The organism is Gimesia alba (assembly GCF_007744675.1).
Classification (GTDB): Bacteria; Planctomycetota; Planctomycetia; order Planctomycetales; family Planctomycetaceae; genus Gimesia; species Gimesia alba.
The window spans coordinates 57,672-288,357 of record NZ_CP036269.1 but is presented as its reverse complement, the minus strand read 5'-3'; the positions used below and the strand labels follow the sequence as shown (position 1 = coordinate 288,357).

Genomic DNA, 230,686 nt, shown 5'->3' with positions numbered 1-230,686 from the left:
ATTGTAAAGTGGTGCCTGGTCCAGAAATGGTAGCAGATAAAGCCAACCAGTGTGGTTGGTAATGACAGTACCCGTGCCCGGATTACAGGTGCCTGGATTAGCTGTCGCATAAGGGAACACACGATGTGTGTCATGATAGTTGTGTAACGCCAGACCCACCTGCTTCAGGTTGTTCTTACATGTGGACCTTCTGGCCGCTTCACGCGCCTGTTGGACTGCAGGAAGTAATAGCGCAATCAAAATTGCGATGATGGCTATTACAACCAAAAGTTCAATCAGTGTGAAACCACGCATTTTTGCATTAGGCTTCATCTTGTATCTCCTAAGAAAATAAAACACAGAAAAGGGAATTCTTGTGAGGCTGTTTTCGTTCCCTTCAATAAACAGAAATGATTTATAAGTACGTAATCAGAAATTCGCAGTCTTTTATCTCTTTACCTAAAACTCGCCGAGCGGATTTCCATCAGAAATATTAGCCAGGTTATTTCGGGTCGTTGTATCAATATTTTCGCTGATGAAACGCACAGCGCCATCGCCCATCAGAACATGCATTCCACCGGTATGTGTGCTGCCCGGGTCTCCCCATTCTCCGAGACGACCTGGTTGAAATTGCGCCATAGGAGGAGTCCTCCAGGTACAGCAGCGAAATTCATTGATTCCCCGGCTGGATTTTAAATTGGTCCCCATGCCGACGTGTGAAGAAGCAGCCCATGACTGACATTCACCATCGTCAACATCCAGAGTGGTTTCGGCAACAGCGACTGAATTACTCATCCCATCTTTGACATCACGAATTTGACAATTCGAGTTCGTACCAAACATCGCACGATTCGTTTTGCTTTCATTGGTCCAGTAAGTACAACCACCTCCCCAGAATTCGCCGATGCTCACGCTAAACCCATAGCTGGTTCTTGCGGAGTTGGCAGCCCCGGTTCCATAATTTGAACTGGCAGAGGCATACGTGGCACCACCATCATCCGAAGGGCAATACAGAATTGGAATCAGATTGGTACCTAAAACGGCATTTCCACTCGCCACTGCTCCTCCACCTGCAAGTGGATTGGGGCTTTTATTATGGTCTCCGGTCGCAGCACTGAAATTGAACTGGTTATACAAAGGAGCCTGATCCATAAAGGGCAACAGGTACAGCCAGCCGGTATGGTTTGTGATTGTGATCGTTGAAGAACTGGGAACGCAGTTGCCGGGATTGGCAGTTGCATAGGGGAATACGCGATGTGTGTCATGATAGTTATGCAAGGCCAATCCAATTTGTTTCAGGTTGTTCTTACACGTAGATCTTCTGGCGGCTTCACGCGCCTGTTGGACTGCAGGTAATAAGAGTGCGATCAGAATCGCGATGATGGCAATCACCACGAGCAACTCGATCAACGTAAAACCAAGCTTGTGCATGTGAAATTTTCGGTTCATGCTCACATCCTAATCGTCCATATTAAATATCTAGGAAGAACGTCTCTTATGATCTCAATAAATCAGTAATGCTAATACTAAAAATTATTAAATAACGACCTCGCTAATTATAAACCAACTTAACTTAAGTCTATTCGGCCCGTTATGCTAGTCAATATTGGTCACTGGCATTTTGAAAGGTTTCTTCATTTACCACAAAAGGCAGTGACAGAAATCTACTACTCATCCTACACCCGTCTGGCCCACTTATGTCATTTACTCCAGATACTTTAGGGCTTGAATGTAATCAATCGGTAGAGCCTAGGTTTAATCTACGTACCTGGGAAGTTATACTTTATCTCTACGCTGGATTTTCAAATCTGATGGAGCGTAGTCACTCTCTGTATCAACTCTGAGGTTATTATTAATGCTGGCAAAACGAATCATTCCCTGCCTTGATGTCCATGCAGGCCGGGTTGTTAAAGGGGTTAATTTTGTAAATCTGCAGGATGCAGGAGACCCGGTTGAAGTTGCTGCGCGGTATGAAGAACAGGGCGCTGACGAACTGGTTTTCCTGGATATCACCGCCAGCCACGAAGAACGCGAAATCATTCTGGATATTGTTCGGCGGACATCTGAAGTGATTTTCATGCCTCTTACCGTTGGCGGTGGCATTCGAACCCTGGAAGATATTCGCGCCTTGTTAAATGCCGGCTGTGATAAGGTCTCGATCAATTCTTCCGCAGTCAAAGATCCAGAATTGATCCGGGAAGCTGCTTTACGATTCGGTAGTCAATGTATCGTTGTGAATATCGATCCCAAGCGGGTTCAAAAAGACGGAACAGAATTCTGGGAAGTGCACGTTAATGGCGGGCGTGTTCCTACCGGCCTGCAGGCAATCGAATGGGCTCAAAAAGTAGAAGATCTGGGCGCAGGAGAAATCGTTTTGACATCCATGGATGCCGACGGCACCAAAGATGGCTACGACCTGCCGATGACGAAAGCCGTCGCTGAAGCCGTCACGATCCCTGTCGTCGCCAGTGGTGGTGCCGGCTGCCCCGAACACTTGTATCAAGTGCTGACAGAAGGCAAAGCCAGCGCTGCGTTAGCAGCCAGCATCTTTCATTATGGCACTCATCCCGTTGATGAAACAAAACACTATTTAGCAGAACGCGGCATTCCCATTCGTTTCAAAAGTACGGTTTCTCTGACTCCGGGACAATAGAATAACACAACCAGACCTGATACATCCCAAGAGTGACAAATTTACCCCTATCGTGTCAAAAGGGCCTTGCATGTTCTTCCAGAGTAATCAAAATAGTAGTATCGGTCGAATTGAGACCAATTGAGGCAGCGAGGCAATCCGCGTGGGTTCCTTCCCTGAATCCAGTCAGCATTTCATTTCTACTCAGCTACAGGATCGTGTAGCCGAACAGATTATTTGATAAGTGGAGTTTGTTAATGGCGACTACCGTTCCTGCGAAAGCAAAAGACATTTCACCGATCACAGGTCGTGCTGAAAATGAGGTCGACAAAGTCTTCCGTCAGTTAATCAAACATGGCGGCTCCGACTTGCATATGCAGGTCGGCAAGGCACCCATCCTGCGTGTGAAAGGAACTCTGCGCGAACTGCAGATGCCCCCCATTGACCGGGATCAGATGATGGCCTTGTTTGATCCGATGATGGATGAGCGAAACAAGAAAATTTTCGTTGATGAAGGGGGAGCCGACTTTTCTTATGTGGTTGAACATGAGGGTGAAGCCTGGCGTTTCCGTGTGAACTTATTCATCCAGCTGGGCTTTCCGGGTATGGTCTCCCGTAAAATCGAACGCTCGATTCCCAACTTTGAAGGGCTGTACCTGCCTCCCGTGATGGAATCGCTTTGTAAGTTCGACCAGGGGATGGTGCTCTTGGCCGGGGTGACCGGTAGTGGTAAAAGTACAACAATTGCTTCGATGTTGAACTGGGTCAACGACAACTATCGCAAACACATTCTGACCATTGAAGACCCGATCGAATTCGTATACACACAGAATAAATGTCTGATCAATCAACGCGAAGTCGGCATTGATGTGAAAGACTTTGAAATCGCGATGAAACATGCCGTACGTCAAGACCCCGACATCATGCTGGTGGGCGAAATGCGTGACATGGAAACATTCTCGACAGCGATCCACGCTGCGGAAACAGGGCACCTTGTGTTTGGAACAATTCACGCATCCAACGCTCCCAGTTGTATCGGCCGTATTCTCGACCTGTTCCCGCAGGATATGCATAAAGCACTGCGAGGCAGTTTGGCATTTAACATGCGTGCCATCGTTGCACAAAAACTGTTAAAGACCATTGTCGATGCACCGGGCCGTGTGCCGATTGTGGAAATTATGACCTTCAATCCCACCGTGCGAAAACTGGTCCTGGAAGAACAGGATGAAAAACTGGCCGCCGCCATCCGGATCGGTAAGGACGAAGGCATGCAGCAGTTTAACGACAGCTTAAAAGGGTTCATCGACCAGGAATTTATCAGTCGGGCCGATGCCTTCGAAATTTCACCGAACGTGGAAGAATTGAAGATGACCCTGAAGGGAATCGACGTCAAAGGCGCCGCCATTCTGTAAGCCGCGTCTTCCCCGATCAACAAATAAAACAGGCGATGTCTTCAAACGGACATCGCCTGTTTTCGTTTCATTGAAGCCAGCTCGATCAGCGAAACTGCCCGCCTTTCACATTCATCTGCAAACTGTAAACTTTATTTGCACAAGTAAAATACAAGGTCTTGCCATCCACTCCCCCAAACGTCACGTTCGAACAAAATTCCGGGATCGGGATTAAACCGAGCGACTTCCCTGCCGGGCTGGCAACCCAGACACCTCCCCGCCCTGACAGATACAGATTCCCTTTCTCGTCGATACTCATTCCATCCGGGGAATCCTTTCGCTCAGTATCGGGATTGAAAAAGATCTTGCCTGCTCCAACTGTGCCATCTTCCTTGGTCGGGTAACTCCGCCAGAGTTTTTCGTGACTATCACCCACGTAGAGTGTCTTTCCATCATTGGCGGCGATCACGCCGTTGGGCACCGGCATGTCAGTGATGATTTTCTTAACGTCCCCATCAGTCGTCTTGACGTACACGGCACTCGTTTTGCGATTTTTGAAATCGGGGTCCGTAAAATAAATGTTTCCGTTCGGCGTTTGACAAACATCATTCGGCTGATTCCACTTGGAGTTTTGAGCCACGATGATCGTGTCACTGGGACCAGACTCACCAAAGCCATAGCTCATCACATGCTGACCATAGGCCTGTGCACCAAGCATCCGTCCCTTGTTAGAGAGATACGTTCCATTGATGCCTTTTGTCTGATCCAGCCAGATGCTGGCTTTACCCCGCTCATCCAGACGCAAAATTTTAGTGTCTTTATCAACAAATGAGGTGAAGTACAGCTTCTTACCCACCGGGTCCCAGATCGGGCCTTCAAAAAATGCCTTCGCGGCATACTCTTCCTGCAGCTTCGCATTCTCGGCCACAGTCGGCGGGACGGGATGCGTTTCCGCCTTCGGCTCCTGACTAAAGGCTTCGAGCAAACAGACAGAGAAAGAAATCATGACGAGGAGAATCGTAGAGTGTTTAAACATCGGAAACGGTCCTGATTTTGAACGATTTGTGGAAAAGTGCGTTTTAGGATTGAGAAAAGCGCGTCACTTCATCGTAAAGAAAAGCAGCAGCCGAGATCTACTGTGGAGTTCTGATTTTCTATCTCAGCACTCAAGATACAGGCTTACACAATCAAAGAAACCAACAGGGAATCAGCCCTTGATGCTTGATTTTGCCACTCGCTCTCTACAGACTAAGAGTAAGATTCTGAGTTTACTTTATAAAATGAACCGGAATCGGCTCACCAGAAAAAAACGCGATATTCCCACCCGTTATCTGAAAAGATTCACTGAATCATAGACATAAAGGATCAAGAACAATGAACCAGCGATTGTTCTTACTGGCGACGATCACAATCACCTTATCCTCACTGATCATAGCCCAGTCGGCGCCGCCGGTGCCCCCTCCGAAAAACACGGGCGGAGAATTCTTCAACCCTGCCGACTCACTGAAACAATTCACGGTTCCCGAAGATCTCAAAATCGAACAGGTGCTTGCCGAACCTTTTGTGAAGCAACCCATCTTTCAGAATTTCGACGAACGCGGCCGGATGTGGGTTATCAACTACTTGCAGTATCCATACCCGGAAGGTTTACGCATTTTGAGCAAGGACAAACACCACCGCTCTGTCTACGATAAAGTGCCTCTGCCTCCGCCGCATCATGAAAAGGGTGCAGACAAAATTACTATTCACGAAGATACCAACGGCGATGGCAAATATGACAAACACAAAACATTCGTTGACGGCTTAAATATTGCCTCTTCGTTTGTCAAAGGACGTGGCGGCGTCTGGGTTTTAAACCCTCCCTATCTGCTGTTCTATCCCGATCAAGACAACGACGACGTTCCAGACGGCGATCCGGTCGTGCATCTCGAAGGCTTCGGCATGGAAGATACCCACTCGGTCGTCAACAGTCTCCGCTGGGGACCGGATGGATGGCTCTATTCTTCACAGGGAAGTACGGTCTCGGGCAAAGTCAAAAAGCCGGGGCAGAAAGACAGCGAAGCCATCCAATCGCTGGGCCAGTTGATCTGGCGGTATCATCCTGAAAAGAAAATTTACGAAATCTTCGCCGAGGGGGGCGGGAATGCGTTCGGCGTCGAGTTTGATAAAAAAGGCCGACTCTATTCCGGACACAACGGTGGAAACACACGCGGCTTTCACTACACGCAAGGCAGCTACTACCAGAAAGGTTTTGGCAAGCACGGCCCGCTTTCCAATCCTTATGCGTTCGGTTACTTCCAGGCGATGAAACACGCCAAGGTTCCCCGCTTCACACACAACTTCATCATCTACGAAGCAGACACACTCCCGAAAAAATACTGGGGGCATCTGTTTGGCGTAGAGCCACTGCAAGGTCGCGTGGTCGAAAGCAAAATCACTGCGGACGGTTCGTCTTATCAAACCGAAGATCTGCAACGCCCCGTAGCGACAACCGACAAACGGTTCCGTCCCGTCGACATCAAAGTCGGCCCCGATGGCGCGATTTATTTTTGTGACATGTACGAACATCAAATCGCCCACGGCCAGCACTATGCAGGTCAGGTCGAAAAAGGAGACGGCCGCATCTATCGACTCACAGCCAAAGATGCGAAACCCCTTGCTCCCTTTGATCTGGGCAAGAAATCTTCGTTGGAATTAGTTGACGTTCTCGACCACCCCAACAAGTGGTATCGCCAGCAGGCCCTGCGATTGTTCGGCGATCGCAAAGATGCATCCGTCATTCCCGCGTTGAAACAAAAACTGTTTTCCTCAGACGGACAATCGGCGCTGGAAGCACTCTGGGCACTGAATCTGAGTGGCGGCTTGAATGAAACTGTCGCAGCAAAAGCACTGCAACACCAGGATCCATTCGTGCGTGCCTGGACGATCAGATTGTTGTGTGATGAAAATCAGGTACCTGCGAAAATTGGTCAACAATTGATCGCGCTCGCATTAACCGAACCACACGTGCAGGTCCGTAGCCAACTCGCCAGTTCATCGAAGCGACTTCCTGCAGAAACCGGGCTGCCAATCGCCTTTAATCTGCTCAGTCGATCCGAAGATCTGGATGACGTCCATGTGCCGCTGATTCTCTGGTGGTCACTGGAAAAGCGAGCCGAGAAAGACCGCGACGCATTACTGGCTTATTTTTCGAAAGCCGAAGTCTGGCAGTATCCGATCGTCGAAAAATATATCCTGGAACGCATCATGCGGCGGTACGCCTCAACGGGTTCTCGCAACGACCTGATGGTCTGCGCCAAACTCCTGGAGTTAGCCCCCGAAAAATCGCATGCAGAAATCCTGATGTCCGGCTTTGAGACGGCAATGAAAGGCCGCTCCAAAACCAGTTTCCCCAAAGAACTGATCGCGGCAATGTCTAAATACGGCGGGCAATCCATGTCTCTGGGAATGCGTCAAGGCGATAAAGCCGCCATCACCAAGGCACTCAAGATCGTCGCCGATCCCAAAGCCGACAATCAAAAGCGGCTGGACCTGATTCAGATCCTGGGTGAAGTGAAAGTTCCCACCTGCGTACCCGTTCTGTTGAATATCATCAAAAACTCCAGCGACCTGCAGATGCAGATTGCCTCCATCAACGCCCTGCAGCAATACCCGGATGCGACCATCGGCAAAGTCGTCAGTGTCCAGTATCCGGATATGTCTGACGATTTACGAAGTGCAGCCCAGACCCTGGTTTCGATCCGGAAACCATGGGCGCTCGAATTTTTGACTGCCATCGATGCCGGTAAAATCAATAAAGAGACGGTCTCCATCGAAACGGCGCGAAAGATGACCGTTTACAGCGATGAGGCCATTGCAGATCTGATCTCGAAGCACTTCGGTTCGATCGCCGGCGCCACCACCGAACAAATGCAAAAGCAGATCGCCGACAGTCAAAAACTGTTGCAAAACAGCAAAGAAGAGCCAGACCGCTACGCGGGAGAAAAGCTCTTTCAGAAGAACTGTGGTAAATGCCACAAACTGTTCGGCGAAGGAGGCGAAATTGGTCCCGACTTGACCGCCTTCAAACGTGATGATGTTAATCGGATGCTCGTGAATATTGTCAATCCCTCCGCAGAGATCCGTGAAGGCTTTGAAACATTCCTGATCATCACTGAGGATGGGCGAACCGTGAACGGCTTCCTGGCGGATCAGGATAACAATGTCATAGTGATCCGCAGTGCCGATGGGCAGAGTATCACCATCGAACGCGATAACATTGACGAAATGCTGCCGCAGAAGAAATCGTTAATGCCGGAAGGACTGCTCGACAAGCTCTCCGAAAAAGAAGTTCGTGACCTGTTCAGCTATCTGCGGAGCTCACAGCCTCTGCCATAAGCATTTTTGGTCTGAAATCGAACGGCGATTGAGAATACAGGACAACTTGCTAGAATTAAGGCCGGCTTTCAAAACCATTTGAGAGCCGGCTCTTTTTATATTTACTCTAGTAGTCAATCAATCTTGAACTGACAGGAAGTCGCGACGAGCACGCCAACGAGCATGCGGTCCACTCAGACAACGTGTCATTCCAGGCCTGATCAGACACTTGGCAACTCTAGCAGAGACAGGAAGCAAACCAATGTCCGGGTTTCGAACCGAACGTGATTCAATGGGTGAAGTGCAGGTTCCAGCAGACGCCTATTACGGCGCACAAACACAACGGGCCGTCGAGAATTTTCAAATCTCCGGCAATACCCTGCCCCCCAGCCTGATTCATGCCATGGGACAGGTCAAACTGGCGGCCGCTCATGCCAATCGTGATATCGGAAAGCTGGCCGGAACCGGTAAAAACCCTCTCAACGACACACAAATCAAAGCCCTGATCGCAGCGGCGACCGAAGTGGCTGAAGGCAAATTTGACGACCAGTTCCCCATCGATGTCTACCAGACTGGCTCGGGAACGTCGAGCAATATGAATGTTAACGAAGTCATCAGCAATCGGGCGATTGAGATTCTCGGGGAAGACCGGTTTGCTCCGGAAAAGTCCGTGCACCCGAACGACCACGTCAATATGGGTCAAAGTACCAACGATACTTTTCCGACCGCCATCCATGTCGCCGTCGCTTCCAGCATTCACAATCATTTGATCCCGGGCCTCGAAAAATTCGCCGCCAGCCTGGCACAAAAAGCCAAAGACTGGGATCAGATTATCAAAATCGGCCGCACACACCTGGCCGATGCCACGCCGCTCCGACTGGGACAGGAATTTGGCGGCTTTGCCCGTCAACTGGAACTCTGTGTCGAACGTGCCAAGCGAGCAGCGGCAGCCGTCTATGAATTGCCCGTCGGCGGCACCGCGGTCGGCTCGGGAATTAACACCCACCCCGAATTTGGTCACCGCGTGAGTGCAGAACTCGCAAAACTGACGGGGATTGCCTTCGTCGAAGCAGCCAATCACTTTGAAGCGAATGCACAACGGGACGGCCTGGTGGAATGCCACGCCGAACTGAAAACCATCGCGACCACGCTGTTCAATGTTTCCAATAATATCCGCTGGCTCGGCTCCGGTCCTCGCTGCGGTTTCTATGAAGTCAAAATCCCCGACCTCCAACCCGGCAGCTCGATCATGCCCGGAAAAGTCAATCCAGTAATGTGCGAAAGCATGATGCAGGCCAGTACCCGCGTCATCGGCAACGACCAGACGATTACCATGTCGGGGGCCGCCGGTGGACAGTTCCAGCTGAATATCATGATGCCCGTGATGGGATTCACGGCTCTGGAAAGCATTCACCTGCTCGCCAATTCCAGCAACGAATTTGTGAGACTCTGCTCTGACAATATGGAAGCGAATAAAGAAGCCTGCAATGCAGCCGTCGAAAACAGCCTCTCGATGGTGACCAGCTTGAACCCGCATATTGGTTACGAGAAAGCCTCGGCGCTCGCCAAAGAAGCCTTCAAGTCAGGCAAGACCATTCGGGAATTATGTTCCGAGCAAAAAATTCTGCCTGAAGAAACGCTCAAAGAAGCCCTCGATCCCATGAGCATGACCGAACCACAGGCCTAGGTAGTGTTTATTTAATAGTTTTGAGCGTGATTTTGCGATCGATAGAGTGAGTTATGTAAGATCAAACCGTAGCCGATGCTGTGATATTGCCTTTGTTTCTTGGACTATGACCGCAAAAAAAGCCACTAGCCGCAGGGCGTTAGCCCCGGTTGGACGTCTTGGGTAGCCACCGTTCAAATTTAGAAACGCTACCTAGCAAAATCAGGACAGACGACCATTCAGGAGGACGCTGGAAGCCATTTCCAGCGATTCTCCGGTCAGTCCCATTTCTTCCATCTGACGAATCGCTGCTGGAATATCGTATTCTTTCCGCTTCAGGGTGACTTTTCCGTCTTCAATGATCGCGTAGGAGCAACGGGGGTCTCCATCCCGTGGCTGCCCGACACTTCCCGGATTGACCACCTGCTTCTCACCCAGATCAAGGTGAAAAGGAATATGGGTATGGCCGACACAAATAAAATCGGCATTGATGCCCTGTAACCGCGCATTCCAGGCGGCCTGATTATCGCCCAGATATTCATCCAGGGGATCACGGGGCGTTCCATGCACCAGATAAAATGTGGTGCCTTCGATGGTCACCTGCTGCGAAATCGGCAGTCGCGCCAGATATTTCATTCTGACACGATCCAATAGTTCCCAATGCAGAGGCCGCGTGAAACAGGCCAGTTTACGAAAGCCGGTGGTCCCTTTGGCTTCCACGCGCTGCGCCACTGCATGATCATGATTCCCGCGCACGCAGGCAGTCACGTTCTGCTTGACCCATTCAATGCAGGGTAATGGGTCCGTACCATAATCAACCAGATCACCGATGCAGAGGCAGTAATCGAACTCTTCCTGGATGGCAGAGAGCGCCGCCCAGTTTGAATGAATATCCGATATCACAAGCACACGCATCTGCTCTCGCCCTGATTTCTGTCGGCTCCCTGAAGGGAAGTTATCACCAAGCTTATCCTGTTATTCCATATACACTTAGATTGTATGAAACATCCACCCCGATTGGAAACCAGAATTGAAATTCTCTTACTCATGCCATTCTTTTTACGTCAATTCCGGCTTAGAAACGGGCCGGATAAATCACCTCTAGACTCAATTTTACAGAAGTGCTAGACTCCCGCCACATGTCTGAGGCAGCTCAACATCAACACTGCAAATACAGTCTATTTTCGAGGTCATTTCCCCAACAGGAAGTTGGGAGGAAACAGCGCCTCTTCACTTAAATTCAAACCATCCGGTTCGGACGCTTTCAGAAGGGATACTGATATGCGGACCCTGCAACTGTTCAAGAAAAGCCTGATCATCACATTCGCAATCGCCATCTGCGTGACGGGAATTGTACCCGAAGCAGATGCCAGAATTGAAGCCGTTCAAGGTAAGAAATACAAGCTCACCAAACGGCATGGACCTTGGATGATCATGGTCGCCAGTCTGCGAGACATTCCTGAAAGCCGACGCTCAAAAGGTTTGAGTGCTCAGGAAGCCGCCGATGAACTGGTTTACGAACTACGGAAACGCGGGATTCCGGCTTACACCTTCAGCCAGGAATCTGTCATTCAACGCTTCAATACACTGGACCGCCTCGGCCGAGAAGAACGCCGCAGCTATGCAGCACAGCGCGCCATGATTTCTGTAATCGCAGGCAATTATTCTGACAGTGAAGACAACGTTGCCCAGAAGACTTTGAAATACATCAAAAACTTTCACCCCGAAGTCCTGACCGAAAATGGCGTTTATAATAAAACGCCCGGACAACCAGGTCCGCTCAGTGGTGCGTTTCTCACGATCAACCCGCTGCTTTCACCACAGGAAGTCGCACAGCGAAAACAGGACCCACTGATCGCCAAACTGAACTCCGGAATTGAATATTCTCTTCTGAAAAACAAAGGAAAATATTCTCTGGTGGTCGCTTCATTTTATGGTAACTCCGTCACCAAAACAGCAACTTCCCGCTTCCAGAATGCCTCCAGCAGCGACTTAAAAGTCAGCAACAGTCTGGATCAGGCAGCAGAAAATGCCTGGACCCTGGCGAAAGCATTACGAAACGCCAAAAGCTATGGGTTCCCTGCCGGCTCTGCACGGAATATTGATGCTTATGTCCTGCATGAAAAATATCGATCCATCGTGACAGTAGGCTCCTTTGATTCAGCAGACGATCCTCGGATTGCCTCTTACGCCAAACTGTTCGGTTCCAAACTGAAACCGCATCCCGAAACAAACGTGGAAACGATGACCGCAGAGTACTTCGTGATTCCCGGCAAAACTCCACAGTCACCACCGGCCGCATCATGGGTGTTTGATCCCAAACCAACGTTGATTCAAAACCCCAAAGCCCGGTAATTCAAATCCGGCTGAATCAGATTATCGTGGTAGCCTTCCCTCTGTCAATACGGCCTGTTACAGTGCCTGAAGTCGGGAAGGCTTCTTTTTTGCGCGGTAACACCGCCTGCTCCGACCTGGTATGTCTGTTATCGATCCTCTAGAAATTCCACGCGATCATGTCACAACACCCCGTCATTGTTCTAGCCAGCCGTAATCAAAAAAAAGCAGCTGAGATTTCCGAGTTACTGCAACCGCATGGCATCCAGGTCCAAAGTGTCGCCGACTATCCGGAAGCTCAGGAAGTTGTGGAGGATGGCAGTACCTTCGCAGAGAATGCTGCCAAAAAAGCATCTGAGACCGCCCGCACAATTTCACAGTGGACGATTGGCGAAGACAGTGGTTTGATGATCGATGCTCTGAACGGCGCACCGGGAATTTATTCTGCCCGTTTCAGCGGTGAAGATGCCACTGATGAAAAGAATAACGCGAAAATGATCCAGGAACTGGCAGGCGTCCCTCAAGAAAAACGAACCGCCGCCTATGTCTGTAACGTCGCACTGTCGAATCCGAAAGGCGAGATCTGCCTGCAGGTGGAAGCCCGCTGTCGAGGTCGCATGACCGAAGCACCGCGCGGCCAGAACGGATTTGGTTACGACCCCTATTTCGAAATCATTGAGCTGCATAAGACATTCGGCGAATTAGCACCCATTGTCAAACAGCATCTCAGCCACCGCGCACGGGCCTTTGAACGATTCATCCCACAGTTGGTCGACCTCTTCCAGCGCGAGAGTGCCTGACCACCTAAAAGGAGCGGCTGGCTTTCTCTTCGGAAGCGGGTTTGGCAGGAGCTACCCCTGCAGACGCTCCGCTCCCCCGGCGTGAGGCATATCGAATCGGAAACGAAGGCCAAATATTGTTTGATTGCTGAGGGAAACTGTATTCAGGACCGTCAAACAGATGCCCCATCGCACCGTTGCGCATCGACTTTTCTGAAACATATTGAGTGAACCCCAGCCATTGACGATCAGGGGCGACCACTCCAAAAAAGTTATTTCGTTCGGGAGTAAAACCGGCAAACTCACGAGGCAGAGGAGTGGTGTGTAACGCGGTCAGCAAAAATGCCATCGCAATATAACCGGTCATCGCGGCAAATCCCCAACGTGCAATTTCATGGACCAGCGGATGAACCTGCATATAAGTGGGCGCAATCCGGACTGTGATCTCGCGAAAGAGAAAAATAAATCCCACAAACAGGCCAACCAGCGCAATACTGTCCCAGCGCAGACGCCAGGTCCCCGAACTGGCAACATTATTCGTCAAAAACGTTGCCAGAGGTTCGAAATAATTCATCGCAAGTAAACCGGCGAGAAGTACCGAGACAAAAATAAACGCGGCGCCCCAGGCCCCTTCACTGGCAACACACCAGGTCACAATTCCCAAGATTGCCAGTAACAATATGTCGATCATAGTCGAAGTCCAGAATGAATCAGATCAAAACCAAAATGATAGTGTAAATCAATTTAAAACCAGCTCAGGCAGCAAAAGACATCTCGCGAGGTCACTTCACTACCCGCAATAATTCGTCAATGGATGTGACTCCCTTCACGACAAGCCGCAGACCTTCCTCTTTCATATACAACATGCCGTTCTTTCGTGCCTGTGCCTTGAGTTGAGACATACCGGAAGTATCACGAATCATATCACGCATCCGCTCATTGAATTCCAGAAGCTCGACAACACTAATCCGACCTCTGTATCCCAGACCACCACATGTGGGGCAGACAATTTCCGGATTTTTCGGCTGCCGGTAAAAACATTTGACCTTATCAGGCGGCAGATTCGCTTTCTTCAAAAACTCCGGATTCGGTTGATACGCTTCTTTACAGTCAGGACACAGCCGCCGCGCCAAGCGCTGTGCCAGCAGAGCCGAGAGTGAACTGGCCAGCATGAACGGCTCGATTTCCAGGTCGAGCAATCGATACAAGGCAGTAAAGGTATCGTTGGCGTGCACCGTGGAAAACACCATATGACCGGTATTCGCCGCCTGACAGGCAATCCGCGCCGTCTCCGCATCTCGAATTTCGCCGATCATGACCACGTCCGGGTCTTGACGCAAAATACTTCTTAAAGACTCGGCAAACGTCTGGCCGGCCTTCTGGTTGATTTCAATCTGTGAAACATTATCGATCCGATATTCGACAGGATCTTCAATCGTAATAATATTGCGCTGATAAGGATCAATTTCATGCAAAGCCGCAAACAAGGTAGTTGATTTACCCGCACCCGTAGGACCACAGCATAAAAACAGACCATGTGGCTGTTTGACGATCGAACTCAGCTTATCAACCAGCTGTTTTCGAATCCCCAACTCTGTTAACGAGGCGATCGAATTCGTCTGGTCCAGGATACGCAAACTCATTTTTTCGCCGTGCCGGGTTCCCTGACTGGCGAGACGAAAGTCAATTTCACGATCGGGCATGATGGCGCGGAAACTGCCGTCCTGCGGACGACGCTTCTCGGTAATATCCATCGCTCCCAGCACCTTGAAAATATTCAGAACTGCTTCACCAATCGAACGGTCAAATCCTTCAGTAGGGTACATCACACCGTCAATACGCAGACGCACTCCTACCTCATCCTCTTTTGGCTCCAGATGCACGTCAGTCGCGCGACGCATGACCGCATCATATACCAGCTCTTTGGCAGCCAGGAAACCACGTGAATTTTCCACGCGGCGAGAACTGGCAGGATCATCACCCCGCCCGGTTGCCGACCTCCCGATAAACCGAATTTCGGGGCCGACCGCTGCCTGCTGTGTCTTCTTGCCGCCCACCCGAATCCCCATCCGGGCCAGATAACGCAGCGTTAAGTTCCGAATATGATCCGGAGTCATCACCCGGCTGGAAGCAGGAACTTTGGCATTTCGCTCACGAATATACATCCCCAGCGGCGCACCATAAGCTGCTGCCAGGATAAAAAAGCCAAGCAGAAAGCTGGGCATACAGAAAACGAACAGAAAACCGAGTCCACCGGCTACCAGGACGATCGAACTCCAAAACTCGGTATCAATCTTTAATCCACGACTGTCCTCATCAACCCAATACGAGGTTTTGGCCCACAGCAGGAACAGCAATACTACCAGCAGAAATTTCCAGAAATGGAAATAAAACCCCTGCATATAGTTCGCTTGACCATTGCCTCGAAAAAACGGGACCGGTAGCGGCGGATATTCTCCCGCATTCGAAACAGCGACCACGCGATTTGTCTCTTCAGTATCGCGGCCGCTATCTGGAACCGGTTGCGCTTGGATGTCTGTTAAGAATCCCGTAAGGCAGAGCATTACGAAAAGACACGCCCAGAAAAATTTCACGCTGTTGTTCCTCAAAATGGAGCTGATGTATCAAATGAAGTTGACCGGAGTGTCGGTCTTAGGCCTGTATAAAATGTGATACCATAAGGAGTTGAATTTAGTCTAAATTCTAACGGGAAGAAACGGCTTTCTCTATTTTTAAGTCAGAGAGAATCAAATTTTCCCCTGTTTACACAATTTTCATAACAGAACAATACAAGTATATACTACACTCTATGACGAAGGGAAGCCAGAAATGGATCACGGAAAAACGGCCCACAGACCAGGGATTTTGAAATTTTCCGTACACAAATTGCACTTGACCGCCCCGTGCTACCCGCGATAACCCTTGTTGCGCGTCGCGCGCGTGAGCACTGCTGGTTCAGGTGAAACTGTGAAACCGGTTTTAACCGCACCTGCAAAAAACCGCTGGTTTCAGAGCAATTTTTCAAATGGAATCCTCCAAAAGTTATGCGGGTCGACACACATCGGCGCATTTCCGACACCGTCAGGTAAACTCTCCGCCTCTTGCGACACACTGCCAACCACCGTTCGCACCACATCAAAATTTCCTTGCCTCTTGACCACCTCACGCCCTTGCAGATGATCTGCATCACCGATTTTGTATTTTCATTCCAACCACGAGTAAGCCCGGAGACAAATCCCAAGACAAATCCGGGCCGCACGCAGCGAGCAGCAAACCAACAGATGATCTGACAAAAGCAGAACATAAATTCATCCACCAAAAGTAGGGAGCGGCCCTATGTGGCCGCCCGCCTGGCGACATTCCATTTCAAATCACCGCGAAATTGGAACCAGAGCGGCCTGCAAAAAAGTGAGCAGGTCGGCATCAACCGCCGTTTACAACCAGAGTGCGAAAACAAACCAACGGCAAACCAACCCTACCAGATATCACCAGACCAGCTTAGATGAACTTTCAACACCTGTCGCTCGTCGGATAAGGGAAATCGTCGGATAACTAAAAAAGATAACTAAAAAGGGGTCAGGACTCTTTTCTGGTGCGTGGCCTGCCTCGGGGACGGGTGGTGCTCTCCAATGAAAGCCTTTTGGCAGTGTTGCTGGTCCATTTTTCGTTGCCGAAAGGAGTGCCGCGGACGATGCATTTTCGGAGGGCGGCCAGCTCGGCATCGGTCTGGGGTTTATTGACCAGTGCCCGCCAGTTTCGTGGCAGCCGTGGATTCTTCGGCGTCGCCAGCCATTCCGGTGCGGCCGTTTTTTGTTGCCGAGCCCAGGCGGAACCGTACTCCCACTCCTCTGCCTTCTGAACCAGATTCGCCCGCAAGGGGTTGCGTTCCACGTAACGCATGACGGTCAGTAAATGTTCGTCCGACTGAATCGGGAACGACTTAAAGCGCCCCTGGTAAAGGTGCCCGGTGGGATAACTAAAAAGGGGTCAGGACTCTTTTCTGGTGCGTGGCCTGCCTCGGGGACGGGTGGTGCTCTCCAATGAAAGCCTTTTGGCAGTGTTGCTGGTCCATTTTTCGTTGCCGAAAGGAGTGCCGCGGACGATGCATTTTCGGAGGGCGGCCAGCTCGGCATCGGTCTGGGGTTTATTGACCAGTGCCCGCCAGTTTCGTGGCAGCCGTGGATTCTTCGGCGTCGCCAGCCATTCCGGTGCGGCCGTTTTTTGTTGCCGAGCCCAGGCGGAACCGTACTCCCACTCCTCTGCCTTCTGAACCAGATTCGCCCGCAAGGGGTTGCGTTCCACGTAACGCATGACGGTCAGTAAATGTTCGTCCGACTGAATCGGGAACGACTTAAAGCGCCCCTGGTAAAGGTGCCCGGTGCCACCGGTCGCATAGTGAGCGTGCCAGCGCATTGTGTGGGTGACAGTGAGCAGTCGGAAGAAGTCCGTCAACTGGGTATCCGTCTTGGGCCGCACGACAAAGTGCCAGTAGTTGGGCATCACCGACATCGCAAAGATCGGCAGCGGATTCTTCTGCCACGTCTCTTCTACCACTCGCATGAACGCAGCATAATCGTCGGGCTTCTCAAACAGAGTCAGCCGCGCAACAGACCGGTTCAGCACATGAAACACCTCACCGGCAGGACATATTCGTTTGGCTCTAGGCATGCCCCAAGTCTAGCAGAAACCAGTGAGAATGAAAAGAGAAAAGAGTCCTGACCCCTTTTTATGTCTACCGGAATAACAATTGTAAACCTATGCTGATACCAATGTGAATAAACATGAAGATTCCACCGATTAGAAAAGACCGCTTGATTTCGATTCCAAATAGCGCCGAGATAACTACACCCAATAGTGCGACCACGATGACTGCGGCAACAGCGATTCCGGCCACTCCTATCAACATTCCCAGACCAAAAGCCAAGGCCATCGTTCCAATTGACGCGCCTAGCGCAACGAAAAATGCAGTAAATAAACTGACATCAGCGTCGTCCATAATTTTTAAAAGCAAGATGAGAGCAACAGCGTCTAATAGAACTACGATCATAGATGAATTAACTCCAAAGGTACTAGAGGTTGTCTCATAACGTCAAAAAAAGTGAACGGTTTGGCGCGTCTTTTGCATGAAGTGTTCTCCTGAAAGGAGAATTTCTTATGTATATGACGCTGGTCTGGTGGCCCAAACGAAAACGGGTTTCCACAAAAACAGCGTCCAGGACGGAACGCCCGGTCGTTTTGACCGATAAACAATGGTCTTTAGTCGCAAAACTGTTTCCCTGGACTCCCCCTTCCAAAAAGGGAGGACGTCCAAAAGCCCATCCACGAGATTGCCTGGAAGGCATTCTCTGGATTTTGGTGACAGGAGCACGATGGAAAGATTTACCAAGAGAGTATCCCTCAAAAGCGACGTGCCATCGACGTTTCCAGCAATGGACGATCGAAGGGCGGCTCTTATCTGCCTGGCAAATCATCTTGGAACGAATGGATGATGCTGGCCAGATTGATTTCTCGGAAACCTTTGCTGATGGCACTTTTGCCTCGGCAAAAAAAGGGGTAGAAGAGTTGGCCCGACTCGTCGTGGCAAAGGCACAAAGGTCATGATTTTTGTCGATCGTCACGGGACACCTGTGGCGATCGACACAGAATCGGCCCGTCGTAGCGAAGTCAAGCTGATCGAACCGCTGCTTGAAAAAATCACATTGCAAAATCGACAACCCGAGCGACTTGTTTATGACAAAGCCGCCGATTCGGACTCGTTGCGCAAACGGCTGATGGAAAAGAATATCGATCTGATCTGCCCGCATCGAAAATCGAGAGTCAAACCGCCGACGCAAGATGGTCGAAAGCTTCCACGCTTCAAACGACGTTGGATTGTGGAACGCAGTATTGCCTGGCTCCACAACTATCGTCGCATTGTCACGCGCTGGGAATATCACGATTACCTCTACGAAAGCTTTGTAATTCTTGGGTGTTTATTTACACTATTAAAAAGGTTTTGAGATGCCCTCTAGTGAGGATGTTTTTGGGGGGCATATTCAGAATTGGTGATCTGAACGAGTGACAGCATGTTGAGGTATCATACTCAGAAAATCAATGTACAAAAGAACTGTTTTTCAGATATTCGTGGCGATTATTTCAAAGGGCAAAAAGCCGTCTTCTCTGACGCCTTTATACTGCCTCATCGCTAGAGACTGCCTCGGGAATTGTGACATAATGACGGGAAATAAAGTCATTCTGGATCCAGAGCAGTTTATTAAATGCACGCAGCGCAGCGATTTTCTGATCAGGGGCAAGATCCAGCTCCAGCAAAGTCTCGGTTAATTTATCTGAGATAAGACCGAGCAGCACATTCATTTGAATCAGGGGAACATCGATCTGTTGATTCCCCGCCTTGGGAGTATGAATCTTCCCTACCATGTCCAGATAAAGGACGATTTTCGAATCATAGGCATGCCCCAGAAGCTGCATGAAATATCTCTGCAGGTGGTCTTTCCGAAATTTGATCTGGGCACTCTGATCCGAAAGAGAATCCAATGAATCGGGAACAGCGCCCTCATAGCCATGTTGACGTGGGACAAAGTGACGAGCCGTTGCGTCATAACTGAGCAATTTCTCGTAAGTCGCATCAACTAACTTGCCGATGTGTGGTGCCAGTTGAGCAATCGTACTCCGGATCGCAATCACATCGTTTTCACTAAAACCGATGAAGTCTTTGAAATACTCAAATCGATAAACAAGATCACTCTCAAGAAGTGACTCATCAATATGGTCCATTCTGTATTACCTTTTCTTAATTTGGACATCTAGATCTTGACATCCTATTATAGCCCCGTTTATGATCTCACGAAAGAGAAAACACATTCTAAAACTGACAATCAATGTTATGACAATCCCACGCCCGGCAGAGAGGAGTTACCATGTTCTGTAATCAATGCGAGCAAACATCCCAGGGAACCGGTTGCACAGATATCGGAGTCTGTGGCAAAGATCCCGACATGCAATCGTTACAGGAAACACTGTTGTATGGGGTCAAAGGGATGGCTGCATACGCAAACCATGCCCGCCGCCTGGGAAAGACTGATGATGAGGTCAGCGCTTTTATAGAAGAAGCGCTCTTCGCCACGATGACGAATGTCAATTTTGATCTTGAGTCTTTGCTGGAACTCGTGTTGGAATGTGGCCGCATGAATTTGCGGGTCATGCAGATGCTGGATGAAGGGCATGCGGAAAAGTTTGGAACTCCGGAACCGACGACCGTGCATGAAGGCACGAAAGCGGGACCGGGAATTCTGGTGACCGGCCATGATCTTCTCGACCTTTCCGATCTACTGGAACAGACAAAAGGCATGGGGATCAATGTCTATACTCATGGAGAAATGTTGCCCGCTCACAGTTATCCGGAACTCAAAAAACATGCGCATCTGGCGGGGCATTTCGGGACAGCCTGGCAGAATCAACAATTAGAGTTCACCCAGTTCTCCGGCCCCGTTGTGGCGACGACGAACTGTGTACTGATTCCGTGGGAATCGTACGCTGACCGTTTATTTACAACGCGAATTACAGCAGTTCCGGGAGGGACTCGCGTGCCGGACAATGATTTTGCTCCGGTCATCCAGAAAGCGCTTGAATGCGCACCCCTGGCGGAACAGCAGGTCGGAGAGTCGACGATTGGTTTTCATCATGGTGTGATTCTGGGAATTGCCGACAAGATCATCGATGCGGTCAAATCGGGAGAAATCAAACACTTCTATCTGATTGGTGGCTGCGACGGCGCGGAATCGGGGAGAAACTACTTCACACAAGTTGCACAGCAGGCACCGCAGGAATCGGTCATCCTGACTTTGGGTTGTGGGAAATTCCGCATTCGCGATTATGACTACGGAACTGTGGCGGGCTTGCCACGACTACTCGACATGGGTCAATGCAACGACGCTTACGGAGCGATAAAAGTAGCATCGGCGTTAGCAGAATCGTTTGAGTGCGGTGTGAACGATCTCCCGTTGACACTTGTCATTTCCTGGTTTGAACAAAAGGCAGTCGCCGTTCTACTTACACTGCTTCATCTCGGAATCAAAGGGATTCGTCTTGGTCCCGAGCCACCGGCATTTATCACGCCAAACGTGTTTCAGATCCTGCAGGAGAAATTTGATCTCAAGCTGATCGAAGCGGAACCTCCAAAAGAATTGTTTCAATTAAGCGCAAATTGAGTATAAAGGGAAGTACTTCAGAACTTCTTTTCACTCAGAATGCCAAATAGCAAACTCATTCTTTGTTGATTCTCAGGAACCGTTAGCAAGCAGGTAAATGATGGCAAATCAATCACAGACTGCCGTTAAGGACAGTCCCACATCTGGCAATGGCACCTTATCCAAAAATACGGATAAAGGTGAAGGCTCCCAGTTTCTGATCAAGGCTGACTCGGAACTTTCAAAGACGGATTTGGTTTCGATTCTTGCTGAAGCACTTGAGAGTGCCGATGTGATGCCAATTCCCGAGAACGTTCTGCTGCAGGACGAATTATCCGATCTACACTCTTCGCGCGAGTTTATCCAACTGTTGCGGTCGAAGAAGGTCAGCGTGGGGAAGATCAAACGATCAATCAAATACGAATTCGACTTGGAATATCTTCAAATCGAACTCGTAAAAATGCAGCGCTGGGTTCAGGAAACAGGTAAGCGGGTCGCGATTATTTTTGAAGGTCGCGATGCCGCAGGAAAAGGGGGAACAATCCGCCGCTTCATTGAGCATCTCAACCCGCGGGCGATGCGTGTAGTTGCGCTTCCCAAGCCAACTCAGGAAGAAACGGGGCAGTGGTATTTCCAGCGGTACATTCGACATCTTCCGAACCCCGGAGAAATCGTCTTATTCGACCGCAGCTGGTACAACCGGGCGGTTGTCGAGCCTGTGAATGGATTTTGTTCGCCCGAACAATACGAACAATTTATGCGCCAGGTTCCCGAATTCGAACATATGTTAATGGAAGATGGCGTACAACTGGTAAAATTCTGGTTTTCCATCTCGAAAGAAATCCAGCTCGCCCGGTTTGAATCGCGACGGACGAATCCGCTCAAACAGTGGAAGTTCAGCCCGCTTGATCAGCAAGCCCAGACGTTATGGGAAGAATACACCAAATACAAGGAGTCCATGTTTGGACGGACACATACCAGTTTCAGCCCCTGGATTATCGTGCAGGCAAACAAGAAAAAGTTCGCCAGACTGGAAAGCATCCGCTATGTCCTGTCTTTGCTGGATTACGCAGGGAAAGACGAGTCTCAGATCTCACTCATTCCCGATCCGAATATCGTGATGCGTTTCCATCGCTCTGCACTGGGAATCGATTAAGATTCTACTTAAGAGAGAAAAAGGTGTCAGCGACGAATGGCACCTTTTAATCGCGGCTGACACTCAACGCCATGCCAGAATTCCGCAGGGACGACGTCAAAACTCAGGTCGCTTGACCTGACTGTTCTGCCCAGTAACATGTATATACACTTATATGATTGGACGATCCGAAAAACTCTCAATGGGCATTTCCACAGCTTCACCGTGAAAAACGTGGGACGATAAGCTTAGGGCATGAAATGGAAAACAATGATCTGGCCTTCGACAGGCATCGTGGCGTTCATTGTTATTCCACCGTTTTTCTCTGTGGATTGCTGAGCCTGTTTTGTGCCGGCTGCGGTGAGGAGACAGGGCGGATGTCATTCTCCGGAAAGATTGAAGGCCTTCAGGATTTTCAGGGCACGATCTCTTTTCGTCCGGCATCATCAGAAACAAACTTGCCGGTCACATCAGGACGGGTCAAGCAGGGAACATATTCGTTCACAAAAGAAAATGGGCCGTTCCCCGGAGAATACTCGGTCCTCATTGAAAGGCATGTTCCACTGCGCAAGGGGGCCTCTGCACAAAAAGTATTGCCGCAGAGGTGGCGCTTCCAGAGAACGGTTCCCTCCCCGGATCAGGAGCAGGAAATCAACTCCGATTTCACACTGGATGCGACTTCGCAAATCCCCTCTGAAACTCTTGAACAAGCGGGAAAGTAACGAATGAACCATCGCAAATCCCGCGGATTTACACTCATTGAATTGCTGGTGGTCATTGCGGTCATCGCGATTTTGATCGCATTGCTTCTGCCTGCTGTGCAACAGGCGCGGGAAGCGGCGAGACGGTCACAGTGTAAGAATAATCTCAAGCAATACGGACTGGCGCTGCACAACTATCATAGCACTCACCAGGTTTTGCCACCGGGAAGTTTGCGGGGAACCGGTCTGGCCTGGGGCTTCGTGGCCCACCTGCTCCCCTTCATCGATCAGGCCAACGTCTATGACACCATTGATTTTGAACATACTGACTGTGCCCAGTACATCATCAATCAGCAGACCGCCGGATTACCAGATCCCAGTTCGATTCTGCTCCCGATTGTGACCTGCCCGAGCGATCCCAATTCGCAAATTCAACTCCTTTCAGGCCCAACAGGTCCCACTCCCAACTCCTACAATACAGGCCGTCTCTACCCCTCCGACTACCTGGGCGTCAGCGGGAGCAAGGAAAGCAGTTCTGGCACGTGTCCGTTTAATGGCATTCTCAACGGCGACGGAACCCTCTATACCAAAAGCCGAACCCGATTCGGAGATGTGACCGATGGTCTCTCCACAACGTTTCTGGTGGGCGAGCGAGGAATTCCTTCAGACTGGGGTTGGGGCTGGCCCATCTGCGGCGGAACGGAATGCGAACAATACATTGCCACCGAACGCGGACTGGCGCCGCCCGATCTGCCACCTGATACAAACCAGAGTGTTCTCTCCTTCTGGAGCTGGCACACGGGAGGCACGCATTTCCTGATGGGAGACGGTGCCGTCCGTTTTCTCTCGACCAGTCTTGACTACCCCACCTTCCTGAGCCTCTCAACCCGCTCTAATGGTGAAGTCGTCGGCGAGTTCTAGAGCAGGCGCAACACATTAAACCATAGCCTCTCTTGTTCTATCAGAGCCGACAAACAGGAGGCAGAAGACAAAAGGGGGCAAAAGCACCCCTGATCGATTTCTCAGTTCAGGGGTGTTTCTTGCTCAACGATTACTATCGCGGCCTTGCGGGCGGTTCAGTTTATTTACCGTAAATCGCGGCTTGATGCAGGTGCAGGGTACCCTTGCCTTCGAGGCCGACCTTGACGAACTTCGCGCGGGTTCCTTCGGGCAGTTCGACCATCCATTGCGGGGCGACTTTGTCGGCCGTCCAGACTTTTTCATAGTTGGTGCCATCAGAAGAAATCCAGACGGTCAGGCCTTTGGCGCGTTCCTGCAGGCCGCCCCGATTCCTTAGCCAGATGGAACGAACTTCGGAATCCTGTTCGAGGCGAATCGTCACGGAAGGCGAGTCGGTATCGTGGTCCGAATGGAACGCGAAATCGAACGACTCCGCCGGCACATCCGTCAGAAACAGGTACGCATCTTTGTTCCAGGTATTGTTCCCGAATTTGCCACCGAATTTGATCGCCGCATCGCGCGAGATTTCCTGAAATCCGTTGTGCTTCCGCAGCTTGATCGTTTTCTGCTTCGCACTGATCCAGCCGTCCTTATCTTTCACAGCGGCGATCTGACGTTGCTTCGACAGATATGCCACCAAGTCCAGAAACTCGATCGGCGCGATCGTTTTGATCAACCCTTCGGGCATCGAACTGGACTTCATCGGCTTACGGATATCGATTTCGTCTTTCGCGATATCGATCTTTTTCCCCTTCGCCAGTCCGAGTGTAATCGTCTCATCGGTTTCGGAAAGAATGAAGCCGGTATGCACTTCACCTTCTTCCGTCAGAATGGCGACGGTTTCATAACCTTTCGAAATCTTGTCGTTCGGCATCAGGATCGAGGTCATCATTTCGATTTTACTCACCCGCTGACCGATGTCGCTCAGATCGGGTCCAAACTTTTTGCCCAGATCACCAATCTTGTGACAGGCCGAGCAGACCTGCTTAAACACGCCTTGCCCCCGGTCGGCGTTGCCGCCCGACAATTTCGCCAGTTCGCGGATTGCTGCTTTCCGTTTCGCTGGTGAAGATTCGACGGATTCCGCCATCTCCAGCGGCTTCACCGCAGCACCACCCGGCCCCGTCATTTTCTTATAGCGGTCGAGGTACTTCTTCGCCGCGTCAGAAGAATTGGCCAGAAAGTCGGGTTTCTTTTCAGCCGCTTCCCAGGCGGGCTTCAAGGCATGCAGCGTATGTTCCAGTGTGTAATCGATCCAGTAATCGCGTTTCTGGTCGGCTGCCTTTAACGCGAGCTCGGTTGCTTCCACTGAAGGGAAGAAACTCAAGCCGCGAACCGCTTCCAGTCGCACACGCGGATGAGGATCATTAATCGCTTTCGCCAGATACTCCATCAGCTTCGGCTGGCGATCCATTTCATTCACGAGAACATGAATTGCAGCCGCCCGGGCACGGTATTCGTCTGAAGCCAGAATGCGATCGACGAGTTTCGGATCGACGGCACGGAAACTTTCCTGCACCCACATCGCTTCACATAACTGCATCGGATCGCTCACTCCATCCACCCATTTGCTGACAGCCGCCAGCACCTGATCCTGATCGCGGTCCCAGAGTTCGCGGCGGGCACGATAACGGGTCCGCAGTTCGTAAGCCTGCAACTGCTCCAGCAATTCCTCGATGGATTTGCCGGCTTGAGTCACAGGTTTGAGCAGTGGCTTCTTTGTATTGACCAGACGATAAACACGCCCGTGTTTGTGGTCGCGGTTTGGATCGCGTTGTGAGTACTGCATATGACCAATCAACGCATTGCACCAGTCGCCAAACCAGATCGCACCATCCGGACCGACTTTAGGATCAACGGGACGGAAAATCATATCGGTCGAGGAAAGCAAATCGTCAACACGCTCCCCCTCAAAACCGGCGCCGTCTTTCTGATCACGCAAATTGAATCGCGGCATGCCGTGCATGTTGATCACACAGGCATAGATAAACTGATCCTGCATCGCATCGGGCAGGTGCCGCGAGATCAGGAATTCATTTCCGACCGCGGGACGCATTCCCTGGTTATCAAAGTTGGGTTCAAGCGTCCGCCGCGTATTGACTTCCAGACCGGACAAGGGACTCGTCCAGTGCTGTTTGGCGTTGGTACCATCACCCACCATACCATTGCCCCACTTGTCGAAGACGAGACACCACGGGTTACCGTAACCAGGTGTGCGGAAGTGACGGAACTTCAGGCTGCGTGGATCGAGCGTATAACAGCCGGCGGTATCTTTATTACGAAAGGCACCGTAGGGTGTTTCCAGAGTCGTCGACAGGGCGACCCCTTCGAGCATGTGCAGCAAGCCGCCGTTGGAATATTCCCACGCCCCCACCGTATGGTGCGTGTCGTCGGTGGCGATACCATCCACAATCTGTTCGACCAGATCGGCTTTGTCATCGCCGTCCGTATCTTTGAGGAACAGAATGCGCGGTTCATCCACGACCAGCACGCCGCCGTTCCAGAATTCAAAACCGGTCGGGCAAATCAATTTGTCATAAAAAGGGGTGCACTTGTCGGCACGACCATCGCCGTCGGTATCTTCAAAGATCAACAGGCGGTCGCTGGGGCGTCCCGCGCCGGGCATCCACTGCGGATAATTGGCCATGCACGAAACCCACAGACGTCCTTTGTTATCAAAGGCAATCTGATTCGGATTCGCCAGTTCGGGGAACTCCCGCTCGGAAGCAAACAGTTCAACCTTAAAACCTTCGGGAACCGTCATCATCTTGATGGACTCTTCGGGCGTCGGATACTTCAGCTCTTTAGGCTCTCGCATTTCACGAAACGAATCGCTGCGGCTGCCGAACATGGTTTCCGGAATGAAGACTTCCCCCGTCTTCGAATCATCGGGCTGATCCGGCACGACTCCACCAGCGGCCAGCTCCCAGATATAGTGGTCACGGACCGCTACCATCTTGCGAATCTTCTGATACTCGCCGGGAAAGGTTTCCATGTCCCAGGTCCGACGACCGCCGTAAACGTACCAGCCGTTGAGCATCCGATAGTCTTGCGCGTGGAACCAGGATTTGTCATTCACCCATTTGCGAACCAACTCGAATTGAGACGTTCCCGTTCCCAGCGGATGACGCGAAACGAAAAGACTGGCATCCAGCAGTTCGCCAATCACCCGGTCGCCCTTTTCGTTAGCGTGAGCACCATTTGATGTATACTGGTTGCCGGGTTCCTTGTCGAACAGCGGTTTGGTATCGGTAAACAGGTCGACAAAACGATGCCCGTCTTCCTTTGCCAGTTTTTTGATCGCCGCGGTATATGCGGCCAGATTTTTGTTTTCTTTCACACCTGATGGCTGCAGTGGATTCCCCGTTGCTTCAAAGGCAATCGGGCTGATCAGCACGAAGCGCGGCTTACGGCCTTCTTTGGTGAAGCGTTTGGTCTGCTCGGCGATATAAGCGCGGTACTTCGCGACGAAGGCATCCAGACTTTCTTTCGAATCGCCGGCGAAGGATTCATTAAAACCGAAGAAACAGAAAAACGTTTCGGGGCCGTAAACTTCCAGCGGATCGTCAATCGCCGTGTAATTACTGGGGCGCTGTTGAATGCCAACTTCATCGGCGGGCCAGCCAAAGTTCCGAAAAATGATCTCCTTTTCCGGGAAACGCGTATGAAGCAGCGTCTCGAAATTTCCGTAGAGGTTCATGCGTTCGGCCAGCGAGTTTCCGACGGCGACGATGCGCTCATTTTTTTTCAGTTCAAAAGGCTCTGCAGCCCTGACGGTTGAATATAAATTGCTGAGCGTGAGAGCGGCTATAACAAGACAAAGTCGCATTCCAGTATCCTTTTCAGTACGTTGATTTCGTTGATTTTTCGCGGGGGGATGAGCATCGTGTTACTACGACGCAAGGTGGCAGGCTTCTTTTGGTTTGAAAACCAGGCAGTTAAGCGTCGGCGCGGGGTAACCGTGGTGGATACCCATTTCTTCACCATTCATACGCCAAACTCTACAATACCGATGGATACAGGGGAGCGTCAATTGAAGCTCCGTGACAGATCTAAAAACAATGGGGTAACGGAGTTATGTTAAGAAATTCAGCAGAGGGAAGCCCAGCCAGCCCGATTCCCCATAAGCTACTATAAGAATGAGACTTACGCCCGATATTGCATGGCAAATATTGCTGAACACTTTTTTTAACGGAGTCTGACTTCCTTTTCCGGAAAGTCATTTTTTATCGTCCCGGTGATACTGTTACCCATGTATCCGAACGGTAGTCTGCTGTGCAGATAGAAAAAGAAAGTTGCCAGGAAGCTTTCTTTTTCTATTTATGTCTCCTTATGTCTCCGACGTTCTCTCAACTCCCTCCCCCGATAGATCCACAATCCAGGCGTCGGGAACGCGTGCGTCGATGGCGACGCGCGCCAGATTGAACCAGCGCTCTGCCTGGTTGAGAATCTGGCTGTCGGCGGAGGCCACGATCTGATCCGAGCCGATCAACACGGGATCGGGGTCAGGCACCAGGTCGATCTCCCAGTTCCAGCCGCGTTCCTCACTGATTTCGCGCAGCATCGTCTTCAGACGCCCACTGTTGGAAACCGGCTGATCCAGCAGCCAGCGACAGACAGCGACATTCCATTCCGCCATCAGCGTTCCCAGAATTTGAATCGCGGGAATCGTCTCGGCCACCTTGCGATAGCTGCCGTGCATGCTGGCCATGTCACGAAAGCAGCCATCGTGCGCATGTAAGATCACCCCGCCCGACAACGCCGCCTCCAGCGACGTCAACACGTTGTAACCATCAATCCACAATTCCTGCTGCGCCAGGTCTTGAGTCTGAACCTGGTGTTGTTGTCGTCGGGTGGCATCCTCTTCACCGCAGGCACAACGGGCCACGGCCAGACGTTGCCGCGCATTCAACGCATACCGATCACCGACCAGTTTAAGTGCAGACGCTGACGCATAGCCGCGGGTCAACAGCCAGTTCAGATCCCCCGTCGCCCTGAGCAACGCGGGCGCGGCATCGAGATCAAACAGACCCCGATCCTGCGGATGCGAACCACGATGTTGCCGCCGATCGGGCATTTAGTTTTTCCTCTGTTCCATTGTGATAGTTATGTCCTACAGAAATAGCATCGCGGAGGACGAGATCGTTATTTAACACCGCGCGAGGACTTGGGGATAGCTGTCAGCATCGCATCGGGTAACTGCAGTGCTTCCAGGTCGACATGATCAGCCTGCAGCCATGGCTCCGGGTCGAAGTAAAACTTGCGAGTTTTAAAGTCGCTCTGCTTGAATCGACGCTTGATCGCCCTCAGCATCCTCATTACGTCCTGCCCTTCGTTATCAGGGCATTCAGAAATGGTTCTGTAATCAGAATAGTAGACCGGGTCATAGACCCAGAACATTCGCAAGGCGGACCCGGCATCGCAGGACGGATGCTTCATCATGCGAATGAGCGGTTTTATGCCCTCGTCGGCGTTATAAAGACAAGTGAAGCAATGTATTTCCCTGGGCTTCTCAACGGTATTCAGAAACTCCCGACGTAGCTTGGTCCACCGGCGAGATTCCTTTTCGAATGCGGCATCGTCATCAAGATTTTCAAAGCGACTGATCCAGCCCCCCCCAGTCAGATCATATATGAATTGAAGTCGCGATGGAGATAACTTCTCGCATTCCGCATAAGCACGCAACAGCACCTCTGATTGTGATGACACACGTTTGCGGAAAACGGGGTCTGCCATCTCCTGCTTCGTTTTCTTACGGACTTTCTTTGCCATATCAGTGCCCTGCTGTAGATCGTGTCTGGTGGAGAGATCACTCAACACCCTGGTTAAGTCTCTTCTAGACGTAGTTTATAACTGATGTATCGTGCCGTAAATTGAATCTGGGTATAAACTGCGCCAATCGTCCTAATCGGGGATAGAAATAAGGGAGAGGAACCTTTGATTGATGGTAGAACAGAATTCTGCCATTATTCATCAAACCATTGCGAAAGAGATTTTTAGAGCACACTTTTTTCTCCCTGAGAGAAATCATAAAAACAGAATGGATGAAATCCATGACCAGTGAGGACGACAAAGAACGCTGGACGAGAATTAAGTCTTTGCATCAGAGAGCGATGTCAGTGATCTTAGCTGAATGGAATGCAATAGAGAATCAGTTGGAAGTGATTCAATACGGATTACAGACAGAACACGGTATCACGTTTTCAATTCTTCTGTTGTCACAAGATGATGATTTAAAAAAGAATGTATTCGAAATACTTGTTAAGCTAGCATCTGTTGCACACAGATCCATTGGCTTAAATCGTGCTGTAATCAAAACAATGCCTCGAAAATGGGTGATTGAGCATATTGAACCGATCGTCAACCAGATTCTTTCGGATGAAACTGATCACTATGTAAAAACCGAACCTGAGGAATACTACCGAAGATTTGCTGAATTGTATTCTGAACTCGATGATGGCCTACTGAATCGATTATTAGATCGAGCAGCCCAGCACGATAATCCGGATGTGGTTGAAGTGGCAGAAGATTTTCGAGGGAAATAATCTTGGATGACAAGAAGCTGACAGAATATGCAGAATACTGGGATATCGAAGGTTCCGAGTTCCTGCTTGTGTCATCGGAGCATAACAGTTCTGATTGGACCAAATGCTTGATTTATCACAAAGAGAGCGGCTGTTATGAGATCATAGAGGACTCGGATATTTCCCAAGAGGTTATGCTCCGAATGCATAACGCAGGAGTCCCCATAGTTCATGTCGATGATTTGAAAAAACTTGGGAAAAAGTAAATTCGGATGAATAAAAAAAGAGACTGGACTTTTTAAGAAGAGAGAAAGCTTCCGCTTGAACTGCGGGTTAAATTTTTCGAATCTCATAAATAATTCTACGGTGCAGTTCGTCATTTGGATTTTGCCACTCACTCACCCGACACAGGTGCCCCGCCCTTTCCAGAGCCTCCAGATCAGAGAACTGCCACTCCGTTGGAAATGTCGTTGACAAGTCCTGGCCCGCTACTTCAATCCAGTGATATTGCCCAAACGGAAGATACCCCAGCCACTCTGTAACGTACGTGAATTCCCGCGACGGCTCACCTGCTAGCGCAGACAGCAATTGCTCTACAATTTTAAGTTGTGTATAGGTCAATTCCATAGACGTACCAGAAAAGAGAGATCCCTTCTTAACTATTCCCCGCTTTGATACACCACTTCATAAAGCTCCGGTACATGGTGAAGTGGGCAATGATTGATCGCGAAGAGTACCATTTCGCCAGTGACTTCACCTGTTTTTGTATCACATCTCTCATTAAATGAGAAAAGGACGCCACTTTTAAATTCGATCATTTCTCTATCTTCTCCCAATCGTCTCACAATTCGAAAAGGGATTTTTTCATCATGCAGAATATTTATGACATCCTGGAATGCAAAGTCCTGCCCCGCCTTTAAAAACCAGGTGTCGACTCGGAAATGACTGTTTTGATATAAAAACATATCGCCATGATTGAGGCAATCAGCCTGAAGATGATCGTTCTGAATTGAGTGTATTTCCCTGGTGTCATTATCATAAAAAAACTCATACCATCCATAAAGAAATCCACCGGTAATACTACGACCAAAATCAGACTCACAACCAGGTTTCCCCAGCAGCGCAATAGCTTCATCCTTGTGCATTCCGATTTTGACTGGCCCAAATTCACCAGTCAGTGCGAACTCCTTGAGTGATATTGTCAGCATATTTTTCCTTGGTGAGTAAGACACTGGGTGCCACTGTTGGCTTGCCCAACAGTGTTTACGATCCAGGGTTCAGCCCGGTCTCCCCCTGCTCTGATAAAGGCAAGAAGGCAGTTGATACAAAGCCAAACTCATTGTCGAACACTTAATCAAAATTGTCTATCACGACAGTCAAAATCGATTTGAATCAAAGTGAGTCTTCTCACTGTCGGGCAAGCCGACAGTGGCACACCGACACCCTAAATACACTATAAAACAAGTGTGAAACAACAACATCTTCAGAAACAAAAAGCCCCTGGCTCGATTTCTCAAACCAGGGGTCTCCCTGTTCAACAACATCCTTGATCAGACTGCGATCGATTCGATCTCCGCCACGAACCGGCTGGCATCGTTCCCAACAAACGAGGAAACCACGTTGAACACCGCGTCACTGAAGCCGCCGATGTTCAGGATGTCGCCCCGCTCGGGAGCCTGTGATGAACCGTATGGCTGGATGTCGATACAAACCAGTTTCGGATCGGTCACGCCGAGCCGTTTCTGGTTCTTCACGAACGTCTGCCATTCGGACATCACGCCGGTCGCACCACGGCGGCCCGCGCCGACCCAGCTCTCGTTATCGCTCACCAGCACACAGCCGGCAAACGCGCGGTTGCACAGTCGTGCGTTGGCTTCGCGAAGCGGAACCGAACAGTCGGTTCCACCGCCGCCGTACTTCGCCAACCGCTCTGACAGACTCAGAATTGAGTCGGACGCATCAAAGCGTGCATCGTAAGCACGGGTATCGAACGGAATCACCACGCTGTCCGGGTTACGCCGCAGAATCGCTGCCGCAAACAGCGCTGCCGCATCCACACAGCGCATCTTGCTCGACGCACCACGGGCCTGCCAACCGGTCACGGAACTACTCATCGAACCGGACGTATCCAGACCGATGACCACAGGCCCCGTCAACTCCGGCACGTTCCCGCAGGCGATCTCGGCTGCGGCATGCAGCGCCGCCTTGATCTTGTGCGAAATTACCGGAGCCACGTTCAGATACGCCGCCAGGTACTGGTAAGGAAACTGCCGCGAACGACGGATTTCGTCTTCATCCGCCAGTCGATCGGCCACGTAATCTACCAGCACACTGTCGTTGAATACCTCGTGACGCAGCAGCGTGTTGAGGTTCATTCGCAGTGCCTGCGGTCCCATCTGGCGGGCGATCGCCTTCCAGGTCAGCGGCCCTTTGGCTGCATCCGCCAGCAGATCCCAACGCACGGACAGATCTTTCACAATCTCCGCCTGTGCTGCATCGGTTTCTGCCTGACGAAACGCGATCAGCGCCTGTACCTGTCGCGGTAAGTCGGCTGCCGTCGCAGGAGCCCACTTTTCCAGCTCCTTACCCGTCAACCAACCGAAGAGCGCACGTCGTGCGTTGTCCTTTGGCGTAGGTCGCGCCATTCGCAGTACGTCGCGCAGACTCGGATCGTTGCCGATCGAAGCCGAGAGCAACTTGCCTACCGACGCTTCGTTCAACCAGCGCTGGTACGCACGCTGCAGACTGGACGACAGACTCGTACGACCAAACTGTCCCGAACGGATCATCTGGAACATGGTGCGCAGCACGCGACCATTGTCGACCACCCGATCGAACACACGGTGCATCAATTCGGTATCCCGCTTGGACAGAACCACCAGCAGCGCCGCCGGCATGTCTTTCATGAAAGCACGCTCTCGCGCATAAACCGCCAGCTGCGCCAGATAGCGATTGTCGTCGATCTGATCGATCAGCTTGCGCATCGTATCGAGTTGATCCTTCGCGCTCGCGTAGAACACACCGTTGAAGCAACCGGTTGCTGCCATCTGCGCCAGTGCCTGCTTCGGCGCCAACTGGTACGCACGGCCTCCTGCTTCGTTAAACGAATCGGTACGTGGTAATTTACTGTTACGACTGGAAAATAAAGTTTTGTTGGCCATCATGACCTCCTTCCAAAATAAAGGTGTGTATTAAAGGAGACTGGTCTCTTTTTAAAGGAGACCAGACCCCTTTAATGACCCAACAAATGCACTCGACGAAGTGGTGGGCAGAGTTTTCCCTGTGACGTCGCGCACGCGCGGATCGCAGGGGCCGGCCGCATACAGCATTACATCAGGCGGCCGGGCAGGGATCGAACCAGCTTAAACCATGTACTCCACGCCGGCAGTCGAGTGTGTTGCCTTATAAAAGATCGACGAAGTTGTTGAACCAGAGTTTTTTTGCCAATGCTCTGCCAGTTGAGCTACAACGCGACATGCTTAAACATGAAGCGCTGGTGGGAATTGAACCCACAACCTTTGGTTCCCTATGTACTCCCATTCGGCAGTCGATCTTGTTTTTTCTTGTGACGTGGTCATCCTCTCAGAAAGTCGATATTCAATTTTAAAACAGACCGACGAAGTGTTGTACCAGAGACTTACGGTGCTCTACCTTTGAGCTACGGCGCGACACGCTTTACAAAATAGCGCCGGTGGGACTCGAACCCACAACCACCGGGGTATGATCCATGTACTCCAGTAAGGCAGTCGGTCACGTTTTAAAGTGATCATGTTATCCCAACAGACTGTTGGGCTATTTTAAACAACCTTCCAACGAAAGATTTGCTCAGACACGGGTTCTTAGTGATAATAAGATGTAGTCCGAGCCTGCAGTTGGTCGGTTGAAGACGCCAGTGGGAGTCGAACCCAGTTCCAACTGCTTTGCAGGCAGCCGCCCGACCATCAGGTTCCGGCGTCAGTCAATGCCCCTGTCAGGAATTGAACCTGATCTACGAGCTTCGCGGGCTCGCGTGCGAATCCGGCACACTCCAGGGACAAATTATTTTCAGTACCTCGCCAGGGAGTCGAACCCCGTCTGATGGTTTCGAAGACCATCGTGCCTCCATCACACTCGCAAGGCATGCTTTTGAAAAGCCGACGAAACCACAATCGCCGGCTGCCGATGAAAGACAGTGGTCTGCTCACATTGGTTCGCAATATTTCTGAAACGATATCCGAGGGCTATTTCCTGATTCCGATCTTCGACCACCTTCAAACAGTTTTACAGCATTTCCAGCTTCACTGCGCCCAGTATTGACTCACCCCGGAATCCACAAAATCGGTTGCGATGATTGCTCAAAGAGTGCTAACCAGCGAAATTCAATTCGAATTCAAACTAAAAGTTCAAAAAATCATGTTTTATTTGAACTCCAAACGTAGAATCCTCGTTGTCCCATCGACGCCGCTTTACAGCCAAATTATCATCTCACTATTCATCGAGATTGGAGCAGTCGCATGAATCTGGTGACCTCACCAGGAACTGAACCTCATGACCAGGTTCCATTGGTGAAGCGGTATCGACAAAATAGCTTTTCCACCTGAAGGAACCCACATGAATTTTTTTTCACGTCATCGTACTCTTGATCACTCATGCATCGTTAAAATCCTGCATGAATTGCGAGACGTGCTTACCACTACGCTAGCTAATGAACTGACGTCCGTAATCGTTTTTGGCGATTTTGTCAAACAGCAGCAGTTTGACTCGAAACATAGTAAACTCAACCTGATGCTGGTCCTGAATCGGATTGACTGTGACTTGCTGGATAGCATCGCTGATGCAATTGCTAAATTCGAAAAGCAAGTTCCACTCGCGACCATGATTCTGACCCAGGATGATTTAATCTCTTCCTGTGACGTCTTCCCGGTCAAGTTTCACAATATCAAGCAGTATCACACCTTGTTACATGGACAAGACGTGATCTCTGATCTTGACATCTCAGATGAGCATTTACGATTACGGTGCGAACAGGAATTAAAAAATATCATGATCCGGCTTCGTACTATTTACTTGCATCGACGGCATAAACCAGAACAGTTGCTGCAGACGTTGTTGGAGACTGCAAATTCTTTTCTCAACAATGTGAATGCCTGCCTGCTGGTCAAGACGGGTATCGTTCCAGAAGAGGACAGTGACGTTCTGGATGAGTTTGGTGATGAATTTCAAATCGATGTCGCGGTAATCAGGAAGATCCTTGAATTCCGCAGATTGCAGCAGATGCCTTCGTCAGAAGAACTAAAGAAAATCTATAGCGGTTTTATGTCCCTGATCCATGAAACCACGCATTTGGTCGACCAAATGGAGGCAACACAATGAGCAAAACCACTTCGGCAAAGTTCAAAGTGACCTGCAAGTGTGGTAAAAAATATCTCGTTCGTGCTGACCTCGAAGGTAAGCAAGTCAAGTGTCGCAACTGCAAAGAAGATTTACTGCTCGAACGCCGGGCCTCAAATAATCCTAAGTGGTGCTCTGTCTGTTTTTCGAAATTAGACCGGAAAAATCCCGTTTGTGTCGTCTGTAACGCTAAAAATAAAGACGAGCACCCCGAACCACAACCTCCGGCAAAGGAGCCAGGCAGACTCAGTCTCATCGGGGCTTCGTTCATCAATCTTTTGCCCCAAGACCCAATCATGCGAACCTGGATCGTACTTTGTTCTGTTCTCGTGATCGGCATCAGTATCTTACAAATAGGGTGGAACGGGGAGACTTTTCTACTATATTTCTTTTTTCTGGGAGTGGGAATTGCCGTTTTGTGTATCTATGTGAGACTGAAATCACAGCTCACTCCGGGCCTGCTGCTTGTTTTCATCCTGGCTTACGAGAGTACCGCTTTAATTCGACTTGGGTATGGGAGCTACCACGGTATGCACAAATTTGGTGGACTTTTTGGGATGATGTTGTTTGGACCATTCGTCTTCCTGATCTTCTCTTATGCCGGCTCTGGGAAATCGAATCATTGGTCGAATAGTGGATGCAGCAGTTGCGGCAGCAGCTGTGGCAGCAGTTGCGGTAGCAGCTGTGGGGGAGGCTGTGGCGGTGGTGGATGCGGAGGCTGTGGAGGTGACTGACAACAACGAAATGATCGAGGTCCCTCTGATTGGAGTCGGATTTCGTAAGCCATTAGCGGACTGGGTACTGTCGGACCCGATAGAACTGGATTGCGTTGAAGTCACAGCCGAACATTTCTTCGATTCTGACACATCAACTCTGTCACAACTTGCCAAAGACTACCTGGTCTCTGTCCATGGTCTGGGACTCTCCCTGGGAACTCCCGGTCCGCTTGATAACTCAACATTGAGACAATTTCAGAGAGTTGCTGACCACGCCAATGCAAAATGGATCACCGAGCATATCGCCTTTACGAAGACTGACGACGTTGACCTGGGGCACCTCAATCCATTGCCGATGACGGAAAGTTCTTTAACCATCCTGGCCGACCATGCGCGTGAAGTCATGGACCGCTGTCAAAGGCCTTTGCTCTTAGAGAATATCACATCGTACCTGCGAATTCCTGGAGATTATACTGAGCCGGAATTCCTGAACCGTCTATGCGAGCGAGCCGGGAGTGGGCTGCTCCTGGATGTCACCAATCTGTTGATCAACGGTCAAAACCATTGTTTTGATCCAGTCAAATGGTTACATGAAGTCGAGCCGGACTTCATTCGACAGGTGCATATCGTCGGCTATTCGATCCAGAATGGCATTTATCACGATCGTCATTGTGAACCGATTCAAGACAATCTTTACGATCTTCTCAGCGAGGTCGTGCGCTATGCGCCAGTAGAAGCAGTCATACTTGAACGAGACATGGCAATTCCAGCACCAACGGATCTGTCAGCGGAATTGCTTCGTCTGGAAGAAACCTGTGAGCGCGCCCGAAATGATTAGAGTTCTCGCACTTCTTTTACAGAATCAGATCCTGCGCGACCAGTTACGCTCAAACGTCTCCGCATTCATCACCAAACAGGGACTTTCGGACGAGGAAGCAAAGATCATCGCCTCACTCGATTGCGATCAATTAGACCGTCAGGCAGAAGCACTTCTCAGCAAACGGCGATCTCAGGTAGCTCATATCATTCCACAAACCTGGAGTAGCCTTGGTCGAGATGCCATCAATCAGTTTCAAGAATATGTGGAACATGCGAAGTGGCCGGAAACTCACCATAAACATGAACTGGATGCGCAACAATTCTGTAAATTCTTGAAACAGCGTCGCGTTCAAGGTTACTTAAAGTCAGAGCATAACTGGTTGAATTTCCGAATCCACAATTGTTGGTTCAGAATTCACTGGGTTACAGATCTAGTCATCAACAATCAAAGATTTCGGGGAATTCAGGTCTTCGGACGGAATTCATCTGGAGTCCCAGTGAGACGAGCCATATTTCTCCGGCGGACTGATGAAGATCATTGATTCAGTGGAAGTCCTGCTTGACCCAGATGGGGGCGTTGCTGATACTAAATGTAATCGGATTCGAAATTCATCCTTATCAGGAAAAAAAGCATGAATCGACTAAATAAATACGTCAGACTTCAAACAGCGTCCCTCATGCTCCTGTGCTTGACTTCCATCGTCACAGCCCAGGAGAAGCAAACCACCAAAGCTGATCCCAACCTGCCACACGTTCTGATCATTGGTGACTCGATTTCGATCGGGTACACGAAACCCACCATCGAGTTACTTCAAGGCGTCGCGAATGTAGAACGCGTGAAAGCGAATTGCGGCGATACGAACCGGGGGAAACAAAACCTCAAACGCTGGCTGGGAAAGACGGACTGGGACGTGATTCATTTCAACTGGGGCTTGCACGACCTCTGCTATCGGCACCCGGATTCGAAAGTCCAGGGACACCGCGACAAGGTGAATGGCACCATCGCCGTCCCCTTAAAAGAATACGAGAAAAATCTGGAAGCGTTAGTGCAACAACTCGAAAAAACCGGCGCGACGCTGGTCTGGGCCACCACAACCCCGGTGCCTGAAGGGGAAGCAGGTCGCGTCGTTGGCGACGACTTGAAGTACAACGCCGTCGCCGAAAAAATCATGAAACAACACGGCGTCAGGATCAATGATCTGCACAAACTCGCATCCGGATTTGACGCCGCGCTCTGGACCGGACCAGGCAACGTGCACTTTAAAAAAGCAGGCTCGGCCCAACTTGCAAAACAGGTTGCCAACGAGATCAAAGCTGCGTTAAAGAAAAAGCAGACTGACAAAAACTGACATGCCCTCCTTCAGCATGACATCCCATCTCAGAGCGAGACACCAAAATGAAATTGTGCACATCTCTGTTGATCCTGATTCTGCTTTCAGCTTCTGTTGTTTCAGGACAGGAAACCGAAACGCTGCCCCCGTTGAAAAACGGAAAGGCACCGCAGAATTTCGATGAAATGTGGGCCGGCTTTGATCCGCGCCGTGAACCGCTCGAAGTCGAGGTGCTTAAAGAGTGGGAAGAAGAGGGCGTGATTCTGCGCGTGATACGATTTCGCATCGGCGTCTTCAAAGGACAGACTGCCCGACTGGCGGCAATTTTTGGATTTCCCAAGAGCGCAGCCAACAGTACGAAAACTCTGCCAGGACTGGTCCAGATTCATGGTGGGGGACAATACGCCGATCACCAGGCCTGTCTCATGAATGCGAAGCGGGGATACGCCACGGTCTCGATTGCCTGGGCAGGACGCATCAGTGCCCCCGACTACCGAGTGACGCCGGCAGAAGTCAAGCTGTTCTGGGACGGCAAGACAGACGACCCTCACTACAAAGTCACCACCGACTGGGGCGCCCTCGACGGCTATCACGCCCCGGGGAAAAATCCCGGCAACGTCTTTCCCAGTGCCAAACCGGCGGCATGGACCCTCGATAAGGTTGAGTCGCCTCGCAATAGCGGCTGGTTTCTGTGTGCGCTCGCCGCACGCCGCGCATTGACGTTTCTGGAACAGCAGCCGATGGTCGATCCGGATCGACTGGGCGTTTATGGACACTCCATGGGTGGCAAGCTCACGGTCATGACCGCACCCGACCCGCGCGTCAAGGCCGCCGCGCCGTCCTGTGGAGGCGTCAGCGACCGGTATAATCAAAGTCCGCTCTTTCGTGCGACGCTGGGTGATGACGTCAGTCTGAAGCACATTTCATGTCCGATTATCTTCCTCAGCCCCGCGAACGATTTTCACGGGCGTCTGGGCAACCTGCCTGATGCAGTCAACGAAATCAGCAGCAGCGAGTGGCGCGTCACTTGTTCGCCGCACCACAATCACCAGGACACGCCCGATTACGAAGTCGCGACGCTGCTCTGGATGGATCAGCATTTGAAAAATTCGTTTTCGTTTCCGCAGACACCAAAAACAACACTCTCGCTCAAGACCGAAGACGGCGTGCCCCATTTCAAAGTGCAGCCAGATCGCTCCAGGCCCGTTCTCTCTGTGGATATCTTTTATACCCAACAGGGTAAAATGAATGAACGCCCCCAAAACAGGCTGGAGACCATGCACCGCTTCTGGCGCCATGCCCCGGCCACCAAAGCCGACGGCGTCTGGACAGCGGCGCTGCCACTGGGCAACGTCGAACAGCCACTCTGGGTCTACGCCAACGTGCGGTATCCCCTTGATGAGCCTGTTTCCGGAGCGGGCTATTACTATCGCCCCTACACGACTAAATCATTCAACGTCTCATCGCTACTGACGCAGGTCGCACCCGCCCAGCTTCGTGATGCCGGTGTCCGTGTCACACTGGAGCCAACACTATTGATCGAAGACTTTCAAGGCGACTGGCAAAAGGAATGGTTTAATTACCGACCGGATGAATGGACACTGATCACGCATAAACTGAATGACGCCATCTGGAAAGCACCAAAGCAGGCGCAGCTCGCGTTGAAAGTTCGCGCAGCAGAAGCCAATCGGCTGGTGATTGTCATTGACGGATACGCCGCCGAGGTCGAACTCAAAGGGGGCACAGATTGGCAGACCGTCGTGCTGAAACCAGACGAATTTCAAAATTTGGACGGAGCCCCCTTACCGAACTGGGAAGGCATCCGACAATTGAAGCTCACCTATGCCGAGCGACTGCAGCCCATGCGCAGAAGTAAAACAAAGCCAAGGATCGTCGGTAAAAACTGGCGTGGCCCTGCACCGGAGTTTCGCGAACTACGCTGGAAAACAACGCCATAATTTCATGATGTTTTACGCACCTCTGTTGCAAATCTGAATTCGATATCAATCTACTCAGAGAGAATTATAACAGAGGTGCGATCATCTTCATTTCTTCTCTTTCTCCTCCGGCGACTGAATCGCTTTGAGGGTCGCTTTTACCTGTCGCAGTTCATAGTTCCGAGACTCCTGCTCCAGTTCCTTCAAGCGGGGGACCGCGGATTCTGCCAGTGGTCCGAACTGCTTAAGTCCTTCCAGCGCTGCACGCCGCTCTTGCGGATCATCCAGCATTTTGATCAGGCGGGGAATGACCTCCTGCGCCGGTGCGCCGATGCGGCCTAAAGAACCAGCAGCGGACAGGCGAATGGATTTGTCATCCAAGGCTTTGAGTAAAGCGGGCACCGCAGGCGCAGCGTCGGCACCAAACTTACCCAGGGCCTGCACTGAGGTATATTGCACGCGTTCATCCGAGTCCTGCATCGATTTCATCAAGGCCGGTACCGCCAGATCCGCTTCAATGGCCAGTTTTCCCAGCGACAGGGCAGCCAGGTCAGAAAGATCCTGGTCATTTTCTTCCAGCACTTTGATCAGCATCGTGACCACCGCTTTTGACTTCAAAGAGCCGGCGGCACGAAGCGCCATTTCACGGTCATACTGATTCTCACCGCTGGCCACCTTCAACAACAGGGGTTCGATCCGCTCGGGAGAATCCGGGGCAAAGACTCCCAGGCTATAGGCAGCATCCCCGCGCAGATTCGGTTGATCGAGATTCTGCGCCAGAATATCGATCGTCGGCTGATGGTCTTCTTCAATCTTCTCCAGCGCCTGAGCAGCCGCATACATGGTTCGCTCATTCGTCAGCATCTCTCGCAGTGCCGGAATCGCTTCAGCAGCAGACGGGCCCAGTTCTCTCAGGGCAGAGGCGGTATCCTCGTAATAACTGACTGTCCCCAGCAGCTCAATCAGAGCCGGCACTGCTGATTTCGCGTCAGCTCCCATCTCTCCCAACTGTTCAATGGACGCCTGCCGGTAATTCCGATTTTGCATTAACTCAATCAAGACCGGCGTCCACTGTTCATTTAAAGGGCCGGCCATCTGCAGACCGTAGGCCGCCTGCTGACTCAGTTCTTCATCATCCGAGTCCAGCGCGTTACGCACAATCGTCAGCAGCCCCTGATCCTCAGATCCCGCTTTCAACAGGCAGAACGCTGCCAGTAAACGGGTCTTCGGCGGCGCGTTTTTCAATAACGCTTCCAGTTCCGGCAGGACGGCTTTGGGAACGCCGTCTGCATTATTTCCCAGGGTGCGTAATGTCTGCTGCACGATCTCCTGATCCTGCTCTGCAAGCAGTTTGTTGATCGCGGTGCCCTCCCTATCGCCACGGACCAGGTAGCTGATCGCCGCCCTGAGCTGGTAGGCATCCTTTTCCTGATCCCTACCTTGAACCTGGGAGAGCAGTTGTGAACTGAATTTATCTCGCAGTCGCTCGTCCTGGCAGAGTAGAACCAGCACTGCAGATTGCTGCTTCGCTTCCAGTTCTTTCAATTGTGACTGCACCAGTTTGAGCGCTTCCGGCGAATCTCCTGCGACATTCGTCAATGCATCACCGGCGAACTGTTTGATCTGCCAGTTTTCACTTTGCACACCAGTCAGCAATAGAGGCACCAGGGACTGCTTATCCTCGACCTGGCCTGCGACAGCAATCGCAGCCGCCATCTGTAATGGTTCAGGCTGTTTCTCCTTGAGAAATGCTTGAAGATATTTCACGAGCTCTGGTTCGTCAGCCGTGACCTCACTGAGTGCCAGAATCACTTTGGCGCGGCGCTCCGGATCCACCTCGGTATTCGAGACCACCGCTTCCAGACTTTTCAGGGCCAGCTTACCTGCGCGACTCACAACAGCAGTCAGTTGATTGACCAGATCTTCATCGATTTCATCGCTCACTAATTTCGCGGTCAGCAATGGAACGACCGAGCCCGGCAGTGTTTTCTGCCTGTTGAGAATACTCATCACAGAGTACTGCAGGTCCGGATTCTCGAGGGATCCGACCACCGTTTTCAACTCATCCTCAGTTAACTCGAAATTGGCAAGGGCAGACCCGGCGGCTTCACTGACACGGGAATCGGACTCCTTCAACAACTTCAGTAATTCTGTCTTCGCCTGCTCCTGCTGCTGTTTTGAGAGGGACTTCTGACGACTGCCCAATGCCCGGGCTGCGTGCAGGCGCACACCCTCGTTGTCAGACTTGACTGCTTCCAGGAGCAGGGAATTTATCTGTGCCTGCTGAGATTCAGAGGACGACAGCATGATCGCGGCACACTGTTTCGTCAGCAGGTCTTTCTGGCCTAAAGCCTGTTCCAGCGAAGCCTGTTCTTCCGGACTGGGTCGATGATGAAAATCCCTGAGCACCGACATCGCATTCTCTTTGGCCTGGGGAGTACTCTGAGGATCGCAGATGATTTTGGTCAATGCGGGATAAGAGTATCGCCAGGCGGTCCGCAGCGCGAATCGGATTTCCCAGTCCACTTCCCCTTCATCCAGTTGTTTGACGAGTGCAGTAACAATCTTCTGGTCCGCCCCGCCGATTTTCTCCAGCAGTTTCGCCGCTTTGAGACTCACTTCAGGATCGGGATCGTTCAACAGTTTCTGCAGGGAACTGCTGGCCGTGCGGATATACTCGGCCTGATCCAGCAGCGAGACCGCCAAGGATCTGGCCTCTTCGTTATCTTCTGCGAGCACTTTGATCAACGTCTCCGTGGCCGCTTTGGAATCGGGACAGATCTCCTCGAGCGCTTCGGAAATGGCATCGCTCTCATCAGGATAGTTCGTATAGGCGGTCAGCAGAGCAGGCACCGCGGTATCCGCTGCGGCACCGAATTCTCCCAACGCAGAGATATACGCTGTTCGCACATCTTCGGGAGCCTGATCCAGGTGCTTCACCTTATCAATCAGTACCGGCAATCCCTGCTTGATTTTGCGTTTACCAATTTCTTCTGCCACATCTGCCTGTAACGCTTCGGGACGGGATGCCTTTAACAGGGCCACCAGTTTTTCATCGAGCGCACTACTGCGTGCTGGATCGTGGCGGGAGAGGAAAATGACAGCCATTCCCCGCAGTTCCTCCGACTGCTTCGGGTCGTTCATGATCTCCGTCATCACCTTGACGATCTGCGTTGCCTGATCTTCTGACTTCATGAACGATTCGAGGACCTGCATCACCGATTCGCGAAAGACGGTGCGCTGCCCCGGATCCTGCAGGATCTCAATCAGCGCGGGCAAGGAAGCTTGCTTTAACTGCTGCTTCGCCTCATACCGATACCAGGGGTTCTCCGACTGCATCGTCACCAGGGCGCCATAAACCTTCAGCTTCGGATCGGTCACATACGCCTTCTCCTGATCCTTCTTATCTGGTTTGGGGATCTCTTTCAGCAGTTTCAGTAATTCTGATTTATCGACCACGCCGATCCTGCGCTGCCGCATCGATCCGTCGACAATGAGCGCAAATGTCGGAATGCTGGTGATATAAAAATGCGAACTCAAATCCGGATTCTGATCGACGTCCACCTGAATGACCGGGTAACCCTCGTCCTGAAGTTCTTTCACCACCGGCTTCATCATCCGACAGGGGCCACACCAGTCTGCGTAGAAATCGACCAGCTGACCTTTGGATTTGAACGTGTGTGACTGAATGTAACCCCGCGCCATCTTTGCCAGTCGTTCATCCTTGTCATCCACGACATTCAACAGACCGGCGACTACCCGGTTGGGGTCGATCTTGGACGTGACCATCCTGGCGACGGCCATGCCGCGCTGATCGCTATCCTTTGATTTCAGATCGTTTAATGACCTCTGGAACGTTTTCTCCTGATGTTCGGCGATGACCTTATCGACATAGTCATCTCCGGTAGAGTCCTTTTTGGGGGGAGCCGTTTTCTCTTTTGGAGTAACAGTTTCCTGCACTGGTGCTGGCTCAGGCTTTGCCTGACTGGCAGGCGTCTGAATCGCAGGTGTCTGACTGGGAGTGGTTTGTGTCTGTTCATCGGGTTTCGGCTGTTCGCCACACCCGACCATGAGAATGAGGCCGATGAGCCATCCGGTTTTCTGATACATGATCCATCTCGTTATGCGTTGCCTGGTGAGATAGGAAAAGTTCTATCTCTCCAGTAAGTCCGGGCCCGCGTTGATTGACAGGATTGGGTGCGCTGCATCCTGAAGATTTCTGCACGACCGGATGCATCAGTCACATCTGCACATTTCTAAACATCCGGGAGCAGTATTAATCCATTTCATTATGAAAACTCCTCCCAGGTTCGTCCAGCGTAAACTGAACAACTAACTAGTACTCGTCTCTAAAACGAAAGCGGGCTCACAGAACAGCTCTATTAAGATTCTCCTGCCACAGCGGGCCGCAGGCGAAGGTAAATGGCAGTCATCCCCGGTCCCCTGCACGAATTACTTGACCCGGAGGTCTCGTTGCCTGATACTGAAAGAATTCATATCGAAGTTGATTTATATTCAGCATCGCCCCTGTTTTCATCCATGGTCAGCAAAAAGCGGACTGGCTCAACCGTAATTTGGAGAATTGAGTAATGACTGAACCAACTGAATCAAACGTATCACGACGCGAGTTCATCAAGACCAGCGCTACGTCCGGCGCCGCGGCAAGTTTGCTGGCGGGGGCCGCAAAGACACGAGCGGCCGGAGCCAACGGGCGGTTACGGATCGGCGTGATTGGTGCAGGTAATCGCGGCTTCAACACGCTCACGAAGAAGCTCGTCAAGCTCCGCGAACTGGGTCGCAATATCGACCTCGTTTCCGTCGCCGATGTGTACTCGGTGCATCGCCAACGCTTTGTGGACTACATCAAGGAACAGACCGGCGTCACACCAACCACGCACGTCGATCATCGCGAGTTGCTGGGCGATAAGGACATCGACGCGGTCGTCATCGCCACGCCCGATCACTGGCACGCCCGAATCACGCTGGATGCACTCGCTGCGGGCAAGCACGTTTATTGCGAAAAGCCGATGACTCACACGGTCGAGGAAGGCGCAGAGGTGGTCGCTGCGTGGAAAGCCAGCGACCGCGTGATGCAGGTCGGCGTGCAATCGACCAGTGCGCCTGTGTGGGACATGGCCCGCGAAAAAATCGACGCTGGCCTGCTGGGCAAAGTCGTCCAGTTTCAGACCGAGTGTGCTCGTAACGGCAAGTTCGGCATGTCTCGGCATAACCTGATTACCAAAGAAATGACGCCGAAAACCGTCGACTTCCGCCGCTTCCTCGGTGTGGACGAGGGCTTTCATCCCGATGTGCCGTTCGACCGTGAACTCTTCGGGCAATGGCGTTGCTACTGGGCCTTCGGATACGGCATGTTCTCCGACCTGTTCGTACATCGTGTGACCGGCATGCTGAAAGCCACGGGACTCCGCAAGCCCGGCCGCGTGGTCGGTGGTGGCGGGATCTTTTTTGAATACGACCATCGTCAAGTCACCGACGTAGCGTCGATCATCGCCGACTTTCACGAAGGTGTGCAGGGACTGGTCAGCAGCACCATGGTCAGCGAGGAACGCAAGCTGGATCACATCATCCGCGGCCACAACGGACTGCTGTTGTTCGACAAGAGCTGTTCGGGCAACAGCGGCAAATGTTCGTTCGAATTTGTGCCCGAACGACCGCAGGTGACTCTGAACAGCAAACTCAAGCCCGAGACATTCCATGCGAAAACCGAACTCGATATCGTGTCGACGCACTGCGCGAACTGGCTCGACGCCATCCGCTCGGGCAAGCCCACATCGGTTAATAACGATCCGGAACTGGCGGCAGCCGCAGTGATGCTCGTCAATCTGGCCGTGCGCAGCTATCGCGAAGGCAAGGTATTCCACGTCGATCGCGCCGGCAAGGTCAGCGACGGCAACAGCAGCTGGGCAGACGGTTGGGAGCAGCTTTCCAAGGCAGAAGTCAAACCGCGCCATGTGCCCGGCTGGCACGCGGGAGACACCGGCAGTGTGATGTACCCGCCCGAATATCAGAAGCTTGCCGGCCCATGGATCGATGGCAAGCCGCCGGAAACGTCGTAATGACAATTGATGATTGCTGATGACTACCACCTGGTTTGAGATATCATAAAGGACGCGGAACGAATGCAGAGTAACGTACGAATCAACGCCGGGGTTAAGCTGCTAGGCTTGTGCCTCATCTCGCTCTTCCTGACGAATGCCCCAGTGCAAGCTGCCGAGCCCGCTGCAGGAACGGCGCTGTTCAACGGCCGGGATCTCTCTGGCTGGGTCAACGTCAACGGCGCGCCAGACACCTGGCAGGTGCAAGACGGTACCATCGTTTGTACGGGGGAGCCACGCTGCTTTCTTCGAACCGATCGGATGTACGAGAACTATGTGCTGGAACTGGAATGGCGGCACGAAAAACCCGGCGGCAACTCCGGTCTGTTCTTCCATGCCGATGCACTGCCGCAGATTGGTGCCCCGTATCCGCGTGCCATCGAAGCCCAGTTGTTCGACGACGATCATGGGAGTCTGTTTGGAATTCGCGGTGCGTCGCTCGTGCCGCTGACCGATCCCGACAAGAAAGGGAGCACCGCGCGGGCCCGCGCACTCGAAAAACGCTGTAAACCGGCCGGCCAGTGGAACCAGTACGTGCTCACAACAAAGGACGGTACGGTGGAACTGGCCGTCAATGGGAAGGTGGTCACGCGCGCGAAACAGACGAGTCTCGTCAAAGGATTTATCGGCCTGCAGGCGGAACACACCGAAGTGCATTTTCGCAACATCCGCATTCGCGAATTGCCGTCGAGTAACCCGCCGCCGGAGAAAATCGCCCAGTCCGACGAAGGCTTTGTGTCGCTGTTCGACGGAGTCTCGTTTGCCGGCTGGAAGCATCTACCAGGGCATAAGGGACATTGGGTCGCGCACGACGGCGAAATTCACTACGACGGCAAAGCCGAGTCGAAGAAGCGAACGGACCGCGACCTCTGGACCAAGGACGAATTCGGCGACTTTATCCTGATCGCCGACTGGCGTCTGCCGGTTGAGCCAGAACTGAAGCCGCACCCCATCGTGCTGTTCAACGGCGATTTTTTGATGCAGGAAGACAATCCCCGCAAACGCGTCACCCGCCCGCATCTCGACGCCGGTGACAGCGGCATTTATCTCCGTGGCAGTACGAGAGCACAGCTCAACATCTGGAGCCAGGTTCTCGGCTCCGGCGAAATCAACGGCTACCGCACCGACAAGACGATGCCGCCGGAAGTCCGCCGCGCCTGTATCCCCATCAAAAACGCAGATCGTCCACTCGGTCAATGGAACCGCTTCGAAATTACGATGCGCGGCGATCGCGTGACAGTCGTCCTCAACGGAACCACCGTCATCACTGAAGCACAGCTTCCGGGGATTCCTGCCAGAGGTCCGATTGCCCTGCAGCATCACAACGATCCCGTAGAGTTTCGCAATCTATATATCAAAGAGTTGAAGTGACATGACAGCGCGACTCCTTTTTTCGATTTTGATTCATGCGATCCCCCTGAATCAAAGCTGATTCGTGTGATGAATTGCTTGACCCTGCGGTCCCGTTGGTTGATACTGAAGAAAACATACCACGCAACATATTCTCTGAGGAACCACCATGCCGTCTGCCAAAGTCTCGCTCGCTTTCTCTGCCAGAACCCGCACCTCGGGTTTTCTGTTTCTCACTGCCGCACTGACTCTCGCCTGCGGGATGTTCACGCTGTGCTGCACTGCGTCAGCCGATGCAGCAGAAAAATCAAACGATCCCAATATCATCTACATCCTGGCTGACGACATGGGCTACGGCGATATCCGGGCATTGAACCCGGAATGTAAAATTGCCACACCGAATCTGGATCAGTTGGCGCACGGCGGCATGATTTTTACTGACGCGCATTCCAGTTCGTCGGTCTGTACGCCTACCCGGTACGGAATTTTGACGGGCCGGTATAACTGGCGCTCACGTTTGAAAAGCGGCGTACTCTGGGGACTGTCCCGACGCCTGATTGAACCCGACCGGTTGACCGTTCCCGAAATGCTGAAGCAACATGGTTACTATACTGCCTGTGTGGGCAAGTGGCATCTGGGTATGGACTGGACGCTCAAGCAGGGAGGCATCGCGACCGAACAATCCTTCAACAAAAAAACGAATCCCGGCTGGGAAGTCGATTACTCGAAACCGATCCAGAACGGTCCTAACAGCGTCGGCTTCGATTACTTCTTCGGCATCAGTGCATCGCTCGACATGCCTCCTTACGTTTATATTGAAAACAACAAGAGCCAGGGCATTCCCACCGTCACCAAAGCCTTCTTTCGCGAAGGCCCCGCGCACAAAGATTTCGAAGCCATCGACGTGTTGCCCCGCATTACCGAGAAAACCGTAGAGATTATCGACGAGCATGCTGCGGCAGCGAAAAAAGGAAAACCGTTCTTCATTTATTTCCCACTGAATGCACCGCACACGCCGATCCTTCCCACGCCGAAATGGCAGGGGAAAAGTGGCATCAATGCCTACTGTGATTTCGTGATGCAGGTGGATGACACCGTCGGCCAGGTGATGCGGGCTCTCAAAGCGCAAGGCATCGATAAGAATACGCTGGTCATTTTCACCGCCGACAATGGCTGTTCGCCGGCCGCCAACTTCAAAGAGATGACCGACAAAGACCATTCTCCCAGTTATCAATTCCGCGGTCACAAAGCCGACATTTATGAAGGCGGACACCGCGTCCCGTTCATCGCCAACTGGCCCGCCCATATTAAAGCGGGAACTCACTCGGACCAGCTGACGTGCCTGACCGATCTGATGGCGACCGCCGCCGACATCGTCGGAGCAAAGCTGCCTGAATCCGCGGGCGTCGACAGTGTCAGCATCCTGCCCGCGATGGAAGGCACGGCAACCAAACCACTGCGTGAAGCCGCCGTCCATCATTCGATTCGCGGCGCATTTTCCATTCGCAAAGATCACTGGAAGCTGGAACTCTGCCCGGGTTCGGGAGGCTGGAGTTTTCCCAAGCCAGGCAAAGATGATCTGAGTGGCCTCCCCGCGATTCAGTTGTATGATCTAAACGCCGATGTGGGAGAACAGAAGAACGTGCAGGCAGAACACCCCGAGGTCGTTAAAGAATTAACAGCGTTGCTGCAGAGTTACGCCGACAAAGGACGTTCGACGCCCGGTAAACCTCAAGAGAACAACGGCGCGGTCGATATCTTCAAAGCGGGGACATCGGCACAAAAAATGAAGAAGCCCGCCAAAAAACGCGCCAAAGCGAAATCTTGATCAAGGCCACAGAGCCCCGCACCAACGGGGCTCACCCTATCCTCTTTATAAATAATGCTTTACGCGGATTAAAAGTCGATCACATCAGACTGTTTTGATAGAAAAACTTGAAATTCCTGCGATTTACCGTTATTCTGAATCCTTGATTTTTCTTATGTAGAAAGATCAACCACACAAACTCTCCCAACAAATTTCAGCCCGTCAGACAGTGGTGTCTGGCTACCGTCCCCCGATTTCGGCGGTTCCGACGGACCGGCAATACTTTCAATTGTCTCACCAGGTACGCCTCGAGATTATTGCAGTCTTTGTGGTACGGCCTGATAGGGATTGAACGCGTATGTATGGTTCTTTCGTTCCACGAACTCTCATCGTCGGGTTCTCGATTTTAAGTATCGTTACTCTGGCAGCGCCCCTTGCCGCGGAGAAGCCGGGAACGGCGCCCCCGATTGATTTTGAAAAATCGGTGCGTCCGCTGTTTGTCAAATATTGCCAGGACTGCCATGGCCCCGATGCCCGCGAAGGGGGACTGCGTTTAACAAACCGCAAAAACATTCTGCTCCGCAACGATTCCGGCGAGCCGGCGATCATCGTGGGAAAAAGCGACCAGAGTGTGCTCATTCATCGCGTTTCGACTCAGGACGAAAAAGAACAGATGCCGCCCGCCGATTTTGGTGAGCGTCTCACCAAACAGGAAATCCAGATTCTGAAACAGTGGATCGATCAGGGCGCAACCTGGCCCACCGAATCAGAAGCCCCCAAACACTGGGCTTACGTGCCACCGGTCAAAAGCCCGGTTCCCACCATCCAGGGATCGGCCCGCATCAACAACCCGATCGATGCGTACGTTGTCGAAAAACTGAATCAGCAGACGCCGCCTCACACTCAGGCGGCACAAGCCAGTCCCGCCCGTCTCTTACGACGCGTCTCCCTCGATCTGATCGGCCTGCCGCCTACGCCGGAAGAGGTGATCGCATTCGAAAAAGATCCGTCACCGGCGGCCTATGAAAAGTATGTTGATCGTCTGCTCAAGTCGCCGCGTTATGGAGAAAAGTGGGCCCGCCAATGGCTCGACCTGGCCCGCTATGCCGACTCGAACGGATTTCAGGCGGATCAACTACGTGAGATGTGGCTCTATCGCGACTGGGTAATTAACTCCATCAATCAGGATCTCCCCTTTGATCAGTTTACGATTCAGCAGATCGCCGGCGACCTGATTCCCCAGGCGAAGCTCAGCCAGAAAATTGCCACCGGCTTTCATCGTTGCACCACCTGTAATGTGGAAGCGGGCGTGGACCCGGAAGAGAATCGCGTGAATCAGATCTTTGACCGCGTCAATACCACGGGGCTGGTCTGGCTGGGAACGACGTTTGAGTGTGCCCAGTGCCACAACCATAAATATGATCCCTTCACACAGCAGGATTATTACCAGATCTTTGCGTTCTTCAACAATACGCCGCTGGAAGTTGAACAGGTGGGTAAAAGTGTAACCTTTGATGTCACCGGCCCGAAGCTGGCGTTGCCCTTAAGCAAAGCCGAAGAAAAGACGAAAGACGAACTCAACAGCCAGCGACTCGCCCTGCAGAAAAAGTTGAATGCCCGCGAGAAAGCACTAGCGAAATCGGTGCCCGAATGGGAACAGACGACACTCGCCTTGCTGGAGAACAGCGAAGAGAGCGCCAAAGTTCCCGTCGCCATCCAAAAGATTTTAAGGATCGAAGCCGAAAAGCGAACGGGCAAACAAAAGAAATCGCTGACACAGTTTCAGCAAAAGCAGGACCCCGCCTACTCTGATCTGCAAAACGAACTCAACCAGATCCGCACCGAACTAAAAACCCTGGAGCCCGATTCCACACTAGTGATGGTGGAGATGGAAAAGCCGCGAATGAACAACATTTTCAAGCGGGGCAATTTCCTGAGCAAAGGCGCTGAAGTCACACCAAACACGCCGGAAGCGCTGCATCCTTTGCAGACTAAAGGCACGCCAGGCCGACTCGAATTTGCAAAGTGGCTGGTGGCGAAAGAGAATCCGCTGGTCGCCCGCGTGACCGTCAATCGCTGGTGGTCTCAATTTTTCGGCCAGGGAATCGTCGCTACCCAGGAAGACTTTGGCAGCCAGGGAGATCCGCCCACGCATCCCGAACTGCTGGACTGGCTGGCGGTCGAGTTCATGGAACACAACTGGTCGATGAAACAGATTCACAAATTGATCGTGATGTCGGCCACCTATCAGCAGTCGGCAAAAATCACGCCCGAATTGCTCGAAGCCGATCCTTATAACAAACTGTATACACGCGGCCCCCGACTCCGTTTGTCAGCCGAAACCATTCGCGATAATGCCCTGGCGATCAGCGGGCTGCTCTCAACCAAAATGGGAGGCCCGCCCATTTATCCACCGCAGCCGCAGGGATTCTGGCGACACGTCGGTCGCAATGCGCCCAAGTATCTCACGTCGACTTCTGAAGACCGCTATCGTAGAGGCGTGTACGTCATATGGCGACGCAGCGCCCCTTATCCCAGTTTTACCAACTTCGACGCCCCGGACCGGGGAGCCTGTGTGATCAATCGTTCGCGCACGAATACGCCGCTGCAGGCGCTTACGCTTTTGAATGATCCTGCGTATGTGGAAATCGGCATCGGTCTGGCGAAACGACTGGCAACGAAAGGCCTGGGAACCGAGCTGAGCGACCGCGAACGAATCGCCTATGCATTTCGTCTGTGTGTGGCCCGTGAAGCAAAACAAATGGAACTCGACCACCTGTCTAAAGTCTTTCAGCAGGAATTAAAGTATTTCCAGGACCATCCTCAAGCGGCACAGAAACTGATTTCTGCCGATCACCGTCCGGAAGGCGTCGGTGCCTCGCGGATGGCGGCCTGGCTGTATGTCGCGAACATTCTGCTGAATCTCGATGAAACGATTACGAAGGGATAATCATGAACGAGCGTTTGCAACAACTTCTGAATTATACCCGTCGTGAATTTTTTCAACGGGCCGGCATGGGAGTCGGCGGTGCTGCGCTGACCTCACTTTTGGCCAATGATCTGCTGGCGAAAACACCCAGCAGTGCCAATCCAATGGCGGCCCGCAAATCGCATTTTACTCCCAAAGCGAAAAATGTGATCTTCCTGCACATGGTGGGAGCACCTTCGCACCTCGACTTGTATGACGCGAAACCCAAACTGCAGGAACTGGATGGTGAGCTGGTTCCCGACAAGCTCTGGGAAGGACTGCGGCTGGCCTTCATTCGCGAGCAACCCAAACTGATGGGCAGCCCGTTTGCCTTCAAGCAACAGGGAGAGGCCGGCATTCCAATTTCCGAGTTGATGCCTCACCTGGGATCGGTCTCGGACGAACTCTGTATGATCCATTCGCTGAAAACCGAGCACTTCAATCATGCGCCCGCCCAACTTTTTTTCCAGACCGGGTTCTCCCGCTTTGGTCGCCCTTCTCTGGGCTCCTGGGTGAATTATGGTCTCGGTTCAGAAAACAGCAACCTGCCCGGCTTTGTGGTTTTGATTACCGGCAACGTCGCAGGCGCCGGCAACAGTTTGTGGGGCAGCGGCTTTCTGCCCAGCATCTACCAGGGTGTCGAATTTCGCTCGTCGGGAGATCCGGTTCTGTTTCTATCCAACCCGAAAGGGATGACGGGCGAAGATCGTAAACGGATCATCGACAGCGTGAATCACTTAAACAAAGTCCAGTTGGCCGATATTGGTGACCCCGAAATTGCGACGCGGATCAATCAGTACGAAATGGCTTACCGCATGCAGTCAGCGGTTCCCGAGTTGATGGATATTTCGGGCGAGCCGAAACACATTCACGAACAGTACGGCACCCAGCCGGGCAAAGCCAGCTTCGCGAATAACTGTCTGCTCGCCAGACGACTGGTCGAGCGCGGCGTGCGATTCGTGCAACTCTTCGATCAGGGATGGGACCATCACGGCAGTCTGGTGAATGGCCTGAAAAAGAAATGCAAACAGGTGGATCAACCCATCGCCGCATTAATCCAGGATTTGAAACAGCGCGGGCTGCTGGATGACACACTGGTCGTCTGGGGTGCCGAATTCGGTCGCACACCCATGGTGCAGGGCGATCGCAAAGCACCCGGCCGCGATCACCACAAAGATGCCTACACGGTCTGGATGGCAGGCGGCGGCGTGAAACGTGGATTCGCATTCGGCAAAACCGACGAGATCGGATTCAACGTCGCCGAAAATCCAATGCACGTCAACGATTTTCATGCCACGCTGCTGCATCTGCTGGGCATGGATCACGAACAACTGACGTTCAAGTTCCAGGGACTCGACATGCGGATTACCGGGGTCGCCGGCAATGTGGTTCCCGAGATTATTGCCTGATCAAGTAACCGGCGTTAATCATCCGTCCGCAGCATCGGCTGGATTTCCGTCACAAAATCGTTGGCGTCGGTGAAGTTGCGATAGACGGACGCGAATCGCACAAAGGCCACCCCATCGACGTTTTTCAAAACGGACGAAACATGCTCACCGATAAAACGGGAGGGAACTTCGCGATCAAAGTTCTCGTAGATTTCGGCCTCAATCTGTGAAACGATGGATTCAATATCATCGGGGCTGACGGGTCGTTTGTAGCAGGCGGTCTCAATTCCCTTGAGCATCTTATTGCGATCAAAGGGGACACGGGCGCCATCTTTCTTGATGACTTTCAGCGGTGACTCTTCGATTTTTTCGTAAGTCGTATAGCGTTTTCCGCAGGCCAGGCACTCTCGTCGTCGGCGCACACTGAAAGGTTGACTCAAACGTGAATCAATTACTTTCGTCTCACCGTCACGACAAAAAGGGCACATCATGAAGACGCGACTCCTGGTACTTAAGCAACAGAACCATCCCTTCACACTCCGGGAAAGTCTGCCTATCAATGTCTAAAAATAGCATGATCGTATCCGATTCACCAGTCAATTGTTCAGAAATCCCGAATTTTTGCGGGTTTACGATGACTGCCTGAGCCGCCGCCTGACTCGGTTTTTCCGCGTTATTCAATGGGTCGATCCAGAATTTCTTCATGCGCCCGCGACTCATCCACGTCGGCTTTCAAGTCGTTCAATGTTTCCTGAAGTTCTGTTTTCACACCAAATGAAACGTAAACCAGCACCACCAGAAAGGCCAGACCACTGGTCAGCAGCAGGATCGTCCAGATCGTCATCCATACATACATGTTCAACTCTCATTCACATCAGGAGGAGTACCCGAATTCTGGGAATTCAGCTCAGTGGTTTTATCAGGAAATGCCAGTGAACCGGCAATATACAGCAGGGTCGAAAACAGAAACGTCAGCAGTGTGAGATGGGTCCCGTTCACATCCAGCGAGAACCAGTGATTGATTCTTTCCACACAAGGCCCCATCGCCGAAAGTCCCAGTAAGCCCCCCAGAATGGCGCCGAGTGCGCCGATCTGACTGCCCCGTTTCCAATATAAGCCACCCACAACGGTGGGAATCGCGCCCGAAAGATAGACGGCTCCCGTCACCGCCAGATATCCCCAGAGATCGCTGCTGACTTCATACCACAGCCCCCAGATCAGCAGCATGGCTCCAATGATGAAGATCGCAATCCGCGTGACGAGAATCCGTGAACGCTGACTCATCGGACCCGCCAGCGGCGCGACAATGTCCTGAGTAATCACGCCGCTCCAGCAGAGCAGGTAGCTGTCATGCGTCGACATGAAGGCGGCAATCATGCCCGCGGTGACCAGTCCCAGTAAACCGGTTGGCACTACTTTCGCCAGGAACAGCGGCATCGCCGATAACGAAGTAATCGATGGATTGGTTTCGACCGCCTGTTCAAATTCGGCGAACAGTTGGGGCTGGGAAGCGAAAAACGCGAACGTGCCAATGCCCCAGAATACCGGCAAGGCGCGGCGTGCCAGGAACGAAATCGAACTGAGCGAATAAAGTCGCTGCGCCACGGCGGCACTCTGGCAGGAAAGGGTTCGCGCCGCACTGGTCGGCCAGAGCATGGCCGCCGATCCGATAATGATCGTCATCTGGATGATTTGTAACCACCCGATACCCGGCCCTTTCCCCGACGGATTCTCAGAGTCGAACGGGTTAAAGTAGCCGTTCTGTTCTGTCGTAATCGCCGCCAGTCCGTCCCAGCCGACACTCCAGAAGACAACGCCGGTCACAATCACCATGCCGGTTCCCAGAATCAAAAACTGGATCAGGTCGGTAATCACTACCGAGACCATGCCGCCCAGTACCGTGTAAAACAGCACGAGCAACAACAGGCCCGTCATAATCAGTTTGAGGGACATTTCATCCTGCAGACCCGATATCGCCGTCAGAAACTGGGAGCCCGCTTTCAGAAAGAGCCCCATATTCAACACGCCGGAAACCACCATCACGATCGCCCCGACGACACGTACCTTCTGCGAATAGCGTTTTTCGTAATATTCGGGGATCGTCATGATCGAGGATTCGCGCAGCCGAAAGACGACAAAGCCGGTCAGACCGATGATTAATACCGATCCCGCTTCCAAAAACGCGAGGTACAGGGACGCATATTGCTGCATAAAACCGAGTTCGGCCATGTACATCACGGTGACCAGCCCGAGTTCGGTGCCTGTCATCGTGGCCAGAGCCAGCCGTAAACGCAGTTTTCGCCCGGCTACCAGATAATCAGAAAGATTTCCGACGTAACGATTGGCCCACAAACCAATTACGATCGAAGATAACAGGTAGCAACCGACGATCGACCAGTCCATCCAGGTGAAATTTGTATCGTAAAGAGAAATGGTCTGGTCCCCTCGGTCCTGGTTTCGAAGCTGAATTTCCGATTTTCACGGAAAACAGCGGAAAGGTTTCATTTAGCAGCGGTTGCAATCAATGACGATTCCTTTTACCATATGTCGCTTCGCAAATCGTCACGGCTCCATGACCGTTTGACCAGCAGGCTGATTCAGCCCATCTTGCGAACGATACACCACTATGCCAATTTTGACAGTCAATTTCTAGAGTAACTGACTGCCTTCGAAATAACATCTATTATGAGGGGATGACACCGTGTCACTCGACAAAAGTTTGAAGAGCAAAAGTACGCTGGTCCGTGCACGCAACGTTTTGAAGCGCGCCGAGCGTATTGAAAAATTGAAATTCGAAGACCGCTGGGTCGAAGGACAGGGCGCTCTGGGTTTGCCTAAAGTCCGCGTCGAAAAAATTTCGATCGGCAAGAAGAAGAAAAAGAAGAAAGACGAAGACGAAGAATAATCGTCTGGTCTCGTAAGGGGAAGGAGAGTTCTCTGGTTCTGATAACTCTCCTTCACTCCAACCCTTTCTTACGCGCAGCACAATTCAACCGGGGAGCAAGGAATGCACGCCCTGTATCTGCTACGGGCTGCCGGAGGCACATTCACACGACGTCGCTATCGCCGTGCCGCCCATGCTTTTCTCGCTCAAACCCAAGACTGCCGCCAGGTCCAGCAACAGACGCTGCGCCGAATTCTGCGTTTGAACGCCGACAGCGATTTCAGTCGACAATGGAAGCTGGACGACTCCTGCACGATTGAAGACTTCCAGTCCCGCTTTCCCGTTTCCGATTACGAACGTTTCCGGCCGTATATCGACCGTGTCAAAAACGGTGAGACGTCCGCTTTACTGGGACCAGACAATCGATTGTTGATGTTTACGCTGAGCAGCGGCACAACGTCGGATTCCAAGTTCATTCCGATTACCGAACCGTTTCTCAAAGATTATCGTCAGGGCTGGCAGAACTGGGGCATCCTGGCGTACGACGATTTCCCGACACTCAAATATCAGAACATCGTTCAACTCTCGAGTAATTTCGATAAGTTTCGCACGCCCGGCGGAACACCTTGCGGCAACATCAGTGGGCTCGTCGCCGCCATGCAGAGCCCGGTTGTGAAATTGCTTTACACCGTCCCCAGCGAAGTCTCACAAATTGACCAGGCACACCTGAAATATTACACGGCCCTTCGTCTCTCGCTGGCCGACCGACACGTGGGCATGATCACAACCGCGAATCCGAGCACGCTACTGCATCTGGCACAATTCACCGATCAGCACCGGGAATCACTGGTCCGCGATATCGCCGACGGCACACTGACGGGAGCCGACGAACTCGATACAACAATTTACCAGAAACTAAAACCGCGCTTACAACGCAAGCAGAAACAGCGGGCCCGGGAACTGGAATCAATCATCGAACGTACGGGGTACCTTTATCCGCGCGATTTCTGGCCCGGCCTGTCTTTGCTCGCTGTCTGGATGGGCGGCAGTGCCGGCGCGTATCTGTCACAACTCACTCCTTACTATGGTGAGTTGCCGATCCGCGATCATGGCCTGTCTGCCAGCGAAGGTCGCATGACAATTCCGCTGGAGTCAGGCACGTCGACCGGCGTACTCGATATCACGTCTCATTTTTTTGAATTCGTGCCGGAAGACGAAGACCCGCTGACGACGACCAACGTACTCACCGCCGATCAGCTGCAGACCGGCCGGAACTATTTTATTCTCCTCACGACCCCTTCGGGCCTGTATCGATATCATATCTGTGATGTCGTGCGTTGTACGGGCTTTTATCAGTCAACGCCTTTGCTGGAATTCCTGCATAAGGGCGCGCACATTTCCAATTTGACGGGTGAGAAAATCACCGAATCGCAGGTCGTTGATTCCGTTCGTCAGGCGGTTCAGACCACGTCTCTGGAAATTGGTCAGTATTCACTGATCCCCAAATGGGACGAACCGCCACACTATCAACTGTTGATAGAAGAACCCTCTGCTCTGTCTGCCGCAGAACTGCCCGCGTTGTTGAACCAAATCGATGCCTTGCTGCAACGAACCAACTGTGAGTATGAAGAGAAACGCCAGTCCGGTCGCCTCGCACCGCTGCAACTCTGCCCGCTTGCCAAAGGAACCTGGCAACGCTTCGCACAAGAACGACAGAAAAAACTGGGCGGGAGTATCGAGCAATACAAACACCCCTGCCTGATCCCCGAACTCGATTACGCGGCGCAAATTCTCGACCGCTTTTCAAACTGAAACCGTCGCGACCTTCCGTTCCGACATGCATCAGGAACATGCGCCCGCTTCATTCCGCTTCCTGAAAGAATCGTGCTTCATCACATCAGCATCAGTGCATATAAGCGGTTTCAAAATGTTGCCTTTTGGCAACATCATTCGTTTCTGGTTCTCTGAATTCGTCCGTTTAAAAAGCATAAAAATGAATAGAACAACGGAACGTTCTAAGGGCTGATAACTAAATGACGCTTACATATTTAGTCAAATCGCTCAACAAAATTGAATATCGATACAACCCTCACTCTGATTCTGATATTTGTCTGAATTTCCAACAATATTTCTGAGAATTTCGCGTTAGGTTCGTAATGAATGGAAACAATACTAAATAGATACGTTTACCTCCCAAGAGGAACAGCAAGTGGAAACTTCCCGACTCATTCTCAGACAGTGGCGTGAATCCGATCTGGATCCATTCGCGAAGCTGAACGCTGACCCGGAAGTGATGCGATATATGCCGGCACCACTCTCGTTTGAGCAGACTGCGCAGATGGTGGAACGTATCAAAAGACACTTTGACGAATATGGCTTTGGCCTCTGGGCGGTAGAACTCAAAGAGGATGCGCAATTCGCAGGCTTCATCGGTCTGGCGGTTCCTCAATTCACGGCATATTTTACTCCCTGCATCGAAATCGGCTGGCGGTTGGCGGTCCCATTCTGGAATCAAGGTTATGCCAGTGAAGGCGCCGAAGCGGTCCTGGAATTTGGATTCACAGAGTGCTGTCTGAACGAAGTCGTTTCTTTCACAGTTCCCGCGAACAAGGCTTCGCGGCGCGTGATGGAAAAAATCGGCATGTCTTATATCGACAACTTTGACCACCCTGCCCTGGAAGACGGCGATCCGCTCCAACGTCACGTGCTGTATCGAATTTGCAAAACCGACTGGGACAGCAAACAGCACAACTGACGCTTACTTTGATAAGCGATCCAGAATATTCTTTGTCACCTGTTGCACAATTGGGTCTTTGCCTCGCAAGCCGTGTGCCCAGTCGGTACTACCGACCGTGAAGACAGTGCCCCCGTTCGTATACATTCCCAGAATCGCAGCGCCGACGCGATCTTTATCAAACCGCTCATACCACAGACTGTCACCCGGAGCCCATTTCGCTGGACAGGAAGCGAGAATTTGAAACGTGCGTGGCGTGCCATCCTTAAACGTCGGTACGGGCAGACCATCCTTCATCTCAAACTGGCAACCATCACACTCATAACCAACGATCGTATCTTTGCCGCCGAATTCGTCCCCCTGTTTGATGTTCGTTTTTTCAAACACCCAATGCTCGGGCCGATGCACCTTATAAGCGCCCGAACCATCCATGAACTGGCCATGACTTTTATGATAACCGCCATATAGAAAGCCGACGCCCGTTAACTGATTCTCAGGGCGATTGACCAGATGATGGCTCCAGAGCGTCGATAACAGACGATGATCGCCGTCCGGAAACAGCGGGTCCAGGTTATACCATTGCTTCCAGCAAGTCAGTGCACGTCCTTCATCTTCACTGCGAACCTGCCAGCAGACCGAGTTCCCACTGAAGAACGCAACGTTGCCACCCTGCTTGATGTAGTTCTCCAGATGATCACGCATCGCTGCCGACCAGTATTCATCGTGGCCGACACTCAACACCAGCTTATAATCCTGCAGCAGTTCCGGATGAAATTCCAGATCGCTATTCGCGGCGTAGTCGAGCTGGTAGCCATTGCTTTCCGCCCAAACGATGAAAGGATATTCCCAGTTTCCAAATTGACCCGCCAATGGTCGATCAAAGGAAACACGATGTCCCTGCAGATTGGCGCGGCCGTGATAACTGTAAAGGCTGGAACCGCCCCAGTTGTTGTAGGCGTTATACGTATTCGTGCTGAGCTGAATCAGAATTTTAGTCTGCGTGCCCGGCTGCTTGGGACGCACGATGAAAAACAGATTCGTTTCCGCCGTGCGGGAATTCCGCTGAATGAACTTACCCCCTCGATCGCGAACCGCCAGACGGACGTTGTAATAACCACTCTGCCAGGAATCGGGAATCGTCAACTCAAACGCAGCCGGCCAGCCACAGCCGTGAGACGAGGCATTCTCCGGAACCGGATACGCGGCACCATTCTTGCGGGACTCCTTAAACACCGTCTTTTTTTCAGGCCCCAGCCGCGTGATCTCTACAGAATATTCCGGCTCAGAACTGGAAAGATGAAAGGCGATATGCTCCCCCGGCTGATAGCTCAACTGATTCGTATAACCTTCGATAAAAATCGAACCGGCATCGTCATCCACGGCGAAGGCGGGAGATGTTAATAGAATCACAGAGCAAACAGTCAGCAACATCCGGTAACAGAATTGATTCATGGTCGTCTTCCTCAGTCAGTAAGGCTGGTCTTGAATATCTTCTTCTCTTCCTTGATCGTACCACTGGAACAGACCCGTTACTATTCAGAACCCGGACAATTCCGGTTTGAAAAATGGCATTATTCTCCCGTCGGCTCTTTCAGTGAATGACTCGACTGCCGATATTCCCGCGGCGACATTCCGGTCAGCCTGCCAAACATGCGAATCATCGCTTCCTGATGCTGAAAGCCACACCGGTTGGCGATCTGCGAAACGGGAAGATTGGTTTCCTGTAACAGTTTCGTGATGCGTTTTAATTTCTCCTGGCGAATTTCACTGGCCGGCGACCGATGCAGGGCTTTTTGAAAGCGATGTTCCAGAATCCGCCGGGAGACATTCAATTGTTGCGTCAAATCCGAAACCTGGATTGCTTCGTGTGCATGCTGGCGAATAAATTGAATCGCTTCCCGCACAAGATCATCATCGGCAAACAGGGTATCGGTAGAGGCTCGTTCTTCAATCGATAACGGCGGAATCAGAGTCGGCTCTTCCGGCGCTGGTTTGCCCTGAATCATTTGGTCCAGTAAAGAAGCCGCTTCGTAACCGACCACATGCGGCGCCTGATCAATACAGGAAAGCGGAACCGGGGACAACGCCGACATCAAAGGATCGTGCTCGATACTGAGAATGGCCACCTGATCGGGAATCTCCAGATGGTGGTTCACACAGACCGTCGCCACCTCGCGTCCGACTTTACTCGACCAGACCAACAGCGCCACCGGCTTGGGAAGTTCCCAGAGCCACTGTTTCAAGCGTTGTTGCTGTTTCTGATAGTCGGCTTCCTTCGTCAATTCATAATAGGGAAAATCGAAACAGACTCCCTCCGCCTGTTCCACCGCAGTCTGGAATTCCTGTTGGATCGTGTCGGGATAATGCGACGTCGGATCCGCGCCGATATAACCGAACGAACGGAAGCCTTTCTCCAGAAAAAACGAGGCCGCCAGATTCGCGCAGCCGCGCTCATCAGAAACCACTTTGGGAATTTTTGACGAATGCTTTCCCAACCATGAGACATTCACCGCGGGCAAGCGGCGTTTGATAATCGACTGCTGGATCCGAGTATCCGTCAACCGGCAAATGGTGCCATGCCCCTCCCAGGAAGCGGGAAACCGAAGCTGTTCTTGTAATCCCCGGAACTCAATCCAGAAATCCCAGCCCCCCTGCTCGAATGCATAATCGGCAATTCCCTGAATAATCTGTCGACTCCAGTCGCTGGAAGTCTGGACTAACAAAGCAATTTTACGACGTTCGGGAAACCGCACCATTCCACCTGTTCTAACTCGAAAATCTCAAAAAACAGCCTGTCTCACTGTAGATCATCCTAAACGCAGACGATTGGCGTTTGTTAAAGAAGCTGTGAAGACCATGTAAATATTGTCAATTTAACTGCGTGTTTTGTCATTGTATTCTGGCCTGAAACCCCGATACTTTTCAATGCACAATGAAGTTTGACCGTAGCCTGGCGGAAAGTTTTCCTGGTTTCCGTCAGGCTGCGAACTTCAACGCTAGTTCACTGCCCTCTGAGGCAGCCCATAAAACACACCGTCAAATTCCACCATTTTCCAACTTTGCTTTTGTTCACAAACCATGTCCTCTCCAACGTCCCCAACCAGATATGATGTGATTGTGATTGGCGGCGGCGTGCTGGGTGCATTTCACGCCTTCTTTGCGATGCGCCGGGGTTTCAAGACACTGTTGATCGAACGAAACCTGTTTCCCCAGCAGGCGTCAATTCGGAATTTCGGTCTGATCATTCCGAGTGCGATGCCCGCCGGCATCTGGCGCGACCGGGCGTTGGCCTCGTGCGAAATCTATTCCGAGTTGTCTGAATTACTGGGGACTCCGCTCCGCCGCGTGGGTACGCAGTATCTGGCACATTCGGACGAGGAAGCGACCTTTTTAAAACGACTGGCAAGCGAACAGAATGACGTGCATTGCCCTTCGGAATTTTTGAATGCGGGAGATACAATCCGCACGAGCTGTTGCCTGAACCCGGAATTCTGCAAAGGGAGCTTGTTGTTCCCGCAAGATCTGCAATTGGATCCAGGGCCGTTTTTCCGCGCATTCGTGAACTGGCTCACGTGTACTTCCGACTGTGATTATCTTCCGAAAACCACGGCAGTCTCGATTGAAGAACGGCCCCAGCACAGTCAGATCACGACCGCCGATGGAAAACCGTTTCATGCGAAACAGGTTTTTGTCTGTTCGGGAGCCGACCTGCAAACGCTCTATCCGGAAATTTATGCGACCGCGAATCTGCAGTACTGCAAGCTGCAGATGCTCAAACTGTCGAATCCGGAAAATCGCACACTGGGAACAAACATCGCTTCTCCCATCGCGCTAACGCGTTACCCGGCGTTTCTGAATGCCCAATATTCACAAGGCGTTTCGCTGCCGCTGCCTGAGCAGGAATTATTGGATCGGGGAATTCAAATCTGGATCACGCAAAATGAAAACAACGAATTTATCCTGGGTGACTCGCACGAATATACGGACGAACCGCCCACCGAGTTTCTGTCTGCGGAAATCGAATCGCTGATCATTAATTATGCGCGAAAGATGTTTGTGAATCTGGATTTTCAGGTCACAGATCGCTGGTGTGGTATTTATACTGAAGAAAAGTCAGCAGGACTGTTCCAGCACACCATCAGCGATCGCGTGCAGCTTGTCACAGGCATCGGCGGTAAGGGAATGACAACAGGGCCGGGGCTGGCTAAAGAAAATATAGGCCAACTCTCTCTTTAAAAAAGTGAAACCTGATGTCAAACAAACGCAATCGCAACTGGCAGCTGCTGACTCTGACAAGTCTGTTCCTGGGTTATGTCGGTTATTATATCTGCCGCTCGAATCTGGCGGTCGCGACGCCACTCATATTAAAAGAATACGGCGGCGTGGGGATTACCAAAATCCAGATCGGCACGGTGGCTTCCGTCGGCGTGATGCTGTATGCGATTGGCAAAATCTTTAACGGTTACCTGGCCGACTTCCTCGGCGGCCGTTTGATGTTTCTCGTGGGCATGATTTGCTCGATCGTGTTTTCCGTTCTGTTCGGGCTGGCATCAGGCCTGACCGTATTTATCATCGTCTGGGCCTGTAACCGCTATTTTCAGTCAATGGGCTGGGTGGCGCTGGTCAAGACGGCGTCCCGCTGGTATCCCGTGAAATGGCATGCCACCGTGATGGCCATTCTTTCGCTCTCCTTTCTGTTCGGAGACGCCTTCGCCCGCATCTACCTGGGCAGCCTGATTCTGCTGGGAGAGACTTATGCATCGTTCGAGTTTCTGGCAAACTGGCGGACTGTCTTTTTTGTCGCTGCCGGCACACTGACCGCGATTGCCGTTTTTGTGTATTTCACATTGAAGTCGAGCCCCAAAGATGTCGGGCTGGAAGAACCCGAAGCCAACCCGATCAATGTGTTTGGTGCGGAAGGCAATCATGCCGAGCGGATTTCGATCAAAGACGTTCTGAAACCCCTGCTGGCCAGCCCGTTATTCTGGCTGATCTGCATCATGAATTTCAGTCTCACGCTCGTGCGGGAAACGTTCAATTTCTGGACCCCCACCTTCCTGAATGAAGTCGTGAAGTTTGATATCGGCGAAGCGGCGATTGGCAGCATGCTGTTTCCCCTGGTCGGCGGCTGTTCCACTTTGCTGGCGGGAGTCACGTCCGACCGTTTACGAGGTCGCCACGGTCGCGTTGTGCTTCCCAGTTTAATCCTACTCGTATTATCACTGGGTTTACTGGCGACGATTGATGTCGCCGGCAAACCGGTATTGGCACTCATCTTACTCTCACTGGTCGCCTTTTTTCTGATGGCCCCCTATTCGTTTCTGTCGGGTGTGATGGCCATCGACCTGGGCGGCAAACGAGGCTGCTCCACAGTAGCGGGTCTCGTTGATTCCGCCGGTTATCTGGGCGCCATTTTATCCGGCCATACCGTTGGCATGATTGCGCAATATTATGGCTGGAAGATGGCCTTTGGTGGTCTGGCCGGCATTTGTTGTACGGCGATTATCGCCGGTACCGTGTATTGGCTGATTCAGGAGCGCGACATGAATCTGGCTCAAGCACTTTCATCGGAACCCGAAACGGAGGCCCCTGATGCCCCAGGTAAAACCTGATCAAATCGTGGAGGAAATCCGGAAATGCTTCTGTGAAAAAGGGAGCGACATGTACGCCGGCGAAGCGATCTCACAGACAGAGCATGCGCTGCAAGCCGCTTTTGCCGCCGAGCAGGCCGGCGAAGCTCAGGAACTGATCGTGGCCGCGTTCCTGCATGACATCGGTCATTTACTCCACAAACACGATGAAGACTGTGCGGCACAAGGCATCGATGATCTGCATGAAACCATCGGCGCGCAGTGGCTCGTTCGGTATTTTCCTCCTGCGGTCACCGAACCGATTCGTCTGCACGTCGACGCCAAACGCTATCGCTGTGCGACTGATGCAGAATATGCATCCCGCCTGTCACCTGCTTCCGTGTTAAGTCTCAAGCTACAGGGAGGCCCGTTTGATGAAACAGAACAAGCGGCATTCGAACAGAATCCGTGGGCTCAAGATGCCCTGCGTCTGCGGACCTATGATGAAGCAGCCAAAATCCCCGGCTATGAAACGCCGGAACTCGAATATTTTTTAACCTATGTCCAGCGCGTCCTGAAACAACCGACACTGGAAACAAACTGAATGAAAGTCATTATGTCAACCAACAAAATCAAACTCGTTATTTTTGACTGGGCGGGAACCACCATCGACCATGGTTGTTTTGCCCCGATCTCTGCCTTCATCAAAGCCTTCCAGGCCTGTGGTGTGGAACTGACGCCCGCCCAGGCACGGGGACCGATGGGCCTGCATAAAAAAGATCACATCCGCAGCCTGTTTCAACTGGAAGAGATCGCCGCCCAGTGGGAAGCGGCCCACCAGCGTCCCTGGTCGGAAGAGGATGTCGAACAGATTTATCAAACGTTTATGCCACTGCAGGTCAAGGAAGCGCAAGACTATACCGACCTGGTGCCCGGCTTGTGTGACACGATTTCACGACTGAAAGAACGCGGTATCAAAATCGGTTCCACCACCGGTTACCCGCGGATCGTCGCCGAGTCTGTTCTGGCAGCAGCCAAAGCACAAGGCTACGATCCCGACTATTCTATGTGTGCCGATGAAGTTCCCGCAGGACGCCCTGCGCCGTGGATGATTTATCGGAACATGGAAGCACTGAATGTCTTTCCTCCGACGTCGGTGGTGAAAGTCGGCGATACGGTCCCCGATATCGAAGCCGGTCTAAATGCGGGCACGTGGACCGTGGGTCTAACGCAAACCGGCAGCGAAGTCGGCTTGACGGTCGCCGAATTCGCTGCCCTGGACGACAATCAAAAAACGAGCGTGCTGCAAACCGCTGAAACCAAACTTAAAAACGCGGGCGCACACTTTGTGATTCCCACGCTGAAAACTCTCCCTGAAATCATCGAACAAATTGAAGCAAGCGAGCACTGATATGGACGCAGACATTCCTTATTTATTACTGACCCCCGGACCACTCACCACAACAAAGAGTGTGCGTGAGGCAATGGGCGTCGATTATTCCACGTGGGACGTTGACTACAATCAGCGCGTCGTCGAAATTCGCGAGCGACTGGTACGACTGGCGACAAACGAACCAGGATTTACGTCGGTCCTGATGCAGGGTAGCGGCACCTTCGCCGTCGAAGCCACTATCGGCTCGGTGATTCCGCCTGGAGGCAAACTGCTGGTGATTTCCAATGGCGCGTACGGAAGCCGCATCGCGCAAATCACCAACTGTCTGAAAATCCCGCTTATCGAATTAGCTTTCTCGGAAACAGAACCGCCCGATCTGGATCAGATTCGCGCCACGCTGGCCGACGACACGGCGATCACACATGTCGCGATGGTGCACTGTGAAACGACAACCGGCATGTTGAATCCGGCTGCGGAAATCGGGCAGATCGTTGCCGAGGCAGGCAAAGACTATATTCTGGATGCGATGTCTTCCTTCGGCGGGATTCCGCTGTTGATGGAAAACTTTCATGTCGATTACCTGATTTCCTCGGCCAATAAATGTATTCAGGGTGTTCCCGGTTTTGGATTTGTCATCGCCAACCAGAAGAAACTGGAACAGACGGCCGGTTACGCACGCTCGTTGAGTCTGGATCTGTTTGACCAATGGAACGAAATGGAACACAAAGGGGGGAAATGGAGATACACGTCCCCCACGCATGTGGTGTGTGCGTTCCTGCAGGCGTTGAAAGAACTGGAAGCAGAAGGGGGCGTGGCGCAGCGGCATGCCCGCTATTGTGAAAACCAATCCACCTTAGTCGCAGCAATGCAACAGGCGGGATTGCGCACACTCTTGCCGCGCGAATTACAATCGCCGATCATCACGTCGTTTTATTATCCCGATTCGCCGCTGTTTTTCTTCAATCAGTTTTACGATGAACTGAAACACCGCCGGTATGTGATTTACCCGGGAAAAATCAGCCAGGCAGAGACGTTTCGGATTGGAAATATCGGCAATGTCTTTCCCGCTGACATGCAGCAGCTGGTGGAACAGATTGAACAGGTGCTGGATGCGATGGCGGTTACTTCCGCCAAGACAGAATAAAAAGAGCCCCGCAGATAAAAGTACACTTTCGGTTTTCGAAAAGGGCGTTTATAAAAAAGGTCACTTTTCTGTATTGATTCAGAACCCCTCTAGCAGATTCAAACTCGCGCTGTCTGAAAAGCCGTTCAATCAGATCGCGTTAACCAGATTATAATAAGTCGTACGAAATCATGAGCGATCAATGTACCTCGATAGTCCTGACGGGCGATGATCCCCCCTTACAACGTACTGTCGTTGAAAAACCCAAACTGCAGCCGGGCGAAACTCTGGTGGAAATCCTCTGCTGTACGATTTGCGGAAGTGACCTGCATACGTACGAGGGCACGCGTTCGACCCCCTGCCCAACGATTCTGGGACACGAAATGATCGGCCGCGTGGTGGACCTGAATTCCGAAGTCCCGATCCGGGATTATCTGGACCGCCCTGTTCTCATTGGTGATCGCATCACGTGGTCTGTTGCGGTTTCCTGCAAGGAATGTGAAAATTGCCGCCGCGGCCTCACGCAAAAATGTACCCGGCTGTTCAAATACGGACATCAGCGTCTCACCGATCAAAATTATCTGAGTGGCGGTCTGGCCAGCCACTGTCATCTGGTTAAAGGCACGACGATTTTCAAAGTGCCGGAATCATTGCCCGATCAGGTTGCCAGCCCTGCGAACTGTGCGACCGCCACCGTGATGGCCGCCTTTCGTCTTGCCGGGGAAATCGAAAACAAGTCCGTACTCATTCTAGGAGCGGGCATGCTGGGAGTGACCGCTGCCGCCGTCGCGCATTCGCACGGCGCTGCGGCGGTGATTGTGACCGACATCGAACCGGAGCGTGTCAAACGCAGTCTTGAATTCGGCGCGACGCACACGGTACTGGCGAAAAAAGAACAGCCGCTGCATGCGGAGATTCCACATCTGACAGACGGACGCGGCGTGGACCTTGTGTTCGACATGACGGGTGTTCCGGAAGTCATGGAAAGCGGTCTGGAGTCGCTGGCGATTGGCGGTCGCATGATTCTCGTCGGTGCCGTTTACCCGGCCCGGCCGATACAGCTCTCTGCGGAAACCATGGTCCGTAAATTACTCAGACTGGAAGGCATTCACAATTATACCGACCTTGATCTGGCGAACGCGTTGAATTTTCTCGAGCGTTATCAGAACCAGTATCCGTTTCAGCGACTCAGCGAACATTCCTTCTCGCTCGATGAAGTCCCGGCTGCGTTTGCAGAGTCAGCCAATCATCGTTCGTATCGTGTCGCCATCCTGCCACATCAATTTGATTAACTTAATCTGGACACTGTCTAAAAGTCGATTTCAGCCGACTGGCCCAGATCGATGCCACGTGCAGGACTGGCGACGCGGCTGTACCGACCATTCGACTGTTGTTGTGCTCTGCGTTGCGGAGCACGTCGCGGCTGGGGACGAGCTTGAGCAAACTGCTCTCGTTCCTGTGGCAGCGAGGTACGCTGTGACTCGGGTGCAAAGGCAACCGTTTCGTTGATTTGATGGCTTTCTGCCTTACGTCCGCTGAAGGGAATCCGCGACTTAATCGGCAGCGGCCGTGATTTACGGCTCTCTCTGTCGGTCTGATCCAGACTGGCCAGCTCTGTCTGCTCATTCATGGCGGTTTCGAATTCGTCTTCACTCTCATCAGGACTCTGAGAACGAATCACAAGATCCTTGTTTTCGGCTGCCGACTTCGCTTGGGGGTCGTTGGCTGCCAGTTGCTGACCTGCGGGAAGATTCAGAGCCGGGCTGCCAGCCATAATCCAGCTGCCCCAGCGTTGTTCCAGATCTTCTACATTTTTGTATTTGTATAATTTGGCGATGGCTTCATCCCAGCCATTCTTATGGGCATCTTCCAGAAACATCAGATAGCGTTTTTTGCCGCCGGTCTGCAGCAGATAGTCGGCCAGGGAATACCCTTCCGCATACAATGTCAGCACCTGTTGCATTTCCGAAGGATATTCGGTCATGGAGAGCAGACGTCTGAGAGGAATCCGTTTGTTGGTTCCCATCACCTGACGGTTCAACAACCGTTGACGTTTTTTCTCTGATTCATGTTCAACGATAGTCGCTGCCCCTTCGTCGGCCCAGCGAGGCAGCGGTCGACGAAAGTGGCAGGCGAAGATCGTATGATTGACTTCGTGCGGGAGTACCGAATCCAGAATGCGTTCTAATGTTCCCTGGATCTGCATGTCCCAACCAAAGACTTCTCCCCGGTCGAAGGAGAAGGTGGTCGCACCACCGGCTCCATAGTTGCCTACTTTGACTTTAATCGGACAAGGGGCATACCATTTGGGAAGTTCATGTCCCAGCCAGGTAATGGCCAGTTCTTTACGATAGATCTCAGCAGCATCGCCCACCTGCTTGGCGATTTCCGGCGTGGGTGCATGAGTAATGAAATTGGATGTTTTGTAAGAGGCTCCCAGCGATAAGAATGCAGCCAGGAATAAAACGAAACAGCGACAAAGTTGAGCTTCCATGCCCTCTTGTTCCTTTTGGGTTGCAGCCGAAGATGCGGGTCTTCGGCTGACACACTCTCAATTGATTGTAACGGGATAGTTTTGGGTCGATCACTCGAAATGGGGTTTTGAGATATGATCGTGGGAAGAACCTGAGGTTCCGGTTGCCTGAAACGATGGTTGGTGAATTCCATTCACACGAATCACAGCGAGTCAGGTGAAAGATGGTTAATGCAAACGGGAGGCCAATGGTTCGAAAATCACACCGAAGCGGGATTCAAAGCAGAGACAAGATGCGCATAAGACATGTCTCACATGCCACTTACGGCATACACACAAAAAAATTTGGCAGCAGAACCTTCGTCAAAAGAGACGTGTCAAAACATTGTAGAAATTGCAAAGTCGCCCTGGGAATGAGAGGAAATGCAAATTTTACAATTCAGAAGCCGACGCGGAGACAGGGCTTAAAAACGAAGTCGGGCGAAGCCCCAACCCAAGAAGAAGCCGACCAGCATCAGAATGCCCAGCTCGGTAATCCGCTCGGTCTGGCTCTGTGCGGTGTTAAAAAATGCCTGATAGGCGAACCCCAGTACCATGAACAGTGCCGCTCCGAATTTACCAAAACGGACCCGGACTTCTCCGGGCGTCTCTTCCGGCTGCGTTGGTGAAGCCGCTGGTTTCTGAACGGGATCGTCTGACTGGGAAAGGGGCTCCTGCTCCACGATCAGGCCTCGACTTCCAGATTTTGCAGTTCGTCAATAATCATTCGGACCAGTTTTTCGAGATTGGCGCCGGTGGCAGAGGAGATTTGCATCACCGGATGTCCTAATTCTTCTTCCAGCAGTTCGGCCACCGGGGCCGCATCGGGCAACTCGCTTTTCGTCACTACCAGAATTTCCGGGCGTTCCATCAGTGTAGGATCATAAAGTCGCATCTCTTCCCGAATCTGACGGTAGTTCTGAATCGGATCGGTCTGGTCCATGGGTGACGGCTCCACCAGATGCACGAGGAGCCGCGTCCGCTCGACATGCTTCAAGAATTCATGCCCCAGCCCGACACCTGCATGGGCGCCTTCGATCAGACCGGGGATATCCGCCATCACGAATTGATGGTCGAATCCAAGTCGAACCAAGCCTAAATTAGGATATTTTGTGGTAAACGGGTAGTCTGCAATTTCGGGGTGCGCCTTCGAAAGTCGGCTCAGCAGCGTCGATTTGCCGGCATTCGGTTTCCCGACCAATCCGACGTCAGCGATCAGTTTCAGTTCGAGTGAAATATCACGCTGTTCTCCCACTCCCCCCTTTTCAAACTCACGGGGTGCCTGGTGAGTGGCGGTCGCAAAATGACGATTGCCGCGGCCCCCTTTGCCCCCTTTGGCGACCACCACGCGATCGCCGCTCTGCTTCATATCGCGTAACAGATGCCCGCGTTTACTGTCCAGGACCAGTGTTCCCGGCGGGACCATAATGACCGCGTCCTGACCCGATTTCCCGGTTTTTAAACTTCCCGATCCGTGTCCGCCGCGTTCGGCATTCCAATGTTTGTGGCCGATGATATTGGCTAAACTACTGACATTCTCATCGGCGAGCACGACTACATCGCCACCTTTGCCGCCATCGCCGCCATTCGGACCGCCGCGCGGGACATGGGCTTCCCGTCGGAAACTGGCACACCCATCTCCGCCGTCGCCGGCTTTACAATATATATCTACTCGATCTACAAACATAATGATCCGTCTACTGACACTTTTGAATTCCAGACTGCGCTCCCCGGAAGCATTCCAATCCAAAACCACGACCGGTCCAGATTTCAGGGGAAACGAGATTTGCAACGCCTGTCGCGAACCTCAGAAAGAATGCGTTTCGTATCTTCTTTTACTTTAATGACTTAAGAACCAAACGATGGCCACGTTTCGCACTTTGTCTTCGCGTTGTGGAAACGAACGATCCTGCCTGTTCCAGAATGACAACTCGAAAGATCGTCTCAAAGGACAACCTGCTACAAAGTACCGCAGGGATTAATCATTGTAGATGGTCTCATTGAAATTACGAGAGTCGACTCATGCTTTCTTCTACAATCCCGACCAGGAAAGGGGAACCACAACGATTCTCCTGACAATCTCCGAAACAAACTTCCAGCAACCAGGTCCAGTAAGGCATTATTTGTTATATACTTACAGCATTTCTCGCAATGCAATTTCGGATTGACCCATTTTCGAGCTCACTTTATACTCCCGCTCCCCTGAACATGCCCGCAAGGATGCGACATAAGGATATGGCGTGATGAGTTCCCTTCCTGCAAGGTCGGTAATCGAGTTTTCCCAGTTTGATCAGTTACGAGATGCGCGCGAGATTATTTTCTGCGAGGCCGATGCACTGCGCCAGATGGGTCATGCCTTGGGAACAGAACTCTGTGACGCCGTCGAATTAATTCTGTCTCGCAAGGGCGCTGTCATCTTAACGGGCATGGGTAAAGCAGGGTTGATCGCACAAAAAATCTGCGCCACACTCTCTTCGACAGGCACACGTTCCCATTTTCTGCATCCGGCGGAAGCCATTCATGGCGACTTGGGCTGCCTGCATTCCGATGATACCGTGCTGGCACTTTCCAATAGCGGCGAAACAGAAGAACTCAGGCGGCTGCTCCCCCTGTTTCAGAAAATGAACCTGCCCACGATCGGCATCACGGCCCGCAAGACAAGCACACTCGGCCGCGCCTCTCAAATCGTATTGTGTCTGGGAGATTTGAAAGAAGCCGGCCCGCATCAGTTGGCACCATCCACAACAACGACGGCGATGCTGGCAATGGGCGATGCGCTCTCGCTGGTCCTCAGCAAAGCCCGCGGCTTCACGCCGCTGCAGTTTGCCACCTTTCACCCCGGAGGAAATCTGGGGCGAAAGCTGACTCAGATTAATGAAGTCATGCGCCCGCGCAGCGAAGTGCGTGTGACACAAGAAACCAGTTCCATCCGCGAAACGTTTGTCCGCTTGAGTTGCCCCGGTCGTCGCAGCGGTGCGGTGATCATTGTCGATGAATCCGATCGGGTCACAGGCATCTTCACCGATAGTGACCTGGCCCGTCTGCTGGAAGAACGCCGCGATGCACAACTGGACCGACCGATCTCTGAAGTCATGACCGCGCAACCGACTACCATTCAATCTGACGCTTCTCTGGAAGCGGCCGTCGAACTGTTAAAAGCACGCAAGCTCAGTGAACTGCCGGTCGTCGACCAACGGCAGCATTTAGCAGGTCTGATCGACATTACCGATGTCATCGGCTGGCAGCCACACCTGGAAACAGCAGAAGACAAACAGGCGGGCTAACCCGCTTTCGATATCCCTTTCTGACAATCCTCTCTTACATTAGAAACGACTTTTTCAATTCCATGACCGGAGCCATTCAATATAACAGGAATGGAATTTTCGATCGCCTGATATCAAACCGGCTGTTGCTGACCTGGGTCACAACACTCTCATTGACCGGTGCCTATCTGGCGTATGCGCAGACGCTGCGGCATGTCATCAAAGATAAAGTCATTCGACGTGAATTTCCGCAAGAGGTCTTCACGTCTCCCGCTTATTCATCGGGAAGTAACGAGAAGGCCCAAACCTACCTGCCCGAGATCCCCTGGGCCGCCGATGCCCGCTATCAGTTCAAAGACGAAAATGTCTACATTTATACGGAAAGCTGGAAACAGGAAGAGGAAAAGAAAGCAGCCCGTTTAAAACCGTTTGCGATGTTAATGTTCGACCGCAAAAAAGGGGAAGCCGAGGCCCCGTTCGCTCTGATGAGCCAGGAAGCACTGGTCCGGTTTGAACAGCCATTTGGAATCAAACACACTGACCCCGGTCGGATGATTGCCGGCTCTCTGGAAGGCGATGTAAAAATTACAGGACCCAACGGACTGATCATTTATGGACGTAATTTCTTTTATGATGAATCGTCAATGAATATCTGGAGCGACCACGAAGTGCAGTTCGCGTATGGAGACCATCGCGGCCGCGCGCGGGGCATCGAAATGAAACTGATTCCCTCCGCCGAGAAACCAAAGGAACTCAAGCCAGCCGCAGAAGGCATCCGTGAAATTGTGCTCCGCCGCGATGTCCATATGATACTGGCATTGAAGAAAGAGAAAGAAACAAAAGCTTCGGAAACCAGCCTTTCTCGTTTTGCTACGGTCAAAAGTACAGGAAGTTTTACGTTTAATCTGGAATCGAATCAGGGCACGTTTACAGATAACGTACGCGTGCATCATCCAACTAACGCCTATCAGGCTGACACCCTGGAATGCGACAAGCTGCTGTTGCAGTTTGTTCGTAAAGTAGAAACCGATCAAGCGCATGGGGAAACGCTGGCCGAACAGCCAGAAAACAAACAACAGTCCGAACATCATCATAGTAGTGGCAAACTGGAATTTCAGGAACTGGTGGCAATCGGCACAAATGTCCTGCTGGTTTCCGAAGAAAATCAGTTTTCCGGCAGGATGACCCGGTTCTCCTACAACGAACAAACCAAAACAATCGTCCTGACAGATCAACGTGATGTTCGGGTAAAGCAACAGGCTTCAAGACTCAAATGCCCTGAGATCACAATCCACCAGAATGAGGAAGGACGTCTGGAAACCATTCTCTGTCAGGGAGCCGGCTGGATTGAACATGTTGACCCCAAAACCCGTCAAATCACAATGACAGCGCGGTGGGCTAAACAGATGAAAAAATCGATCGACCCGGAAACTCAACTGGAGATGATCGAACTGCAGCAGAATTGCGACGTCAGGCAGCCTGCCGAGGAGTTTGCCCTGCTGGCGCAAAACATCCGACTCTGGCTGAAAGGAGATCTGCCTTCACTGAAGGAGGCGGAATCGCTCCAACAGGGAACACGTCAATCCGATTCCGATGGGGATATGCAGAGTCAACTTGACCCGTACAAAATGTTTGCGGAACAGGATGTCACAATCTTCAGTCCGCAACTCCGTGGCAAAACCAAACGACTTGAAATCTGGTTTGATCAGGCGACGACACCCGAGTCGGCTCCGAATGCCCCCCTTAGTCAACAGCCACAGTTAAGGCGCGCCCCCGTCAAGCAGGTCGCGTTTGCCGTTGATGACGCAGTCCCTTCGAGTGCAGGCCGCAATCAAAATGTGAGCGGCCCCTTTTCTGATCCGGGCAGACGAAATGTTCTCACCAATCAGCAGTATCAGGCAGGTTCTCCGGAAGGACGAGCGGTGCTGCCGTCGCGTAGAAACTCAGTAGTTCCCATGCAGGATCAAAAGCAGGAAGAGCCACCCGAGCCAGTAGAGGTGCATGCTGATCTGATGAAATTGCGTGTGAGGAAAAATGCACGCGGCAAAGCAGAAGTGGCAGAAGTCTGGACCGAAGGTAATGTTTCCGTGGAGCAGTTGCAGAAAAAATCAGAAAAGCCGTTGCATATTACGGGAAACCAGATCCATATTGAAAACAAAGGGGAAAACGATCAGGTTCTGCATGTGATCGGCAAGCCGGCTAAAATCAATGCGCAGGATTCTCAAATCGAAGGCGAGAATATTTATCTCTACCGTCTGGCAAATAAAGCCAAGGTCGAGGGGAAAGGCTTGTTGCTGCTGCCGGTGCGTGGCGGTAAAAAATCGGCCGCCGGTCTCTTATCAGGTGCGGATGGCATTACCCAGGAGCATAACCTGGCGCAACCAGAATTGAGTGAAGAAAATAACCAGGACCACGTTCTGGAAATTCACTGGGACCAGGAAATGGTCTTCGACGGATTGACGGCGAATTTCTTCGGTAAGGTCAGAACGAATATGGGAGACAACCGCCTGCGATGCCAGGAGATGGAAGTCATTCTGTCCGACCGCGTCTCGTTTTCAAAAAAACAGCCGAAAGGCCAAAAACCCAACGTGCATTTCATTACCTGTCGGGATGGCGTCGAAGTCGAAAGCAATGAATACATGGAGAACCGGCTGGTCGGTATCCGCCGTGCCAGCTTCTGGCAGATGAACGTCGATCAGAAAACCGGTAACGCAGAAGCCCGCGGTCCGGGCTGGTTGATTTTGTGGCGCCGCGAAAATCCAAACCAACCGGATTCAGAAACCAAAGTTTCGCAGGCCAACCTGCCTCAAAAAACAGCCACCGACAGCTGGACTTACACGCGCATCGATTTTAACGGCAAGATGGCCGGCAATGTGGAACAGAGAAGCACGACGTTTGATGATCGCGTACAGATTACTCATGGCGGTGTGAAACGTCCGCTGGATACCATCGATCCCGACAAACTGCCTCCCAACGCCGGCTGGATGCGAAGCAACAGCCTGAAACTGATTCAGCACGAAATCAGTGGGCAAAAGAAAAAATACATCTCGATGCTGGCGAAAGGAAATGCGGAACTGGAAGGCAATGCACTCATTAAAAACAAAAGGACGCCGACGAATCAATCCTTCAGCGCCAGCGCCGATACCATCAGCTTTGACGAATCGAAAGACCTTTACATGATGCGTTCTTTCGGTAATCGCAAGGCAACCATCCGACGCTTTTCGCGTGTGGGCGGGGTTCCCAACCAAAGTGTGGCACAACAAATCGAGTTTTCCCCCACGCACGATCGGGTCACATTACACGGCGTAACCGGAATACAGGGGTTGCCCTGACCTGATTTCAGCCTGTTTTTGCAGAATCATTCTTTTTTCCGCTGTCCGTCTCGCATACAATCCAATGAGGGAGTTTGCCTTCTGTCGTAGCGCCTCCTTCGTCTGAGTTCAATCAGGGAAACGGTAATCATGCCTGTCCAGAAAGACCAACCTTCGCGAGCTTCATTCGAGTCAGCAGCTTCTGTGATCAAGCAAGTGGCTGGCGCGGGGCGATCGGATCGTGCTGGCCGCTGGAGTCGCATATTGCTCATCTTCTCTCTGATGCTGGTTCTGTCTCAACAAGCGTTTGCACAAAACCCGCGTGCCCGGGCAGCCTACCAGAAACAATACGAGACGCTGCAAAGTGACTTTCAGAATGATCTGAAACAGCTCGCCGTTCGTTGCCAGCAGGAGCAGCAGTTCGAAGGCGTGCAGACGATTGCCCAATTGCTCAAAGCAGTACAGGATTTCGATCCGCATGCCAAACCACTGCCGCGCGCGGTGCGTGCGGAGATCCCACTTAATCTCCCACCAGCAGAACGTGCCTGGCGTTTGAAACTGCGCAACCTTCGAGAACAACAGGCAAATGATCTGTTTGTCTTCTCACGTAAAGTCTTATACGCTGGTTTCCCCAGCTATGCTTATGATCTGATTCTGGAAACGGCTTATCATAACCCGGACCATCGATCGGTCAGACTGATCCTGGGCTATGTGCGTAACGGCGATGAATGGATGACTCCATTCGAAAAAGAAATGCAGGATCGCAAACAGCAATGGCATGAAAAGTATGGCTGGTTACCCGCGTCACATATCGCCCGTTATGAACGGGGAGAACGTTATGTAAATGGTCGCTGGAAGTCGGCCGCCCAGGAAGCAGAAATCAGACGTGACTTCCGTAACGCCTGGGAAATCAAGACGGAGCATTTTCTGATCAAAACGAATCACAGCCTGGAAATGGGCGTGAAACTGGCAACAGAGATGGAAGAGTTTCATCGCTACTTCCATCAAACCTTCGTCGGTTTCTTTAAGACGCCGGAGCAATTGCGAAAATTATTTGAAGGCGCCCGCAATCCCTTTCAGAGGCGAAACAAGCATTCCCAGCACGTGATGCACTACTACCGCACTCGCGACGAATATCTACAACGCTTACAGAAAGAGATCCCCCAGATTGCATTGACGCACGGCATCTATCTGTTCGGCGATCGGATCTCGCACTTTTATCACCGCCCCGATGCAGAAGGTGATCTGGGAACTCTGTATCACGAAGCCACGCATCAACTGTTTTACGAAACCGGTTCGCTGCGCAGCAATAGGCAGGTCGGCGAGAAAAATCATTTCTGGGCCATTGAAGGCATCGCCTGCTATATGGAATCGTTCGAGAAAAACGGCAATGTCTTTCGAGCCGGCAACCCGAATCATATCCGCTTCAATGCAGCCCGTTATCGGCTGCTGGAAGACGAGTATTATGTCCCCCTGGAAACATTCGCCGCCATGGGTCGCCAGGCCTTTCAAACCAGCCCTAACATCAGCCCCAATTACAGCCAGGCATCGGGACTGTCTCATTTCTTCATGCACGCCAAACAGGGAGAATACCGGGATGCCTTCATCAACCAGATGGCACAGCTTTACAGCTTCAACTCCCGCATTCGCAACAACGCGAAAACAATGGAAGAGCTGACCGGGCACTCTTATGCCGAGCTGGATCACGAGTACAAAGCCTACTCGGCAGCGATGCAACAAGCCCTCGATGAACGCGAATTAAGCCTGCAAAGCAAGTAAGAGTCTGACGAATTCGTGAGTCGAGGTCACAATTCGGTCCCACTTTCCCGCTTAAATCTTTCACCTCAATTACGAACTTAGTTTCTTTTATTAATAAAATCTCTTGCTTTAATAATGCGCCGCTGGTTAAAATTTGAGTCTTTCACCTTATATTAATAAAACTTCTTAATATTTAAACAGGAGAAGACTTATGCGTGGCGGCTCCAAGCCCAAAACATCCCGCGGATTCACCCTGATCGAGCTTTTGGTTGTCATCGCCATTATTGCCATCTTGATCGCGTTGCTCCTGCCGGCAGTTCAGCAGGCAAGAGAAGCTGCCCGGCGATCTACCTGCAAGAACAACATGAAGCAGATCGGTCTGGCTTTGCATAACTATCACGACACTCACCGCATTTTTCCTCCTGGTGATATAAATGCCGGCGGATACGAATGCGCCTGGTTGGGAACGCAAGAGACCCGCAACCATACCGCATATCTATTCATACTTCCCTTCATTGAACAGTCAGTACTCTATAACCAAATTGATTTTTCAAAAGCAACCGGATCAAGCGACGGGAATGGTGCCTGCACTGGTCCGACGACGGGAATTCAAACTTCGGTTACCTCCAAACCAATTAGCGTCTTCGAATGTCCGAGCGATTCGTACTCACACGGTCCTTACTCCTACAACTCAAACACCGCTTACACAACAGTAAATGACTATCGTACGAGTTATAGCGTCATCTACATCACATACGGAGCGAACGTTTCCTACGGCGCCTCGACAGGAACAAAAACAGCCTTCGGTCGCAATGGCGCAGCTCGGATGCGAGACGTCAGAGATGGTACGAGTAATTCGATGTTGATGATGGAAACCCCGATGGAAAAAGACTCGCCTATTCGAGGCCCCTTCTGGGCTACTTACGTTGCCACAGGTGCTGTCATTGCTGCCCCTTATCGCAAAATCAATCACCCAACCAGTGCTACAAACCCCATCGCATACTGGGGATCTCCGGGAAGTGAACACGTAGGTGGTTGCCATGCACTGCTGGGAGACGGCGCTGTTCGTTTCATTAGTGAGAACATAGATATCAATCTTCTCAGAGGAATACAAACAATCAATGGCAGCGAAGTGATAGGTGAATTCTAATGGCGGTAAATTTTTTCCATCGATTAAACATCGTGACAGCATACGGATTACAGATGATCTTGCTGTGCGCAATCGTCGGTTGTGGAGGAACTGCAAAAGATCTTCCCCAATTGGGTCAAGTTTCTGGAATAGTCACGATGGATGGAGCACCTCTCGCTGATGCGGAACTGACCTTCGAACCAAAATCTGGTTCTCCCTCTGTGGGCAGAACTGATGATGCGGGAAAGTATCAGTTAGCATATAACCAGAATTCCAAAGGAGCTGTGCTGGGGCAACATACAGTACGGATCAGTAAATTTGGTGAGCCAGGATCTCCAAATGATACGATGGATCAAGTTCCCGCCAAGTACAACACGAACTCCAAAGAAACTGCCGAAGTGAAAGAGGGCGAGAACGAAATTAACTTTGATCTGAACTCCAAAGCAAAATAAGTCGGCAAAACGCGACTGAAAGTGCGCTGGTTCAAACAAGAAACAATAAAAGCAGGTTATGCATTTTACGGCATAACCTGCTTTTTCTTTTCACATCCCAGATGTCTGGATCTGATTCTGCCAAGTTAAGACACAAGCGAATTGATTCAGGTCCGCTGCTGCTTTATGATCGGGTTATTCCCTGTTGTTTGATTGCATTGAAGAAAAACCCGCGCTGTTAAGCTGCTCGCGAAGAAAGAACTCGATCATGAGTCGGCCACTGATCCCTTTTCTGACAGGACTCGTGCTCCTGATCGCCGGAACGCCCGTATTTTCGGAACCAGGAGCGGCTCCGTTTGTCGCTGGCTTCGATCGGTTTGCCCGTCATGCAGAAATTGAACCTCAGGTTGGCGGCAAACTGTTGCTAAGTGACCTCAGCTGTACCGCCTGCCATCAGACAGACCAATCAGACCTAACGCCCAAAGGGGGGCCGCGATTGACGGGCGCGGGCAATCGACTGCAACAGAAATGGCTCGAAGATTATCTGGCAGCACCCCATTCGGTCAAACCGGGTTCCACCATGCCCGACATGCTGCAGCATTTACCCGCGGAAGAAAAACATCAGACGATTAAAGCACTATCGGCATTTCTGATGTCAAAACAAACAGAGTTCCCCACGATCAAAGCGACCGGCGCCAATCCGGTGCCTTACGAATTCTGGAAGAAAGGCAACGTCGAACGGGGTCAGGAACTATATCACAAAATAGGCTGCGTCGCCTGCCATGCACCCGATGAAACATATGAGCCGGGTGAAACCAAAATTTCGCCCACCGATCAAATGCTGGCACAACTCGATCCGGAAGACATCATCGAAATGGGACTGGCTGCGAAAATGCGTCCCGTCAAATCGGTGCCCCACGGCGATCTGTCTGCCAAGTTCATGCGAAAAGCATTGACGTTTTTTCTACTGAATCCGGAACAGACCCGCCCCGCGGGCCGCATGCCGCAAATGAAATTGAAGGCGGTCGAAGCCGCCGACATCGCCGCATATCTGCTCCGCAATCAAAAAACAGAACCGGCAGAGAACACTACGAACAGCGCCTCTGCACTCATCGCAGAAGGACAGAAACGGTTTGTTCAATTGCAGTGCGTGAATTGTCACACAGTACAAAATCTGAAACCGAAGCAATTCGCCAAACCGCTGACCCAGTTGAACGGCAAAGCAGCATCAAGCTGTATTGGTCCGTCACAACCCGGCATGCCCGCTTACCCGCTGGATCAACAACAGCAGGCGTCTATTCAGCAGGCACTGGCATCCCTGCCCCAGAAACAGAAACCAGAACCCAAACAACGTCTGGCCTTTCAACTACTGCAACTGAACTGTTATGCCTGTCACGAACGGGACAAACAGGGGGGCGTTGGTTTTAATCGCAAGCCCTATTTCGAAACCGTCAACCATGTGGACCTGGGGGATGAAGGTCGTATCCCTCCCACGTTGACGGGCATTGGTTTTAAGCTGCAAAAAAAATGGCTGGCGAAAGTACTGAACGGCAAAGGGGATCTGCGGTTTCATATGCACGCCCGCATGCCCGTCTTTCCCAAATCCGTCGTCGGCTCACTCCCGTCCGAGTTTGAAACAGCCGACAACAGCCAGAAGCTTCAGCAGGAAAAGCAAGTCTTTCCCGATCATGGCAAGCTGGCGTCTGCCGGTCGCGTGATGCTGGAGACCGGTTGTATTCAATGCCATCCGATTCGTGGCGAAAGTATGCCGGGCGTGGTAGGCACCGACCTGGGCGATGTCACCAATCGCGTGCACCCCCAATGGTTCCGCGAATTTCTGCTCAACCCGGCTTCATTGAAACCCCGCACCCGCATGCCGACATTTTTTCCCGATGGCAAAAGCCAGATTAAAACACTGCTCGACGGCAATGTGGATCAACAGATCGCCTCACTCTGGTCCTACCTGAAAGCGGGAGAGAAACAGCCGCTGCCCGAAAAAATCCTGGCAGCCAAATCAAAGAACTATGAACTCGTTCCCAAAACGCGGCCCCTCATTCTGCGAACCTTTATGCAGGAAGCGGGCACGCATGCGATTGCCGTGGGCTTTCCGGAAAAAGTACACGTCGCCTTTGATGCCGAACAGGTCCGACCGGCGATTTTCTGGAAAGGTCGTTTCCTCGATGCCCAAGGCACCTGGTTCATTCGCTTCGCACCACCGGCGATTCCGCTGGGAGAAAAACCGGTGCTCCTGCCAGCCGGCGCCCCGTTGGCATTGTTGAGTGATTCAAATCAACGCTGGCCGGAGAGTAAGTCGATGAAAAACGCCCTTCAGTTTCAGGGCTACCGCGTTGATAAAGCAGGCATCCCCACCTTCTTGTATCGCTTGGGGGAGTATGAGATTGAAGACCGCTTCGCCCCCGGAGAAAAACAAAGCCTCAAGCGAACCATCAAGATCAAAGGCACCCCCAGCTCTGGAGCACAATCAAAACTCTGGTTCCGAGGCTTAACAGGGAACTCTCTGAAGCAGATCAAGCCGGGCACGATGGAAAATCAAACTGGCCTGACCGTTTCTGTTTCGAACGCGTTAGCGAAGATGAGCCAACTTCGCACTATCAAGAATGAAACCGACTGGATCATTCCACTTCCCGCCGCTGATAACAATACAACTGACAACAACACAATTGAGGTGACCTACCAATGGTAAAGCAATCATACCTCTTTCTGCCGCTGATCCTTGCGACGTTCGCGGCGACTCTGCTTCGAACCGACCAGAGCTTCGCGCAAAGCGAAGAGGATTACTATCGGCTTGTCTCCATCATGACGCCGAAAGCACAAACTGAATCGCGGGCAAAGAACTGGAAACCCGCGCCCGGCGACCTGGTGCTGGAGGTAAGCGGCCTGGCGGTGCTTGATGACCGGCGTGTCGCCGTTGCCATTCGGAAAGGAGAAATCTGGATTCTGGACGGCGTCTACGATGAACCTCCGAAAAACGTCACCTACAAACGCTTCGCCTCCGCCCTGCATGAACCGCTGGGGCTGATCTGGAAAGACGGTGCCTTTTACACCGTGCAGCGCAGCGAACTGACGCGCATTCGCGATACCGATGGAGATGGAACCGCCGACGAATATCTGACCGTCGCCAAAGGCTGGGGCGTGACAGGTCACTATCATGAATACGCCTACGGCCCCGAAGTTGATCCTGACGGGAATCTGTGGCTGACTCTGAACATCGGGCTGGGGCTCAAGAAAGAACACAAAGCCCGCGCCGTCACCGATCCCACGCTCGGCTTTTCTCAAGGTCGCTGGCGGGGCTGGGGCATGAAATGCACGCCGGACGGCAAACTGATTCCCGTCTGTGCGGGGATGCGTTCGCCCTCCGGCCTGGGCGCGAATCGGGCAGGCGATATGTTCTACAGTGACCAGCAAGGCAACTGGGTCGCCACCAATACACTGCATCACATGCGCAAGGGGGCCTTCTTTCATCATGTCGAAGCACTGGCTTCCATGAACCTGGAAGGCTCGCCGATCAAGGGCATCAAAACGATTCCGAACGGGCTCCCCTTTCCCGAAGCGGTCAAACGCATGCCGCAACTGAAGCCGCCCGCGGTCTGGTTTCCGTATAAAAAAGCGGGGCAGTCGGCGACGGATATCATGCTCGACGACAGCGGCGGCAAGTTCGGTCCGTTCGACGGTCAGTTTTTTGTCGGCGAATTCACGCAAGCCTCAATGCAGCGCGTCTTTCTGGAAAAAGTGGACGGCGAATACCAGGGCGCCTGTTTTCCCTTTCGGGAAGGCTTTGCCTCGGCCGTCTTGCGCATGGATCAGGGAACCGACGGATCGGTATTTGTCGGCCTGACCAACCGCGGCTGGAGCAGTCTGGGAACCGCCTCGTATGGATTACAGCGTCTGGTCTGGACGGGCAAAACGCCGTTCGAAATCAAAGAGATGCGGGCACAGCCGGACGGCTTTGAACTGGTTTTCACTGAACCCGTGGATAAGAAAACGGCAATCGACCCGAAGTCTTACCAGTTGAAAAGTTATACCTACACCTATCACTCATCCTACGGCAGCGATGAGATCCTCAACAAAGAGTTAACGCTAGACGCCATTACCGTCTCGGATGATGGGATGCGCGTCCAATTGAAAACAAACGGCCTGCGCCCCCTTTACGTGCATGAACTGCGGGCCGAGGGTGTGAAGAATAGCCAGGGGCAACCATTGTTGCATCCGCAGGCATATTACACGTTGAATCGCATTCCGAAACGCTAAGTAGTGTTTCTTAATTCGAATGCCTCTTTGCAAATGGGAGGAACCGGGGCTAACACCCTTCGGCTAATAAGTCATTCCGGCTCGAAAACATCAAAAACAGGATCAGCCGCACGACGTTAGCCACGGTTAATACCGACCTGGGTCAGGTTGCGGTCCTGGGAACGGTGTGAGACGCATCAATTCAAAAAGCCGCGTTCTCGTAATTCCTGAATATTGCCGGGTGCACTTTCCCAGACCCGTTCGGCCGCGTACCGCATAATGGCGATGCCTCCCATGCCGGGCGGGGCGCTCAGAATGGCGGTGTGCTCTTCTTCTTCGTCATCGAGCTGCTTGTTTAATTTAGCAACCGCTTCCTCGATACTGTCGCTGACGATCCGCTCGGGGCCGCTGGTATTGGCGAACTTCAGATTCGAAAAGCCGGCCGTACGGGACAGCAGAAACGCCGCCAGGTCGGCTTCTTCCTGTTCTTCGAAGAAGTTGCGAAACTCCGGTTCCATATGATCAGGGGTGATGATCATCGGACGGGTGATACTGACTTCGCCTTTGCGAATCGTGACCGTCGAGCCGGGCTCGGCGGCACCGCAGACGAGATAATAAGGCAGCTTCTGATCGCCGAATGTAAATAGAGAAAAATTCACGGGACGCTCAATCCGTACCGCGGTCCATATTTCGAAGAAGCGCTGTTCATCGAACTCGTGAGAAAAATCCATCAGGTTCCAACCGGGGAGAAGAGAAAAACGGAGGGTTTGAGCATCTTGATCAAAGGCGTCTGTCAGCTGAGCTTTTTCAACTTACTGACCCGGCCGACTGAGACCCATTCCGTGACAAACAGATTGCCGTCGTGATCAAAGCAGGCATCGTGCGGGTGAATAAATCGTCCGGCTTCCCAGGTTTGGGGTTGCTTACGAATTTTAAAGCCATCCAGCACGCGATTCGTCCAGTCCTGGTTATAGCCTAAATGCGTGATGACTTTGTTCTCTTTGTCAAACAAGGTGACCCGTGCATGCAGATCGGAAACGACCATCGTTTCACCCTGTATATCAATATCGGCTGGAAAGCTGACCGTATTGACAAAACCGAGATGTTTTCCATCCAATGTGAAATATTGCAAACGGTGGTTGGCCCGGTCGCAGACCGCAATTTTCGGTGTGCCGTCACGTTGATCGAGCCACATCCCGTGCGGCGTTTTCATCTTGCCGGGCTCGGTCCCGCTGCCGCCCCAGCTGAATTCGAATTTGCCATCTTTCGTATATTTATGAATGTAGTGCGATCCATATCCGTCGCCGACATAAAATCCCCCATCGGGGGCAAAGGCAATGTTGGTGGGACTGTAGCGATTTTTGGCATTCTTGTAATGTTCAGGAGTGGCAGGACGGCCGATGGTCCAGACCACGTCCCCTTTCAGATTCGTTTTGGCGACAATTCCATGTTTCGTATCCGAGAGATACAAAAACTCTTCTGAGCCTTCTTTGCGAACATCAATGCCATGCCCGCCGCCATGATATTCCTTGCCGAACGACCGCACGAATTTTCCAGCAGGATCAAACACGACGATCGCATCCATGGGCGTTTTTGAGTGTGAACGATGCTTGATATAAATCAAGCCGGCTTCGTCGACACACACGCCGTGCGTTTCGCCCCATTGAATGTGTTTGGGTACTTCTCCCCAACCATGAGTGGCCTCGTATTGGAATGCGCCTTCACCCAGCACGGGATTCTTGACGCCCGCTTTATCTTCCGCACCGAGAATCGCCGGCGCGAAAAAACTTCCGACGACCGCACTACCGGCGGTTTTCAGGAACTGGCGGCGAGAGTCGGACGGGTGCGAGTGCTGCAAGGAACGCTGATCCATAGGATTGACCTGATTTAAAAAGTTTCAAACAAGATTCCGTAATCCACAGTATGCGAAATCGCTTTGTTCGTTCGATCTTAACGGACACATTACCCTGTTCTCAATTGTGGATCGCAAAAAATAGGGTATTCTGACAATGTTCTCCGCACATTCGCTCACTGTTTCAGGCCGCTCCTGAAGAGTCTACGCAAATAAGATGGCCTTTAGAATGCGGATATGGTATGAGAGAAAAAACACTGAAAAGACGTCACTCCAGTCTGTCTTCAACTTCATCAATTCCTGCTACTGCTTTGTAACAAGGAATGGAATGCCATGTATGCCACGCGAACTTTGATTATTTTGTTCACCATCAGTGCCCTGCTTTTGTCAGGCAACTGCGGGCCTGCTGTTGCCGCTGATCCGACCAGCGGGTCGAACGAGTTGCGTATCGATTCGGTTCTGGTCAGCCTGATCGAGCAGGTGGAAGTCCCCGCGCGCGAAGTCGGCCAACTCAATCGCATGCTGGTGAAGGAAGGGGCATCGGTTCAGAAAGGGGACGTCCTGGCACAGATTGAAGCGACCGAAGCGATGCTGTTAATGCAGCAGGCGAAACTCGAATTTACAATGGCACAACTCAAAGCCATGAATGACGTGAATCTTCGTTTTGCGCAAAAGTCACATGAAGTCGCGAGAGCGGAACTGCAGCGGGCCGAAGATTCGATTAAGAAATATCCCAAGAGTATTTCCAAAACCGAGCTGGACCGATTGAAACTGACCGCAGAAAAAGCGGAACTGGAAATTGAACAGGCGGCCGAAGAATCCAAAACCACGAAACTGGAAGCCGACTTAAAACGAAATGCCGAGCAGATAGCCGAACTGGCGGTTCAGAAACGGAAAGTGATCTCGCCGATCACAGGCATGGTTGTGCAGATTATGACCAGAGAAGGCGAGTGGGTGCGTCCCGGCGATACGGTCCTGCGAATTTTGAAGCTGGATCGTCTGCGGGCCGAAGGACTGATCAACGCGTCGCGTCTCCAGGATCGCGATTTGAAAGATCGACCCGTGGTGCTGTTGGTCAATCCGGGGACGAAACAACAGATCAAATTCAAAGGCAAAATTTCGTTTGTCAGTCCTGAAGTGAATTCGGTCAACAACCAGACACGCATCTGGGCCGAAATTGAAAACCCGGAGTTGAAGCTCAAACCGGGCATGCGGGCTTCGCTGATCATCAAATAAACTCCATTCGATTGAGAAAGTCACTGCGTCCTCATGTCGTTCGGCTCTCAAGATTTTTCGAATCAGGCACTGCGTTTGCGAATGCGATTGGATCTGCAGGTCCAACAATTGCAATTCGGCGGCACGACCTATTGGGGCATCAAAGATCCGATTTCGCTGCAATACTATCAACTGCGCGACGAAGAATATTTCATTCTGAAACAGCTGGATGGTGCTGCGTCCTTCGAAGCAATCAGGCGGCAATACGAACAACGCTTTCTGCCTCAAAAGCTGGATGCCTCGCACCTGCAGGGATTTTTATCGCGGCTGCATCAGTCGGGGCTGATCATTGCCGATGCGATTGGCCAGGGGGAAATTCTGCTGGAACGGCAAACCGAAAAACAGCGACAGGCATTCCGTTCCCGCTTCATGAACCCGCTGGCAATTCGTTTTCGCGGCATCGATCCTCACCGTTTTTTAAATTGGCTGCAGCCCGCAACCGCGCTCTGTTTTACTCCCCTGTTTCTGCTGGCATCACTGATTTTGATGATCTCAGCGACCACGTTAATTTTGACGCACGTCGATACTGTGGTCGCACAATTGCCCGACTTCGCAACGTTCTTTGACGCGAAGAACCTGATATTACTGGGCGTGAGCCTGGCGCTGGTGAAAATCGTACACGAACTGGGGCACGCACTAGCCTGCAGACAGTTTGGAGGCGAGTGTCATGAGATGGGTGTGATGCTGCTGGCATTCATTCCCTGCCTGTATGTGAATGTCAGTGATGCCTGGACCATGCCCAATAAGTGGCATCGCATTATGGTCAGCTCCGCGGGAATTTTTGTGGAACTGGTGATCTCGTCTGTCTGTGTGTTTCTGTGGTGGTTCTCCTATCCGGGCCTGTTTCATTCGCTCTGTCTGAACATTGTTTTTGTCTGTTCGGTGAGTACGCTGTTACTGAATGGCAACCCTCTGCTGCGTTATGATGGATACTATATCCTACTGGATCTGATCGAAGTTCCCAACTTGAGGCAGCGCGCACAATCGATCGTGTCGAATCGCCTGCATCACTGGTTCTTCGGTCACAAGGCCGACATCCTGCTCAAAGAGCCGCGACGGCTGAGACGAATTCTGTTTGTGTACGGGATCGCCTCTATGGTGTATCGCTGGTTTATTGTGATCGTGATTCTGTCCGTCTGTTATTATGTATTGGAACCGTATGGCCTGGAGATCATCGCCCAGGTCATGGGAGCCTTTGTTCTGATAGGAATGTTAATCGTGCCTTTGAAGTCCGGTCTCAACGAAATTCAGACGTATTCCAAAGCAGGTCATATTCAATGGCAGCGTTTTCTGGTTCGTACCTCACTGGTCCTGCTCTTGCTGGCAGGCCTGATCTTCATTCCCCTGCCTCACCGGATCACGGCTCCCGCACTGATCGAACTCAAAGATGCAAAGCCCGTGTATGTAACGGCACCCGGCTTTCTCAAAACAGCAGCAGCCCCCCAGGCGGAACTCAAACCTGGTTCGTTAATCGCCGAACTGCACAATGATCAAATCGAGCAGGAAATTCTCAAACTGACCGGCCTGATCAATGAGCAGGAAATCCGCATCTCCACGCTGCAAAAACGCCAACTGGATGACCCGGAAGCCGCCCAGGAACTTCCCACCGCAGAAGAACAGCTGGCCGACTTGAAAGAGCAACTCCAGCAGCGACAAACCGATTTGCAAAGACTCAGCCTGAAAGCCCCGATTGCCGGAACCCTGATTCCCGCGCCCACCTCTCCGGTTTCGCAGGAAGAGGGTGCACTTTCCAGCTGGTCAGGCTCTCCCCTCGACCCGGAAAATCGGAACTGTTTTCTGGAACGGGGAACCTGGCTCTGCTCGGTCGGCGATCCCGACCAGCTTCAGGCCCGCCTGATTGTGAATCAGGAAGATGTTGAGTTTATCTCTGCCGGTCAATCCGTGCGAATTCTGCTGGATGAATATCCGGGGACCATTTTCAACGGCACCATTCAGGAAATTGCGGAAATCGATATTGAAGACCTGCATCCCAACCTGATTCATCGTGAAGAAATCACCACGGAACTGGATCCCAACGGCAAACGGGAACTGAGCAACACGTCATATCTGGCCCGCGTCACTCTGGAAGCACTCGCCGAGCAACCGTTGATTCACTCGTCAGGGCAGGCGAAAATTGCGGTTTCACCCGAATCACTGGGAAAAAAAGCCTATCGGCAGCTCCGAAAAACGATTCGTCTGTTTCAATAAACACCTCCACCCAAACACCCCACACCACCTATAGCAACAGCCAACTTAGTCTCAATATCGACATTTCCAGATTGGTGACGAATTGCTAGAATCCCCCAATTCACCTGAAATACATTACATTTACATTATAAAACTCGACCGAAAAACAAGTCCGGCGGCATGGAGGCTTCCCGATGACCGATTCACAAATCAACCCCCGTCCCTCTTTGAATATTGTTGTTCTCGCTGGTGGGGAATCGGCTGAACGCGATATTAGTTTGCAGAGTGGCGAAACAGTGGCGCAAGCGTTATCGTCGCGCGGACATCAGGTCAAAACCGTCGATCCGTCTCTGGTCGATCTCGATACCTACGACTGGGGTAACTGTGATGTCGTCTTTATCGCCTTGCATGGAACGTATGGAGAAGACGGCACCATTCAAAGCACTTTGGATCGACTGGGGATTCCTTATTCAGGTTGCGACGCAGCGACTTCCAAACTGGCTTTCAGCAAGTCGGCTTCGAAAGAGCGATTTATTCAACACAATGTAAACACTCCCTCGTACGTTTTGATTCACGAATCGGACAACGCGCAGCGTATCGAACAGCATGCCCGCAGTATGGGCTATCCACTGGTTGTGAAGCCCGATGCACAAGGCTCCAGCTTGGGCGTCTCGATTGTGCAAACTCCTGAAGAACTGCCGCAGGCACTGGCGCGATGTTTTCATTACGATTCATTTGGAATTCTGGAATCAGCCATCAAAGGAACCGAATGGACGGTCAGCGTGGTCGACGGTCAGGTCCTACCCTTGATTCAAATTCAGACACCACACGAATTCTTTGACTACGAAGCCAAGTATCACGAAGATTCTACACAATATTTGTTCGAATTCGAGCTGCCCACGAACGTAATTCAGTCCATCATCAAAACGGGCGTGAATGCCTGTGAAGCGTTGGGGACGACAGGCATTGTCCGCGTGGATCTCCTGCTGGACCGTTTTCAGAAACCCTGGGTCCTGGAAGTGAATACGATCCCCGGTTTCACCGACCACAGTCTGGTCCCCAAAGCGGCTGCGAAAGCGGGCATCGACTTTGGCGAATTGTGCGAACGTGCTCTCACCACATGCCTGACACAGGCTACCCACAAGCCGCACAATTGATACAGCTTCACTAAGCGGCCTGTTTCGCTAAGGAATCGTGACTTTTCTGCGGAGCGCCACAACTCTATTGGCGTGAGATTGCGATAATCATAGTAGAGGAGCGGTGCGCTCGCCCCCAGCTGCGCGCTCTGTGTTCGTACTGCTGCGATCGCGTTCGCAGTCAGTGCCCGGGAAGAATTCCAGTTCTGATCAGAAGTCAACACAATTAACAAGAGCGTATGAGCCCAAAAAAACCGAAAAAAAAACGGCCTGTGAAAAAGAAGGTCGAAGAGATCGAGGAAGAATTCGAGGACGAAGAGGAAGAGCTCGAAGAAGAAGCCTCTCTGCTAAGCCCCTCGACTCTGCTTCACGCGCTGTTCCGCCCCAAGGTGTTACTGGCGCTGGCAGTGATCGTTTCGGGACTGTTTTTCTTTCCCAAACTCAAACAGCAGATTCCCGATTTATCACAGCGCGAAGAATATCAGATTGCCACCAAAGATCTCTCGCTGATTCCGGCACCGCCCCACTATGTGCCGATTGATATCGTCGATCAGGTCATCAAACGGGGGCCCCTGCCGGAGCAGGTCTCTCTGCTGGATCAGGGGCTTGTTCTGAAAGTCGCCGAAGCATTCGAGAAACACCCCTGGGTGCAAAAAGTGGTTTCGGTGCGCAAGACCAATACGGTCGAAGTGGAAGTCATCTTCCGCAAACCGGCCGCGATGGTCGAAGGCAAGCAGGGACTGTTCCCGGTAGACAATGAAGGCGTGCTGTTGCCCCCCGAAGATTTTTCCGTCTCCGATGCCCGGCGGTATCCGGTGATTACGGGAATTCAATCGATGCCCGCAGGGGCTCCGGGAACTTCCTGGGGTGATCTGACGGTGACGGGCGCTGCACAGCTGGCAGAAGCACTCGGGCCGCACTGGAAAGAGCTTGAGATGGTTTCCATCGAAGCCCCACCCCGCACGACGGCCGTACTGTCACTGGACGATCTGATTTACCGCTTGATAACAGCCGGCGGTTCGGAAATTGTCTGGGGTCGCTCACCAAAAAGCCAACGCCGCGGCGAATTACGCGTCGATCAGAAAATCGGCAAGCTGGAAAAATATTACCGCGACTACGGCGGCTTTGATCGTCCGCACGGCCCGTATGAAATCGACATCCGCCACTGGCAGGAAATCTCCCGCCGCCCACTTCGCCAGCAGAGCCGACGCCGCACGCTGATGCGTCGCTGAAACTCCCGATCAACTCCCGGAGTCGGCTGCTTCTATTTTCAACGCGCCTTTAAAAATTCTCAATCTGCTGACAAACTCCAGTAATTCTGATGAAATTCTGTGGCAAGGCAGGTAGATTAATTGCATGAACGATAGCTTTCCGGTTTCACGACTTTGTTTCAATCAGACCTGACAGGAGCGTTGGCATGCATTGGGAAGACACAATTCAGGACTACCGCAGACAAGGCTTCGTGCATCTTCCGAAATTCTATTCCTCAGAAGCGCTTGCGGAAATCAGAGCTGCCGTCGAACGCTATAACCGGGACGTCGTTCCCTCGGTTCCCGAGAGTGATGTTGTGTACGAAGCCGATGGCCAGGCGATTCGCAACTGCTGGCGAATGCACACTCACGATCCCTTTTTTGCACAACTCCCGGCGGAAGAACGGCTGATGACTCTGATCGCCGCCCTGGTCAACGGCACGCCCCTTTGTATGGGTGTGGAAACCTTCAACAAGCCGGCGAAGGTCGGCTCGGGCGTGCCCCCGCATCAGGATAACGCCTACTTCTGCCAGGAGCCGCCGGACGTGCTCACTGTCTGGGTTGCGCTGGATGATGTCACGCCGGAAAACGGACCCGTGCAATATCTGGCCGGCTCGCATCGGGAGGGTCTGCGCGAACATACGCCGTCCGGCGTCAAAGGGAATTCATTCGGGCTGGCGGAAGCCGTCGATGAAGCCAGCGCCTCCGTCGCGCTGTTACAGAAAGGGGATATTCTGATTCATCACTGCCAGACCATTCATTTCAGCGCCCCGAATGTGAGTGACTATCCACGGCTGGGGTTGCTGATGGTCTTTCGAGGCGAACACACCGAGGACTCTCCCGAGATGAAAGACGCCTATCACCGGGCGCGGGCTCTGATGGAATCGAGCCCGAATTGACCAGTGGTTGCTCACGCACCAACACTGTCTGCTCCACTTTCCAGCTGTAGTTCTATCGTACTTTCTACTTGATCTTCGATTAAATATTTGGTCCTCAGTTTTAAGAAGGGGGATTCAATAAATCGATAACTGAGGGCAGCAATGGGAACCATCATTAAAAAGCCCAACACAGAAAAACAGAAAGCGATATAGAAATTGGAAACAGGCATGATGTACCTGATCATGAGAAAGAGGATTATTCTGTAGAAGAAAAAGTGTAGCAGATAAATAGAATAGGAATAGGTACCAATCAGCGCAACAAATCGGGAAACTCTACCGTGACTATGCACGAAAGAATTATCGTACCAGGCAATGATTAACGCATAAATCAGGCCTTCCAGCGTTGGCAAATAGACCCAGATCAGACGATTAGAAGGATAGGATGGGTTGTTATAAAATCCACCTGATTTATCAAAAGACCAGTAAAAGATGGAAAAGGCAATGAAGCCACTGAGAACCAGAAAATGGCGTCCTTTAAAAAAAGTCCGCATTTGGAAGGCGATCATCCCCAGCAAAAATTGATCAATGCGCCCCACGATCGTCCAGTACGCGAGAGATTGAATTTCACCAAGTGCATGATACAAGTATAATCGAACCAGAATTGCGCAGCAGAGTATGATGCCGAGTGAATACTTGGACTTACGTGAGAGGTACAATAAAACTGGCAGAATCAGATAGAAGTGAAATTCAATTACGATTGACCAACCTCCATTGGGGAGAGTTGGGAAGATGACACCAGCAAGAATTTGACGACAATACAGGGAAATATTTTGGCCTTGGAAGTAGAGCCGGATTCCAACAACGACAAGCACAAACAGCAGCAAGGGAGCGAGTCTGAAGAATCGATTCCACAAAAATGAAAAATATTTCATTTTCTTCCCATCCAGTAACTTAGCAAATAAATAACCGCTAAGTGTCATGAATAAGGCAACCCCCGTGTGTCCCTCATTGATCAATGAAAATGGGAAAAATGAGGGGGCATAAGTGAAAGGGATCGCAGCGTGGATGAAATGCCATGAAAACACCATAAAGGCTGCAATAGCCCTGAGATGGTCTAACCCAATATAATATTTCCCTGATGACGATTTCATGGCACTGAATCAGTTGTGGGCTCTGGCGCATAATCTCTGTATCACACTGTGGTTTGCTTTAAGCAACTCTTCTCTTTTAAAAAGTGCACCACTATCAAAGGCAAGAAAAATGTTTCTGCTCCGGCAACATTTTTCGATTGATCCAGAATAGGGTCGTGTCATAACGTTTGTCTCCTCCGTTTGAGTTTTTAAACCACACCAAAATAGGGAGTAAATGTCTAAGCGGCTCTGCTACTCCGACACTTCAAAGTCTGTTTATATCAAGTGTTCACATTTTGGCGTGAAAACAGACCAATTCGCGAAGAATTCGGGAAACAGAATTAGTTTCCCACAATTTAAACCGGCTTGAGCAGTGCGTTCTGCTTGATTTTCCCTCTTTTGACACTTAGATAAGTTGAATCAAAGGGCCTTTCGGGTTCTGATAGGAAGCAATTGTCCGTTTGTTGACTTCAAAAAAATAGTGCCCTAAAATCGCTAACTTAGCATTGTTTAATAATTCAACGGAAAGAAACAGGGAGAGAATCGAATCTGCGCTCCGGAGCAATCGGGGCGTTGATCACATTTTTCGGTTCTTATTTCGCTCGCCAAATAAAACAAAGGGGAATGACAACGATGAGTGACCAGGCTAACGAAAACATTGAAAGTGTTCTTCAGGAAACTCGCTCATTTCCGCCGCCAGCTGAGTTTGTTGAGCAGGCCAACATTTCCAGCCAAGAGCAATATCAGGAAATGTGGAACCGCGCGAAGGACGATCCCGCCGGCTTCTGGGGTGATCTGGCACAAGGACTGGAATGGGCTCAACCTTACGACAACGTTCTCGAAGGCGAAATGCCCGAAACAAAATGGTTCACGGGCGGCAAGATCAACGCGTCGGTTAACTGCATCGACCGTCACCTGGATAGCTGGCGTAAAAACAAAGCCGCCATCGTCTGGGAAGGCGAGCCCGGCGATACACGCGTGTTGCGTTATCAGGACCTGTACCGCGAAGTCTGCAAGTTTGCGAACTGCCTGAAAAAACTGGGAGTCGAAACCGGCGACCGTGTGACACTTTACATGCCCATGGTCCCCGAACTGGCCATCGCCATGCTGGCCTGCTCACGGATCGGTGCGACGCACTCGATCATTTTCGGCGGTTTCAGTGCCGACGCGATTGCCGATCGCAACAACGATGCGCAGGCCAAACTGGTCATCACTGCCGACGGAGGCTGGCGTCGTGGTAAGAACATTCCGCTGAAAGCTGCCGTTGATCAAAGCATGGAAAAATCTCCCAGCGTGGAGAAAGTCGTCGTCTATCGTCGCACCGGTTGTGAAGTCGACATGGTCCCCGACCGCGATTACTGGTGGCACGATCTGATGGAGGATGCCTCTGCCGAATGCGATCCTGTCGAACTCGACAGCGAACACCCGCTGTTCATTCTCTATACATCAGGCAGTACTGGCAAACCCAAGGGCGTGCAACACTCGACCGGCGGTTATCTGCTGGGCACGATGATGACCTCCAAGTGGGTCTTCGATCTGAAAGAAGAAGACACCTACTGGTGTACCGCCGACATCGGCTGGATCACCGGACACAGCTACATCGTTTACGGACCGCTGGCCAATGGTGCCACGACCGTGATGTATGAAGGGGCACCCAACTGGCCCGATGAAGGTCGATTCTGGGAAATCGTGGAAAAATATCAGGTCAATATTTTCTACACCGCACCCACGGCGATTCGCGCATTTATTAAATGGGGCGATCAGTGGCCGAACAAATACGATCTCTCCAGCCTGCGTCTGTTGGGAACCGTGGGTGAGCCGATCAACCCGGAAGCCTGGATGTGGTATCACACCGTTATTGGCCAGGAACGCTGCCCGATCGTCGATACCTGGTGGCAGACAGAAACCGGCGGCATCATGATGAGCCCGCTACCCGGCGTGACCGCGACCAAGCCCGGTAGTTGTACGACTCCCCTGCCCGGCGTGGTGCCCGACATCGTCACCGCAGAAGGAGAAAGTCTGGGCGACAACCAGGGCGGCTTGCTCGTGATGCGTCAACCGTGGCCTCACATGCTGCGAACATTGTACGGCGATCACGAACGCTTCAAAGACGTTTACTTCAGTACCATTGAAGGATGCTATCTGGCCGGCGACAGTGCCCGCCGCGATGAAGATGGTTACTATTGGATCATGGGCCGCATCGATGATGTGATCAATGTCTCCGGCCATCGTCTGAGCACAATGGAAGTCGAGAGCGCTTTGGTTTCGCATCCCAAAGTAGCGGAAGCTGCAGTCGTCGGTTACCCGCACGACCTGAAGGGCGAAGGCATTTGCTGCTTCGTGACTTTGACCACCGATGACGGCACCGAAGAACTCAAGCAGGAACTGAAGCAACACGTGCGAACCCAGATTGGTGTGGTCGCGACCCCCGATCAAATTCGCTTTGCCGCCGCCCTGCCAAAAACACGCAGTGGTAAAATTATGCGGCGTCTGTTACGCGACATCGCTGCCGGCCGCGAAAGTGTGGGCGACACGACGACTCTGGAAGATTTGAACGTGCTCGCCAACCTGAAACAGGGTGATGAGTAATCGCATCGAAGTGTCACAATCAAACGTAGTGCGTCAGCACAAAACAATTTCGCAGGATGGCCCGCAAACGGCCATCCTGTTGTTCTATATTAATCACGAATAAGGTGCCCCCTGATGTCCGATGATCCACTCTCGCAACTGTTTGAGCAGGTACAACAGGGTGCGCTCTCCGTGGAACAGGCGGTGACGCAATTCCAGCAGCAGGCGCAGCATAAGTCGGCCATTCTGCCTTCTGCGAATATCGACCTGGATCGTAGTTCGCGCTGCGGTTATCCCGAAGTCATTTTCTGTGAAGGCAAAACGTCAACCGCGCTGGTCGAGATCTTTACGCTGCTACTTGAATCGAAACAACGCTGCCTGGGCACGCGCGTTTCGGAAGAACAGGCGGAAACGGTTCTGAAACAATTTCCGCAGGCGATCTATAATCAGACCGCACGGACAATTCGCATCCCGGAAAAAGATGCTGCCTTTGACGAAGAACTCATCACCGGAGAAATCGCAGTTCTGACCGCGGGCACCAGCGACCGACCGGTGGCAGAAGAAGCCATCGAAACTTTGATCTGGATGGGTTACCAACCCGACTTCATTCTGGATGTGGGTGTCGCGGGTCCGCATCGCCTGCATGAACAACTGCCGCGGATTCAGAATGTGTCTGCAATCGTGGTTGCCGCCGGCATGGAAGGTGCGCTCCCGTCGGTCGTGGGAGGCTGGGTCTCCTGCCCGGTAATCGCGGTTCCCACCAGCGTTGGTTATGGCGCGAGCCTGGGCGGCATGGCAGCCCTGTTAGGCATGTTAAACTCTTGTGCCGCCAATGTGACGGTGGTAAATATTAATGCAGGCTTCAAAGCAGGCTTTATTGCCGGCTTGATCGCCGACCAGAAACGCGCGACTACCTGAGACTTCGTCCTACCCACCGAAAGCGAGCCCTGCCATGAAAAAATCCCCCCTGCGTTCTGTGCTCTACCTGTTCCTGCTGAATGTCGTCTGTATCTGTTTGCTTGCGACTCCGCTTCAAGCTACTGAAGAGAAACCGGCTGTAGAGCCGATCGTGCGGGTTGTCGATTTGGACGTCGGCGAATCCACCACGGTCACACTCAATAATGGCGAAGAGGTCAAAGTCAAATTATTAGACCTGAAAGAGACCCGCGACCCGATTCGACAGGCGGTCCGCAGTGCGGCCGTCACCGTGGAAGTGGACGGCGAAACGATTGAACTCGAGTCGGGCATGTATAATCTGCCGCAGACGGTCGGTAAAGTGCAGATCGACTGTTCCATCACCGGCGGTTACAACTCCAACGGCACGCCGGCCTTCTGGGGACTCGATAAAGACGCCCGGCTCCGCTTCTGGCCCGCCGGTTCACCGCTGATCAAACCGGGTTCGTTTATCTACCCCGTCGATCAGCGCTGGTTCGCCACCCGCACCTGGTATGACAATGAACCGGTCGACGGAGGCACGAAAATTCTGCCGAAAATTTATTATCACAGTGGCCTCGATATCGGCGGCGCAGAGAAGTTGACCAAAGTGATTGCCACCACCGATGCGATTGTCGTTTCCTCGGGCAATGATGTATTGGATGGACATAAAAAGGATACGCCGGTCGCGCCACGATATGATGTGGTTTATCTGCTCGATGCACGAGGCTGGTATTATCGCTATAGCCACCTGCACAAAATCAACGATCACATTCGCCCCGGCCGTTTGATTAAACAGGGAGAAGAGATTGGCATCCTCGGCAAGAAAGGGGCCAGCGGCGGTTGGTCGCATCTGCATTTTGAAATCAAGAGCCGCCAGCCTTCCGGTAAATGGGGCACGCAAGCGGGCTATGCGTTTCTCTGGGAAGCATATCGCAATCAATATCATCCCCCACTGGTCGCCAACACCCGCCGCAAACATTTTATCAAGGCCGGTGATTCCACAACTCTCAAAGGAACCCAATCGTATAGTGCCGACAACAGCATCCAGAGTTATGAGTGGACTTTCACCGATGGCACCACAGCAACCGGCGCAGAAGTCAAACGAACTTATCACAAGCCGGGCGTCTATAGTGAGATCCTGAAAGTCACCGACAAAGCAAGCAACGTCGATTTTGATTTTGCAGAAGTACATGTGCTCGATCCCAAGAACCTGGAAGAATACGTGCCGCGGATTCATGCCTCATACTGGCCTTCGCTCAAGAACCGCGTTGGCGAACCGATTACATTTAAGGTTCGCACATTTGGAAACACGAGCGGCGAGGAAGTCTGGGACTTCGGTGATGGCGGTCCAACCGTCAGCGTGAAATCGGACGGCAACGTGAAACCATTGAACGAAGATGGTTACGCGATCACACAACACACGTATCAAAAACCGGGTGATTATCTCGTGAAAGTAGAACGCAGACGCGAAGACGGTGTGCCAGCGGTGACACGATTGCACGTGCGAGTTGCCCCATAAGTTAAAATCGTAGGGGCAACCCTGTGTGGTTGCCCGTGGTATTGATCTGGTTTGTGTCATGACATACGAAGCGGCTTCACCGGTCCCTACGTAATCGTGATACGAAATCGAGTGCCGCCAGGCGGGTCGGCGCATCGCCCCATCCCCAGTCTCTTTTCTTGACTGCAAACGGACATTCCCGATCACTGTTGGCAAGCCAACAGTGCCACCCACTGAGGGTTTTTGTGTGCTTTCCCTGCCACATCCTGCTCGCTGTGCTCGGCACGAATTTCATTCGTGCCCACCCAACTGGTATTGTTTCGTTCTAAATAGATAGACTGATTCTCTGCTGGCATTTGGTCTGCGTCGCTTTTACAATGGCTCTTTTACTACGAAATTTCTACGAAAACTAACTCTCGCTTGTTCTCCTGCCCGGAATCTGCCTTCCATGAAATATCCGCTGCTGACGTCCTGTTTAACACTCTGTTTATTGAATACACTTCTATTCGATTCGCTTTTCGCGGCACCGATTGCAGCCCGCAAACCGGATATAACGATCGACTTCAAAACGCCTGTCGCAACACGCTTGCAGTCGTTACGAAAACAGCCGGACCTGATTCATTCGGCCATTGGCGTGACCCGGAAAGAGACGCCGATCCCTTGTGTCTATTCCAAACAGGACCTGGACTTCCATACCGGAAAAACACGGATTCTGCTGATTGGCGGCCTCGATGCATCGAAGTCTTCCGTCGATGCGGTAATCAATGCCGTCAATTGGTTTTATGGCGCACCCGAAGCGGCGGCGTTGCGAGAACAGTTTTCCCTGTCCGCCGTTCCGATTGCGAATCCGGATGGCTGGGTCTTGCAGCGAGGACCGAAAAATGCCTCAAACGGAAATCTCACCCGCGGCTATCCGCCCATGGGCCCCGCTTACCACAGTCCGACGAAACCCGAAACCGAATATCTGTGGCGCTGGATTGGCATGCACGCGCCCGATCTTGTAATTGATGTCCGCGAGGGCAACCAGTTTCAGTGGGTGGTCCCCGTGGATTCCCTTTCCGCGGCGCGCAAGCTGGGCAAACATCTGCAGCCGCAAATTCGACCCGTGTTTGGCTGGGAACTGGTTTCCAGTCTGGCTTATAAATCACCTTCAGACGTCGGGCGTTTACCCGCGCTCGCCGTCGAAGTTCCGCAACAGAACGCGCCCGCGTTTCTTCCGGCTCTGTTAAAAGAAATTCAGCAAAGCAAGTTCCAGGGCCCTTCCCCGGCACGACTGGAACTGATGCGACGCCTGCAACGCACGCCGATTCAAGTCGCCACGCAACTTTCCAAAGTGTACGGCAATGATCTGGGACGCTTATCCTACCTGCCTGTGGTTTCACTGATCAGCCAGATTCGTCTGGGAGAACTGACGGGCGACCAGAGCCGGTTACCTCATGTCGAACAGATCACGCAGAAATATCTTACCAAGAATCCGAACCCGCTCAGCAACAAGGGAGGCGGCAGTGTGATCGCCGGGCATCTGCTGTTTTCGGAACTGGCCAAAGCAACCGGGAACCAGCAGTATATTGCACTTGCGAAACGGGCCGCGGATCTGGGTTTTGATGAGCAGGGAAACTTTCGCGAATCGATGCCGCATCATGTGGAAATGAGTGATGCAGTTTTCATGTCGTGTCCGATCCTCGCTGCGGTCGGCCGTTTGACGGGAGAACCTCGATATTACGAAATGGCGCTACGTCACTGGCGTTTCATTCAGAAACTGGATCAACGACCGGATGGCGTTTATCGTAATTCGCCCCTCAGTGATGCCGCCTGGGGACGCGGGAATGGTTTCCCCGCGCTGGGACTGGCTCTGGTCCTTTCCGAGTTACCGTTAAATTCCCCCTTGCGTCAACAGTTCATTGACGGGCATCGCAAACATCTGGAAGCACTCGCCCGGCATCAGGACCCGACCGGCATGTGGCATCAGGTGATTGACCATCCCGAAAGTTATCGTGAGATGACCAGCACCTGCATGATTACGTTTGCCATGATTCGCGGCATCCGGGAAGGCTGGCTCGATGCAGCACAGTACACGCCGATCATCGAACGGGCCTGGAACGGAATCAAAACCCGCGTCGCCTTTGATGGCACACTCGTTGATGTCTGCACGGGAACCGGGAAACAGACCAGCGTCCGCGGGTACTTCGACCGCATGGCAATTCTGGGCAACGATACCCGCGGCGGGGCAATGGCGTTTCTGGTTTCCAATGAAATGGCCCAGTGGCTTAACGAACAAGATAATGCCGAACAGCAGAAACTGGATTGAGGGCACACGGTTCTGGAACGTACATACTTCTGAAGTTCTATGAACATCGTCGCTGATTTAAACACTGTCGGGCAAGCCGACAGTGGTACACGCCACAGTTTTACTTTGCAACTCAAAACTTGATCCGGGTGGGCACGAATGAAATTCGTGCCGAGCGTAGCGAGCAGGAGGTGACAGAGCAGTCAAACGAATTTGTCATCCCGCAATGAGACCGGAACGTAGGGGCTGACCCATGTGTCAGCCCGCCTGGTCGCTTTCTATTCTGCATCACGCTTGCGAAGGAACCGGTGAAAACATTTCACATGCCATCACGCAAACTATGTCGATACCGCGGGCAACCACACAGGGTTGCCCCTACATTTGAATAAGACTGTTATTGATCTGCTTGCATCAGCATACATCTACAACATGAGTCAGTGATGAATCCGGGTTTAAAATGTAGGTTGTGTCTGGAAATCCTGCTAATGGATAGGTTATGCTGGAGAGTGCGTTATTTCTCCCGCCGATGCTTTGTTAAAGAGGATTCCCATGCCATCGCGAATTGTCTGCCTGTTGCTCCTGCCTGTCTGTTGTCTGATACAACAATCTTTAATCACTGATATCGAAGCTGCAGAGCCAGGTTTGCGGGCGGGTGCTGCTGTGGTGGATATCACGCCGCCGGTAGGAGTTTCACTGGATGGGGTGATTTCCAAAAATGGGCCGGTGACGGGGGTTCATGATCGAATTTTTTCTCGCGCGCTGGTTCTGGACGACGGCAAGACGCGAATCGCGATCTGTGTGAACGATCTGTGTATGGTGGAACGCAGTTATTTTGATCGGGCGAAGGCCATCGTGTTCAAAAAAACGGGGCTGCCCATCGATCGCATTCTGATGACCAGCACGCACACGCATGCCGCACCGCGTGTGCCCTATGGTCGCGCGAGCAAGCAGGATGACGTCTACTATGACGGGCTGATTCAAAACATGGCACAAGCCATCATCACAGCCCAGAAGAATCTGGCGCCCGCGCAGGTTGCCTGGGGCTCCTTTGATGCGGGCAAGTACGCGGCCTGCCGCCGATTCCTGGCAGAGAAAGGGAGCGTGTCGCTCAATCCGTTTGGTGTGGCGGGTGAACAGATCAAGTCGGTCGCAGGCCGCAGCAAACAGATCATTCAGCCGGCAGCGCCCATTGATCCGCAGTGCTCGATCCTTTCCGTTCAACATGTTGACGGCACACCGCTGGCGATTTTAGGCAACATGAGCATTCACTATTGCGGCGGTTATCGCAAAGGGGAGATCAGTGCCGACTACTTTGGTGCGTATGCAAAACACCTGTCTGAAAAACTGTCGAAGAAAAGTTCGCATCCTCCGTTTGTGGGCATGCTTTCGAACGGGACGAGCGGCAATGTCGGCGCGGTCATGAAACAGGACAAACGCAAGTACGCCGCGTTTGAGTGGATTGAGGAATCGGGAAAACAGTTCGCCGAGCAGACACTCAACGTGATTGAAAAGCTCCCGCATCAAAACGCTTTGCCAGTAGCGATGCGGGAGCAGGAGATCGAACTGGGTATCCGCCGACCAGATGAGGAACGGCTCGCATGGGCACGCGACATTCTGGAGAACCCAAAACAGAAACGAGTGCATACCTGGTCCAAAATTTATGCCACCGAAGCGGTAGAACTCAGCAAATATCCAGCGACAGAGAAGATCAAAATTCAGGCGATCCGCATTGGCGATCTGGGCATTGTGGGTCTGCCTTGTGAAGTGTTTACCGAAACCGGTCTGGCAATCAAAGCAGAGAGCCCGTTTGCAGCGACTTTCTCAATGGAGCTGGCCAACGGCTCCAGCGGATATCTGCCTACGCCGCAACAACATGCGTTAGGTGGTTATGAAACCTGGCCGGCCCGCAGCAGTTATCTGGAAATCGATGCCGAAACGCAAATCCGCCAGACGGCACTCGATCTGCTGCAGAAGCTGCACGATTAAGTGTGCCGTTTATTGATCGAGCCAGCTGCTGAGTGTGACCTTTAAGGTCATCAACTTCCCATTTCGGACGAGATCAACATTGACCGTATCACCGGCTGACTTTTTGCCAATCAGATCGACGAGCCCTTGAAAATTTTCGATTTTCTCGCCGTCGAATTTGACAATAAAATCTCCCGATTGAATGCCGGCTTTTTGTGCCGCCAGTCCTTCTGTGACAACACCCACAGTACAGCCTCCCCTGTCATTGTTGCCGCCGGAAATTCCGAGCATCGCATCACTGTCGCGTGTCTGAAACCGGGTGGAGGGGATGGCTTTTCTCAAATCGTCTAACGCTACCTCATTCAGAGGATGCCCTTTGATCAGATAGAAAGTATCGAATTCTCGAACACGCTTGATAAAACGCAGACCCACTTCGGCACCGCTCCAGCGTGCTCCCAGCGCGACGTAGCGTACACGCCCCGGTTCAAGCTTATTTTGTTGCGGGTATTTGGCGATCTCTTCCGACGTCCACAATATGACGGTCCCGCCTCTTTTCCTGATTTCACGAATCGCCCGTTTTTCGCGAATGTCAGCATGTCGATCAATGGCTTCTTCTGCACGGAGGGCGACGGAAGGATTTGGAGAACTGGTGAGCGACTCAAGGGCCTCTTCTGCTTTGGCAATGGACGACTCTTTGCCTTTCACGTAAACCTGTTCGATGACCAGAATCGCACGGACGGCCGCTTCAAGACTGTCGCCGCGTGTGACTTTCAGCAGCGGTTCAATGACCTGTTCCCCATATTCCGGCAGAGCCTGGGTGGCTTTTTCGCGTTTTTGATAGTCGTCACTTTCGAGGTCAAAAATATAGTCAACCACTTGCTGAGGAAGTTTTGCTGGTTCGGCGGCAGTTGCGCTGCTGCCCTGCAAAGTCGATGCTGCCAGCAAAGCGCATCCGGCAATGGAGATCAAACGTGAAAACATAGGGCCTGTCCCTCTAAGAAAAAAGTTCGTCCAAGTCAGGCGACTTCTCTCTATTTTCGGGCAAACGTGCCTCGAAATCAATACGAGACTGATTGGAGACCGTGGGAAACCACGCTATTTTTCCAGTTTTAAGGCGGCATTCAACAGGCCGGGCCGATCCGTTGTAATACCAGTCACTCCCATTTCCGCCAGTTTTCGCGCATCGGCCACCTCATTGACGGTCCAGACATAAACGGGCAAACCGGCTGCGTTTGCCTGCTCGACGAACGCTTTGGTGATAAACTGATTATAGCCCAGATCCAGACCATCCAGATTGGCGGCTTTGGCTTTCTGAATATAGTAGGCCGCGTTGTGTGCCCATTTGCGTGTAATTTTATTCTGTTTGACTTTGAAAACCCAGATCACTTCCAGTTCGGGCATGAGCTGTTTGGCCTGCTGCATGGTTTCATAATCAAAACCGATGATGGCCGTCTGGGCGGCTGTTTTTCCGGAAGCCGCCAGATCCTGTTTCAATTGGGGCAGAACTTCGGGGCCGCATTTGATTTCAATAAACAGACGTTTGCCAGCAGGAATTGTTTTGAGAATCTCAGACAATGTCGGAATGCGTTCCTGTTTATATCTGGCATTCTTCCACGCACCAACGTCCAGCGTCTGCAACTCGGCGAACGTCTGATCTTTCACAGCCTGATCGCGGCCGCCAATCCGTTTGGTGGTTTTGTCGTGATAAGCGACGATCTTGCCATCTTTGCTGAGGTAAATATCGATCTCGACCGCGTCTGCATTACGCTTCCAGGCCAGATTCACAGACGCCAATGTATTTTCGGGAGCATCATACGAGGCACCGCGATGACCAATGATTTCGACAGCCGGAAGCGAGGAGGTCGCGGACACGATGGCTAAACCTGCAAAAAAAGAAAGGAACTGAGGGAAACGGAGGCATGACATCGATTCTGGTCCTCGAAATGGAATCCTGGTTGCTGTGTCAAAATTTTGTTTTGTATTGTGTTATATAGAAGCATATTAACGACTTGTAAAGAAACGGTGAATTCCAGGATCGGGCATCCGAACCAGACCGTTGATATCTTTTGTTCAGACAGCACGCGGTAAAAGCCGTTTGAAATTGTGTTTCTGGTATCCCGGCCATTCCTTGACGATCGGGGGTCTCACTTCTAAACTCGCTGTTTGCAAACAATCATAAAGCCCAGGGTCAAATGTTTCTACTTTGATCTGTTTTTGTGGCGGTTTGCTGCGTCAGATGAAAATCATTTCCAAGGAGCCTCAGTGGTGCAAATTCAAGTGAACGGTGAAACCCAGGAGGTTCCCGAAAAATTCACGGTGGCTGAACTTCTGGCACAATTGGGGCTGCAGCCAAAATATCTGGCCGTTGAACGAAATTTAATTTTAATTCCACGCGAAGAACATGCCGCCTGCATGCTGCAGGCAGGGGATCGCCTGGAAATAGTAACGCTGGTAGGCGGTGGATAAGTATTATGGCAACAATCGGCAGCACAGAATCGTCTCTGATCCTGGGAACACATCATCTGAACTCACGTCTGATTGTGGGAACCGGTAAGTACGCGACGTACGAACTGATGCAGGAAAGCCTGGAAGTCAGCGGGGCCGATGTGATTACGGTTGCGGTCAGGCGGGAGCGTCTGATCGATTCGGACGGCCGTAATATTCTGGATTTCATCGATCTGGATAAATATACGATTCTCCCCAACACCGCCGGCTGTTTCTCTGCCGAAGACGCCGTCCGCGTGGCGCGGATGGGTCGCGAAATCTTACGTGGTCTGGAAAATCCGGGAGCCGACTGGGTGAAGATTGAAGTACTGGGCGACACCAAAACGTTACTCCCCGATCCGGTGGCGACGCTGGAAGCAACCAAACAGCTGGTAGACGAAGGCTTTTCCGTACTCTGCTATTCGACCGACGATCCGATTACCGCGAAACGTCTGAAAGACGCCGGTGCGACCTCGGTGATGCCGGCGGGCAGTCCGATCGGCAGCGGTCAGGGCATTCTGAACCCGAACAACATTCGCATCTGCCTGGAATATCTGAAAGAAGACGATGCCGATTACCCCGTGATCGTGGATGCCGGCGTGGGCACCGCCAGCGATGTGACCATTGCGATGGAACTGGGTTGTGACGGCGTGCTGCTCAACACCGGGATTGCCGGTGCTCAGGATCCGGTTCGCATGGCACGGGCGATGAAAAATGCGATCGAGGCCGGTCGCGACGCGTATCTCGCCGGCCGGATTCCGAAGAAGCTGTACGCGACTGCTTCGAGCCCCGAAACCGGCGTGATCGCACCGAAAGGCTAAGCGATTATTTGTCGGCTGCGGGCTTTTTCTGTTGACGTAGTTTTTGAGGCTGCTTCTTTCGCTGCCAGGGGGGCTGCCGCTCTGCGACAATTGAAACACTGATCTGATTCAGACCAGCAATGCCGCCGACTTGCCCTGATGTACTGTCCACTTTCCAGGAGGCTGAGGCATCTGCAACGCCTCCTTCAGAAAGTGCCTGATTTAGTTTGGCAATGGCATCCGCTAATGCTTTCTCAAAAGACCCCTCTTTGGAGGTTCCTGTAAATCGGCGATATACGGGGCGAGGTTTCGGTTTGGATTGTTCAAATTTGATCAACACAATCCCGTCACCCACGCCGTGCACACGAATGCCTTTGACCCAGCTGGGAAAATTCTTCCAGGTGTCAGAGGCTTTAACTTGAGAGATCACGGTGATCGCGGGACCTGACGGGGGAACCGCTTTCAGAAAATAATCCTGAATGCCGTCTTGGGGAGGTTGAACATACACCGCGCGAATCAGTTTGGCGTCAGTATAACCGCCGGTGGGAACTTCTCCGACCGCCTGCACCACTAGATTCGGAGGAAAGGAGGTCTGAACCTGATTGGTTACCTTGATGATTTTGGGAACGGTAACCGGCGTTGGTTTTGCGTCGTCAGCCTGCAGCAGGACTGCGCTGTTCAATACGACAGCCAGCGCAAGCAGGATATATCTGATCTGTGATAGCTGATTCATAGAACACCTTTTCAGCTCAATAAGAGGGCAGAAGAATTCGTGGTCCAGACAGAGTTCAACTCTGTCTGTAAATTAAGAGACGCTTCCACATGCGCAACGGTTCCCAAAATACAGGATCTTCAAAAAAAGGGGAACCGCAGCCCCCTTAAATTCCCGCTATCTTGCCTCAATGAGCTTCCACTGATCTTCTTGCGAGAAGGGGTCGATCAACTGCGCCAGTCCGGCGTCGGCCAGTTCCTGCCCGGAAACGAATCTCCCCGGCCGCGTCCACTTGTCGAGCAGACTTTGTTCCACGCCGAAGAGTTGGGCCTGCAGGCGATCAAAGTCGGTTTCCATGACCTTAAAGTGCCGCGCCCATTCGACGGCTTCTTCGAAACGGACATCATCTTCACTTTGCCAGCGCACCGGGTGGAACAGCAGCGTGGTATAGCTGGTGACAAAGCGATGCTTGCAGGCGGCGAACGGAAGAATGGCGGCGGAAGAGCACTCGCCCAGCGCCACGCCGGCGACATTTAAATTACGCAAGCGAATCAGACTGGCCAGCGTGAGCCCTGCGTAAACAGATCCGCCGGGCGAATCGAAGAAGATCGTCCCGCGGCTGCCTCGCGGCAGATCAACGAGCCGCGAAACCAGGTCGGTTTCTTTTTCCCCCAGATCACCGGAAAGGGCAATTTCCCAGTCCGGTTCTTTTTCCGGAACAGGGTGGCTCCGAAAAGATGTGGATTTTTCGGGATAGGATTTCAGGGAAGAAGTGGTTCGCAATCGTCGTCGTTTATTCATTGTTCCTGGTTTTGTCTTTGTGCTGATGACCGGCAAAAATTCGTTCTGTAACCTGTTTAGATTGTGTCCAGTTTTACTGTAACGTCTCCAAGGCTATTTGGACCAAGCATACTAGATTGAGGCACGCTATGGTAAAATGCGATGCGCTCTAGAATAACAGATCAAAAGCCTTGTTCGCAAACTGTGTTCTGGATCAGTTCCAGAAAAAACGGTTGAAATTGTCTGTGCGACTTGGCGCAGTGGCACTGTTCAGCACACAATAACTGATTGTTATTCACAAACCATTTACGACCGGTCGTATTCGAGGAATGTTCGCCGTGAAAATCGTGTTCAGTATAATCTGCCTGTTTGTTGGCTTCTCTACCGTAGCCCACGCCGATACCGTGGAATTGAAGAAACAGGGATCAAAAATCAATGTTTCCATCGACGGAAAGCTTTTCGCCACATACAACACCAGCGACGATCTACCGAAGCCGTTCTTCTCTCCCGTGCGTGCCGCTGATGGCACGATTATCACCCGTTCGCTGGTCGATCCCGAAGATCACCCGCACCACAAAGGGATCTGGGTCGCCGTCGATGAAGTGAATGAAGTCGACTTCTGGGCCGAGAAAGGCAAGATCAAAAACAGCGGTGTGAAAATTGTTAGAGCAAAAGGGAATCCTGCCATACTGAAGGTGACCAATCAGTGGCTGGGGGAAGATGATAAGCCGATCGTAACGGAAAACACCGTCATTTCGATCTATGCCAACCGGTTGATGACTTACAACATCACGTTTAAAGCCGGGGCGAAACCGGTTGTATTTGAGGATACCAAAGAAGGTCTGTTTGGAATTCGTCTGCCCAACGGAATGCGGGAAAAAGAAAATGGCAGCGTCGAAAACAACAAAGGCGTAAAAGGAACGAAAGACACCTGGGGCAAACCGACCGAATGGATTGACTATTACGGTCCTTTGAACGGCAAAGTCTACGGCGTGACATTGATGGACTCGCCAGAGAACTATAAAAAGTCGCGGTATCACGTGCGTAATTACGGTCTGTTTACCATCAGCCCGTTTGGCGATCATGCTTATACAAACAAGAAACAGCCTGCCGATCCGAAACACCTGAAACCGGGTCAAAAGCTGAATCTGAAATATGGGCTCTACATTCACTCTGGTAATACCAAACAGGGAAAAGTTGCTGATGCCTACAAGCAGTTTTTGAACGTCAGCAAGAAAAAAGTCGCTCAAAAAAAACCGCTCAAGCAGCAAACCAAAGCGAAAAAGGTGGCGGCAGCGCCTTATGAAGAAAAAAGTAAGGCTCTTGAACCGATTCCCGCATCAGCGGCGGCTGCCAGCGATGACTGCAACTGTGCTCCTGTCCGCAGACGTCGAGGACTGTTTCGACGCTTCCGCGGCCGCAGATAAGTGAACATGTAGCCACACATCTGAATGTGAGATGCAGCCTCGGTCTGAATAATCGGTAATTCCCCGAAAAGATACCAACCGAGCGCGGGCTCTGGGCGTTCTATTCATTGCGAGCAACAGGCTGCTCCAATAAGATCAGCAGCATTGTTTTGGAATGAGGCGCTGATCGCGAACCCCGGCTGATCAGTATGGATCTGAACCATACCGGAAAGAAATGATTGATGAGGGACCAATTCTCTCGTTATGGACTGCGGATTACGAATCTTTCCAACGATGACTCCGCCGCCCTCACACGATCTGAAGAGACGAATAATCAATTAGAAAAGATGCTTTCTAACCAAGGACTTATTACGGTGTTACGAACACATACCTGTGGCGAATTGAGAACAGACCATGTTGGGCAAACAGTCACTCTGGCTGGCTGGGTGATCCGGGGCCGCGATCACGGAGGTCTGGCTTTCATCGACCTGAGAGATCGCTATGGCGTCACTCAGATCGTGTTCAACCCGGATCGTGATGCCAAGATGCATGAGCTGGCACGGAGCCTGCGAGCGGAAGACGTGATCCAGGTCACAGGCGAAGTTGTGTTGCGTGATGATCGCGAAAACGAAAAACTGGCAACGGGAAAAATTGAAGTCCGGGCGCACGAACTGCAAGTCCTCAATAAAAGTAAGACGCCCCCGTTCGAGCCAGGCACGTCAGAACTGCCGAATGAAGAACTGCGTTTGACTTACCGGTTTCTCGATTTGCGCAGCGAGCGCCTGCAGGAAGCATTGAAGGTTCGGTCTCGTCTGTCCAAAGTGACCCGTGATTATTTTGATCAGAACCAGTTTCTGGAAGTGGAAACTCCGATTCTTGGTCGCAGTACTCCGGAAGGTGCTCGTGACTATCTGGTTCCCAGCCGGGTCCACGAAGGCAGCTTTTACGCGTTGCCGCAATCGCCCCAGATTTATAAACAGATCCTGATGATCTCCGGCTATGACCGCTATTACCAGATTGCCCGTTGTTTTCGCGACGAAGACCTGCGTGCCGATCGCCAGCCGGAATTTACTCAAATCGACCTGGAGATGGCGTTTGTGAACCAGGAAGATATTCTCACACTGGTTGACGGTTTAATCGCCACGATCCTGAAAGATCTGCGCAACGAAGAGATTGCCCTGCCTCTGCCGCGTTACGACTATGATGTCGTGATGGAAAAATACGGTTCTGACAAACCGGATTTACGCTTTGGATTGGAACTGGTTGACGTCGGCGAGATTGCTGCCAACTGTGACTTCGCCGTCTTCAAGAAAACCATGGAGTCGGGTGGTCGGGTACGAGGCCTGAATGCCAAAGGTGCCGCCGATCGTTACAGTCGTAAAGACATCGACGGCCTGACTGAATTCGTCGGCGAGTATGGTGCCAAGGGTCTGGCGTTCTTCAAAGTGACCGATGAAGGCCTGCATTCCCCGATTGCCAAGTTCTTCTCTGATGACGACAAACAGAAGATCATGGAAGCGATGGGCGCGGAAGTAGGCGACCTGCTGTTTTTTGTCGCCGATCAGTGCTCTGTGACTTCAGCGGCTCTGTCAGCACTGCGAAACCGTCTGGGGAAAGAACTGGAATTGTACGATCCGAAAGACTTCCAATGTTGCTGGGTGATCAACTTCCCCTTGCTCTCGTACAATGAAGAGGAACAGCGCTGGGATGCCGAACATCACCCCTTCTGCCAGCCGGTGGAAGAAGATATGCAGTATCTCGAAAGTGATCCTTCTAAGGTACGGGCTCAGTCATACGACCTGGTGATCAATGGTTACGAATTAGCCAGCGGCAGCGTTCGTGTACACGATCAGGGTGTCCAACAACAAATCTTCGATCTACTGGGAATTTCCGCAGACGAAGCAGAAGAACGCTTTGGCTTCCTGCTGCAGGCACTGCGATACGGGGCTCCTCCTCACGCCGGTGCCGCTTTAGGTCTGGACCGACTGGTGATGCTGCTGTGTGGAAACGATAATATTCGCGACGTGGTCGCCTTCCCCAAGACGCAGAAAGCCGCCGATCTGCTGAGCGGTGCGCCGTCTGAAGTCGATCCGCACCAGTTGCGCGACCTGAGAATCAAAATTGACATTCCCGAATAATCCCAGGGCGTGCATAATAGGGTGACACTCATAAGGAGAATCGAATGAAGTTCGTCACTCTAATTCTGTTTTTGATGACAGGTCTGCTGAAAGCTGGTTGCAGCGAAACGACGCCGCAGGCGGGCAAGCCGCATCCGGCGGTACAGAATGCTTCCAGCAAAGAGGAGGCACCTGCCACGATCGTTGAAGTTTCGTTCAAGGATGCCCAAACCCCGGATCGACTCATCAAGCGCACTCACAGCTGGCCGCACTGGCTGGGCCCTGACTATAACGGAATCTCTCCGGAAACCGACTGGCGTGCCGACTGGACCGACAAACCGCCCCAGGTTCTCTGGCGAGGTAATGTGGGCACGGGATACAGCTCGATCTCGGCAGCCGACGGACGTATCTATACGATTGGTCATAAAGCAGGCAATGAAACGGTTTATTGTCTGGATGCTGAGACGGGAAAAGAAATCTGGAAGCAGTCCTATCCGGCGCAGTTAGTGAATCATCTGAACGCCGGTGGTCCGGGTGCGACGCCCACGATTGACGGCGAGTTCCTTTACACGAACAGTCGTGACGGCAGATTGATCTGTTTTGAAATCGAAACCGGTAAAATCATCTGGCAGAAAGACCTGACGAAAGCCTACGAGATGAAAGTCCCCGAATGGGGCTTCACCTGTTCGCCGCTGATTCGGGGCGACAAATTATTCATCGAAGCGGGACGGCTGGTGGCCCTCGATAAAAGGACGGGGAACGAGATCTGGAAATCGACGCCGCACATGCCCGGCTATGGCACACCGGCGGCATTCGAGCTCGAAGGGACCGTTTATCTGGCACTGTTGAATAACGAATGCCTGTCCATAGCCCGCGCAGATGACGGCACGGAAGTCGCGACTTTTGAGTGGCCTTCTCCCTTCGATACCAACTCGACCACACCGATCATTGATGGCACAACCATCTTTATCTCATCCGGTTATCGAAAAGGCTGTGCTTTACTGGATTTCGAGAACCAGAAATTGAAAGCACGCTACACCAACCGTGACATGAAAAATCATTTCAATAACAGCGTGCTGTTTCAGAAACACTTTTATGGCATGGACGGCAATTCGAATCTGGGCCGCATTGTCCGCCTCACTTGTATCGATCAGGAAACGGGAAAAATCAAATGGCGCGAAGCCGGCTTTGGTTGCGGCTCGTTATTGATCGCAAACGGCAAACTGATCATTCTGTCTGATGAAGGGACACTGGTGACGGCAGAGGCGACTCCTGAGTCGTACCAGGAACTCTCCCGACTTAAAGTCCTCGATGATCAATGCTGGACCGTTCCCGTATTGTGCAACGGACTCCTCTATTGTCGGGATTCAGCCGGGAACCTTGCCTGCGTGGATCTCCGGCTGTAACCCAACTTGATTTGACCCGCTACGACGCCTGATAGTGGCGCGTGATCAGATCGTTCTGCAGCCAGAGCAATTTGTTGAACGCCGCTAAGGTTTTGACTTCGGTGTCACGATCCAGGTTCAATCCTAGAATCGTACTGACCAAAGCATTCGAGACGAAGCCCATCAGTGCGTTCATCTGTACCAGAGGTACATCCAAATCTTTGCTGCCTGCTTTGGGGGTATGAATCTTGCCGACCAGATCCAGATATTGGATCATTTTTTCGTCGTAGGGTTTTGTAACCAGCGTTTCCAGATACCGCGCGAGATGTTGTTTCCGGAATTGGATCATTTCATGATCAAGCGTGAGTGACTCGATGCTTTCAGGAATTTCGCCCTCATAACCGTGTTGGCGTGGCACAAAATGGCGTTTTGTGCAATCATAGCGGAAAAGTTGGTCATAAACGGCGTCGACTAAACCAGGCACTAAGGGCGCGACGACGCCCGCTGCTGCATGGACTGCCTTTAAATCGTCTTCCGTGACCCCCATAAATTCGGCGAGATACTGAAATCGGTAAGGCAGGTCTGTTTCGAGTTTTTCTTCATCAATGTGTTTCATTTTTGGTTCCTAATTCAATTGAGCGACTATAATTACTGTATTCGAACTACATAAATAATTCATAATTAATTTGATACGCAGAATAACAAACGCAATAATAGACATCAATGTCCAATTATCGTTTTCAAGGACTTTCTTATGTTTTCCCAGACTGTTGAATATGCACTCAGAGCAATTGTTCATTTAGCCGACCAGGCTCCCAACCCGTGCACAACAGAACAAATCGCCAAAGCGACTAAAGTTCCGCAGGCGTATCTTTCGAAAGTCCTTCAGAGTTTGCGTCAGTCAAATGTCGTTCATTCACAGCGGGGTATTGGCGGCGGTATCTCTCTGGTGAAGACCCCTGCGGACCTGAATTTACTGGAAGTCGTGAACGCCGTCGATCCCATTTGCCGAATCACAACCTGCCCTCTCGGTTTAAAAGGGCATGGTGCGAATTTATGCCCGTTGCATCGTAAGCTGGATGATGCCATGCGAGAAACGGAAACCGCATTTTCTGAAACAACATTGGCCGATGTGCTTTCTGCCTCGACCAGTAGCTACCCGCTCTGCAATGAACCCGTTGACCGCGTGACCACTCTGGGAATCACGCCCCCCCCGAATTCCTCGAAGTAACGAACCCCTGGTTTCAATCGCGCTCGGGGATTTCTCTCCCCATCTTCTGTTCTTCAAACAGATCGTGATCTGCCTGCATTGCCTGATAGTGCGTTTGCTGTATCGGACTTTGATCTGTCGCATCTATTTCTGGCAAACTGAGAAACGGGTCTGCGGCAGAGACTTGCTGAATACCCGATTGGGAATGGCGGGCAATCTGCTCCTGCCGCACTTCATTGGCTTTCCAGCGTCCAGCAAGATGCCCCGGAATCACGGCACCAGCTTTGATCACCAGATCTCCATAAGGCAGTAAGGGTGAAGCGGCACCCGCAATGTATGTTGCATAGGCGGGATAGAGCACACGGTAGGCTTCCTGTTCGTCTTCATAATTTTCTTCAGCACGCAGATAGCCAAGCGCATCATTGGTGGCGATCGCTTCAGGCCAGAGCGAGACTCCCGGCAGTGCGCCTGCGACGGCATACGTGCCCTTCCATTTCCGCGAACCAAAATCTTTGGCGTGTCCCCCTTCGTGCAACGCGACGGCAGGAAGATCGGAATACAGGCTGATCGTATTCGTAAACGGATTGTAGTTATCGCCGCCGATAATGCGTCCCGGCAAGAGCGTGTAGTGCAGGGCCGTTAAGGTACCCGCGGTATACCGCCAGCCCCAGCCGACGGCTTTATTCTTTCGGAGCCGTCTCCATTCGCCCAGCGGATCGTATTCATTAATCCGCACTTTGACTTGATCCAGGCCATTTTTCTCCAGATACGCGGCGATCGCGGCTTCGGTCTCCGGCGAAATATCATGGTTATCAACGCGGCGATTCCAGAGCAGAATTTTCCCCGGGATGCCCACGACCCAGCCAACGCCGTCCACAAATTTTCTGGGTTTCCCACGTACGATTTGCGGTTCCCCTTCCTCGAAATCCAAATCGGGATGCGTGATCAGATTCGTCTGATACTGATAAGGAGTCGACGCGCAACCGACAACAAAAGGGCACAACAACAGAGTGAGAAGCGCCAGCAAAATCGGTCGCTGCGTATGGGTGACGCACGAAAAAGACATGAAGAGATAACCATGGAGAGAGTGAGAGATGTCTGAGAGGCAGGCACGCTGTTTACCAAAAATTACCGCATCAAGGCAAGCTCAAAATTTCCCTGCCACGTTTTCTCCACGCTCATTCGGCAAAGTTTGCCGAAGAGGGACTCTCGTCGATGCTTTTGCCTTTTCTAAGGAGCCACCGGAACAGGGGAATGCCCGTCATTAGAATTCCCGGCCCCATCAGCAGCCACCCGAAGATATAATAGAAATAGGTGGTCTTGAACACGCCGGGTTCGAGTACCGCGGCGATCGGTTTTTGCGGGTCATAATACACGACCACCTACTTGTCCACCGGATATTTTTTGACCGTATTCTGCGCCAGGGATCGGTTCGATGTGGAAACATCGCTGCCAAACCAGACCGTTGCGCATTCATAGTCCTCTCCTTCCACCTGATAGCGATACATAATCTCGGCTGAATAGGTTGACGAGTTGGAATTGCTGCTGCGGTGGGTGGCCACTTTCGATTTGAGCACAACTCCTTTGGTCGTTGGCCAGTTTTTACTGGCTTTCGCCTGTTCGATCAGCGGCAGCCCCAGCAGATAGGTCACGAGAAAGCCGGCAATGATGAAAATCGCTCCCAGAACGAACGAAAAAATACGCCCCGCTTTATACATGTCTGCTTTACTTTTCACCATTGATCGACTCCTGAAACTCGACAGTGGCATTCTCTCGGGGGCAGCTTAACTATCCCCAAACATATCGCCGAATCCTCCCAGGACCGAGCCTTCACCGACTGAGGAGCCTCCAGCGGAAGGAGCATGAGCCAGAACACGATCGGCCAGACGAGAAAAAGGCAAGCTTTGCAGCAGGACGGTTCCATGCCCGCGTAACGTCGCCAGAAACATACCCTCGCCTCCCAGCACCATCGATTTTAAATTGCCGGCTCGTTCGATGTCGTAATCAATGTTGCCTGTAAAGGCGACAATACAGCCTGTATCGACGCGTAAAGTTTCCCCGTTCAGTTTCTTTTTCGTGACGGTGCCTCCGGCATGGACAAATGCCATTCCATCGCCACGCAGTTTCTGCAGAATGAAGCCTTCCCCACCGAAGAAGCCCGATCCGAGCCGCTTATTAAAGGCCATCGTGACTTCCGTCCCGAGCGCCGCACACAGAAACGAATCTTTCTGGCAGGTCAGTTCGCCGCCAATTTTGTCCATATCGATGGCGATAATTTTTCCGGGATAAGGAGCTGCAAAGGCGACTCTCTGTTCACGATGTCCCTCATTGGTAAAGTGTGTCATGAACAATGACTCACCTGAAAGCATCCGTTTGCCTGCCTTAAAAAGCTTGCCCAGAAAGCCATCGTTGGGTTTAGAACCATCTCCCATGCGGGCTTCGAAGCTGATCCCTTCTTCCATGTAATTCATGCTGCCCGCTTCCGCGACGACAGACTCGCCCGGATCGAGCACAATTTCCACAATCTGCAGGTCAGAACCAAAGATTTCATAGTCGACTTCGTGGCATTGCATGTTTCTCTCCTTAATTCTTGAATTCTGCGTTTTGTTTCAGCAGAGATATCCCTCAGAACGTGGGAAATCAGCGGTAGGATCAAAGAATCCGGTTTGCAGTCACAAAATGGCAATCTTTTCTGAATAAGCGAAGTTTGCCGATTTTGATTGAAGAACTAAAATTCAAGTGGTCGATTGAATGATCTAAGGAGTATTCATTCCAGAACGCTGTGACAGCTGATCTTGAGATGAACACATTATCATTTTTTGGGACTTTGTTAATCCGAAATGTCGGGCTTTAGCCAGGAAAATGTAGAAGCGATTTTTGCCCTCGCCGGTGAAAGTATGCCTGCACTTTCTGATTCTTTCAACCAGTGTTTCGATTTCAACTATCGGCTGGAACTGGGAGAGTCAGGCGTCTGGTCTCCCGATGAATTAGATGAAGCATTTCAGGGTCCTGGACTGGTTGCTCTGTTTCGAATTGGTGAGGAAGCGATGGTCGGGTTGATCCCGGCAAATATTCCTTTGCCAGACTGGTATACCGCTCCGGGAGACTCGCAATCCTCACGATTGCAAACCCTGTCTCTGGAATGGTCCATGAACCTGATTCCGATGGACTTAGGTGATGTTGACGAATTTAAAACTTATTATGCTGACAGTTTATTAACCGAAGTGTCGCAAGGTGCTCCCTCTGACTGGGCTGCATTACTGCGAATCAACTTATTTCAAGCAGAAGATGAAAGCGACGGCCAGAGCCCGAGTGCTGTGATCCCTGTAATTTGGCCACTGACGAAACCGCCAGTTACAGATTCCCCTGAACCGGAACCCGATCCAGCACCTCAACCGTCCGCTTCATCTGGCAATTCCCCTCAGTCTATGCCATCTATGGGAACTAACTCCGATTCGAATCCGTTGAACCGCATCAACAAGCTACCCGTGCAAGCGATCGTGAAACTGGCTACGAAAAAAATTGAAATGAAGCAACTGCTCTCTATTTGTCCCGGTTCGCTCATTACATTCGACAAGCCTTGTGAAGATCCGCTCGACATGTATATCAACAATCAGGTTTACTGTCAGGGTGAGGCGGTGAAGATCGGGGAAAATTTCGGATTGAAGATTGATCAAGTTGGCTTCAAACAGGAATACGAAACCAAGATTATCGAATTTTAGACTGTGTCCAGTTTTACTGCAGCGTCTCCAAGGTCATTTGGACCGAGTATATTAGATTGAGACACGCTATGGTAAAATGTGATGTGCACTAGATCGGCTCGTCTTCGTTTCGAAGGACATGAAATTGTGTCTGCCTGCAGCTTATGAGGAATCACAGAGTGTCCGTTTTCAGGAATCCACGGACAAACCATTCCTCGGCACATGTATCCCGGCACAAAAAAATTGGATGAAATTCGGGCAAATTGAATTTTTATCAGAACGGATTCCGGCTGCAGCACGTATTATATAAGCAGCTCTCTTGTCAACTTTTTATAACTGAAATCTCGATTCCATTCTGTTTTCATAACACCATTCTGATTTCACATTCAGACAGAGCGACACCAGACATTACAAGAAAGCCCTAAACTCAGACATTTAAATGAGTTAGGAAAGAATCAAATCAAAGCAGTACTCCAACGAGAATGGGGACGAGCGTAGGACACGCAAAATCCGGCATTTATTTCAGACAATCGAAGTGAATTTGGATTACGCTGTTGCTTGCTCAAAGAGACGTTCGATATCATTTCACACGTTGAACCATCGTTATTTTTAAGTGAACCTTAGATCATGGGCTCCGAGTCAAAATCTGAACGCTCAATGACGAGCCAGGAATCATTGCCGGAATTTTTTGCGCGCCCGGTTCCTGAAGCAGACGGGCCAGAGACCATTATCAGCCCGCATGAGCCAATTCCCACACCCGACTCCAGCCGCGACACGAGTGGTTCACAGACCAACATAGCCCGCTCTTCCATCTGGAACCGTTTATTCCCCCCCAGCGTCGATGATCCGAATGCACAAGACGAGGATGCCAATCCTTCCGGGATGCAGTTGGAGCATTTTGTCATCCGGGAACGAATTGGCCGGGGTGGGATGGGAGCCGTATTCCGCGCGATTGATACTCGCCTGGACCGTGTCGTCGCGTTAAAGGTTCTCAGCCCGGGACAATCACGCGATGCGGGATCGGTAAAACGGTTCCAGAATGAAGCCAAGGCGGCAGCCCGTCTCGATCATGAAAACATTTCGCGTGTATTTTACATTGGCGAAGATCAGGGCTTGAACTTCATTGCCTTTGAATATGTCAAAGGGACCAACGTCAGAGAAATCATTCATTCGCGCGGCATCCTGCCGGCGGCGGAAGCGGTCAACTATGCGTTACAAATTGCCTCTGCCCTGAAACACATTAATAAAGCCGGCGTGGTTCATCGAGATATCAAACCTTCTAACATCATTATTACCCCCGGCGGTAGAGCCAAGCTGGTTGACCTGGGTCTGGCCCGCAAAGAGAGTGATAATGCATCGGCCGATCTGACCAGTGCCGGCACCACGTTAGGTACGTTCGATTATATTTCTCCCGAACAGGCCAAAGACCCACGGAACGTGGATGTGCGCAGCGATATCTATTCGCTGGGTTGCACGCTGTATCATATGCTGACAGGCGAACCTCCTTACGGCGAAGGAACGGTTCTGCAAAAACTTTTGGATCACAGTGGAAAAAATGTTCCCGACCCGGCAACCATTAATAAACATCTACCGCGCGAACTGTCTCTGATCGTACAAAAAATGATGGCCAGCGATCCGGCAGACCGTTATCAGACACCTGAAGAACTGATGTATCATTTAATGCAGGTTGCCGGCAAACTGGATTTACGAGGCGTGAATCCGGAAGGACTCGTCTGGACCTCACCCACCAGTTCCCGACTGGGCTTCCTGGAAAAACATGTTGGCTGGGTCGCGACAGCGCTGGTCCTGTTAGCCGTTGTCATTCTGCTGGATCGCTATCCGGCATTCGATCCGACGTCGGTGAGTGTGACCCAAAATGAAAATCAACCGACAGTTTCTCCCGAAAATCAGACCAGCGATTCTCCAGACGAAATCAGTCCTCTCGCCAGTCAGCCTCTGCCGGAAACAGAGAAAACGATCGCAGGATCGCTGTCGGAAAACACGGCCATCGCATCTGCCAAACCCGTGAAATCGAACGGAGAAAACAAGACTACAGAAACTCCCACTCCGCTCGAAGGCGGCTTAGAGAACGAGAAGACAGCAGATACGAATCCGGAAAAAATGAATCTGCCAGAAGGTTCAAAAGACCTGAATGAAATTTTTGAAATCCCACTTCTCTCTTCCAAGAAAACGATCAACGACATCATTGATGCCAGTAACCCTCCTAAAAACAAAGTGCTACGCGAGAACCCTCCTGGCACGGAGTTAGCGTTATCGAACAGCAGTAATCAGAAAAAAAGCATGGTCCCACTGGCGCCTGCTCCGGACACCAGTCTGGAAGCAGAGCCGGATCCGTTCCCTCAAAAGGGCGAAAACGAATTTCGAAAAATTGAAATCCCGGCAATCACAATCATCAAGCCCGATGGAACAGCCGGCCAGGATTTCAAAACGCTGGATGCCGCCTGTGCTGCCGCCGACGATGGCAGCATCATCGAACTGGGATTTAACGGGATTCGCAAAGAAGCGCCAATTCACATCAATAACAAACGGGTGAGAATTCGCGCCGCCAAAGATCGCAAACCAATTCTGCATTTTGAGTCTGTCGAAGAACCGGCAGAAGGGTATCAGACGCATCTGATTCAGGTTGCCAATGGTTCGCTGGAGCTGTTTGAACTGGGAATCATCGTCGATGTCAAAAACCTGAATACGGATTCCTGGGCGCTCTTCTCTTTAAAAAATGCACATGACATTCGCCTGCATCAAGTGACAGTCACCTGTTCCAATACAACCAGTCAACAGGTTGCCCTGTTTGAAATGAACGAGCCCATTAACCAGGGTTTGAACGATGATGCGATGATGGGCAAACGCCCGGTGAAGGAATCGACGTTTGTGGAAGTCATCAATTCTGTACTTCGCTGCGACGGCCATGCCTTTTCAATTCGGGAAACAGCACCCACCCGTCTGGAAATCACGAACTCCGCGCTCATGATTTCACAGGCAGTGATCGAACTGATCGGCAGCAACAATAAACCAACCGAAGGCGACTTTCTGGAACTGGTGATGAATCATTCGACATTTTTACTCGGGAAAGGGCTGGCTGTAATGGACAGCGGCGCGATCCCCCGTGAATTGATTCCCCTCAATGTGTCTGCTCGCAACAATATTTTCTTCTCACGAACCGAGGCACCGTTCGTGCAGATGAAAGGCAATACAAATGAAAATGACTTCAGACAGAAACTGTTAACCTGGAAAGGCTCCAATAATTATTTCGATCGCTTCGAAACATTCTGGAGCATTCAGTCTCAACAGGGAACCACCGGTGCGCTGGCCCTGGATGCATTCGACTGGAAAGATATCTGGGGGCTGTCTGCTGATGTTAACAGCTATCAGATGGAAATCCCCTGGCTCGCTGATCGCCAGAAACTGATTCAAACACCCTGCTCCGAATTGCAGCCGCTTCAGCTTCAGTTTACGCAACCCACTGATGGCAGCCCCACCATCACTGCGATTGACCGCACAAACGCCGGTGCCGATCTGATTGTTCTTCCAGAGTTCCCACGAGCCAGTAAGACTCCTGAAATCGAATAAACCGCTGCCCTGTTTTGCCTTGCTTTAGACGGAAAAAGAAGGTCTGGGAGAAACAGGCCGTGCAGTGTATGATTACTGACAGCAGTTGCCTCCGTGCAATTGCCTTGAACTCTGTCAAACACGGCTCGCGCGAATTGTCTCATGCATTTTTGCTCCTTACAACCTGAAACCGCATCTTCATCAGATCGACGTAAAACAGGTGTCTGGCGCGGCGTCGCCTGTTTCCTGCTTGTGTTGCTGTGCTCAATGAATGTCTGCCCTGCGGAAGATGCGACACGGGCATACTTTGATGGACTGCGTCAGCGGCATCTGTTTGGCATCGCCGAAGGGTTTTGTTTAGACCGCTTGTCCGGAACACGGCTTTCTGATACCGAACGAGCCCGCTACACATTGGAACTGGCACGCACGCTGGCAGCGCATGCGATGGTAACCAGCGGCGATGAACAGGCCGAACTCTGGAACCGCGCCGAAAAGACCCTTACAGAACTTATCAAAAAATATCCCCAGTGGGCTGATACGACAGTGTTTGAAGCCGAACGCGCACGGATCACCACTCAGAAAGCCGAAATTCTCTACTGGCAAGCCAAAGCGATTCCGCATAATGATGCTCTGAAGCAGAAGGCGCTCGCGAAACTGGCGCAGGCAGACAAGGAATTATTGGTCGCGGAAACACAATTGAATCAGCTACTCAAAAAATCGGGCACCTTTAAAAACTTTACGGTTCTCAAAACGGCCACCATCCGCGACACGCTGCTGGATTTTCAACTGCAGATAGCCCAGACGAAAATCAAACTCGCCGATTTATACGACCAGCAAAGCCCCCAACGAAAAACCAGTCTGGCTGACGCCGAGAAATGGCTGGAACCACTTTCCCGGCGCGCCACCACTCTGCCAATCACCTGGCTCAGCAAGCTGGCGTTGATTCAATGCGATCGTATCGCAGGAAATTACGCAGCCGCCGCGCGGGCGATCCAGGCGCTCGTAAAAGAAAAACCGCCGGCTTATCTGAATGAGCCGCTCTTTGTGGAATCGATCCGGATTTTACTGGCAGAAAATAAATCACAACTGGCGGCAACACAAATCATCAAATACCGTCAGGAGCACGGGCATTATTCCAGTGAACTCGGTTACCTGGAAATCGATGCGTTGATCCAGCTCAGAAAAGTGGCTTTAGATAATCGGCAGACCGCGCTCGCCGAGGAACTCTGGCGGGAAGTCGAAACCCGGGCGAAGCATCTGGGAGCAACACAGCCCGGCTATTGGGCACAACGGGCGCGCATGCTGGTCGATCAACAACATCAGGTCGACCAGTATGGAAGTGGAATTTCCCAGAGCCTGAAACAAGCACAACTCCTGTATTCTCAAGGCAAACTGGAACAAGCCATCGTCGCCTACGACAAAACAGCAAAACAAGCCGCCGAACAAGGGAAACCCGAGCTGGCTTTCGAGCTCGGCTTCACCAGCGCTTCCTTGCAGCTCAAGTCAAAACAATACAAGCAGGCGGCTGCTCAGTTTCAATCGCTGTCTCAAAGATATCATTCCAACGCCCAGGCAGCGGATGCGGATTTACTGGCGGCCTGGTGTCTGGGCCAGCTCTATTCACAAAGTCGGACGAAGTCCCGACGACTCGCCTATACCGGAGCGCTGGAAGCGGTACGCACACGTTTCCCGAACAGCAAAAGTTATTACGAAGCCGGCTGGATGCTGGCGCGGCTGGAAGAAGCGCGGCTGCAATATTCAAAAGCACTTGTCCTCTATACGGAAATCCCTGCCGATCAACCTAAAGCAGCCGACGCCCATCTGGGTATCGCCCGCTGCTATGAACAAATTTTGCTGCGACTGACTTCGCTCAACAAACCAACCAAAGCCTGGCGCGCGGAAGCGATCGATGTTCTGGAGAATTTCTTGAAGGGATTCCCCGACAGATCAGAGAAAACCCATCTCGCTTCCCAGGCAGAAATCGCATTGCGACTCACGCGAATCTATCTGAATGCCAATCCGCCTCTGTATGCGAAAGCGAACCGACTGCTGGAGCTGATCCATCACACAGCGTCTCAGATGACGTCACAATTAAGAAGAAATAACGAGCAGTCGGAAACCAGCGTTTCGCAAACGACAAAGCAAATTCAATTCTGGAATCAGATTTCGAATCAGGCGTTGCGACTGCAGATCATCGCGCTCGCCGGTCAGGGCAATCCGTCCGCCGCCCAGTCACTCGTGGAGAACCTGGAGACCGCGGGCACCGATGAATTGCTCTCGGTATTGAATGGCGTTTCACAGATAAATCTGGAACTCACACCACAAGCCCGCCGAGATTTGGGAATGCTGCAACTCAAGTCAGCCGAAAAACTGGCCAGCCGCCGCGAAGAATTGAATCCGCAACAATTGAAGCAGCTGAATCTCTGCCTGGCAGAAGCCTATCTGGCAATTGATCAGCCGATCAGAGCGCTCGAGTTTTACCAGGATCTGTTAAAGCAGTCTCCGAAAGATGCGGCGCTCATCAGGCAAGTGGCATTGCTACTGGAACGTTGCGGCACTAAAGCCTGCCTGCGACAGGCAACGCCCAAATGGCGACAGCTGGAAGCGGCTGAAAAGCCGGGCAGCATCCCCTGGCTGGACGCACGGCTGCACATCATTCAAACCATGTTCGACTCCGGGGACGAAGCCGAGGCCAAAAAACTGCTGGGCGTCACCAGACTGCTGTACCCCGAACTCGGTAACGACGATCTCAAGCAGCAATATCAAGAACTACAAATGCGAATGAAGAAGTGACGACAAAAATGGAACCGCTGCTGACAAATGAGGAACTGGAATGGTCGGACGTCGCAGCGAACTGTCGTATGAATCGCGAGCGCGAAATTACCGGTACGAACAGCTATACCGCCGATCTGAAGTTGAATCCGCTGGAATTTTTAACCGCGCGTTGTGGTTCCCGGAAAACGGTCCGCTGGCTGGATCTCTGCTGCGGTTCCGGGCGGGCCTTGATTCAGGCAAATGAATATTTTCAACGCCAGAAGCTCAATCACCAGATTTCGATTCTAGGCATTGATCTGGTCGATCTGTTTCTGCCTGTCACTGCAAAGGATACTTCGCTGCAATTAGAAACAGCGTCGCTACACACCTGGCGCACCCGTAAAAAGTTCGATCTGATCACCTGCGTGCACGGCCTGCATTATGTCGGCGACAAATTAAAACTGATCGCTAACGCAGTCAACTGGCTGAAAGACGATGGATTGTTCATCGCCCACCTGGATTTAGACAATCTGCAATCCAGTGATGGCAAATGGAAAACGAAAGAGAAACGCGAATTCCTGAAGCGGCAAAATGTTGACTTCGACCCGCGCTCGCATCTCCTTTCCTGTCAGGGATGTCAACAGATTTCATTCCCTTGTGAATACATCGGTGCCTCGGATCAGGCAGGACCGAATTTTACCGGTCAACCTGCCGTAAATTCCGTTTATGAACTGACCCGGGATTGAATCTTTCACTCAACCCCGTTTCTGTCGGGCGCGAGGCACGATGGTTGCTAACCCGCCGTCAATGCCCAGCACCTGGCCTGTGATCCAATTGTTTTCCGCCTGCAATAACCATTCAATCATCGAAGCCACATCCGCAGGTTCGCCGATTCGATTTAGCGCATGCATGTCAGTCGAAGCCGATTCTGCCGCCGGTGTTTCCCAGAGACTTTGTGTCATGTTCGATTTGATCAAACCGGGGGCCACTGCATTGACGCGGATTCCCCGATTGGCATAGGTCGCGGCAGCCGAGAGCGTCAGACCGATCACACCTGCCTTGGAGGCGGCAATCGCTTCATGATTGGCCAGCCCGATCCGTGCGGCCGCGGAAGAAATCAGCACGATCGTTCCTCCCTGCCGCCCCATCACTTTTGCGGCACTCCGCACCGCCGCAAAGGCAGATGTTAAATTAACAGCCAGCACATCGGACCATTCCTGATCGGAGGTCAGATGTGCTGGCTTGAGGAGCACCGAACCGATGCAGTTCACCACGCCATCAACGTGTCCCAATTTTCCGCAGGCTCCCTGGATGCACCGCTCGATCGATTCAGGATCAGTTCCGTCGATTGTCTGTGTCGGCGCAGCTAATTCCTCAGAAAGACACTCCAACCGCGATTGATTACGACCGCCGAGAAAGACCTCGTGACCCGCTTGAACCAGACGACGGCTTAACTCGGAACCGATGGCGCCCGTCGCCCCCAGGATGACGAACTTTTGTGACTTCTGCTCAGAATCGGCTGTATTCATCAGTGGAATTCCTGCTTATTTTTCAGAATCTGCTAAAACAGCGGTTCCTTTTCCGTGTACCAGGACAATAATCCTGCTGAACGGTACGAAATTCTTCATAGGTACTTGCTTACTTCTTAGTCGTCTCGGCCGATTTTACAAGGAGCCCATTTCAATTTTGGGGAATGCCAGTTTCGGATCACGCAATATGGTCACAATCAACAGGACGGCACAGGGAATCTATGTGCTCCAATCTGAACTCCTGATTCCACATTCGATTTCGGATGTGTTTGACTTCTTTGCCCGGCCTGAGAATCTCGAATCGCTGACGCCCCCCTGGTTACATTTTCAGATTGTGACTCCCAAACCGGTGCCGATTCATGAAGGGGCGCTCATCGACTATCGGCTCAAGCTCCACGGGTTTCCCATGAAATGGAAAACCGAAATCACTGACTGGGAGCCGCCGGTCCGGTTTGTGGATCTGCAACTCAAAGGCCCTTATCGCTTCTGGCGGCACGAACACACGTTTCAGGAACAGGCAGGCGGGACGCTGGTACGAGACAAAGTCGAGTATGCGGTTTTGGGCGGCGCCCTGATCAATCGCTTGTTTGTTCAAAAGGATGTCGAACGCATTTTTCAATACCGGCTCGATCGATTGAAATCGTTTCCGCCTACGGACTGAGTCAACAGAAGATTCACTCCAGCGAGTTCATATCCAGCATCCGATATTCGCCGTCCTCATTGGTTTGATGGGCGACTTCTCCGTTCACATCCAGGCAGGTCAACCAGCCGCCCCGGCAGGCATTGGTATCGATGCAGATAGAATGCCTGAGATTCACCGGGAGGCCTGACTTCTGAGACGTGTGGCCGCAGATGACCTGTTTACCAGAAAGATGCGGGCGGACATCGGTAAATTTGCGCCAGCGAAATTCCGTAGAGTCCTGCTCTGTTAAGGGAAGATCTGGGTCCACCATGCCATGCACGAAAATCTCGTGATCGGTTTCGAAGTAATCCTGAAAGCCTTCAATAAATTCCCAGTGAGATTCGGGCACGTTTTCGATGTCGGCTCTGAGGTACTGCGGATCATAGGAGAGTAGTGTCTCCTCGCCGCCAAAATACATCCAACTGCCACAGGCAATATCCGAATCACGGGCATCGAGCATATACTCTTCATGATTTCCCATCAGACAGACCAGCGGTATCGTTTCCTGCAACTCCATCAGCAACTCAATGCAGCCCCGCGTATCCGGCCCGCGCGAGATAACATCACCCAGAATCACCAGCAGATCGTCGGGCGTCGGCTGGACTTTTTCGAGCAACAACTCCAGCGCAGTCAGACAGCCGTGAATATCCCCGATTGCCAACAGACGGTCTCGCACCATGTTAAAATTCCCCGACCGCTTCACCCCCATTAGGCGTACTGAGCGCTTTGAGGATCGTAGGATCGATGTCCTCCGAAATAAACCGCACGCTACCATCGATCATCAGCATATTAGCGCCCCCTTTAAACGGGCCTCCAAAACCATGAGGACTTTGATTGATACCCCGTGCCGGGTCGCGAAAGTTTGTCGGATCGCCCCAGGCTTTGATATTTGATTTGATTTCGCCCGCCAGAATCGTATTGGAGACGCCGTCAGTGATCTCTTTAAAGTTCATGCCTGAATTCACATTGAGCACACGACTGTTGGCGGCGTAATGAGCGGGTTGATATTCCCGATCATCATCGGATGCGATTCCCGGGTTCAAGAGAGCATTGAGTTTCGTTTGAAAATGCTGGCGATTGTCTTCGGAGGTCCAGGGCTGATGGAAATTGATCTGGTCATACAAAGCAGCCTGATCCAGATAAGGTAAGAGACGCGTCACCCAACTATGTTGTGGCTGTCCTGCCTGACTGAAGGAACCGCCAACGGGAAGCTGCCCATACGCTTCATGATAATTGTGCATCCCCAAACCAATCAGTTTGAGATTATATTTAGACGTACTGCGTCTGGCAGCTTCACGACAGCTATATACCATAAACGGAAAACGAAAATTTCTCGCCACAAAAGTCTCTGGCTCGCCCGTCACCATCCACCAGGTTTGATGCGTCATACTGATCACGCAGATGCCACTCAGCCCCAACAGGAAACAGATCGCAGCCAGCGAGAACGTCCAGCGCCCTCGCCAGACCGGCGCGCTCTCCGCGATCTGCTTTTGTCGATACCATTTTTTCCCTCCCAGGTGTACGCCCCATGTAAACAGTCCAAAAGCAACAAGAAACCAGGTCGTCCGTTCCACAGAAATCGTAACCCCGGGCAGCGTGCGTGTAATATAACTTGTCCAACCGATGACTAACTGATATCCCATCTGGACGGGAAACACAATGCCCAAGCAGAGCGTCACGAAGCCTACAAATACAATCAATACTAATACCTGTAACAGATTCATGCTGCCACTTTGGGATTGTTGATCACCTGCCGAACTGTTTTCTGGAATCGTTGAATCAGCCATTGCTCAAAACTCCCCCAACGATTCACCGCCATTGGGCGTTGCCAGGGTTTTGAGTATCTGCGGATCAATCTTATCGGTGACAAATCTGACGCTGCCATCTCCCAATAGAAAATGCGCGCCTCCTTGGTAGGGACTGCCGAATCCGCGGGGGCTCTGATTGATCCCCAGCATCGGGTCGCGAAAGTTGGTCGGATCGCCCCAAGCCTTGATACCTGATTTCACTTCACCAGCCAGTAGAGTATAGGAAGTGCCATCTTTGATTTCTTTGAAGCTCAAACCTGAATTCACATTCAACACATGGCTGTTGGCGGCGTAATGCGCAGGTTGATAACCCTGGTCGCTTTCTGCGTCGCGCTTCCCATTGGCAACTGCGTATTCGATTCCCGGATTTTCGAAAAAGTAAAGATCCGTTTCAAAAACCGAGCGATTCGCTTCTGCGGTCCAGGGCTGGTTAAAATCAATCTGATTATACAGGGGTTCCTGATCCAGATAGGGAAGCAGCCGCGTAGCCCAGCTGTGTTGAGGCCGACCCGTTTGATCAAAAGTTCCACCGAAGGGGAGCCGGGAATGTGTCTCGTGGTAATGATGCATCGCCAAGCCGATCTGTTTGAGATTATTTTTAGACGTACTGCGTCTCATAGCCCAACCACTCATCTGGATCAAATTCTTATCACTGGTCATTAGCCAGGTACTCTGGTAGGCAACTCCCACCACAGCAAAACCTCCAGCGAAAGAAAAAACCAGCAACACCAGCACGGCACACGTCCACCGAAACCGCCACTGCTCGGGAACGCTGGCTTGGTTTTGTTTGTGGAACTGTCGAATGAAATAGCGGCCCATAAATTGAATTACCACTACCATAATCGCTGACAGCACGAGAGCCGACAGCAGGCCGGGGACAGATACGGTCATCTGCGGGATGACCCGTTTTAAAAATAAGAACCAGCCTGCGAAAGTAGAGATCAGAATTTCAAGCGGGAAAACGGCCCCCATGCAGGCCAGAAACAACACAAAAGCAGCCCCGCAGATAAATAATACGAGGACACTTCCACTTACGAGAAAGATTTTGACACCGTTTTTCTTAGTTGATGACTCAACAGGTTCACTTTCCATTCAGCACCTCCTGTGCTGCTTTAGGTGGCAGTACTTTAATGGCGCCATCGGTGAACAGCACCAGCTGTTGATCGTCTCCATAGACCGCCTGCTCAAAAGCAAGGGGCTCTGCCGGTTCGGTTTTCTTGTCGCCGGCCACATATCCATACTTCACCCGCAGGTCGCCCGGTTGAAACCAGAACTCTTCGGTAAAGGTCGCGTTTTCTGCTTTCTCGGGAAATTTTCCCTCGTGCGTCGCCACGTGCATGAAGAGTGCCGTCCGCAATTCGCCGAGCTGTTTGCGGCGTTCCTCAAGCAGCTCATCTGGTGTTTCCGGCTCTTCTGTTTTGGAGTCAACCAGTTGATACGTATTCCCCGTTTTCTCCCAGGCACCGGGTGTGAGCAGTTCCCGGGCACCGGAGATCATCGTCAGCACAAACAGAAACATCAGCCCCCAGAGCACAGTTCCCGCCAGAGCTCCCTTATAAGACAGCACGGGCAACTTGGGAAAATCCTTGGCCAGCAGGTTCCAGAGCAGTTTAAAAATGAACGCGCTGACCAAGAGCACCATCAGAAAAAAGGAAATCGTCTGCAGTCGAAGTTCGGCAATTTCAGTCAAACCAATAGATGGCATTCCCGCCTGTGCAGACTGGGTGAAGGCACAACAAACAAAACCAGCGATGAGAAGCGTTCGAACCATCATGAGGATCTACTCCGCAGAAGTGAGAAGAGAAAGGGCCTCCCTTTATCATACAAAAGTCCACGCGATACGCGAGTCTATTTTTCCAGCGAAGTGAGATTCTGGCGACAGCAGTGAAAATAGAATTGACCGCCCACTTAATAAAACTTGTGATGCAGAGAGTTGTCTGCCATTTTTCAAATTTCACTCCGCACTCAGACAGTGCATGTCATTTCCTTAGCATGCCCGAGTTTACAACGTCTGATTGGCTTTCCAGTGGACCTGATGCTGTGGGAAGATTTCTGTGGGACGATGCGGCAGCTGTTGGGGAGGGGAAGGTTCAGAGTCCCAACATAAATTAAGTGTGTCAGAACCGGGAGCAGTGCCTGCGCGAGCACTGAATGAAGGAGTGCGTTCGAACTGAATTGCCGGTGCGACTCGCGTGAGCAGGCCCAGGCGGCTCTCCTGATCGACGAGATAGTTCTCCAGGTCTTCCTGTGTGATCGGCACGGGTTCTTCAATATTGTTGTGATACCGGGTCGCGAGCATCGCCGTTTTGGTAAGCGCCACACGAACTAACCAACTCCCCCCTTCGGTCGCACGACGAATGAGGGCGGCTGTCGCACCGAGGGCTCCCAGCAAACCGGTCCCATAATCGTTAAAGTAAGCGGGAATCAAACTGAGCTGCGGTTGATTGGCGCTATGGATTTTAGCAAGTCCCGTACAACTTTGTGCGAGTTGCTCCCAGCCGCGACGTTCTGCCCAGGGACCTTGAAAGCCGTAGCAGTCAAGCTGCACGATGATCAGATTCTTTTTTCGCCGCGTCAGTTCCTCAACGGAAAAACCCGCACGCGCCATCGCACCATGGCGCAGCCCGTCAATGAAGACGTCGGCTGATTCGAGTAAGTGGAAAATCAAACTGCGATCTCGCTCAGATTGATAATCGAGGTAAGCCGACTTTTTTCCCCAGCCGGTCTCGACTTCAAAGGGGAAAATGTGATCGAGATAAGGATGGCGGCCGTGAATCACGTCGGCCCCCTGCTCGGCCAGACTCCGACCAATCGTCGGTCCGGCAAGGACCCGCGCGAATTCGAGCACCCGGATCTGTTCCAGCGGACGCGATACATCTTTCGAAAAAGGTTCGGGCGGTCCGTCTGCCATTTTCGTCAGCTCAATCACCGGTGCGGCAGCGATGGCTTTCCCCTGCGGATGATCGAGCCACTCTTGTTGATCACGGACGATGGTCGTACAGAGTCCCAGCGCGGAAAGCTGGTCTTCCAGATCCTGCGCAGCATAGTGTGATGTCGCGTCGGCAATCGCCTCTCGTTCTCCCACACAATTCAAAAATTGCAGAATGCCTTCCCGCAGATGCGTGTAGGCTCCGTTATACATCACGTGCCGACTGTCTTTTGTCGTGAAGAAATTATTCACGGGCGTATGCACGGGCGAAATGTCGAGTTGCCAGCCTTCCTGAAAATGATAGGCAACTGAATTCAGCACCAGCCCCGCATGGCGGCGGTCGATGCGCATCGCCTGTGAGCCAAGCCCGCGCATCTGACCGATGGTCGCGGTCGCCTTGCCAAGCGCAGCGAGCGCCGCCGTCGCGAAATCATGCGTGGCCACAGGCGAGTCGATATAGCCGGGCTGCTGAATGATTTCAACCGGACTCTCCGAATCAAAGGTCACCCCCAGCGGCGCGGTGATTTCCTCGAATATCTGCTGTTGTGTCGCTGTTCCCTGCATCCTGCCACTCGCTGATTCAAGTCTTCTGATGATGATTTCAGACTGATCTCAATCTGTTGTTCGACGGATGATAGCGAATCTGGCGCAGTGAGGCAATTTTTGTTTTGGGAAAAGACTCCGCAGAATGCGTTGAACTCACTCAGCCGTTTTGTGTTCCGGTTCCAGAATCATCCATTCGGGGAGGGAATGGATTTGCTGCGGGCGATGAGCAGTAAGACGCCGATCACAATCACCAGAACGGGTACTTCGACATCAAAGGAGAGCTGCTCGGTTTGACGCAGGACCGAGAGGCAGCTGGCGATCAGAAAGAAAGGGCCGATCACGACCGATGATTTATCGAGGCCACTGACAGCAAACGAGAGCAATCCGATAATCGCCAGACCGAGTACCCAGATCCAGTTGAGGCCGGGTACCAGCCCCAGCGTGGTGAGTAACCAGCCGCTGCCAATAGCGATAATCAGGAGTGGGAGAACCAGAGTTTTTCGATTCGACTTAGGGGCACTGATCGCTGGTGTATTCATGGAACTGACTTTCTATGTTCTGTGGATATGAAATGTTACCCGAATACCTGAGAGGCGGTGCTACACAGAAAATATCACGCGATTTTTGAAATGTTTCAGGATATTTTTCTGCCAGGTATCTCGATTTTGCATCAGAGTTGGGCTGGTTGACATGATTCCCGCTCTAACCGACAATTGATAGACTCGGCCGTTCGTCGGTTATGCGGCCTGCATCCTGTCTATCAAAATGAGGTCTATGCGTGGCGACCGACCTGCAGGAACATCTCTACCAGTATCGTTTTGCCTCGGACGTTGACCAGGGATTGATTCATCTGGCCGCCAGCGGGGGAGCCGCCGATTCGATCTCGGAAGGACCGTTCTTTGCCGGTCGTGTGAAGCATCCGCGTGACGCCGCGACCCTGTTGCTGACCCTCAGTACGATTGTCCGCACCCATTTTTTTGATGCACGACCACCTCAGATGGATCCGATTGTCACCGCCAGTCGTTCGCTGGTACGGTGGGAAGGATTCAGTGGTTGTTGTGGCGCCTACGCGCGACTCGATCTGGATGAGTGTGCGTTCGAAACCGAACAGCGCCGTTTTGGCACGACGAACGTGGACTTCAACCCTGAGATGTTGACTCATCTGGGACGCATCGGTCGTGCGGATGAGGTCCGATTGAGTATCGAAGCCGAGGCAGTGACCCTGGAACACAATCAGTCCGCAGTGATAGAAAAAAAAGTCCGGCTGCCGCGACGCTGGATTAAAGGGCTCAGCGAAGTACAGGTCTATCAGTCGCGGCTGGAACTGAAACAACGTTTTACGCCCGCATTGTTGATCCCGTTGATTCAAAGTGCGGCCCGCATAGGCGGGAGCAGTCAGCATCTCTCGATCAGTGGGGGACGGCCCCGGTTTACTACGCGGGCAGGTGCCAGCACGATTCCCGTGGGAGGGGCCAGCCGTCTGTCGGCACTGCGGACCATTCTGCCGATCGTCCGCGAAGTGAGCCTGTATGCCGACGAGCGTTCCGGCGTGCATGCCTGGGTGGGGGAGACCGACTGGTGTCGTTTCTGGCTGGTGCTGTCGCCAGCGCTGCAGCGGGGCTTTTCGGGGGAAGGACAGTTACTTGATTCGCTGGTGCATGACGACTGGCAGGAACGCGTCGATGCGATTCTGGAACTGCTGGCCGGTGCGGAAACCTCGCCGAGCGGACCTGCAGAAACCATCGACCCGGCTGAACTGGCGACGCGACTGGGTTGTACCACCAGCGCCGCCCGCGACAGTCTCGCGGCACTGGCCACCAATGGCCTGGCCGGATTTGACGCCGGCAACGGATTTTATTTTCAGCGACAGCTGCCGTTTGAAGAGAGACTGGTCACCCGGGATCAGCCCCGACTGCGCGCTGCCCGCAAACTGTTTGAACAAGGGGCGGTCCAAATGTTACCTGGTGAATCACCGGGAAACACTGACGCGGAAGTAAACAGCAACGGAACCACTTACTATGTACGTTTCCGACCAGAGGGAGAGAAGTGCACGTGCCCCTGGTTCAGCCGATACCAGGGTCAACGCGGCCCCTGTAAACACATCTTAGCGACCCGCATGACATTGGAAATGAAGCACCATGATTGAAGCGCTCCAGGATGCGATTTTGAACAAAGACCCCGACGCCGTCGTCGCCGCACTGACCGACTGGGACGAAGACCAGCGAAAAGCGGCGATTGAACCGTTTAACATTCTGATGCTGGCACTGGGCTTTGAGCGAAATGTCATTCAACCCTGTTCGCTGGGTCTGGACGACCCACTGGTCAAACAGAAACGAGAACGGGACGGAATTCAGCAAATGTTTCCGTGGCGTAAAGATCTCGATAAGAGTCTGCTCATCGATTACAAGATGTCCTACATTGCCTGGCTGGGACGCTACGCACTGGAAAGCCTGGAGGGCTGTATTCGCTTTCCCACCGTTCCCGATCACGAAGCATGGGCAGCCCGGATCCTGGCCGACCGACAGCCTCCCTGGTGGGATGAATGGTATGCCAGCGTGACCAGCAAAGATCGGTCTCATCGAGAAATACCACCGGGGTACTGGTCACAATTGTATGAACAAAAACTCGTTTCTGCTGATGATTTTCCGGCTGTGATCAATGAGTTCCAGATCGGTTTAAAGGATGCCATGGAGGCGGCGCCGGAGGCCACGAAGCTGGTCCTGCAGGAGATTCCCGCCTGTCGTGAACTCGTTTACTCGATCCCGGACCAGGAATATCAATTGCTCGAACCCAAGCCCTGGGTGCCTGTCATTGAATGCCTGTACCAGGAGAACCTGCTCGACGGCAAACGACTGCTGGAATCCCTGCTCAAAGCGTTGCAGGGACCGTTAAACAAGACGGAGCGAAACGGCTGTCTGATTCTAATGCAGGCGGCAAAAGCGAAGTCGGAAACACTGGCAGAACTGCAGACAGAGTGGACGGGGCTGTTATCGGACAGTCAGGCGGTGGTCGCGGGATTTGCCGTTGAGCAGTTGAAGCAACTCGAAAAAGCAGACCTGCTTGATGCCCGGGAAGCAGTCACCGCCCTACCCGGTATTTTCAGTCATAAACCGAAAAAACATGCAAAGACGGCGGTCGACCTGCTGGCCCGGATTGCCGCCGACCCCGCTCACCGACGAGAGGCAGTTGAAGCGGCGGCGGTTGCGCTGATGCATCCGAATAAAGATATTCAGAAAGCGGCTCTGGAACTGCAGGAAAAACATCTACAGGTCGATGATGAGGCGGCGTTCAAGACGATTGAATTGCATCTGGAAACGATCGCCCCCACGTTAAGAGAAAAAGCGGCAGCGCTGCTGCAGACAGAAAGCCAGGCTCAAACAGAATCAGCGGCAGACCAGTCAGCGACCACTCCCGCCGATTCCACGTTCACGGATTTGAGTCTCCTGGAAACCAGAGCATCCACAATTCCAAAACCAGTCAAGGAACTGTTCCGCGTGGACGAAGCGATAACGGCAGCCCAGGAGGGACACGCGGATCTCAGTTGCCGCTGGTCTCAACAGAGTGTTCCGGTACTGACGACCGCAGCTCCCTTACAGCCAATTGAAACGGTCGAGGAACTGATTGAAGTCACCTCTGCGGCCGTCGAGCGACTTGAAGATCCGGATACGGCGGAGCGGATTATCAGCGGAATCCTGCGTTTGTACAACGAACGACCGAATGGATTCAAGACGATGACCAGTTCGCTGGCCAAGCGGGCCTGTGCGTCGATAGACAGTCGTCCGCAACGCGGGCTCACGGGTGGTTATCACGGCACTGCCTTCTCGCTGTTAATCGGGGCGTGGCTGGAACGTAAGCCGGATGAGGATGACTATCTCTTTCTGGACACGCCACTGCAGCGCTTTTTGAATCGGCTCAATCAGCGCATCCGTGCGAAAACCGCGTATCCGCTGATTTCGTCCGCCACACACGCGGGAGGTTGGCTCGATCCGCGCGTCTGGGTGGAACGTCTGAAAGCCGCACAGGAACAACAGCTGGAGGTACTGGAGACGGACCTGGAACGCAGCTGTCTGCGCCTGGCACCCGAACATCGGACGGCTGCCCTGGAAGCGGCCCGGGAACTCAAGGCCCCTTACCAGGCGCTGGCGATGACCGCACTGGGTGGCGACGGCTCCATTGATCCGGCTCTGCCTCCGGTCGTCTGGATTGCCGCCCTCCGTGCTCGGGATGCGTGGGGAGATGTGTCAAAATTACTGGCACCAGAGGAGCGGGTGATAATAACAGAAACGATTGCGAAACTGCCCGATGTGATCTTTCCCTGTGATTATGAATGGACCGCTGGGGAACGGCTGGCTGACAGCAGCATGCAGCAGGATGTGATCCGCGCCTGGCCAACTCAGGGAGAAGCGCAGCTGGAAACAAAACAGCATCAAAACACGATGAAACAGTTGCTGGAAGCCCTGGAACGGGATGAGGATCCGGCTGAGGCACTCAAAAATATCACCGCACAGAAGAACAAAACCACCACGAGCTTTCGTTTTCTGCCTGCCGAATTACATCATCTGAGGCCCACCCTGGCGCCGCCGTTTCTGTACCCCTATCTGGAAAATCAGTGGCCGATGAAACTCGACTGGTACTGGTGCCTGGCGACCAAAGCCCTGGCCCTTCGGGTGGAGAGTGGATCTTCTGTTGATACGCCCTTCGGCCAGTTTCTGTTACCCCTGTTTGAACTGGATCGCCCCCTGACACTGATGGCAGCCCGCGCACTGTGGATTGCCACCGTCAGCAAGGATGGCAGTGCCCGTTCGATGGCGACTGAGGTCTGGATCGCCCTGTCGGACAGCGATCGGCTCGATCTGGATCTCCTGACCCGCGCATTGACCGAGGTGATGGCCGGAGGCTGGGTGAAACTGAACCGGGCCAGTGAAGTGCTGGCGGAAGTCGCCGCAGTCTCTCCGGCCCACGCACTGTGCATCGCCCCGGTCCTGGAAGCGGTGCTCATTTCATTGGATCCCTTCCCTCGCAATGTAGCGGTGCTGCTGGAGCCGCTGGATGAAATGAATGAACTGCTGGGTCGGGCGGTCTCTCCCGAACTGAAGACACGGTTGGAGCCCATCAAAAGTGGGAAAGCGAAACCACTGGCGAAATCGTTACTCAGCCGCGCTGATTTCATCACGCCGGCGTGTCAGGCTGCGGTGAGCAGACTACTGCAGGCACGCCTCGAACGGGCCGAGCGGGTTGCGGCGGCGGAGTTTTGAACTGCTACCAGAAAACCCACAAGCGTATCCGTTCTTTAATTGGAATTCGTGGACTTACTTCTGTCTTGTTGAACAGATTCTGTGAAGCGCCATTGATCATCGTCAGGAGGATTGGTAGATCGTTTTTTCTTTCATCACGAACTGTCACAAACAGGGAAGCGAATCGTGCCTGAACTCGATTCTGGCTTTGCCGAAGGCGGCGTTCCATTTTTGTTCCCAGTATTCATCGCTGCAATCTGCGTAGATGTCCTGGTGAGTGCGAAGTACATGCCCCTGTTCGCCGTTACTCAGCAGGAGCAGGTCTGCCGAATCCCGACAGAGCAACCCCAAACACAGCTCGACCAGTTTGTCCATGCCAACAGACTGAGCTTCACCTTTGTCGATCCGACATAAAATATGGATTCGCGTATCAATGCCATAAATTCGGTCGATGAGATCCCTGCTGGTTGTGTTCTGTAAAAGGACAGTACACTGCAGCCCTACATCAGCGCAGGTCCCACGCTGATTTGCATAACGCTTCATCTGAAACGTAGACTCCAACCAGCGCAGTAAGTCCTCTGGATGATCTTCCGTGTCCAATGCGAACGAGTAATCCAGAGACATATGAAGAAACCTGATTCGTGAAGCAGGCAAACCCATGTGCCTGCCTGACTGGAGTTTTACTTTTTTAGCTCGACGTTGCTCACGCCTTCGCGGCCGGGATCGAAAATATTATTTGAAAAATGAATGTTGGTCGCTTTGCGGTCGACGCGGACAGCGTAGACGTAGCGTGGCTGCTGGTTCTTTTTCGTGGCTTCAAAGCGGCCCGAATTCTGCACAATGTTTCCCTGAAGGATCACATCGGCGAGCGGCGTGTTCTCCGGTTTTTGACCGGAGTCGAGCAAAATCGGATTCCCATTGTCGCCCCAGATCCAGTGGGCGTTCCCAAAGCCGAATTCGGAAATGATGTTGTTGGCAATGATCGAGCCGCCGTCGCTGTTATCACTTTTGGCGGGCTGGTCTTTCGCGGCTGCTTGAGCCGCATACGAAGCGGCCCCAGGCATCAGGCCGATGCTCCAGAGGTCGTTTTTGATGAACTGATTGCCGATAATGGCGATGTGCCGCGAACCGTGCATGGCTTTCATGCCGACGAAACAGTTGGAAACGATATTCTGCGACACGATCACATGGTCAGAATGCAGGTCGATGCCCTGGGCACCGTTTTCGATCGTGTTACCCAGAATCTGCGTTCGATCACTGGCGGCGGGTGAAGTCACGATAATGGCTGAGCCCTGATGCCAGTTCTTGACCGATTCCTGTTCCCAGGTCTGTTGGCTCGTTAACGCCCCTTTTGTGTCGTTCTTTTTGACAAATTGCCCGAGTTGATATTTTTCCTGCACTTCGGGTGTGGGCAAGAGTTCCTGTTCGGTGATGCGGTTGCCTTGAATCAGTGTGCCGGTACTCGCGTTGACGACGATGCCGCTGCCGTCGATACAGTGAAAGGCGTAGCCCCAGTCGGGCGAGGCAGTGCGATCGTCGACGGCGATGCGCATGTAATTCGTAATCGTACAATTTCGGATCGTCGCATTTTTACAATTCAGCAGATAAAATACGCCGGAGCGGGTGCGGTGATTTTTGACCGTCACATTATCCAGGACCAGATCCTGGCAGTCCCGCGCGTTGACGGCTTCAATGGCGGTCGACTGTTTCCCTTCGGGCCGCGTCAACACAATGTCCCGAAACTGCACACCCGCGCGATGTTCGATTTCGATAAACGGGGCTTCAGGATTGGTTTGGATAATCCGCCCCGGTCCATACAGGCCGCTCCCATCGCTGCGAATAACGAGTTTCTCCGAGATCTCATAATCACCGGCGGGTAGAAACAGCATCCGCCCCGGCTGCGCGTCGAGGGTTTCCTGGATCGTCTGGTTAGAGGTGACAATCGGAAACGCCTGTTTGGCTTGTTGCGCTATGCTGGTAGCCGGGAGGGAGAGGAAAAGTATCAGTAGGAACAACAGAGTCGAGCGCATGAGATTGTCCTGAGCTTCCGGTATAATTTCTGAAAAGACATTAAACTACATCGCGGTATCTGATCTCTTCAGGATAACCGAATTTGTCTGTCCGTAAAGCGTCCTTTGATTGTTCTTTGTTTGACAGGAACGATTTCGCCAGGTAATGTGCCTCGATTTGTTCGGCTGTACTGATCTGGTGATCTGGCTCCCGGCGGTCAGGCACATAGGGCTGCCTCTAGAAACTAACTGTGGATATCAACGCGTTTTCCCGTTCACTGTTGGCAAGCCAACAGTGCCACACAGTCGTTATTCGTTCTGTTTCAGAGCATCGACGAGGGTGTTAATGTCCATCGGGGTCAGGCGAATCGAGGTTTTTTCCAGCATGCTGCGGAAATGTTCGCGGCCGCTTTGATCACTGGGAAAACCGATGTTCGTGCCTTCCTCGTCATTGGAAGTGACCAGCACTTTGCCGTCCTGGTCTAAGATGGCCCACCAGGGGATGCCGCCCTGGGCTCCGGCGCGCATGGTTTTCATCATCTCAAAGGCACCCGTCCAGCGATAATCGATCTTGATCCAGAGATAGTCGCGTTCCCATAGATCGCGTTCCCTGACCAGAAAACGGGAGAGCAGTCGGCAAGGGCCGCACCAGGTCGCGGTCTCCTGAATGATGATGCGTTTGTTTTCTTTCTTCGCTTGTTTGAGCGCAGTCGCGAGCAGCTCTTGCGCATCGAGTGTCGGTACAGTGTGTGCTTTCAATAACGCGAGAATTTTCTCCTTGTTGATCTTGCCGTCTGTTGAAAGGGAACTGACATCGGTGTTCACGATGGGTTTGCCCTGTTCGTCGGTGATGACCAGAGAGAAGTCGGCAGGGTTCCCGTCGAGATTGACTCCCAGCGTTTTTGCCAGTTTCTGCGCGGCATCGCGTTTGTCGGCAGAGATGTCGACGGCCATCACGAGGAACGAATAGAGCTCCTTACGAACGTCCTGATCCTGATAACGCAGGGTCATGAATTGCTTGACGGCTTTGCTTTTGGGGTCACCAAATAGAATCAGCAGATGCTGCATGGTGATTTTTGCATCCTGTGTACCGCGCTGGAAGCGTTCGAGGGGCGTGCCTTCTACGCTAAATGCTTTGGCAATACGTTCTTCCAGTGTCGGTGGTTTATACGGTTTGGGGGGAGGTTTGACTTCCAGAACGCCGAGGTCAACCGGCTGACTGTCTTCCACTTTGACCGTTTCAACAGTCCGCCAGCTGATTCTACTGGGTTGGTCTTTCGGGCGATTCACGAGATTGATGTCGTATTTCTGTCCCAGCACTAGATTGACGATTTCAAATCGCCCCTCTTTGTCTGTAGTGGTTTTCCCGCCGAAGCTGGTTCGCCAGGGGGCGTTATTATTGCCAAGATGCACTTTGACGCCGTAGCTGATTTCACGCTCCTGCATCGGTTGTTGTGTTTTCGCATCGACGAGCTGGCCGGAAGCAGTTCCTAGCGGACGAAGCGATACCGTGACGGTTTTATCATCGGGGCCGATTTCAAAGACACCCGCCAGTTTTTTATCCTGACTGCGCGCGTAAATCACGGTGCGATGCAGTTCGCGTTCGACTTTAAACTTGCCTGATTTGTCTGTTGTTGCCTTCATATCGCCCCCTGCCAGGCTGGCGCGATAGATTCCGGTGACCTCAGCATCCGGAACCGATTGAGGCGGGTCACCTGCGAGGATGCTTCCTTCCAGAATTCCTTTCTCCGGTCGGACGGCATGGAAGTTAAATTCCTTTTCCGATTCGCCGGCGATTTCAAATTTTTGAACTTTGTTTGTTCTTTGAACAGCGATCTGTGCGGGGCCACGAATATCAAACTTGCCATCACCGACGAACAATTCGAATTTTCCGTCTTCATCTGTCGAAGTACTATGCACAATAATCGGCTGCACCCATTTATTCTTGTTTTCCGGATTAGGCAGTTTCACCCCCTGCATATTGTTAGCGTCCTGTCCATATTGATAGACGTGAATTCGCTGCCCTTTCACTGGATCGTGCTGGGAGCCGACCGTCACGCGACCATAGATGCGGGTTGCAGGGCGGAGCTGGAAATCCAGGTTTTCGATCGGCTTGCCTGGCCAGAGCGCAAATCCGGTGTGGGGAGTGGATGCCCATTCTCCGTTATTCACAACGACGAGGTAAACCTGATTGGGAGCCGCCTTGATGACATAACGGCCTTGCTCATCAGTGTGCGCCGATTTTCGAAATGAGTCAAACTGATACCCTTCACCAGAGGCGGAGACAGAAATTCCTTTGGCCGGTGAACCATCGGGGAGTGTTATTCGCCCTGAAATCGGGACCAGCTTTTCCAGTTTGATCGTCAACGTGCCATCACCGGTTTTCGGATCATAGTTACCCCGTTGAAGCACGTGTTCTTTATCTCGAGGCCAGATCGTGAGCGGTAATTTTTGCCAGCCGGGTATCCACTGAAAGACGACCGTGCCTTCTGCATCCGTTGTTTGTTCCACCAGACTGGTGAAAAATGACAAGTTCAGATCCTGTGTTTGATCCGGCTTTTGTAATAGCCAGGGATAGACTTTCACACCGGCGATCGGTGTACCGTCCGTTTCTTTCAGCTGAACTTTCAGTGGTTGGGCTCCCTCCAGTTTCAATTGAACGGGATGATCGGGGAACGCGGGCGGCCTGGTGATTTTGTCTCCGGACTGACCACGGGGTAAGACGTAAGCTTTGTAATCCGCACCATGCCCCTCGCTGAGCGCGAACACATATTGAATTTTCACATCGTGGGGCACGTGATAGACAACTTGACCTTTTTCATCGGTTGAGTTGGTTCCCCAAACCTTATAATCGCCCATGATGCCGGTTTTGGCATCTGCGATTGGCTTAGTGTTTGCATCGACCACGTGTAGTTCCACACGCCGCGCAGGCTGTAACTGCAATCGCAGTTCATGTTGCGCATGGTCCTGATCAATATTGCGTCGCAGAATCCGACGTTGTGCAAGCTTCTGTCCTGTATCTGTGATCGCCTGAATCATCTGTCTATACACGTTCTTTTTTGCTGCGCTAAATGTGAACCGCCCCTGCTTGTCAGTTTTGGTTTCGGCTCGACCCTGTTCCGGATACTGCCATTCGACGAAGACCGTGACTCCCTGGGCCGGTTTATCCTGTTCATCGACCACGATACCGCTCAAGGTTACCTTGTCTGTAACTTGCTGTTTTGCATTCTTCTGTGAGGCAGGTTCAGCCGCGGTTGCCATGAGAGGGAGCGACAGGATCACGAGCAAAAATGCATTCCGGCGCAGGGGCGAAAGGACGTACTTCATAGTATCTGCTTTCAGATGATAAGAAAGTTTCGCTTGAGCCGTGTGCCCGCCGGCAAGCTGTTTCAGAAATTGAGATCTCGAACAGATCGGATTCAGAAAAACGGAATCTGGCTTTATGATACCTGCTGGAAATTTGAATTCATTAAAAAAACGCTCTCTTTTGAGCATTCAGATGCAAAAACGCCTGATTACTACAGTGGTTGTGGGCAGGTGCCGGATCTGTGTTTCACCTGCAGCCATGCTTTGCGGAAGCCCCAGATGGTGATCAGAGCGACGATGCTGAGCCCGGTGAAATCGGATTCGAGATCTTTCAGGAAATCCATCAGGAGGAAAAACGCGGTCAGTCCAATGACCAGCGCGAGCTTGTGACGATCGTCCCAGGTGGTTGCGTTGCCGGACCAGCGCATGATGATCCAGAATGTGAGCGCATCCAGCAGAGCGACAAAGACAAACACTGCCGGCCAGGCGGGGAGCCAGGCAGGATTCAGTTCCGGCAGTACGAACACGCTCACAAACACCAGCGTCATATTCACGGCGGCAATCAAAGCATACCAGAGGGGACGGACTGATTTTCCTGCACGTTGTGGAAAGACTTGCGCCGGCAGCCGCCAGGCAGCGTAGACCAGCCCCGCGATTGCCAGCCAGGAAAATGTAAAACCAACTAGCGGTGGCATGTAAGGATTGAGAAGCATCAGCGCCGGCATCCAGAGCGCTAATCCGACACCACAGGCGATGAGCCCGCGATTGCTGACCCACGTTTCGTTTCGCCGATCAGCATAAATAATTTCGGCCAGGACCACGCTGCAAAGAATGCTGATGGTCAAGTGAAAATGAATCAGGACTTCGGCATAAATCCAGGTCACCCCCTGCCAATAGGAGTAGTCGCGGAGCGCGCCCAGCTCGGCCCATTCGGGGTCCCAGAACGAGCGGGCGACTATCGCCTCTTCATAAATCCCAAACGCAATTCCCAACAGCACCAGTGCAAACCAACCTTTACCCCAGCGCACCACCAGTTCCCGACAGAGAACAGCGCCACAACCATAAGGGAGCGCTGACAGAATAAAATTCAGCGGGTTGATGAACTGAAACAGTGTCTGATGCCCTGAAATCAGTTCGCCGAACAGCGGGCCCAGCAGTAACAAAGCAATTCCTGGCGGCAGATGTTTCATCCGTTCGTTGTTTCCGGGTTTGAGGCTTGTCTATTGATTTCATTCTGATGGTCGACGCGTTTTCGATCACTGTTGGCAAGCCAACAGTGCCACCCAACGCCAGCCAATAGCGCCACCCACTCAGACCATTTTTAAGTTTTCTCCGTTACTTTTTGCTCGCTGCGCTTGGTCCGAATTGCATTCGGGCTTACCCATTGATCTCTCTGTCTTGTAATGAATTCTCATCTCCCATTGCATTTGAATTATTCTAATGACTGAAAGAACCTGGTTGCCTGTTTAAATATTTTCTGGTCTAAACTCCGGCTGGAGCGACTGTCGTAAGTATACCGGGCTGCGCTCCCTTGCGGAATCAGAAAAACTCCAAACGAGGAGATCCACACTTCGTATTCTGGATTGCAAAGCGACGTGAGCACGACCATGTCGCCGCAAGCGGGGACATCCCGATCCGATCGTGCCTGGTACTTTAATTGCTTCAATTGAGTTACCAATGCCTGGATCGCTTGATTGACGTCGATGGTAGTGGGCGGAGGCATCACTTCCGAAGGATGATTACAGCGTTCCACTTGAATTTGACAACCATCCTGCAGGAATGAGTCCAGCAAGGCGTTGGTAGATGCGGTTTGTGCACGGGCTTCCTGTATGATCTGATAAACCGCGAAGGTGCCAATCAGGCCCAGCAAGGCCAGCGTGGACCAGATCCATTTTTTCTTGTTGAATGGTTTCATTTTTTGCTACCACGAAAAACACGAAAGGCACGTACATTTTTTCTGAACTAAAATACTGAACCATCAATCATTCAAATAATTTGTCAACTCACTTCAGAAAATTTGCAAGAGGATTTATGGGGCTGCCGCTTGATTTTATTGTGACTGTGAACACGTTTTCGATCACTGTTGGGCAAGCCAACAGTGCCACCCAATACCAGCCAATAGTGGCACCCAACAGTGTCACCCAACATTGCCACTCACTCAGGGTAATCAGTGTGTTTTCTCTGTCACTTTCCGCTCAAATTATATTCGGGCCTATCCCTGTTTTTGACTTGGGTCACTTACCATTGTTCATCTGCGGTCAGGTTGATCATATCGGGTAGAATGCGTGGGTTCAAATTATTTCTGCGGTGAGAGCACGAAACTGTCTCCTGATGTTGATAACCACTTCAACAATCACAGCGGCTGGTGTCGAGCTGCTCAGTTTTTTAACAGGACCTTCGTCATGAGTGATTTTGGGGGGTTATGCAAGACTGTTTTTCCAGCTAGTTGCATCTTCGCGAGCGGCGTGGGAACGTCAAGACCTGAAGTGTGTCGCACGTTGGTCCGCTCTGAACAGCGCCTGGCGCAAGGTTGTCGGCGTTGTGTCAAAAGTTGGTCGTATTTGTCGCACTTTGTCGCACAATTTGAGACACCCCGATGCGCCGATTTCTCTAAATGTGTCTGAAACCAGCGGGTTTTATGGGGAGCAGAATCACAGGGAGCGAGGGATTCAGTATGAAATCGGTGCTCACTCGCGCGCGACGCATGCAACGCATCATCGGGCGAAGCGCGTTGCAGTCAAGGTTGATTTTTTCATCACCATAACAGGGCGCAGTGAACGTTCTCGAATGCAGCAGGAGGGCCGCTGTGCAGTGTGAGTAGGATAAAAAAACAGAGCCACTCCCTGCAAAAAAGGGGTGGCTCTGCCTTCATCAGTACCGTTTATCACGAAACGAAATTCGCTATGAACGTCCGTTTTATTTTTCGAATGAAGCCTGATTCAACTTGGAAGGAGCTGGTGGCACTGCAGGCGAAGCTGCTTCGGGTTGAGGGGTGGCTTCTGGCTGTGGTGTTCCCGGGTTTCCTGTGGAGTAATACACGGGGCCACCGTGGTATTGACTGCGACAGTGTTTGCAGCCATGTCCTCTACAGGAGCGGCAATCACGGGTGTGGTACATACTTGGATCTGGTGGCGGAGGAATCATTCCGGCACGTGGTTGCCAGGTTGGTACGCTCTGATAATAGAACCCGAGTTGCGTGGTATCGGTGGGCATATAAATCTGCGGGTAATTGGCCGCACCTCTGGGAGCCGGTCGTCCCATGTATTGATTCGAGTAATACCGCTGATATTGCACGGGAGTTCTTTGAATCATCTGTGCTGACGGCGGGCACCATCCATGACCGGGCGAAGTGTGGCATTTTCTTAAGAAAGCCAATCCTTCGCGCGAATTATAATTTCGATAGACGCCATCGCCGTCATACCGATTTGAATAGCCGGGAGGACAGTTATAGGCATATCCACCGCCGCGAACGTGGTATTCGACTTGCTGGATGTCGCCTTGTGTCTCTTCAGCGCTGGCATCCGAAACAGTGTGAGCCATGACGCCCGTCACTGCCAGAATTGCAAGCATATGCACGTTGAAAATTCTCATATCAATCTTCCTGGACCCGATTGAGGATTATAAGTTTTAAATTATTGAACAATGCGACTGACCGGAGTCAAACGGCTTGAAGGAACGCCCCAACCGTAGTTGTAGGTATGACGTACATTCGGAGCCAGTGGAACGGCAATCGGAACACCATAACCCTGTGCGCCATAGAGCTGTCCGTCGCGAGGATCGAACCGATAGGGATCAACGGCGTAAGTCATTTTGTAATGTCCGAACGGAGCACAGCCTTTGCCACCACATCCCGTGGGGATGAAGTAACCAAGTTTGCAACGCAAGAATTCGCGTAAGGAACCCCGTTTTCCGATCCCGGCGGAAGTCCGACAGCTGGGGCAACCGCCGCCTGTGTAGGAAGGACCATTCGAGTACGAATAAACGTGGTTCTGTTTGCAGCCACATTTATCATTGATGTAACCGACCTGTTTAATGGGCGCGCCGGCTTTCTGGCTTATTTTCAGGCTACCGGGTTCACCTGCCTGCAGGTTTTGCGCTGACAGGACAGTGCAGATGCCTGCGACTGCGATGAAGCCCGCTATTTTATAAGTAAAATTGTGCATGTTATTTTTCCTGATCGTATCTCTGAGTGAATTCACGACTCAGTCTGATAAACGTTTTCTGGTTTCAACGGCTTTTCCCGGAAAGCCATTACTTGATATGGGGAGGAATGAACCGAGGAAATAATCCGAAATCTGATTTGTATTTCACGTTGACCCGAGTGCCTTCCAGCTTCCATCGTTCATGCGAACGCATACCGAATGGAGTCCAGATCCAGCCCCCTTTGACGTTGTAGTAATAAGGGCCGTACATGGCGTTGTATTCGTGTGCGTACAACATTTCCTGCGGTGCCAGAGCCTGATTAGTGATAATCGTTCGACCGACATAATCGGGAATCCCTGGTTTGGGAGACGGATACATGGGTGCTCCCAGTTGCGGATACCCGGGCAGTACTCTCATGCCTTCGGCTGACGGCATTGGCTGAGCGGCAGCATATTGTTTATGGTGCTTGAAATGATGTCCGTTGATGTAGCTGATGGGCCGCGCCTGCTGGGCGTTCTCAAAGCGAGCAGGAGCCGAGGTAATAATTCTTGGCTGGTTGCTAACCTGTTGAATATAACCATGACCCGGATTGCGACGCCCGAGTTTGGGACGTTGTGCAAATGAGCTGCGTCTGGACGGAACAGGAGCGGTTTCCTGCTCATGACCGACCTGCTGCACGTTGGCTCGTTTTGATGTTGAACGGGTCAACTTTCGTTTGAACCAGCTGATCGGATTATACTTTGATGTTTTTGAGTGGCTTTCCTGCTGGACAACTGCATTTTGGACGGCACCTGGTTCGGCAGCCTTAATCGCCGGCGCCATCAGTAAAAATGCCGGTAACAGCCCGGTAAGCAGGGTTACCTTCAGACTCGCACGAGCCATAACAATCCCTCCCTGGATTTGATTGTGGGTTATCCACCAATGTGACTGTGGCAGAGGGTCATCCAACCCTCGTCAGTCAACTTTAATGATCAATTGTCTTCTGTCAGAACCTGTGACGGCTCACAAACGAGGCAAAGTCACTTCACAAAAACCGAAAATCTCGAAATTTGACTTTCCAGAGCTACGGTCGATTTTGTATGTTTCAATCGCCAGACAGCGACCCTCTTAAAATGAAAGCCACTAGTTCAAATTTCGGCTGGCAGGAATCGTCGGAATGAGTCATTTTGTAACTACAATGACGATTCGTCCTATTTTCCCGAATTATTGTCTATTTAACGGGTTACGAGTGGCCTCATCTGTTAAATAACCGCTTCAACAGATATAATCGACAATGTCCACACAAGCAGAAAAAGCAGCACATTTTCCTTAAACTACCAGACGAAATTACCCGAATTCTGAACTATAACCATTCAATTTCATGGCTACTGACGGACAGTCCCTTGTCGTCAATCAAGCCGCACTAGAGATAGATTTTTTGGAGAGACCCTTGGCTAAGCGAAAATCAGCCAATAAAGGCAAAGCCAGCAATACAAATGGGCAAGCAGTCAGTGAAACCGATCGTATTGAATACGTTCCGATCAGCGAAGAAACGCGAAGACGTTACCTTAACTATGCCATGTCGGTCATCACATCTCGTGCCCTGCCCGACGTCAGAGACGGCCTCAAGCCGGTACAGCGGCGTATATTATATGTGATGTATCACGACCTGCGTTTAATGGCCAACGCCAAACCACGTAAGTGTGCGAAAATTTGCGGGGATACCACGGGTAATTACCATCCGCACGGCGATGCTTCCGTCTATGATGCGCTAGTCCGACTGGCCCAGGACTTTAACTTGAGAAGCCCGCTGATTAATGGTCAGGGGAATTTCGGTTCGATCATGGGTCTCCCCGCTGCGGCAGCCCGGTATACAGAAGCGCGGCTGACCGGGATCGCCGAGCATCTGATGAATGAGCTGCGCTACCACACCGTGGAAATGCGGCCTAATTATGATGGAACCCGCGATGAGCCTGTCGTTCTGCCGGCCCGGTTTCCGAACCTGCTGGTGAATGGAGTTCACGGGATTGCCGTCGGGATGGCGACGAATATTCCTCCTCATAATCTGGGTGAGGTCATCAAAGCCTGTACCCATCTGATTCACAACGAAGACGCGACCGTCGCCCAATTAATGAAATACATTAAAGGCCCGGACTTCCCGCTGGGAGGCCGAATTGTGACGGACAAGCGGTCTCTGACAGCCGTGTATAAGGAAGGCCGTGGCCCGATTAAAGTTCGGGGAGAATGGAAACCCGAGACCGATAAGCGAACAAAAGGAGTGAAGCGGCTGATTGTACATTCGGTCCCTTACGGGGTCGAAACAGGATCGCTGCTGTCGGAAATTGGTGGCATTGTCGAATCGCGAAAACTGCCCCAATTGGTTGATGTCGCGGATGAGACCGATGAGAAAAATGGGCTCAAAATTGTTCTGGAAATCAAGCCAGACGCCGACCCTGAAACCGTAATGGCCTTCTTGTATAAGCATACACACCTGGAGCAGAACTTCTCAGTCAACCTGACCTGCCTGGTCCCCGATGAATCGGACGTAATGGTTCCGCAGCGCTGTGATTTGCGAGAACTGCTGCAATACTTCCTGGATTTTCGATTCATTTCGGTCCGTCGCCGGTTTGAATATCAACTGGAACTGCTCGAACGGCGGATTCATATCCTCGAAGGTTTTGCGATTATCTTTAATGACCTGGATAAGGCGCTGAAGTTAATTCGTGCCAGTAGCGGGAAACAGGATGCCGCCAAGAAATTGATGGCCAACTTCCCGCTGGATGAAATTCAGACGATGGCGATTCTTGAGCTACAGCTGTATCGCATTTCGAAACTGGAAATTAATACGATTCGCGAAGAGCTGGAAGAAAAACAGGCAGAAGCAAATCGCATCCGTCGCATTCTGGCATCCGACAAACGCCTCTGGAAAGTGGTGGAAAAAGAGCTGACCGAACTGGCGGCTGAATTCCCCGAGAAGCGCCAGACGAAGCTTGGTTCCTCAGATGAAATAACCGAATTCGACCCACAGGCTTATATTGTTCGCGAAAATACCAACGTGGTCGTAACCCGAGAGGGCTGGATCAAACGTGTGGGCCGCTTGAAAACCAAAGGGGAAACCCGGGAGCTCGACAAAACCCGTACGCGTGAAGGAGACAGCGTCTTAGACGTGGCGGCGGGAAGCACGCTCGACCATGTTGTCTTTTTCTCAAGTGATGGGGTGGCATATACGCTGCCGATCGAGCAGGTGCCTGTCTCCTCCGGATATGGTGAACCACTTTCCAAGCATGCCCGGATGGGTGATGGGGCACAGCTGGTGGCCGCCATTACAACGGACAGCCGCTTCACCCCCGAAGACAAAGCAACTCGCAAAAAACCGATCCCCACGCCTCATGTGTTAATCGTGACGGAAAAAGGGCAGATCATGCGAATCTCCTTCAGTCTATTCCGCACTGCGTCTACCAAAGCAGGCCGTAAATACTGTCGTCTGGGGAAAGATGATCGTGTCGTCTATGCTGGCCTGGTCGAAGATGCCGAAACGATGTTCATCGCCACAAAAGACGCCCGCGTTTTGCATTGTGAAATTGAAGAGGCGGCTCTGCTTTCGAATCCCGGTAAAGGGGTCAAAGGAATCAAGCTGGAAAAAGGGGATCAGGTCATGGGAGCGTTGCAATTGACGCGTCCGAGTGACTGTCTGCGGGTGATTAACACAGCCGGTAAGAAAATGACCTTTGGGCAAATGAAATACGGCGTAACGTCTCGTGGCGGGAAAGGGGTTAAAACCAGTCAGAGAAGTGGCTTTGCCGAAATTCTGTATCCACCGATTGAAGTAGTGGACTGGGACGAACTGGGAGAGGATTAAGGTGAGACTGATCGTATCTCAACTTCCCGCGCTCATTACAGTCACATATAATTAAGTTACATTTCAGTTCGACGCTTATTTAGAGAAATTCATCACAACGATTATGGCAACTGCAGCAAAATCTTCTAACGCAAAAAAATACTCCGCCAAAGACATCGAAGTCCTGGAAGGACTGGAAGCCGTCCGCAGACGCCCCTCCATGTATATTGGGGGAGTTGATATCCGCGGCCTGCATCATCTGCTCTGGGAAGTCGTTGATAACTCGGTCGATGAATATCTGGCGAAGGAAGCCGATACGATTGTCGTCACCCTGCATAAAGATGGTGCCTCGTGCAGTGTGAAAGATAACGGACGCGGGATTCCCGTTGACAAACATCCCAAAACCAAAAAGTCGGCGTTGGAACTGATCCTGACCACCCTGCATGCCGGGGGAAAGTTTTCCGATAAAAACTACGCACGCAGTGGCGGTTTGCACGGTGTTGGTTCTTCTGTCGTCAATGCGCTTTCTTCGGAGATGGTTGCCACCGTGGTCCGCGACGGGCATCAATATGTGCAGCGTTACAAAAAAGGCCGTCCCACGACGCCCGTAAAAAAGGTAAAACCGTTCCGCGGACACGGCACCGAAATTTACTTCCGCCCGGACGACGATATTTTCCGGCGGGTCCACTTCAATGCCGATACGATTCGCCAGCATCTGGAAGACGTGGCGTTTATTCATGGCGGGTTGAAGATCACGTTTCGGGATGAGGTCAAAAAAGAGACACACGAACTGTCTCACCCGGAAGGGATTCGTGGTTACCTGGAAAAACTGACACAGGAACAACAGAAAAAACCGGTTCACGAACAACTGTTTTTCGCAGAGAAGGAAGATAAGAATATCCGCGTTGAGATGGTCATGCGCTGGACCGATGCGACCGATGAGCAGGTTCGCAGTTATGTGAACGGGATTCGGACTCATGCCGGGGGAACCCACGAAAGTGGTCTGCGTTCCGGAATTGCCAAGGCCGTCAAAAATTATATGGACGTGCATAACATCAAGCACAAAGGCCTTTCGATTTCCACAGACGATATCCGCGAAGGCGTATTGTGTCTGATTTCGGTATTTCATAACGACCCCATGTTCCAGGGGCAGACCAAAGAAAAGCTGAATAACCCCGAAGTCAGCAGCTTTGTGGAAGGCATTGTGCGTCCGCTGTTGGAAACCTGGTTGAATAACAACCCGAGCATCGCCGATGCGGTGGTCGGCCGGATTGTATTAGCGGCACGTGCCCGGGCGGCCAGTCGCGATGCGCAAAAAGAAGTCCGCCGCAAAACGGTCACGAACCGAAAATCAACCCTGCCAGGCAAGCTGCTGGATTGTCGTTCTAACAAGCCGGAAGAATCCGAATTGTTTCTGGTGGAAGGTTTATCAGCCGGCGGAACCGCGGCAATGGGGCGCGACAGCCGTATTCAAGCGGTGTTACCGCTACGCGGAAAAGTGCTGAATACTGAATCGCTGGCGATTTCCAAAATCATGGGGAATCAGGAAATCAAGGACCTGGTGGAGACACTGGGAACAGGCATCGGCCCCAACTTTGAGATCATGAATCTGCGTTACAACCGGATCATCCTGCTGATGGATGCCGACAGTGACGGCTATCACATCAGCACGTTACTGCTCACGTTTTTCTTCCGGCATATGCGGGAACTGATTCGTCAGGGGAAACTCTTTCTGGCACAGCCCCCTTTGTATTGCATTAAGGTCGGCAACGAAAAACATTATGCACAGGACGATGTTCAGAAAGAAGAAATCGTGGAATCTCTGGGGGCCAATCGCAAGTTTGAAATTGGTCGCTTCAAAGGTCTGGGTGAGATGACCGCCAGTGAGTTGAAAGAAACGACGCTGGACCCCAAACACCGTGTGCTGTTGAAGGTTGATATCGACAGCCAGCTGGAAGCGGATAACACGTTCGCCCAACTGTTCGGAAAAGATGCCAGCCTGCGGTACGATCTGATCATGCAGGAGGCCATCGAAGCAGACGACATCGATTACTGATTCTGTTGTTGTTTAGCCTGATGGGCTTTCATCAGTGCCTCATTCAGGTCGGGTCGGATAGTAGCTGCTTTTTTGACTAAGCTCGTGAATTCCTGCTTTGCTGCTTCCACTTTGGGTCGCGGCGTCATTCTTAAATACGTTTCCCCTGCTTCGAACAGATAATCAGCCTCGGCACGTAATTTCAAATACTGCTGCATACGGACGGGTATTTCAGGAACCACTTTGTTCCTGTTCTGCTGCCTCAGCCACCGGATGCCCGCTTTGTAGACTTCGATCACCTCTGCCTCACTCAACTTTTCAGATGGATTCTGAGCCGACGCTGAAAGTTTCCCTTTCCGACGGCGCTCATCCTTCTGATTCCTGTTTCGGTTATCGTCAGACTCGGAAAACGGATTCGCAAACCGGGACAGTGGTTCTCGCTTCAGCCAACTTTGGTCACCACCATATGATAACACCCAGATCGACAATCGGATTAAGTCTTGATCTTCCAGATCGAGCCAGTCATTCGCCTGTGTTTTCGACCAGCTTGCCCACTTTGTTTCCATCTCACGAAATTTCTTTGCCCCGTATTCCGCTATGAGCTGATGACTCAGATTGTTGTACTGCATTTCTAATTGAATATGTCGATCACAGGCTTTCAAAGCACGTCGCATGAGTGGATCATTTTTTACTTCCTGTTCCCAGAGCGATTCCAGCTTTTCCCCGGCGACGACCACTTGAGTCCAGACAGCCTCGAACTCCTGTTGCTTTTCTTTTGAGAGTTGATTTCGAGACGGAGGTAACTCGGGAACACGATCACACACGCGAACAATATGGAGAAACCCATCGAACTCGTTCGCGGCAGAGACAATATGGGGCGTCCCCATGAGGAACGTTACCGCCAGTAAGCACATCCCGGCAAGACGTCTGTATGTTCGAGTCAGCAATACAACATCCCAGATACATGACAGGGCGACGGAAGCCGTTCTGTTTATCTTCTTCATGTTCCGTTCCCTGTAGAAAGTGCCAGACGAAGAATCGGCAAACGGGCACCGCAGTATTCGGAACGCGTTTTCACCAGGGGCATTGTATGTTTGATCTTTCCGATTGACCAAGACCAATCTGCTGGGACGCGGAGATCAGTCTACGCAAAAAAAGAGGCGAATCAAACGATTCGCCTCTTTGAGTCCTATTTGTCAGCTCAAGTGCTGAGATTATTTTGCTGCTGTTTTCTCTTCTACCGCAGGCGGTACTTCCACAGCAGGTGGCACTTCTTCATTTTTCTCGACCGTTAAGTCATTTCCGACAGTCAGAGTCAACCAGCCATCTTTGGTTTCAATACCGGTAATGTTCAAGTACACGGTTCGGTTTTCCAGTTTGGCTTTGACCTGAGAATCTTCAACACGATCAGGAAATGCTTTTTCCATTTTGTTACGGACCACACCAGCGCGGGCAATTTGAGCAGCAATACGCTCAGGCCGCACAACGGGAGATGACTTGACGTCTCCGCGAGTGATGTGGATCTTGCCCCCTTCGACTTTGAAGTGCAGAGGAACCGTAATGATCTGAGTGGGCACTGCTGTTTCGCCTTTTTGTTCGAAACCGCAACGCAGGATGATATTCAGAGTATTGTCAATGATTTGAATCCGAATGGGATCTTTTTCATCGAATGCGAGAATATTCGGTCCTTTATCTGGATCAACGGGAGGTCGTTCCAGTTTGACTTTCCGATCAAAAATATCGGTAAACGATTTTTCAAATTCGGTGATCAGATCCTGATCCGAAATTTTGCGTCCTTCCAAAGCCATCCGTGAGATGCTGTTATTCATCACAGACTCGTGTAATTGAATCACGACGCTTTCATCGGAGCTAATTGTAAGTGGTGGTGAGTTGGCGGCCAATTCACCGGTGTCCATCAATCGAGTTCGAACATAAAGATGGCTGTCAGTTGACGCATAGCTGCGAGCCGACGGGAACAGGCCATTATCTCGCAGACGCTTATTGAATTTGCCACCGACTTCTTCGTTGGCACGTGTGATTCGTTCATCGACTTCGTCATCGAAGCGAGGACGAACCCGATCGCGAACACGCTGAGCGGCAATTGCTTCTGCTTCGCCGCGTAATTCTTCGGTACGACGGTAAGCCATGCTGCGTCCGAGGCTTGCCAGCAGCGGAATGCCATCCAGTTTAGTGCTGGCTCCCACGGTGGTATTGTTCGCATCGACCTGAACCCAGGCGGGCTGAGTCGTAAAAGTATCGCCGTCGAAGTTGATCTCTTTACCACCCCAGATTTGATGATGACCTGAAGTATAAATCACAGCCTGATTTGTTGTACCGGATGTTTCACTGTTAGTAATACCAGCCAGTGATAAATCAAAGCGAAGTGTAGAATCACTGGGTTTGAAATCAACGCCGACTTCTGTGGTCGTTGCCTGGTTTCCGGTGACATACGCCCCCAGAATGCAATCGACAACAGGACCTTTTTCACAGGTGCTATCGCTGATCAGGCGGTTGATGAAGTCTTCTGCCACCATGACTCGCAGGTTGTAGTTAAAGTAATTATTTCGCAGTGCGGTGGTTAACGCACCCAGTCCGCCTTCGAGTTCCTGCCGTAACATGGCATACGCTTTACGTGCTTCAAAGGCATTTTTGCTGCTTTGAGTCGCCTCGTATTCTTCCAGGTTTTCAACCAGAGCCGTTAGTTGCTTACGAACATTACCCATATTGATCTTGGCAGCACCGCCGTTTGCTTCAGCTAAGAATGCTTTAGTGGCTTTTTCCAGACCTTTGAACTGCTTCCGATTGAAGAACTTTCTCTGTTCTGCATCTTTCAAAGCACCACGCTCTTCGAATTTGCTTTTCAGCGATTTCAACAGATCAAGTAATTCAACTTCGGAGTAGCTATTTTTTAATTCTTTCTGGAGATCGTTCAACTGCAGGTAATCGACCCAGCCTTCGCCATTCTGCAGAGTGCCCAGATATTTCTTGAGTGCTTTGGTAGCAGCTGCTAGCTGATTCTGTTTTTGCTTCATCTGAGCGGCTTTGATGGCTCCCAGATCCAGATTCAGTGTTTGCAGAACTGCATCCGCAACTTCAATCCGTCGTTCGAGACGGCTGCTGTATTCGGCGAGTGCGGCTTGGCCGTCTGCTTCTTTGACTTTTGCCTGCAGTGCAGCCAGTGTCTGTTTCTGCTGAGCCAGATTCAAATCTGATTCATACAGTTTACCCAGCAGTTCAGAAACCTGATCTGCCCACTTGTCCCACTTCCCTTCCAGGCCTTCAGGAAACTCTGAAAGATCTTCAGGAACTTCAACTGGCAAAATGCCTTGTAAGCCGACATCTGCCTTTTCTGGCTTTTTGTCTTCGACAGCCATTGTCGTTGTCACTACCAACGCCAGGCTGGCAATACCTAAAACTGCTAAGCTGACCATACCAAAATATTTTTGGTTTTTTCTGGATGGATTTGGGTCCTTTAGAAGCATGTCTGATCGCACTCCGTCGACAAGGGGATTCGAAAAACGGTGTCCATCGTTTACGAGAACACAGGACAAGTCTGGCCCGCATTACAATTCGTAGTCGTGGAAACGACCGTTGTAAAATAATTTATCGTCATTTACAGGCAAGGAATGTGCGTTGAATTCAGACATCCCTCGACCATTTAACTATTCATGCATCACAATCTGCAAAACCCTGTCTATAAGCAGGTTCCGAAAATAATCTCGTCTGATGCAGATATTTTGTCAGTTTTAGTCGTGATATTTCAGGCCGAACATTCTAAGCAAACACTCCAATCTCTTATTTCGTTAAAGTCGAAACGTCGAAATTATCATTGCAAGAAATCCAGACACATCATAACACCACCTCTGCGCAGTCTAGTGGACCCACAAATTTTGTGCAATCAACCAAAGCAACTTGAGTTCGCAACATTACCAAAACACACAATTGTCCACTATTATCAAAGCTGAGTCGTATTTTTCAAGGCGCATTTCACCTCATACTCAAATTGAGGATCAATTTGCCATTGGTTCTGTTTCAAACCGGAGTGAATTATTGCTGGTTCGATTTGGAATTTCCGAGCAGGCAGCGTACATTGGTGATTTGAGCAAATTGAATCCAATTCAACGACAGAAAAGGAATTTCACTTGGATTTTCAGCAGGTCCTGACGCCTCCGCAGTATGCGGCGGTCTCACATCATCAAGGCCCCTTACTGGTCCTGGCTGGTCCCGGCTCCGGCAAAACACGTGTGATTACCCACCGGATTGCCTCGCTGATTCACGCAGGGATTCCTCAACATCAAATCTTAGGAATTACCTTCACCAACAAAGCTTCGGACGAAATGGGCGAGCGGGTCCGCCAGTTGATCCCAGATTCACGCGTGGAAATTTCGACCTTTCACAAATTCTGTGTGCGGATTCTGAGACGCTACGGAAACACCGTCGGCCTGGATAGCAACTTCTCGATTTTTGACACGACGGACCAGCATCAGTTGATTCGCTACGTTCTGAATGAATTGGATATCGATACCGTCGCCTATAATCCGTCAACCATCGCCTCCATGATCAGCCGTGCCAAGAATGACCTGATCACAGCAGAACGATTTGTCGAAGCGTTTCAGGAATCGATAGGCGATCATCTGCAGGCAGTCGCGGCACGCGTCTATCCGGTTTATCAGAAGCTGTTACTCGAATCGAATGCCGTCGACTTTGACGATCTGTTATTACACGTCGCCAGCCTCCTGAAAGGGTCACCTGAACTCCGGGCAACGCTGGATGAACGCTATCAATATATTCTCGTTGATGAATATCAGGATACGAATCTGGCACAGTATCAAATTGTAATGGGACTTTCCTTGAACACGCGTAATCTGTGCGTGACCGGCGACCCCGATCAGTCGATCTATGGCTGGCGTGGTGCAAAAATAGAAAACATCCTGCAGTTTGAACGCGATTTTCCGGACTGCAAAACCATTCGCCTGGAACAAAACTTTCGCAGCACGAAAGCCATCTTGAGAGTCGCCGACGATCTGATTTCACATAACCAGAGACGCAAACCGAAAACGCTGTTTACCGAAAATCAAGAAGGTTGTCCCGTTGAACTGCTCTGCTTCAGTGACGAACGGCAGGAAGCCAACGAGATTGCCCTCCATATTCGAAACGCCGTCGATCGAGGCGATTATGATTTTAATGACTTCGCCGTTTTCTACCGTGTGAATTCGCTTTCCCGAGAACTGGAACTGGCTCTGGCACGCCATAAAATCCCGTATCAACTGGCCGGCAGTGTGGCCTTTTATGAGCGGACCGAAGTCAAAGACCTGCTGTCCTATCTGAAATTGATCAACAATCCTGACGACCGCGTCGCGTTTTCCCGGATTGTGAATAAACCACTGCGGGGAATCGGCAAAGCCACCCAAAACAAGCTGATTCGCTGGGCCGAAGAACGCGGCACCAGCTTGCTGGAAGCCGCCCATCAGGCGAAGGACTGCCCCGCGCTTTCTAAACGTGCCTCAAATATGGTCGCCCGGTTTGCAAAAATGATCTCTGGTTTTTCCATGGCCGACTCCGGTTCGGTGGGGCATTTAATGGAAGCCGTCATCGATAGTACGCGCCTGATCGACAGCTGGAAAGAAAGCCCTGACGAAGAGGATCAGCAACGCATCTCCAACGTGAATGAATTACTCTCAACCGCTCGGAAATATGATGAAATTTTCGGCGAAGAAACGAATCTGGAAGGCTTCCTGGAAGCCAGTACTCTGGCGAGTGCCACCGACCAGTTAGACTCGAATGCCGGCCGCGTCACATTAATGACCTTGCACGCGGCTAAAGGTCTGGAATACCCGGTCGTCTTTATCGTGGGAGTGGAACAAAATCTAATTCCGCACGAACGCGTTTTGCGTGAAGAATTTCGCGATGGCCTGGAAGAAGAGCGGCGGCTGTTTTTCGTGGGCATCACGCGGGCCGAACAATGTTTATATTTAACACAGACGCGCGAGCGTTCTCTCAGAGGCCGTCCCTGGCGAACCATTACTAGCGATTTTTTGAAAGAGATCGACGTCGATGTCAAAGACCAGACAGACAACATGTTCGAAACGAAATCGCACTTCGATGAATTTGTCGAGTCCATCAAACGCGGCGAAGTCGATACCGAAGCCTTAAAAGCAGCAACACCCAAACGCCCGCTGTTGATGACGGGGGCCGACCTGTTGAAACAGACGCCGGAGGCCGCCGACATCCCACAAGGGTTTTCTGTGGGAATGCGCGTCAGGCATCCGCGTTATGGTGTAGGGACTGTTATGGGTATCAGCGGCTATGCCCGCAAGCGAACGCTCGACGTCCTGTTTGATGATGCCGACGAAAGCCAGACCTTCATCGCCGCTCACTGTCCCCTACAACCGTTGGGACTGCGCTAACCCGCCTCACATTCAAGGCAATCAACGCTTCTTACCGATAAGACGGATTGGTTCCTGCAGGACTTGTCTATGATGCTGTTAACTACCCGCATCGATGCGCAAGCCCAGTTCTGTTTGATAGAGAAAACGGGACCGGTTCACGATCACTCGATTTAAGGTTTTGTATGCCTCCCCGTAAACGACCACCGGCAAATTCAAAATTTCAGGCCCGCAAACCGGCAGACCCCGGGGTCCATCTGGAACCGTTTTTGAATTATCTGGAGGCAGAATGTGGCATGGCCTTGAATACGGTCTCCGCTTATCGCTCCGACATCGTTCAGTTTCTGGACTGGTACCGCAAGCAGAAACCGATTCCGCTGAGTGAAGTCGATCTGAAGTTTCTGTCCGGTTATCTGCAGCATCTCAATAAACGCAAGCTGGCCGCAACGACGGTTTCACGACATCTGGTATCGATTAAATTATTTTTCCGTTACCTGGTACTGGAAGGCATTCTGGCCGAAAGCGTGGCTGACTTGCTGAACTCTCCCAAACTCTGGAAATATTTACCCAAAGTACTGAGCCCGGAAAAAGTCAACGAACTGCTGATGGCACCTTGCAAAGAAGACCGCTATCCACTCCGCGATCGCGCAATTTTGACGATGATGTATGCCACCGGCTGCCGCGTAACGGAAATTGTCAGCCTGCCAGTGAACGCCGTCAAACTGCAGGAAGGCTATGCCCGATGTGTCGGCAAAGGGAATAAGGAGCGAATGGTTTCCTTGAATCCAGTGGCCGTCGCCGCGCTGGAAGCCTATCTACAGCACGAACGCCCCGTGCTGGCAAAACGCAATCAATCGGAACAGGCACTGTTTCTGAACCGGAGCGGCAAGCAGCTTTCGCGGATCATGGTCTGGAATATCGTCAAGAAAAATGCAGCCCGCGTCGGCTGCAGTAAAGAAGTCAGCCCGCACACGTTGCGACACAGTTTCGCGACTCACATGATGGCCGGCGGCGCAGAAATTCGTGCGCTGCAAGAACTACTGGGGCATGCGAATATTCGAACCACACAAATCTACACACACGTCGATCACAGCCGCCTGAAAGCCGTGCATCAGATGTATCATCCCCGTGGCTGAAGCAATTCGCTGATCCGGATTCCGATTTAGAAACCGTCCATGATCAGCTTCCCATCGGCGCGATTCCCCAGTTGTTCAAATAAGGGCGCATCGATATTTTCCGCAATAAATCGGACCGAACCATCACCCAAGGCAAAATTGGCACCTCCCACATGATAGCTGCCAAAGCCCCCTACTTTGAGCAGCGGATCAATGGGCTGTTTGTTCTCAGCTTCGTCCTGACCCTCTATTGAATTGCCGGAATTTGCATTGTACCCACCCTGATTTTTCGTCAATTCTCGATTGAACGAACCGGTGTTGCGCAGACTGGCACGGGTGCCCGACATCCAGCCCAGGTCGGTTTTATTAAACAATTGCTCGCCGATGAAAATCGTGTTGGAGCTGCCGTCCGTTATCTGGTCGTAACTGATGCTGCTGTTTAAGAACATGACCCCTGTATTGTCTACATTGATGGGCGCATCGACCGAGTTATAGCAGGCAGCGTAATTGGTCTGATAAAGCTCGATGTTATCTTCTGCAACGGAGCGCGTGCGCGAATCATTGGGATCTGACGGACAGCGTAATACGGGAATCTGAGCGCGACGCACACGCTGATTGACAGTCGCGTAAACACTTTGCTTAAAATCAATAGTGCGGTACATATTTTGCTGATCCAGAAAAGGCATCAAACCGGCGAGCCACCCCATATGATAACCCACGGGTTCATTTTTGATGGGACCAGTGGGGTTATAGACGCCAGCCGGCAAAACTTCGAATGCCATTTCATAATTTTGCAGCGCTAGACTGAGCTGCATCAAATTATTTTTACACTGCGTCCGGCGGGCTGCTTCGCGCGCCTGCTGGACCGCGGGCAGCAACAGTGCGATCAAAATCGCAATAATCGCGATCACCACCAGTAATTCAATCAAGGTGAAACCGCGCGGCCTGCCACGTTGCCACAGCCGGGCTTGAAGTCTTAAAGGAACATTGTTCATCATTTTCATTCCCTGGGAATATAAAACTGGTAAAAAACTGATAATGCAGTCTCAATAAAGAATTACTTTTCACTATCTATCATCATTCGCTTCATAAAATAATTTTTTTCGTCCGGGTCACTGAAAATGGTGCATTCTCAGGATAATGAACCCGCGCCTGAATCGATATCAGACGATCGTCTTTTACTTCGGGTTTCAGTGTAATCTCTGCAGACGCCGCATAGCGTGTTCCCAGATCAACGGGGCTGATTTGCCAGACTTCCCCCTGGTAATCGGGATCATCGAGCCTTTGCTGGGCGGCACGTTCCAAAGCAGATTCCAAAATCCATTCCGCCTGGACGCGAAACTGCTCTTTGATCATTTGCCGTCGCTGTAGTAACGCAGACTTCAAGAGCGAAGCCATCAAGAGTGAAATCAACAACAGGCAGACCATGACAATCACTAACACAGCACCCCGCCGGGCAGCGGTCTGACGATTTGCTGGTTGAGGATTTGATGAACTTTGCATGTGATTGACCCTGTATTCCTGTTTATTTTGTTTCTTTTTCCGGTTGTTTTTTATGAAATTCAGCCAGACGATAATCATAGCCAATCGTGGATATGATCGACAGTTCGTGCAGATAGGACCGCTCGTCCTTGTGCTTATTCGTAACATTCTGATCCAAAATACTCAGTGGATCTGGTTGATCGATGGAAATGCCTGCCTGGTTCAATCGCGCCTGTTGAAAGAAATGCGCGTGGCTACCTTCCGGCAAATGAAACGTGTCCTGGTGCACCCGCTTATCTTTCCGCGACACAACGCGATAAATCCGATGCCCTTCGATCCGGTATTTCACGACTTCGTCGCCCGCTTTCTGAATGGTTAATTCAGGACTGTTCTTGGTGGATCCATTTTGAAAATTCAGGCTGGTAGCAGCGTGAATGTCCGATCGAATGAGACGCGAGAATCGATGGAAACTGGATCCCAGCCAGGCCGCTTTACTCGTTTCTCGCTCTGCGCGCAACACCGTATGCATCGTAGTCATACTGATCCCCATCAGCACGGTCGCGATACCCATCGCTACCACGACCTCTACCAGAGAAATCCCCGGCAGAGTCTTGTCTTGTCTGATTGAAATAGAAAAGCGTCGTCGTTTCATTCGCGTTTTTCCTTGAGACAGACCCATGAAGTCAAGCGAACGGGTACCACGTTCATCCCGCGATGATCACTCCAACCTAACTGGACTTGAATTTTTTTCATGAGCGGCATATTGCCGGACTCACTGATTTCAATATTTAAATCGGCATGGGGCAACTGTCTCAATGCACTTTCCGAGAGAACAAATTTATCGACCTTCGATTGAGTAATGTCATTGAACGGCAGTGAGACTACCCGTTCCATCATATTTTCGACTTCGACAATTGCGATCTGACGGTACTCGGTCTGTCTGCGCTCACGATGTACCCAGTAAATGGCGGGAACGACGATCATCGTTACTGTCATTAGCAAGACGCCGGCAACCATCATTTCCACCAGCGTGAATCCACGACGTGCATGCGCACCAATGGCCTTGAATGAGGTTCTGATCATTTTGATTTGATTTTTATTTCTCACGATATCAACCAATACTCAAACGTTAAGCCAGAGAGTGCATCAGATTCACCAGGGGTAAAAACAGACCAATCACAAAGGCACCCACCAGACAGCCGATGCAAACAATCATTGCAGGTTCGAGGTATTCTCTAATTAATGTCATCCGATAATCGATGCGTCGCTCAATGCTTTTTGCAATCGCTTTGAGCGCCCAACTCAGATTGCCGGCCCGCTGCGCAGACTGTAACAGCCGCACTTCACTCGGCGTCAAAAGACTATAATCGTGCAGCGCGGTCCAGCAGTCATTGCCTTTGCGAATGTCTTCCAGAATCGCATGAAAGCGTTGTGACAGAAACCGGTTTTTTGTGGTGTGGGTTAACGTTTCAAATGCCCCCATCAGTGGTCGGCCCGATTCTGTCGTGACATGTAAAAACCGCAAGACGTCAGGAGCTCTCCCGCGCGGATAAATACCCGGAAAAGAATTCCACTGACTTCGACGTTCGATAAAATCCATTCTGATTAAAAACAAGTAGGCCAGATAAATGATGAAACCCAACACCGGATAGATATAAAAATATTCCACAAACCAGTCTGAAGTCTGAATAATATTCATGGTTAAATCCGGCAACGGCATGTCGAATTCATAAAAAATGTGTTTTAGTTTGGGAACGATCCAATAACAGATAAAGCTGACGATACACATCATAATCGTCAGGAAGGCACTGAGATAAACCGAGACACCGGGACGTAAGATATCACGCTCATTCCGTTGTTCAGCACAGACTTCTGCCGCCAGCGCCAACGCTGAAGGCAGCGTTCCCGATTCTGCGCCTGCTTTCACCAGGAAGTAAGCATTCGCTGGAATGACATTCGGAATCGTCTCCAGTGCGTCTGCCAGCGGGACGCCGCTTCTGAGTAAATCAATCAGCCGTAAAACCTGGTACCGCCAACGACCGCGAATATCTTTCTCAAATGTTTCCAGCACATCAATTAATGATAGCTGTTTCTCAGCAGCCACCGCCAGAATTCGCAGTAAGGCGACCTGTTGTGAGTAACTGACGCGCCCCAAAAGTGGAAAGATCCCGCGCCCCCGAGAGAAGGAGCTTCTTCCAAACTCAAAAAAAGAAGGAAAATGGGACTTCAAATCCATAAAACGCGATCTCTAATTTTGTTGAATTTTGAGTGACTGTATCAAGAATGATCGTTGAAACTGATTGTCAAGCGATCCAGTTCATCAGTTGAATCAAAGGAGCCAGCATGGCGATAAACAAAAAGCCCATGAGAATTCCACAGAAGATGATGATGAGTGGTTCTACCACGGACGCAAAGAAGGTAATGCGGACACGGGTTTGGCTGTTCAACATGTCGGATAGCGCATTGAGTATCTCAACCGAATATTTAGGCCCCGCTTGCGATGTGTTGCCAGTCTGATTCGCCAGCGTTTGCAAAAAAGTAGCGGGAAATATCCTTAACGATTTCAGTGAAGCAATTTCTGCCTGGCCTGATGATACCGACTCGGAAAATTGCCGACAGGCGTCTCGAATTTGATAATTACTCGAACTCTCGCCGGTCATTTTCAACGCTTCGAGAAACGGAACGTCATGATCAACCAGAAGTGCCAACAAATGCGAAAACCGGGAGACCGTAATTCCGCTCAAGAGTCCCCCGATTAAGGGTAAACGGTAAAGCAATTTTTGTGTCCAGACCTGACCCTTCTCTGTTTGCATAAACCACAGACAGCCTGAGATGGTCAGTAAACCGGCAGGCAGATACCACCACCATTGGGTACGCAAAAAAATGGACCACTCAAACAGTTTCAGAGTAATGGAGGGTAACTCAATTTGAAAGTCCAGATAAATCGATTCAAATGAAGGAATAATCCAGAGCATGATGCTCAAAAACATCAGCGATGCGAATGCCAATAGAATTAATGGATAACTGAGCGATATCAGTAACTGGCTCCTCATCTCGGAGAGCTGTCTGGAATGGGCAACATAGTCTGCCAGAATCTCGCTCATTTTACCCGACTGGGTCCCGGCATGAACCAGCGCACAAAGTTCGCGAGGCGCTTTCGAATTGGCCAGGACTGTTTCCAGATCATTGCCCGCATCCAACTGTGAAGCCAGATCCTGAACGGCTGAGCGAAGTCGTGCATTTTCAATTTCATGGGAGACGGCTTCCAGTCCCATCGACAATGGCAACCTGGCCCGCGTTAAATCAGCCAGATGATCCGAAATCACGTCAAAGTCACGTGAGGACAGCTTTGTTAAGTTGCCCGACGTCGTCGCCTGAGTCGTTGCAAACGCCAGCGTCGCTTCTTCTTCGATCCGTTCTATTTTCACACCCTGATCCTGCAGCATACTTGCAACTTCATCCCGGTCAGTCGCATGAATACGGCCTGATACATGTTTCCCTTCTGAGTTGATTCCCTGGTAACGATACCAAATCATCTGAACTGAACCCTGCAAAACATACAATCGCTTTAATCACTCTGCATCGATCAAAGTAACTCACTCATCTTAGTTTTAGAACTTTATGGATTCGCCAATTGTTTAAGCATATCGGAGAATGGGAGAAATAATACCAGAGAATAACATAAAACCGTTCCCCCGCCGATAATGGTTCCCGTGAAGATCGGAAATAACACTCTGAACCAACGTGTATAGTGTGCCGCCTTTCTCCGATACATATCGGCAGCATTTTTCAAAGCCAGACTGAGCTCGCCTTGATGATTTTTTGTCGTCAATAACCAGGTCAGCAATGGAGGCCAGCCATACATTTTTGTAGTGTCACCCGTTTCAAACCGAGAGCTTAAATGCCGTTCTGCCATCAGGTTTGCCGATTTCACTAACTCATCGTCACCGGTTGCTTCCGCGGCCAGCACAATCGATTCAGCAAACGGAATGTTCTGCTGAATCAGCAAAGACATCAGTTCTGAAAAATTGCCATAACGATAGTAGTTGGCAATTTTCTGAACACCGGGGATCCACCCGATCAGGCGGCTGGTCCCTTTGAAATTCAATAACTGGGAACTCCCCGTTCGCATCCATAATATGACAAAGACAAACAACAACAGCGGCGGAACCAGGCCCCAATACATCACCGTTGATTCCATTTGATTTAAAAACTGGAGGGGTCCCGGTTCACCCAGTCGAAAGACCTCATAAGCAACGTTGAACCGCGCAAGCATTTCAAATAAAAATACCAGAAATAATCCATAAGCCAGGCTGAAGACGATCAGCGGATAGACCATCGCCATCCCGATCTGACGTCGTAGATGAAACAGCTCCCAGGCATAGTTTGACATCTCTTCCAAAGCGACCGTTAACTTTCCGGATTTAATGCCTGCTTCCACGATCACGCGATACACCTTGGGAAACCGAGATCCTTCTGATTCCATCGCTTCCGCCAGAGAACTGCCCCGTTCCATTTTGTCGGCCAAACTGGTACTGATCTTACCCAGTCGATCCGGCAGCTCATTTCCCATTTCACGCAAACCAAGTTCCAGCGGAATCCCCGCCTGAACCAGAGAAATCATCTCTTCATTCAAAGCGATCAGTTCATCCAGTTCGAATCTGGTTTCGTTTGTCGCGCTAGATTCTGAATCGTCTCTTGAATTCATGTGCCTACTCTCTTAGTCAGAATCGATCGTTTTTTCTGATGTGATGTCCTCACCTTTAAATTGAGGAAATGAACGTCTCTCACTGTTCCAGACGCGTCATTCCCAGAACCCGGCGTACTTCTGCAGGACTGGTGTTCCCTCTGTTAACCGCTTCCAATGCGCGATCCCATTGTGTTCGCATTCCCGATTGAATCGCCAGTTGATGCAGTGCACTCGCGTCGGCTTGATTCAAAATCGCATTTGCCACATCCACCTGATTCGGCTGCAACATTTCAGTCAGTACAATGCGGCCCGTGTATCCGGTCTGGCCACAGTCTGCACAACCCACTGGTACTTTCCATTGTTCGACAGGCAGTCCCAGCCGCTCTTCTTCTGCATTGGAGAACGTGGCACAGGAACAAAGACGCCGTAATAATCGTTGGCTCAAAATCGCGAGTAACCCGCTACGCAGCAAATAAGGCTCGATGCCCATATCAGACAGACGACTCACCGCTTCTGTCGCACTCCCCGCATGAAAGGTCGTCACAACCAGATGACCGGACAACGAAGCCTGGAATACAGTTTCCGCCGTTTCGCGATCCCGAATCTCGCCGACCATAATTACTTCCGGGTCCTGTCTCAGCAGCGACCGTAGCCCCAGTGCCATATCAAAACCGGCAGCCGGATTCACCTGTGATTGCGCGACTGTAGGAACCACGACTTCGATCGGGTCTTCCAGCGAAGCCAGACTCCGCGTCCCTTTTGACTGCCGAAGGATCTCTCGCAGACAGGCATAGATCGTGGTGGTTTTCCCACTGCCTGCGGGCCCCGTCATCAACACCACGCCTCCGGTCTGTGTCAGTAATCGCTTCAGTTCACCAAGTATTTCCTCGGGTAGATTCAGGCTCTCGAGATGTTTGTACTGCCCTGAACCGACAAACAACCGCACAACCACTTTTTCTCCGTAGAGTGTGGGGAAAGTGCTGATCCGTGTTTCGACAGCCTGCTCCCCCTGTTGACGAATACGGCCTTCCTGAGGTACATCGGTACGATACGTTAATAATTGCGAGATCACTTTCAATCGCGAAGTGATGCGTGGAGCCAGCTCATGCGAAAAATCGGAGATATGATGCAAGACGCCATCAATTCGCCAGTCCATCCGCATCCGGTCTTCGGTGGGCAGGAGATGAATATCGCTGGCATTGACAGATTGTGCCTGCGTTAAGATGAAATCCACCAACTCAGTGACGTATTCCGGGTGATTCTCCGGTTTATCAGGCAACTGTTCCTGGAACCGTTGGGACAATGTCTCCTGCATCAATCGCCTCGATGAAAGATCTGCTCGATTGTACCCGCACGCTCATTCCGAAATCGAACAACGGCATCAACGAGCCCCCATTCACCAGATTGCTTCAGAGTCGCCTGCACGGAATTCCAATCGGTCTTGATTACCTCGGGCCGCCTGGCGGCTGTCGAAATTCCTAAAACCTCACTGCTCTTCACATAAATGGTTTTGGACCAGCCTGGAGTCGTATCAGCAGCCACTGTGGGTGCCTGCTTTGAATCCCGCGTGAGAAAGAACGTCCCGGCTGTCAGTAAAACCGTGCCGAGGACAACCAGACTGCGGCGGCATACTTTGCGAGACCGCGCCTGCCGCGCGGCATCCAGCACTTGCTGACGATGACCACCCCGCAAGGGAACGCCAGGATCAGCAGCCGCCTTCAGTAACTGCTCTTCCAGAAAATTGTGATCTTCAAATTCAAACATTAATATCAATATCCTCATGCGCCATAGGACGCAGGTAGTTGTCTAATTTTTGGAGTGCATAACGATAACGACTGGCCACGGTATTCGGCGATTCATCCAGCACACTTGCGATTTCCGCAAACGTCATATCTTCCCAGATTTTCAAGACCACGACTTCAGACTGATTCGTGGGAAGACGCTTCAATGCATTCCTGATGACCTGAGCCTGATCATTCTCTTCTACAACTTCGGAATCACGTGACCAGAGCTGTCTGCACTGCGCAAAAATCTGTAATGGTTTTCGCTTCTGCAGAATTCGTAAGGCTTCGTTTCGCGTGACTCGCAATAAATAGGCCCAGGGTTGTTGTGCGGTTGCCAGGATTTTGGGTTTCATAGCCATCCGCACCATTGTCGCTTGAATCGCATCTTCGGCATCGGGAGTATTTTTTGTCACTGTCACCGCATACCGCACTAAGCGCGTCGCCGTCAAATCGTACAAAGAACCCAATCGATCCACGCCATGATCCTGCAGATCATTGGCACAGCATCGGATCCTCGCAGCAAATTGAGCCGGTGATAGCTTATCCACGATTGATTTCGATTCTTCAAGCTTTAGAAAACTCAGATCATCGTTAAAGAACCATAACGACGATATCCTAACAGAACTGTTAAGATTTTTTGACGAGTCAAATTCCTGTGAAATTTCCACAAACGCCAATTCAACACTTGTGTTGGTCTCAATCAGAAAACAACAATTTAATTTCAGCAGAAATCTCACATCGTTCCTATTAGAACTGATTTGCGATAATATTTGTTTTCCTTTTCTCCAAATTTTTGTTGATTTTTTGAAACAAGACTGAACATTTAGCGCAAGCTATTGTCAAATAAACAGATACAACTTTTATGTTTTTGCGACTCAACTATTCTCAAGACCTGCTGAGCCCCTTCCCCCCGGGTGCTCCCCTGGCCTGTGGGGAGACTGATCATGGCATCTGAGAATCACCCTAGCCGACAAGGCGTCGTCCTGATCGGCATGCCCGGCTCCGGAAAATCGACTGTCGGGAGACTACTGTCTGAACAGACAGGTCTTCCCTTCCTCGACACTGATGCATTAATAGAAGCTGGCGAGTCGAAACGGCTCGCAGAGATCATTGCCGAACATACCGCAGAAGGGTTCCGCACGATTGAGTCGTCGTACGTTCAATCGATTCAATCAGCAGGATCCGTAATTTCTACCGGAGGAAGTGTCTGTTATAGTCCTCAAGCCATGCAACATCTCAGCTCTCTTGGTACGATAGTCTGGCTGGATGTCTCCCCGGATGTGCTGGAGCAACGCTTTTCAGACGCCTTTGAGCGGGGCGTTCTGATTGAGCCGGGTACAAGCCTCTCAGACTTGTACCACAGCCGATTCCCGCTCTATGAAAAATATGCGCAACTAAAAATCGAGGCCTCCCTGTTGACCCCTCCGGAAATCGTCTCCCAGATCCGTCAGCAACTGGCACTCTAAATAGAACAAACACGAGAAACTGATTCTGATCACTTAAGTAACGAAAACGATTAAAAACGATGCTTCCCATTCAAAACGTCAATGTGCATGATTCCGTTCGCCTGGTTGCCCCGCAGGAACTGAAAGACACATACAAACGCACTGAAAAAGTCACCCAAACTGTCAGCGAATCACGCGAACAGATTAAACACATCCTGTCGGGTGAAGACCAGCGGCTGATTGTCGTCGTCGGCCCCTGCTCGATTCACGATCCCAAAGCCGCCATTGAATACGCCCAACGTTTAAAAGCACTCTCTGATAAAGTGAACGACCGGCTGTTTCTGGTCATGCGAGTCTATTTCGAAAAACCCCGCACCACAGTCGGCTGGAAAGGACTGATCAACGACCCGCACCTGGATGGCACATTCGATGTCTCCTCCGGCCTGAAAATCGCCCGCCAGTTATTACTTCAGATTGGCGAGCTGGGTCTCCCCGCAGCCACAGAAATGCTGGAACCGATTACGCCACAGTACATCGCCGATGCGATTTCCATCGCCTCGATCGGCGCCCGCACTACCGAATCACCCACTCACCGTCAGATGGCCAGCGGACTCTCGATGCCCGTCGGCTATAAAAACGGAACCGACGGCAGCCTGGATGTCGCGCTCAACGCCATGCTTGCTGCCCAAAGTCCGCATAGCTTTCTGGGAATCGACGCCGACGGCCAGACCTGCGTCATCAACACCAAAGGCAATCCCTGGGGCCACCTGATCCTGCGCGGCGGTCGCTCCGGCCCAAACTATCAACAGGAACATCTGGAAGCCGCCAGCAAAAGTCTCGAAGAAGCCGGCCTCTCCCCCCGCTTCATGGTTGACTGCAGTCACGCCAATTCCAACAAAGACTACCGCAATCAAGGCACAGTCTGGAACAACGTCATCGACCAGCGCGTCGCCGGCAACGACACCATCATCGGCTTGATGCTCGAAAGCAATCTGCACGCCGGCAACCAGAAGCTGACGGAAGATCTCAGCCAGCTCCAGTACGGCACCTCCATCACCGACGAATGCATCGACTGGGAAGAAACCGAACAGTTGATTTTATCCGCACACGAAAAACTGGCCTGAGCAGGCTCTCGATTGGTATTGCCACAAATAAAGTTTCACTGAGCCTGAACGGCTTTTAAAAGGCGTTCGGCCATCTGCTTCTCCTCTGGCGTGAATGTTTTTTTCAACGGAGTCACGATATCCATTTCTGCCGATTGCTGTTGCACTTTGGTGAGCGGTTCGCAGGCCAGCGGCATGACTGACATTTCCAGATCGACTCGATAATTTGTTGTTTTGTCCTTTGATATGAAATCGAGTGCTTTACCCAGAAGAGTAATTCCTTTTGTTTTATTACCGTTTCTCAGCATTTTTGAAGCAATCCAAATGAAAGAATCCGCTTGCTCTGATTTGTCTTTAATCTGTGAAGCAACCTCAAACGCATCATCCGTGTTTCCTGCTTCAGACAGGCGAGCTGCGACCAGAGTCAGTGCGGAATCCCTTTGCTCGTTTTCATTAATTTTTTGAGCAATGCTGAGTGCCTCTTCAGTCTCTCCCTTACGGGCTAATTCATTGGCAATACGTATAAGTAACCTGGATTGAATGATCGGATATGGGATCATATCAATAACCTGTGTTGCTGATCCCAAGCGATCTGCTTTAACAAGATGAACGACAATACCATCCGGAAACGAGTCCCGGAGAGGGTCAATTTTTCCCAGATCAAGAAGCTGCTGGACTAATGCCAATGTTTGCTCTCCATTACCCGATTGAGCAGCGCCTATGGTTAGATACACCAGTGCAGATTTTTTATAAAATTTTCTTTCAGCCGCGTTCTCTTTCTCTCCTATCGAGTAAATGACTCTCAGTGCCCGTTCATAATCACCTGACTTGCTGGCAATATTAGCCGCAATGTTCGCGAGCGCAGCAAATTTGATCGTACTATACTGGATTGACGTGTATTGAATTTTGTTTGCAATTTCAATTGCCTTCTCATAATCGCCAGAGTCTTTGGCTATCGTCTCTGCAATCCTTTGCAGCTCGTGATTCCTGGATTTTAGGTTTTCAATCTTGTTTGCTATTTCGAGCGCTTGTTTCACATCACCGGATGCCACTAATGCGACGATCACAGACTGGTATGCTACCACGGCAGCAAAATCGTGATCCTTAATAAATTTGGTGAATTCCAATGCGCGTTCGTACTTTCCCCCTCGTGCGTATGCATTGACTAACTTGGTCAATAACTGATCTCTCCTGGTCATCAAACGATCTACTTTAGTCTGGTCATCGACTTTTTCATGCATCTTATCAACTGATTTGAGTAGTTCGAATGCCTGCCGGGAATTACCCTCTTCAAAATAGACCATGGCCATCGCACACAGCGCCGCCCCCTTTTGATTCAATTGCGGAATCTGTTCCACGAACTCCAATGCCTGTTGCTGCTTTCCATCTCGAACGAGCGACTCGGCAACGCTTTCGTTAACCCGTATCGCTGAACCCTCATTCTTCAGCTTTTGAATTGCCTCGACAGCCTTTGATATTTTTCCAGCATCAATCAGTGCGAAAGCGATCTTTTTAAAGATCGGGTCGGTCAATGAGAGGTTTGTGAAATTCTCTGCTGTTTGAATTGCTGACTCGATTTCTCCCAGTTTCAGAACTGTTTTGATGACAGATTCCTGTGTACTGTTCTTTCCGACCAATCCATCTGTCTTAGCAATCAATTCCAATGTTGGCTCCAAAGTCTTCAGAGCCTGCTTTTTTTCACCCGCCGCAAGTTGTGCACGGGCAATGTCATTTAACATTTGGCAATGCAGGTAAATATGTTTCTCTTGCTTCGCCATCAGCAACGCCCACTCCGTTGGTGTCTGCCACTGGTCTGCAGCGAACGCTTCAGGATCTGGGCTACAACCGATACACCAGCCTGTCGACAGCAAAATCAAAGCGAGTTGTAACAGGAAAGGGAGAGCCGTTTTTCGTTCCGCTCGGCATAGTTCCGAAGGCAGTATCATCTGGAGAACCTTATGTCTACGGGCTAGATCAATTGTCTGTGGAGAAGATTTTTGTCTGAATGCAAGGCGACAAGCCTGCCAAATCACACGTCAACCGCCTTCTGATCTATTGTACTATAAAGTCGCAAGATCAAACGAGGCTTTCCTGCTGTATTCGAAGTAGAAATATCTAATTTCGAATATAGATAACTTCGCGAGTACTGCACCGCATCATTACGGCACTGCTGCCATCTGACATCGTCCGACACATGTAGTATGATCGCCAGCATCACTTATCTTTTGGAGAAGAGCAGAACAATGAAAACGCTCACCAAAGAACTCTGGATGGACATCCCCCAGCGTCGGCAGATCGTGTCAATTCACGAAGACGATGTCGAATATCTAGTCGACGGGAGTGGCGAACAGAACCGCCTCATACGCGTCACCATCAATAAACGGGTGCCGGGATCTGCTCGATGCTGACTTGCATTTGTTGCAAATCGACCGGGGTGCCGAATTGAGTATAGATTGCCACATCAGCAGCATCTCGTCCATAGGCGATCGCCACACGCCCTCCCTGCAAATTATCCTGAGTCGGATCAAACACGTACCACCGACCGCCAACATAGGCTTCGAACCAGGCATGCAGGTCCATTGGTTCCAGTGTCTCCAGATAACCCACAACCATACGAGCTGGAATCGAGAGTGCTCGGCAGCAGGCAATCCCTAAATGGGCCATGTCACGGCAGACAGCCTGCGTTTTCTCATTCACTTCACACGCGCTGATAATTTCCTGTCCTTCGCCGGGGGCGTACGTTATGGTTTCGCGAATGTAGTTGACGATCTTTGCACACTGGTCATATCCCGGAGCAACTCCTTCAACGAGGGAGGAAGCCATCTGCGAAAAGCGATCTGATTCACAATACCGGCTTGGTAACAGGAAAGGGAGCGTTTCATCGGGTAACTGTTCTACAGGAATAAAGTACGCTCCGGGAGCTGAATCCGAAACGTCTGCAACCTGGATATCAAACGATGTTTTGATCGAAAACTCTCCGGCAGGCGCCACCAGTCGCTGGCAGAGATTACCGAACGGATCGGTGAATTCGACGGCAGAGACGCTGGGTGTCAAAACATATTGTTCACGACCCACCCATTGCTGATTCCCGCTGCGGGGACGCAACATGAGCAGGAAAGGCGTGTCAACGGGGATATCGAATTCAAGCAAGCAGGAAGCATGTAGCCACATCACAAATCGTTTCCATAAGGATTCAGAGTCAATGAATGAAGGAGACGCAATCAATCTCAATTCTTGCCAGATTCGAGGAGCGTTTCGAATCAAGAGACTGCTTTGAATAGCCGCCCCGGTGAATCAATGCCGGGGAACAGTGAGCGCGCTCTTATTATCACAGGCCGCGAATCAAAAGATAGTGCCTGAATCCAGACAATCCATTTTTTCGAATAATTCAACTCCAGGACATCAACGCCGCAAAACGTTAACGAACACTGACTCCACGATACAAAGTTGATATAATGGCTTGTTTCCCGAACCACTCAATACTCGGAGTCACCAAATTTGTGGAGTAAATTTGCGACATGAAAACACTCACCAGAGAACTCTGGATGGATATCCCAAAGCGTCGGCAGATCGTTTCTATACACAATGATGTTGAAGATCTGGTCGCAGAAAGCGGCATCCAGGACGGCTTGGTGCTCGTCAACGCGATGCACATCACCGCGTCGGTCTTTATCAACGACAACGAATCGGGACTGCATGCCGACTATGATCGCTGGCTAGAACAACTGGCTCCTTTCGATGCGGGCAGTGATCCCAATTCGGGCGGGTATCTGCACAACCGGACGGGCGAAGACAACGCCGACGCCCACCACAAACGCCAGATCATGGGCCGCGAAGTCGTCGTCGCCATCACCGACGGTCAGCTCCACCTGGGACCGTGGGAACATATTTTTTATTACGAGTTCGACGGCCGACGACGGAAGCGGATTTTGGTGAAGATTATTGGGGAGTAACATGAATACCTCCCGGTTGTGTGCCTGGAGAACCCGATACACCGTTCGGGTGCTCTGCCTGAATGGAGATGAACTCGATTTCGACCAGTTCGTTTGTGGAATACTTCTTGCCGGTCGGAACGTCATGCTGGTTATCACCGACAAAGTCCTGCGAACCTTTTCTTGACACCGATGTCGAACAAGAACACGTCCCTCTAAGCACAGTGACAGCGAAGGAACCTCTACGATGAGCCAGTCGCCTATCATCGCTACCCCGCTTCTCGAGGATGTCCTCGACGAGTTGCACTCCCTTTTGCGATCCCTGAGACCTGATGAATGGCATCTGCCGACCGTATCTTCGGAGCGGTTGGTGCGAGATATTGTCGCCCACCTTCTCGATGGCAGTGTGCGGCGACTATCCATGCAGCGAGATCGTTATACTTCGCCACCCCCAAATGGCCCCAATCGGGGTGAGACTTTGCTGGACTATTTGAACAGGCTGAACAACTCATGGGAACAGGCAACTCGACGGCTCAGCCCTAACATCATAATCGATCTACTTGAAGTAGCGGATCGGCAATACGTTGAGTATTTCAAGAGCCTCGACCCGTTCGGGCAAGCATTCTTTCCCGTTGCCTGGGCAGGCGAAGAGTCTTCATTGAACTGGTTTGACGTGGGCAGAGAATACACGGAGAAATGGCACCATACACAGCAAATTTTTCTTGCAACGGGCCGAGAGAGTACGATCACTGGAAGAAGACTGTATCACCCTTGCCTGGATTTGTTCTTGCGAGCATTGCCTTACACTTTCAACGACGCTATCCCCACGGAGGGGACGAGTGTTGTTGTCGAAGTGACTGGCGCAGCCGGTGGCCGATGGCAGATTGTTCGGACGAGCGACCGTTGGATTGCCTCTGAATCAAGCAAAACTGACCCAGTAGTGCATGTGACCATCCCACAGGATTGTGCCTGGCGCGTATTCACAAAGAGGCGAACGGCTGACGAACTCCTCGCACAGTTTCCCCAGATCAAAATAAATGGCGAAGATTCCCTGGGTCGCACTGTTCTTGAAATGGTTTCGGTCATGGCATGATCTGGTGAGCGTTGCCTTTTGACCTAACTCTCGGTGTAAGGCCATAGATGGTTTGCCTTTGTTTCATGTTGCCGGTTGATGGCTTAATCGGCTTCACCGGAGACTTGACTGCCTGAACTACGGGTCGAAGCAGTTTCAACAACGATATTGAATCAGGGCTGCATGCCGATTATGATCGCTGGCTGGAACAGCTCGCCCCTTTGATGCGGGCAGTAACCCCAACAGCGGCGGGTATCTGCACAACCGCACGGGCGAAGACAATGCCGACGCCCACCACAAACGCCAGATCATGGGCCGCGAAGTCGTCGTCGCCATCACCGACGGACGGCTGCACCTGGGACCGTGGGAACACATTTTTTACGAGTTCGACGTCCGACGACGGAAGCGGATTCTGGTCAAGATTATTGGGGAGTGAGAATGAGAGGTCAGTTTGACACCCCCTGCAAATTTCCTGCGAAAGTGCTTGCCAGTCTTCGTCCCGGGTATCTGACTGTGTTCATTGGGTACGGACTCGGCCTGGCTGACGGAGGCATTCCGCATGAGGTTCCGATTGATAACATACCTTTCGACCTTCGATTGCCAAATTCGGAATTCATCGCAATCATAGACCGGTCTAATGGTCAAATCATTGGAATTGAACGTTATCACTGAGTAATTCCTGTGACAACAAAAGCCGGTGTGTGACATAATGTGCCTGGGGAACGTGATCGGAGAGTGAACCATGAAAACCAATTTCGACCGGCGGAAAAGCCTGCAGGACCTGTAGGGAGAAGACTGGGGAGAACCAGACTTCGAATCGTCTCTTGTGATCACCTGCCAGCGTTTGCAGCGAGTCCCCCTTGAGGACTTCACAACAGAAGATCTGCGAATTATGATCGGCCAGCAGATCAGTTTGTCCTTTCTTGTTCCACTGGCTCTTGAAAAACTAGATGAAGACCCACTGGCGGAAGGTCACTGTTATCCTGGTGATTTATTGAACGCCGTACTGGGCATCCCCGAGACATTCTGGAACTTGCACACCGACAAGCGGGAAGTCCTGCGTCGAGTCATTACCCAGGCAAAAGAGAGACAAAGCTCACTGGAAGAAGAGGAAGCAGAAAATATCCGTGAAATTTTAGCGAGCATGCCAAGCTCACTCATCAACCCTTAACTGGAGATTCCTCATTTAACAATCAGGGACAGATGGTGAAAGCATCCTCATGAATACGAACTTAGACTTACCGACTCTCTGGAACCGACTGGCGGCTGTCACATCGCTCACGTTCACCGCGCAGTCGTTTGATTCGGGCAGTGGCTGGAATGGCACGGGGAAAGGCACTGTGGAAATTGAACACTCCACTCCAGAATCGATGTTGTTTCATGAATCCGGCTTGTGGACGCAGCAGGCAGGAAAAGAGCTCCATTTTACAAACGTCTATCGCTGGAGTGCATATCCCGACCAGAAACGGTTACGGCTGGAGCACCTGCGATTCGGAACCATGCATCCGGTCTATCTGTTTGAGTTACAACAGATCACAGCCACTCGTTGGGAGTCAGTTGAACCCCACGTCTGTCGCGAAGATCTGTACTCCGCCAACCTGAGTTTGGAAAATGCCCTTTTGTCGCTGGACTGGACGGTCAAAGGAGCGACGAAAAACGAACGTATTTCTTATGTTTATGTTGAGTGAACTGGCACCTTTTACATTGATGCATTTTGGTAACTGTCACGCAATCTGTTTTGATTGAGAGTAGCTAAATATTTCTTTCACTACTGTTTGAAAATCGAAAAGCGACGCTCATGTTTGCAGATAAAGTCTGTCATTAAGACGATTGTTTCACGTCATCCAGATCTTACTTTTCTATCGATTTCAAGCTGTCTTACGTAACTCCATCTCCTGGCTTGGTTTCATCCGATACAAGCCAGTACAGCCGTAGAGTCCATAAAACTCAAATTTGTCTGGATCCAGTCCCTCTGTCACTGCTTGGTAGACGCCATAATCATGAGCCTCTGGATCAGAGTTTCTTTGATCATTGAAATCATGAAACAGGCAAAAGCCGCCGGGGACCACCAAAGAGTCTAATTCACGGCAGACACTAAATACCGGGTCATATTCATGTGAATGATCGATAAAGGCAAATTCAAACTGTTTCCCTTCGGCCTTCAAAGCTTTGACTGCCGCGGTTCCTTCGTTGCAGATATTTGTGACTCCACGATCTAATTTTTTCTTACGCAGATGATATTTCGCTTTTTTCACACATTTCGGACTCATATCAATGCTGTAAATGTGCTTGGACCATGGGGATTGACGGGCCGCTTCTGCTAAAATCGTTGTACTTAACCCGTGATATGAACCGACTTCCAAGATGTCTCCCTGGACAAAATAGGCCATTTCATACAATTTCAAAGCATCAGCCCTACGGAGCCATCCCGGAAACATTTTTCTCAAACTCCACCAGCTTTTTTCTACTTGAACTAAGTCATCTTCATTCACCGGGCACTCAGCATAAACGGCGTGGGATGAGTCAATATAGGCCCCGGGGAAATCAAAGGTGGGAAGATATTCAGGTAATGTCACACCAAGTTGATCTAATTCCGGAAATGATTCTGGATGCTTATTCATCTTTATTCGATTCTTCCCTTGTAAATCAGTTATCTGGATTGTCGTGTGATTGACTTTGGCAGAGAACAGAAACATTGACCGGATCAATTAACATATCCACATCATCACAAAACACGGAATCCTATCATTTCACCATTACCTGTCAATAAGAATATTTGATCTGACATTGGAAGTAGGTTCGATGAACCTGTTTTCAGGATGTTAGTGGTCTGCTCGATTGAAGGCTCAACAAGCAGGCTGATCGATCAGAGACCGCTTTCCTGATGCTTAGTCTCAATTTTGTAATCAAATACAGACTCTTTGCTGTATAAAACGCGAACTATTTCAGATCGATGAGAGTTCCATCGTTTTGGCACACCCTTTGCGAATTGTTAACTACCACCAGGATTATCTCAAATCAACGTTCTACTGATACCTGGCGTGGGGAAACACTTTATAGCCGTGCCTTGAATGAAGTTAAAAAATGAATCCTGATGAAAATCGAAACAATCTAAACTCGGTGATTCTCCGAGCAATCACAATCCTGGTGGTGCTCATCGCGTTCGCAGCCGGGTTCGTGATTACCTGGGAAATTGTGCTTACGCTCTTTCTGGCGGTGTTGTTCGCAGTCTTCCTTAACCATGCCAGTCTGAAGGTGAGCCAGTGGCTGCCTCTCTCTCGAAAAGGGAGTCTGGCGGCGGTCGTAGTGGCTTTGCTATCTATTTTCATTGGCGTCAATGCGTTTTTCTTCACACAGATCAATCAGCAGATAGAACAGGCAGACCAGGAGATCGACCAGGGTGCCCAGAAAGTGCAAGAGTGGACTGAGCAATATCCGTCAGTCAAATCGGCAATTCAGTCGACTCCGTTTCTGGCCCAGATTATACAGCCCAGCCATGCAGATCCATCGAAACAACACTCAGATTCATCCGCGCAGTCAGACAAACAGACTTCAGAAAAAAATCAAGCGGAAAAGACGGCATCCGACAAATCGTCTGCAACCTCAAAGCCGAATCTGAATTCATTACCACAGCCGGCAAAAAAGGCCGCCTCTCTGGTGGGGCAGATGTTTAAAACTACGTTCGGACTGATCGTCAACAGTCTGCTGATCTTTTTTGTTGGGCTTTTTCTGGCAGTATCGCCGCAGTCATACCGGGATGGTACAGTGCTGCTGGTACCTCCGGCGCGCAGGGAACGCATTCGCGATTTAATGAACCAACTCAGTGAGACACTCTGGCAATGGCTCGTCGGTCGATTTGCCTCCATGCTGGTAACTGGCCTGGGAGCGTCAGTGCTTCTGTTCCTGATTGGCGTTCCCATGGCCGGGACTCTGGGTGTGATGACGGGGCTGCTGACGTTCATACCCAACATTGGTTCGTTGATCGCATTCCTGCTGGCCATTCTCGTGGCGCTGTCGAACAGCCCCACAACAGCCGCGCTGGTAGTCCCCACGTATGCGGTTTTACAACTGGTAGAGAGTTACCTGGTGACTCCCTTAATTCAGCAAAAACAAGTCTCGCTGCCTCCTGCACTGTTGATTTCTTTTCAGGCCATCATGGGGGTTCTGTTTGGTTTCCTCGGCGCCGCCGTCGCTTCGCCGCTGCTGGCAGCCAGTAAAGTCGTGGTGGAAGAACTCTATGTAAACGATTATCTGGAAGGCCAGAAATCTTCGTCACAACAGAGGTTGGACAACACGGAACAGGCCGCGTAACAACAGAAACAACCTACATTTGAGATTCTGTTTGACACACAGGTCAAACGTTCATAAAGTAACTATTGTCGACATTTCGGCAGATTTCCAGTGCAATTTCTGCTACTCTTCTTCTGTTTCGTGGAGCGCTCCTATGCGATTCAGTCTGTTAAAGACAGTCCAGACGACAGTCTCTCCCTCACGCACACTTCTCTTCTTCTCGACTGTTATTGTCGCGATCTGGGGAACAACACAACTGCCGGCGCAGGAAAAATCCGCGAAGACTTACACCCCGGATCATGAAACTCGCAGCGTGGAATTTCATGTACGCGACGAACACGGTAAGCCCCTCGAAGGAGCGAAGCTGTTTGCGAATCTCGTTTATCTTGACAGTTCTAAAAACACCAAAATCTCCAATTCCAATCTGGTTACGAATTCCACAGGCATCGCTAAATATAAGCACCCCCGTCACGCCACCGGTTTGCGGCTATGGGTCAGCAAGCCAGATTTTGTTCCCGAATTCGTCGATTTCGATAAAGACCCACAGGGCGAAGTGACAAAGATCCCCGATTCATTTGAATTTCAACTCGCCCGGGGAACAAAGTTAAGCGGGATTGTGGTCGATGAGAGCGGGAAACCCATTCCCAATGTGACAGTGAGCGTCAGTACGCACGGGAAAGAACCAGTCTGGTCCGCTGTACCGAAACCGATGATGAGCTTGAATACAGAGGCCGTCACCGACAAAGCGGGAAAATGGCACATCACAACTGCACCAGTAAAACCAACGGGAGACGATTTTCAATTCCGCCTAAAATTTACACATCCCGACTATATCAGTGATGCAAAATGGAGCGAGCTTCAAACACAACAAAATGTAACGACGACAATGCTGAGAGACGGCAGTGCGAAAGTTGTGATGCATCAAGGTCATGCTGTGAAAGGGACTGTCTTAAATACCGCTGGAGATCCCGTCACGAAAGGCATCATCGTCTGGCACGACGAACCGTACTTTGGCTCCACGGTTCACGAAGTGGAAATCAATGAGCAGGGACATTTTAAAACCATTCCCCTCCCGCCGGGAAAACACCCCATCACAGTCGTGACTCCGGGCTTTCAACCGACACGCCAGATTGTTGACGTAACAAAATCCATGGATGATCTCACTTTTACCATGAAGCCGGGAAAAACGCTCACCCTGAAGATTGTTGATCTCAGTGGTAAACCAGTTCCCAAAGCCCACGTAAGTCTGAGGGGATGGCGCGGTGCAGAATCATTGTATAACTGGCGACATTCGAATGTACTCAATTCCCGGATTCCTACGCGTGCCAATGAAAACGGCATCTATATCTGGGACTGGGCTCCCGATGACGGGGTCACTTATTTGATCTCTGCCCGGTCCTTCGCTTCGAAAGAGGTGACACTGGCCGCGAGAGAAACAGCGCACGTCATTAAACTGGATCAGCCGCTGATTGCGACAGGGAAAGTGACTGATGCGCAAACGGGAAAACCAGTTGAAAATTTTCGGGTCATCCCCGTCATCGAATTTCGTCCGGAGTTTTTGTCGACCTCGTTTCAAGATACCGTACCGGGAAAAGAGGGCCTGTATCAAATTATGTTGAATGGCGGCATGCGTGACCGTCGCCACCTGATTCGCATTGAAGCCGACGGGTATCAATCGGCAATCAGTAAAAATTCATTCGGACTTGGTGAAGGACCGGTCACTCAGGACTTTTCTCTGAAACCGGCAAAGCCTCGTACAGGAAGGGTCGTCGATGGTTCAGGTAAACCGGTCTCAGGTGCAACGGTCGTTGCAGGCACCCCCAGCATTGTCCCGATCATGCAAAACAACGAATTAGACTGGAGTGGAATTCCCCTCAAAACATCTTCTGACGGCTACTTCCAGATTGCCGCGACCTTTGAGCCAACTCGCATTCGCGTCCTGCATGAAACCGGTTTTGCGGAAGCGGTTCGACAACCAGACGAAGACATCGGGACGATTACTATAAAACCCTGGTCCCGAATTTCCGGCAGATTATTCCAGGCAGGAAAACCGGTCCCGAATCAATTGATTCTATTCAAGACAGTACAGGACCGAAAACTGGGAGAACCGCGCTTCCAGGATTCCTTTCATACACAAACCGATGCAGAAGGTCGCTTTGAATTCAAGCGTCTGCCCCCTGTCGCAGGTGCCGTGCAAGCGTATCTGGGCCCTTGGGAAGATTCACCACTCACCTCCAGTCAATCGTTTCCCCTCGATCTCCAGCCGGGCGATCATAAGATCATCACTCTCGGCGAGACGGGAGCCACTCTGAAAGGGACCGTCGTCGCCACAGGTAGAGGTGAAGTTGAATTGAACAAAAACTGGTCGCTCAATTATCTGATCCGTCGTGATGGTGGCATACCTCTACCGAACGATTTTCCGAAATTGAGCTTTGATCCCAAAGGCCCCGTCCAACCAGCGTGGGCTCTCGATCCGAATTTTTACAGCTGGCTCAAAACGCACCAATACTATTTTGTCAAACTCGCCCCCGAGGGCCAGCTGCAAATCGGCGGTGTCCCACCGGGAGACTACGATCTCGTGTTACGTTTGTACGAACAACCCGCCGGTTGTCTGGTGGAAACCATCGGGACAAAAGTGGTCTCGGTCAATGTGACCTCGGACGATATCAAATCGGGCACGAAAGACCTTGGGGCGATTGAAGTCCCCTGTCGTGTCGGCCCCCGCGTCGGACAATATATGACTTCCTATAAATTCACCGATACCACGGGTCGAGAACATTCCATCTATGATATGAAAGGCCGTTATGTGCTGATGCAGGTCTGGGCCAGCTGGTGCATTCCCTGCCTCAAAAGTATGCCTGATATTAAGGCGACGGCAGCACAGCTCGCCGACAAACCCATCACATTCGTCGGTTTGAATATTGATAAACGCCCCGCCGATGCAGAAATTCTCGTTGAGAAAAATCACTGGAACTGGGCACAAAACTACCTCGGTGCTCAATCCGATATGGCACGCCAGCTCGCCATCAGCTCCGTCCCCATCTACTACCTGATCGGCCCGGACGGACGTCTTGCTGCTTCGACAAACGAGTGGCCGGAAATGAAAGAAAAAATCGAAGTGGCACTGAAACCAGAGCAGTAAAAACTGACCCAAATCAGAAATCAAACTTTTCCCTTGACATTCTAGGGGAGCCCGGCGATACTCTTCCCTAGACATTCAAGGGGAGACAAATATGGCAGAAAAACGAAAAGCCGATTTGCTGCAAGGCACGCTGGATATGTTGATCCTGAAAAGCTTGCTTGAAGGCCCGCGACACGGGTATGGCGTGGCGAAATGGATTCAGGTCACGACCAAACAGGCGTTACAAGTTGAAGAAGGTTCGTTGTATCCTGCCTTGCATCGAATGCAGAAGCGGGGCTGGATCAAGTCGGAATGGGGCCTCTCCGAAAGTAATCGCCGTGCGAAATACTACCAGTTGACAGCTGCGGGGCGGACCCAGCTCAAATCCGAAGTTCAGGCATGGTCCCACTTAGTGGATGCGATCAGCCTGGTATTGAACTCGAATCTCGCGGAGGCCTGACATGCTTCGAAATTGGATTCAGACCCTGTTTTCTTATCTCCACCTGCCACTCATCGCACACGCGGATCGCGAGATGAATGACATCCGCGAGGAAATCGCCTTCCATCTGTCGGCTAGTGCGGAAGAAAAATGCGATGCCGGCATGGACCAACAGAAATCACAGCAGGCGGCTCTGGAACAGTTTGGCGACGTCAATTCCGTCGTTCAGGATTGCTGTCACGTCTCGCTTTCGCGGCACGTTTTCTGGCATCGGATTCATCAAATCCTCACGCTCGGATTGATCTGTGCCGTCGGTTTCCTGTTCTGGTTTTACTCTCAAAACAAACCCGCGACGAATTCCGATCTTTCTGCGCTCGCTCCCTCTGGATATTCACTGGCAGAAACGAATGGAGTTATCCGGGGCACTGTTGTGACTGATCGAGGCAAACCGGTGAATGCGGCGCATGTTTTGGCTGTCGTCAAAACGTGGCCGCCCAATGGATTCCGGCAGAATTCCTATACGGCAACCACACGCGCCGACGGAACATTTTTGATTAAAAATGCGTATCCACCAGAGCAGGACTATGAAGTCCAAATCGCAGCGCTGGCGGAAGGGCATCTATTACAGTCAGAATATATTTCCATGCGCCAGGGGACCCTGGAACCGGTTCGCTTCCAGTTAAAAGAAACCGCGCCGTTTGTACTGAGGTTCGAGTCACATGATGGCACGCCCATCGCGGGCGTCAGCGCGTTTCCCTTCGAACGGGTTGACAAAAATGGTGCTGAGCACTGCGTTTATTTTTGTAGTGCCGAACCGATTGTGCAAAAGTCGAATGCGACAGGAACAATTTCGATGCCCCACTTTTTGCCAGGCGAACAAGTCACCGTGTATGTCCGTTTTCCAAATAGCGACTGGCAGACTCGGCAACTGGTGGTTCCGCAGGAAGCAAATGAACTTGTGCTGACTCCCTCAGTGAACGATAAACTCGACGACGGATAATCATCTCCATTCTCTGAATTTTGAAAACTTGCCAGCTTCTTGCGTAAAAGGTACGCGCAGCAACTGAGAAAATAAAAGGAACCGATCATGCAACAATTGACACGATACGCGATGTTTTTGACAGCTTTCGCGCTGCTCCCAACGGGATTCGCCTTTTCAGAAGAAGCAAATGTGTTGTTGAAAGACAGCTTTGAAGAGGGAAAAACAACACCCAATGGCTGGAACAGTGGTGCCAATCTGCCGGGAGTCAGATACGTATATGACAAAGGGCGCGGAAAAACAGGTAAACGCAGTCTGTCACTACAGAAAACCGCACGACGTTATTTTCCGATCGCGCAGTGGTATCGAATTCTGCCTTATAACGGCGAGTCAAAAACATTGCAGGTCAAATGTCAGGTCCGCGCCCAACAAGCCACTAAAGCCATTATCGATGTGCAGTTTCTCGACGCAAACCGCTCCAGTCTTGGTCACGAATGGGTCAGCTATATCGGCGCAAAACAGGCCGGCGATTCGCCCGCGAATCATAACTGGAAAGAATACTCTGGCACCGTCTCCATCCCCGATAAAACGAAACAAATTGCCATCGCACTGCAAATCTACGGTCCCGGAAAAATCTGGTTTGATGATCTTGAAGCAACCTTCGATGGCGCAACCCCAGCCGCGAAAAAGACAACTGAAAAAGCCATCGAAGTCAAAGCCGGAAAAGGGGTCGGCCAATACCTATTGGTTCCCCCCAAAGCCAAATCCGCTACGGAAAAAGAGCAGGCGCTATTGATCGTGCTCCCCGGCGGCGATGGTTCGGCAGACTTTCATCCATTCGTAAAACGGATTCATGAGAACGCGCTCAGTGATGACTTTGTGCTGGCACAGCCGCTGGCCAGACAGTGGTCACCCAGTCAAAAAATCGTCTGGCCTACGGTAGACAGCAAGACTGACGACATGCAGTACACCACGGAAGAACTGATTGAGGCGGTCATTGAGGATGTCAGTAAAAAGCACAAAGTTAATCCCCGGCGGATTTACCTGTTGGCCTGGTCCTCCGGTGGCCCAGCCGCGTATGCGACCGTGATGCAAAAAGAGACTCAGGTCAACGGTGCCCTGATCGCCATGTCTGTCTTTAAACCAAAACAGCTTCCTGACCCGAAGAACGCCAAAGATCGCAGCATCTATATGTTGCATTCACCCGACGACAAAATTTGTCCTTACTGGATGGCACAAGCCGCTGAAAAGACGCTCTCCAAAGCGGGTGTGAGCACGACACTGGTTAACTACCCCGGCGGTCACGGCTGGAAGGGAGACGTGTATGGCAACATTCGACAGGGTATCGAATGGCTGCAAAAGTCAAAATGATTCGGGCCTATTGTGCTGACTGCGTTTCCAACGCGAACCAGGACTTATTCAGATAGCTGCAACTGCAGGCTGCTGACGCGTCGGGAACCAGCACCAGTCCGCCGGCGGGAATCGCATTGATCCAGCAACCCGGGCGGACGCCTCCATAATTTTCGATGCTGCTGTTTTTGTTAAAATCGAAATAGCCCAGCGTCGCCGACCGGAAGAACATCATGTTTTCGCAACTCGCCAGAACACCGCAGCCGTAGGAACGTTTAAAATTGAAAGGCTGCGGCTTGCCCGTTTTCAAATTCCAGGCGCCCCCTTGTGCATACACGGTTTTCCCATTAATCAACGGGCGGGAACTGTAATTCGCTTTCGCCTCCCACGTTTTTTCTCCAGTACTACTGTTGAACACACTCAACCGCCCCCCCTTCTCTGAGGAGAGTCTGAAACTCGTCGGTTGATAGCTCATCAGCAGCGCGTCATTCTCTGCACTGACGGCAATCATCGTGCCGTAGATATCTTCTTTATTTTTCCACAGCACATAACCATCGTGAATGCTCAGACATAGTAACTGACCGGTGGCATGTTTGGCGGTTTTGGGAATCGGGTTGCGTTTCGATTCTTTCGTGCGATCAAAATCTGCCAGCGGACGATCTATCAGGTACAGTTTCTCGTTGGCAATCGCAATCGCGTTATGACGGATCGAATCTTCCGACTCGTACTGCCATTTCAATTTTCCGGTTTTCGTGTCAAATGCAAACAGCCGGTTCGACTCGGTCAACTGCTTCGACATATCGCCCGTCGTGTCTCGATAACGATATGCGACAACATGGTTGGGATCAGCGGCAGAGCCGATGAGCATTCCGTCATGCCAGGCAATATATCCCCACGGCTGTTTGTTTGCCTTTGCTTTCGGGTCTTTGGATTGGGGAACGTCAAATGTATGCACCACTTTCCCCGTAGCGGCGTCCAGTTGAAAACAGTGCTGCTCATGCCGGATGAATACAAAATCGCCGCCCAGACAATAATTGCTGCCGGTGCCCGAAGCCCCCATCAGTTCATCACCATCATAGGCCGCGAGGACACCCTCAATCTGGAATCGCCACAATTCATGTCCGTTATAAGCGTCTACCGCGATCAGACCATCATTGCCTTCATGAAACAGACGCCCTTTCGAAAACAACGGCGCCGGCCCGCGACCATGGCGGGAGGGAATCACAAAATCAAAATCCCGATACCACAACATGCTGAGCTGGCCGTTAACCAGTTTGTCATTACTGCACAGCGTGTTCGCCGCGTCTGCATACTGGTGCGTCCACTCGCCGGCCCCTTGAATGGCATCCCGCCGCTCGATGTTCAATTCCCCCGGTTTTCCATAACAGACATGCCCGCCGTACGGTCGCTGCAACCGTTTGAGTTCCTGCACAGGCAGTTCCTTGATCCCCTCAGTGACTGATCTGCCGGAGACCACCAGGTTCGCGACCTTGTTTGGCCCATGCGTCTGATCAAGCGGGCGCTGCAGCACCATAACCCGCGATCCATATACGCCCGCCGCCGTCAACTTCTGACGAGCTAGTGCCACCAGCTTCGGATCCGACTCAATCGCCACAATCCGCAACTGCGTCCGGTTCGCCAGCTCATAAGCCAGTGCACCATCACCGCAACCGACGTCAAAGCAATATCCTTTGTCGATCTTCGTACGCTCGACAATTTCAGCCGCCACTTTAGCGGCTGCGGAATCAGCGGGATACGGTGATGTCACCGCCTCTGTTTTGTTGTTTTTCGATGCGGGTGATTTCGCAGCTGAACCAAAGGTATAAACGTTGCCCCGATCGGTACTGACCACCAGATGAGAACCGCTCACCGCCAGACCGTAGGCCACACCTTCCACGGACGTCGACCAGAACGGCTTACCCGATTCCAGATCAACGACTTCAACAAACCCATCAGAGCCGGACACAATTTTGTCCCCCGCAATAATGAGCGCCGCACTCGGGTGAGACTGTTTAACCGTCCAGACCTGCTTGAGTCCCTTTGAGCGAACCAGCTTGCCTTTACGGTCCGGGTTTTCAGTTTCCACCCATTGATAGCGTGTGACCTTCCCCTTGCTGGCTTCGACCAGACCATCGGGTAAAGCGACGGTCGGGCCGCCTGCTGACTTCGCAATCGCTTCACCGTCGGCTGCTTTGAAAACAACGCCACTGTTTAAAAACAGATCACCGGCCACAACGGTATCGCCGCCCCCCTGAGCCCGGTTTTTCTGCAGGTGAAAATATTCGAACTTTCCAGTCAACCGATTCATCGACGCAGGCACCGCGCGTCCTGCCGGCACGAGCAGATGATCACCGGCAATCGCCAGATAGCCTTGTGCTGAAATGCCGCTGTTGGCATTCGCCCCCCCGTGCGGCTGAGGCATATAAATCTGGCCGGAGTCCGTGTTCGACCAGACCGGCTTCCCCGTTTCTGCATTCAAGGCATACAGATAAATTCCATCGCTGGGCCAGATCCCCGCTGCATAATATACCACGCCTTCAACCACAGCCGCTGCACCACGGGCCGGCCACTTGGAAATCACGCGCTCGTTCCCCACGGCCATCTGCGCATTCGGTCCGCCTCGGTGTTTCCAGATGAGACTGCCATCATCAACACGCAGCGCATAAAGAAAACCGTCATCACTGGTCACCAGCAGTCGATCGCGCCAGACCGTTGGTGCAAAACGAACGGGGCCTTCGGTGAAAAATTCCCAGATCGGTTTTCCCATCTTCAGATCCAGTGCCTGAACTTTCCCGGACACACTATCGCCAAAGAAAACTCGCCCATCGGCAATCACACAATGATTCACACGGTCATAAGTCAAACGCGTACTCCGCGGCCAGGCGGGCTGCGGTGAATGTGCGTCTTGATGACGCCAGTGCTGCGCAAGTTTTTCCGGAAGACCGTCCGTCGTGAATCCACTGCGCTGCGCGTCGGCCCGGTACGTGGGCCAGTCAGCCGCACTGAGTGAAAGCGCCGTTGAAAAGATTCCGACACCAGGCGTGACAAGAAATAATAAAACGCCTGCTGCCCGATTGCGAATTGCTCTCATGATCTTCATTCCTAATGCCCTCTGCTATCTCGGCGGACCGCGTCAAAGTAAACATGCCTTACAGAAGTGTACCACCATGCCCGGCCTTCTGAAACAACCCAAGGGGACAGAATCTCACACTCACACAAGGATTACTTTTTATTGAACTTGTTGTGAATAAACCGTGAAATTTCGCAGTTAATGTTTTGGAAATCGGTCGATCCGGTTTTCCTTTTTCTAGAACCTTCGCCAGAACAATCTTTTAAACAATTAAAAGATCCTCTTGACAGACGATCTGAATCACATTACCATCTTTTAAAGAATTAAAACATATTGCCGATTTGGCATCTGCCCCTTTTCCGATTGTAAGGAATTGCTTCCATGGCACGTCCGGGATCAGAACATCCTACTGAGCTGGAACTCGAAATCCTCAAAGTATTGTGGGATGACTCGCCACTACCGGTTCGCGAAGTCAGATCGCGACTCGAAACCAAAGCAGGCCGCCCGCTCTCCCATAGCTCTGTGATCACTATGCTCAATATCATGTATCGCAAAGGGTTTGTCTCGCGAAAGAAAGAGGGCAAATCGTTTCTGTTTTCCCCCAAACTGATGAAGAAAACGGTAACGAGTGGCATTATGGAAGACGTGCTCTCCCGCGTGTTCGACGGTTCTTCCTCCGATCTGGTCCTCAACCTGCTCGAAACAGTCGACCTGGATCAGGATGAACTCGCGGAAATTCGTAAGCTGATCACACGCAAGGCAAAGGAGCAAAAGAAATGACTTGGCACACACTGATTGACCCGGCTTTCAGCGGTCGCCTTTGCCTGACACTCATGCACTCGATCTGGCAGGTTTCACTGCTGGCGCTGGTTGTTTGGAGTCTCGATCGCTTTTGGCGCAACGCCTCGGTCGAGCGGCGTTACACGCTTCATGTCATCGCCCTCGTGACAGCGCTGGTCGCCGTACCGGTCACGTATCAACTACTCCATCGTGTCGAACCGGTCAGAAACACTTCCGGTGAATCTCCCGTACGCATGATTTATGTCAAACCACAGCCCACTTCCCTCTCAAATACTCCGGTCAAAATAGAGCGAATTGATTCGAGAGAAACGCTCACCAGCGAATCACAGACACAGCAAGTCCGTCAAATACAGCCGACTGATGTCACGAGCACTCTGCTTGTGCCACCCACTACCCTCAACCCGCCAACTCAGTGGTTGTGGCTGGCACCCTGGATTATGGCCATTTATGCCGCAGGCGTTGCACTGATGCTGACACGTCTGATCATCGCCAGCATCCGCGCCAACCGACTGGGCTCGCAAGCCGTTTTGATTTCCGAAGGTCCCCTTGTGGAAGCACTGCGGTCTCTGGCGCAGCAATGGTCGATGAAGGTCGTACCTGCCCTGGCTCGCGCAGAACAGATCGTTGTGCCCAAAGTCATCGGCATTATCCGGCCCACGATTCTGTTGCCCGCATCCACCATCAGTGGTCTCACTACAGAGGAACTCGAACTGATTCTCGCGCATGAGCTGGCTCATGTCAGACGCTACGACATGTGGATCTACCTGCTCCAGCGTTTCGCCGAGGCAATCCTGTTTTTCAATCCACCACTCTGGTATCTCAGTCGCCGTATCAGCGTGCTCCGCGAATTTTGCTGTGATGAAATGGCATGCCAAACACCATCAACGTCGGCCTCATCATCAGCGTTCGAGTCACGCGTAGAATACGCGACGGCCCTCTTGCGCATCGCCGAACTGGCAAAACGAAATAGCACAACCACACCGGATCTCTCTTCGCTCGCCGCCAGCGGAAAGTCACCGTCTGAAATGCGCCAACGCGTGGCCCGTTTGTTCGGCGAACCTTTGAGAGAACCACTGCGCGTCTCCCGAACCGGCGTCCTCGCTCTGCTGGCGCTGACATTAGCGTTGCCACTAGTCTCGCTCGTTTCGACGTCCACCGCACAGACGGTGACAAAAAAAGAGGAGCCAGCGAAAAAAACGGTCACCCAGAAAACGCCGCCTCCTACCAACAATACCTCAAAAGCAAAAGAGGATTCGCGCACGTTCCGACTCAACGTCGTTGACTCTGCCGGAAAACCGGTGCCGAACGCTTTGATTGAAGCGCGGACCGATCCGGCCGTGACTCCCGAACAAATTCAACGCGGCAAATACGTGCGCAAGAGTACCTACGGCCCCTATGTCAGAACCGACAAAAAAGGGGTACTGCAACTGACGGTACCCACTCGTCTCAAGCGATTTAATCTCAATATCAAACAACCTGGCTATGGACCGTACTGGGCCACCTGGAGTCTGGTTCCCCACCGTGACCCCATTCCCACTGAATTCACAGCGCAACTCGACAAAGCCTGGACCGTCGGCGGTACCGTTGTTGACGAGGCAGGAAAACCGATTGCCGGCGCCAGAGTATCACCCAGCCTGAAGTTTAAAAAACGTCCCAGCGATTCCAGTGAACTGGGCGTCGGCACAAGAATCACCACCGATGCCAACGGTCAATGGCGGTACCCACATATTCCCGTTTCAAAATCGGAAGTGTATATCGCCGTGAATCATCCCGAATATCGTGCCTGGAGAAATCGCATTGCCCGTAGCGAGTTTACTGTTAAGAAAAACCAAAAGCCCACCGGTCGCATTGTCCTTGATCGAGGACTGACGATTGTCGGCGTGGTGGCCGATGAGCAAGGCAACCCCATCCTCGGTGCATTGGTGCGAACCAAGTTTGCCAATGAAATCCGCAAAGCAACCACGGACGAAAACGGCGTCTACATTCTCAGTGGTTGTGAACCCCGCATGGCGCGCGTGGTGGTCTCCGCCAACGGCCGTGCGCTGGAATTGCAGGAAGTCCGCGTTGATCCCGAGATGGAACCCGTCGATTTCATCCTGAAGCCGGGGGGCAAGATACGAGTGCGTGTGGTCGATGAACAAGGAAAAGGCGTTCCCAAAGCACGGATTTTCTTCCAGCGCTGGCGGGGGCACATCCAGTACTTTGAATTCGATCACATCAGTCAGTATGCCGATGAGAACGGCGTCTGGGAATGGAACGAGGCACCGCTGGACGAGTTCCAGGCCGACATCTGTCGTACCGGAGGCATGCAGTTGACCGACCAGAGCCTGCAGGCGCGCGAGGAAGAATATGTCTTCGCTCCCCCCAAAACGTTGGTCATCTCCGGCAAGGTCATCGATGCAAAAACCAAACAGCCCGTCAAAAAATTTCACGTCACGCACGGCTACCCGCTGGACAAGGAGCAGTCCCACATCTTCTGGAACACGACCGACCGCTTCGAATCGCTTGATGGCCAATATCAACTGCGGATCAATCGAGACGCTCCCATCAACAAAGTTCGTATTGAAGCAGACGGCTATCAGGTCGCGACCTCACGCGAAATCAAACCGGATGAGGGGAATGTCTCTTTTGATTTCGCTCTGGAACCGGCAGAGGATATCGCGTCCCACATCCAGACGCCGACCGGAAAACCAGCCGCGGATGCCGAAATTACGATCGGCATCGCCGGCACACAAATCGCCATCATGAATGGAAAAGTGCGTAATCTTTCCACGTATGCGACCACGGTGCACGCTGATGCTGACGGACTGTTTAACATACCGCCACGGCAGGAATCATTTCAACTGGTCATCACTCACCCCACCGGTTTCGCGTATCTCTCGTCCGAGAATGGGAAGCTACCCAACCCGATCAAACTCACTGCCTGGGCGCGGCTCGAAGGCACATTCCGTGTAGCAAATCAGATCGCTCCCAATGTCACCCTCTCAATTCAAGGCAACGGGATCAATGTCTACGAAGAGGATAATCCCCACATCTACACTCGGAATCAAGTCAAAACCGATCAAAACGGACGCTACGTTTTTGAACGCGTCTTTCCTGGCAACGGCTACGTTGGACGCAACATCACATTCATGGTCAACGAGGGAGCAACGGAAGTGACTTCGGCGATCCAGATTCCTCAGCAGTTTGAGGCCGGAAAAACCATCACCCTGGACCTAGGCCGTTCAGGCCGGCCGGTCATCGGTAAACTCGTCCCCCCTGAAACGTTTCAGGGAAAAGTCATCTGGCCCTTCGCCACGTTGCGAGCATACCGCTACATGGAGCCCCCTGCCATCGTATCACTGATGAACACACTCCAGAACGACCCTGTCCAATACCAGACCTGGTTCGATAACTGGAAACAGTCACCGAAATACGCCGAGGAAAAAGCGGCGATTGAGGAATACCAGCGGGCCAATGAAAAGCTCAGGGCCGAGACGCCTCACCTGGTCGCCACCATGGATCGCGACGGCTCCTTCCGCATCGATAATACCCCACCGGGAACATACTCGATGTCCGTTTATTTCTACGAGGGTAATCAGAACCCTGGTCCTCTAATTGATCACATTTTCTCAGTACCGCCTGCAGAAAAGAACGGCGAAACAGAACCCGTCGATCTGGGCACACTGCCGCTGAAATAATCGTTCCAGAGTCCGCACACCACTTGAGCTCTACTTTCATTTCGTGCTTTTCGTGTCTTTCGTGGTAGAAAAATAAACCGCGTCGATTCATTTTTGCCTTTCATCTCGCATTAAGACGTTCCGATTTGCTAAAGTGTGTTCCTCGGACAAATCACATTCCCTTTTATGGAGAAAAGGAACCATGCGCATTCTGATCGTCGGTGCCGGCATTGGGGGTATGACGCTCGCCGCCTTACTCAAACAGCGCGGCTTTGAACCCACACTCATCGAACGCGCCCCCAACTTTGACCACGCGGGTTATATGCTGGGACTCTGGCCGCTCGGCTATCGGGTCTTTCATGGCCTGGGTCTCTATGAACAGTTCGCCGCCGAGTCGATTGAATGCAAACACTACGAAGTCCGCGATAATCACGGCGAACTCGTCAAACACTGGTCGATGGCCCCCATCTCCGACCGCTTCGGCCCCAACCTGAGCTGCACGCGACCGCAACTCATCAAGCTGCTGCACTCAGCCCTCGAAGGCGCCGACCTGCGTTTCAACACCGCCATTGAATCACTGAACGATACCGGAGACGCTGTTACTGCCACCTTCAACGACGGCACGAGCGAGACCTTCGACCTTGTCGTCGGTGCTGATGGACTACATTCGAAAGTCCGCCAGCTTGTGTTCGGCGAACAGCCCTACTACCACACGAACTGGGGTGGCTGGGTCTGGTGGGTCGACGTCGATCAGGTGCCAAAAGAGACCTTCGTGGAACACTGGGGCGCCGGCCGCTTCTTCGGCATCTATCCCACACAGGAGGGGGCGGGCGTTTATGCGGGCGCGCCCGTAGAAGGCAACTTCGATCAGCCGGGACCAGGCCGACGACAACGCCTCCGCGAACAATTCGCCGGCATGGGAGAACTCGTCGACACCTGCCTTGCCGCTCTGCCCGACGACAGCGAAGACCTGTTCTTCTGGAAACTCTCCGACGTTCGTTCGAAAGAGTGGACTCGCGGCCGTGTCGTGCTGCTGGGCGATGCCGCCGCCGGCTTCCTGCCCACCGCGGGCATCGGCGCGTCGATGGCGATGGAGTCCGCCGCCGTGCTGGCCGATGAACTTTCCCGCACGAACACAGAGTTCCTGGAACACGCCCTGTCGCTCTACGTCAAACGCCGCAAGCATCGCGTCGAAAGCACCCAAAGCGATTCGCGTCATTTAGCCAAAATGATGTTCATCAAATCCGCCACCGTCGCCCACATCCGCGACGTCGCCACAAAATTTTACTCACTGGAACAGCTTGCCAGCTCCATCGCGAAGGCCTTTGATGAACCGATTTAACATCTCAGATACAGCAACGGCTTCTGTACCTCTTTTTAGAATCAAGCTCGATTTTGAAATTCAGACTTTCAGTTTAACCCGCTTATGATAAACTGAACACAGGAATACTCTATGATCCTACTTTGATCCCAGAAGTTCTACGAGGTTTCGAAATGCGTCAGCAACGATTTCCATTCATACATTCAATTGTCGTTTGCTTACTCTGTGGATCACTCACTCAGGCAGCGGATCAGAAGCCGATCTCAATTCCAATCGATCAATTCACACAGTTGAACGAGTCTGAGCAAAAAGGGCTATTACTCAAAGCCTTTCAGCGCCGGCTGGAACATGCAAAGAATCTCTATTATGAGGTTGATCTAAACTGGCTCATTTACGAGAACCAGAACGAACTACCCGGCAAACTGCGGGAAGCTGCGATGTTGAGAAGATGTCGACACTGGCTGCTTGGAGATTCCTACCGTATGGACTCGGATATGTTTCGCCCTACTGAAAAACAAGCCTGCCAATGGATCTCTGACGGATATGATGCCAAACAGAGGATCTCAAAAGCTACATTTACTGATAAAAAACGCAGTTCTGGCCGGATCGACAGAATCCATGATTCGATTATCAGCGATAATAAATACATTTTCTGGTTGCGCGGCGTGTACCCACACAAATCCAAATACCTGTTTCAGTATCTGATCGATCACAAAGCGGAATTTGAGATCGAGGCGCCCGTGGACGATGGCAAGGTGCAACTCACCGTGAACTTTCAACCTCACTGGACCAACAAACCAGGGGGAAAACGAATTTTCATCCTCGATCCGAAAAAGGGGTTTCTTCCCATCAATGGCCACTCCCGATGGAATGAACTCCGTGTTGATGGTGGCCAACCGATGTGGCGCATTGAGCGATTTTTCGTCTTCGAAAGTAAACTCGTGGGTGATGTCTGGATGCCGGTGAAACTGCGTGAAGAAATTATGAGTTCATCCGCGCCTGAGATTCTCTCCACACAGGAAATAGAGGTCACACGTATCGAACACGGAACCGTCAAACCAGCGGATTTAGCCATACAGTTCACAGAGGGGATGAAAATCGTCGATGCCATTAAAGGCGAGTCCTACACTGTTTCTTCCACTGACAAATCAGAATAACCATGGACTTGCTTGATCGGCTCTTAGCCCACGATGCCTGGACCACACGCCAACTGCTTGAGATCTGTGCCACGCTTCCCGATGAACAACTCAATCATGAGTTCGAGATCGGTCACCATACGCTCCGCGCAACGCTGCATCACATCATCGGTAACATGGAAATCTGGTCGGCATTGATGGCCGGTGATCCCATCGAACGACAAACATATCAAGCAATCAACGGCATGCGCGAGCGTTTATCCGTCGCCGAAAAACGATTGCAGTCCATCGCCGTTAAAGTCCAGGCAACAAACGGCTGGGATGATATCTGGATCGACCACCTCGACGATCCGCCCCGCGAAAAAACCTTCGGCACCGCCCTGGCCCACATTGTCACCCACAGCATGCACCACCGCGCCCAGGTGCTCTATATGCTGAGGCTCTCAGGCGTTCAACCACTGCCCGAAGGGGATGTTTTCAGCTGGGAAAATAACATAAAATGAAACTTAAGAATTCCAGATATCAAAATCAGTAATCATCAGAACGAATACATTATGAATCAGAAACCTGTTGAATCCATCGCTGCTGCCGGGAATACCGAAATCCCCTGTTATCTGGCGATCAGGTCTCTGGGATTTGAGATTTCCAGAGTTGAAGAGGAAAACATTCTTTCAGATATGGAGTTTTGGGTCGCAGAAAATTCTGAATTTCGATTTCTCGCCCCAAGCCATCTGGAACTCCTGGGGCTCATCTCGATGCGCCAACTTCGTGGGCAAAACTGGAAAGCCGAAGACCGAGAGATTGATGACTACTTCGAGAAATACGATTCTGGATCGTTGTAGCTCAAGAATGAAATCCTAACAACCTCACTCCCCCACCCCGCGATTCACTCGGTTATTCTCATCCGCTTTCGCTTTCTCAATCGCCGTGCGTTGCTGGTTGTTGTAGAAGTCGGTCGTGAGCGGTTTGCGTTTCTGGCCGGAGAGGGATTCCAACAGGCCGAGCAGTGTCTCCACGATTTGCGGTTCGGCGTTGACTTCCAAACCCGCGGTGCGGGCGGGCCAGGTGGTGTAGCCGCCGAGGTAATGTTGTTCGGGGGGCGGGATGTAGCCGGCGGCGCCGTTGGCCAGGCCCATGTTGAAGGTCAGCTTGAACGGACTCTGTGCTTTGAGCTTCAAGCCGGTGATGCCGTAGACTTCGTTGGGAATCGCGGTGATCGCCAGGTCGCTTATGCCGATCGTCTGCAGCACGATCTCTTCTTCCGGATGTGCGTCGATCCACGTTGCCTGCTCGGCGTAGACTTCCGGTTTCGATTTCGGTCGGCGGTCGCCGCGACTGGTATTGAGTTCCTTTGCCCAGGCCAGTCGCGCGGGGCTTGGCAAGCGACGGTCCAGTGTCAACCGGGTTTCCGCCATCGCCAGTTTCGGATCGCCAGTCGTGTAGTCGATCTTCTTGTATGCCTCAAAGGCGAGATCGGCCAGTCCGCCCGCGTACTCGTCGATACTATAATCGGCCCGTCGTGGTTGGGAGTAGTCCATCCATTGCAGATCGCCGGACGTTCCCTGCGACATGGCGGCGACGAACTGCGGGTTCTGCTTGCCGGCGATTTTCTGTTCCATCAGCGCAGAAAACTTGCCGTAATAGTCGGCTGAAAATCCGCCGCCGGTGCCGAAGTAGTGCATTGAATAATTGGCGAGCAGACCAAGGGGCCGTTTACCGTCCGCCGACTGAATGCTGAGCAGTGAGAGCCCCGTATCCGCAGGGCCGGCGGGGCCGATGAAATCGGGATTCTGATAACCGGGATGCATGATGGCCCGCACCGTGTTCTCGCCAAAGGGGTCGGCCGCGTATTTGTCCGGCTGTCGCAACCAGCGACGGCAGTGCGTGTGATGGGGCGCATCGACAACGGTGAAACCGATGCGCGCCGGTTCGAGATTCTGATACGCGCGTGCGATTCCTTCGGCCAATTTCGGGGGCAGGAACCGTTCGTAGTTCGGATCGCTGCGCGTCCCCAGACAGAGATTCATCACACTCGGCGCGGTGTGCGTGTGCGTGGAGGCGATCAACATCCGGTTGACGGGGATGCCTGTCTGTCTGCTGGCAAGAATCTTGGCGCGATCACAAATGTCGCGCGGAATCATACAGGAATCGACGACCATGATGGCAACAGTCGTCTCTTCCGACTTCAACACAAAACAGCGGGCGTGGAGGCGATCCAGTACCTTATTCTGGTTCCGCTCCACAAAATAACCGTTCTGAATCGCCGGCAGCGTAGGGGGTGAAATATCCACCGTCGCGGCGCCCGCAGACAGGCCGCATTCCCCTTCTGCAGGAAAACAGAGCAGTGCCAATACTGACAACATCAGACATGTATTTCGAAAACCACCTGTCATGTTCCTGTCTCCTGCCTGTTCTACTGAGACCCGTTATTGAGCCGTCTTTTGTTTCCGCATTTTATTCGCGAGGTATTTCGCGGTTTCGTCAGCGATCACGTTGTAACCCGCCAGATTCGGATGCCGATCAGAATACCAGCCCGGCAGATCTCCCAGAATCGGATCGAGTTCGTTGGCCATCACCACCACTCGACCTCCCATGATGAATGGTTTTACCAGGTCCTGATATTTCTCGGGCACTTTCTCCACCGGATACCGGCGGTAGTTGAGCATGTTGAATCCCTTTTTCAACTCAGCGGCATAACGGGGATAGATGTCAAATACTTCCAGATTTTCCTCTTTCGCCACCTGAAACACCAGATCGTTGATTTCCTTGCTGACCTCTTCATTCGCAAACGGGATTACCGTCATTGGAACCAGGACGGCATTAGGGTGATCTTTCCTCAATCGCGCGAGCAGTTCGTGAAAGTCTTTCGGAAAATTCTCGGTGAAGTTCTCGCGCTTCGCCCGATCATTCAAGCCGTAACGGATGAAGACATAATCGACGCCCGGCAGCTTGGCGGCGTCACGATCGTAGCGACCCGAATCGAACAGGCGCTTAATGTATTCGCCACTCAGGCTGGAGTTGATCACATGACAGGGGGGCAGATCCCCTTCCGCCGCCAGCAGTTGTTCGAGTACTTTTTCCAGATGCGGGCCTTCCGGTTTGAGCCGACGCGGAATGCTGCCTTCGGTCGTGCTGTCTCCCAATAAGAGGATTTGAATTTTCCCCTCATGCTCGGCCTGGGCAGAAGGATTCGCTGACAGCAGCGCGACGCCCAGAATGAGGAACGATAACAGTGTCGGTAAGGAAGAAGGTCGGCTTAAGTGCATCTGAGCAGTCCTGTCCGGGTAAGTGAGGTTCAAGCGGGTGGGGCAAGCAACAGATTTTATTATGTGTGATGAACCATTCGAATTCAATTTCCAAATCAAACTCCTCAGAAAACAGAGACCAATTGTCGGCTGTACTTTCGTAATGACTGAGGCGGAAAGTCTTATTCCTCATCAACCAGCTGAAACACCTCCTCGACGGGTACATCGAACGTTCTGGCGATCCGCAGAGCGAGGGCCAGAGAGGGCGCATATTTACCGGATTCCAATGCAATGATCGTCTGCCGGGTCACACCGACGTGGTCTGCCAGCATCTGCTGCGTCATCTCATCGTGTTCAAAGCGGAAACGCCGAATCTGATTAGTGAGGTCTGCTCGTTCTTTTGGCGCCATTGATTATCCCCTGCTGTTCAGGATCAGCGTCGCGACAGACACGACACCAATAAACAGCACCAGCGCATAAAAGACGCTCACCTGCACGACCTCCACGGGAACGCAGCCTTCCTGACCGTAGACCAGGGGAGTCAGCAGACTGGAGGCCAGCACATAAACGAGCCAGAAGACCGAAGCGCCGATCAAGGCAGCGCGCCTTTGAATGAGAGCGTCTCGCTCATCCGTGATAACTTCATTTTCGCGTTTGCGATAGAATATGGGACTGAGAGCCAGCAGGGCCGTCAATCCCAGAGCACCATGGGCTTTCCAGCCAAAAAAAGGGTACAGACAACCGACGATCAACAATACGCCCAAAACCACCAGCAGATTAAACCAGGCAAATTTCTGTGTCGCTGTCATGGCACCTCCCCTCTTTGTTAATAGATGATGATCCAAAACGAACATCAACTAAATGTAATGCTCACACGACATATTGTAAAGTTTATTTTACTTCATTTTCGCTATTTATTGTAATTATGACGAAACAGGTGCTGTTAAACTCTTGATCGTTCCAGATACCGCATCGCACGAGAGAAGCTGCCAGACAGGGAATCTCGTTGTCTTCGTGTGCGTTGAATCTAGAATGAACTACAGATCGTTACTTCTATGAATCAGGAGCACCAGTGCGGATCGGCATCCTTTCAGACACTCACAATCACCTGCAGCGCACCGAGCGGGCTGTCGAACTGTTGCGCGGTGCAGGCGCCGAGGCGCTGTTTCATTGTGGCGACCTGGCGAGTCCGGAGATTGTCAACTCCTGTGCGGTGCTGCCCTTCTATTTCACATTCGGAAATCACGATTCCGATATGGTGCGGATTCTCGAACAGTCGGCCGAAGAACAGGGAGCCCACTGCCTGCACTGGGGCGGCGAAGTCACGCTGGCCGAAAAACAAATCGCCCTCGTCCACGGACATATTACCCGCGACTTAAAGCCCCTGCTGGAAGCGCAGCCCGACTACCTGCTGACCGGCCACTCGCATCAGCAACATGATTTCCATGAAGGCACCACCCGCCGCATCAATCCGGGTGCCCTGTTCCGCGCCAAGGTGTTTACGGTGGCGATGCTGGATCTCAAGACGGACGACCTGCAATGGCTGGAGGTGCCGAAGTAAGGGTTCTCACCCGCGGGGTACACCCAGACAAATTCGAAAGCCGTCGCGGGAGTCGGAGTAGCTCTCACTCTTCAGTCCCAGACGGACGGCGCAGCGGGCGTTGCCGGGGACGTCGAAGTAGTTGCCGCCACGACAGACGGGCCGCGGATTTTCTTTGACGAAATAGAGTTCTTCGTGCCCCCCTTTGGGATCGAAGTGATCGAGGACAATCTCCCACACGCCGCCACACATGTCGGCCATTCCGAAACCGTTGCGGCCTTTTTCGCCATATTGGTCTACGGGTGAGACAAAGGCGAAGCCGTCGCTCCAGGGCGCATTCGCCAGCGGCCAGATTTTGTTGCGGCCGGGCAGAAAGTCGACGGCGGAAATATTCAAGCGGCCTTCGCCGTCGCGCAGGTCATTACCCCACCAGAAATAATGGCTCTCCTGGCTGCCCCCTCGACAGGCATAGGCCCACTCGGCTTCAGTCGGCAGCCGATATTCCAGTCCTTTCGGCAGTCGACCGGCTTTGCGTTCGCGCTCGGTAAGCCATTTACAAAACGCGCGGCCGTCATTCCAACTGACGCAGACGACCGGATAACTGTTTCGCAGGGGAAAGCCGAAATTCGGATCGCGCCAGCTCTTGCCTTTCATCGAGATCCAGGGATGCGGCGGCGCTTTGGCAGTGATTTTCCATTCGGGATCGAACACCTGCGTCTCACCGCCCGGTTTCTCGGCATCGGTCACATAGCCGGTCTCTTCGACAAAGCGTTTGAACTGCCCCACGCTGACTTCGGTGCGGCCCATCCAGAACCCGTCCCTGACCTGCATCGGCCGGGGCATTTCCCCTTCATACGATTCCCGCGTGGTGCCCGGCGTCGCCCCCCCTTCAATGCCGGTCGCCCAGGCTTTCTCTTCGGGCGTGCTGCCCATCATGAATTTGCCCGGCGGAATATAAACGACATCAAGAGAAACATCACCGCCCAGGTCAATCTGTTTTGAATCTCCCTGACTGGGTGGATCAGCGGCCTGCGCCGTCACAACGCTCAATATGAGACAGGATAACAACAGCAGACGATCAACGTTTGCGATTTTCATCGGGTGGGTTCCTTGTTAAGGTAAGCTGAGCAGGCAGGAGTTTGGGAGACACATTCATTAAGATAGAGAATTAAATCCCCAGGATCAACAAAATATTGATCTTTGTGAGAACCGGATGACAAACTATTTTCTCTAAAGAACGTGTTCTTGATCAACAATAGGATTACATTAAACCGATCGTCAAATCAATTACATAATCACTACAATAATAAAACGCGAGCTATTGATGGGTGTCTATTACTACTATGTCAATCTGACGAAGAAAGAGAAATTTTGCATCGACGCCCTGGGCGGAAATCTGCGTCACAGGGCATTGGGAAGAACTCTTGCCAGTCGCGCATTTCATTTGATGTTAAATTATGCGAATGGACGATGGGTTGGAGATTATGTCGCAGTAATGGGTGATGATAACACGCCTGACTGGTCTCACCTTTCAGATAAATTGACCGATATCGATGCAATCGTAATTTTAACATTATTTTATGTTGATGGATTCAAAGAGATCGGAGAAATTGCCAAGCATGACCGTTACTTGTTTATGCAATTATGCCATTTAGTGGTAACAAGACAGGCGCTCGAACTCGAGCCCTCGCTCAAGGAATACTTTGGGTCAAATTATCTTAAAAAATACAAAGATCTCTGCCAGGAATCAAACTGGCACCATCCAAAAGATCTTACCTTAGCTGAGAACGAGCCACTGTTTCCCAAAAGGCCAAAGGGAGTCTTGTAAATCTGTCTGAGTCTTCCTAATCAAATGAAAATAGATTCGACCAGGTAGTGTTTCATCATTCGAATTGGTCTTTGTAAATGGGGAGGAACCGGGGCTAACGCCCTTCGGCTAATAAGGAACGCTGGCTGGTAAATTACCGCAAACAAGATCAGCCGCACGGTGTTAGCCTCAGTACTTACAAATCTCGGTAAAAATCGCATGTTTGAGAATCACACTCAAAACGATTAAATACAACTATCTAGCGAACTTTGTTTCCTTCATATATGTCATTTCTTCTAAGCTTGTCTTACCCGCCCTGGTGCGGGATACTCAGATATCCGTTCGTGGGACTTGGGAGTGACTTCCGCGTTAGCCTTTAGAGCTTTTTAGCCCGTCGCTACTTATCTTCCCCGAACGGACTTTTTTCTTTTTCAGGAAAATGGAGCCGTGACGGACGGGAAAGTTCAACCTACGGAGCGAGAGCAACTGCGCGAGCGGTGCGAACGGGAAGACGTGATCATGTTTATCAATTCCTGTTTCGCAGCCACGCGCCAGAACGAGTATTACACCGATCTGTATCGCACGTCCGTTTCGATTGAATTCCTGCACCGCTATGTGTTGATCAACTATCGGCTACTCTATGCGCGCACGCTGGCGGCGGGCATTAATCATTTCAATCAGCAACAGATTATTTTTAACCTGCTGGAGGCAGGTGCGCCCGCTGATACAAAGCAGCGTACTGAAGAAGGTGCGCTGATTGCCACAGCGCTACGGAAATTGCCTGCCAACCGGGTGTATGCTTTGTTTGTGCGACTGCAGCAAAATCGAGTGAATAACCGCCGGACCCGTGCTGTAATCAAATCGTACCTGGCCTGGCGGCGCGAGCCCGAATTCGACGCGATTAAGTATCGTAACAAATATCGGGCTGCGGCGGCACACATTCATTCCCGACTGGATGAGGAACTGGGGCTTTTCCTGTTTGAGCGGTCCAGTCAGAAGTCGTTCACGACGCCGTTATTGAACCAGTATCGCCAGGCGCAATACAGTGCGGCTGCCATTTATGAGTTGCCGTTTACCGTAGCCGAATCGCTGGCTCAGAAGCATCAGATTCCCCGTGATGTGTTTTTGAAAAAGATCGAACCGAAAATGACAGCCGCCGAGAAGCTGCGTCTTCAGTCAACTGCTGCGCGTACAAAGGGTGTTGAAATTGAGTTCGACCTGAGTCGGGCTGGCCTGACCAAGCTGGCGCTCTACATTCTCTCTTTAAAGCAGAGCCAACGCGCAGCGCGAGCGGATGAACTGCAGGCTGCTCTGAAAGCGGCGGCAGACAAAGCATTGACTCGCGCGCCACTCTCATTGGGGCGCGTGGCGACGATTCTGGATCGTAGTCGCTCCGCAACCGGCAGCCGTGAAAAACGCAATCGGCCCCTGGCGGTCGCTCTGGCCGCCAGTTCTCTGCTGCGCCGTGCGGCGACCGAATACCGGGCTTTCTGGACACCCGCATGGGGAGAGAATTCGTTTGAATTCCTGACGCATGCAGCAGGACAGACAGCGCTCGCGGAACCACTGCTCGATGCACTGGAATGGCGGCCCGATCTGATCGTGATTGTGTCCGACGGTTACGAAAACGATCCGCCTCAACTCGTCGATCAGGTGGCCCGCGTGTACCGGGATGCGATTGGTAAGACAGAGACACCCGAAATCGTCCACATGAATCCGGTATTCGACGCCGATCATTACGCGCCCCATCGCCTGGGAGCGACAATCCCGACGGTGGGACTGCGCGATGCGGAAGACATTCCCATCATACTGGGATTTGCCAAATTTACCGCCGGGACCGCAACGCTGGACGAACTCGAACAGTATCTGGCATTGCGTGTGAACAGGATGCTCAACTCTGATGGAACGTAAACAACCCAAAACAACCGATTGTCTGGAGACGATTTCTCTGAAAGGTCTGACACTCGCACCCTCTCAGGTATTGGGAGGCGTGCGGCTGGTTCCTGTGCTGCGCAAACAGGTGCGCGAAGATTTGCGTCTTACGAAACGCCCCTATTATGAGGACATCGCCGCCGTCCAGATTGACAATAAAACAGCCTACTATTCTTACATTCCGCATGCCTTCATCGCGGACTGGACGAACGATGGTTCACCAGCGGTCGCCTACGGTACGCAAATTCGATCCAATAAATCGACGAAAACCAGTGATGGGACAGCCCATGACCTGGGATTCATGACGGCACGCGTCATGAAAAAAATGCGGGCTCGCGAAGACCGGAACCGCCTGCGGTTTTTGCCGATGGATGTTTCCATGGAAGGTTTTCTCGCGCTGCATTTTGGCGGCCCCGACATTATCTGGGAAGAGTATTCCCGGAAAGCAATCCGCGATGGGTTGAGTCCGCGCTCTGAAACGACGATTCCAGGCCGCTGGATCAAAGGGCTGGAAGACGCGTTACGCGTGTTTGAGATTCATACAAATCAGGTCGGTTCGCTGGTCTTCGTTGGCGATGCGCTGGCCTCGGCGTTCATCGTATCTCATCCCGATGATTATCGTGCGCTGCACGAGACGTTATTGACGGATGACTATGGTGAATTGCTCTACTACTATGGACTGTACGCACAGGAAAACGGTCTGAACCCGGATGAGATCGACGCCGATCGCGTTCAGTCAATGAAAGATCTGCGCACCGAAGTCGCCCGCGTGCGGTCCGACTGGTCGCAACTGCATACTCTGATGTCAGACAATCTGCTGGGCTGCCCGGTCCGCTACGAGATGGTTTACCGGATGGGGCCGTTCCATTTGCAACGTTTTATGACAGAATTGAATCCGAAAACAGAAAACCATATTGGCGAATCGATAGTCAGGAAAAATGGAACGCTGGAATATTTGAAAACATATCGTCTGTCTGCAGCACAGTGCCGACGTGCGTATCTATTGATGCAGCTGGCTGACAGCAACTGGTCTCTCGATGCTTGCGCAGAGAAACTGACCTGTACCAGAAACGAACTGATTTTCCGTTTTGAAAAAGCCGGCTTCGGTTACTTGTTCCATCGGCATGTACTGGAGGAAGTCCGCAGTGAGTTTCGGAAGCAATCTTGGCATTAAACTGACCTGAAGGATTGTTGATGCGGAATTCCAGTCTCCAATTGACAGACTGTTTGAGTACGGTACGATTGAAACCGTGTGCAGCGGATGCGAATTTGTCTCAACAGTGCGAACCATAACCTGAGTATCAAAAACATGGTATATCAAGCCTTTTACTATTGCGAGCAGACCAATGAATATGTCAGCCCGGAGGATGCCTGTGAAATGGACCTGGCACTGGCACAGGAGCGGGCGCTCGATTTTTTACAGGGAGCTGATGACTTTTTCGGATTGATTGACGAATCCGGCACCACGCTGCAGTTTGCAAGGACCGGCGATACGATCTGGATGGAAATTCCCGTTCCCGCGGAACGAGGCAGTTATGGAAAACATATTTCGCTTGCGGAAGTGAGCCCCCTGATTGGCGATTTACCTGCTTACATTGACCTGAATGATTTTTCCGGAATGGAATTTCAATCCTGGGAAATCTGACTACCCGATTTTCGATTCAGCGGTAGTTGCTTAATCACAGGCTGGTCAGATTGATTTCTTTTTGCGATTTCTTCTTGACACACCTACACGATGTAGGTATTAATAGCCTACAACTTGTAGGCATTAGATTTCAGGAGCTTGAAATGGCCAAAGCAGATGCGGCGCCGCTGACCGATGCGCAGCGGGAGATTATGGAACTCGTGTGGGATCGCGGGGAAATCACTGTCAGTGAAGCCCGCGATGCACTGGCCCAACGACGTGAGCTGGCGCGCAATACCGTGCAGACCATGATCGTGCGGCTGGAGGAAAAAGGCTGGCTGAAACACCGCCAGGAGGGACGCACCTTCGTCTATTCTGCGAAACGACCGCGCACGGTCTCACTGGGTGCCAAGGTTTCCCAGATGGTGGACCGTTTTTTTGCCGGTTCCGCGGAAGAGATGGTCACCGCACTCCTGGAATACCGGGGGCTTTCCTCCGAAGAAGCCGAACGGATTCGCACCATGATTGAAGCAGCAGAAACAAACCAGAAACATTCTTCTCAACGACGAAAGGAATCGTCATGATGCTAATTCATTTCGGAAATCCCGGTGATCAGCTCCTGATTGGGGGCATCAATGTGCTGTTGCAAATCACGTTTGTCACTGCGGTGAGTTTATTGTTTGCCACTTGCCTCCGCCGTAATCCTGCGGTTCGGTGTGGCGTGTTGGGCACAGCGTTAATTCTGGTCTTGCTCAGTCCGGCAATCACGTTCTGCATGCAGTCTGCGGGGAACAGTCTGTTGACGGTTTCACTGTTGGAGGAAAACACAAATTCCGTCGCCCGTTCCTCTCTGGCAAGATCCTCCGAGGAAATGCCCTCTTCAGCGGCCTTATTGCAACCCAATGCCTCTAAAGAGACCACTCACCGACAGCAACCCACAATCATTGACGTACTGAACCAGACAGAACAGAAACCAGTGGCGGAAACGCTGCAGTCAGGGTCTCTGATCAAATTATCGAAAGCACAACAGGAGGCGGCCGCTGCTTCGCAAACCGCACCATCGACGGGTACCCGGGTTGGTTCCCTGCTGCGCGCCATCATGCCGGGGCTGTTGTTGATCTGGCTTTCAGGAACGATACTGTTATTGGTCAGACTCGTGTTTGGCTGGTGCCGTCTGGCGTTCATTTTACGGTCGGCAAAACCCAATACGAATCCGCTGCTCGCAGAAGTACTTGAACTGGCGGGACGATTGTTTCCGGGAACACGTCTGCCAGAACTAGTTCTCTCGCAACATGTTGCAGGTCCAGTTTCAACAGGATTCCTGCGGCCACGGGTCGTCCTGCCGGCACAAATCGTGGGCCAGATCGATCCTGAATCGTTGCGGGAGATCTTCATTCATGAAATGGCGCATCTGGCGAGACGCGATCAGGTGATCCTGTTGATTCAAAATCTGGTGTCGGCACTCTTCTGGTTACATCCGCTTGTGAATGTATTGAACCGCCGGCTCGCCCAGGCCCGCGAAGAAGTCTGCGATAATTATGTGTTAGCGACAACGGCGGCGTCCTGTTATAGCCGGACGTTGCTGGCACTCGCCAGGCTGAGTGAACCGGATCGGTTTCTGCCAGGTACGGTCGGGTTATTTACTTCGCGCTGGAAACTCGAAGACCGCATCGCCGGCCTGCTTGATGAAAAACGAAGTCGCTTGACGCGACTGTCAAAGAACAAAATTCTGTCCTTGATCGCCCTGACACTGATCATGATCGTCGGCATTGCCGGGGGGACCATTACCGTAGCACAAACAAAAATGAATTCCACCAATAAGCAAACGCCAGGCAAACAAAACACGACTCCACAAAAACAGCCGCTCATTGTTCGCGGCACGATTACCGGCCCCGATGAAAAACCTGCCGCCGGCGCGCTGGTGGCAGTCGTGGCATCGAAAAAAAATGACGGCTGGCCATTGACGCGAGAACTGCTGGGAGAGGGTGTCACTGATACCGCAGGTTATTTTGAACTGTCATTGAAGAATTATTCTTCGAAAATCCATTCGCTTCCCAGTCTCATCGCTCGGACGAACCAGTCGGGATTCGCCTGGCGAACGGTGGATCTGACCAGCAATCCAACCCAGGCTGATTTGAAACTACCGCCAGAGCAACTGGTTCAAGTTCGGTTTGTGAATCCGGAAGGGCGTCCCGCGGCTCAATTGCCGGTTGAACTGACGAGTATTTTTCCCACGAGTAAAGATCAGATGCATCTTGAACCCGCTTTGGGAATTGCCGGTCCGACTTCAAAATCGAAGATCTGGCCCACATCGCTCCAAACCGATGCACAGGGCTTGCTGACTCTGAAAAACATTGCGGCTGGGGATGGTCTGTTTTTGAAAATTTCTGGCACTGAAGAATTCGCACCGCAGTCATTGATTCTCAATTCAGGTTTACCTGAAGAACGTGGTGAAAATGATGGTACATATCGTGCCATCTTCAAGAATATCAAACCGGGTGAAGACGCGACTATCGTGCTGTCCCCGGCGCAGTTCTTTGCGGGGAGAGTCCTGCTTGGTGAAAGCGGCAAGCCTGCCGCAAACGCACGCATCACCATCTGGGCCAGCCAGCAGGAACAATATGGTTCAATGGTTTCCGTCGAAGGGAAAACAGACGATGCCGGGCGTTTTCGTTTGAATCCGCAACCAGGGGTTCGATTTGGTATCATCGCTTATCCGCCGAAAGGCAGCCCGTACCAGATTCGACAGCTGGAAGATCTTCGCTGGAGTCCAGGGGCAACCTCGCAAAATATTGAAATCAAACTTGGTAAAGTCGCACTCGCACAAGGAACCGTTTTTGACGCAGTTACCGGTCAGCCACTCAGTGGTGCTTCCGTGCAATATTATCCCGAAAGTACTAATAATAAAAATACATCCGATGAGATCATAACCGGCTGGCAGGGTATTCAGAAAACAGATGCTGCGGGGAAGTTCTCGATTCCTGTCTTACCCGGTCCGGGAACATTGCTCTTCCATGCCGCAGAGAAAGACTACATCCTGCAGGAACGGGACTCACAACAACTCTACAGCGGAAAACCGGGAGGCACACGCATGTATGCACATGCCTTCCAGAAGATCAACCCGGCAAAAGACGAAACTCTGAAACCAATGAAGATTGAACTGCAGCCGGGAAAAACGATCTCTGGGACGATTGTTGATGAACAGGGACAACCGATCCAGCACGCGCTAATGATCTCACGACTAAAGATACAACCATCCTCGCCCGACTGGCGGGGCTTTCCCGATGAAGTCAACAACGGAACATTCGAACTTCACGGACTACGTGAAGGCGTCGAATACCCCGTCTATTTTCTCGATCCAAAGAACCAGTTGGGCGCGGCTGCGAAAATCAGCACGAAGACACAAGAACCCAAAATTGTGCTCAAACACTGTGGCTCTGCGAGCGCGCGATACATTGATCCCAAGGGAAAACCCATCGTGGGAAAAATGCTGGGCAGTCTGTATCTGGTCGTCACTCCCGGTCAACCTAAGTATGAGTTTCTGGCAGTTCAACGGGGAGAAACATTAGCGGACGAAGATCTCGTGGCAAATATCGACCGGCACAATTATCAACTGCGCACTACATGTACTACCAATGACAAAGGTCAATTGAATTTTCCCGCACTGATTCCCGGGGCCTCGTATCGAAGCACGACGGTTGTCGATGGCCTGCCCAAAGTCACCCATGAATTCATCCTCCAGCCGGGAGAACGGTTCGACATGGGTGAGATTGAAGTCCAACTCGATGAGTGAATCGCTGTCTTCGCTTTAGTGCTTGTAAATTTTGTGACGGGGTCGGTCGGAGAGGATCTCTTCTTTGCCCCAGTTGGTCACGTCGCGGAAGGCGTCGCTCTGAATGAAGCTTTTGAAAGCCTCTTCATCGGACCATTCGCTGGTGATCATGTACGAAGCGCCGTCGCTGACGTCTTTCCATAAGTTCGAATTCTCATGCCCTTCGGCAGCGTTAAGTGCGTCAATCACGGCGGCAAATTTGTCTTCGAATGATTGCTGTTTGCCTTCAAGCACGTGATAGTTCATGCCGACTGTGATCATGGTTCATGAATCCTCTATAGAAATGGATGATGGGTAAAAATGGTGGGGCAATAGTAATGCAGGACTGCTGAGGACGCAATAGCACCGTGCAGGAGTCGTTTGCTAGTGCTGACATCGATTGGCGCCGCGGCGACGCCAGAAGAGAAATAAGCACAGCAACAGACTCATGACCAGGACGATGTACTTCCAGTAAGATGAACTTACTGCGGGTGGCGGGAACTTTTCTTTTTCCACGGGATTTTCTGCTTTAATCGGACTCCGCTTCACTTCAGCAGAAAGTTTCAGAAATGCGTCACGGCGTAATTCGTGGCGTTCCAGCCGCCGGTGAGTGCCGTCGGCCAGACGGATAAAGTGCTTAGCAGGCGTTGCCGTATAATCGGCGATGATCGCGCCTGTGCCGGGCGCGATTTGAAACTGCTTTTCGCTGATTTCCGGATTCACATTCCACTTGGTAACAGTCGACCGTAAATGTTGATGAAGTTTGCCAGTGGGATCATAGCCGCTGACCTCAATCGCCTTCAGTGTGGGGAAGGGGGAACCGGTTGCCTGCTGACTGGCGTCCTGATATTCGTAACGGTACTCAGTATGTCCATAACGTTTGCGGTCGCTCAGTCCCAACTCGACCCGGGAGATGCGAAACGGTGCGGCTGCCTGAAACCAGATTCGTATCCCGCGTTTCTCAGAACATTCGAGAGCCCGATGTCTGACGCCGTTGATTTCCTGAGTTGTCTCTTTCAAAAGAACAAACTTGCTTTGAGAAAAGTAAGATTGGCCGGAGACACTTCGATTGAGAAGAATCCGTAGTGCATTGACCTCGTAATCCTGCACACCCGCCGGCGGATTGATTTTGAGTTCGTCGTACGGATTCAACCCAACCCCACCTGGATTAAGTTCTCTCTGTTCCCGTTTGGTATTCACGACCGTGAACTCCAACGGGATCAAACCGTCTGAAGAGGGGCCGATATAGATTTTATGATATCGTTCCCTGTTGTCATTAGCGTGCAACCAATACTCAATCTCGCGCGGCATGTCGATCATTTGCTGGCTGCCTGCTACTGAGACTCTCCCCTCCAACTCCAGAGTGCGTTGGGAATCGATGCCTTCCATCCGGATGTGGAGCGAACGCACGGAATTCGCTGCCGCTTCCCATGCCCGAATGATTGTTTTCACATTGGGAGTGCCTGCATACGCATCGCGACCTGAAACGATTGTGAACGGGCCAGCAAAAATCACGACACCAGCCACGACCGCTAAGCACTTTTTCCACAAGGAGTTAACGAGAAAATCTTGAGCCGCCATCTTGGATTGCCTTCGCGTTGATCTACCGGTCTTTCATGACATTGGTATTTGTACCAACACTGCTGTGCCGACCGGCGACAGGCTCTCTATTAACCCACCTAAACGTCTGAAGGTTCGTCAAAAATGGAACAGTTTACTCCTCTCCCGAATTCTTCAGCCTGGCGGACTCAATCACCGGACGTTCGTCTTTAACGGCGTACGGGAGTGGTTTGTGAGTAAAGGGATCGAGGGGAACCTGAGCAAAGTACTGGGGAACCAGTGCTTCAATCGTTTGTGGAAACTGTCCGTGTTCTCTGCGGTATTGTTCGGCTGCGATGATGGTGAGAGCAGCCACTCTCTCGAGAGACGCTTGATCTGTGGACGTCCAATAATCTGTCGATTCCGAATAGGGTAGAATCATCAGTGCGTAGATATATTTGAGTCGAGATTGTGGTGATTCGAGCAACCGCAGGTACTCTGACATGTAGGCTGTCTTTGCAGCATCGCTCTGTTCGATTCGCGCTTCCCAGAGTAATTGATTCAAATATAAGAGTTCCCGCTGCATCTCTTTTCGATCCGCAATCCGTGTTGCCAGAGGACCAGCAATCGCCTGGAAGAGCGACGAACTTGCGGGATCTTGTGAAGTGTTTTGTTTCAACAAAGCCGGAATCACAGATTGCAACCACTTTTGTTTTTCTGGTGAGCCATCAGCCAGATCGCTGAGAATCTGGAAACCACGCAGGGTAAATCGACCATTGCCGTTTCCGTCATCGGTGTAGGAATTCTGGATTAAATTTTCGATCCAACGCTTGGAAGGTTCAAAATCGAGCGGTTTGATCGGCGTGTCTTTTATTTTCTGAAAGAGGGTCGTCAGCTGCTTGTCCGTAAACAGGTCAGGGTATCTCACAACGATTTGCTGCGCAAGTTGTGCTGCACTGCCTATCAACCCATTGGCACCGATCTGACAGATAACATAGGGACCGGTTTGACGATAATGCGATGCCACATTGATTCGTGCGCGCAGCAGTTGTAGACAACGCTCTCCGTCCCCCTCTTCTGCTGCCAGATAAATGGCGCCGTTGAGCAGGGGAACCACTTTAAAACTCAGTTCCTGGGTTTGCGGCAATAAAATATAGATTTCTTCCTTATCCACCGCGTTCACTTCAAACGGCCGGTTCAATTCTCGATATTTTCCCAGGTCGTTGACATTCGGCCGGTTGATGAATCCCAGTTTGGGTCGGCGAGTTGCTTGAAGATATAGTTCCACCACAGCAACATATTTTTTTAGAAATTCCTTCGCATCAGGCCAATCCTCACTGGCAGGACCTTCCATCAACCCGGTAAGGCGGAGCTTGCCAAACTGGGCCTGATCGTCTTTGGTGTACTTTGAGAATCCTTGCAGATAAAGGGGCCACGCACGTTCTTGCCGGGGGACTGCACGACTCAGATCATCGGCTTCCTGAATCAAATCAAAGGTAATCGTCGGTTTCGCGACCAGAAACCGAACTGTTAATACAGACCAGGGCACGAGGACGGCAATCATCAGTATTACCATCGTCTGCCACGTTCTTCGCCGCGCGCGCCAGGCGAAAGGACGGTTTCGGAGGCGTGCTCTGCGAATCAACCGCGCCGTCGTTTTGGGAGAACCAAACGACTTGATCAGCGCATCCTCCGTTTCCCCCTGCTCCAGACCATCGGCAAAATGGGCACAAAGCTCGCGCGCGGTATCCAGCTTTTCCTCGGGCCAGAGCCGCGTTTGTCGTACCACGTCGAGTACGACAGAACTGAGACTTTCAGGTAGACTAAAGTCCAACAGCGGCGCCACTGATTTCGTCTCATACAGCAAGCCGCCCAGGGAAATGGCATCACCGTTGGCTTCGATCAAGGCTTCGGGAGTTCGTCCTGCATCCAGCTGCCATTGAAAACTTCGACAGACATGGCTCAGCACTTTGCGCGCAGCCGATTTGCGAACATGTTTTTGACCGACGAGCGCACTAACCGTCGGCCACATGCGAGCGGGTAACGGTGTCTGCAGAATCCAGTCGGTTTTTCCCGTCACTTGAATTAGTGCCGCAATACTTTCGGGTTCACTCAATTGTTCAACCAATTGTGATTCCGCACAGCCTTCCTGCAAAACGGCCTTGCTCGACTTCACAAGCTGCCGGGCGGCTTTGAATTGAAAGCGTCCGCTCAATCGATCTGTGATCGCGCGAATGGATTCTACCACAGCGTCAGGTAACGACGCAGTATCAAGTTGCTCCAGCGGTGATTGTGGTCCGGTAATCTGACCGCGCAGCAGTTGCGAAACGGGGGTCTGCAAAATTTTACGCCAACGTTGATTGTCAGTTGAAGGAGCGTTCATGCCTCACCCCCTCTTAACTGGGGCAGTGCCTCCGGCAGGATTCCCAGGCTCTGCATCGCGGTTGCCACCGCCAGCCACTGAGCCGTGTCGCTCGCCAGCCGTTTTTTCCCTTTCGCAGTCAACGAATAATATTTTCGTTTACGGCCGCTTTCCGATTCTTGCCAGCTCGGTCGAATGAGTCCCTGCGATTGCAGGTTATAAAGTAAGGGATACAGCGTTGACTGTCCCATGTCCAGCACGCCCCCCGTCTGTGTGGAGAGCGCTTCCACCAGTTCGTAACCATACTTGGCACCCTCTTCCAGCAGCTTCAATACAGCCACCGGACCGGCGCCGCGCATCAATTCGCGTTCGACTCGCATGTCGGTTCCTTTCAATCGATTGGACCATGGCACGACTCAGTTACCTATATGCTATGTGTGACATAGTATGTAAGTCAAGGCATATTTTGCTGATCGAGAAAAGACTGAAAGGGGCGGGTACTGAAAACCGTTTTAGAACAGGCCGGGTATGATGTTACCGGCGGTGGCGACCTGGACGATTTCGTTAGGCACACCGCGGGTGATGCGAAGTTCTCCCAGATCAAACAGCGTGTGCATGATGCTGGTAACCAAATCTTTGCGTTCGATGGGTTCGGTCTGTGGTTCGCTGGCGTGGCGCGTGGACTGGCCGATGACCTGCCCCATATTCAAGCCGCCGCCGGTGAGCATCAACGGCGATAAATTGCCCCAGTGATCGCGGCCGCCGCGCGTATTCATTTTCGGGGTACGGCCCATTTCCCCCGAACAGACCAGCAGAATGTCATCGCTGAGTCCGCGGTCCCGTACGTCTTCCATAAACGCGGAAACCGCATGGTCGAAGGGAACCCCCATGTAGTCCATGCCCTCTTCAACGCCGGCATTGTTTTTGTCCGCGTGCATGTCCCACACAAAGTTGGTCGTGATGGTCACAAAACCACAGCCGGCTTCGCAGAGACGGCGGGCCATCAACAACAGCTTGCCCAGTGACTGTGCGTTGTCGATATACCGCTTGTAGTTCTTCCAGCGTGTGCTGATCTGTTCCGGCTTGACTAATGGTGCTGTATCGTAACGCGCTACGACGTTGGGATCTTCTTTTGATAAATCAAAGGCTTCTGAAACGCCGCCCAGAATCACATCGAAGGCCTGTTGCTGTAGATGCGACGATGCAGCAAATGTTTCACTTTTATCAGCCGCCCAGCGGGCACGATCGAGATTCGATAATAACAGCCGGCGATCATCGAGCCGATTCTGGGGAATTGACAGCGTCATGTTCGACTGCATGTCGCCGCCCGCACCAGGCACAAACGGTGCATACGCGCTGCCCATTAAGCCGTGCGAATCGAACTTGCCGAACTTCGTAATGGCGGGCATCATTTTGTCGTCAATGGCCTGCGGAAATAGGACCGCATTCGTCGGCATGCCATTCTCGGGATGATTCGAACCGACGACGCGCGAATAGAGTGAACCGAGATTCGCATCGAGCGTGTCCTTGTGCACAATCGGCTTGATATCGTGCCGACTGTCGCCTGTCCGGTAGGAACGCACGATCGACATCCGATCTGCCAGCGGTGCCAGTTTCTGAAATGTGCCACCAAAGGTCACGCCGGGAATCCTGGTAGTCACTTCACCGGTCGCACTGCGAATGCCGGCAGGGGCGTCCATTTTGGGATCGAAGGTTTCAATCTGGCTCGGGCCGCCGTGCATAAACAGAAAGATGACCGACTTATTTTTCAGCAGTCTCCCCGAACCGGCGGCCTGCGCTTTCGCTGACAGTAATCCGGGCAGCGTTAAGCCACCTAACGCCAGACCTCCCACGCGGAGAAATTCACGTCGTCCAGAAATACCGTTGTGTTCGCAGAAAGAAAGCATGATTTTACCTGAGCCAATGGAAATCGCCTGCTTTGATTATCGACCAATATATCAATAATTGTTTATGCTATCCAGAGAAAAGAGGAGATTGCGATAAATCATGGTTTTGAAAGGGCTTCTGCAGTACTGAATCGCTCTGAAATAAACGAGATGACCAGATGAAACGCGCGTGAATTTATCGTGAAGCAAACAAACGTGCCTGTTAAAACGATTCTCACTCCGTTAGTTTAATAGATCAGAGATGATTGATTGATCGTCTACCGTCAGACATTTCATAGTTCGTTCAGGGAGTTTTTGCATGTCTTCCCCCGTTGTGCGTGTGGCTGGTTCGTTCAGCTTCTCTGTTTTGAGTCTGCTCTTACTTGTTTGTTCTGCCTCCGCTGCCGACTGGCCCACCTGGCGGAACAATGCCCAGCGCACCGCCGTCACTGACGAGCAACTCCCAAGCACGTTGCATTTACAATGGACACGACAACTGGGGCCACTCAAGCCGGCCTGGCCTGAAGACCCCCGAATTCAATTCGACGCACACTATGAACCGGTTGTTGCCGGGCAAACCTTGTACGTCGGCTCTTCCCGCAATGATAGCATCACCGCTTTAGATCTTTCCAGCGGAAAAGAAAAGTGGCGGTTTCATGCGAACGGCCCCGTTCGATTCGCGCCCCTGGTTTCTGGCAAGAACATTTATTTCTCGGCCGACGATGGTTATTTTTACTGCCTCGATGCAGACAACGGCAGTTTGCGCTGGAAATTTCAGGCCGCTCCCAATCATCGCAAAGCGCTGGCGAACGAACGGCTGGCTTCGGTCTGGCCTATTCGAGGTGGCGCGGTGCTCTCTGAAGAAAAGATCTATTTCACCTGTGGCGTCTGGCCGTTCGAAGGCACATTTCTCTATACGCTGGATGCCGAAACCGGCACCTCACTCGCACCGCCGAAATACGAAATCAAAACGCTCAAGGATATCACGCCCCAAGGTTATCTCGTCAAGAATGGCGATCGACTATTGATCCCCTGCGGACGCTCGGTCGCCGCCTGCCTCGACCTCAAGACCGATCAATTCATCACACATAAATATGGCAACCGGGCGACCAATTATCACGTCTCTTCGATTGGCCCCTACATCTTTCACGGCGGCTCCACGTTCCAGATGGATGCCAAACAGGAGTACGCGGTTTCTGCTCGCAATCCGGTACTGGCAGAAAATGTCGTCTACTTTGGCGAGGGAGGAAATGTCGTCGCCTACGATCTCAAAAAATTAAAGATCGTGAAAGAAACAGACCATCGCGGCAAAGAAGTCACCAAAACGCTGCTCAACCAGCTCTGGAGCCTGCCGCTACCCCCGAAGCAAAACATGCCGAAAGCAGAATATGACGCCTGGGTCAAAGCGCATCCGGTGCAACTCGATCTGAAAGCCGGCAATCGCTTGTACGGCCATCAGGCCAATATGATCTTCGCACTGGATCTCAAGGAAGATGGAAAAGGTGCTGACGTTAGTTGGACTCAAACCATTGATGGCACGCCCGCCACGATGATTGCTGCCAATGGTGCACTCGTTGTCGTGACACAAGAGGGAGACCTGCTCTGCTTTGGTGAGAATCAGACCAAGCCACAAACATTTCCTGAAGAGAAACGCGAACTGGCGAAGCAGCAGGATGACTGGACGAGCAAAACCCAAACAATGCTGCAGCTGACAAAACCCGGCAACGGTTATGGTCTCGTGCTGGGAACCGGCAGTGGGCGTCTACTGGAAGAATTAATTCAACAATCCCAGCTGACGCTCATCGCCGTAGAACCAGACAAAGCAAAGGTCGAGACACTGCGTACGAAGTTCGATGCCGCCGGTCTGTATGGATCGCGGGTGGTCGTCCATCAAGGGAATCCGCGGACGTTCGAACTGCCAGCCTACATGGCCGAATTGATCGTTTCAGAAGATCTCACCGCGCTCGGTAAATCACTGGCTGCGGAAGACTGGCATACCATTTATAAGTCGTTGCGACCCTACGGTGGCAAGGCGTGTCTGGAACTGACGGACGCCGAATTCAAGACGCTGGAAAACGCCGTCGCCGGCAAGCAACTGCCGCGCGCCGCTCTCAAACAGGTCGACGGATTCACGCTGCTGTCACGTGTGGGCTCACTGCCCGGCTCTGCCGACTGGACCCACGAGTACGGCGACGCCTCCAATACTCTGATGTCACGCGATGAACTCGTTAAAGCGCCGCTGGGCGTGCTCTGGTTTGGCGGTCCCGCCGGTCACGGCGATCTATTTTACAATCGTCACGACTGGGGTCCCAGTATGGCGGTCATCGAAGGCCGCATGTTTCTGCAGGGTCCCGGAAAGCTGACCGCCGTTGACGTTTATACGGGCCGGATTCTCTGGCAGATTCCTCTGAAAGAAACACCGGAAGACAGCCCGGGACGCCGCGGCCAAAGCTACGATGGCAAACTGGTCGGATTTCATTTTATCGCCATTGAAGACAGCATCTATCTCGTCACCAGTGATAACGAATGCCTGCGACTCGATCCGGCAACGGGAAAAACATTGGCGACAATGAAACTGCCCCACCCCGAAGATCGCTGGGGACGCATTCGCATTCAAGGCGATCTCTTGCTGACGTCGGTGTTTCGGATTTCTCCCAAAATCGGCAAGAAGTACGGCTTACTGCCGCTGGAACTGGTGGCCCTCAACCGTCACACCGGCGAAGTCATCTGGACGCACAAAGCACAGATGAGTTTCCCCGTCGTTTCGCTGAGCGGAGACCGGATCTATGTTTACGACGGCGCACTGGAAAACTTTTATGGCGACTGGAAACGCCGGGGAAAAATTCCCAATGCACTGGCCGAACGTTTTATCAAGGCCATCGACGTCCAGACCGGTAAATTGCTCTGGGAACATCAGACCGATGTCGTGGGGACCTGGTTATCGTATAGTGACAAAAAAGATGTGATGCTGGTCACCAACCGCAACGGCATCTCAGCCTTCCGTGGGAAAGATGGTTCTGAACTCTGGAAGAAATATTCCACTGGCCAGGGATTTCGCGGACATCCCGAAACGCTGTGGGACAAAGTCATCATCTGGAACGACCGCATTCTCGATCAACGCGGGCCTGGAAAATCTTATGATCTCGAAACCGGCGAACCGATTCTGCGTACGAACCCGATCACCGGAAAACCGATTCCCTGGGAATTTACCAAGGATGGTCACCACTGTAACTACGCCATTGCCAGCCCGCACCTGATGACGTTTCGCGCCAGCTCAGCCGGCTTCTGTGATATCGACAGTACGAACACCTCGCGGCTGGAAGGCTTCCGCACCGGCTGCCGCAACAGTCTGGTGCCCGCGAACGGCGTACTCAACTCACCCAACATGGCTCACGGATGCAGTTGCGGTTATTCGTTGTTTACCTCATTAGCGCTGACACATGTGCCGGAATCGGAAGTCTGGAGCTACAGTGCACTGGCGCTGAATGCCAAAACCGATCAGGTGCAAAAACTGGGCGTCAACCTGGGTGCGCCCGGCGACCGTCAGGCAGAGAACGGCACGCTCTGGCTGGACTATCCCAACGTGGGAGGTTCTTCGCCTGTCGTCTCCCTCAAACTGGAAGGCAAAGACCTGCGTTACTTTCACAAACACTCGGCATTCGTGGAAACTGGTAACCAGAAATGGGTCGCTGCTTCAGGCGTGGAAGGTGCTTCTGTTTTAACCGTCACGCTTTCTTCCGTTGAAACAAAAAAACGTCGCTATACCGTCCGCCTGCACTTTTTAGAGCCGGACGAAACAAAGCCGGGAGAGCGCCTGTTCGATGTCAGCCTGCAGGGCAAACCTGTGCTGCAAGGTCTGGATGTGGTCAACGCTGCTGAGGGTGCAAACCGCGCGATCGTGCGAGAATTCAAAGGCATTCCCGCATCGAACAACCTGAAGGTAGAGCTGACGCCGATCAAGGGCCGTACACTGCTGTCCGGGGTGGAAATTGTGGTTGAGGAATAACCGGCTGTGTTGTGATTTATCTATAGAAAAGAACATTAGATCGATTTAGAAGATCGTCAGAGCCTCAATCGGTGAGGAAATATCAGTATCAGGCATTTTCTTTCCTTCCGGCGCGTGTGTATGATGAAGAGCTACCATTCTTATTCATCATGCGAAGATTCGTCGAAAGGAACTTCAGATGCGCTGGCTGATGTTGATCGTTTTACTCTGCTCTCTTTCTTCTCCACTGCAGGCTGCGAAACAGCCGAATATTCTGTTTATCGCCATTGATGACCAGAACGACTGGATCGGCTGTCTGAACGGACATCCCCAGATCAAAACGCCGCATATCGACAAGGTCGCTGCGCGGGGCACACTATTCTCAAACGCACACTGTCAGTCACCGCTCTGCAATCCGTCGCGGACCAGTCTGATGACGGGCTTGCGGCCGACAACGACCGGCATTTATGGACTGGCCCCCTGGTTCCGCACCGTCGATCGCTTCAAGGATCGTGTCACGCTGCCACAGTATCTGGAACAGAACGGTTATAAAACTTACAGCACCGGCAAGATCTACCATGGCGGTTACGGGCGTAAGAAAAACGACAAGGAATTTAACGAACTCGGCCCCCCCGCTGGCGTGGGTGTGAAGCCTCCGAAGAAGCTGGTCGAAACTCCCAACCCGCATCCGCTGGTGGACTGGGGCACGTTTCCTCATAAAGATGAAGACAAGGGAGACTGGAAAGTCGCCAGCTGGGCCGTCGATCAATTGAACAAAAAACCGCAGGAACCCTTTTTCCTGTCGGTCGGCTTTTTCCTGCCGCACGTTCCCTGCTACGCGACGCAACAGTGGTTTGACCTCTATCCGGAAGAGACGCTGCAACTCCCCCCGCTCCTGGAAACCGACCGCGACGACACGCCCCGCTTTTCCTGGTATCTGCACTGGAAGCTGCCTGAACCACGGTTCAAATTTTTGAAAGAAGCCAACCAATGGAAAAACCTGGTCCGCTCGTATCTGGCGTGTACCAGTTTTGTCGACAGTCAGGTTGGACGCGTGACGGAAGCACTGGAGAAAAATAATCTGGACGAGAATACGATCATCGTGATCTGGTCCGATCATGGCTGGCACCTGGGCGAGAAACTGATTACGGGCAAGAATACACTCTGGGAACGTTCGACCCGTGTCCCGCTGATTTTTGCCGGCCCGGGAATTACGGAAGGCGCCGTCTGCAGCAAACCCGCCGAACTGCTGGACATCTATCCCACGCTGGTGGAACTTTGCGGCTTGCCTCCCCGCATGGATCTGGAAGGGCATTCGCTGGTCCCGCAGTTGAAAGATGCCAACACGCCCCGCAAGTGGCCCGCGATCACGTCGCATAATCGAAATAACACGACGGTTCGCACGGAGAACTATCGTTATATTCACTATGCCGACGGCTCGGAAGAATTCTACGACATGAAACAGGATCCAGCCGAATGGAAAAACCTGAGCAATGACCCGAATTTCGCCAAGCTGATCGAAGAGCACCGCGCCTGGCTGCCGACCATCAACGAAAAACCGGCGCCCGGCAGCAAGCATCGCATTTTGCGTTACGAAAACGGTCAGGCAAACTGGGAAGAAGTCGACATCAAAGCCGATGATCCGATTCCGGAACTTTAATCAGATTTAAGCACATTAAACACTCACAACGAAAACGAAACGCATCGAAGTATGTTCAAACGTCGGCAGTGCGAATGGAACAATTTTACCATTCAGTAAAGTCCTGACGGTTAAATTTCCGGCACGCGGTTTCTGAAAAAGTTTTTGTTTTGAGAGTTCAAGTTCTCGCAGCATCACTGCCGAAGTATGCGTGTATAACAATGACACTGGAAGCAAGTCACAACTGATGAACCCAAGACAGGCGCTCGCGTCTGAGTAGTCGGCTGCGAATTGTGACCAGATTGTAAGTGTTACACAAACAGGAGTACTACGTACGACAAGGGTTGGAAGTTTGGGCTTCCAACCCTTTTTTCATGCGCGAAGATCTTGTGGAATCCCCGACCCTGAGCGGCACGGCGCTAGCCGCCGTTTTCTTCGGACGCGTTCAGCAGTGCGATGCCTAACCGGGGCTAACGCCCTTCGGCTAATGAGACTTTTCTGCGGCCCAGGTACTTAGCAACAAGACTGACTGCACAACAGCAGCCCGCTACGTCTTCCTTGTTGCCCAGTAAAGCTGTTTATGCCCACGTGCCTCGAACTCGGCCACCATCTGTCGGGCGGCTCCTTCGGACAATTCCTCCTCGATCAGAAATCGATTCCCATCATCCCCCTGCCGCCAGACAGACCAGTTGTTGCATCGATCAGCGACTTCTTTTGAAATATTTTCGTTCATTTCTTACCGTTCGTGATTAGAAAACAGTTACTGATTTTGGTGCCCACCCCTTCAAAATCTCCGAAAATAACGCACACCGATGATCCAAAAGAAGAGCGACAGAAACGCACCAACTAGAAAACCAAAGAGTGCGCCAGCAATGTAGACTTCCCTGAGTTCTTCGACAGTGTTCCCTAAAACATCATAATTCAGTGAGAGCAAGATCGATTTACCGGCGCCCGTTGCCACGCCTACAGCAGCGCCAGCCACTCCCCCTACAACCAGCACAATATCTCGCCAGCGGGAAACAGGTAACTGGTCCGGCATCGGGGCAGCACCCATCAGCTTCCATTCATCCTTCGTAAGCGAAACAGCCGTCACCAGCGCAGCAGAGATCAGCGGCAAAAAGATCCAGCGAAGGTCAAATACTAGTGAGTAGCCAGAAAATTCAAGCAGTGCGCCGGTCATGATTGCAGTTGTCACTGCGACGATGCAGGGTTTTATCCGGTAGTGAGCCAGACAGAGTTGGAGAAATACCATCACCAGGAACAGCGTACTGAGCAACACCCCCACAAAAAACAGACACACAACAAGATAGATCAGCATTCAGATCATCCTTGGGACTAAAATCGAAAGATGAAAGAGACAAGGCATTTCTTGAAACAAAGCCACTCCGATAGTGAACCTTCCTTTTCTCATTATTGACAGCCTATTCTCTCCTGGCTACCGTATTCTAGCAGAGATATCAATCATCGAAAAAATGGAGCATCGCTATGTTCGAAAACGAAATCACACTCAACCAGTTCTTGTTGGAGCAGCTCGAAACCATCATGGCGGATCTACCTGAGGATTGTCTCTTCACACGGGGATCGGGGCACGGGCATCCGCCGGTCTGGATTCTCGGTCACCTCGGGATTGTGGGTGAGATGGGACAGACGTTTCTGGGAGGCAGCGTGTCGCATCCTGAATGGGTTCCCCTGTTTGGTCCCGGGTCGAGCGACGAAGTTCAGCCGGATGCAAGTTTGACGCGCGAGGCACTGATCGCGGCGAATACGAGTGCCTACGAAACGCTCAGAGCATTGGCCGCCAACGCGGATGCGGCAGCGATGGCACAACCGCATCCGATTGAGCTGTTGCACGGCACCGCCATTGAAACGAACGGGCAACTGCTGGCGCATATTCTGACGAGCCATGTCGGCTTTCATCTTGCGCAGCTCTCCAGTTGTCGACGTGAACGTGGCATCGCTGCACTGTTTTAAAGTACTGTCACCACAGCCTGCGAGACGGGAGCTGATGCCGTTCCTGGAACAGACTGAACCAGAATGGCAAACCGAATCATTCTTCGTCAGCATTCGGCTCTCGTCTGCAGACAACATGCACGGTGGCACCGCGCCGGAAAAGAGCGGCTGCAACACTTAGCATTAATGCGGGAGGCGCAAGCAAGACAAACAGTGCATACATCTGAATGCGCATCCCTCGGGAAAATGGCATCGCAAAACCTGATCGTTCACCGTGACGATGGAGCAGGCTGTACAATCCATTGCGCGGCAGCCACGGGATAAAATTCAGGATACTCTGAATCCACCCGAAGGGATTCTGCCTGAGGCTGAAATGATGCGTGCGCTGGCATTGAAATCCCACCGATGTCAGCAATTGTTTTAACGCGGGAAGCGGAAAGTGGAACAGGTGACGCGGCGGATCCAGGTGGAACCACGCCGGCCCTGTGATCTTTGCCTGCCAACTCGAAGCGTTGGGAACGGCAACAACCAGCACACCCCCTGGCCGAAGAATGCGACAGGCCTCTGCTAATGTCTTTCGAGGTTCCGATACATGTTCCAGAACATGCCAGATAATGATCGCATCAAAATATTCAGCATCATAATTTGCTTCGACAAGAGAGGGAGCAATTTTTGCCTGGATCCGTGAATCCAGCCCTTTGATGGCGTCACGATTCACTTCAAAACCGTGGGCCTCCAACCCGGCATTCGCCAGTGTTTTCAGAGTCACTCCGCGCCCACACCCGACATCTAACACCCGTCCCTGGGACGGAATCTGTTTCACCAGAAATCGAGAGAGTCTGGCTCCCACCATTCTGACAACTGCTTCCACTAGTCCTGAGAACTTTTTACCACCGCTTCCATAATAGGGAGACGGATAGAACGCACTGATCTCTGACAGTGTGGGAGGGGGATAGAGAGTTCCCAGGCCGCATTCAGTGCAATGTACGATGCGGTATGTCGTTCCAGGAAGCAGGAAAACGGGTTGCGCAACGTTTGCTCCACAAACTTCACACTGGAATGGTTCTACGGGATGAGGGTCCGCACAGGCTCGAATCACTTTCTGCGAATAGAGTGATTCCACATGCTGTTTTTGAATCATTGAAAACTCGCTCATTTGCTGCTTCCTGGTTGTCGCTGAAAATGGATGAGCGTCGCACTGGGCCACGTTTGCGTTTCCAGCGGAACGAAGCCGGTCTCCCGTGCAATGGCCTGGATTCCATTCAGAGAACTTTGATTCAGGTCCGTATCGGTGGCACAGGCGACCCAGAACGAACCGGGATCGGAATGCCAGCTCTGTAACAGCTCGCGAAAGAAGTCGATCACGCCCGTTTGCGGATTCCAGACATAAGGCAGGGCGTAACGCGGATGCGCTGTTTCCACATAAAACCGACTCACGCGGCAAGCCACATATTCCAGAAAGACCCGATCCTCCGTATAAAACGGAACCAGATAACTCTCTGTTAAACCACTTTGCACGAGAATCGGTTCGCCGGGTTTCGCGTTATCCGCAACGTAGGCATTGAGTTCCCGCCACTCCTGTTCCGTAGCAGACCCGAGCCTGCCCAGTTCCCAGGGTCCCAGTGGAGTGAGTGACCAGGAGGCAACTAACACCACGAGCGCTGCACCGATAGAAACTTTCCAGTACCGGGAAGATGTCAGCAGTAGCGCCAGAAAGCAGGCACCTGCCGGTGCATAGGCCACCCGATAGCGGGGGTTCGCCAGGCTCGACATGTCACTCGAAGCCAGCGCGGCTAAAATCAATAGCGGCAGCAGCGAACAGGCGCCGGTGATCCACAGTCCCGATCGTGAGATTTCCTGCTGAGGACGACTGCGCGCCAACGCGATCACCGCGACAACTCCCACCGGTAATCCGACCCACCAGAACGGACCAATTACGTTCCAGATGGAAGTGCTGCTGTCGCTGAAATTCAAGATCGGCCCCCATTCCTTGAGACGGAAAATGGAGGGTATTAAAGGTACGCACAACACGCTGACGAGTAAGGCGGCAACCAACAGCCGGGAAAGAGTCGCACGACTGAGATCACGACGGACAAAAGAGGAAACCGCGACCGACAGACCAGAAAGAATCACCAGCAAAGCCGAGGTATAATGCGTCCACAGTAAAGCAGCCGAGGCCAGGCTCCAGAACAGCGCCACCCGCAGCGAACCCGGAGTGCGATGCCAGCGAATTGTTGCCCAAATCACAGTTGCACCCAGCAATAACACCAGTCCATAACAACGGGCAATGCGCACCTCATCCATCGCTTCCGGGTGCCAGGCAACCAGGAGCGCAGCCAAGCCCCCGGTCAGTGGAGACCCCAGCTCCTTACCAGCCAGATAACTGACGAAGATGGCCCCCAGTGCGCAAAGGGCGGAGGAAAGACGAAACGTGAATTCCGATTTCCCCAACACCGTCAGAAACACCTGTTGAATCCAACTGGAAAGAGGTGGAATGGCAGCGTAGTCCAGGCTGCGCATCAGAGAGGTACCGGGCAAGCCGGAATCGATGATCCAGTATGAACCATGCTCATCCATTACGAGCGGACCACCTGACCACATGGGCCACATCAGTACGAACCAGCTGACGACAGACAGGCCCAGTAAACCCCGCCCCACATTCTGCAGGCACCGGTTCTCTAATTGAGACGGCTCTGGGGGATTTTGGTCAAGCATCGAATTTCCGGGCAAAAAGAACGTACTGGAATTCCATCTGGTTTGATCGCTTTTTCAATGGAAATATCGGTGGTTGAAACAGGGTTTTATGTTTGTCTGGAAAAATCATTTGTAACAGCAGTCTGGTGCTATGTCCATACCTGAACCTTTCGGTTATCGACGGAATCAACTGAGGTGCTGCTTACCGGACAGTGTGTCTCCCAATCATATTCAGCATCCCCCTGATTTACCTGCGGAATCACAATTGCGAGCCCGGCTGTCATCGTTTAGTCTAAACTAGTTCGATAGCACTCAGCTTTCTTCATTGATTCGGCATCACAGACAAGGTTATTTCCATGGTTCACCGTGTTGCGTTTTTCCTCTTCTGTTGCTCACTGTTAACAGGCAGTTTGCTCGACACATCTCTCTCTGCTGCGGAAAAAGAATCGGCAGAACCATTCACCATCGTCACGTTCGGCGACTCGACCACGGCGACAAGGGGACCGCTGGTGGTGTATTCGATGATTCTGGAGAAAGAATTGCCGCAGCAGGGAATCCCGGTCAAAGTGATCAACGCGGGCATTGGTGGCAACAACACGCGGCAGGCAGTCACCCGCTTTGAAAAAGATGTGCTGCAGCATGAACCAGATCTGGTGGTGATTCAATATGGTATTAACGATTCCGCCGTCGATGTCTGGAAAGATCCGCCGGCTACGAAATCACGCGTGTCGAAAGATCAATACGAGGCCAATCTGCGTTCGTTGATCAAACAACTCAAAGAGAAACAGATCGCAATGGTTCTGATGACGCCAAATTCTCTGCGATGGATTCCCCGCATTCAAAAACTGTATGGCAAACCGCCTTATGACCCCGATGATCCGGACGGCTTCAATCTGTTTTTGAAGGCGTATGCCGAAACGGTGCGACAGATCGCCAAAGAAACCAACGTGCCCCTGGTCGATATCTACGCCGCCTTTGAAACGTATGCGAAACAACCCGGTCAGTCGGCCCATGATCTGTTACTGGATGGCATTCACCCCAATACCAAGGGGCAGCGAATGGTGGCCGATCTGTTGATGCCCCAGATCAAGCAGGTCCTCTCGACTCAGAAAAAATGAACGCCTGCATCGGCCGTGTTTTGTTTTTCGCAGGCAGAGTCGATTTTTTCTGACGTGCGCTGTATGGTGGGATCGAAGTCGCTCGTACTCTCTGTCTGTGAAATCTCATTCTTTCCCTTAAACCGGAATGTCTTTAAAGGTTCATTCACCATGCAGACCCTGTCGTTCCTTGATTTTGCCGTCATCGCTGCATATCTGATTGGAACATTAGCACTGGGACTTTATATCGGTTCCAAAATCAAAACCGGCTCGGATTACTTTCTGGCCGGGCGACGTCTCCCCTGGTGGGCCATCGGCATGTCGCTGGTGGCGACCGACATTGGTGCCGTCGATATTGTGGGAACTGGTGGTGCCGCCCATCAGCATGGCCTGGCGGTTGCGAATTTTGAATGGATCGGTTGCGTGCCCGCGATGATCATCGCCGCGTTTGTTTTCATCCCCTTTTTCTGGCGGAGTGGGGTGACGACGATTCCCGAATATATGGAACGCCGCTTTAACGTCGCCGTGCGTTCGGCGCTCGCAATCTGCTGGATCATCTTCATGGCGTGTAACCTGGGCATCATGCTGCTGGCGTCGGCTAAAATGATGCACGTGCATCTGGGAATGACCGTCAATGCCTGCATTTATCTGACCGCGTTTCTGGTGGGCGTCTACACGATTTCCGGGGGACTCGCGGCCGTCGTGTATACCGACATGATTCAATGCGTGATCATGATTGGCGGCTGTCTGCTGGTCCTGGTGTTGGGCATCATTGACCTGGGAGGCGTCAAAGAATTTCAGGCGGCCATCGAACAGCAGGAACAGATACAGCAACAGAAAGAACTCGCGGAGAACGGAGAGGCGGAGCAGGTCTCGCATACTTCACTCATCTTGCCCGCGGATGCGGATACGCCGTTCCCCTGGACGGGGATCTTCTTCGGCCTGGCTTTGATTTTGAGCCCCGCCTACTGGATTGGTAATCAGGCGATTGTCCAACGCTCGCTGGGGGCAAAGAGTGAGTTCGACGCGAAAGCCGCCTACGTCTGGGGGGCGTTATTGAAGAATCTGATTCCCGTCATCGTAGCTGTACCCGGCTTGATCGCGTTTGTGAAATTCCCGGAATTGACTGACGGCGATCAGGCGTTTCCCGAGTTGATTTCGCACCTGCTGCCCGTCGGTTTGAAAGGCCTGTTCCTGGCGGCGTTTCTAGCGGCGCTGATGTCGAGCATCGACTCCTATCTGAACTCGGCATCGACTATTGTCACGAATGATTTTTACAAACGCTTTTATCGCCGAGATGCGACAGATGAATCGTTATTGAAAATTGGACGTGGTGTCACGTTTCTGCTAGTGATCTGGGCGATTGGGTTTTCGTTTTTCCTGATGACGCGCAGCGAAGGTATTTATACGATCTTCCAGACCTTGATGGCGTTCTTCCAGGGACCCGCGTTTGCAATTTTATTAACGGGACTGTTATGGAAACGGGCCACCGGCATTGCCGCTTTCATCGGCTTCATTGTGGGCGTCTGTTTTTCGATTTCTCTGTTTACATTGAATCAGGAACCCGTTTATACCGCGCTGGGAATCGATCCGCTGTTCCAGATTTCCGAACCGTTTCTGTACTTTTCGATCTGGGCTTTTGTGGTCTCGTTCTCGTTGATTGTCATCATCAGTTTTCTTACTAAACCAGAGCCGGCCGAAAAAATTGAAGGCCTGGTCTTCAGCCTCAAACCAAACAGGGGGCAAGCATGACGCCGCTACATCACATTGGCAATTTCATTCGTGAGCTGGTGGTTCCGATTCCGCTGTGGTGTGTGCGCGGCCTGTTTCTGGGAACGCTGATCGCCGTTCTGATCTGGGTCGTACGGCTGCCTAAAGAAAACGCCACACCCTCCGAAACCGCTCCCTGGTATCAGAATCTGAAAATCTGGGCCTGTCTGGCGCTGGCGATTCAGATCGTGATTTATAGTGTTTTCTGAATGTTGCGGGAAACCCGAACAGTCGTAGGGGTCGGTCTATGTGCCGACCCGCCTGGAGAGATCCAGACTGGTATAGTCGTTCCACTGGATCCGTAAGAATCATTCGTTAGTCAAAACACAAACGAATCAAACCACACGGGCGGACACATGGGTCCCGCCCGACATTTAACAGAATAAGAACGTTGCAGCAGCATATGATACACTTAGAGTTTTGTTCGGTTTCTTTTAAAGAGTGACAAACTGATTACCAGAAAAACAACAATGAAGCCCACGAAGATCAGCCCGAACGCGATCCAGGTTGACATGCCCACAGCACCGTCAAAAGGAGGGTTCTTAACGTAATATTTCTCTTCAACCAGTAAATCAGAGACATGAAAACCGTTGGGAATATGTAACGCGAATACCGATTCATCAATGTTACCGATTGAAATTTTGGTGACGTTGATTTCCAGTCCCAGTCTTACCTGATTATGTAACTCTGCTTCACTATCAATTCCAAAATATTCCTTTCGCTGGATTTTCATCGGAACCCATAAATTCTTTTTTTGATCGATGAGTTGATAACTAAGCACGAGCGTCTCAAATTGACGGGGCTGATCTGGGCCATACGTCACCACTCTTTGATGTACGTGAAACCCATGCTCCTTTGAAATCCAGATATCATCAAAGCCTGCATGTTGAATATGAATACACGTTTCTCCGTCGACGTCTTCGATTCCCACTACTTGATAATTTCCACTGGAAAAGCACTCGGGTATGGTTGGCACTTGCGAGAATGGTAGTCCGAAACGATACAACTGATGACCTTCAGCGTAGTGAAGATTTTTATAATAGATTGAATGGGCTGAAGAAAATAGAAATCGTGCGGGATAGATGACGGCTTTTTGCTGCGGCCGATCTAATGCTATAGTCCTGTGACGCATAAAATCATAAACAGAAGTTCGATGAAACAGACTGCCATCTTCTACGTTCACGCCCGTTGCATCAATATATAATTGAGGCCACTTGATGACATTCTTGACCCTGTGATCACCCTGGAATCCAAAATCGCCTGTCGGATCTTTAAAGGCACTGAAAGTATATTCCATCGCGATGCCACGAGGATCCCGCAATAATTTCTCTTTCGTGCTTTGAATGTTCTTAATCACCTCGTCGAGCTGGAGTTGTTGAGAATTTTCGGCCTCTTCGCTGTGAACCGTGGTGATGCAGCATCCGAAAACAAAGCTGATAGAGAAAAGCACGCGGAGAGACCGTTTCTCAGACGTCGTAATTTTGTTTTCTAACAACATGGATTTAACCACACTCTCTCCGCGTTGAGTGGCACTGATGGCTGGCGAACTGGGTTGGTAGATTTTAATGCGTCATTTTCCGTGCTCTTAAAACGTTCCGGTCATCTTATTTGGAAGTCTTAGCAGCACTGTCGGGCAAGCCGACAGTGGCACACGGGAACGGGATAAACTTGTTATTAGCTCTTTAAAATCGTTTCGATCGGTTTGGCACCGTGGTCGGCGAGGGGAATCGGGCGGCCGATGTTGGACATGTTCTGTTTTTCCGGGTCGAGACCCAGTGCTTTGCAGATCGTTGCCAGGAGATCGGGAACGGCAATGGGTTGATCGGTGACTTTCATACCGTCGTCGCTCGTTTTTCCGACGACCTGTCCGCCGCGAATGCCGCCACCGCCCAGTACAGTGGTCCAGGCTGTGG

Annotated in this window: 184 protein-coding genes, 1 tRNA gene and 2 pseudogenes (2 of these 187 only partly in view); 100 read left to right on the top strand and 87 right to left on the bottom strand. The window is 51.7% G+C overall.

The window, feature by feature from the left end:
• A protein-coding gene (locus Pan241w_RS01150) for a DUF1559 domain-containing protein (protein ID WP_145209710.1) crosses the window boundary here: on the bottom strand, positions 1 to 312 show its beginning. Its footprint begins 672 nt before the window's first position; the window shows 312 of its 984 coding nt (coding positions 1–312); it begins with the start codon at positions 310 to 312; its stop codon lies beyond the left edge, outside the window.
• A 126-nt stretch (positions 313 to 438) separates the two neighbouring features.
• Complete coding sequence (locus Pan241w_RS01145; RefSeq protein WP_145209707.1) at positions 439 to 1,428, bottom strand: DUF1559 domain-containing protein; 990 nt, start codon at positions 1,426 to 1,428, stop codon at positions 439 to 441.
• A 406-nt stretch (positions 1,429 to 1,834) separates the two neighbouring features.
• On the opposite strand from Pan241w_RS01145, the gene hisF reads away from it, so the two are divergent.
• A complete protein-coding gene (gene hisF, locus Pan241w_RS01140) occupies positions 1,835 to 2,632 on the top strand; it encodes an imidazole glycerol phosphate synthase subunit HisF (RefSeq protein WP_145209703.1) in 798 nt (265 codons plus the stop codon).
• Between the two features lie 236 nt (positions 2,633 to 2,868).
• Complete coding sequence (locus Pan241w_RS01135) at positions 2,869 to 4,023, top strand: type IV pilus twitching motility protein PilT (protein ID WP_145209700.1); 1,155 nt, start codon at positions 2,869 to 2,871, stop codon at positions 4,021 to 4,023.
• 85 nt (positions 4,024 to 4,108) lie between these two features.
• On the opposite strand, the gene Pan241w_RS01130 is transcribed toward Pan241w_RS01135, so the two are convergent.
• Positions 4,109 to 5,038, bottom strand: a complete 930-nt coding sequence (locus Pan241w_RS01130; protein WP_145209697.1) for an SMP-30/gluconolactonase/LRE family protein — start codon at positions 5,036 to 5,038, stop codon at positions 4,109 to 4,111.
• A 338-nt stretch (positions 5,039 to 5,376) separates the two neighbouring features.
• On the opposite strand from Pan241w_RS01130, the gene Pan241w_RS01125 reads away from it, so the two are divergent.
• Together Pan241w_RS01125 and Pan241w_RS01120 are read left to right on the top strand one after the other, a co-directional pair.
• Positions 5,377 to 8,379 carry a PVC-type heme-binding CxxCH protein gene (locus Pan241w_RS01125; protein WP_145209694.1) on the top strand — a complete coding sequence of 1,001 codons (3,003 nt, stop codon included), beginning with the start codon at positions 5,377 to 5,379 and terminating at the stop codon, positions 8,377 to 8,379.
• A gap of 241 nt (positions 8,380 to 8,620) precedes the next feature.
• Entirely contained in the window at positions 8,621 to 10,045 is a 1,425-nt protein-coding gene (locus Pan241w_RS01120) for a class II fumarate hydratase (protein ID WP_145209691.1), read from the top strand.
• 201 nt (positions 10,046 to 10,246) lie between these two features.
• Here the strand turns inward: Pan241w_RS01120 and Pan241w_RS01115 are convergent, their stop codons facing one another.
• The gene (locus tag Pan241w_RS01115) at positions 10,247 to 10,939 is read right to left on the bottom strand and encodes a metallophosphoesterase family protein (protein ID WP_145209687.1); all 693 of its coding nucleotides are present in this window, start codon (positions 10,937 to 10,939) and stop codon (positions 10,247 to 10,249) included.
• Positions 10,940 to 11,305: 366 nt separating this feature from the next.
• On the opposite strand from Pan241w_RS01115, the gene Pan241w_RS01110 reads away from it, so the two are divergent.
• Both Pan241w_RS01110 and rdgB read left to right on the top strand, forming a co-directional pair.
• Positions 11,306 to 12,379, top strand: a complete 1,074-nt coding sequence (locus tag Pan241w_RS01110; protein ID WP_145209684.1) for a hypothetical protein — start codon at positions 11,306 to 11,308, stop codon at positions 12,377 to 12,379.
• A 158-nt stretch (positions 12,380 to 12,537) separates the two neighbouring features.
• Positions 12,538 to 13,158 carry an RdgB/HAM1 family non-canonical purine NTP pyrophosphatase gene (gene rdgB / locus Pan241w_RS01105; RefSeq protein ID WP_145209681.1) on the top strand — a complete coding sequence of 207 codons (621 nt, stop codon included), beginning with the start codon at positions 12,538 to 12,540 and terminating at the stop codon, positions 13,156 to 13,158.
• A 4-nt stretch (positions 13,159 to 13,162) separates the two neighbouring features.
• On the opposite strand, the gene Pan241w_RS01100 is transcribed toward rdgB, so the two are convergent.
• The 5 genes from Pan241w_RS01100 to Pan241w_RS01080 form a co-directional block, all read right to left on the bottom strand.
• On the bottom strand, positions 13,163 to 13,828 hold the full coding sequence (locus Pan241w_RS01100; protein ID WP_145209678.1) for a CvpA family protein: 666 nt from the start codon (positions 13,826 to 13,828) through the stop codon (positions 13,163 to 13,165).
• A 91-nt stretch (positions 13,829 to 13,919) separates the two neighbouring features.
• Positions 13,920 to 15,731: a GspE/PulE family protein gene (locus Pan241w_RS01095; protein WP_232107320.1), complete on the bottom strand. Its 1,812-nt coding sequence runs from the start codon at positions 15,729 to 15,731 to the stop codon at positions 13,920 to 13,922.
• Between the two features lie 982 nt (positions 15,732 to 16,713).
• Complete coding sequence (locus Pan241w_RS01090) at positions 16,714 to 17,037, bottom strand: hypothetical protein (RefSeq protein WP_145209675.1); 324 nt, start codon at positions 17,035 to 17,037, stop codon at positions 16,714 to 16,716.
• 87 nt (positions 17,038 to 17,124) lie between these two features.
• Positions 17,125 to 17,760, bottom strand: coding sequence for a transposase (locus tag Pan241w_RS01085; protein ID WP_232107319.1), 636 nt, complete (start codon positions 17,758 to 17,760; stop codon positions 17,125 to 17,127).
• A gap of 109 nt (positions 17,761 to 17,869) precedes the next feature.
• Positions 17,870 to 18,184 carry a hypothetical protein gene (locus tag Pan241w_RS01080; RefSeq protein WP_145209669.1) on the bottom strand — a complete coding sequence of 105 codons (315 nt, stop codon included), beginning with the start codon at positions 18,182 to 18,184 and terminating at the stop codon, positions 17,870 to 17,872.
• 107 nt (positions 18,185 to 18,291) lie between these two features.
• On the opposite strand from Pan241w_RS01080, the gene Pan241w_RS01075 reads away from it, so the two are divergent.
• Both Pan241w_RS01075 and Pan241w_RS01070 read left to right on the top strand, forming a co-directional pair.
• On the top strand, positions 18,292 to 18,738 hold the full coding sequence (locus tag Pan241w_RS01075) for a transposase (protein ID WP_145209666.1): 447 nt from the start codon (positions 18,292 to 18,294) through the stop codon (positions 18,736 to 18,738).
• Entirely contained in the window at positions 18,735 to 19,136 is a 402-nt protein-coding gene (locus tag Pan241w_RS01070) for a transposase (protein WP_145209663.1), read from the top strand. The genes Pan241w_RS01075 and Pan241w_RS01070 overlap by 4 nt, the downstream gene beginning before the upstream one ends.
• A 169-nt stretch (positions 19,137 to 19,305) precedes the next feature.
• Here Pan241w_RS01070 and Pan241w_RS01065 read toward each other — a convergent pair whose 3' ends face one another.
• Positions 19,306 to 19,911 carry a protoglobin family protein gene (locus tag Pan241w_RS01065; protein ID WP_145209654.1) on the bottom strand — a complete coding sequence of 202 codons (606 nt, stop codon included), beginning with the start codon at positions 19,909 to 19,911 and terminating at the stop codon, positions 19,306 to 19,308.
• 143 nt (positions 19,912 to 20,054) lie between these two features.
• On the opposite strand from Pan241w_RS01065, the gene hcp reads away from it, so the two are divergent.
• The 4 genes from hcp (at position 20,055) to Pan241w_RS01045 (ending at position 24,080) form a co-directional block, all read left to right on the top strand.
• Entirely contained in the window at positions 20,055 to 21,344 is a 1,290-nt protein-coding gene (gene hcp / locus Pan241w_RS01060) for a hydroxylamine reductase (RefSeq protein ID WP_145209652.1), read from the top strand.
• A gap of 274 nt (positions 21,345 to 21,618) precedes the next feature.
• Positions 21,619 to 22,479 (top strand): polyphosphate kinase 2, encoded by an 861-nt coding sequence (gene ppk2 / locus Pan241w_RS01055; protein ID WP_145223124.1) that lies wholly within the window; start codon positions 21,619 to 21,621, stop codon positions 22,477 to 22,479.
• Between the two features lie 239 nt (positions 22,480 to 22,718).
• Positions 22,719 to 23,180 (top strand): hypothetical protein, encoded by a 462-nt coding sequence (locus tag Pan241w_RS01050; RefSeq protein ID WP_145209649.1) that lies wholly within the window; start codon positions 22,719 to 22,721, stop codon positions 23,178 to 23,180.
• Between the two features lie 3 nt (positions 23,181 to 23,183).
• Positions 23,184 to 24,080, top strand: coding sequence for a DUF1559 domain-containing protein (locus tag Pan241w_RS01045; protein ID WP_145209646.1), 897 nt, complete (start codon positions 23,184 to 23,186; stop codon positions 24,078 to 24,080).
• Positions 24,081 to 24,240: 160 nt separating this feature from the next.
• Here the strand turns inward: Pan241w_RS01045 and Pan241w_RS01040 are convergent, their stop codons facing one another.
• From Pan241w_RS01040 to Pan241w_RS01030, 3 genes are all read right to left on the bottom strand, one after another.
• Positions 24,241 to 27,948, bottom strand: coding sequence for a PVC-type heme-binding CxxCH protein (locus tag Pan241w_RS01040; protein ID WP_145209643.1), 3,708 nt, complete (start codon positions 27,946 to 27,948; stop codon positions 24,241 to 24,243).
• 501 nt (positions 27,949 to 28,449) lie between these two features.
• Positions 28,450 to 29,196, bottom strand: a complete 747-nt coding sequence (locus Pan241w_RS01035) for a DUF434 domain-containing protein (RefSeq protein ID WP_145209640.1) — start codon at positions 29,194 to 29,196, stop codon at positions 28,450 to 28,452.
• 68 nt (positions 29,197 to 29,264) lie between these two features.
• Positions 29,265 to 29,891: a DUF4274 domain-containing protein gene (locus Pan241w_RS01030; RefSeq protein WP_145209637.1), complete on the bottom strand. Its 627-nt coding sequence runs from the start codon at positions 29,889 to 29,891 to the stop codon at positions 29,265 to 29,267.
• A 281-nt stretch (positions 29,892 to 30,172) separates the two neighbouring features.
• Here Pan241w_RS01030 and Pan241w_RS01025 point away from each other — a divergent pair, with 281 nt between their 5' ends.
• On the top strand, positions 30,173 to 30,664 hold the full coding sequence (locus Pan241w_RS01025) for a hypothetical protein (protein WP_145209634.1): 492 nt from the start codon (positions 30,173 to 30,175) through the stop codon (positions 30,662 to 30,664).
• 312 nt (positions 30,665 to 30,976) lie between these two features.
• Here the strand turns inward: Pan241w_RS01025 and Pan241w_RS01020 are convergent, their stop codons facing one another.
• The 3 genes from Pan241w_RS01020 to Pan241w_RS01010 form a co-directional block, all read right to left on the bottom strand.
• Complete coding sequence (locus tag Pan241w_RS01020) at positions 30,977 to 31,270, bottom strand: hypothetical protein (protein WP_198000250.1); 294 nt, start codon at positions 31,268 to 31,270, stop codon at positions 30,977 to 30,979.
• Positions 31,271 to 31,302: 32 nt separating this feature from the next.
• A complete protein-coding gene (locus Pan241w_RS01015; RefSeq protein WP_145209632.1) occupies positions 31,303 to 31,851 on the bottom strand; it encodes a hypothetical protein in 549 nt (182 codons plus the stop codon).
• Positions 31,852 to 32,193: 342 nt separating this feature from the next.
• Positions 32,194 to 33,432 carry a vWA domain-containing protein gene (locus tag Pan241w_RS01010; RefSeq protein ID WP_232107318.1) on the bottom strand — a complete coding sequence of 413 codons (1,239 nt, stop codon included), beginning with the start codon at positions 33,430 to 33,432 and terminating at the stop codon, positions 32,194 to 32,196.
• A 235-nt stretch (positions 33,433 to 33,667) separates the two neighbouring features.
• Here Pan241w_RS01010 and Pan241w_RS29575 point away from each other — a divergent pair, with 235 nt between their 5' ends.
• On the top strand, positions 33,668 to 33,838 hold the full coding sequence (locus Pan241w_RS29575; protein ID WP_232107317.1) for a hypothetical protein: 171 nt from the start codon (positions 33,668 to 33,670) through the stop codon (positions 33,836 to 33,838).
• Between the two features lie 689 nt (positions 33,839 to 34,527).
• On the opposite strand, the gene Pan241w_RS29225 is transcribed toward Pan241w_RS29575, so the two are convergent.
• A tRNA-Cys gene (locus tag Pan241w_RS29225) sits at positions 34,528 to 34,599 on the bottom strand.
• Complete coding sequence (locus tag Pan241w_RS29220; RefSeq protein ID WP_198000249.1) at positions 34,585 to 34,737, bottom strand: hypothetical protein; 153 nt, start codon at positions 34,735 to 34,737, stop codon at positions 34,585 to 34,587. Before Pan241w_RS29220 ends, Pan241w_RS29225 begins: the two co-directional genes overlap by 15 nt.
• Positions 34,738 to 35,233: 496 nt before the next feature.
• Here Pan241w_RS29220 and Pan241w_RS01005 point away from each other — a divergent pair, with 496 nt between their 5' ends.
• From Pan241w_RS01005 to Pan241w_RS00980, 5 genes are all read left to right on the top strand, one after another.
• Positions 35,234 to 35,995 carry a hypothetical protein gene (locus tag Pan241w_RS01005; RefSeq protein ID WP_145209629.1) on the top strand — a complete coding sequence of 254 codons (762 nt, stop codon included), beginning with the start codon at positions 35,234 to 35,236 and terminating at the stop codon, positions 35,993 to 35,995.
• The gene (locus Pan241w_RS01000) at positions 35,992 to 36,747 is read left to right on the top strand and encodes a hypothetical protein (RefSeq protein WP_145209626.1); all 756 of its coding nucleotides are present in this window, start codon (positions 35,992 to 35,994) and stop codon (positions 36,745 to 36,747) included. The genes Pan241w_RS01005 and Pan241w_RS01000 overlap by 4 nt, the downstream gene beginning before the upstream one ends.
• A complete protein-coding gene (locus Pan241w_RS00995) occupies positions 36,740 to 37,567 on the top strand; it encodes a DUF692 domain-containing protein (RefSeq protein ID WP_145209623.1) in 828 nt (275 codons plus the stop codon). The genes Pan241w_RS01000 and Pan241w_RS00995 overlap by 8 nt, the downstream gene beginning before the upstream one ends.
• A 613-nt stretch (positions 37,568 to 38,180) precedes the next feature.
• On the top strand, positions 38,181 to 38,897 hold the full coding sequence (locus tag Pan241w_RS00985) for an SGNH/GDSL hydrolase family protein (protein ID WP_145209616.1): 717 nt from the start codon (positions 38,181 to 38,183) through the stop codon (positions 38,895 to 38,897).
• A 47-nt stretch (positions 38,898 to 38,944) separates the two neighbouring features.
• Positions 38,945 to 40,837: a dienelactone hydrolase family protein gene (locus Pan241w_RS00980; protein ID WP_145209613.1), complete on the top strand. Its 1,893-nt coding sequence runs from the start codon at positions 38,945 to 38,947 to the stop codon at positions 40,835 to 40,837.
• An 87-nt stretch (positions 40,838 to 40,924) separates the two neighbouring features.
• Here the strand turns inward: Pan241w_RS00980 and Pan241w_RS29215 are convergent, their stop codons facing one another.
• Positions 40,925 to 44,926 carry a HEAT repeat domain-containing protein gene (locus tag Pan241w_RS29215; protein WP_198000248.1) on the bottom strand — a complete coding sequence of 1,334 codons (4,002 nt, stop codon included), beginning with the start codon at positions 44,924 to 44,926 and terminating at the stop codon, positions 40,925 to 40,927.
• Positions 44,927 to 45,405: 479 nt separating this feature from the next.
• On the opposite strand from Pan241w_RS29215, the gene Pan241w_RS00970 reads away from it, so the two are divergent.
• The 5 genes from Pan241w_RS00970 (at position 45,406) to Pan241w_RS00950 (ending at position 54,466) form a co-directional block, all read left to right on the top strand.
• Positions 45,406 to 46,893, top strand: coding sequence for a Gfo/Idh/MocA family protein (locus tag Pan241w_RS00970; protein WP_145209610.1), 1,488 nt, complete (start codon positions 45,406 to 45,408; stop codon positions 46,891 to 46,893).
• Between the two features lie 63 nt (positions 46,894 to 46,956).
• Positions 46,957 to 48,303, top strand: coding sequence for a 3-keto-disaccharide hydrolase (locus tag Pan241w_RS00965; protein WP_145209607.1), 1,347 nt, complete (start codon positions 46,957 to 46,959; stop codon positions 48,301 to 48,303).
• Positions 48,304 to 48,544: 241 nt separating this feature from the next.
• The gene (locus Pan241w_RS00960) at positions 48,545 to 50,110 is read left to right on the top strand and encodes a sulfatase family protein (protein WP_145223118.1); all 1,566 of its coding nucleotides are present in this window, start codon (positions 48,545 to 48,547) and stop codon (positions 50,108 to 50,110) included.
• 337 nt (positions 50,111 to 50,447) lie between these two features.
• On the top strand, positions 50,448 to 53,039 hold the full coding sequence (locus Pan241w_RS00955) for a PSD1 and planctomycete cytochrome C domain-containing protein (protein WP_145209604.1): 2,592 nt from the start codon (positions 50,448 to 50,450) through the stop codon (positions 53,037 to 53,039).
• A gap of 2 nt (positions 53,040 to 53,041) precedes the next feature.
• Positions 53,042 to 54,466: a DUF1501 domain-containing protein gene (locus Pan241w_RS00950; protein ID WP_145209601.1), complete on the top strand. Its 1,425-nt coding sequence runs from the start codon at positions 53,042 to 53,044 to the stop codon at positions 54,464 to 54,466.
• A 14-nt stretch (positions 54,467 to 54,480) separates the two neighbouring features.
• On the opposite strand, the gene nrdR is transcribed toward Pan241w_RS00950, so the two are convergent.
• The 4 genes from nrdR to Pan241w_RS00930 are packed head-to-tail and all read right to left on the bottom strand — an operon-like array spanning position 54,481 to position 56,848.
• A complete protein-coding gene (gene nrdR, locus Pan241w_RS00945; RefSeq protein WP_145209597.1) occupies positions 54,481 to 54,936 on the bottom strand; it encodes a transcriptional regulator NrdR in 456 nt (151 codons plus the stop codon).
• Positions 54,914 to 55,126, bottom strand: coding sequence for a hypothetical protein (locus Pan241w_RS00940; RefSeq protein WP_145209594.1), 213 nt, complete (start codon positions 55,124 to 55,126; stop codon positions 54,914 to 54,916). Before Pan241w_RS00940 ends, nrdR begins: the two co-directional genes overlap by 23 nt.
• Positions 55,119 to 55,301: a hypothetical protein gene (locus Pan241w_RS00935; RefSeq protein WP_145209591.1), complete on the bottom strand. Its 183-nt coding sequence runs from the start codon at positions 55,299 to 55,301 to the stop codon at positions 55,119 to 55,121. The genes Pan241w_RS00940 and Pan241w_RS00935 overlap by 8 nt, the downstream gene beginning before the upstream one ends.
• 2 nt (positions 55,302 to 55,303) lie before the next feature.
• Positions 55,304 to 56,848: a sodium:solute symporter family protein gene (locus Pan241w_RS00930; protein WP_145209588.1), complete on the bottom strand. Its 1,545-nt coding sequence runs from the start codon at positions 56,846 to 56,848 to the stop codon at positions 55,304 to 55,306.
• A gap of 298 nt (positions 56,849 to 57,146) precedes the next feature.
• Here Pan241w_RS00930 and Pan241w_RS00925 point away from each other — a divergent pair, with 298 nt between their 5' ends.
• From Pan241w_RS00925 to Pan241w_RS00915, 3 genes are all read left to right on the top strand, one after another.
• Positions 57,147 to 57,350 carry a small basic protein gene (locus Pan241w_RS00925; RefSeq protein ID WP_145209584.1) on the top strand — a complete coding sequence of 68 codons (204 nt, stop codon included), beginning with the start codon at positions 57,147 to 57,149 and terminating at the stop codon, positions 57,348 to 57,350.
• A gap of 102 nt (positions 57,351 to 57,452) precedes the next feature.
• Entirely contained in the window at positions 57,453 to 59,141 is a 1,689-nt protein-coding gene (locus Pan241w_RS00920; protein ID WP_145209581.1) for a GH3 auxin-responsive promoter family protein, read from the top strand.
• Positions 59,142 to 59,538: 397 nt separating this feature from the next.
• Positions 59,539 to 60,084 carry a GNAT family N-acetyltransferase gene (locus tag Pan241w_RS00915; protein ID WP_145209579.1) on the top strand — a complete coding sequence of 182 codons (546 nt, stop codon included), beginning with the start codon at positions 59,539 to 59,541 and terminating at the stop codon, positions 60,082 to 60,084.
• A 3-nt stretch (positions 60,085 to 60,087) separates the two neighbouring features.
• Here the strand turns inward: Pan241w_RS00915 and Pan241w_RS00910 are convergent, their stop codons facing one another.
• Together Pan241w_RS00910 and Pan241w_RS00905 are read right to left on the bottom strand one after the other, a co-directional pair.
• Positions 60,088 to 61,515 carry a N,N-dimethylformamidase beta subunit family domain-containing protein gene (locus Pan241w_RS00910; protein WP_145209576.1) on the bottom strand — a complete coding sequence of 476 codons (1,428 nt, stop codon included), beginning with the start codon at positions 61,513 to 61,515 and terminating at the stop codon, positions 60,088 to 60,090.
• 119 nt (positions 61,516 to 61,634) lie between these two features.
• A complete protein-coding gene (locus Pan241w_RS00905; protein WP_145209573.1) occupies positions 61,635 to 62,819 on the bottom strand; it encodes an AraC family transcriptional regulator in 1,185 nt (394 codons plus the stop codon).
• Between the two features lie 322 nt (positions 62,820 to 63,141).
• Between Pan241w_RS00905 and Pan241w_RS00900 the strand changes: the two genes are divergently transcribed.
• From Pan241w_RS00900 to Pan241w_RS00875, 6 genes are all read left to right on the top strand, one after another.
• The gene (locus Pan241w_RS00900) at positions 63,142 to 64,299 is read left to right on the top strand and encodes a TIGR03364 family FAD-dependent oxidoreductase (protein ID WP_145209570.1); all 1,158 of its coding nucleotides are present in this window, start codon (positions 63,142 to 63,144) and stop codon (positions 64,297 to 64,299) included.
• A gap of 14 nt (positions 64,300 to 64,313) precedes the next feature.
• The gene (locus Pan241w_RS00895; RefSeq protein ID WP_145209567.1) at positions 64,314 to 65,675 is read left to right on the top strand and encodes an MFS transporter; all 1,362 of its coding nucleotides are present in this window, start codon (positions 64,314 to 64,316) and stop codon (positions 65,673 to 65,675) included.
• Positions 65,656 to 66,237: a phosphonate degradation HD-domain oxygenase gene (locus Pan241w_RS00890; protein WP_145209564.1), complete on the top strand. Its 582-nt coding sequence runs from the start codon at positions 65,656 to 65,658 to the stop codon at positions 66,235 to 66,237. Before Pan241w_RS00895 ends, Pan241w_RS00890 begins: the two co-directional genes overlap by 20 nt.
• 12 nt (positions 66,238 to 66,249) lie before the next feature.
• Entirely contained in the window at positions 66,250 to 67,044 is a 795-nt protein-coding gene (phnX, locus tag Pan241w_RS00885; RefSeq protein ID WP_232107315.1) for a phosphonoacetaldehyde hydrolase, read from the top strand.
• A gap of 1 nt (position 67,045) precedes the next feature.
• The gene (gene phnW, locus Pan241w_RS00880; RefSeq protein ID WP_145209558.1) at positions 67,046 to 68,170 is read left to right on the top strand and encodes a 2-aminoethylphosphonate--pyruvate transaminase; all 1,125 of its coding nucleotides are present in this window, start codon (positions 67,046 to 67,048) and stop codon (positions 68,168 to 68,170) included.
• A gap of 170 nt (positions 68,171 to 68,340) precedes the next feature.
• Positions 68,341 to 69,441, top strand: coding sequence for a zinc-binding dehydrogenase (locus Pan241w_RS00875; protein ID WP_145209555.1), 1,101 nt, complete (start codon positions 68,341 to 68,343; stop codon positions 69,439 to 69,441).
• Between the two features lie 17 nt (positions 69,442 to 69,458).
• Here Pan241w_RS00875 and Pan241w_RS00870 read toward each other — a convergent pair whose 3' ends face one another.
• The 3 genes from Pan241w_RS00870 to obgE all read right to left on the bottom strand — a co-directional run bounded on the left by Pan241w_RS00870 (position 69,459) and on the right by obgE (position 72,348).
• Positions 69,459 to 70,643, bottom strand: a complete 1,185-nt coding sequence (locus tag Pan241w_RS00870) for a gluzincin family metallopeptidase (RefSeq protein ID WP_145209552.1) — start codon at positions 70,641 to 70,643, stop codon at positions 69,459 to 69,461.
• Positions 70,644 to 71,086: 443 nt separating this feature from the next.
• Complete coding sequence (locus Pan241w_RS00865) at positions 71,087 to 71,344, bottom strand: hypothetical protein (RefSeq protein WP_145209549.1); 258 nt, start codon at positions 71,342 to 71,344, stop codon at positions 71,087 to 71,089.
• Positions 71,345 to 71,346: 2 nt separating this feature from the next.
• Positions 71,347 to 72,348, bottom strand: coding sequence for a GTPase ObgE (obgE, locus tag Pan241w_RS00860; protein WP_145209544.1), 1,002 nt, complete (start codon positions 72,346 to 72,348; stop codon positions 71,347 to 71,349).
• Positions 72,349 to 72,904: 556 nt separating this feature from the next.
• Here obgE and Pan241w_RS00855 point away from each other — a divergent pair.
• The 7 genes from Pan241w_RS00855 (at position 72,905) to Pan241w_RS00825 (ending at position 84,822) form a co-directional block, all read left to right on the top strand.
• Positions 72,905 to 73,945: a KpsF/GutQ family sugar-phosphate isomerase gene (locus Pan241w_RS00855; RefSeq protein ID WP_145209541.1), complete on the top strand. Its 1,041-nt coding sequence runs from the start codon at positions 72,905 to 72,907 to the stop codon at positions 73,943 to 73,945.
• Positions 73,946 to 74,007: 62 nt separating this feature from the next.
• Positions 74,008 to 77,256 carry an LptA/OstA family protein gene (locus Pan241w_RS00850; RefSeq protein WP_145209538.1) on the top strand — a complete coding sequence of 1,083 codons (3,249 nt, stop codon included), beginning with the start codon at positions 74,008 to 74,010 and terminating at the stop codon, positions 77,254 to 77,256.
• 129 nt (positions 77,257 to 77,385) lie between these two features.
• On the top strand, positions 77,386 to 79,014 hold the full coding sequence (locus tag Pan241w_RS00845; RefSeq protein ID WP_145209535.1) for a DUF1570 domain-containing protein: 1,629 nt from the start codon (positions 77,386 to 77,388) through the stop codon (positions 79,012 to 79,014).
• 190 nt (positions 79,015 to 79,204) lie between these two features.
• Positions 79,205 to 80,143 carry a DUF1559 domain-containing protein gene (locus Pan241w_RS00840; protein ID WP_145209532.1) on the top strand — a complete coding sequence of 313 codons (939 nt, stop codon included), beginning with the start codon at positions 79,205 to 79,207 and terminating at the stop codon, positions 80,141 to 80,143.
• Complete coding sequence (locus Pan241w_RS00835) at positions 80,143 to 80,574, top strand: transthyretin-like family protein (protein WP_232107314.1); 432 nt, start codon at positions 80,143 to 80,145, stop codon at positions 80,572 to 80,574. Before Pan241w_RS00840 ends, Pan241w_RS00835 begins: the two co-directional genes overlap by 1 nt.
• A 247-nt stretch (positions 80,575 to 80,821) precedes the next feature.
• The gene (locus tag Pan241w_RS00830; RefSeq protein WP_145209529.1) at positions 80,822 to 83,257 is read left to right on the top strand and encodes a c-type cytochrome; all 2,436 of its coding nucleotides are present in this window, start codon (positions 80,822 to 80,824) and stop codon (positions 83,255 to 83,257) included.
• Positions 83,251 to 84,822 carry a DUF7133 domain-containing protein gene (locus Pan241w_RS00825; RefSeq protein ID WP_145209526.1) on the top strand — a complete coding sequence of 524 codons (1,572 nt, stop codon included), beginning with the start codon at positions 83,251 to 83,253 and terminating at the stop codon, positions 84,820 to 84,822. Before Pan241w_RS00830 ends, Pan241w_RS00825 begins: the two co-directional genes overlap by 7 nt.
• A 176-nt stretch (positions 84,823 to 84,998) precedes the next feature.
• Here Pan241w_RS00825 and Pan241w_RS00820 read toward each other — a convergent pair whose 3' ends face one another.
• Positions 84,999 to 85,532 (bottom strand): hypothetical protein, encoded by a 534-nt coding sequence (locus tag Pan241w_RS00820; RefSeq protein ID WP_145209523.1) that lies wholly within the window; start codon positions 85,530 to 85,532, stop codon positions 84,999 to 85,001.
• 62 nt (positions 85,533 to 85,594) lie between these two features.
• Positions 85,595 to 86,674, bottom strand: coding sequence for an NHL repeat-containing protein (locus Pan241w_RS00815; protein WP_145209520.1), 1,080 nt, complete (start codon positions 86,672 to 86,674; stop codon positions 85,595 to 85,597).
• A gap of 312 nt (positions 86,675 to 86,986) precedes the next feature.
• Here Pan241w_RS00815 and Pan241w_RS00810 point away from each other — a divergent pair, with 312 nt between their 5' ends.
• The 5 genes from Pan241w_RS00810 (at position 86,987) to Pan241w_RS00790 (ending at position 93,400) form a co-directional block, all read left to right on the top strand.
• A complete protein-coding gene (locus tag Pan241w_RS00810; RefSeq protein ID WP_145209517.1) occupies positions 86,987 to 87,889 on the top strand; it encodes an efflux RND transporter periplasmic adaptor subunit in 903 nt (300 codons plus the stop codon).
• 33 nt (positions 87,890 to 87,922) lie between these two features.
• On the top strand, positions 87,923 to 90,136 hold the full coding sequence (locus Pan241w_RS00805; RefSeq protein ID WP_145209514.1) for an HlyD family efflux transporter periplasmic adaptor subunit: 2,214 nt from the start codon (positions 87,923 to 87,925) through the stop codon (positions 90,134 to 90,136).
• Positions 90,137 to 90,309: 173 nt separating this feature from the next.
• Positions 90,310 to 91,272 carry a D-alanine--D-alanine ligase family protein gene (locus Pan241w_RS00800; protein WP_145209511.1) on the top strand — a complete coding sequence of 321 codons (963 nt, stop codon included), beginning with the start codon at positions 90,310 to 90,312 and terminating at the stop codon, positions 91,270 to 91,272.
• Between the two features lie 218 nt (positions 91,273 to 91,490).
• On the top strand, positions 91,491 to 92,483 hold the full coding sequence (locus Pan241w_RS00795) for a cell division protein FtsQ/DivIB (RefSeq protein WP_145209509.1): 993 nt from the start codon (positions 91,491 to 91,493) through the stop codon (positions 92,481 to 92,483).
• A 185-nt stretch (positions 92,484 to 92,668) separates the two neighbouring features.
• The gene (locus tag Pan241w_RS00790; RefSeq protein ID WP_145209507.1) at positions 92,669 to 93,400 is read left to right on the top strand and encodes a phytanoyl-CoA dioxygenase family protein; all 732 of its coding nucleotides are present in this window, start codon (positions 92,669 to 92,671) and stop codon (positions 93,398 to 93,400) included.
• 11 nt (positions 93,401 to 93,411) lie between these two features.
• Here the strand turns inward: Pan241w_RS00790 and Pan241w_RS00785 are convergent, their stop codons facing one another.
• The gene (locus Pan241w_RS00785) at positions 93,412 to 94,530 is read right to left on the bottom strand and encodes an acyltransferase family protein (protein WP_145209505.1); all 1,119 of its coding nucleotides are present in this window, start codon (positions 94,528 to 94,530) and stop codon (positions 93,412 to 93,414) included.
• Between the two features lie 612 nt (positions 94,531 to 95,142).
• On the opposite strand from Pan241w_RS00785, the gene acs reads away from it, so the two are divergent.
• The 5 genes from acs (at position 95,143) to Pan241w_RS00760 (ending at position 103,784) form a co-directional block, all read left to right on the top strand.
• A complete protein-coding gene (acs, locus tag Pan241w_RS00780) occupies positions 95,143 to 97,098 on the top strand; it encodes an acetate--CoA ligase (protein WP_145209503.1) in 1,956 nt (651 codons plus the stop codon).
• Positions 97,099 to 97,212: 114 nt separating this feature from the next.
• On the top strand, positions 97,213 to 97,995 hold the full coding sequence (larB, locus tag Pan241w_RS00775; RefSeq protein WP_145209501.1) for a nickel pincer cofactor biosynthesis protein LarB: 783 nt from the start codon (positions 97,213 to 97,215) through the stop codon (positions 97,993 to 97,995).
• 34 nt (positions 97,996 to 98,029) lie between these two features.
• Entirely contained in the window at positions 98,030 to 99,532 is a 1,503-nt protein-coding gene (locus tag Pan241w_RS00770; RefSeq protein ID WP_145209499.1) for a PKD domain-containing protein, read from the top strand.
• Positions 99,533 to 99,959: 427 nt separating this feature from the next.
• Positions 99,960 to 101,819 carry a glycoside hydrolase family 88 protein gene (locus tag Pan241w_RS00765; RefSeq protein ID WP_145209497.1) on the top strand — a complete coding sequence of 620 codons (1,860 nt, stop codon included), beginning with the start codon at positions 99,960 to 99,962 and terminating at the stop codon, positions 101,817 to 101,819.
• Between the two features lie 528 nt (positions 101,820 to 102,347).
• A complete protein-coding gene (locus tag Pan241w_RS00760) occupies positions 102,348 to 103,784 on the top strand; it encodes a neutral/alkaline non-lysosomal ceramidase N-terminal domain-containing protein (protein WP_145209495.1) in 1,437 nt (478 codons plus the stop codon).
• Positions 103,785 to 103,793: 9 nt separating this feature from the next.
• Here Pan241w_RS00760 and Pan241w_RS00755 read toward each other — a convergent pair whose 3' ends face one another.
• Together Pan241w_RS00755 and Pan241w_RS00750 are read right to left on the bottom strand one after the other, a co-directional pair.
• Complete coding sequence (locus Pan241w_RS00755; RefSeq protein WP_145209493.1) at positions 103,794 to 104,744, bottom strand: PDZ domain-containing protein; 951 nt, start codon at positions 104,742 to 104,744, stop codon at positions 103,794 to 103,796.
• Positions 104,745 to 104,858: 114 nt separating this feature from the next.
• On the bottom strand, positions 104,859 to 105,635 hold the full coding sequence (locus tag Pan241w_RS00750) for a glycerophosphodiester phosphodiesterase (protein WP_198000247.1): 777 nt from the start codon (positions 105,633 to 105,635) through the stop codon (positions 104,859 to 104,861).
• A gap of 393 nt (positions 105,636 to 106,028) precedes the next feature.
• Between Pan241w_RS00750 and thiS the strand changes: the two genes are divergently transcribed.
• Together thiS and Pan241w_RS00740 are read left to right on the top strand one after the other, a co-directional pair.
• Complete coding sequence (thiS, locus tag Pan241w_RS00745) at positions 106,029 to 106,229, top strand: sulfur carrier protein ThiS (RefSeq protein ID WP_145209489.1); 201 nt, start codon at positions 106,029 to 106,031, stop codon at positions 106,227 to 106,229.
• Positions 106,230 to 106,234: 5 nt separating this feature from the next.
• Positions 106,235 to 107,068, top strand: a complete 834-nt coding sequence (locus tag Pan241w_RS00740) for a thiazole synthase (RefSeq protein ID WP_145209486.1) — start codon at positions 106,235 to 106,237, stop codon at positions 107,066 to 107,068.
• Between the two features lie 4 nt (positions 107,069 to 107,072).
• Here the strand turns inward: Pan241w_RS00740 and Pan241w_RS00735 are convergent, their stop codons facing one another.
• Entirely contained in the window at positions 107,073 to 107,780 is a 708-nt protein-coding gene (locus tag Pan241w_RS00735; protein ID WP_145209483.1) for a hypothetical protein, read from the bottom strand.
• A gap of 156 nt (positions 107,781 to 107,936) precedes the next feature.
• The gene (locus Pan241w_RS00730; protein ID WP_145209480.1) at positions 107,937 to 108,560 is read right to left on the bottom strand and encodes a ClpP family protease; all 624 of its coding nucleotides are present in this window, start codon (positions 108,558 to 108,560) and stop codon (positions 107,937 to 107,939) included.
• A gap of 317 nt (positions 108,561 to 108,877) precedes the next feature.
• On the opposite strand from Pan241w_RS00730, the gene Pan241w_RS00725 reads away from it, so the two are divergent.
• The 3 genes from Pan241w_RS00725 to Pan241w_RS00715 all read left to right on the top strand — a co-directional run bounded on the left by Pan241w_RS00725 (position 108,878) and on the right by Pan241w_RS00715 (position 113,468).
• The gene (locus Pan241w_RS00725; protein ID WP_198000246.1) at positions 108,878 to 109,966 is read left to right on the top strand and encodes a DUF6807 domain-containing protein; all 1,089 of its coding nucleotides are present in this window, start codon (positions 108,878 to 108,880) and stop codon (positions 109,964 to 109,966) included.
• A 326-nt stretch (positions 109,967 to 110,292) separates the two neighbouring features.
• Entirely contained in the window at positions 110,293 to 112,083 is a 1,791-nt protein-coding gene (gene aspS, locus Pan241w_RS00720; protein ID WP_390621032.1) for an aspartate--tRNA ligase, read from the top strand.
• 44 nt (positions 112,084 to 112,127) lie between these two features.
• On the top strand, positions 112,128 to 113,468 hold the full coding sequence (locus Pan241w_RS00715) for an outer membrane protein assembly factor BamB family protein (protein WP_232107313.1): 1,341 nt from the start codon (positions 112,128 to 112,130) through the stop codon (positions 113,466 to 113,468).
• 19 nt (positions 113,469 to 113,487) lie between these two features.
• On the opposite strand, the gene Pan241w_RS00710 is transcribed toward Pan241w_RS00715, so the two are convergent.
• Positions 113,488 to 114,063, bottom strand: coding sequence for a protoglobin family protein (locus tag Pan241w_RS00710; protein ID WP_145209474.1), 576 nt, complete (start codon positions 114,061 to 114,063; stop codon positions 113,488 to 113,490).
• 138 nt (positions 114,064 to 114,201) lie between these two features.
• Between Pan241w_RS00710 and Pan241w_RS00705 the strand changes: the two genes are divergently transcribed.
• Positions 114,202 to 114,678, top strand: a complete 477-nt coding sequence (locus Pan241w_RS00705) for an RrF2 family transcriptional regulator (protein ID WP_145209471.1) — start codon at positions 114,202 to 114,204, stop codon at positions 114,676 to 114,678.
• 13 nt (positions 114,679 to 114,691) lie between these two features.
• On the opposite strand, the gene Pan241w_RS00700 is transcribed toward Pan241w_RS00705, so the two are convergent.
• From Pan241w_RS00700 to Pan241w_RS00685, 4 genes are all read right to left on the bottom strand, one after another.
• Positions 114,692 to 115,723, bottom strand: coding sequence for a hypothetical protein (locus tag Pan241w_RS00700; RefSeq protein WP_145209468.1), 1,032 nt, complete (start codon positions 115,721 to 115,723; stop codon positions 114,692 to 114,694).
• Positions 115,724 to 115,835: 112 nt separating this feature from the next.
• Positions 115,836 to 116,039: a hypothetical protein gene (locus Pan241w_RS00695; RefSeq protein ID WP_145209465.1), complete on the bottom strand. Its 204-nt coding sequence runs from the start codon at positions 116,037 to 116,039 to the stop codon at positions 115,836 to 115,838.
• Positions 116,040 to 116,396, bottom strand: coding sequence for a DUF3592 domain-containing protein (locus Pan241w_RS00690; RefSeq protein ID WP_198000245.1), 357 nt, complete (start codon positions 116,394 to 116,396; stop codon positions 116,040 to 116,042).
• A 45-nt stretch (positions 116,397 to 116,441) separates the two neighbouring features.
• Positions 116,442 to 117,230 carry a TIGR00266 family protein gene (locus tag Pan241w_RS00685; protein WP_145209459.1) on the bottom strand — a complete coding sequence of 263 codons (789 nt, stop codon included), beginning with the start codon at positions 117,228 to 117,230 and terminating at the stop codon, positions 116,442 to 116,444.
• A gap of 267 nt (positions 117,231 to 117,497) precedes the next feature.
• Between Pan241w_RS00685 and Pan241w_RS00680 the strand changes: the two genes are divergently transcribed.
• From Pan241w_RS00680 to Pan241w_RS00665, 4 genes are all read left to right on the top strand, one after another.
• Positions 117,498 to 118,379 carry a FliM/FliN family flagellar motor switch protein gene (locus tag Pan241w_RS00680; protein WP_145209456.1) on the top strand — a complete coding sequence of 294 codons (882 nt, stop codon included), beginning with the start codon at positions 117,498 to 117,500 and terminating at the stop codon, positions 118,377 to 118,379.
• A gap of 636 nt (positions 118,380 to 119,015) precedes the next feature.
• A complete protein-coding gene (locus Pan241w_RS00675; RefSeq protein ID WP_198000244.1) occupies positions 119,016 to 121,946 on the top strand; it encodes a serine/threonine-protein kinase in 2,931 nt (976 codons plus the stop codon).
• Positions 121,947 to 122,087: 141 nt separating this feature from the next.
• A complete protein-coding gene (locus Pan241w_RS00670; RefSeq protein WP_145209450.1) occupies positions 122,088 to 124,718 on the top strand; it encodes a tetratricopeptide repeat protein in 2,631 nt (876 codons plus the stop codon).
• Between the two features lie 8 nt (positions 124,719 to 124,726).
• Positions 124,727 to 125,425 (top strand): class I SAM-dependent methyltransferase, encoded by a 699-nt coding sequence (locus Pan241w_RS00665; protein WP_145209447.1) that lies wholly within the window; start codon positions 124,727 to 124,729, stop codon positions 125,423 to 125,425.
• A 9-nt stretch (positions 125,426 to 125,434) separates the two neighbouring features.
• Here the strand turns inward: Pan241w_RS00665 and Pan241w_RS00660 are convergent, their stop codons facing one another.
• Complete coding sequence (locus Pan241w_RS00660; protein ID WP_145209444.1) at positions 125,435 to 126,208, bottom strand: SDR family NAD(P)-dependent oxidoreductase; 774 nt, start codon at positions 126,206 to 126,208, stop codon at positions 125,435 to 125,437.
• 187 nt (positions 126,209 to 126,395) lie between these two features.
• Here Pan241w_RS00660 and Pan241w_RS00655 point away from each other — a divergent pair, with 187 nt between their 5' ends.
• On the top strand, positions 126,396 to 126,869 hold the full coding sequence (locus Pan241w_RS00655; protein ID WP_145209441.1) for an SRPBCC family protein: 474 nt from the start codon (positions 126,396 to 126,398) through the stop codon (positions 126,867 to 126,869).
• A 13-nt stretch (positions 126,870 to 126,882) separates the two neighbouring features.
• Here the strand turns inward: Pan241w_RS00655 and Pan241w_RS00650 are convergent, their stop codons facing one another.
• The 6 genes from Pan241w_RS00650 to Pan241w_RS00625 form a co-directional block, all read right to left on the bottom strand.
• A complete protein-coding gene (locus tag Pan241w_RS00650) occupies positions 126,883 to 127,569 on the bottom strand; it encodes a metallophosphoesterase family protein (RefSeq protein WP_198000243.1) in 687 nt (228 codons plus the stop codon).
• 1 nt (position 127,570) lies between these two features.
• On the bottom strand, positions 127,571 to 128,677 hold the full coding sequence (locus Pan241w_RS00645; RefSeq protein WP_145209436.1) for a DUF1559 domain-containing protein: 1,107 nt from the start codon (positions 128,675 to 128,677) through the stop codon (positions 127,571 to 127,573).
• 3 nt (positions 128,678 to 128,680) lie between these two features.
• Positions 128,681 to 129,790: a DUF1559 domain-containing protein gene (locus Pan241w_RS00640; RefSeq protein WP_145209433.1), complete on the bottom strand. Its 1,110-nt coding sequence runs from the start codon at positions 129,788 to 129,790 to the stop codon at positions 128,681 to 128,683.
• Positions 129,780 to 130,472, bottom strand: coding sequence for a hypothetical protein (locus tag Pan241w_RS00635; RefSeq protein WP_145209430.1), 693 nt, complete (start codon positions 130,470 to 130,472; stop codon positions 129,780 to 129,782). Before Pan241w_RS00635 ends, Pan241w_RS00640 begins: the two co-directional genes overlap by 11 nt.
• 228 nt (positions 130,473 to 130,700) lie before the next feature.
• On the bottom strand, positions 130,701 to 132,191 hold the full coding sequence (locus Pan241w_RS00630; RefSeq protein ID WP_145209425.1) for a CoA transferase: 1,491 nt from the start codon (positions 132,189 to 132,191) through the stop codon (positions 130,701 to 130,703).
• A gap of 167 nt (positions 132,192 to 132,358) precedes the next feature.
• The gene (locus tag Pan241w_RS00625) at positions 132,359 to 132,712 is read right to left on the bottom strand and encodes a hypothetical protein (RefSeq protein WP_145209422.1); all 354 of its coding nucleotides are present in this window, start codon (positions 132,710 to 132,712) and stop codon (positions 132,359 to 132,361) included.
• Positions 132,713 to 132,951: 239 nt separating this feature from the next.
• Between Pan241w_RS00625 and Pan241w_RS00620 the strand changes: the two genes are divergently transcribed.
• The gene (locus Pan241w_RS00620; protein WP_145209419.1) at positions 132,952 to 134,319 is read left to right on the top strand and encodes an SWIM zinc finger family protein; all 1,368 of its coding nucleotides are present in this window, start codon (positions 132,952 to 132,954) and stop codon (positions 134,317 to 134,319) included.
• Positions 134,312 to 137,428 (top strand): DUF7825 domain-containing protein, encoded by a 3,117-nt coding sequence (locus Pan241w_RS00615; RefSeq protein WP_145209416.1) that lies wholly within the window; start codon positions 134,312 to 134,314, stop codon positions 137,426 to 137,428. Before Pan241w_RS00620 ends, Pan241w_RS00615 begins: the two co-directional genes overlap by 8 nt.
• A 144-nt stretch (positions 137,429 to 137,572) precedes the next feature.
• Here Pan241w_RS00615 and Pan241w_RS00610 read toward each other — a convergent pair whose 3' ends face one another.
• The 8 genes from Pan241w_RS00610 to Pan241w_RS00575 form a co-directional block, all read right to left on the bottom strand.
• Positions 137,573 to 138,031: a SitI3 family protein gene (locus tag Pan241w_RS00610; protein ID WP_145209414.1), complete on the bottom strand. Its 459-nt coding sequence runs from the start codon at positions 138,029 to 138,031 to the stop codon at positions 137,573 to 137,575.
• A gap of 56 nt (positions 138,032 to 138,087) precedes the next feature.
• Positions 138,088 to 139,437 carry a right-handed parallel beta-helix repeat-containing protein gene (locus tag Pan241w_RS00605; RefSeq protein WP_145209411.1) on the bottom strand — a complete coding sequence of 450 codons (1,350 nt, stop codon included), beginning with the start codon at positions 139,435 to 139,437 and terminating at the stop codon, positions 138,088 to 138,090.
• A gap of 288 nt (positions 139,438 to 139,725) precedes the next feature.
• Positions 139,726 to 142,743, bottom strand: a complete 3,018-nt coding sequence (locus Pan241w_RS00600) for a carboxypeptidase regulatory-like domain-containing protein (protein ID WP_198000242.1) — start codon at positions 142,741 to 142,743, stop codon at positions 139,726 to 139,728.
• A 191-nt stretch (positions 142,744 to 142,934) separates the two neighbouring features.
• Positions 142,935 to 143,912 (bottom strand): hypothetical protein, encoded by a 978-nt coding sequence (locus tag Pan241w_RS00595; protein ID WP_145209406.1) that lies wholly within the window; start codon positions 143,910 to 143,912, stop codon positions 142,935 to 142,937.
• A gap of 242 nt (positions 143,913 to 144,154) precedes the next feature.
• On the bottom strand, positions 144,155 to 144,637 hold the full coding sequence (locus Pan241w_RS00590; RefSeq protein WP_145209403.1) for a hypothetical protein: 483 nt from the start codon (positions 144,635 to 144,637) through the stop codon (positions 144,155 to 144,157).
• Positions 144,638 to 145,638: 1,001 nt separating this feature from the next.
• Entirely contained in the window at positions 145,639 to 146,313 is a 675-nt protein-coding gene (locus tag Pan241w_RS00585; protein ID WP_145209400.1) for a hypothetical protein, read from the bottom strand.
• 41 nt (positions 146,314 to 146,354) lie between these two features.
• Complete coding sequence (locus tag Pan241w_RS00580) at positions 146,355 to 146,885, bottom strand: hypothetical protein (protein WP_145209397.1); 531 nt, start codon at positions 146,883 to 146,885, stop codon at positions 146,355 to 146,357.
• Between the two features lie 88 nt (positions 146,886 to 146,973).
• A complete protein-coding gene (locus Pan241w_RS00575; RefSeq protein WP_145209394.1) occupies positions 146,974 to 147,747 on the bottom strand; it encodes a hypothetical protein in 774 nt (257 codons plus the stop codon).
• A gap of 547 nt (positions 147,748 to 148,294) precedes the next feature.
• On the opposite strand from Pan241w_RS00575, the gene Pan241w_RS00570 reads away from it, so the two are divergent.
• Both Pan241w_RS00570 and Pan241w_RS00565 read left to right on the top strand, forming a co-directional pair.
• Positions 148,295 to 150,703: a DNA gyrase/topoisomerase IV subunit A gene (locus tag Pan241w_RS00570; protein WP_145209391.1), complete on the top strand. Its 2,409-nt coding sequence runs from the start codon at positions 148,295 to 148,297 to the stop codon at positions 150,701 to 150,703.
• 103 nt (positions 150,704 to 150,806) lie between these two features.
• Complete coding sequence (locus Pan241w_RS00565) at positions 150,807 to 152,738, top strand: DNA gyrase/topoisomerase IV subunit B (protein ID WP_145209388.1); 1,932 nt, start codon at positions 150,807 to 150,809, stop codon at positions 152,736 to 152,738.
• Here the strand turns inward: Pan241w_RS00565 and Pan241w_RS00560 are convergent.
• Positions 152,732 to 153,721 (bottom strand): hypothetical protein, encoded by a 990-nt coding sequence (locus Pan241w_RS00560; protein ID WP_145209385.1) that lies wholly within the window; start codon positions 153,719 to 153,721, stop codon positions 152,732 to 152,734. The two genes, Pan241w_RS00565 and Pan241w_RS00560, sit on opposite strands and share 7 nt — an antisense overlap.
• 210 nt (positions 153,722 to 153,931) lie before the next feature.
• Entirely contained in the window at positions 153,932 to 156,148 is a 2,217-nt protein-coding gene (locus tag Pan241w_RS00555; RefSeq protein WP_145209382.1) for a hypothetical protein, read from the bottom strand.
• A gap of 711 nt (positions 156,149 to 156,859) precedes the next feature.
• Here Pan241w_RS00555 and Pan241w_RS00550 point away from each other — a divergent pair.
• The gene (locus tag Pan241w_RS00550; RefSeq protein WP_145209379.1) at positions 156,860 to 159,124 is read left to right on the top strand and encodes an ATP-dependent helicase; all 2,265 of its coding nucleotides are present in this window, start codon (positions 156,860 to 156,862) and stop codon (positions 159,122 to 159,124) included.
• A gap of 164 nt (positions 159,125 to 159,288) precedes the next feature.
• Complete coding sequence (gene xerD / locus Pan241w_RS00545; RefSeq protein WP_145209376.1) at positions 159,289 to 160,239, top strand: site-specific tyrosine recombinase XerD; 951 nt, start codon at positions 159,289 to 159,291, stop codon at positions 160,237 to 160,239.
• A gap of 26 nt (positions 160,240 to 160,265) precedes the next feature.
• On the opposite strand, the gene Pan241w_RS00540 is transcribed toward xerD, so the two are convergent.
• The 10 genes from Pan241w_RS00540 to Pan241w_RS00495 all read right to left on the bottom strand — a co-directional run bounded on the left by Pan241w_RS00540 (position 160,266) and on the right by Pan241w_RS00495 (position 168,722).
• Positions 160,266 to 161,216, bottom strand: a complete 951-nt coding sequence (locus tag Pan241w_RS00540) for a DUF1559 domain-containing protein (RefSeq protein WP_198000241.1) — start codon at positions 161,214 to 161,216, stop codon at positions 160,266 to 160,268.
• An 88-nt stretch (positions 161,217 to 161,304) separates the two neighbouring features.
• On the bottom strand, positions 161,305 to 161,721 hold the full coding sequence (locus tag Pan241w_RS00535; RefSeq protein ID WP_145209373.1) for a hypothetical protein: 417 nt from the start codon (positions 161,719 to 161,721) through the stop codon (positions 161,305 to 161,307).
• A gap of 22 nt (positions 161,722 to 161,743) precedes the next feature.
• The gene (locus tag Pan241w_RS00530; RefSeq protein WP_145209370.1) at positions 161,744 to 162,352 is read right to left on the bottom strand and encodes a PulJ/GspJ family protein; all 609 of its coding nucleotides are present in this window, start codon (positions 162,350 to 162,352) and stop codon (positions 161,744 to 161,746) included.
• Positions 162,349 to 162,783, bottom strand: coding sequence for a type II secretion system protein (locus Pan241w_RS00525; protein WP_145209367.1), 435 nt, complete (start codon positions 162,781 to 162,783; stop codon positions 162,349 to 162,351). Before Pan241w_RS00525 ends, Pan241w_RS00530 begins: the two co-directional genes overlap by 4 nt.
• Before the next feature lie 46 nt (positions 162,784 to 162,829).
• Positions 162,830 to 163,936 (bottom strand): type II secretion system F family protein, encoded by a 1,107-nt coding sequence (locus tag Pan241w_RS00520; RefSeq protein ID WP_145209364.1) that lies wholly within the window; start codon positions 163,934 to 163,936, stop codon positions 162,830 to 162,832.
• Positions 163,937 to 164,003: 67 nt separating this feature from the next.
• Positions 164,004 to 165,236 carry a type II secretion system F family protein gene (locus tag Pan241w_RS00515; protein ID WP_145209361.1) on the bottom strand — a complete coding sequence of 411 codons (1,233 nt, stop codon included), beginning with the start codon at positions 165,234 to 165,236 and terminating at the stop codon, positions 164,004 to 164,006.
• 83 nt (positions 165,237 to 165,319) lie between these two features.
• On the bottom strand, positions 165,320 to 166,408 hold the full coding sequence (locus tag Pan241w_RS00510; RefSeq protein WP_145209358.1) for a type II secretion system F family protein: 1,089 nt from the start codon (positions 166,406 to 166,408) through the stop codon (positions 165,320 to 165,322).
• A 79-nt stretch (positions 166,409 to 166,487) separates the two neighbouring features.
• Complete coding sequence (locus tag Pan241w_RS00505; RefSeq protein ID WP_145209354.1) at positions 166,488 to 167,705, bottom strand: GspE/PulE family protein; 1,218 nt, start codon at positions 167,703 to 167,705, stop codon at positions 166,488 to 166,490.
• On the bottom strand, positions 167,705 to 168,154 hold the full coding sequence (locus Pan241w_RS00500) for a hypothetical protein (protein ID WP_145209352.1): 450 nt from the start codon (positions 168,152 to 168,154) through the stop codon (positions 167,705 to 167,707). Before Pan241w_RS00500 ends, Pan241w_RS00505 begins: the two co-directional genes overlap by 1 nt.
• Complete coding sequence (locus tag Pan241w_RS00495; protein ID WP_198000240.1) at positions 168,147 to 168,722, bottom strand: RNA polymerase sigma factor; 576 nt, start codon at positions 168,720 to 168,722, stop codon at positions 168,147 to 168,149. Before Pan241w_RS00495 ends, Pan241w_RS00500 begins: the two co-directional genes overlap by 8 nt.
• 396 nt (positions 168,723 to 169,118) lie before the next feature.
• On the opposite strand from Pan241w_RS00495, the gene Pan241w_RS00490 reads away from it, so the two are divergent.
• Positions 169,119 to 169,640, top strand: coding sequence for a shikimate kinase (locus Pan241w_RS00490; protein ID WP_145209349.1), 522 nt, complete (start codon positions 169,119 to 169,121; stop codon positions 169,638 to 169,640).
• A 59-nt stretch (positions 169,641 to 169,699) separates the two neighbouring features.
• Positions 169,700 to 170,743: a 3-deoxy-7-phosphoheptulonate synthase gene (locus Pan241w_RS00485; protein ID WP_145209346.1), complete on the top strand. Its 1,044-nt coding sequence runs from the start codon at positions 169,700 to 169,702 to the stop codon at positions 170,741 to 170,743.
• Positions 170,744 to 170,778: 35 nt separating this feature from the next.
• Here Pan241w_RS00485 and Pan241w_RS00480 read toward each other — a convergent pair whose 3' ends face one another.
• Entirely contained in the window at positions 170,779 to 172,755 is a 1,977-nt protein-coding gene (locus Pan241w_RS00480) for a tetratricopeptide repeat protein (protein WP_145209343.1), read from the bottom strand.
• 210 nt (positions 172,756 to 172,965) lie between these two features.
• Between Pan241w_RS00480 and Pan241w_RS00475 the strand changes: the two genes are divergently transcribed.
• Positions 172,966 to 173,130 (top strand): hypothetical protein, encoded by a 165-nt coding sequence (locus Pan241w_RS00475; RefSeq protein ID WP_198000239.1) that lies wholly within the window; start codon positions 172,966 to 172,968, stop codon positions 173,128 to 173,130.
• Here Pan241w_RS00475 and Pan241w_RS00470 read toward each other — a convergent pair.
• On the bottom strand, positions 173,096 to 173,893 hold the full coding sequence (locus Pan241w_RS00470) for a transglutaminase domain-containing protein (RefSeq protein ID WP_145223106.1): 798 nt from the start codon (positions 173,891 to 173,893) through the stop codon (positions 173,096 to 173,098). The two genes, Pan241w_RS00475 and Pan241w_RS00470, sit on opposite strands and share 35 nt — an antisense overlap.
• 347 nt (positions 173,894 to 174,240) lie before the next feature.
• Between Pan241w_RS00470 and Pan241w_RS00465 the strand changes: the two genes are divergently transcribed.
• The 6 genes and pseudogenes from Pan241w_RS00465 to Pan241w_RS00445 all read left to right on the top strand — a co-directional run bounded on the left by Pan241w_RS00465 (position 174,241) and on the right by Pan241w_RS00445 (position 177,414).
• Complete coding sequence (locus tag Pan241w_RS00465) at positions 174,241 to 174,675, top strand: secondary thiamine-phosphate synthase enzyme YjbQ (protein ID WP_145209341.1); 435 nt, start codon at positions 174,241 to 174,243, stop codon at positions 174,673 to 174,675.
• Position 174,676: 1 nt separating this feature from the next.
• A complete protein-coding gene (locus tag Pan241w_RS29210; protein WP_198000238.1) occupies positions 174,677 to 174,841 on the top strand; it encodes a hypothetical protein in 165 nt (54 codons plus the stop codon).
• Between the two features lie 60 nt (positions 174,842 to 174,901).
• Complete coding sequence (locus Pan241w_RS00460) at positions 174,902 to 175,747, top strand: maleylpyruvate isomerase mycothiol-dependent enzyme family protein (protein WP_145209338.1); 846 nt, start codon at positions 174,902 to 174,904, stop codon at positions 175,745 to 175,747.
• Positions 175,748 to 175,875: 128 nt separating this feature from the next.
• Positions 175,876 to 176,162, top strand: a pseudogene (locus Pan241w_RS00455) (YjbQ family protein); the annotation flags it as partial.
• Positions 176,163 to 176,531: 369 nt separating this feature from the next.
• Positions 176,532 to 176,897, top strand: a pseudogene (locus Pan241w_RS00450) (contact-dependent growth inhibition system immunity protein); the annotation flags it as partial.
• A 49-nt stretch (positions 176,898 to 176,946) separates the two neighbouring features.
• Positions 176,947 to 177,414 (top strand): DUF6314 family protein, encoded by a 468-nt coding sequence (locus Pan241w_RS00445; RefSeq protein ID WP_145209332.1) that lies wholly within the window; start codon positions 176,947 to 176,949, stop codon positions 177,412 to 177,414.
• Positions 177,415 to 177,594: 180 nt separating this feature from the next.
• Here Pan241w_RS00445 and Pan241w_RS00440 read toward each other — a convergent pair whose 3' ends face one another.
• Positions 177,595 to 178,347 carry a class I SAM-dependent methyltransferase gene (locus Pan241w_RS00440; protein ID WP_198000236.1) on the bottom strand — a complete coding sequence of 251 codons (753 nt, stop codon included), beginning with the start codon at positions 178,345 to 178,347 and terminating at the stop codon, positions 177,595 to 177,597.
• A 463-nt stretch (positions 178,348 to 178,810) separates the two neighbouring features.
• Here Pan241w_RS00440 and Pan241w_RS00435 point away from each other — a divergent pair, with 463 nt between their 5' ends.
• The 5 genes from Pan241w_RS00435 to Pan241w_RS00415 all read left to right on the top strand — a co-directional run bounded on the left by Pan241w_RS00435 (position 178,811) and on the right by Pan241w_RS00415 (position 185,926).
• Positions 178,811 to 180,037, top strand: coding sequence for an AI-2E family transporter (locus tag Pan241w_RS00435; protein WP_145209326.1), 1,227 nt, complete (start codon positions 178,811 to 178,813; stop codon positions 180,035 to 180,037).
• Positions 180,038 to 180,170: 133 nt separating this feature from the next.
• Positions 180,171 to 183,158, top strand: coding sequence for a thioredoxin-like domain-containing protein (locus Pan241w_RS00430; protein ID WP_145209323.1), 2,988 nt, complete (start codon positions 180,171 to 180,173; stop codon positions 183,156 to 183,158).
• Positions 183,159 to 183,249: 91 nt separating this feature from the next.
• The gene (locus Pan241w_RS00425) at positions 183,250 to 183,597 is read left to right on the top strand and encodes a PadR family transcriptional regulator (protein ID WP_145209320.1); all 348 of its coding nucleotides are present in this window, start codon (positions 183,250 to 183,252) and stop codon (positions 183,595 to 183,597) included.
• Position 183,598: 1 nt separating this feature from the next.
• Positions 183,599 to 184,576: a carboxypeptidase-like regulatory domain-containing protein gene (locus Pan241w_RS00420; RefSeq protein WP_145209317.1), complete on the top strand. Its 978-nt coding sequence runs from the start codon at positions 183,599 to 183,601 to the stop codon at positions 184,574 to 184,576.
• A gap of 87 nt (positions 184,577 to 184,663) precedes the next feature.
• On the top strand, positions 184,664 to 185,926 hold the full coding sequence (locus Pan241w_RS00415) for an alpha/beta hydrolase (protein ID WP_145209314.1): 1,263 nt from the start codon (positions 184,664 to 184,666) through the stop codon (positions 185,924 to 185,926).
• Positions 185,927 to 185,933: 7 nt separating this feature from the next.
• Here Pan241w_RS00415 and Pan241w_RS00410 read toward each other — a convergent pair whose 3' ends face one another.
• Positions 185,934 to 188,996, bottom strand: coding sequence for an outer membrane protein assembly factor BamB family protein (locus tag Pan241w_RS00410; protein WP_198000235.1), 3,063 nt, complete (start codon positions 188,994 to 188,996; stop codon positions 185,934 to 185,936).
• A 360-nt stretch (positions 188,997 to 189,356) separates the two neighbouring features.
• On the opposite strand from Pan241w_RS00410, the gene Pan241w_RS00405 reads away from it, so the two are divergent.
• The 6 genes from Pan241w_RS00405 to Pan241w_RS00380 all read left to right on the top strand — a co-directional run bounded on the left by Pan241w_RS00405 (position 189,357) and on the right by Pan241w_RS00380 (position 196,734).
• A complete protein-coding gene (locus tag Pan241w_RS00405; protein WP_145209307.1) occupies positions 189,357 to 189,755 on the top strand; it encodes a BlaI/MecI/CopY family transcriptional regulator in 399 nt (132 codons plus the stop codon).
• Complete coding sequence (locus Pan241w_RS00400) at positions 189,752 to 193,456, top strand: carboxypeptidase regulatory-like domain-containing protein (RefSeq protein WP_145209303.1); 3,705 nt, start codon at positions 189,752 to 189,754, stop codon at positions 193,454 to 193,456. The genes Pan241w_RS00405 and Pan241w_RS00400 overlap by 4 nt, the downstream gene beginning before the upstream one ends.
• A 181-nt stretch (positions 193,457 to 193,637) precedes the next feature.
• Positions 193,638 to 194,777 carry an FAD-dependent monooxygenase gene (locus Pan241w_RS00395; protein ID WP_145209300.1) on the top strand — a complete coding sequence of 380 codons (1,140 nt, stop codon included), beginning with the start codon at positions 193,638 to 193,640 and terminating at the stop codon, positions 194,775 to 194,777.
• A 152-nt stretch (positions 194,778 to 194,929) separates the two neighbouring features.
• Complete coding sequence (locus Pan241w_RS00390) at positions 194,930 to 195,913, top strand: hypothetical protein (RefSeq protein WP_145209297.1); 984 nt, start codon at positions 194,930 to 194,932, stop codon at positions 195,911 to 195,913.
• 2 nt (positions 195,914 to 195,915) lie between these two features.
• Positions 195,916 to 196,395, top strand: a complete 480-nt coding sequence (locus Pan241w_RS00385) for a DinB family protein (RefSeq protein WP_145209294.1) — start codon at positions 195,916 to 195,918, stop codon at positions 196,393 to 196,395.
• 51 nt (positions 196,396 to 196,446) lie between these two features.
• Complete coding sequence (locus Pan241w_RS00380) at positions 196,447 to 196,734, top strand: hypothetical protein (protein WP_145209290.1); 288 nt, start codon at positions 196,447 to 196,449, stop codon at positions 196,732 to 196,734.
• A gap of 24 nt (positions 196,735 to 196,758) precedes the next feature.
• Here the strand turns inward: Pan241w_RS00380 and Pan241w_RS00375 are convergent, their stop codons facing one another.
• The 4 genes from Pan241w_RS00375 to Pan241w_RS00360 all read right to left on the bottom strand — a co-directional run bounded on the left by Pan241w_RS00375 (position 196,759) and on the right by Pan241w_RS00360 (position 199,946).
• Complete coding sequence (locus Pan241w_RS00375; protein ID WP_145209287.1) at positions 196,759 to 198,285, bottom strand: neutral/alkaline non-lysosomal ceramidase N-terminal domain-containing protein; 1,527 nt, start codon at positions 198,283 to 198,285, stop codon at positions 196,759 to 196,761.
• A 33-nt stretch (positions 198,286 to 198,318) separates the two neighbouring features.
• A complete protein-coding gene (locus tag Pan241w_RS00370) occupies positions 198,319 to 199,158 on the bottom strand; it encodes an SGNH/GDSL hydrolase family protein (RefSeq protein ID WP_145209284.1) in 840 nt (279 codons plus the stop codon).
• Between the two features lie 161 nt (positions 199,159 to 199,319).
• Positions 199,320 to 199,547: a helix-turn-helix transcriptional regulator gene (locus Pan241w_RS00365; protein WP_145209280.1), complete on the bottom strand. Its 228-nt coding sequence runs from the start codon at positions 199,545 to 199,547 to the stop codon at positions 199,320 to 199,322.
• Positions 199,548 to 199,550: 3 nt separating this feature from the next.
• Positions 199,551 to 199,946, bottom strand: a complete 396-nt coding sequence (locus tag Pan241w_RS00360) for a DUF2178 domain-containing protein (RefSeq protein WP_198000234.1) — start codon at positions 199,944 to 199,946, stop codon at positions 199,551 to 199,553.
• 263 nt (positions 199,947 to 200,209) lie between these two features.
• Here Pan241w_RS00360 and Pan241w_RS00355 point away from each other — a divergent pair, with 263 nt between their 5' ends.
• The gene (locus Pan241w_RS00355; RefSeq protein WP_145209274.1) at positions 200,210 to 200,698 is read left to right on the top strand and encodes a metallophosphoesterase family protein; all 489 of its coding nucleotides are present in this window, start codon (positions 200,210 to 200,212) and stop codon (positions 200,696 to 200,698) included.
• 6 nt (positions 200,699 to 200,704) lie between these two features.
• On the opposite strand, the gene Pan241w_RS00350 is transcribed toward Pan241w_RS00355, so the two are convergent.
• A complete protein-coding gene (locus Pan241w_RS00350; RefSeq protein WP_145209270.1) occupies positions 200,705 to 201,775 on the bottom strand; it encodes a formylglycine-generating enzyme family protein in 1,071 nt (356 codons plus the stop codon).
• A 226-nt stretch (positions 201,776 to 202,001) separates the two neighbouring features.
• Between Pan241w_RS00350 and Pan241w_RS00345 the strand changes: the two genes are divergently transcribed.
• The 6 genes from Pan241w_RS00345 (at position 202,002) to Pan241w_RS00320 (ending at position 209,833) form a co-directional block, all read left to right on the top strand.
• A complete protein-coding gene (locus Pan241w_RS00345; RefSeq protein ID WP_145209267.1) occupies positions 202,002 to 202,505 on the top strand; it encodes a hypothetical protein in 504 nt (167 codons plus the stop codon).
• A gap of 426 nt (positions 202,506 to 202,931) precedes the next feature.
• Positions 202,932 to 204,395: a hypothetical protein gene (locus tag Pan241w_RS00340; protein ID WP_198000233.1), complete on the top strand. Its 1,464-nt coding sequence runs from the start codon at positions 202,932 to 202,934 to the stop codon at positions 204,393 to 204,395.
• A complete protein-coding gene (locus Pan241w_RS00335; protein WP_145209264.1) occupies positions 204,385 to 205,590 on the top strand; it encodes an ARPP-2 domain-containing protein in 1,206 nt (401 codons plus the stop codon). The genes Pan241w_RS00340 and Pan241w_RS00335 overlap by 11 nt, the downstream gene beginning before the upstream one ends.
• Positions 205,591 to 205,725: 135 nt before the next feature.
• Positions 205,726 to 206,061 carry a hypothetical protein gene (locus Pan241w_RS00330; RefSeq protein ID WP_145209262.1) on the top strand — a complete coding sequence of 112 codons (336 nt, stop codon included), beginning with the start codon at positions 205,726 to 205,728 and terminating at the stop codon, positions 206,059 to 206,061.
• Positions 206,062 to 206,204: 143 nt separating this feature from the next.
• Positions 206,205 to 206,624, top strand: coding sequence for a BlaI/MecI/CopY family transcriptional regulator (locus Pan241w_RS00325; RefSeq protein ID WP_145209259.1), 420 nt, complete (start codon positions 206,205 to 206,207; stop codon positions 206,622 to 206,624).
• A complete protein-coding gene (locus Pan241w_RS00320; RefSeq protein WP_145209256.1) occupies positions 206,621 to 209,833 on the top strand; it encodes a M56 family metallopeptidase in 3,213 nt (1,070 codons plus the stop codon). Before Pan241w_RS00325 ends, Pan241w_RS00320 begins: the two co-directional genes overlap by 4 nt.
• Before the next feature lie 15 nt (positions 209,834 to 209,848).
• Here the strand turns inward: Pan241w_RS00320 and Pan241w_RS00315 are convergent, their stop codons facing one another.
• The 5 genes from Pan241w_RS00315 to Pan241w_RS00295 form a co-directional block, all read right to left on the bottom strand.
• Positions 209,849 to 210,133, bottom strand: coding sequence for an antibiotic biosynthesis monooxygenase family protein (locus Pan241w_RS00315; RefSeq protein WP_145209253.1), 285 nt, complete (start codon positions 210,131 to 210,133; stop codon positions 209,849 to 209,851).
• A 102-nt stretch (positions 210,134 to 210,235) separates the two neighbouring features.
• Entirely contained in the window at positions 210,236 to 211,432 is a 1,197-nt protein-coding gene (locus Pan241w_RS00310; protein WP_145209250.1) for a hypothetical protein, read from the bottom strand.
• A gap of 133 nt (positions 211,433 to 211,565) precedes the next feature.
• Positions 211,566 to 213,773: a DUF1700 domain-containing protein gene (locus Pan241w_RS00305; RefSeq protein WP_145209247.1), complete on the bottom strand. Its 2,208-nt coding sequence runs from the start codon at positions 213,771 to 213,773 to the stop codon at positions 211,566 to 211,568.
• Positions 213,770 to 214,132 (bottom strand): PadR family transcriptional regulator, encoded by a 363-nt coding sequence (locus Pan241w_RS00300; protein WP_145209244.1) that lies wholly within the window; start codon positions 214,130 to 214,132, stop codon positions 213,770 to 213,772. The genes Pan241w_RS00305 and Pan241w_RS00300 overlap by 4 nt, the downstream gene beginning before the upstream one ends.
• 132 nt (positions 214,133 to 214,264) lie before the next feature.
• Positions 214,265 to 215,659, bottom strand: a complete 1,395-nt coding sequence (locus Pan241w_RS00295) for a DUF1501 domain-containing protein (RefSeq protein WP_145209241.1) — start codon at positions 215,657 to 215,659, stop codon at positions 214,265 to 214,267.
• A gap of 298 nt (positions 215,660 to 215,957) precedes the next feature.
• Between Pan241w_RS00295 and Pan241w_RS00290 the strand changes: the two genes are divergently transcribed.
• Positions 215,958 to 219,644 carry an outer membrane protein assembly factor BamB family protein gene (locus Pan241w_RS00290; RefSeq protein WP_145209238.1) on the top strand — a complete coding sequence of 1,229 codons (3,687 nt, stop codon included), beginning with the start codon at positions 215,958 to 215,960 and terminating at the stop codon, positions 219,642 to 219,644.
• Between the two features lie 178 nt (positions 219,645 to 219,822).
• Positions 219,823 to 221,283: a sulfatase gene (locus Pan241w_RS00285; protein ID WP_145209235.1), complete on the top strand. Its 1,461-nt coding sequence runs from the start codon at positions 219,823 to 219,825 to the stop codon at positions 221,281 to 221,283.
• A gap of 526 nt (positions 221,284 to 221,809) precedes the next feature.
• On the opposite strand, the gene Pan241w_RS00280 is transcribed toward Pan241w_RS00285, so the two are convergent.
• Positions 221,810 to 221,995: a hypothetical protein gene (locus Pan241w_RS00280; protein WP_145209231.1), complete on the bottom strand. Its 186-nt coding sequence runs from the start codon at positions 221,993 to 221,995 to the stop codon at positions 221,810 to 221,812.
• Positions 221,996 to 222,046: 51 nt separating this feature from the next.
• Complete coding sequence (locus Pan241w_RS00275) at positions 222,047 to 222,580, bottom strand: hypothetical protein (protein WP_145209228.1); 534 nt, start codon at positions 222,578 to 222,580, stop codon at positions 222,047 to 222,049.
• A 167-nt stretch (positions 222,581 to 222,747) separates the two neighbouring features.
• On the opposite strand from Pan241w_RS00275, the gene Pan241w_RS00270 reads away from it, so the two are divergent.
• Positions 222,748 to 223,233, top strand: coding sequence for a DinB family protein (locus tag Pan241w_RS00270; RefSeq protein ID WP_145209224.1), 486 nt, complete (start codon positions 222,748 to 222,750; stop codon positions 223,231 to 223,233).
• A gap of 76 nt (positions 223,234 to 223,309) precedes the next feature.
• Here Pan241w_RS00270 and Pan241w_RS00265 read toward each other — a convergent pair whose 3' ends face one another.
• Both Pan241w_RS00265 and Pan241w_RS00260 read right to left on the bottom strand, forming a co-directional pair.
• Positions 223,310 to 224,368 (bottom strand): class I SAM-dependent methyltransferase, encoded by a 1,059-nt coding sequence (locus tag Pan241w_RS00265; RefSeq protein WP_145209221.1) that lies wholly within the window; start codon positions 224,366 to 224,368, stop codon positions 223,310 to 223,312.
• Positions 224,365 to 225,927 carry a glycosyltransferase family 39 protein gene (locus Pan241w_RS00260; RefSeq protein ID WP_145209218.1) on the bottom strand — a complete coding sequence of 521 codons (1,563 nt, stop codon included), beginning with the start codon at positions 225,925 to 225,927 and terminating at the stop codon, positions 224,365 to 224,367. The genes Pan241w_RS00265 and Pan241w_RS00260 overlap by 4 nt, the downstream gene beginning before the upstream one ends.
• Before the next feature lie 335 nt (positions 225,928 to 226,262).
• Between Pan241w_RS00260 and Pan241w_RS00255 the strand changes: the two genes are divergently transcribed.
• The 3 genes from Pan241w_RS00255 to Pan241w_RS00245 all read left to right on the top strand — a co-directional run bounded on the left by Pan241w_RS00255 (position 226,263) and on the right by Pan241w_RS00245 (position 228,982).
• Complete coding sequence (locus Pan241w_RS00255) at positions 226,263 to 227,024, top strand: SGNH/GDSL hydrolase family protein (RefSeq protein ID WP_145209215.1); 762 nt, start codon at positions 226,263 to 226,265, stop codon at positions 227,022 to 227,024.
• A 150-nt stretch (positions 227,025 to 227,174) separates the two neighbouring features.
• Complete coding sequence (locus tag Pan241w_RS00250; RefSeq protein ID WP_145209211.1) at positions 227,175 to 228,755, top strand: SLC5 family protein; 1,581 nt, start codon at positions 227,175 to 227,177, stop codon at positions 228,753 to 228,755.
• Complete coding sequence (locus tag Pan241w_RS00245) at positions 228,752 to 228,982, top strand: hypothetical protein (RefSeq protein ID WP_145209207.1); 231 nt, start codon at positions 228,752 to 228,754, stop codon at positions 228,980 to 228,982. Before Pan241w_RS00250 ends, Pan241w_RS00245 begins: the two co-directional genes overlap by 4 nt.
• Before the next feature lie 203 nt (positions 228,983 to 229,185).
• On the opposite strand, the gene Pan241w_RS00240 is transcribed toward Pan241w_RS00245, so the two are convergent.
• Entirely contained in the window at positions 229,186 to 230,271 is a 1,086-nt protein-coding gene (locus Pan241w_RS00240) for a hypothetical protein (protein ID WP_145209204.1), read from the bottom strand.
• Positions 230,272 to 230,447: 176 nt separating this feature from the next.
• Positions 230,448 to 230,686, bottom strand: partial view of a DUF1501 domain-containing protein gene (locus Pan241w_RS00235; RefSeq protein WP_145209201.1) — the final stretch only. Its footprint extends 1,126 nt past the window's final position; only the last 239 of its 1,365 coding nucleotides appear in the window; its start codon lies off the right edge, out of view — the gene reads right to left on this strand; it ends in the stop codon at positions 230,448 to 230,450.

What these genes read in the sequence shown, in the direction of transcription:
- Pan241w_RS01145 (WP_145209707.1), bottom strand. Translation starts at nt 1,428, where the DNA reads ATGAACCGAAAATTTCACATGCACAAGCTTGGTTTTACGTTGATCGAG.
- hisF (WP_145209703.1), top strand. Translation starts at nt 1,835, where the DNA reads ATGCTGGCAAAACGAATCATTCCCTGCCTTGATGTCCATGCAGGCCGG.
- Pan241w_RS01135 (WP_145209700.1), top strand. Translation starts at nt 2,869, where the DNA reads ATGGCGACTACCGTTCCTGCGAAAGCAAAAGACATTTCACCGATCACA.
- Pan241w_RS01130 (WP_145209697.1), bottom strand. Translation starts at nt 5,038, where the DNA reads ATGTTTAAACACTCTACGATTCTCCTCGTCATGATTTCTTTCTCTGTC.
- Pan241w_RS01125 (WP_145209694.1), top strand. Translation starts at nt 5,377, where the DNA reads ATGAACCAGCGATTGTTCTTACTGGCGACGATCACAATCACCTTATCC.
- Pan241w_RS01120 (WP_145209691.1), top strand. Translation starts at nt 8,621, where the DNA reads ATGTCCGGGTTTCGAACCGAACGTGATTCAATGGGTGAAGTGCAGGTT.
- Pan241w_RS01115 (WP_145209687.1), bottom strand. Translation starts at nt 10,939, where the DNA reads ATGCGTGTGCTTGTGATATCGGATATTCATTCAAACTGGGCGGCGCTC.
- Pan241w_RS01110 (WP_145209684.1), top strand. Translation starts at nt 11,306, where the DNA reads ATGCGGACCCTGCAACTGTTCAAGAAAAGCCTGATCATCACATTCGCA.
- rdgB (WP_145209681.1), top strand. Translation starts at nt 12,538, where the DNA reads ATGTCACAACACCCCGTCATTGTTCTAGCCAGCCGTAATCAAAAAAAA.
- Pan241w_RS01100 (WP_145209678.1), bottom strand. Translation starts at nt 13,828, where the DNA reads ATGATCGACATATTGTTACTGGCAATCTTGGGAATTGTGACCTGGTGT.
- Pan241w_RS01090 (WP_145209675.1), bottom strand. Translation starts at nt 17,037, where the DNA reads ATGCGTTACGTGGAACGCAACCCCTTGCGGGCGAATCTGGTTCAGAAG.
- Pan241w_RS01080 (WP_145209669.1), bottom strand. Translation starts at nt 18,184, where the DNA reads ATGATCGTAGTTCTATTAGACGCTGTTGCTCTCATCTTGCTTTTAAAA.
- Pan241w_RS01075 (WP_145209666.1), top strand. Translation starts at nt 18,292, where the DNA reads ATGTATATGACGCTGGTCTGGTGGCCCAAACGAAAACGGGTTTCCACA.
- Pan241w_RS01070 (WP_145209663.1), top strand. Translation starts at nt 18,735, where the DNA reads ATGATTTTTGTCGATCGTCACGGGACACCTGTGGCGATCGACACAGAA.
- Pan241w_RS01065 (WP_145209654.1), bottom strand. Translation starts at nt 19,911, where the DNA reads ATGGACCATATTGATGAGTCACTTCTTGAGAGTGATCTTGTTTATCGA.
- hcp (WP_145209652.1), top strand. Translation starts at nt 20,055, where the DNA reads ATGTTCTGTAATCAATGCGAGCAAACATCCCAGGGAACCGGTTGCACA.
- ppk2 (WP_145223124.1), top strand. Translation starts at nt 21,619, where the DNA reads ATGCCAATTCCCGAGAACGTTCTGCTGCAGGACGAATTATCCGATCTA.
- Pan241w_RS01050 (WP_145209649.1), top strand. Translation starts at nt 22,719, where the DNA reads ATGGAAAACAATGATCTGGCCTTCGACAGGCATCGTGGCGTTCATTGT.
- Pan241w_RS01045 (WP_145209646.1), top strand. Translation starts at nt 23,184, where the DNA reads ATGAACCATCGCAAATCCCGCGGATTTACACTCATTGAATTGCTGGTG.
- Pan241w_RS01040 (WP_145209643.1), bottom strand. Translation starts at nt 27,948, where the DNA reads ATGCGACTTTGTCTTGTTATAGCCGCTCTCACGCTCAGCAATTTATAT.
- Pan241w_RS01035 (WP_145209640.1), bottom strand. Translation starts at nt 29,196, where the DNA reads ATGCCCGATCGGCGGCAACATCGTGGTTCGCATCCGCAGGATCGGGGT.
- Pan241w_RS01030 (WP_145209637.1), bottom strand. Translation starts at nt 29,891, where the DNA reads ATGGCAAAGAAAGTCCGTAAGAAAACGAAGCAGGAGATGGCAGACCCC.
- Pan241w_RS01025 (WP_145209634.1), top strand. Translation starts at nt 30,173, where the DNA reads ATGACCAGTGAGGACGACAAAGAACGCTGGACGAGAATTAAGTCTTTG.
- Pan241w_RS01020 (WP_198000250.1), bottom strand. Translation starts at nt 31,270, where the DNA reads ATGGAATTGACCTATACACAACTTAAAATTGTAGAGCAATTGCTGTCT.
- Pan241w_RS01015 (WP_145209632.1), bottom strand. Translation starts at nt 31,851, where the DNA reads ATGCTGACAATATCACTCAAGGAGTTCGCACTGACTGGTGAATTTGGG.
- Pan241w_RS01010 (WP_232107318.1), bottom strand. Translation starts at nt 33,432, where the DNA reads ATGATCCGTTCGGGACAGTTTGGTCGTACGAGTCTGTCGTCCAGTCTG.
- Pan241w_RS29220 (WP_198000249.1), bottom strand. Translation starts at nt 34,737, where the DNA reads ATGGTCTTCGAAACCATCAGACGGGGTTCGACTCCCTGGCGAGGTACT.
- Pan241w_RS01005 (WP_145209629.1), top strand. Translation starts at nt 35,234, where the DNA reads ATGAATTTTTTTTCACGTCATCGTACTCTTGATCACTCATGCATCGTT.
- Pan241w_RS01000 (WP_145209626.1), top strand. Translation starts at nt 35,992, where the DNA reads ATGAGCAAAACCACTTCGGCAAAGTTCAAAGTGACCTGCAAGTGTGGT.
- Pan241w_RS00985 (WP_145209616.1), top strand. Translation starts at nt 38,181, where the DNA reads ATGAATCGACTAAATAAATACGTCAGACTTCAAACAGCGTCCCTCATG.
- Pan241w_RS00980 (WP_145209613.1), top strand. Translation starts at nt 38,945, where the DNA reads ATGAAATTGTGCACATCTCTGTTGATCCTGATTCTGCTTTCAGCTTCT.
- Pan241w_RS29215 (WP_198000248.1), bottom strand. Translation starts at nt 44,926, where the DNA reads ATGTATCAGAAAACCGGATGGCTCATCGGCCTCATTCTCATGGTCGGG.
- Pan241w_RS00970 (WP_145209610.1), top strand. Translation starts at nt 45,406, where the DNA reads ATGACTGAACCAACTGAATCAAACGTATCACGACGCGAGTTCATCAAG.
- Pan241w_RS00965 (WP_145209607.1), top strand. Translation starts at nt 46,957, where the DNA reads ATGCAGAGTAACGTACGAATCAACGCCGGGGTTAAGCTGCTAGGCTTG.
- Pan241w_RS00960 (WP_145223118.1), top strand. Translation starts at nt 48,545, where the DNA reads ATGTTCACGCTGTGCTGCACTGCGTCAGCCGATGCAGCAGAAAAATCA.
- Pan241w_RS00955 (WP_145209604.1), top strand. Translation starts at nt 50,448, where the DNA reads ATGTATGGTTCTTTCGTTCCACGAACTCTCATCGTCGGGTTCTCGATT.
- Pan241w_RS00950 (WP_145209601.1), top strand. Translation starts at nt 53,042, where the DNA reads ATGAACGAGCGTTTGCAACAACTTCTGAATTATACCCGTCGTGAATTT.
- nrdR (WP_145209597.1), bottom strand. Translation starts at nt 54,936, where the DNA reads ATGATGTGCCCTTTTTGTCGTGACGGTGAGACGAAAGTAATTGATTCA.
- Pan241w_RS00935 (WP_145209591.1), bottom strand. Translation starts at nt 55,301, where the DNA reads ATGTATGTATGGATGACGATCTGGACGATCCTGCTGCTGACCAGTGGT.
- Pan241w_RS00930 (WP_145209588.1), bottom strand. Translation starts at nt 56,848, where the DNA reads ATGGACTGGTCGATCGTCGGTTGCTACCTGTTATCTTCGATCGTAATT.
- Pan241w_RS00920 (WP_145209581.1), top strand. Translation starts at nt 57,453, where the DNA reads ATGCACGCCCTGTATCTGCTACGGGCTGCCGGAGGCACATTCACACGA.
- Pan241w_RS00910 (WP_145209576.1), bottom strand. Translation starts at nt 61,515, where the DNA reads ATGAATCAATTCTGTTACCGGATGTTGCTGACTGTTTGCTCTGTGATT.
- Pan241w_RS00905 (WP_145209573.1), bottom strand. Translation starts at nt 62,819, where the DNA reads ATGGTGCGGTTTCCCGAACGTCGTAAAATTGCTTTGTTAGTCCAGACT.
- Pan241w_RS00900 (WP_145209570.1), top strand. Translation starts at nt 63,142, where the DNA reads ATGTCCTCTCCAACGTCCCCAACCAGATATGATGTGATTGTGATTGGC.
- Pan241w_RS00895 (WP_145209567.1), top strand. Translation starts at nt 64,314, where the DNA reads ATGTCAAACAAACGCAATCGCAACTGGCAGCTGCTGACTCTGACAAGT.
- Pan241w_RS00890 (WP_145209564.1), top strand. Translation starts at nt 65,656, where the DNA reads ATGCCCCAGGTAAAACCTGATCAAATCGTGGAGGAAATCCGGAAATGC.
- phnX (WP_232107315.1), top strand. Translation starts at nt 66,250, where the DNA reads ATGTCAACCAACAAAATCAAACTCGTTATTTTTGACTGGGCGGGAACC.
- phnW (WP_145209558.1), top strand. Translation starts at nt 67,046, where the DNA reads ATGGACGCAGACATTCCTTATTTATTACTGACCCCCGGACCACTCACC.
- Pan241w_RS00875 (WP_145209555.1), top strand. Translation starts at nt 68,341, where the DNA reads ATGAGCGATCAATGTACCTCGATAGTCCTGACGGGCGATGATCCCCCC.
- Pan241w_RS00870 (WP_145209552.1), bottom strand. Translation starts at nt 70,643, where the DNA reads ATGGAAGCTCAACTTTGTCGCTGTTTCGTTTTATTCCTGGCTGCATTC.
- obgE (WP_145209544.1), bottom strand. Translation starts at nt 72,348, where the DNA reads ATGTTTGTAGATCGAGTAGATATATATTGTAAAGCCGGCGACGGCGGA.
- Pan241w_RS00855 (WP_145209541.1), top strand. Translation starts at nt 72,905, where the DNA reads ATGAGTTCCCTTCCTGCAAGGTCGGTAATCGAGTTTTCCCAGTTTGAT.
- Pan241w_RS00850 (WP_145209538.1), top strand. Translation starts at nt 74,008, where the DNA reads ATGACCGGAGCCATTCAATATAACAGGAATGGAATTTTCGATCGCCTG.
- Pan241w_RS00845 (WP_145209535.1), top strand. Translation starts at nt 77,386, where the DNA reads ATGCCTGTCCAGAAAGACCAACCTTCGCGAGCTTCATTCGAGTCAGCA.
- Pan241w_RS00840 (WP_145209532.1), top strand. Translation starts at nt 79,205, where the DNA reads ATGCGTGGCGGCTCCAAGCCCAAAACATCCCGCGGATTCACCCTGATC.
- Pan241w_RS00835 (WP_232107314.1), top strand. Translation starts at nt 80,143, where the DNA reads ATGGCGGTAAATTTTTTCCATCGATTAAACATCGTGACAGCATACGGA.
- Pan241w_RS00830 (WP_145209529.1), top strand. Translation starts at nt 80,822, where the DNA reads ATGAGTCGGCCACTGATCCCTTTTCTGACAGGACTCGTGCTCCTGATC.
- Pan241w_RS00825 (WP_145209526.1), top strand. Translation starts at nt 83,251, where the DNA reads ATGGTAAAGCAATCATACCTCTTTCTGCCGCTGATCCTTGCGACGTTC.
- Pan241w_RS00820 (WP_145209523.1), bottom strand. Translation starts at nt 85,532, where the DNA reads ATGGATTTTTCTCACGAGTTCGATGAACAGCGCTTCTTCGAAATATGG.
- Pan241w_RS00815 (WP_145209520.1), bottom strand. Translation starts at nt 86,674, where the DNA reads ATGGATCAGCGTTCCTTGCAGCACTCGCACCCGTCCGACTCTCGCCGC.
- Pan241w_RS00810 (WP_145209517.1), top strand. Translation starts at nt 86,987, where the DNA reads ATGTATGCCACGCGAACTTTGATTATTTTGTTCACCATCAGTGCCCTG.
- Pan241w_RS00805 (WP_145209514.1), top strand. Translation starts at nt 87,923, where the DNA reads ATGTCGTTCGGCTCTCAAGATTTTTCGAATCAGGCACTGCGTTTGCGA.
- Pan241w_RS00800 (WP_145209511.1), top strand. Translation starts at nt 90,310, where the DNA reads ATGACCGATTCACAAATCAACCCCCGTCCCTCTTTGAATATTGTTGTT.
- Pan241w_RS00795 (WP_145209509.1), top strand. Translation starts at nt 91,491, where the DNA reads ATGAGCCCAAAAAAACCGAAAAAAAAACGGCCTGTGAAAAAGAAGGTC.
- Pan241w_RS00790 (WP_145209507.1), top strand. Translation starts at nt 92,669, where the DNA reads ATGCATTGGGAAGACACAATTCAGGACTACCGCAGACAAGGCTTCGTG.
- Pan241w_RS00785 (WP_145209505.1), bottom strand. Translation starts at nt 94,530, where the DNA reads ATGAAATCGTCATCAGGGAAATATTATATTGGGTTAGACCATCTCAGG.
- acs (WP_145209503.1), top strand. Translation starts at nt 95,143, where the DNA reads ATGAGTGACCAGGCTAACGAAAACATTGAAAGTGTTCTTCAGGAAACT.
- larB (WP_145209501.1), top strand. Translation starts at nt 97,213, where the DNA reads ATGTCCGATGATCCACTCTCGCAACTGTTTGAGCAGGTACAACAGGGT.
- Pan241w_RS00770 (WP_145209499.1), top strand. Translation starts at nt 98,030, where the DNA reads ATGAAAAAATCCCCCCTGCGTTCTGTGCTCTACCTGTTCCTGCTGAAT.
- Pan241w_RS00765 (WP_145209497.1), top strand. Translation starts at nt 99,960, where the DNA reads ATGAAATATCCGCTGCTGACGTCCTGTTTAACACTCTGTTTATTGAAT.
- Pan241w_RS00760 (WP_145209495.1), top strand. Translation starts at nt 102,348, where the DNA reads ATGCCATCGCGAATTGTCTGCCTGTTGCTCCTGCCTGTCTGTTGTCTG.
- Pan241w_RS00755 (WP_145209493.1), bottom strand. Translation starts at nt 104,744, where the DNA reads ATGTTTTCACGTTTGATCTCCATTGCCGGATGCGCTTTGCTGGCAGCA.
- Pan241w_RS00740 (WP_145209486.1), top strand. Translation starts at nt 106,235, where the DNA reads ATGGCAACAATCGGCAGCACAGAATCGTCTCTGATCCTGGGAACACAT.
- Pan241w_RS00735 (WP_145209483.1), bottom strand. Translation starts at nt 107,780, where the DNA reads ATGAATCAGCTATCACAGATCAGATATATCCTGCTTGCGCTGGCTGTC.
- Pan241w_RS00730 (WP_145209480.1), bottom strand. Translation starts at nt 108,560, where the DNA reads ATGAATAAACGACGACGATTGCGAACCACTTCTTCCCTGAAATCCTAT.
- aspS (WP_390621032.1), top strand. Translation starts at nt 110,293, where the DNA reads ATGCTTTCTAACCAAGGACTTATTACGGTGTTACGAACACATACCTGT.
- Pan241w_RS00715 (WP_232107313.1), top strand. Translation starts at nt 112,128, where the DNA reads ATGAAGTTCGTCACTCTAATTCTGTTTTTGATGACAGGTCTGCTGAAA.
- Pan241w_RS00710 (WP_145209474.1), bottom strand. Translation starts at nt 114,063, where the DNA reads ATGAAACACATTGATGAAGAAAAACTCGAAACAGACCTGCCTTACCGA.
- Pan241w_RS00705 (WP_145209471.1), top strand. Translation starts at nt 114,202, where the DNA reads ATGTTTTCCCAGACTGTTGAATATGCACTCAGAGCAATTGTTCATTTA.
- Pan241w_RS00700 (WP_145209468.1), bottom strand. Translation starts at nt 115,723, where the DNA reads ATGTCTTTTTCGTGCGTCACCCATACGCAGCGACCGATTTTGCTGGCG.
- Pan241w_RS00690 (WP_198000245.1), bottom strand. Translation starts at nt 116,396, where the DNA reads ATGGTGAAAAGTAAAGCAGACATGTATAAAGCGGGGCGTATTTTTTCG.
- Pan241w_RS00685 (WP_145209459.1), bottom strand. Translation starts at nt 117,230, where the DNA reads ATGCAATGCCACGAAGTCGACTATGAAATCTTTGGTTCTGACCTGCAG.
- Pan241w_RS00680 (WP_145209456.1), top strand. Translation starts at nt 117,498, where the DNA reads ATGTCGGGCTTTAGCCAGGAAAATGTAGAAGCGATTTTTGCCCTCGCC.
- Pan241w_RS00675 (WP_198000244.1), top strand. Translation starts at nt 119,016, where the DNA reads ATGACGAGCCAGGAATCATTGCCGGAATTTTTTGCGCGCCCGGTTCCT.
- Pan241w_RS00670 (WP_145209450.1), top strand. Translation starts at nt 122,088, where the DNA reads ATGCATTTTTGCTCCTTACAACCTGAAACCGCATCTTCATCAGATCGA.
- Pan241w_RS00665 (WP_145209447.1), top strand. Translation starts at nt 124,727, where the DNA reads ATGGAACCGCTGCTGACAAATGAGGAACTGGAATGGTCGGACGTCGCA.
- Pan241w_RS00660 (WP_145209444.1), bottom strand. Translation starts at nt 126,208, where the DNA reads ATGAATACAGCCGATTCTGAGCAGAAGTCACAAAAGTTCGTCATCCTG.
- Pan241w_RS00655 (WP_145209441.1), top strand. Translation starts at nt 126,396, where the DNA reads ATGGTCACAATCAACAGGACGGCACAGGGAATCTATGTGCTCCAATCT.
- Pan241w_RS00650 (WP_198000243.1), bottom strand. Translation starts at nt 127,569, where the DNA reads ATGGTGCGAGACCGTCTGTTGGCAATCGGGGATATTCACGGCTGTCTG.
- Pan241w_RS00645 (WP_145209436.1), bottom strand. Translation starts at nt 128,677, where the DNA reads ATGGCTGATTCAACGATTCCAGAAAACAGTTCGGCAGGTGATCAACAA.
- Pan241w_RS00640 (WP_145209433.1), bottom strand. Translation starts at nt 129,790, where the DNA reads ATGGAAAGTGAACCTGTTGAGTCATCAACTAAGAAAAACGGTGTCAAA.
- Pan241w_RS00635 (WP_145209430.1), bottom strand. Translation starts at nt 130,472, where the DNA reads ATGATGGTTCGAACGCTTCTCATCGCTGGTTTTGTTTGTTGTGCCTTC.
- Pan241w_RS00630 (WP_145209425.1), bottom strand. Translation starts at nt 132,191, where the DNA reads ATGCAGGGAACAGCGACACAACAGCAGATATTCGAGGAAATCACCGCG.
- Pan241w_RS00625 (WP_145209422.1), bottom strand. Translation starts at nt 132,712, where the DNA reads ATGAATACACCAGCGATCAGTGCCCCTAAGTCGAATCGAAAAACTCTG.
- Pan241w_RS00615 (WP_145209416.1), top strand. Translation starts at nt 134,312, where the DNA reads ATGATTGAAGCGCTCCAGGATGCGATTTTGAACAAAGACCCCGACGCC.
- Pan241w_RS00610 (WP_145209414.1), bottom strand. Translation starts at nt 138,031, where the DNA reads ATGTCTCTGGATTACTCGTTCGCATTGGACACGGAAGATCATCCAGAG.
- Pan241w_RS00605 (WP_145209411.1), bottom strand. Translation starts at nt 139,437, where the DNA reads ATGCGCTCGACTCTGTTGTTCCTACTGATACTTTTCCTCTCCCTCCCG.
- Pan241w_RS00600 (WP_198000242.1), bottom strand. Translation starts at nt 142,743, where the DNA reads ATGAAGTACGTCCTTTCGCCCCTGCGCCGGAATGCATTTTTGCTCGTG.
- Pan241w_RS00595 (WP_145209406.1), bottom strand. Translation starts at nt 143,912, where the DNA reads ATGAAACATCTGCCGCCAGGAATTGCTTTGTTACTGCTGGGCCCGCTG.
- Pan241w_RS00590 (WP_145209403.1), bottom strand. Translation starts at nt 144,637, where the DNA reads ATGAAACCATTCAACAAGAAAAAATGGATCTGGTCCACGCTGGCCTTG.
- Pan241w_RS00585 (WP_145209400.1), bottom strand. Translation starts at nt 146,313, where the DNA reads ATGAGAATTTTCAACGTGCATATGCTTGCAATTCTGGCAGTGACGGGC.
- Pan241w_RS00580 (WP_145209397.1), bottom strand. Translation starts at nt 146,885, where the DNA reads ATGCACAATTTTACTTATAAAATAGCGGGCTTCATCGCAGTCGCAGGC.
- Pan241w_RS00575 (WP_145209394.1), bottom strand. Translation starts at nt 147,747, where the DNA reads ATGGCTCGTGCGAGTCTGAAGGTAACCCTGCTTACCGGGCTGTTACCG.
- Pan241w_RS00565 (WP_145209388.1), top strand. Translation starts at nt 150,807, where the DNA reads ATGGCAACTGCAGCAAAATCTTCTAACGCAAAAAAATACTCCGCCAAA.
- Pan241w_RS00560 (WP_145209385.1), bottom strand. Translation starts at nt 153,721, where the DNA reads ATGAAGAAGATAAACAGAACGGCTTCCGTCGCCCTGTCATGTATCTGG.
- Pan241w_RS00555 (WP_145209382.1), bottom strand. Translation starts at nt 156,148, where the DNA reads ATGGTCAGCTTAGCAGTTTTAGGTATTGCCAGCCTGGCGTTGGTAGTG.
- xerD (WP_145209376.1), top strand. Translation starts at nt 159,289, where the DNA reads ATGCCTCCCCGTAAACGACCACCGGCAAATTCAAAATTTCAGGCCCGC.
- Pan241w_RS00540 (WP_198000241.1), bottom strand. Translation starts at nt 161,216, where the DNA reads ATGATGAACAATGTTCCTTTAAGACTTCAAGCCCGGCTGTGGCAACGT.
- Pan241w_RS00535 (WP_145209373.1), bottom strand. Translation starts at nt 161,721, where the DNA reads ATGCAAAGTTCATCAAATCCTCAACCAGCAAATCGTCAGACCGCTGCC.
- Pan241w_RS00530 (WP_145209370.1), bottom strand. Translation starts at nt 162,352, where the DNA reads ATGAAACGACGACGCTTTTCTATTTCAATCAGACAAGACAAGACTCTG.
- Pan241w_RS00525 (WP_145209367.1), bottom strand. Translation starts at nt 162,783, where the DNA reads ATGATCAGAACCTCATTCAAGGCCATTGGTGCGCATGCACGTCGTGGA.
- Pan241w_RS00520 (WP_145209364.1), bottom strand. Translation starts at nt 163,936, where the DNA reads ATGGATTTGAAGTCCCATTTTCCTTCTTTTTTTGAGTTTGGAAGAAGC.
- Pan241w_RS00515 (WP_145209361.1), bottom strand. Translation starts at nt 165,236, where the DNA reads ATGATTTGGTATCGTTACCAGGGAATCAACTCAGAAGGGAAACATGTA.
- Pan241w_RS00510 (WP_145209358.1), bottom strand. Translation starts at nt 166,408, where the DNA reads ATGAATTCAAGAGACGATTCAGAATCTAGCGCGACAAACGAAACCAGA.
- Pan241w_RS00505 (WP_145209354.1), bottom strand. Translation starts at nt 167,705, where the DNA reads ATGCAGGAGACATTGTCCCAACGGTTCCAGGAACAGTTGCCTGATAAA.
- Pan241w_RS00500 (WP_145209352.1), bottom strand. Translation starts at nt 168,154, where the DNA reads ATGTTTGAATTTGAAGATCACAATTTTCTGGAAGAGCAGTTACTGAAG.
- Pan241w_RS00490 (WP_145209349.1), top strand. Translation starts at nt 169,119, where the DNA reads ATGGCATCTGAGAATCACCCTAGCCGACAAGGCGTCGTCCTGATCGGC.
- Pan241w_RS00485 (WP_145209346.1), top strand. Translation starts at nt 169,700, where the DNA reads ATGCTTCCCATTCAAAACGTCAATGTGCATGATTCCGTTCGCCTGGTT.
- Pan241w_RS00475 (WP_198000239.1), top strand. Translation starts at nt 172,966, where the DNA reads ATGAAAACGCTCACCAAAGAACTCTGGATGGACATCCCCCAGCGTCGG.
- Pan241w_RS00470 (WP_145223106.1), bottom strand. Translation starts at nt 173,893, where the DNA reads ATGTGGCTACATGCTTCCTGCTTGCTTGAATTCGATATCCCCGTTGAC.
- Pan241w_RS00465 (WP_145209341.1), top strand. Translation starts at nt 174,241, where the DNA reads ATGAAAACACTCACCAGAGAACTCTGGATGGATATCCCAAAGCGTCGG.
- Pan241w_RS29210 (WP_198000238.1), top strand. Translation starts at nt 174,677, where the DNA reads ATGAATACCTCCCGGTTGTGTGCCTGGAGAACCCGATACACCGTTCGG.
- Pan241w_RS00460 (WP_145209338.1), top strand. Translation starts at nt 174,902, where the DNA reads ATGAGCCAGTCGCCTATCATCGCTACCCCGCTTCTCGAGGATGTCCTC.
- Pan241w_RS00445 (WP_145209332.1), top strand. Translation starts at nt 176,947, where the DNA reads ATGAATACGAACTTAGACTTACCGACTCTCTGGAACCGACTGGCGGCT.
- Pan241w_RS00440 (WP_198000236.1), bottom strand. Translation starts at nt 178,347, where the DNA reads ATGAATAAGCATCCAGAATCATTTCCGGAATTAGATCAACTTGGTGTG.
- Pan241w_RS00435 (WP_145209326.1), top strand. Translation starts at nt 178,811, where the DNA reads ATGAATCCTGATGAAAATCGAAACAATCTAAACTCGGTGATTCTCCGA.
- Pan241w_RS00430 (WP_145209323.1), top strand. Translation starts at nt 180,171, where the DNA reads ATGCGATTCAGTCTGTTAAAGACAGTCCAGACGACAGTCTCTCCCTCA.
- Pan241w_RS00425 (WP_145209320.1), top strand. Translation starts at nt 183,250, where the DNA reads ATGGCAGAAAAACGAAAAGCCGATTTGCTGCAAGGCACGCTGGATATG.
- Pan241w_RS00420 (WP_145209317.1), top strand. Translation starts at nt 183,599, where the DNA reads ATGCTTCGAAATTGGATTCAGACCCTGTTTTCTTATCTCCACCTGCCA.
- Pan241w_RS00415 (WP_145209314.1), top strand. Translation starts at nt 184,664, where the DNA reads ATGCAACAATTGACACGATACGCGATGTTTTTGACAGCTTTCGCGCTG.
- Pan241w_RS00410 (WP_198000235.1), bottom strand. Translation starts at nt 188,996, where the DNA reads ATGAGAGCAATTCGCAATCGGGCAGCAGGCGTTTTATTATTTCTTGTC.
- Pan241w_RS00405 (WP_145209307.1), top strand. Translation starts at nt 189,357, where the DNA reads ATGGCACGTCCGGGATCAGAACATCCTACTGAGCTGGAACTCGAAATC.
- Pan241w_RS00400 (WP_145209303.1), top strand. Translation starts at nt 189,752, where the DNA reads ATGACTTGGCACACACTGATTGACCCGGCTTTCAGCGGTCGCCTTTGC.
- Pan241w_RS00395 (WP_145209300.1), top strand. Translation starts at nt 193,638, where the DNA reads ATGCGCATTCTGATCGTCGGTGCCGGCATTGGGGGTATGACGCTCGCC.
- Pan241w_RS00390 (WP_145209297.1), top strand. Translation starts at nt 194,930, where the DNA reads ATGCGTCAGCAACGATTTCCATTCATACATTCAATTGTCGTTTGCTTA.
- Pan241w_RS00385 (WP_145209294.1), top strand. Translation starts at nt 195,916, where the DNA reads ATGGACTTGCTTGATCGGCTCTTAGCCCACGATGCCTGGACCACACGC.
- Pan241w_RS00380 (WP_145209290.1), top strand. Translation starts at nt 196,447, where the DNA reads ATGAATCAGAAACCTGTTGAATCCATCGCTGCTGCCGGGAATACCGAA.
- Pan241w_RS00375 (WP_145209287.1), bottom strand. Translation starts at nt 198,285, where the DNA reads ATGACAGGTGGTTTTCGAAATACATGTCTGATGTTGTCAGTATTGGCA.
- Pan241w_RS00370 (WP_145209284.1), bottom strand. Translation starts at nt 199,158, where the DNA reads ATGCACTTAAGCCGACCTTCTTCCTTACCGACACTGTTATCGTTCCTC.
- Pan241w_RS00365 (WP_145209280.1), bottom strand. Translation starts at nt 199,547, where the DNA reads ATGGCGCCAAAAGAACGAGCAGACCTCACTAATCAGATTCGGCGTTTC.
- Pan241w_RS00360 (WP_198000234.1), bottom strand. Translation starts at nt 199,946, where the DNA reads ATGACAGCGACACAGAAATTTGCCTGGTTTAATCTGCTGGTGGTTTTG.
- Pan241w_RS00350 (WP_145209270.1), bottom strand. Translation starts at nt 201,775, where the DNA reads ATGAAAATCGCAAACGTTGATCGTCTGCTGTTGTTATCCTGTCTCATA.
- Pan241w_RS00345 (WP_145209267.1), top strand. Translation starts at nt 202,002, where the DNA reads ATGGGTGTCTATTACTACTATGTCAATCTGACGAAGAAAGAGAAATTT.
- Pan241w_RS00335 (WP_145209264.1), top strand. Translation starts at nt 204,385, where the DNA reads ATGGAACGTAAACAACCCAAAACAACCGATTGTCTGGAGACGATTTCT.
- Pan241w_RS00330 (WP_145209262.1), top strand. Translation starts at nt 205,726, where the DNA reads ATGGTATATCAAGCCTTTTACTATTGCGAGCAGACCAATGAATATGTC.
- Pan241w_RS00325 (WP_145209259.1), top strand. Translation starts at nt 206,205, where the DNA reads ATGGCCAAAGCAGATGCGGCGCCGCTGACCGATGCGCAGCGGGAGATT.
- Pan241w_RS00320 (WP_145209256.1), top strand. Translation starts at nt 206,621, where the DNA reads ATGATGCTAATTCATTTCGGAAATCCCGGTGATCAGCTCCTGATTGGG.
- Pan241w_RS00315 (WP_145209253.1), bottom strand. Translation starts at nt 210,133, where the DNA reads ATGATCACAGTCGGCATGAACTATCACGTGCTTGAAGGCAAACAGCAA.
- Pan241w_RS00310 (WP_145209250.1), bottom strand. Translation starts at nt 211,432, where the DNA reads ATGGCGGCTCAAGATTTTCTCGTTAACTCCTTGTGGAAAAAGTGCTTA.
- Pan241w_RS00305 (WP_145209247.1), bottom strand. Translation starts at nt 213,773, where the DNA reads ATGAACGCTCCTTCAACTGACAATCAACGTTGGCGTAAAATTTTGCAG.
- Pan241w_RS00300 (WP_145209244.1), bottom strand. Translation starts at nt 214,132, where the DNA reads ATGCGAGTCGAACGCGAATTGATGCGCGGCGCCGGTCCGGTGGCTGTA.
- Pan241w_RS00295 (WP_145209241.1), bottom strand. Translation starts at nt 215,659, where the DNA reads ATGCTTTCTTTCTGCGAACACAACGGTATTTCTGGACGACGTGAATTT.
- Pan241w_RS00290 (WP_145209238.1), top strand. Translation starts at nt 215,958, where the DNA reads ATGTCTTCCCCCGTTGTGCGTGTGGCTGGTTCGTTCAGCTTCTCTGTT.
- Pan241w_RS00285 (WP_145209235.1), top strand. Translation starts at nt 219,823, where the DNA reads ATGCGCTGGCTGATGTTGATCGTTTTACTCTGCTCTCTTTCTTCTCCA.
- Pan241w_RS00280 (WP_145209231.1), bottom strand. Translation starts at nt 221,995, where the DNA reads ATGAACGAAAATATTTCAAAAGAAGTCGCTGATCGATGCAACAACTGG.
- Pan241w_RS00275 (WP_145209228.1), bottom strand. Translation starts at nt 222,580, where the DNA reads ATGCTGATCTATCTTGTTGTGTGTCTGTTTTTTGTGGGGGTGTTGCTC.
- Pan241w_RS00270 (WP_145209224.1), top strand. Translation starts at nt 222,748, where the DNA reads ATGTTCGAAAACGAAATCACACTCAACCAGTTCTTGTTGGAGCAGCTC.
- Pan241w_RS00265 (WP_145209221.1), bottom strand. Translation starts at nt 224,368, where the DNA reads ATGAGCGAGTTTTCAATGATTCAAAAACAGCATGTGGAATCACTCTAT.
- Pan241w_RS00260 (WP_145209218.1), bottom strand. Translation starts at nt 225,927, where the DNA reads ATGCTTGACCAAAATCCCCCAGAGCCGTCTCAATTAGAGAACCGGTGC.
- Pan241w_RS00255 (WP_145209215.1), top strand. Translation starts at nt 226,263, where the DNA reads ATGGTTCACCGTGTTGCGTTTTTCCTCTTCTGTTGCTCACTGTTAACA.
- Pan241w_RS00250 (WP_145209211.1), top strand. Translation starts at nt 227,175, where the DNA reads ATGCAGACCCTGTCGTTCCTTGATTTTGCCGTCATCGCTGCATATCTG.
- Pan241w_RS00245 (WP_145209207.1), top strand. Translation starts at nt 228,752, where the DNA reads ATGACGCCGCTACATCACATTGGCAATTTCATTCGTGAGCTGGTGGTT.
- Pan241w_RS00240 (WP_145209204.1), bottom strand. Translation starts at nt 230,271, where the DNA reads ATGTTGTTAGAAAACAAAATTACGACGTCTGAGAAACGGTCTCTCCGC.